Genomic DNA, 230686 nt, shown 5'->3' with positions numbered 1-230686 from the left:
GAAATTGCCGAAACGCTGAAGCTCGCGCATCAGGCGATCGAAGCCGTGCTCGACGATCCGCAGGCCCTCCCCGGGCTGGACGAATGCCTGGCGTACATTCATCAGGTCCACGGCAGTCTGCAAATGGTCGAGTTCTACGGCGCGGCATTGCTCGCCGAGGAAATGGAGCAGTTGGTCGAAGCACTGCTACATGATCGCGTGCCGCACCGCGACGAAGCCTTGCACCTGATGCTGCAAGCGCTGGGGCAATTGCCGGCGTACCTCGACCGCGTGCAAAGCGCCCGCCGTGACCTGCCGCTGGTGGTGTTGCCGCTGATCAACGACCTGCGCAGCGCCCGTGGTGAAAGCCTGCTGGCGGAAACCAGCCTGTTCAGCCCGCCACTGCCCGAGCTGGCGCCGCTCGGCGACGAAGCACTCGCTGCACTGGAACCGCCCGAGCTGCCAAACGTGCTGCGCAAACTGCGGCAGATGCTGCAAATGGCCCTGGTCGGTCTGCTGCGCGAACAGGATGACCAGACGCACCTCGATTATCTGGCCAAGGTCTTTGTTCGCCTGGAAGCGTTGAGCGGCGACGCGCCGTTGAGCCCGTTGTGGCAGGTCGCCTCGGCGTTGGTCGAGGGCATGCGCGAGGGCGTAATCGCCAACAGTCCGGCGCTGCGCAGCCTGTTCAAGGACGCCGACAAAGAGCTCAAGCGCCTGCTCGAGCAGGGCATCGTCGGGCTCGATCAACCGGCGCCGGCCGAGCTGCTGAAAAGCCTGTTGTTCTATATTGCCAAAGCCGAACATCCCACCGGGCAGATGCTGACCATGAAAGATCGCTACTCCCTGGACGACGCGTTGCCCGACAGCGCGATGGTCGATGAAGAACGCGCGCGCCTCGCCGGCCCCGACCGCGATGCCATGCGCTCGGTACTGGCGGCGCTGTGCGAAGAGCTGGTGCGGGTCAAGGAACGCCTCGATCTGTTCGTGCGCAGCGACCGCCAGCACGCCTCGGATCTGGACAGCCTGCTCGCGCCGCTACGGCAGATTGCCGACACCCTCGCGGTGCTGGGTTTCGGCCAGCCGCGCAAAGTCATCATCGACCAATTGGCGGTGGTGCTCAGCCTCGCTCAGGGCCAGCGCGAACCGAACGACGCGATCCTCATGGACGTCGCCGGGGCCTTGCTTTACGTCGAAGCGACGCTGGCCGGCATGGTCGGCACGGTGGAGACGCAAAGCGCCGACGATGCGCGCCTGCCGACCACCGACCTGACGCAGATCCACCAGATTGTGATCAAGGAAGCGCGCATCTGCCTGCAACAGGCCAAGGACATGATCGTCGACTACATCGACGCCGATTGGGACCGCCAGCATTTGCAAGCGCTGCCCGACCTGCTGACTCAGGTGCGCGGCGCGCTGGCGATGATTCCACTGCCACGGGCGGCGAGTCTGGTCGAGGCCTGCAACGGCTTCATTCGCGAGCATTTGATGCTCGATGCTCACGAACCGGGCTGGGAGCAACTCGATCATCTGGCCGATGCGATCAGCAGCCTCGAGTATTACCTCGAACGCCTGAGCGACGATCCGCAAGTACCCGCCGAACATCTGCTCGATGTCGCGCAGAACAGCCTCGCCAGCCTTGGCTTCTTTCCCAGCGAGCAGCCCGGCGAAGCGCAGGTGCCGGTGCTTGATGAAGTGCTCAGCCCTGACGAAGCGCAGGTCATGCAAGGCCTGCAAACCCTCGACGACCCTCAAGTGGTGCAGTCACTGGCCGAGGTGCTGGCCAGCCCGGTGTCGGCGCTCAACCCGCCGGCGCGCAATACCCCCGACAGCCTGATGCCGCCGCCGGCCGATGAAGAACCGGTCGACGATGAGCTGCGCGAAGTGTTCCTCGAAGAGACCGACGAAGTCCTCGCAGTGCTCCACGAATACCTGCCGCGCTGGACCGCCAATCCGCAGGACCGCGCCGCGTTGACTGAACTGCGCCGGGCCTTCCACACCTTGAAGGGCAGCGGGCGCATGGTTCGCGCATTGGTCCTCGGCGAACTGGCCTGGGCGGTGGAAAACCTGCTCAACCGCGTGCTTGAGCAAAGCGTCGAACCCGGCGCCGTGCTGCGCCAATTGCTCGGCGACACGCTGTTGCTGCTGCCCGAGCTGATCAACGAATTCGCCACCCAGCGCCAACGCCAGCGCAGCGATGTCGACCAGCTCGCCGCCCGCGCCCACGCGCTGGCCAAGGGCGATGAACCGCTGGCCGCCGAAGACACCGACGACGTCGCCGCGCTGGACCCGCTGCTGCTGGAAATCTTCCGCAAGGAGGCCGAAACCCACCTCGCCAGCCTCAACCGCTTCCTCGATCAAGCCGCCGAGCACGTGCCGTTGCCGGCCAGCGACGAGCTGCAACGCGCGCTGCACACGCTCAAGGGCAGTGCCTCGATGGCCGGCGTATTGCCGATGGCCGAACTTGCCGCGTCACTCGATCAACTGGCCCGCGAGTTCAAGGCGCATCAGTTGCCGCTGGACCTGGACGAGGTCGAATTGCTGCTCGAAGCCGAAGGCCTGTTCCGTGTCGGCCTGCGTCAGCTCAAGCACGATCCGCTGGCGCCGATTGTCGGTGCGCAGTCGCTGATCAAACGCACCGACGCGCTGCTCGCCGAACGCCTGCAAGCCAGCTCCGATAGCGCTGAAAGCGGCTTGCGCCTCAAGCGCGATCCGCAACTGATCAACAACTTCCTCGCCCAGGGCATGGACATCCTGCTCGACGCCGAAAACCTCTTGCAGCGCTGGCAGCAGCACCCCGGCGAGCGCCAGGAACTCAGTGCCTTGCTCGATGAACTGACCACCCTCGGCGAAGGCGCGCACCTTGCCGATCTGCTACCGGTCGACGGTTTATGCGAAGCCTTGCTCGACCTGTATGGCGCGGTGGAAGAAAGCAGTCTGGCGGTCAGCGAGCGGTTTTTCCACGAAGCGCAACTGGCCCACGAAGCGCTGATCAACATGCTCGACGAACTCGCCGCCGGCCAGGAAATCACCCCGCAGCCGGAGCGGATCCGCGCCTTGCAGGAACTGCTCGACGAAGGCCTCGACCCGGCGTCGATGGGCCTGATCCGCAGCGATGGCAGCCGCACCCTGGACATTCGCGAACTGGGCAGCGCCACCGCCCAATTGCAGCAATCGGCTGCCGCGCTCGAACCGGACGACGAGATCGTTGAAATCTTCCTCGAAGAGGCGGTGGACATCCTCGACAGCGCCGGACAAGCCTTGCAGCGCTGGCTCAAGGATCCGGACAACACCGCGCCGCTGTCGTCGTTACAGCGCGACTTGCACACGCTGAAGGGCGGTGCGCGCATGGCCGAAGTCGAGGCCGTAGGTGACCTCGCCCTGGAACTGGAAAACCTCTACGAAGGCCTGGTCGATCGACGCTACAACCACAGCGCCGCGCTCGAAGGGTTGCTGCAGCAGAGTCATGAACGCTTGGCGCTGATGCTCGAGCAACTGCAAGCGCATCAAGCGCTGACCCCGGCGCAGGATCTGATCGACGCCATCCGTCAGCTGCGTCAGGGCCAGGCCGCCAGCGAAGCTGCCCCAGCGCCAACCGAGCACGACAACGCCGGGCACGACCCGGAGTTGCTGGAGATCTTCCTCGAAGAAGGCTTCGACATCATCGAAAGCTCCGGCGCTGCACTGCTGCGCTGGCAGGCCGAGCCGGGCAACCGCCAGGAAGTCGAAACCCTGCTGCGCGATCTGCACACCCTCAAGGGCGGCGCGCGAATGGTCGAAATCGGCCCGATCGGCGACCTCGCCCATGAGCTGGAATTTCTCTACGAAAGCCTCTCTACCGGTGCGCTGCAACCCTCTGCCGAACTGTTCGCGTTGGTGCAGCGCGGCCATGACCGACTGGCGCAAATGCTCGATGGCGTGCGCGCCGGGCAGCCGTGCCCACCGGCCGATCGGCTGATCAACGCGATCCAGAATTTCAGTCACCCGGTGCAGGTTGAAGCGCCGCCAGCGCCTGCACCATTGCCTGTGGCCAAGCCTGAGGCTGCGCCACCGAGTGCCGATACTGGCGCGGACATGGTCAAGGTGTCTTCCGAACTGCTCGATGAGCTGGTCAATCTGGCCGGTGAAACGTCGATCTTTCGCGGGCGGATCGAGCAGCAGGTCAACGATGCGCAGATTGCCCTGAACGAGATGGAAACCACCATCGAACGTATGCGCGATCAACTGCGCCGCCTCGACACGGAAACCCAGGGGCGGATTCTCAGCCGTCAGCAAGTCGACGGTGAGCGCCTCGGTTACGAAGATTTCGATCCGCTGGAAATGGACCGCCATTCGCAGTTGCAGCAACTGTCGCGGGCATTGTTCGAATCGGCCTCGGACCTGCTCGACCTCAAGGAAACCCTCGACCGCCGCAACCACGATGCGGAGAACCTGCTGCAGCAGCAGGGACGGATCAACACCGAGCTGCAGGAAGGCCTGATGCGCACGCGCATGGTGCCGTTCGAACGCATGGTCCCGCGTCTGAAACGCATCGTTCGTCAGGTCGCTGAAGAGCTGGGCAAGGATGTTGCGTTTGTTGTCGGCAATGCCGATGGCGAGATGGATCGTAATGTCCTCGAACGCATGGCCGCGCCGCTGGAACACATGCTGCGCAACGCCGTCGACCATGGCCTGGAATCTGCCGAGGTGCGGCTGGCGGCGGGCAAACCGGCGCAAGGACAGATCAGCCTCGATCTGTCTCGCGAGGGCGGCGACATGGTTTTCGACATCCGCGACGACGGCGCCGGGGTGCCGCTGGAAGCCGTGCGGCGCAAGGCGATCAAGCGCGGTCTGCTGGCGCCCGATGCCGAGATCAGCGACCGCGATGTCCTGCAATTCATCCTCCAGCCGGGCTTCTCCACGGCGGAAAAGATCACCCAGATTTCCGGGCGTGGCGTCGGCATGGACGTGGTCCACGAAGAAGTGCGTCAGCTCGGCGGTAGCATGAGCATCGATTCAGTGCCGGGGCAGGGCGTGCATTTTCGCATTCGCCTGCCCTTCACCGTGTCGGTCAACCGCGCGCTGATGGTGCAGTGTGGCGAGGATCAATACGCGATTCCGCTGAACACCATCGAAGGCATCGTGCGCGTGTTGCCGAATGATCTGGAAGGGCACTTCCGTCACGATCCCCCAAGCTATCAATACGGTGGCCAGCGTTATGAACTGTGCTATCTGGGCGAGCTGCTGAAGACTGCGCCACGGCCGAAACTGCTCGGGCAGAACCTGCCGTTGCCGGTGCTGCTGGTGCATTACAACGATCGCCACATCGCGGTGCTGGTCGACTCCATGGCCGGCACCCGCGAGATCGTGGTCAAGAGCCTCGGCCCGCAGTTCGCGGCGGTGCAGGGGGTGTCGGGGGCGACGATTCTCGGCGATGGCCGAGTCGTGCTGATCCTGGATCTGCTCGCCCCGATCCGGGCGATGCAGGCGCGTCTTTCGCAAGAGCCGGCGCGCACGGAGATCGACAGCGAACCGCACAAGCCGCTGCTGATCATGGTCGTCGATGACTCGGTGACGGTGCGCAAGGTCACCAGCCGTTTGCTTGAGCGCCACGGCATGAACGTGCTGACCGCCAAGGACGGTGTCGATGCGATGCTGCTGCTTGAAGAGCACATGCCCGATCTGATGCTGCTCGACATCGAAATGCCGCGCATGGACGGCTTCGAAGTCGCCACCCAGGTGCGCAACGATGAACGCCTGCAACACCTGCCGATCATCATGATCACCTCGCGCACCGGGCAGAAACACCGCGACCGCGCCATGGCCATCGGCGTCAACGACTACCTCGGCAAGCCGTATCAGGAATCGGTGTTGCTGGAGAGCATTGCCCAGTGGAGCAAGAAACATGCATGAACACCGGCACAACCCGCGCACCGGCCAGCTTACCGGGCTGCTGCTGCCGCTGGCCGATCGCAACCTGATCCTGCCCAACGTCGCGATCGCCGAGCTGATCGACTACCAGGCCAGCGCTTTCGACCTCGACACCCCCCCGTGGTACCTGGGCCGGGTGACGTGGCGTGAGCGGCAGATTCCGCTGATCAGTTTCGAATCGGCGTGCGGACAGAAAATCGTCATCGGCGAACGGGCGCGGATTGTGATCTTGAATGCCTTGGGTGGTTTGCCTGAATTGAAATTCATTGCCCTGCTGGTGCAGGGGATACCGCGTTCGTACAAGCTGGACAGTCAGTTGAGTTATGTCGATGTGCCGTTGTGTGCGCTGGAGCAGGCGGCGGTGCAGGTGGGGGAGCAGGTGGCGAAGGTGCCGGATTTCTTGGGCCTGGAGCGGTTGTTGGTGGAGGCTGGCCTAGTAGGCTGATCCGGATTTTGGGCGGATTTGCTGGCCTCATCGCGAGCAGGCTCACTCCTACAGGGGGCTGCGGTGCATGAGATTTTGCGGCTGGACGCAGATCCATTGTAGGAGTGAGCCTGCTCGCGATAACGCCAGCCGCATCACCACAATCCCACAGGTAGATCCTCAATTCCTGTAGCTCAATAAACACCAATCCTTTCCGGTGTTTAAAGACACCAGGTGTTACGCCCCACCAACCTACAAATCCTTGCGCCCCTGCCTACGCCTGCGCCAGAATCCGCCGGCTTGTGCGCCCAGGGCTTGCTGCGTAACTTGGATCGGGTCACTGATTCGCAGTGATCGGGTTTAGTAGCCCGCGGTAATTCAGCTGGTCGTGCATTCATCACAGGTGTTCCGCATCTGAGCTTGATGGTGGTTGTACGCAGGGCGCTTCGGCGCGCCGGCTTAAGCTGAGTTCCCCGGTCTACTAACCTGCGTACAGCTGCCTCCCTTTCGTTTAGTAGCCAAGGGGTTGGCGCTCAACAACGGGAACACAGCTTATGTTCAAAGTAACCCCAAATCCGCCGGCCACAGACCCGGCATCTCCTTACCAGTCCCCCGACTCAAAGAAATTCCACGAAGCCGCCGAGCGCGCCCTCGACCATTACCTCGGCCCGCCCAGCGCTGACTTCATGGCGCCGCCTTACATCCCCAACACGCTGTACATGGCCAACCCCGAGGCCGACACCGAATCGCTGCTGGCCGATGCCTGTGAAACGCTCGGCTCGGCAACGGTGATGCTGCATAACCACGCCGCTTCAGTGGAAGGCTCGCAGCGCAAGACCCTGCAGGGCATCGCGCAGATTGTCATGGTGGCGGAGATGGCGGTGAACCGGGTGCTGGACAAAATGGTGCCAACCGACTGAAAGCCCCTCACCCCAGCCCTCTCCCAGAGGGAGAGGGAGCCGACCGAGGTGTCTCGGGTCCTACATCGACCTGAATAACGGAGTCGATTATGGATTCACTACAACTGGTTCAGGTCAGCATCATTCCCAAGCATTCCCCAATCAGTCCCCTCTCCCTCGGGAGAGGGCTAGGGTGAGGGGCTGTTGATTTTTCGTTTCGGGATTCACCACGGCTGCTTCAGGTCGGCGTCATTCCCAAGCATCCCCCAATCGGTCCCCTCTCCCTCGGGAGAGGGATAGGGTGAGGGGCTGTTGATTTTTCGTTTCGGGATTCACCACGGCTGCTTCAGGTCGGCGTCATTCCCAAGCATCCCCCAATCGGTCCCCTCTCCCTCCGGGAGAGGGCTAGGGTGAGGGTAGCTTTTGAACGTTACGCTCAGCGTAATGATTCACCACCCAGCTTGATTGATGCCCTCACCACACGCGCCTAACGTGGCTCCACGACAGCGAACCCCGTGGAGTGAGCATGACAACGACAATTTCCCCTGACTCGCGCTGGACGCGGCGGCGTGACGAGAAGCAGCGCCGGCTCGACAAGGTGCGCGGGCTGGCCGATGGCGCGGTGTTGCCCAGTGACAAAATCGTCGCCGCGCTCGAAGCGTTGATCCATCCCGGCGATCGCGTGGTGCTCGAGGGCAACAACCAGAAGCAGGCGGATTTTCTCTCGCGTTCGCTGGCCAAAGCCGATCCGGCCACACTCCACGATCTGCATATGATCATGCCCAGCGTTGGCCGCTCCGAACACCTTGACCTGTTCGAACGCGGCATCGCCCGCAAGCTCGATTTCTCCTTCGCCGGCACCCAGAGCCTGCGCATCAGCCAGTTGCTCGAAGATGGCTTGCTCGAAGTCGGCGCGATCCACACGTACATCGAACTCTACGCCCGCCTCGTCGTGGACCTGATCCCCAACGTCGTGCTCTCGGCCGGGTTCATGGCTGATCGTGCCGGCAACATCTACACCGGCCCCAGCACTGAAGACACCCCGGCGTTGATTGAGCCGGCAGCGTTCAGCGACGGCATCGTCATCGTCCAGGTCAACCAGTTGGTCGACGACGTCAGCGAACTCCCTCGCGTAGACATTCCGGCGTCGTGGGTCGACTTCGTGGTGGTGGCCGACAAGCCGTTTTACATCGAACCGCTGTTCACCCGCGACCCGCGCCACATCAAGCCTGTGCACGTACTGATGGCGATGATGGCGATCCGTGGCATCTACGAAAAACACAACGTGCAGTCGCTCAACCACGGCATCGGTTTCAACACCGCCGCCATCGAATTGATCCTGCCGACCTACGGCGAATCCCTCGGGTTGAAGGGCAAGATCTGCCGCAACTGGACGCTCAACCCGCACCCGACGCTGATCCCGGCGATCGAGAGCGGCTGGGTCGAGAGCGTGCATTGCTTCGGCACCGAACTGGGCATGGAAAACTACATCGCCGCTCGGCCGGATGTGTTCTTCACCGGCCGCGACGGCTCGCTGCGCTCCAACCGCATGGTCTGCCAACTGGCGGGGCAATACGCGGTGGATCTGTTTATCGGCGCGACATTGCAGGTCGATGGCGACGGCCATTCCTCGACCGTGACCCGTGGCCGTCTCGCCGGTTTCGGTGGCGCGCCGAACATGGGCCACGACCCGCGCGGCCGGCGTCACGGTACCCCGGCGTGGCTGGACATGCGCCACGACGATGCGCCGCAACCGATGCTCGAACGCGGCAAGAAACTCGTGGTGCAAATGGTCGAGACGTTCCAGGAGGGCGGCAAACCGACCTTCGTCGAAACCCTCGACGCGGTCGAAGTGGCGAAGAAAAGCGGCATGCCGCTGGCACCGATCATGATCTACGGCGACGACGTCACCCACCTGCTCACCGAAGAAGGCATTGCCTATCTGTACAAGGCGCGCTCGCTGGAGGAGCGCCAGGCGATGATCGCAGCGGTGGCCGGCGTTACCGCCATCGGCCTGCGGCACAACCCGAAAGACACCGAACGCATGCGCCGCGAAGGCCTGATCGCCTTGCCCGAAGACCTCGGCATCCGCCGCACCGACGCCACCCGCGAATTGCTCGCAGCGAAAAGCGTGGCCGATCTGGTCGAGTGGTCCGGCGGTCTCTATAACCCGCCCGCCAAATTCAGGAGCTGGTAATGCACGCATTCAACCTGCAAATGAAACCGTTGTCACTGGCCGAGCGCCTGGCCGATCTGGCAGTGGACGCGCTGATCGACGAAGCCGATCTGTCGCCGAAACCGGCGCTGGTCGATCGTCGCGGCAATGGCGCACACACCGATCTGCACCTGGGCCTGATGCACGCGTCGGCGTTGGCCTTGTGGCCAGCGTTCAAGGAAATGGCCGAGGCAGCGCTGGACATTGGCGAAGTCGGTTTGCCGTTGCGCGAAGCGATTGGCCGCATCGGCCGTGAAGGCGAGCAAGCCATGCTTGTGACCACCAACGGCGTCAACACCCATCGCGGCGCGATCTGGGCGTTGGGACTGTTGGTGACGGCCGCCGCGCTGCAACCGAAATCCATCGCCTTGTGTGCCGCACGCCTGGCACTGCTCGACGACCGCTACGCACCGAAACCGCTCAGCCACGGCGCACAAGTCGCCCAGCGTTACGGCGCACGCGGTGCCCGCGAGGAAGCGCAGCTGGGCTTCCCGTCCGTGCTGCAACGCGGCCTGCCGCAACTGCAGAAAAGCCGCGCCAACGGCCACGGCGAACAGAATGCCCGGCTCGATGCATTGCTGGCGATCATGACCGAGCTGGCCGACACCTGCGTGCTCTACCGCGCTGGCGAACCCGGCCTGCACGCCATGCAGTCGGGGGCGCAAGCGGTGCTCGACGCCGGCGGCAGCGCCAGCCTCAGCGGTCGCCGGCGCCTGCACGAACTCGATCAACAACTCATCGCATTGAATGCCTCGCCCGGTGGCGCCGCCGACTTGCTCGCAGCCACGCTGCTGCTCGATCGCATCGAGCGCGACGGCATTGTTCAGGGAGCATTTTGATGGAAAGCCTATCGTTTGAATTCCCCGCCGGGCAGCCGCCACGCGGTCGTGCGCTGGTCGGTTGTGTCGGTTCGGGAGATCTGGAAGTGCTGATCGAGCCGGGTCTGGCCGGCAAGCTGACGATCAATGTGCAGACCTCGGTCAATGGCGCGCAGCAGCGCTGGCAACACCTGTTTGCGCGGATGTTCGACGGCACCACGCCGCCGGCGATGGCCATCGACATCCACGATTTCGGCGCGACGCCGGGGGTGGTGCGCTTGCGTCTGGAACAGGGTTTCGAGGAGATCGGCCATGACTGACAGCGCAGCGTTGCTCAACAAACACAGCTTCGTCGAACTCGGTGCGCGGCAGCGGGCGAAAGCCTTGCTCGACGCCGGGACCTTTCGCGAACTGCTCGATCCGTTTCAACGGGTGATGTCGCCATGGCTCGAACGCCAGGGTGTGGTGCCCCAGGCCGACGACGGCGTGATCATCGCCAAGGGCAGTCTTGACGGTCTGCCGGTAGTGATCGCGGCGATTGAAGGCGCATTCCAGGGCGGCAGCCTTGGCGAAGTCGGCGGGGCGAAGATTGCCGGTGCGCTGGAACTGGCGGCTGAAGACAATCGTAACGGCATTCCTACTCGCGCAGTGTTGCTGCTGGAAACCGGTGGCGTGCGCTTGCAGGAGGCCAATCTGGGGCTCGCGGCGATTGCTGATATTCATGCGGCGATTGTCGATTTGCAGCGCTATCAACCGGTGGTCGGCGTGGTCGCCGGCAGCGTCGGTTGCTTCGGCGGCATGTCGATCGCCGCTGCGCTGTGCAGCTATTTGCTGGTGACCCAAGAAGCACGTCTCGGTTTGAACGGCCCGCAGGTGATCGAGCAGGAAGCCGGGATCGAGGAATACGATTCCCGCGACCGGCCCTTCATCTGGAGCGTGACCGGCGGCGAGCAGCGTTTCAACAGTGGTCTGGTGGATCGTTATGTCGGCGATGACGTGGCGCAGATTCGTCAGCAGGTCGGAGAATTGCTCCAGCTAGGCTTGCCGGCACAGCCGCGCAGCCAGCGCGCCGAGTGGTTCCTGCAACGCCTCGGCAAGCTGAACACTGACCAGCAAATCGAACCGTCGGTGGTTCGCGATCTGTATCAAGGAGAGCGCTCATGAGCAGTTATTCATTGCGCGGTTTGCACTGGTTCAACGCCTTGAGCGAGGGCGCTGAAAGCGTCGAAGGTTTGCCGCCGTCATTGAAAGTGGCCGACGCTGAGCTTGGACGTTTTATCGCCGTGGTCGCCGACCCGGACAATCGTTTCCCTCGCGCTCGAAACGGCGAAGTCGGCTTGCTCGAAGGCTGGGGTCTGGCCAAGGCTGTGGATGACGCGATCAGCGCCGACCGCGACCAAGCGCAGAAGCGCCCGATCATCGCCATCGTCGATGTGCCGAGTCAGGCGTATGGCCGGCGCGAAGAAGCCCTCGGCATTCATCAGGCCCTGGCCGGCGCGGCGGACAGTTATGCCCGTGCGCGATTGGCCGGGCATCCGGTGATTGCGCTGCTGGTGGGTAAAGCGATGTCGGGCGCATTTCTCGCGCATGGTTATCAGGCCAATCGGCTGATTGCTTTGCGTGATCCCGGTGTGATGGTGCACGCGATGGGCAAGGCCTCGGCGGCGCGGGTGACCTTGCGCAGTGTTGAAGAACTGGAAGCGCTGGCCGCCAGCGTGCCGCCCATGGCCTACGACATCGACAGCTACGCCAGCCTCGGTCTGCTTTGGGAAACTCTCTCGGTGCAGCAGATCGAACAGCCGACGGCGGAAGATCTGGCGCGGGTGCGCGAGTGCCTGAAGCAGGCGATCGATGATGTGAGCAGCAGTGATTTGAAGGGCCGCCTCGGTGCGAGTAATCGCGCCGCCTCCAGCCGCGTCCGCGAACTGCTGAGGGCGCAGTGGTGAACCTGACTTTGGCCCACGATCTGCTCTGGGGTATGACCCCGGCGCAGTTGCCGGCAGATGCGCCGGCGTGGGCGGTCGAGGTGCTGGCGGCCGGGCAACCGGTGGTGGTGCGGCGGGCGTTGAGTGCTGCCGGTTTTGTCGCGGTGGGTGTGCGCGGGGCTTTGCGCGAGCAGCGCCTGGCGGCGTTCATGCCGGTTGATTCGATTGCCCGGCGGGTCAGTCCTGAGGCGCTGTGTCATGTCGACAGCCCGCGTGATTTGCCGGTGATGCAGGCGCTGACACAGCTGCGACCGCTACTCGACGATTGCGGTTGGGTCTGGGGTGTCAGCGGCAGCGTAGGGTTTGAATTGGCCAGTGGCTTTGCCGCGATGCACGCCGCCAGCGATCTCGATTTGATCCTGCGTACGCCGCAGATGATCCGTCGTGATCAGGCGCGGAAACTGGTCGATTTGTTTGATCAAACCGTGTGCCGGGTCGACGCGCAATTGCAGACGCCATTCGGTGCGGTGGCCTTGCGCGAATGGGCCAGTGATTCGGCGCGGGTGCTGCTGAAAACTGCCCATCATGCGTGTCTGGTTATGGATCCGTGGAACCCGCAGGAGCAGGCAGCGTGAGCAGTCTGCTGGTGTTTCCCGGCCAGGGCGCGCAGCAGGCGGGCATGCTTCAGCGTTTGCCCGGCGACACCCTGGTCGAGGCCAGTGATGTTCTTGGCGAAGATGTCTCGCTGCTGGATTCCACCGAGGCATTGCGCACGACAAGGGCGGTCCAACTCTGTCTGCTGATCGCCGGGGTCGCTGCTTCACGGCAGTTATTGCAGGATGGCCTGAGAGCAGATTACGTCGCCGGGCTGTCCATCGGCGCTTATCCGGCGGCAGTGGTGGCAGGGGCCTTGAGTTTCAGCGATGCGCTGCAGCTGGTCAGCCTGCGTGGTGAGCTGATGCAGCAGGCTTATCCACAGGGCTACGGCATGACCGCGATCATCGGTCTGCAATTATCCACAGTGGAAACGCTGCTGGCCCAGGTGCACAGCGAAGAAACGCCGGTGTATCTGGCCAACATCAACGCTGATAACCAAGTGGTCATCGCCGGCAGCGACAAGGCCATGCAAGCGGTGGCCGAACTGGCGCGCGGTCGCGGCGCCGGAGTGGCGAAACGGCTGGCGGTGAGCGTGCCGTCGCATTGCCCATTGCTGGAAAAGCCGGCGCAGGCGCTTGCCGACGCCTTCGCCAAGGTTGAACTGAAGAATCCGAAAATCGCTTATCTGAGCGGCAGTAGCGCGCGGCCTGTGACCAAAGTCGAAGCGCTGCGCGATGACCTCGCTTTCAACATGTGCCGCGTGGTGGATTGGCGCGGCACCGTGCAAAGCGCCTACGAGCGCGGCGTGCGTTTACAGATCGAACTGCCGCCCGGTGCGGTGCTCAGCGGGCTGGCACGCCGGGTGTTCGAGCAGGGCACCGTCACTGCCTTCGACAGTGCCCGCCTCGACACCCTGCAAGCGCTGTTGCGAGAGGAGGGTGGCCGCCAACTCTAAACCGCCGACTCAAGCTTCGAACAACAAAAACAACATTCGACGATGCACTTTGAGGACTACAACAATGATTATTTACGGTGTGGCGCTGCTGGCGATCTGTACGCTGGCAGGGGTGATCATGGGTGACATGCTTGGCGTGTTGCTGGGCGTCAAATCCAACGTCGGCGGGGTCGGCATTGCGATGATCCTGCTGATCTGCGCACGCTTGTGGATGCAAAAGCGCGGCGGCATGACCAAGGATTGCGAGATGGGCGTCGGCTTCTGGGGCGCGATGTACATTCCGGTGGTGGTGGCGATGGCCGCGCAGCAGAACGTCGTCACCGCCCTGCACGGCGGCCCGGTGGCGGTGCTGGCGGCAATCGGCTCCGTGGCGGTTTGTGGTTGCACGATTGCCCTGATCAGCCGCACTCACAAGGGCGAACCGTTGCCCGACGAACCGGCGGAAATTTCCCCGGTCGGCACCCCGGTAGGAGGTCGCTGACATGTGGGATCTCATCGAAAAAGGTCTGGAACACAATGGGCTGATCACCGCATTCGCCTTCGTCGGCGTGATCATGTGGGTGTCGGTGGTTCTCTCCAAGCGCCTGACCTTCGGACGCATCCACGGCTCGGCGATTGCCATCGTCATCGGCCTGGTGCTGGCCTGGGTTGGCGGCACCATGACCGGCGGGCAGAAAGGCTTGGCCGATCTCACGCTGTTCTCCGGCATCGGCCTGATGGGCGGGGCGATGTTGCGCGACTTCGCCATCGTCGCCACTGCCTTTGAAGTACAGGCCACCGAAGCGAAGAAGGCCGGCATGATCGGCGTGATCGCCCTGCTGCTGGGCACGATCCTGCCGTTCATTGTCGGCGCGTGCATGGCCTGGACCTTCGGTTATCGCGACGCGGTGAGCATGACCACCATCGGCGCGGGTGCGGTGACTTACATCGTCGGGCCGGTGACCGGTGCGGCGATCGGCGCGACCTCGGATGTGATGGCGCTGTCGATTGCCACCGGGTTGATCAAGGCGATTCTGGTGATGGTCGGCACCCCGGTCGCGGCGCGCTGGATGGGCCTGGACAACCCCCGCTCGGCGATGGTCTTTGGCGGGCTGGCCGGGACGGTGAGTGGCGTGACGGCGGGGCTGGCGGCGACGGATCGGCGCCTGGTGCCGTACGGGGCGTTGACGGCTACCTTTCACACCGGTCTTGGGTGTTTGCTGGGGCCGTCGCTGTTGTTCTTCATCGTTCGTGCGATTGTCGGCTGAAGATCAAGAGCCCCTCACCCTAGCCCTCTCCCGGGGGAGAGGGGACTGACCGCGTTGTTTTGGCGTTATACATCGACCTGAAAATCCTGAGTCGAACTCAGGTTCCGAAAAGCCCCCAATCTGCTCCCTTTCCCCCTCGCCCCCTTGGGGGAGAGGGCTGGGGTTAGGGGGTAGCTCTTGATCTTGATCTGATCTTGATCTAAACCCCACCCTGCCGATTCGCATACATCCGACACTCCGCCAGCAACGCCAACAGATTCGGATCGCGCTCCTTGGCCTTGAGAAACACCACGCCAATGTGTTGCTGCAAGCGGTACTTTTCCTGCAACGGGATCAGCTTCACCCGATTCTCGTACACCGCCGCAATCCTTCCCGGCAGCAACGCATAACCCACGCCCGAGCTGACCATGCTCAGCAAGGTGAAGATGTCGTTGACCTGCATCGCCACCTTCGGCTCGAACCCCGCCTGTTTGAATACCCGCACACCGTCCTGATGGGTGGCGAAGCCCTGGGTCAGGGTGATGAAGGTTTCATCGCGCACTTGCGCCAGGTCCACTTCACCGCGCTGGGCAAACTTGGAGTCCGCCGGGGTGGCGAGGAAGATGTCGTCGGAAAACAGTGCAATCTGCTCGCAATCGGGGTCGTTGATGCTGTCGTCCAGCGACACCAGAATCGCGTCGACTTCCATGTTTTTCAGCTTGTAGAGCAGGTCGATGTTCGAGCCGAGGATCAGGTCGATGTTGAGTTCGCTGCGACGGATTTTCAGGCCCATGATCAGTTGCGGCACGGTTTTCACCGTCAGCGAATACAGCGAGCCGAGCTTGAAGCGCTCGGCGGAGAATCCGGCAGCTTCGCGGGTCAGGCGCACGCTTTCGACCACGTCGTTGATCAGCTTCTGCGCACGCTCTTCCAGCACGTAAGCGCTTTCCAGCGGCGTCAGGTTGCGCCCCTCGTGTTTGAACAGCGGGCAACGCAGGGCGTTTTCCAGAGAGTGGATGGCGCGGTGCACGCTGACGTTGCTGGTCTGCAATTCGGCGGCGGCGCGGGCGAGGTTGCCGGTGCGCATGAAGGCGAGGAACACCTCGAGTTTTTTCAGGGTCAATTCTTCGTCGATCAGCATGGCGCGGACTCTTTTTGGTATCGGCCGATTGTGCACGGAAGATCAAAAGATCGCAGCCTTCGGCAGCTGCTACAGGGGATCGTGTTGAACGCAAACTTGCGCTTTTACGCTCAAGGCCCGAGCCTTGCGCGCTGCGGTAACGAATGTGAGGTGAGCAATACATGTATCACGGGGAAAAACTCAACGCATGGACCCATTTGGTCGGAGCTATTGCGGCGTTTATCGGCGGCGTGTGGATGCTGGTAATCGCCAGCCTCGACGGCAGTCCATGGAAGATTGTCAGCGTGGCGATTTATGCGTTTACCTTGCTGGTGCTCTACAGCGCCTCGACCGTTTACCACAGCGTGCGCGGGCGCAAGAAAGCGATCATGAAGAAGGTCGATCATTTTTCGATCTACCTGCTGATCGCCGGCAGCTACACGCCGTTCTGCCTGGTGACGTTACGCGGGCCGTGGGGCTGGACGCTGTTCGGGATTGTCTGGGGGCTGGCGCTGATCGGCATTCTGCAAGAGATCAAACCGCGCTCCGAAGCGCGGATTCTGTCGATCGTGATTTACGCGGTGATGGGCTGGATCGTCCTGGTCGCGGTCAAGCCGCTGATTGCCGCACTGGGCACGGCGGGGTTTGCCTGGCTGGCGTCGGGCGGCGTGCTGTATACGGTGGGGATTATCTTTTTTGCCCTGGATCACCGCTTGCGGCATGCCCATGGCATCTGGCACCTGTTCGTGATCGCCGGGAGCTTGCTGCATTTCGTCGCGATTCTGTTCTACGTCCTCTAAACACCGCCATTCCCTTGTAGGAGTGAGCCTGCTCGCGATTGCGTCAGTTCAGTCAATGAGTGGTGGCTGATACACCGCTATCGCGAGCAGGCTCACTCCTACAGGGACGTATTCCAATCGAGACTCTAAAAGTCACCCCAAAGCTGTTGTGCAACAGCCAATGCCACCACTGGCGCGGTCTCGGTGCGCAGCACCCGCGGCCCGAGGCGGGCGGCGTGGAAGCCGTTGGTCTTGGCCTGCTCGACTTCGCCATCTGACAAGCCCCCTTCCGGCCCGATCAGGAACGCCAGCGTCGCCGGTCTGGCATGGCTGACCAGCGGCTCTGCCTCCGGATGCAACACCAGCTTCAACTCCGCTTCAGTCTGCTTGATCCAGTCCGCCAACAACACTGGCGGATGAATTACCGGCACCCGCGAGCGCCCACATTGCTCGCACGCGCTGATCGCTACCTGGCGCCAGTGCAGCAGGCGTTTATCGGCGCGTTCGTCCTTGAGGCGGACTTCACAGCGGTCACTGAAGATCGGAGTGATTTCATTCACGCCCAGCTCGGTGGCTTTCTGAATCGCCCAGTCCATCCGCTCGCCACGGGAGAGGCCCTGGCCCAGGTGGATCTGCAGCGGCGATTCGACCTGCCCGGCGAATTGCTCGTCGATCTGCACGACGACGCGCTTCTTGCCGACTTCTACCAGCGATCCGCGAAACTCATGGCCGGAACCGTCGAACAACTGCACGGCATCGCCCTCGGCCATGCGCAGCACGCGGCTGATGTAATGCGCCTGGGCCTCCGGCAGTTCGTGTTCGCCGGTGCTCAGCGGGGCGTCGATAAAGAAGCGGGACAGTCTCATTTCGGGTCTCTGGAAAGATGTGAATCAGTTGGATCGGTGTTGACTTCATTCGCGAGCAGGCTCGATCCCACATTTGGAATGCATCCCCCTGTGGGAGCGAGCCTGCTCGCGAAAGCGGTAGTTCAAACACCGCAAATCTCAAGTAGCCGAGTCAGCCGGGATCACGGAAACCGGGATGGAAATCTTTCGGTACCGCGACGCTGACGCTGTCACGCGTCGCAATGTCGATGCCTTCACTGGCCACTTCGGCCAGAAAGTCGATCTGCTCCGGGGTGATCACATAGGGCGGCAGGAAATACACCACGCTGCCCAGCGGCCGCAACAGCGCGCCACGCTCCAGCGCATGCTGGAACACCTTCAGACCACGGCGCTCCTGCCAAGGGTAGGCCTCTTTCGTGGCTTTATCCTTGACCATCTCGATGGCCAGGACCATGCCGGTCTGGCGCACTTCGGACACGTTCGGGTGATCGACCAGATGCGCCGTCGCCGAGGCCATGCGCTGGGCCAGCGCCCGGTTGTTCTCGATGACGTTGTCCTGCTCGAAGATATCCAGCGTCGCCAGTGCCGCCGCGCACGCCAGCGGGTTGCCGGTGTAGCTGTGCGAATGGAGAAAGGCGCGCAGGGTCGGGTAGTCGTCGTAGAACGCGCTGTAGACCTCGTCGGTGGTCAGGCACGCGGCCAGCGGCAGGTAGCCGCCGGTGAGGGCTTTGGACAGACAGAGGAAGTCCGGGCGGATGCCGGCCTGCTCGCAGGCGAACATCGTGCCGGTGCGGCCGAAACCGACGGCGATTTCGTCGTGGATCAGGTGCACGCCGTAACGGTCGCAGGCCTCGCGCAGCAGCTTGAGGTAGACCGGGTGATACATGCGCATGCCGCCCGCGCCCTGGATCAGCGGCTCGACGATCACTGCCGCGACGCTGTCATGGTTTTCCGCCAGGGTCTGTTCCATGGCGGCAAACATGTTGCGCGAATGTTCTTCCCAGCTCATGCCGTCGGGACGTCCGTAGCAATCCGGGCTCGGCACCTTGATGGTGTCCATCAGCAGGGCTTTGTAGGTCTCGGTGAACAGCGGCACATCGCCGACCGCCATCGCCGCCATGGTTTCACCGTGGTAGCTGTTGGTCAGGGTGACGAAGCGCTTTTTATTCGGCTGGCCGCGATTGAGCCAGTAGTGAAAGCTCATCTTCAGCGCGACTTCGATGCACGACGAGCCATTATCGGCGTAGAACACCCGATTCAGGCCTTGCGGGGTCATCTTCACCAGGCGCTCGGACAGCTCGATCACCGGCTGATGACTGAAACCGGCAAGAATCACGTGTTCGAGTTGATCGACCTGATCCTTGATGCGCTGGTTGATGCGCGGGTTGGCGTGGCCGAACACATTGACCCACCAGGAACTGACCGCGTCGAGGTAGCGCTTGCCTTCGAAGTCTTCGAGCCAGACGCCTTCGCCGCGCTTGATCGGGATCAGCGGCAGCTGTTCGTGGTCTTTCATCTGGGTGCAGGGATGCCACAACACCGCGAGATCGCGTTGCATCCACTGGTTATTCAGGCCCATTTACAGTCTCCTCGAGGCGGCTCGCGTCAGGCGCGGGCGAACAATCGCGCAAGCCTATGCAATGCATCGCGCGGGAACAACCCATTGTGTCGATTGAGCTACTTTGTCTGAGCCGATAGACGTCGCTGGCGGCGTTTTGATGGCTAACGTATTCTTCGCGGTTCTTTGAGTCGTCTGACTCGCAAAGCTGCTTTTTCCCACATGTTTTTCCGGAGTTCGCTGAATGTCTGTCGGTTGGCTGCGCGCCTGTGCGCTGGTGATGTTGGGGCTGTTCAGCGTTACGGCGCTGGCCAAGGATAAAACCGCAATCGTGATCGGCGGCGGCCTGTCGGGTCTGACTGCCGCCTACGAGCTGCAGAACAAGGGCTGGCAGGTCACCCTGCTGGAAGCCAAACCGAGTCTGGGCGGTCGTTCGGGCATGGCCACCAGCGAGTGGATCGGCAACGACAAGACCCAGCCGGTGCTCAACAAATACGTGTCGACGTTCAAGCTCGGCACCACGCCGGCGCCGGAATTCGTCCGTACCCCGAGCTATCTGATCGACGGCGATTATTTCTCCGCTGCCGATCTGGCCACCAAGCAACCAGCCACCGCCGATGCGCTCAAGCGCTACCAGAACACCCTCGACGATCTGGCACGCTCGATCGACGATCCGCAGAACCCGGCGGCGACCGCCACCCTGCACGCGCTGGATCAGATCACTGTGTCGAGCTGGCTCGACAAGCAGAACCTGCCGGCCACCGCGCGTCAGCTGATCAACCAGGACATTCGCACCCACTACGACGAACCTTCGCGTCTGTCGCTGCTGTATTTCGCCCAGCAGAACCGCGTCTATCGCGGCATTTCCGACCGTGACCTGCGCGCCTCGCGGCTGGTCGGCGGCAGCCAGGTGCTGGCCCAGGCCTTCGTCAAACAGATCAAGACCATCAAGACCAGCTCGCCGGTCTCGGCCATTACCCAGGACAAGGACGGCGTGACCGTCAAAGTCGGCAGCGTCGGTTATCAGGCTGACTACGTGGTATTGGCGGTGCCGTTGCGCGCACTGAACAAGATCGCCCTGACCCCGGCGCTGGATGCCCAGCACCTGGCGGCGATCAAAGGCACCAACTACGGCTGGCGCGACCAGATCATGCTGAAGTTCAAGACGCCGGTGTGGGAAAGCAAGTCGCGCATGTCTGGCGAGATCTACAGCAATACCGGCCTGGGCATGCTCTGGATCGAGCCGGCGCTCAAGGGTGGCGCCAACGTGGTGATCAACCTGTCCGGCGACAACGCTCGGGTGATGCAAGCGTTCGGCGACAAGCAGATGGTCGACCAGGTGCTGATCCGTCTGCACGCGTTTTATCCACAGGCCCGTGGCTCGTTCACCGGTTATGAAATCCGTCGCTACAGCACCGACCCGTCGATGGGCGGCGCCTACCTGGCGTACGGCCCGGGGCAGATCAGCAAGTTCTGGCGCCTGTGGGAACGTCCGCTGCAACGCGTAGCGTTCGCTGGCGAACACACCGACACCTTGTACCCGGGCACCCTGGAAGGCGCACTGCGCACCGGCCAGCGCGCGGCCAGCCAGGTGGAAGATCTGGCGGCAGGCAAATCGTTCGAACCGGTCAAAGTGGTGCCGGCTGCAGCAGCGGCAGGCGCGGCGGGTGCCGTGGCGGCGAAGAAGGGCAACTTCTTCACTAACCTGTTTGGCGGTTCGGATGACGAGAAGAAGCCTGAGCCAGCGAAAGCGCCAGAGCCAGCACCTGCTCCGGTCGCTCCAGCGCCTGCACCGACCCCGGCCCCTGCGCCAGCTCCGGTGGAAGCACCGAAACCAGCGGCCCCGGTGAAAGCCGAGCCGGCAAAGAAAGCAGCGGCCAAGCCAGCGGCGAAGAAGCCTGCGGCCAAAACCGAAACGAAAAAGCCGGCCGCCAAACCTGCAGCGAAGAAGGCTGAGCCGGCGAAGAAGCCAGCAGCGACGACCGAGAGCAAGGCGCAGTAAGGCTTTGTTCACATGAAAACGCGGCCCTCGGGTCGCGTTTTTTTTGCCCCGCATTTCAGTCCTTCGTCATCCGGTTACGGGACTTACCGGCGTACCGGAGCCTTCCCACAAAACACTCGGAACCAGGTGATAGCGGCTGCGAGCGCGCCAATTTTATGCTGGAAAAAATTGGAGGCATGCTATGAAAACGCTTATCGCGATACTGGTTTTGATTGCACTTTCCGGATGTAGCAACGGGCAATTTTTCCCCGGCGGCTATGGTTCTGAACTGGCGCACAAGTGCCACATAGACCCCTACAGTGCCGAATGCCTGCAACCGCCGGCGGTACTTCATAACTGATCGGCCATGAATGGCTGGTCAGTTAAAACTCCCACTTGAAGAACTCTGTCCCGTTCGGCAGTTTCCTCAGCCACTTTTGCTTGGGTTTGCGCAGGCGCCCGGGAATGAAACCGAAACGCGCCCAGCGCAGACTGCCCGTGCGCTGGTCGTAAATCACCAGGTTTCCATCGTCCTGCACAGTCATGTATGTGTTGTACCAAAGCGACTTGTCGGCGCTATGCGTGCTTTCCGCGATCCATAATCGTCGCCTGGAGGGGTCATAAAGAAAGCCGCTGTTGCTGATCACAAACTGCAGCGGCTCGCGCATCTTCTTCGGGTGCAAAGTTGCGCTGTAAGGTTGATTGGCGTCGGCGATCCAGATGATCGCCTCACCGTCCTTGAGCACGAGGTTCCCGTCTGCGTGTGCAGAGATGACGATGGTCAATGCAGTCCCCGTCATTTGTACAAGCGCTCCACGCAGGAATCGCCTTTAATCCTTCCTTAACACCCCGCTCGCAGACTCTTGATCGTATTTCTCGATATTTCAAAGCAAAATTTTCCGCTTTAATTCGATAGATAACTCGCTAGTCTTGGTTCGCAGTTCTCACAGGATTTGGGCAATGCAGCTACGTAACTCTTCTTCGCGCTATGGTTGGGTCAGCATCTTCATGCACTGGGGCGTGGCGCTGGCGGTCTTCGGGCTGTTTGCGCTGGGCCTGTGGATGGTCGGGCTGGATTACTACAGCACCTGGCGCAAAGACGCGCCGGACCTGCACAAGAGCATCGGCCTGGTGCTGCTCGCTGTGATGGTGTTGCGGGTGTTGTGGCGTTTCATCAGCCCGCCGCCGCCAACGCTGCAAAGCTACAGCCGCATGACCCGTATCGGGGCCAAATTCGGTCACGGGTTTCTGTATCTGGCGCTGTTCGCTGTGATGATTGCCGGTTACCTGATTTCCACCGCAGACGGTGTCGGGATCCCGGTGTTTGGCCTGTTTGAAGTTCCTGCACTGCTCTCCGGACTACCGGATCAGGCAGATACCGCTGGGGTGATTCATCTCTGGCTGGCGTGGATACTGGTAATTTTTTCCGGTCTCCATGCGTTGGCAGCATTGAAGCACCACTTTATCGATCGTGATGCGACCCTCACCCGAATGCTTGGTCGCAAAGCCTGAAATTCAACCTCGACTCAAAGGAAAAGAAAGCATGTTGAAAAAGACTCTGGCCGCTCTGGCAATCGGTTCGGCCGTGCTGTCCGCCAACGTAATGGCTGCTGACTACGTAGTAGACAAGGAAGGCCAGCACGCCTTCGTCGACTTCAAGATCAGCCACCTGGGCTACAGCTTCATCACCGGTACCTTCAAGGACATCGACGGCAAGTTCAGCTTCGACGCTGCCAAGCCTGAAGACAGCAAGATCGAGTTCAACGTCAACACCGCCAGCGTGTTCACCAACCACGCCGAGCGCGACAAGCACATCGCCAGCGCGGACTTCCTCAACGCCAGCAAATTCGGCAAGGCCACTTTCGTATCCACCAGCGTCAAATCCACTGGTGCCAACACGGCTGACGTGACCGGCGACCTGACCCTGCTGGGCGTGACCAAGCCAGTTGTCGTCAAGGCGACCTTCCTGGGCGAAGGCAAGGATCCTTGGGGCGGCTACCGTGCCGGTTTCGAAGGCACCACCACCATCAAGCGTTCCGATTTCGGCAAGCAGAAAGACCTCGGTCCGAAGTCCGATGCGGTCGAACTGTACGTTTCGTTCGAAGGTGTGAAAGCGAAATAATTTTCGCCGCCACATGAAAAACGCCCCCGGTCGCAAGGCCGGGGGCGTTTTTTTTGCCACAACACAGATCCCCTGTAGGAGCTGCCGAAGGCTGCGATCTTTTGATCTTGATTTTTGAAGATCAAGATCAAGATCAAAAGATCGCAGCCTGCGGCAGCTCCTACGCAAAGCGATTTGCAGCGCTTATAAAAATGCCCCGGCTCTTTCGAACCGGGGCATTTTTCATTGCGGCTTGAACTCAGCGATTGCGGGTCAGCAGTGCCGGTTTCTCGCCACGCGGACGGCTTGGCAGTTGATCGAGCTGCTCAGGCGTCGGGAAGCGGTCGGCTTTCGATTCCTTGTGCATGATCTTCGGGCCGTTGCTGCGCGGGTTCTGCACGGCCGGTTCGCTACGTGGCTGATCGTCACGGGCCGGGCGGCGGTTGCGTGGCGCGGATTCGTCACGACGACCCTGACCGTCACGCGGTGCGCCATTGCGCGGGCCGCTGCGTTTGGCCGGTGGTGTGCCGGTGCTCGAACCGTTGCTGTTGCGCGGACCGTTCTGGCGACCCTGTGGCTGACCGCCGCGTGGTGCGCCAGTGCCTGCGCCTTGCGCCGGGGCGCCCGGACGACGGCCACGGCCGCCGGCAGGAGCGGCTTTCGGCACGTAATCAACGCGGTTACCGAAGTTATCGATATCGTCGTCGAGGAACTCGTCCGGGGCACGGTCAGCCGCTGCACGCGGTGGCTGGCTCGGACGCTGTTCGCGACTCGGCGTGCCTTCACGCGGCTTCTGCTGGCGGGCAGGGCGCTCGCCACGATCACCAGCCGGTTTTTCCTTGCCCTTGTCTTTGCCTTTGTCCTTGCGACCACCGCCACCGCCGCCGCCATTCGGGCCGTCGCCGCGTGGGCCACGGGAATTGCGCGGGTTGCGGATGTCCGGACGCTCGCGGGCTTCCGGCTTCTCGGCTTCGATGGTGCTGGAGTCGAAGCCCATCAGATCGCCGTCGGCAATCTTCTGCTTGGTCATGCGCTCGATGCTTTTCAGCAGCTTCTCTTCGTCCGGCGCGACCAGCGAGATCGCCTCGCCCGAACGACCGGCGCGGCCGGTACGACCGATACGGTGCACATAGTCTTCGTCGACGTTCGGCAACTCGAAGTTGACCACATGCGGCAACTGGTCGATGTCCAGACCACGGGCAGCGATGTCGGTGGCAACCAGAATGCGCACTTCACCGGCCTTGAAGTCGGCCAGGGCTTTGGTGCGGGCGTTCTGGCTCTTGTTACCGTGGATCGCCACCGCCGGCAGGCCGTGTTTGTCCAGGTATTCAGCGAGACGGTTGGCGCCGTGCTTGGTGCGGGTGAAGACCAGTACCTGTTCCCACGCGCCGGCGGTGATCAGGTGCGCCAGCAAGGCACGCTTGTGGCTGGCCGGCAGGCGGAATACGCGTTGTTCGATGCGCTCGACCGTGGTGTTCGGCGGCGTCACTTCGATGCGTTCCGGGTTGTGCAGCAACTTGCCGGCAAGGTCGGTGATGTCTTTCGAGAACGTTGCCGAGAACAGCAGGTTCTGACGCTTGGCCGGCAGGCGCGCGAGGACTTTCTTCACGTCGTGCACGAAGCCCATGTCGAGCATGCGGTCGGCTTCGTCGAGGACGAGGATTTCCACGTGGGACAGATCGACGCTGCCCTGGCCGGCGAGGTCGAGCAGACGGCCCGGGCAGGCAACCAGGACGTCGACGCCGCGGGACATGGCCTGGACCTGTGGGTTCATGCCGACGCCGCCGAAGATGCAGGCGCTGACGAATTTCAGGTCACGGGCATAGATCTTGAAGCTCTCGTGCACCTGGGCCGCGAGTTCGCGGGTCGGGGTCAGGACCAGTACGCGCGGTTGGCGCGGGCCATGACGCTGGGATTTGTCCGGGTGACCGTTGGGGAACAACCGCTCCAGAATCGGGAGGGCGAAGCCGCCGGTTTTACCGGTACCTGTCTGAGCCGCAACCATCAGGTCGCGACCTTGCAACACGGCGGGAATGGCCCGCTGTTGCACCGGAGTAGGCTCGGTATAGCCCGCATCTTCGATGGCACGGACTAAAGCCTCGGAGAGACCGAGGGAAGCAAAGGACATGAGTAATCCTGTTTTAGTTAGGGCTTGGCCCAATGGGAGTCTTGCCTGGCGCGAATCACGTTTAAGAGGACGCAATCCCGTCCGGTCCAGCGGCGGTTCCGAAGGCTCGTCAGGAGCGCTCGCGCGGGCTGAAAGCTGCGCTGTAGCGGGTCGTGAGGCCTGTTACGGTTCCGGGCGTCCGGGCGTGAGCCTGGCGGGAACGCCGGAGTATAACAGAGCAATCACTGCGCGCTGCTTTCCTGCTGCTCAACGGTTTTGCCGCTGGCCGTGGCCGAGCGCAGAGAAGCGCTGTCGACGGGAGCGGCACCGTAACGTGCGCTGAGCTCGGCGTAGGCCGGTTCGCGCTTGAAACGCTTGAGCTCGGCGCCAAAACGCTGCACCAGCAAATCCATGCCGGCATTGCGCCGAACTGCAAGAAACTGGCTCTGACGGCTGATAACCGTCGGGTTTTCCGTGATCAGATCGCGAATATTCAGCTCATCGAGCAAATGCTGGCCGACGCGGCGATCAGTAATCAGCAGGTCGATACGCCCGCGTACCAGTTTGCCGAAATTGGCTTCATGGGTTGGCGCCGGCTCCCGGCTGAACAGCTGTGACTGGCTGAAATCCGGGCTGTACAGATAGCCCGGCGAAGTACCGATGGTCAGGCCCTTGAGTTGATCCAGGGTGCTGAACGGGTGCGGTCGATCGTTGGCGTAGAACATTACGAATTCAACGTCGGACAACGGTTCGCTGGGGTAGAGCAGGGTGGCGTCGCGCTCGGCGCTGTGAAAAATGTCCAGTGCACCGTCGGCCTGACCGGTTTCGAGCATCGACAGGCAGCGCTTCCACGGCAGGAACTGCCACTCGACTTCAATGCCCAGGCGTTTGAACACGATCGCGGTGGTTTCGTAGTCCAGCCCGAGATTCTGCCCGCCCTGTTCGTACACGTAGGGCGCCCATGGCTCGGTGACAATACGCAACTTCTCGCCCCGAGCGGCGAAGCTCAGGCAAGCAAAAACCAGCACGGCGAGTAACTGCGTGATCAAAGGCATGGCTGGAGATTACGACGAGAAACCCGAAAGAGCCAGAAAGTGCCTGCACAAGCTCTGTTTCGCGGGCTTAAAAGCAAAAGATCGCAGCCGTCGGCAGCTCCTGCGGGATACGAAATTCCAATGTAGGAGCTGCCGCTGCGATCTCTTGCTCTTGCTTGTAGCTTTCAGCTTGAAGCTTGCGGCTGCTTCACCGCGGCAACTTCAGGTTATTCCAGATCGCCAGGCTAGGCTCGGCCTGGTTCATGGAATAAAAATGCAATCCAGGTGCGCCGCCCTGCAGCAGGCGTTCGCACATCTCGCTGACGACTTGCTCGCCAAAGCTCTGGATGCTTCGTGTGTCGTCGCCGTAGGCTTCCAGTTGCTTGCGGATCCAGCGCGGGATTTCCGCACCGCAGGCATCGGAGAAACGCGCGAGTTTGCTGTAGTTGGTGATCGGCATGATCCCCGGCACGATCGGCAGATCCACGCCCAGCGCCTGCAAACGGTCGACAAAGTAGAAGTAGCTGTCGGCGTTGAAGAAGTACTGGGTGATCGCGCTATCGGCACCGGCCTTGGCCTTGCGCACGAAGTTGGCGAGATCGTCTTCGTAGTTGCGCGCTTGCGGATGCATCTCCGGGTAAGCGGCGACTTCGATGTGGAAATGATCAGCGGTTTCTTCACGAATGAATTCCACCAGTTCATTGGCGTGACGCAGCTCACCGCTGGTCATGCCCATGCCGGACGGCAGGTCACCACGCAGGGCGACGATGCGTTTGATGCCGGCGGCCTTGTATTCGTTGAGCAGGCCGCGCAGGTCGTCCTTGCTGTCGCCGACGCACGACAGGTGCGGTGCGGCGGGTATTTTGACTTCGCTTTCCAGCTGCAACACGGTGTTGAGCGTGCGATCACGGGTCGAACCGCCAGCGCCGTAGGTGCAGGAAAAGAAATCAGGATTGTAAGTGGCCAACTGACGGGCAGTGGCGAGGAGCTTTTCTTGCCCGGCGTCGGTCTTGGTCGGGAAAAACTCGAAGCTGTAGCGACGGTCTTGGGACATGGTCATACCCTTGGAAACACGAAAGCCTTCGGTATGTTTCATCTGCAGAAGCAAACCTGTATGTGGCGAGGGAGCTTGCTCCCGCTGGAGTGCGCAGCGCTCCCAAAATCCTGGGGCCGCTGCGCAGCCCAGCGGGAGCAAGCTCCCTCGCCACAACAAGCCATTCCGACAAATAAAGCAGCCGGTTACTTAGTAGCGGTAAGCGTGCGGCTTGAACGGGCCTTCGACGGTGACGCCGATGTAGTCAGCCTGTTGCTTGGTCAGTTGGGTGACCACGCCGCCGAAGCCGCGAACCATTTCCAGGGCCACTTCTTCGTCGAGTTTCTTCGGCAGGACTTCAACGGTCAGACGCTCGGCTTTCTGCGCTGGCGACAGGTCGGCGTATTTCTGGCCGAACAGGAAGATCTGTGCCAGTACCTGGTTGGCGAACGAACCATCCATGATGCGGCTCGGGTGACCGGTGGCGTTACCCAGGTTCACCAGACGGCCTTCGGCCAGCAGGATCAGGTAGTCGTCGTTCTGTGGGTCGAAGCTGCCGGCACCGGTGCGGTGAACCTTGTGCACCTGTGGCTTCACTTCTTCCCATGCCCAGTTCTTGCGCATGAAAGCGGTGTCGATTTCATTGTCGAAGTGACCGATGTTGCAGACCACGGCGCGCTTTTTCAGGGCTTTGAGCATGTTCGCGTCGCAGACATTGACGTTACCGGTGGTGGTCACGATCAGGTCGATCTTGCCCAGCAGCGCTTTGTCGATGCTCGCTTCGGAACCGTCGTTGATACCGTCGATGAACGGCGACACCAGTTCGAAACCGTCCATGCAGGCTTGCATGGCGCAGATCGGGTCGACTTCCGACACCTTGACGATCATGCCTTCCTGACGCAGGGACTGAGCCGAGCCCTTGCCCACGTCACCGTAACCGATGACCAGCGCTTGCTTGCCGGACAGCAGGTGGTCGGTACCGCGCTTGATCGCATCGTTCAGGCTGTGACGGCAGCCGTACTTGTTGTCGTTCTTGGACTTGGTCACCGAGTCGTTGACGTTGATGGCCGGGATCTTCAGCTCGCCCTTGGCCAGCATGTCCAGCAGACGGTGCACGCCAGTGGTGGTTTCTTCGGTCACGCCGTGAACGCGATCGAGCACTTGCGGATATTTCTTGTGCAGCAGCTCGGTCAGGTCGCCGCCGTCGTCGAGGATCATGTTGGCGTCCCATGGCTGGCCATCCTTCAGGATGGTCTGCTCCAGGCACCACTCGTACTCTTCTTCAGTCTCGCCTTTCCAGGCGAACACCGGGATACCGGCGGCAGCGATAGCGGCAGCGGCCTGATCCTGAGTGGAGAAAATGTTGCAGGACGACCAGCGTACTTCGGCACCCAGGGCAACCAGGGTTTCGATCAGCACGGCAGTCTGAATGGTCATGTGGATGCAGCCGAGGATTTTCGCGCCCTTGAGCGGCTGCTCCGAGGCGTACTTGCGGCGCAGACCCATCAGGGCAGGCATTTCCGATTCGGCGATGATGGTTTCGCGACGGCCCCAGGCAGCCAGGGACATATCGGCAACTTTGTAATCGGTAAAATCGGCAGGCGTGTTGACAGCGCTCATGAAGAGCCTCCATTCGTAATGTATGCGAATGGGCGCCGTTGTGCGTTTAGTGTCCGGCGAGAGCCGGTCAACGCCCCATCCGAGCCTGACAGGTCGAACCTGCTGCAGCGCCCCTCGGACAGGTGGCGGGAAAACGGTAGTCAGTGAACGTTACCGTTTTTTGAAACGGGGCGATTATAGCCGTCCGGGCTGATCTTCCAAAGGGTTTCTGTCGGCCAGATGAAGATCGCCAATGGCGACCATAGTCGCAGCTGCCTGGAGCCTGACCGATCAGTCTGCCAAGATGGGCACATCTTTCGGCACGCGCTCAGGAGTGAACATGAATTTCCACACCCGCAAATGGGTTAAACCCGAAGACCTCAACCCCAACGGCACCCTGTTCGGCGGCAGCCTCCTGCGCTGGATCGATGAAGAAGCGGCGATCTACGCCATCGTGCAATTGGGCAATCAGCGTGTAGTGACCAAGTACATCTCGGAAATCAACTTCGTCAGCGCCTCGCGCCAGGGCGACATCATCGAACTGGGCATCACCGCCACCGAATTCGGCCGCACCTCGATCACCCTGACCTGCGAAGTGCGCAACAAGATCACCCGCAAGAGCATTCTGACCGTCGAGAAGATGGTGTTCGTCAACCTCGGCGAAGACGGCCTGCCGGCGCCGCACGGGCGCACCGAGATCAAATATGTGAAAGACCAGTTCAAGGATGACGAAGCCGTTCAATAAGATCGCCGGCGCATCCTTCGCGAGCAGGCTCGCTCCCACAGGAATCACCTGTGCCTGTAGGAGCTGCCGAAGGCTGCGATCTTTTGATCTTGATCTTGATCTTGATCTTGATCTTCAAAAATCAAGATCAAAAGATCGCAGCCTTCGGCAGCTCCTACCCTGGATTTGCGTGCATCCAGAGATTTGCGCCGCGCCTACAGAACGTATTCCCAAGCGCAACGGTCGTAGCTACATCGCCCCCCACCGGTTGCCACGCCATGACCACCCCCACCAGCGACAAGACCCCCGACCTCTCGGCCAAGGAGCAGCACGAAGTCGAGAAGAGCCAGCCGCCGCGCGCGGCCGTTCTGCATGAAATCATCCGCACCCAGGGCGACCAGGAACTGGAACGCAGCATTGCCGCGCTCTGGTGGTCGGCGCTGGCCGCCGGCCTGACCATGGGCCTGTCGCTGATGGGCATGGGCTTGCTCAATTCGCGTCTGCCCGAGGGCGATGAATTCAAGGTGATCGCCAGCTTCGGTTACTGCGCCGGTTTCCTCGCAGTCATCCTTGCGCGCCAACAGCTGTTCACCGAAAACACCCTGACCGCCGTGCTGCCGGTGATGACCAAGCCGACGCTGCTGAATTTCGCCCGGCTGATCCGCCTGTGGAGCGTGGTGTTGGTCGGCAACCTCTGCGGGACGATTCTGGTTGCGTACGTGATGCTGGAACTGCCGATCTTCGACAGCAAGACCGACGTCGCCTTCCTCGAGATCGGCCGCAAGGTCATGGAGCACAGCGCCAGTCAGATGTTCGCCAAGGGCATCGTCTCCGGCTGGATGATCGCCACCATGGTCTGGATGATTCCGTCCATGGAGAGCGCGAAGATGTGGATCATCATCCTCATCACCTACTTCATGGCATTGGGCGACTTCACCCACATCGTCGTCGGCTCGGCGGAAGTATCGTATCTGGTGTTTGCCGGCGAGTTGCCGTGGAGCGATTTCTGGGCGGTGTTCGCCGCGCCGACGCTGGCGGGAAATATCATTGGCGGCAGTTTCATCTTCGCGCTGATCAGTCATGCGCAGATTCGCAGCGAAAGTGGTGCGCCGAAGGAGTCTGCGGACCAGGCTGTAGAGCCGGATCCGCAGTCGATCAAGAAATGATCAATGGTGGGCTGGCTCAGGCATGCTGGCCGGCTCGTTGCGCGTCGCGTGCTTGACCAGTTTGCCGATGGTCAGGCCCTGCAACAGGATCGACGACAGCACGACGATGTAGGTGATGCTCAGCAGCAGATCGCGCTCCGGGCCCAGCGGCAGGGCCAGCGCCAGTGCCACCGAAACACCGCCGCGCAAACCGCCCCAGGTCAGGATGCGGATGGTGCCGGCGGGCACTGAGCGCCAGCGGCGCAACAGTAGAATCGCCGGCGCCACGGTGAGCAGGCGCGACAGCAGAATCGCCACCGCCAGCAAACCTGCGGCGGCCATGTGCAGCCAGTTGAACGGCAGCAGCAACAACTCCATGCCGATCAGCGCAAACAGCAGCGCGTTGAGCATGTCATCGAGCAACTCCCAGAAACCGTCCAGATAGCGCCGGGTCATGTCGTTCATCGCCAGGTTGCGCCCCAGGTTGCCGATGATCAGCCCGGCGACCACCATCGCGATCGGCGCCGAGACGTGCAGTTCGGTGGACATCGCCGAACCGCCGATCACCAGCGCCAGGGTCAGCATCACGGTAATCTGATGCTGCTCGACGCTTTTGATCATCCGATAGACCAGATAGCCGATCAGCCCACCGAACAACACACCGCCAATCGCCTCATGGACGAAGAGCATGGCCGTGGCGCTGACGGTCGGGGTTTCGCCCAGTTGCGCGATGCCCAGCAGCACGGTGAAGACCACGACCGCGGTGCCGTCGTTGAACAGCGATTCGCCAACGATGGTGGTTTTCAGCGGTTTTGAAGCATTGGCGGTACGCAATACGCCGAGTACCGCAATCGGGTCGGTCGGTGAGATCAGCGCGCCGAACAACAGGCAGTAGAGGAAACTCACGTGCCAGCCGAACAGGGCAAAGATGTAGAAGGCCAGACTGCCGATCACCACTGTGGCGATCAATACGCCGAAGGTAGCCAGCAGGCCGATCGGCCAGCGGTAGCTGCGCAAGTCATTCAGGTTGACGTGCAGGGCGCCGGCGAACAGCAGGAACGACAGCATCCAGTTCATCAGCAGATCGCCGAAGTCGATCTGGCCGATCAGTTGCTGCACACGCTCTTCTAGCCCCGGAAAACCGAGCACGCTGAGGCCTTGCAGGAGCAGTGAGAACAGCAGGGCGGTAACCATCACGCCGATGGTCGGCGGCAGGCCGATGAAGCGGAAATTGACGAAGGTAAGGAGGGTGGTGAGGCAGATGAAAGCGGCGACAAGTTCAAGCATCCGGGATCCTTTGGATGAAGGGTGAATGGAGCGCGACCGGAGGTTGGACGCAGGGGTTTGATGGGGCGGGAGTGGCTGAGGGCACATCCGAATCCGGAGTCAAATTCAACAGCCCTCACCCCAGCCCTCTCCCAGAGGGCTGGGGTGAGGTGCATCGACCTGAACGATCGGGTCGATTATGGAATGAGCGAAGCACGGTCAGGTCGGCGTAGCTCTTAAGCATCCCCCAATCAGTCCCCTCTCCCACTGGGAGAGGGCTAGGGTGAGGGCTGCATCTGGCACACCACAATCAGCCAGACACATTGACCGCACTGGCCCGCCGACGTTGCAGGTAAATGAACAGCAGCGCGGTCAGCACCGTCAGCACGCCGACCAGCGCCCCGGTCCACGGCAAGTCCGCCAGATCCGCGCCGCTGGCGACTACCAGTCCGCCGATCCAGGCGCCTGCTGCGTTGCCGAGGTTGAACGCGCTCTGGTTCAGCGTCGAACCGAGATTCGGCGCTTCATGCGCCTGATCGATGATCAACAGCTGCAGAATCGGGCACAGTGCGAAGGCGAAAATTCCCCACAGCACCAGCGTGATTGCCGCCGGAATAACCGAACGGCTGGTCTGGCTGAACGCCGCGAGAATCACCACGACCGCCAGTGCCACGCCGACCAGTGACGGCAACAGACGGCTGTCGGCCAGACGCCCGCCGAGCATGCTGCCCGCTGTCAGACCGACGCCAAACAACAGCAGCATCACCGTCACACCGTGGGGGCTGACGCCGGTGATGTCTTGCAGAATCGGTGCGATATAGGTGAATACGCTGAACAGGCTGGTCGACGCTAGCACGCTCATGCCCAGCGCCAGCAGCACGTTGGCCTTGCTCAGTACTTTGAATTCGCTGGCGAGGTTGGCCTTGTCCATCGCGATGTGTTTGGGCAACCACAAGCATTGCGCCAGCGCGGCGACAATGCCGATCACCGACACCGCCCAGAAGGTCGAGCGCCAGCCAGCGTATTGGCCCAGCGCTGTGCCCAAGGGCACGCCGAGGACGTTGGCCAGGGTCAGGCCGGTGAACATCATCGCAATGGCCTGTGCGCGTTTGTTCGGCGCAACCAGTCCGGCGGCGACCACCGAGCCAATGCCGAAAAACGCGCCATGACACAGCGCCGTGACCACGCGTGCCGCCATCAGTGTTGCGTAGTTCGGCGCGAGCGCGCAGAGCACGTTGCCGAGAATGAACATCAGCGTCATGCCCAGCAGGGTCGCTTTGCGCGGCATGTTGGCGGTGCCGATCGCCAGAATCGGCGCGCCGAACACCACGCCCAGGGCGTAACCGGTGATCAGCAGGCCGGCGTGAGGAATGCTCACCGCAAGGTCGCGGGCGACATCGGGCAGCAGGCCCATGATGACGAATTCGGTGGTGCCGATGCCGAATGCGGCAACGGCGAGTGCAAGCAAAGCGAGGGGCATGCGCAAGGTCTCTGTCAGTAGTCTTGACGCTTTGATCAGGCATACGCGTGCCAGCGACCGTTTTCGCAAAGGAAAGCGGAGCAGGCAGCTTTTATTGGAATTTTTGGGTGTGCAGCTGAGTACGGCGTGGTGGGGTGCAGTATAAACAGCTGCTGACACATGGCGAATCAATTCTGACCAGTCGGTTCTGCAATCGCATATTCACCGTAAGCGGTGCCGTGAAATATCTGCCTGAAAGAACCTTTCGGCCGGCCACGGCTCTTAGCCTGTGGGCAGGTGCTGATCGGCATGCTGGGTGATGAAGTTCTGACCGCTCGCCCATTACTCGAATCGAAAAAAGGACGACGTTATGACGGTGGCTCTTTGGTGTGTGTTGATCGCGATTTTTCTGCCGTACCTGTGCACGGTCGTGGCGAAGGCAACCGGCGGTTTCCGCTTGAAGGACAATTACGATCCACGGGATTTTCTCGACAGTGTCGACGGCGTCGCCCGTCGCGCCCATGCCGCGCAGTTGAACAGCTTTGAAGTGACGCCAGCCTTTGCCGCCGCGGTGATCGTTGCCCATCTGGTCGGCACTGCGGAGCTGGTGACGGTCAATGTGCTGGCCGTGTTGTTTATCACCAGTCGCCTGCTGTACATCATTTGCTATCTGGCCGACTGGGCCGCACTGCGTTCGGTGGTGTGGTTTATCGGGATGGCGTTGATTGCTTCGTTCTTCTTTGTGTCCATCTGATTATCGGGTGTTACTGCCGGCCTCTTCGCGAGCAGGCTCGCTCCCACATGGAAATGCATTCCAGATGTGGGAGCGAGGCTGCTCGCGAAGGCGACCGATCAGACCACGAAGAACCTAAGACTTTTGCTTCGGTGTATCCGCCACCTGCGGCACTTGCGGTAACTCTTTTCCTTTGGGCCAGAGCATCCAGATCTGCCCTTGCTGCTTCATGTCCCCGGCCAGTTGCCCGGCCGCATCGCCAGTGCCCCAGAACAGATCCGCACGCACCTCACCAGCAATCGCGCCGCCGGTATCCTGCGCCGCGACCGGGCGCACCAACGGTGTGCCATCCGGTTTGGTGGTGGACAGCCATAACAGACTGCCCAACGGAATCACCTTGCGATCCACCGCCGCGCTGTAGCCGGCGGTCAGCGGCACGTTCAGCGAGCCGCGCGGGCCTTCGTTGCTGTCCGGGTTGCGGGTGAAGAACACGTAGCTCGGGTTGCTGGCGAGCAGTTCCGGAATGCGCGTCGGGTTGGCCTTGGCCCAATTGCTGATCGCGCTCATGGTCACCTCTTCTTTCTTCAGCTCGCCTTGCTCGACCAGCCAGCGACCGATCGGCCGGTACGGGTGGCCGTTCTGATCGGCGTAGGCAATGCGCAACTGTTTGCCGTCTTCGGTCTGAATCCGGCCCGACCCCTGAATCTGCAGAAATTGCAGGTTCATCGGATCCGTCAGGTAGGCGACTACCGGGGCTTTAACGCCTTTGGATTCGATGGTTGCTGCGTCATCGTAAGGCTTGAGCACGCGACCTTCGAGGCGGCCGCGCAGGCGCTTGCCTTTCAATTCCGGATAGATGCTGTCGAGCGAGACAATGATCATGTCTTCTGGCACGCCATACACCGGCACGTTGGCCGTTGCGGTTGGGGTCAGGCTGCCGGGGTACACCGGTTCGTAGTAGCCAGTGATCAGGCCGTTGGGGTTGTCGTGCTCGGCGCGCAGGCCGTAGACATCGAGGTTCTGCTTGAGGAATGCGCGAATTGCATCAGCACTTTGCGGCACATTCGCCGCTGCAGCGCAGGTCGGGCCCCAGACTGCGTCGGCTTTGAGTCGTGTGCAGGCGCTGCGCCACGAGCCGAAACCGGCGACCAGATCGCTGTCGGAGACTGCTGGCAAGGCTTCCCAGGTTGCGCTGGAATAGGTGGCCAGCGCGTGGGTTTTCGGTTCGGCGTTGTCACCGCCGGTGCAGCCGGCGAGGGCGGCCAGGATTGGCAGGGTGACGAGAAGCGGGTGACGCCAGGCCGTGAAGCGGCTGTTCATGGAGTGATTCCTGTGCCGGTTGGCCGAGTGCTCCATGCGCTCGAACAACCCGTATTTTTAATAGGGCTATTGGTGTTTGGCGGTGAGCCGACGATACTGGCCGCCGATTTCCGCGACCTGAAGCCACCATGACTCTGAAACGAATTGCTGTTGTATTGCTGGCCTGCCTGAGCTTGTCCGCCTGTGGCGGCGTCGACCCGAATTCGCCGCTGGGCCAGCGCAAGGCCATCTTCAAACAGATGCTCAAGACCAGCGAAGACCTCGGCGGCATGTTGCGTGGGCGCATTGCGTTCGACGGGCCGAAATTTGCCGAGGGTGCGGTCCGACTCGATGAGTTGTCCCACGAGCCTTGGAAGCATTTTCCGCAGGTGCGCGAAGAAGATCACACCAGCGCCAAGGACGATGTCTGGCAGAAACAGGCACGTTTCCAGGAGCTGGCCCGCGCTCTTGAAGCGGCTACCGGCGAACTGGTAGCCGCCAGCCAGGTTCAGCCCTACAAGGCCAGCAATCTCGGACCGGCAGTGCAGAAAGTCGAGGATGCCTGCAGTGCTTGCCATAAAGAGTTTCGGGATCATTGATTCCTGAACCTGCTGAGTACCTTGTGGCAAGCTCCCTCGCCACAGGGAATCGGCAGATTACTTGTCGATCTCGTCCAGCGCTTCCTGCAGTTCCTTGCGCGATTCGGCGAGCTTCTCCTTGCGCTTGTTGATCTTCTCCGGATCGCCTTTTTTCATGGCCTTGTCGAGGTCTGCCTGACGCTGGCTGACTTCATGCTTGGCCTCAAGCACCTTGTTCTCACGCTCTTTCTTCAGGCCGGCGTCGGTGCAGTGCTCGGTCACTTCGCGCAGTGCGGTTTCCAGACCTGCCTGCTGCTCCATGTTGCCGCGGGATTTGGCCTGTTCGATCTGATTGATGATGCCCTGCTTCTTGGCAGCGCAGCCGGTCAGGCCCGGGCCGTCTTCTTCGGCCATGACCGGGGCGGCCATGACGCCGCAAAGAGTAAGCAGGGCGAGCGGTGCGAGAAATTTCATAAAAGCTCCATGTGCAAAGGCAATCGGGGTAGGAGGGCACTGCGCTGTTGGAGCGTCTGGCCGGCCATTGGGTTCCCGCCTGGCGGGGATTGCATGTTCAGAAACCGTCGATTCCGGCGGCTTTCAAGGTGTCGCTCAAAGCCAGTACCTGCGGGTCGCGAAAGAATGCGCTCAGTTGCGCCGCGCGACCCGGGCCGATGCCGGCTTCTGCCTGCCATTGTTCAGTGTCGCGTTGTGCCAGGGCCTGCCACGAATCAGCCAGTTGTGCCTGTCCGGCCGGCGGCATGCCCAGGGCTTTCAACCAATGAGCGAACGGCTGGTGCCGCGCGCCCCGAAAACTTTCGATCAGACGTGCGCTGCTGCGCTCGCCGAGGCCGGCAATGTTAGCAAGCTCTGAGGCATCGAGGGTCAGCCAATCCAGCAGGTGTTTCAGACGGCCTGTTTCCAAAAGTTTCTCCCAGGTGCCACGCCCGACATGTTGCATGGCCAGGCCCTGCTTGCCGCTCAGCCAGGTCAGACGCGCGAGAAACTGGCTTTCACAGCTGGGCGTCGGTTGCCAGCAGCTCAGGGCGTGGTAGTCGCTGGCGTTGGGGATGTCGATGTCTGGCCGTTCGCTGGTACGTAACACGACACTGTCCAGGCGTGGAATGGTCAGCCCGGCCAGACTGAGAGCCACCTGGTCGCCGGGGCGAATGTCGAGGGTTTGCCAGCGCTTGAGCGAGCTGACGCTGACCCGTTTGATCTCGCGGTCATCGAGTCTCACCGGCAGCAGTTCCAGCACTGGGGTGATGCGCCCGGTGCGGCCGATCTTGAAATTCACCTTGCGCACTTCCGCCAATGCCTGGGCGAATGGGTATTTCCAGGCCACCGCCCAGTAAGGTGCCTTGGCCCGCCAGCGTTCGGCGGGTGGCCGTTGACTCTGGCGCAGCACTACGCCATCGCTGGCAAAGGGCAGCGGCGAGCGATACCAGTGCTCGCGCCATTGTTGCGCGTCTTCGAATCGGGTGATCGGCTGTGTGTATGGCTCGGTTGTGGCGAACCCCAATGCCTGAAGTCCGGACAATCTCTCTGGCAGCCGCACAGGGCCTTGCGGCCAGTCCCAAACGAACAGCCCGATCCCGGCGGCCTGTTCGGCATCGAGGGATTTGCGTCCCATAAGGCCGGCCACGGTGGCGCGGGCGTTGACGCTGCCGGATCGCGCTTGCACGTGCGCCTGCAGCCGCCAGTAGAGTTCGCCCTGCACCAGCAGATCCCGTGGCTGGTTCAGGCGTTGCGGAATGGCAGCGATTCTACGCGCGGAAATTGTCCAGTCCTGACCGCTGACACCGTCACCTCGGCTGATGGCCTGCTGCAATATCCCCTGACGGTAGATCAGCGTGACGGCCACTCCATCGACCTTGGGCTGCACCCAGACGTTCTGGCGATCGCGCAGCCAGTTGGCGACGTCTGCAGCTTTGTGCAGCTTGTCCAGGCCGGTGTGGGTGATGGGATGAGTGACCGTGCCGGCCGCTGTGCGCAACGGCTGCGGTGATGCGGGTTGGTTGAAGCAGGCTTGCCATTCATTCAGCCGCAGCAGGGACTGGTCATAGAGTTCGTCGGTGATCAATGAACGGCCTTCGCGGTGATAGGCGTCGTCCCATTGGTCGATCCGGTTTTGCAGGGTAGTGATTTCGCGTTGGGCTTGGGGTAAGGGCCAGTCGGGGCAGTTGGCTTGGCTGACGAGGGTGATGAGTGCCAGCAGGAATGCCAGCAACAGGCGCAGTGTGAAAAGCATCGTTGAGCGTCCTTGCTCGGGGGTGATGCTTGAAGGGTAGGTGAGGATCTGAAGATCGTTGCGCGGTTTTTTTGCGAACTGTTTCCGGGCTGGAGCGTGGTGGCGTCGGGTAGGGCCCTTTCGCGAGCAGGCTCGCTCCCACAGAGATCTCAAAAATCCGTCAGGCATGAAAAAGCCCCGCACGGCGCGAACCGTGCGGGGCTTTCATGCAGCCAGGGTCTTACAGGCCAGCGGCAGAACGCAGGGCGTCGGCGCGGTCGGTTTTTTCCCAGGTGAACGTGGTGAAGCTGTCTTCGCCAACGGTCTTGCTCTGCGGAGCACGACCGAAGTGGCCGTAGGCTGCGGTTTCCTGGTACATCGGGTGCAGCAGGTCGAGCATGGTGGTGATCGCGTATGGACGCAGGTCGAACACTTCACGCACCAGTTTGATGATCTTGTCATCGCTGATCTTGCCGGTGCCGAAGGTGTTCAGCGATATCGACGTAGGCTGGGCCACACCGATCGCGTAGGACACCTGGATCTCGCAACGCTCGGCCAGGCCGGCCGCAACGATGTTCTTGGCAACGTAACGGCCAGCGTAGGCAGCCGAACGGTCAACCTTCGATGGATCCTTGCCGGAGAACGCGCCGCCGCCGTGACGGGCCATGCCGCCGTAGCTGTCGACGATGATCTTGCGACCGGTCAGACCGCAGTCACCTACCGGGCCGCCAATGATGAACTGGCCGGTCGGGTTGATGTGGAACTGGGTGTCCTTGCTCAGCAGTTCGGCAGGCAGCACGTGCTTGACGATCAGCTCCATCACGCCTTCGCGCAGGTCTTTGTACGACACTTCCGGGTTGTGCTGGGTCGACAGGACAACGGCGTCGATGCCGACAACCTTGCCGCCTTCGTAACGGCAGGTCACTTGCGACTTGGCGTCCGGACGCAGCCAGGGCAGCAGGCCCGACTTGCGTGCTTCGGCCTGACGCTGCACCAACTGGTGCGAGAAAGTGATCGGCGCTGGCATCAAAACGTCGGTTTCGTTACTGGCGTAGCCGAACATCAGGCCCTGGTCGCCGGCGCCCTGATCTTCAGGCTTGGCACGGTCAACACCCTGGTTGATGTCGGGGGACTGCTTGCCGATGATGTTCATCACGCCGCAGGTCGCGCCGTCGAAGCCGACTTCGGAGCTGGTGTAGCCGATGTCGCAAATCACGTCACGAACGATCTGCTCCAGGTCGACCCAGGCGCTGGTGGTCACTTCACCGGCAACGATGGCCACGCCGGTCTTGACCAGGGTTTCCACGGCCACGCGAGCGTGTTTGTCCTGGGCAATAATGGCGTCCAGCACCGCATCGGAAATCTGGTCGGCGATTTTGTCCGGATGTCCTTCAGACACGGACTCGGAGGTGAAGAGGGAGTATTCGCTCATCTCGATGTTTTCCTGAATTTACCGATGGTGAGTGTCGCCAGCCGGTCGCTGAAAGTGGCGGACCTGGATCTGGAAACCATTACGTAAGCCTACATAGAGGCTTTCCCCGGGAACGAGTCCCGCAGCGGTGGCCCAACGGGCCAGATCGTCCTGTTCAAACCCCAACCAGAGATCACCGCAGGCCTCCCTGGCCCAACTCTGGTTGTGGCTACATAACTCTGTCACGAGCAGGCTACCGCCCGGTTGCAGCAGGTCAGCCATGTGCCTGAGCGCATCGGCCGGGGCGGCGAAATGGTGCAGGACCATGTTCAACACCACGCAATCGGCCATAAGGCTCGTGCCGTTCAATGCATCGGCCAATTGCAGGCTGACGTTAGCCAGCTGTTCACGTTCGCACACCTGACGCGCCAGTTCGAGCATCGCCGGGCTGTTGTCCAGCGCGGTTACGGTGCCGAAGCGACGGGCCAGTTCCGGCAGAAAAGCACCATCGCCGGGGCCGACTTCAATGGCCGTGGCTGCGCCATCGAAGTTCAGTTTGTCGAGCAGGGCCAGCACGCTGTCACGGTACTGCGGCAGGCCTGCGATCAAGTCTTGCTGGGCACGGAATTTTTCCGCCACCCGGGCGAAGAAGTCCTGACTGGCAGCGGCACGCTGGCCGTGAACCTGTTCGATGCGCGCTTGCACCTCGTCAGGCAGATCCAGATTGTCGACTTCTTCTAACAGCGCCGCGTGCAGCTTGCCGCCGAGCAAATCGCTGTGGGGCAGGGCGCGACGATAGAAAATCGCATTTCCTTCACGGCGTGTCGCCACCAGATCGGCTTGTGCCAGCACCTTGAGGTGATGGCTCATGCCCGACTGGCCGATGCCGAAAATCTGCGCCAGCTCCAGCACGCCGAACGAATCGTTGGCCAGCGCGCGCAAGACATTCAGCCGCAGCGGATCACCGCCGGCCTTGCACAGGGCCGCCAGCTCGTCGCAATCGTCATGGCGAATGGAAGGCACGCGTAGGTTCATAGGGCTGGCAGTCTAGAGACGGGGGCAAAGCATCGCAAGGTCAATATCAAAAAGTTTTGATATTGCTCGATAAATGGCACTTCTCAGCGGACGGCAGTCTCTACAAACGAATAGCGGAAAGGTTTCACCAAGCGAAACCCGCGCTATCGATTGGAAAAACGCCCGCGGATGACTATCTGTCATTGCCCCGAGGCGCATGGGTGAGGGAAAATGCCCTCCTTTTTTCCGTTTCAGTCTATTCACACCCAGGAGATCAGCGATGCCTAGCCGTCGTGAGCGTGCCAACGCCATTCGTGCCCTCAGCATGGATGCCGTGCAAAAAGCCAACAGCGGCCATCCCGGTGCCCCTATGGGTATGGCAGATATTGCCGAAGTGCTGTGGCGCGACTACCTCAAGCACAACCCGAGCAACCCGTCTTTCGCCGACCGTGACCGCTTCGTGCTGTCCAACGGCCACGGCTCGATGTTGATCTACTCGCTGCTGCACCTGACCGGTTACGACCTGTCGATCGACGACCTCAAGCAATTCCGTCAACTGCACAGCCGCACTCCAGGTCACCCGGAATTCGGTTACACCCCGGGCGTCGAAACCACCACCGGCCCGCTGGGTCAGGGTCTGGCCAACGCCGTCGGTTTCGCCTTGGCTGAGAAAGTCATGGGCGCGCAGTTCAACCGTCCAGGCCACAACATCGTTGACCACCACACCTACGTGTTCCTCGGTGATGGCTGCATGATGGAAGGCATTTCCCACGAAGTCGCTTCCCTGGCTGGCACGCTGGGCCTGGGCAAGCTGATCGCGTTCTACGATGACAACGGCATCTCCATCGACGGCGAAGTCGAAGGCTGGTTCACCGATGACACGCCGAAGCGTTTCGAAGCCTACAACTGGCAGGTGATCCGCAACGTCGACGGCCACGATCCGGAAGAGATCAAGACCGCCATCGAAACCGCACGCAAGAGCGCGCAGCCGACCCTGATTTGCTGCAAGACCACCATCGGTTTCGGTTCGCCGAACAAGCAGGGCAAGGAAGATTGCCACGGCGCCCCGTTGGGTGACGCGGAAATCGCCCTGACCCGCCAGGCGCTGAACTGGAACTACGGCCCGTTCGAAATCCCGGCCGAGATCTATGCCGAGTGGGACGCCAAGGAAGCTGGCCGCGCGGTCGAAGCCGAGTGGGATCAGCGTTTCGCCGCCTACTCCGCTGCGTTCCCGACTGAAGCCAACGAGCTGATCCGTCGTCTGAGCGGCGAATTGCCGGCCGACTTCTCGGAGAAAGCCTCGGCCTATATCGCCGAAGTCGCGGCCAAGGGCGAGACCATCGCCAGCCGCAAAGCCAGCCAGAACACCCTCAACGCCTTTGGTCCGCTGCTGCCGGAACTGCTTGGCGGCTCGGCTGACCTCGCCGGTTCCAACCTGACCCTGTGGAAAGGCTGCAAGGGCGTCAACGCTGAAGACGCCAGCGGCAACTACATGTACTACGGCGTGCGCGAATTCGGCATGACCGCGATCATGAACGGCGTCACCCTGCACGGCGGCCTGGTGCCTTACGGCGCGACCTTCCTGATGTTCATGGAATACGCGCGCAACGCCGTACGCATGTCGGCATTGATGAAAAAGCGCGTGATTCACGTCTACACCCACGACTCCATCGGTCTGGGCGAAGACGGCCCGACCCACCAGCCGATCGAGCAACTGACCAGCCTGCGCAGCACGCCGAACCTCGACACCTGGCGTCCAGCCGACGCCGTGGAATCGGCGGTGGCCTGGAAAAACGCTCTGGAGCGCAAGGACGGCCCGTCGGCGCTGATCTTCTCGCGGCAGAACCTGCAGCATCAGGAACGCGATGCTGGCCAGATCGCCAACATCAGCCGTGGTGGTTATGTGCTCAAGGACTGCGCAGGCGAGCCTGAGCTGATCCTGATCGCCACCGGTTCGGAAGTGGGTCTGGCCGTTCAGGCCTTCGACAAACTGACCGAGCAGGGCCGCAAGGTCCGCGTGGTATCGATGCCGTGCACCAGCGCGTTCGACGCTCAGGATGCGGAGTACAAGCAGTCGGTTCTGCCGCTGCAGGTCAGCGCGCGTATCGCCATCGAAGCGGCCCACGCCGACTTCTGGTTCAAGTACGTGGGTCTGGAAGGTCGCGTGATCGGCATGACCACCTACGGTGAGTCGGCGCCGGCTTCGGCATTGTTCGAAGAGTTCGGCTTTACCTTGGAAAACATCCTGGGTCAGGCTGAAGAGCTGCTGGAGGACTAAGTCCGACAGTTGTGTTGTCCGGGCTGACGCCTTCGCGAGCAGGCTCGCTCCCACGATGGAATGCATTTCCCTGTGGGAGCGAGCCTGCTCGCGAAAGCGATGGCTCAGGCAACATCGCAATACCTGATTCACCACGGTAATCGAGAACCCCATGCCTCAACCGCGTCCTTACAAAGTTGCACTCAACGGCTACGGCCGCATTGGTCGTTGCGTCTTGCGGGCGTTGTTCGAGCGCGGCGCGAAGGCCGGGTTTGAAATTGTCGCGATCAACGATCTGGCCGATATGGCCAGTATCGAATACCTGACACGCTTCGACTCCACCCACGGCCGTTTCCCCGGCGAAGTGCGGGTCGAGGGCGATTGTCTGCATATCAATGGCGACTGCGTGAAGGTCCTGCGCAGTGCCACCCCGGAAGGCATCGATTGGGCGTCGCTGGGCGTCGATCTGGTGCTGGAGTGCTCCGGCGCTTACCACACCCGTGCCGACGGTCAGCGTTTTCTCGACGCCGGCGCGCCGCGCGTGCTGTTCTCGCAGCCGATGGCCAGCGAGGCGGATGTCGACGCCACCATCGTCTACGGCGTCAATCAGGACTGCCTGACGGGCGACGAACTGCTGGTGTCCAACGCCTCCTGCACCACCAACTGCGGCGTGCCGCTGCTGCGCCTGCTCGATCAGGCGATCGGTCTGGATTACGTGTCGATCACCACGATCCACTCGGCGATGAACGATCAGCCGGTGATCGACGCCTATCACCACGAAGACCTGCGCCGCACCCGTTCGGCGTTCCAGTCGGTGATCCCGGTGTCCACTGGTCTGGCACGCGGTATCGAGCGCCTGCTGCCGGAACTTGCCGGACGAATTCAGGCCAAAGCCGTGCGCGTGCCGACAGTCAACGTGTCCTGCCTCGACATCACGATGCAGACCGCCACCGCGACTGACGCCAACGAGGTCAACCGGATCCTGCGCGAAGCCGCCACCAGCGGCCCGCTCAAAGGCCTTCTGGCCTACACCGAGTTGCCGCACGCCAGCTGTGATTTCAACCATGACCCACATTCGGCCATCGTCGATGCCAGTCAGACCCGTGTTTCCGGCCCCAAACTGGTGAACATCCTGGCCTGGTTCGACAACGAGTGGGGTTTTGCCAACCGAATGCTGGACGTTGCAGATCACTATCTGCAAACAGCAACTTCAAAAAAACCGTAGGAAGTGCGACCCATGACCGTGTTGAAGATGTCCGACCTCGATCTGCAAGGTAAGCGCGTATTGATCCGCGAAGACCTCAACGTCCCCGTCAAGGACGGTGTTGTCACCAGCGACGCGCGCATCCTGGCTTCGCTGCCGACCATCAAGCTGGCCCTGGAAAAAGGCGCGGCAGTGATGGTCTGCTCGCACCTGGGCCGTCCTACCGAAGGCGAATTCTCTGCCGAAAACAGCCTGAAACCTGTCGCCGACTACCTGAGCAAGGCGCTCGGCCGCGAAGTGCCGCTGGTGGCTGATTACCTCGGTGGCGTCGAGGTCAAGGCGGGCGACATCGTGCTGTTCGAAAACGTGCGCTTCAACAAGGGCGAGAAAAAGAACGCCGACGACCTGGCCCAGCAATACGCGGCCCTGTGCGACGTGTTCGTGATGGACGCTTTCGGTACCGCTCACCGCGCCGAAGGTTCGACCCATGGTGTAGCCAAGTTTGCCAAAGTCGCTGCTGCTGGCCCGCTGCTGGCCGCTGAACTGGACGCACTGGGCAAAGCTCTTGGCGCACCGGCCAAGCCAATGGCGGCGATCGTTGCCGGCTCCAAGGTGTCGACCAAACTCGATGTGCTGAACAGCCTGAGCCAGATCTGCGATCAACTGATCGTCGGCGGCGGCATTGCCAACACCTTCCTCGCCGCGGCTGGCCACCCGGTCGGCAAGTCGCTGTACGAACCGGACCTGCTCGACACCGCCCGTGAAATCGCGGCGAAAGTCAGCGTGCCGTTGCCGGTTGACGTCGTGGTCGCCAAGGAATTTGCCGAAAGCGCCGAAGCTACCGTCAAGCTGATCGCTGACGTTGCGGCTGACGACATGATTCTCGACATCGGCCCGCAAACCGCAGCCAACTTCGCCGAGTTGCTGAAGTCGTCGAAAACCATTCTGTGGAACGGTCCGGTTGGCGTGTTCGAGTTCGACCAGTTCGGCAACGGCACCAAAGTGCTCGCCCAGGCCATCGCTGAAAGCTCGGCATTCTCGATTGCTGGCGGCGGCGACACCCTGGCGGCGATCGATAAATATGGCGTGGCTGAGCAAATCTCCTACATTTCCACCGGTGGTGGCGCGTTCCTCGAATTCGTCGAGGGCAAGGTGCTGCCTGCCGTTGAAGTCCTGGAAACCCGGGCCAAGGCCTGAGGCCGCCCGTTTGGCCAGGCAAAGGAGTGTTTTCATGGTCAAGTCGTTAGCGCTGTTGTTGCTGAGCGGTACGCTGGCGGCCTGCGGGAGTAACCCGAAGGCCGACGCGACGCCAGCACCGAGCGAGCCGCAGAAGGGCTGTTATCAGGCCGACTGGCAGGCCGAAACCAACCCGGTGCTAAATAAGCGCTCGGGCCCGGACGGTCTGGACAAATACGAGACGCAAACCCCGGCCAAGGAACATGGTTGTCCCTGACGGGTCTGACTCTTTAACTCAGGGCTGGCGGCGTGTGTCGTCAGTCGAGGAACACGGATGAAAGGCTTGATCGCCATTGCGGCGCTGGCATTGTTGGGCGGTTGCGCGCAGTTGAACCTGTTTCAGTCGTCGGCCCCGGCGGACAACTGGACAACCTGGACCTGCGACAGCCAGGCCAAGGTGTTGTGGCGTTACGCCGATGCCGGCCAAAAGGAAGTCGACGTTCGTCTCGGCGGCGGTGATCAGGTCTATCGCCTGAAAGAAGAGCCGGGCGCCTCGGGCACGCTGTACAGCGATGGCATGCTGGCGTTTCACGTCAAGGGTGACGAAGGCCTGGTGTATTGGGTCGCCACCAATGACCTGATTGGCCGTGGATGCAAAGCGCAGTAATTGACACACCGCAGGCCCATTGTAGGAGTGAGCCTGCTCGCGATAGCGGTATGACAGTCGCTGCAATATTGACTGCAAGATAGCTATCGCGAGCAGGCTCACTCCTACAGGGGATCTGTGTAGTTCTCAGGATTATGCTTTATCGAATCACCAGACCGGGCCTCAATCCCCGATCTGCATTAACTTGAATAGCCGCCGCCGCTCCGGCAGGCTGGCACGATCAACGACCCTCAACCGGGAGAGACACACACAATGGCACTTATCAGCATGCGCCAGATGCTGGACCACGCAGCCGAGTTCGGCTACGGCGTTCCAGCTTTCAACGTCAACAACCTTGAGCAGATGCGCGCCATCATGGAAGCCGCTGACAAGACTGACTCCCCGGTGATCGTCCAGGCTTCGGCCGGCGCGCGCAAATACGCCGGCGCGCCATTCCTGCGTCACCTGATCCTCGCCGCGATCGAAGAATTCCCGCACATCCCGGTGTGCATGCACCAGGACCACGGCACCAGCCCTGACGTCTGCCAGCGTTCGATTCAACTGGGCTTCAGCTCGGTAATGATGGACGGCTCGCTGGGCGAAGACGGCAAGACCCCGACCGACTACGACTACAACGTCCGCGTTACCCAACAGACCGTGGCCATGGCTCACGCCTGCGGCGTTTCGGTAGAAGGCGAGCTGGGTTGCCTGGGTTCGCTGGAAACCGGTATGGCCGGTGAAGAAGACGGCATCGGCGCCGAAGGCGTTCTGGATCACAGCCAAATGCTGACCGACCCGGAAGAAGCCGCTGACTTCGTCAAGCGCACCCAGGTCGATGCCCTGGCCATCGCCATCGGCACCAGCCACGGCGCCTACAAGTTCACCAAGCCACCGACCGGTGACGTGCTGGCGATCGACCGCATCAAGGAAATCCACAAGCGCATCCCCAACACTCACCTGGTGATGCACGGTTCGTCCTCCGTGCCACAAGAGTGGCTGGCGATCATCAACCAGTACGGCGGCGACATCAAAGAAACCTACGGCGTACCGGTTGAAGAAATCGTCGAAGGCATCAAACACGGCGTGCGCAAGGTCAACATCGACACCGACCTGCGTCTGGCATCCACCGGCGCCATGCGTCGCCTGATGGCCACCAACCCGAGCGAATTCGACCCACGTAAATTCTTCGGCGCCACCGTGACTGCAATGCGTGACGTGTGTATCGCACGTTATGAAGCATTTGGTACTGCGGGTAATGCTTCGAAGATCAAACCGATCTCGCTGGAAGCGATGTACCAGCGTTATCTGAAGGGTGAGTTGAACGCTAAGGTCAACTGAGCCTGAGTGTTGAGCTGATTAAAAAAGAAACCCGCCGAGAGGCGGGTTTTTTGTGGGCGTAATTAACAAATATTTCCGCTACCTCTTAAAGCGTGGGCTTCACTGCTGAATGGCCCGCCAGGCGCACAAGCCGGCGGATTCTGGCGTACCCGTAGGCAACGACTCAAGCTGTTGTAGGCATCCGGAGGTAACCGCCGACAGATCTAAACAACGCTGTTTTAAAGGTAGGAGCTGCCGAAGGCGGCGATCTTTTGACTTTGATTCCGGCGTTCCCAAGAGGCGCCAAACATCAAGATCAAAAGATCGCAGCCTTCGGCAGCTCCTACAAGGGATTGCGATGTCGAAATGGGTTACTTGTCGTGATCAATATCCAGTTTGGTAAACGTCACCTGCCCACCCTCACTGGTATACCCGGTGTTGTCCTGCACATAAACCCCAGCCTTGAAGTACAACGGCTTGTCCCGCCAGGTCGCGCTGATCTGTGAATCCCACTGATACCCCGCCGCACTCACGCCCAGCGCACCGCCGGGGCTGAGGTGGATGAGGTAGTTGAATTCGCGATCGAGCTTGACGCCGGTGGCGAGGGTGATGACGCGGCTTTCTTCGTCATCGGGGCGCATGCGCACTTTGATGACCAGGTTGCCCGTTTCGGTCTTTGTCTTGTACTGATACTCAAGTTTGAGCATCGGCTTCTGGCTTTCATAAGCGTGAATCTGACCAATAACGATCTTGCCCGAACTGGGCACCTTGTTCACGGCGAGGGTTGCACGCAGCAGGTTGTCCGCGTCCGGGTAATACCAGTTGCGCAGGGTGCCGTTGCTGAAGGTCTCGCGCAGTTCGGTGCGCGGGTAGACGGCGTTTTCGGTTTTTGACCCGGTAACCGGGGACCAGAAAAACAAGGTTCCGGTGTCGGAATGGAAGTATTGATCCTTGAAGCCTTTCACCAGTTTTTCGGTTTCGACGGTGTACGGCGGGCTGCCAACGGGAACGCTGAGATTCCAGGTTGCGAGATCGATCATGTCGGTTCTTCCACTCGATTCATCCTGAACGCGGGTGCCAGAAGCTCTAGCCCGCGCCTTTTCGGGGCGCCTTTATAAGCGTAGCGGCTATTTTTGTTAATGCCCGTCCGGCAGTTGATTGGCGTCAACATCCTGTCGAAATGCCATCCTGCCCTGTTTCCGGGGGCTGTAGCGGCGACCGTTAGTCGGCTCGATGGAACATTGGCCAAATGATGGCGTGGCGGCTGCTTCTGCTTTGTGGCTTCCGCGACTAGAGTGAAGGCTCAGTACGTCTATGGTTTTGCCGGCAACCGGTCCCGATAAGAGAAGCAGCATGGAATGCGCGCAACCCCAGCCAGGTGAAGGCAACTCGGTCCTTTTGATCGTCGATGATTACCCCGAAAATCTGATCAGCATGCGCGCGTTGTTGCAGCGTCAGGACTGGCATGTGATGACCGCCGCCTCCGGTTTCGAGGCGCTCAATCTTTTGCTCGAACACGACATCGACCTGGTCCTGCTCGATGTGCAGATGCCCGGCATGGACGGTTTTGAGGTCGCACGGCTCATGCGCGGCAGCCAGCGCACGCGGTTGACGCCGATCATTTTCCTCACCGCCAACGAGCAATCCCAAGACGCCGTCATCAAGGGCTATGCCAGCGGCGCCGTGGATTACCTGTTCAAACCGTTCGATCCGCAAATCCTCAAGCCCAAGGTTCAGGCACTGCTTGAACACCAGCGCAATCGCCGTGCCCTGCAACGCCTCAGTCATGATCTGGAAGTGGCGCGCGCCTTCAATGCCTCGGTGCTGGATAACGCCGCCGAAGGCATTCTGGTGTTGAGCGAGGACGGCGTGATTCGCTTTGCCAACCCGGCTATTTCGCGGCTGCTCAACGCGCCGGTCAAGGAGCTTGAGGGCAAGGAGTTTCTCGACTTCCTGCAGAAGCCGCACATTCCGCTGTGGGCCGATTCCGAGTTTTACGCCGGCTACCAGCGCGGCGAAACTCTGCGCCTGCACGATGCGTTGCTGCGCACTGCGCCCGGACAGCAAGTGCCGGTGGCATTGTCCTGCGCGCCGCTATCCTCGGAGCAGCACGCAATGGTGGTGACCGTGCTGGACATGTCGGTGGTGCGTCACTTGCACCAGCAACTGGAATTCCAGGCAGTGACCGACCCTCTGACCGGCCTGCTCAACCGGCGGGGTTTCTACCAGACCGTGGAAAACCTGCTGTTGCGCGGCGAACGCAGCGACAGTAGCTGGGTGTTGCTCTACCTCGATCTCGACGGCTTCAAGCGGGTCAACGATTCCCTCGGCCATGATGCCGGCGACCGCGTGTTGCGCTGGGTTTCCGAACAGTTGAAGGCGTGCCTGCGGCCGTTCGATATCCTGGCGCGCATGGGCGGCGATGAGTTCACTGCGCTGCTGGATCTTGAATTCCCCGAGCAAGCGGCGAAGATTGCCGAGAAGCTCATCGAGCGGGTGTCGGTCTGTCAGCAGATCGAAGGTCTGGATATTGTCCTTGGCGCCAGCATCGGCATCGCCACCTATCCCGACTGCGGCCGCCACCTCGACGGTTTGCTGCGCGCCTCGGACATTGCCATGTACGAAGCCAAGCGGGCCGGGCGTCAGCAATATCGCTTTTATGATCATGAGATGAACGGCCGCGCACGCTCGCGCCTGATGCTGGAAGACAGCGTGCGCGAGGCCATCGAAAACCGCGATTTCAATCTGGTCTATCAGCCGCAGGTGGCGATCGGTAGCGGGCAGACTCGGGGGTTCGAAGCGTTGCTGCGCTGGCAGCATCCGAGCGTCGGCGATGTGCCGCCGGGACTGTTTCTGCCGTTGCTGGAAGAAGCGCGGTTGATCAGCCGCCTCGGCAGCTGGATCTATCACCGGGGCGCCGGCCAGCGCAAAGCCTGGGCAGCGCTGTTCGCCGAGGATCTGGTGCTCGGCGTGAGCCTGAGCAACACCCAGTTCGGCTTGCCGAATCTGGTCACCGAGTTGCGTCAGGTCATGGAGCGCCATGGGCTGCAGCCACGGCAACTGGAAGTCGAGGTCACCGAGGAAGCGTTGATGCAAAACCCGGACGAGACGCGCAAGCAACTGCGGCTGCTGCGTCATCTCGGGGTGCGCGTGGCGCTGGATGATTTCGGTTCCGGATCATGCTCGCTGGCGCATCTGCGTGATCTGGAGCTGGACACGCTGAAGCTCGACCGCCACCTCATCGCGCGCCTGCCGGACTCGCCACGTGATGCTGCGCTGGTGCGCATGGTCATCGACCTGTGCAAGCAATACGGCCTGCTGGTGATCGCCGAAGGGGTGGAAACCGTCGAGCAATACCGGTGGCTGCAAGCCCATGGCTGCGAGTACGTGCAAGGTTTCCTGGTGGCGCGACCCTTGGTCGCCGAGGACGCGGCCCGCTTTGCCGAGCCGTTCGACTGGAGCGCGCTGGCCGGTTGAATTCGCTACACTGGCGCACCTTTTTCCGAGCCGTGCTGCCCGTCCATGACTGTCTTGAAGTACCTCCAGGCCTATCCCGAGCGTTTACAGGATCAGGTGCGCCAACTGATCGCCGAGGGGCGGCTGGGTGATTACCTGGATCAGCGCTACTCGGGACGCCATGACGTGCAGAGCGACAAGGCGTTGTACAGCTACGCGCTGGATCTCAAACAGCAGTACATGCGCAACGCGCCGGCCATCGACAAGGTGCTGTTCGACAATCGCCTCGACCTGACCCACCGCGCCCTCGGTCTGCACACCACGGTCTCGCGGGTGCAGGGCGGCAAGCTCAAGGCCAACAAGGAAATCCGCATCGCCTCGCTGTTCAAGGACGCCGCGCCGGACTTTCTGAAGATGATCGTGGTGCACGAGCTGGCGCACTTCAAGGAATCGGACCACAACAAGGCGTTCTATAAACTGTGCGAGCACATGCTGCCGGGGTATCACCAGATCGAATTCGATCTGCGCGTGTACCTGACGTGGCGGGATATGCAATAAAAATCAAAAGATCGCAGCCTCCGGCAGCTTCTACAGTTGGAATGCGATCTTTTGCAGGCTGCCGAAGGCTGCGATCTTCTAACGTTGGGAGTGTTTGGATGGACGTCAGCAAGACCAAAAGCAGTTTCTACCGCCGTCTCTACGTGGCCTATCTGATCGACAGCGGTCTGGCGCCCTGCGTGCCGGCGCTGACCGAAGTCACCGGCATGCCCCGACGCACGGCGCAGGACACCATCGCCGCGCTGGCCGATCTGGATATCATCTGTGAATTCGAGCAGGAAGAGGGCGCACGCAATCATGCCGGGCGCTATCGGATTCGCGAGTGGGGGGCGATTGATCGCGGGTGGATCGAACGAAATTTGCGGCAGATCAAGGCTGTTCTTGAGTATCCCTGAAAAAGCCCCTCACCCCAGCCCTCTCCCAGAGGGAGAGGGAGCCGATCGGGGGAAATTGTAGAATTTCACCGACGTGAGCGAATGCTGTTGAATCCATAATCGACACTGTTTTTCAGGTCGCCGCATGGCCCAAGACACCAAGGTCAGTCCCCTCTCCCTCTGGGAGAGGGTTAGGGTGAGGGGCTGTTCAGGCGCGACGCATCCCGATGTGAGGAATGCCATCCTCCAGATATTCCTCACCCGCCACTTCAAACCCGTATTTGCCGTAATACCCTTGCAAATGCGCCTGCGCCGACAGATAGATCGGCACCTGCGGCCAGTGCTTCCCGGCCTGTTTCAGCGCCTGTTCCATCATCGCGTGGCCCAGCCCTTTACCGCGACCGGCAGGGGCGGTGATCACCCGGCCAATCACCACGTCACCACCCTGGGATTCCGGATCGAGCAGGCGCAGATAAGCCATCAACTGATCGTCCTCCCAACCCATCAGATGGTAGGTATCGCCTTCCAGATCCTGGCCGTCGAGGTCCGGGTAGGCGCATTTCTGTTCGACCACGAACACGTCCGAGCGCAGTTTCAATAGCGCGTACAACTGCTCTTTGCCCAGATCGCTGTGATGTTTGCAGATCCACTCGATTGTCATCTTTCGATTCCTTGAATACGTCGCCCGATACTAAGCGCAGCGGCGCCGTATGTCTGTATGGCGCAACAGTCTGTGATAAAGGTCAAAATGCCATCATTCCTTTCTCGCGGCGCCTGCGACTTTGTGTAATCTGCTCAAGAGCACTGCGTACTGGCTCCCATGAGCTAATGTTCAATGCTTGGGTTTTGCCGGTAAGGGGCCTTGGATTTTGACGTGAAACCACGTCGGGCGGATGCCCGCTGAGGATGTTCAAGCATGCTGCGATTGCTTCAAGCCGTTGCTTTGATCGGACTGCTGTTGCTCGGCCAGGATGCTGCAGCGCAAAAGCTGCGGCTGGTGTTCGATAACTGGCCGCCGTTTACCGACGATGCGCTGATCAACGGTGGCCTGGCCACTGACATTGTCAGCACCGCACTGGCGCGCGCCGGTTATGCCAGCGGTTACGAGCAAGTGCCGTGGGCGCGGGCGTTGCTGGGGATTGGCGAAGGGCGTTACGACGTGCTGGTCAACGCCTGGTACAACGACGAGCGCACGCAGATCGGCCAGTTTTCCGGCGAGTACCTGATCAACCGCATTCGCTTCCTCAAGCGCAAGGATGCGCCCATCGACTACAGCAACCTCGAGCAACTGCACACCTACCCGATTGCGGTGGTGCGCGGGTATGCCTATTCCGCACCGTTCGATGCCGACACGGCGATGCAGAAAGTCCCTGTGCACAACTTCGCCATGGGCGTGCGCATGCTCTCGGCCGATCGGGTCAAGCTGACGCTGGAAGACGAATACGTCGCGAAGTATTACCTGGCGCGGGAATCGGCCAAGGTGCGCAATTCGGTGGAGTTTTTACCCAAGCCGCTGAGTGAGAACAGCCTGCACATACTGGTCAGCCTGAAGAGTCCGCAGCATGAGCAGATTGTCGCCGGGTTTGATCGAGCGATTGCAGCGATGAAGGCTGACGGGACCTACGAGAAGTTATTGCGGCGGCATGGAATGTGAGGGCTGAGCTGGAATTTATTGTGGGGCTGATGGCCCTATCGCGAGCAGGCTCACTCCTACAGTTGGAATGCGTTCCCCTGTAGGAGTGAGCCTGCTCGCGATGACGCCATGTCAGCCAGCACTGACCTCGCTGGTGTCTTTGATCAAATGCGCCGCCAACGTCCGAAGCGGCCCCAACTGCCGGCAGATCAGCGCCAATTGCGTCTGTACCAGTCGCTGGCCTTCATCGATCTCCTCCGGCATCTGCTCCAGTTCATTGGCCAGTGCTTCCTCTTCATCACTCTGAATCGCAATCGGCTGCTTGCTCGCGAGGCCTTGGGCGATTTCGTCGATGCTGCTCGCCAGTTTCACCCCGGCGCCCTCGATCAAGTGCTCACGCACTTCGGCTGGCAGCTGCGTTTCGCGGTGTGCGCCGAGCCCGGACAGGTAACTGAGCAGGGTGTGCGAGAGCACCAGGAAACGGAAACCGACATCGGCTTCCTTTCGGAAATGCCCCGGCTCCATCAGCATGTTCGCCAGCGTCGTCGACAGCGCCGCATCGGCGTTGTGCGCGTTGCGTCGGGCGAGGCGATAGGCGAGGTCGTCGCTCTTGCCCGCGGCGTATTGCTGCATGATCTGGCGCAGGTAGATGCTGTTGCAGGTCAGGGTGTTGGCCAGCACTTTGTTCAGGCGCCGGCCCTGCCAGTCCGGCAGGAACAGGAATACCGCCAGCCCGGCGATCAGACTGCCCAGCAGGGTATCGAACAGCCGTGGCAGAAACAGCCCGTAGCCATCGCCGACCTGATTGAAGCAGAACAGCACCATGATGGTGATCGCCGCCGTCGCCAGGGTGTAGCGGGTGGTGCGGTTGGTGAAGAACACCACCCCGGCAGCGATGGCGAAGCACGATTGCACCACTGGGTTGGGGAACAGATCGAAGAGCGCCCACGCCACCGTCAGGCCAATGGCCGTGCCGATGATCCGCTGGCCGAGTTTGCGCCGGGTGGCGCCGTAGTTCGGCTGGCAGACGAACAGCGTGGTGAGGATGATCCAGTAGCCTTGCGACGGGTGAATCAGGTGCACCATGCCGTAGCCGATGCTCAGCGCCAGCGGCAGGCGCAGGGCATGGCGGAACAGCAGCGAGGTGGGCGTCAGTTGCGTGCGCAGGCGAATCCAAACGTCCTTGAGATTGCGCGGTGAGCGGTCGAGCAGGCTGCTGTCGGTAGCATCGGCCAGGGCGTCTGGGTTGCTGGCATCGCTGAGCAAGCGGTCGAGGGTGCCGAGGTTGGCCGCCAGTGCGCGCAACGAGCGCAGCAGGCCGCGCCATGCCGGGTTGCTCTGGATGCGCAAGTGCTCGAGGGAGGCATGCAGGTCGTTCAGGGCTTCGGCGAAACTGGCGTCATAAATGAACGGCTGGCGCATCTGGATCGACTCCGCCAATGCCCGGCAAGCCTTGCCTTGCTGACGCAGCAGGCGCTGGCAGCGGAACAGCACGTCGCTGTGGAAGAACGCCTCGGCCAGCGCGTTGTAAGGGTAGTGCGACGAACTGGCGCGTTCGTGGATGTCCTGCGCGAGGAAGTACAGCTTCAGATACCGGCTGACTTTCGAGCCCGGTCGACCGTTGCCGACCCGGTGCAGGATGATTTCCTTGGCGGTGTTCAGTGCGGCGACCACCCGGCCATTCTGTTGCGCCAGTTCGAGGCGGCGGGCTTCGACGTCCATCTGCCGGATCGGCTCGAACAACGAGGATTTCAACTTCAGGTAAAGGCCCAGCTCGCGGAACAGTCGCGCCAGGCTTTGCTGCACCGGTTGATTGGAAAACAGTGCCTGCCACAGTACCGACAGCAGGCCATACCACGCCGCGCCAGCGACCAGCAGCATCGGTTCGTGCCAGAAATCGGTGACCGCGCCGCCGCGCTGATCGACGCCGATCATCGTGTACACCGACAGAATCAGCGTCGCCGAGGCGATCGCGCCGTAACGCTCGCCCAGCGCACCGAGCATGGTCAGGCCGAAACTGGCCAGCGCCAGGGCCACGGCGAAAATGATCGGGTAGGGGAAAAGCAGCTCCACCGACAGCGCGGCGATGCTGAAACACACCAGCGTCACGGCGAGGGCGTTGAGGCGGCCCTGCCAACTGTCGTCGGTTTCGGCCAGGGCGCTGGCGATGATGCCGAGGAACAACGGGATCAGCAGGCCCATTTCATCCTGATACCAGCACAGCGCCATGCTGCCGGTCAGGGCGATGAATACCCGCACGCTGTAGCTGAATTTATCCAGCGCCCACAGGCGCCGCAAAGACTGACGAAACGAGGTCGAGGACATGAAGTGCGAAGGCCTTCCGAGGCGATGCCGCTAAATTGAGCCAGTAATGACGCCGACGCAATGGCGCCGAGCACATCTGACAGCAAAAAGTGTTCCTTTTACTTACACCACAAACCACTGTGGGAGCGAGCCTGCTCGCGAAAGCGGAGTGTCATTCAACAGATATGTCGACTGATATACCGCATTCGCGAGCAGGCTCGCTCCCACAGTTGTGATTTGTGTTGGATCAAACGTACTGCGCAGCGGCGTAGCCGGAGGCCCAGGCCCACTGAAAGTTGAAGCCGCCCAGGTGCCCGGTGACGTCGAGCACTTCGCCGATGAAATACAGGCCCGGGCTTTTCAGCGATTCCATGGTCTTCGAGGACACTTCGCGGGTATCGACGCCACCCAGAGTCACCTCAGCCGTGCGATAGCCTTCAGTCCCCGCCGGCACAACCTTCCAGCTGCCAAGCTTCTCGGCAATCTGCGCCAGTTCAGCGTGGGTGTACTGCTTCATCGGTTTGGAGACAAACCAGTTGTCCGCCAGCAGATTGGCCATCTTCTTGGTGAAGATTTCGCCAAGCAAGGTTTTCAACTCGCTGTTCGGACGTTCGGCGACTTGCTCTTGCAGCCACGTCGCCGCATCGTGGTCCGGCAGCAGATTGATCTCCACTGTGTCGCCGGGCTCCCAGAACGAGGAAATCTGCAGGATCGCCGGGCCGCTGAGGCCGCGGTGAGTGAACAGGATGTTTTCGCGAAAGCTCTGCTCGTTGCAACTGACCAGGCAATCCACCGAGGTGCCGGACAGCTCTGTGCACAAATCCTTGAGCTGGTCGGTGATGGTGAACGGCACCAGTCCGGCGCGGGTCGGCAGCAGTTCATGGCCGAACTGTTTAGCGACCTGATAACCGAACCCGGTGGCGCCCAGCGTCGGGATCGACAAGCCGCCCGTGGCGATCACCAGCGACTGGCATTGAACCTGACCGAGGGTGGTGTCGAGCAAGTAACCGCTTTCGACCTTCTCGATAGTCTGGATCGACGTGTCGAGGTGCAGTTCGACACCGGCCTGATCGCACTCGGTCAGGAGCATTTCGAGGATGTCGCTGGATTTGTTATCGCAGAACAGCTGGCCGAGTTTCTTCTCGTGGTACGGGACGCCGTGTTTGCCGACCAGACCGATGAAATCCCACTGGGTGTAACGCGCCAGCGCGGATTTGCAGAAATGCGGATTCTGCGAGAGGAAATTGCTCGGTTCGGTGTACATGTTGGTGAAATTGCAGCGGCCACCGCCGGACATGAGGATTTTCTTCCCCGCCTTGTTCGCGTGGTCAAGCAGCAACACCTGACGCCCGCGCCCGGCGGCAGTCAGGGCACACATCAAGCCGGCGGCGCCAGCGCCAATGATCACGACTTCGGTAGAGCGCAAAACGGTGTCCTCTTGGTGGCTCGCTACAACACAAACTGTGGGAGCGAGCCTGCTCGCGAAAGCGCTGTGTCATTCAACAATGATGTCGACTGACCGATTGCATTCGCGAGCAGGCTCGCTCCCACAGGGGATCTCCTTTGGATGGAAGATCGCTTAGAGAATGCGTACGCGCAACGAGCGGCCCTTGATCTTGCCGTCGTTCAGACGCTGCAAGGCCTGCATGGCCACGGTGCGCTCGACAGCGACATAGGCCTGGAAATCGAAGATCGCAATCTTGCCAACCTGCGCACCGGGAATGCCCGCTTCGCCAGTCAATGCGCCAAGAATGTCGCCTGGACGCACCTTGTCTTTACGGCCAGCGCCGATGCACAGGGTGGTCATCGGTGGTTGCAGCGGTGCCAGGCCCTGGGACTTGAGGTTGTCGATCTGATCCCAGTTCAGTGGCGCTTTCTGCAGTTGTTCGATGGCTTGCGCACGATGAGCCTCAGACGGCGCGACGAGGCTGATGGCAATGCCTTTCTCGCCCGCGCGACCGGTACGGCCGACGCGGTGGATGTGGATTTCCGAATCCCGCGCCAGCTCGACGTTGATCACCATGTCCAGCGCATCGATATCCAGACCACGGGCTGCGACGTCGGTGGCAACCAGCACCGAGGTGCTGCGGTTGGCGAACATCGCCAGCACCTGATCGCGGTCACGCTGTTCCAGATCGCCGTGCAGGCCGACGGCGGAAATGCCTTTGGCGGTCAGGTGATCAACGGTTTCCTGCACTTGCTGCTTGGTGAAGCAGAACGCCACGCAGGACGCCGGACGGAAGTGGTGCAGGACTTTGGTCACTGCGCTCATGCGCTCTTCCGGGGAAATTTCGTAGAAGCGCTGTTCGATCTGCGTGTCGTCGTGGAAGGCTTCAGCCTTGACGGTCTGCGGATCGCGCATGAATTTCGAGGCCAGTTGCTTGATGCCCACCGGGTAGGTCGCGGAGAACAGCAGAGTCTGGCGACGCTCCGGGGTCTTGATGATGATGTCTTCGATGGCGTCGTAGAAACCCATGTCGAGCATGCGGTCGGCTTCGTCGAGGATCAGCGTGTTCAGACCATCGAGCACCAGCGAACCCTTGCGCAGGTGCTGCTGAATGCGCCCCGGGGTGCCGACGATGATATGCGCGCCATGCTCCAGCGAAGCGATCTGCGGGCCGAACGACACGCCACCGCAGAGGGTCAGGACCTTGATGTTGTCTTCGGCGCGGGCCAGACGACGGACTTCCTTGGCCACCTGGTCAGCCAGCTCACGAGTCGGGCAGATCACCAGCGCCTGGCAACCGAAGTAGCGCGGATTGATCGGGTTGAGCAGGCCGATGCCGAACGCGGCGGTCTTGCCGCTGCCGGTCTTGGCCTGGGCGATCAGGTCCATCCCCTTGAGGATCACCGGCAAGCTCTGCGCCTGGATCGGCGTCATCTGGGCATAACCGAGTGATTCGAGGTTAGCCAGCATGGCGGCGGACAGCGGCAGAGTATTAAAAGCGGTGGCGATGGTGGTCACGGGACTGGCCTGCAAAACAAAATGTCGCGCAGTGTAGCAGCCCCGTGCCAGTTTCCTCGACAGTTCTGGACGAACAGCCCCAGAGTTTCTCTGACTGGAGATCAGTCTGTGTGAGGGACCACACTCCCCTGTAGGAGCTGCCGAAGGCTGCGATCTTTTGATTTTTCTTTAAAAAACAAGATCAAAAGATCGCAGCCTTCGGCAGCTCCTACAGGGAGTCCTTCAGCGGAATCAGTGTTCGATGTGTTCTTGTGGACGTTTAGCGCGCCGGCCGTCTTCCTTCGACAGCTGCGAGAAGATCGTTGCCGCGAGCATCGCCATCACGCCGACCGTAACGAAGGTCAGCTGGAACGCGCCGAGTACGGTTTCTACGCCGTCGTTGCCGACCTTGGCAGTGAAGCCGCCGAGCAGCGCGCCGGCGCAGGCCACGCCGAGGCTCAGCGACAATTGCGCGACCACCGAGAGCAAACTGTTGCCGCTGCTGGCGCTGGCATCGTCGAGGTCGATCAGGGTCACGGTGTTCATCGCGGTGAATTGCAGCGAATTGATCGCCCCCAGCACCGCCAGCAGGCACAGCAGCAGCCAGTACGGCGTCTGCTCGCTGACCAGGCCCATGCTCGCCAGCATGATCCCCAGTGCCAGCGTGTTGCCGGTGAGGACGATGCGATAGCCGAGGCGTTCGATCAGCGGTCGGGCGACCCACTTGGCGATCATCGCCGCAGCGGCCAGCGGCAACATGCTCATCCCGGCTTGCGAGGGCGAATAGCCCAACGCCACTTGCAGCAACAACGGCACAAGAAACGGCAGGGCACCGCTGCCCAGTCGTGCGAACAGGTTGCCGAGAATGCCGACGGCGAAGGTGCGGGTCTTGAACAGTGACGGCGCGAACAGCGGATTCTCGATATGCCCGGCGCGCAGCCAGTACGCCGCCAGACAGGCCATGCCGGCGAACAGCAGCAACATCACCCGCAGGTGCGGCAAGTGCAGTTCGCCAAGGCCTTCCATGGCAATGGTGATGAGGATCATCGCCGCGCCGAACAGCAGAAAGCCGAGGCTATCGAAACGCGTGCGCTCCGTGCCGCGCAGGTCAGGAATGAATTTCCACACCGCATAACAACCGATGACCCCGACGGGCAGATTGATCAGGAAGATCCAGTGCCACGTTACGTATTCCACCATCCAGCCGCCCATGGTCGGGCCGATCAGCGGGCCGAGCAGGCCGGGAATGGTGATGAAACCCATGATCCGCACCAGTTCCGAACGCGGATAGGCGCGCAGCACCACCAGCCGCCCCACCGGCAACATCAGCGCACCGCCGAGGCCCTGGATCACCCGCGCCCCGATGAGCATGCTCAGGCTGCTGGACAGGGCGCAGAGCAGCGAGCCGAAACTGAACAGCAGGATCGCACCGAAGAAGATTTTCTTGGTGCCGAAGCGGTCGGCGATCCAGCCTGACGCCGGGATCAACAGGGCGACGGTGAGCATGTAGGCGATGATCACGCCCTGCATGCGCAACGGGTCTTCGGCGAGATCGCTGGCCATGGCCGGCAGCGCGGTGTTGAGGATGGTCCCGTCGAGGGACTGCATGAAGAACGCAATGGCGACGACCCACGGCAACCAGCGTGCGGTGATGGCGTCGAGAGGCGGGCGGTTGGGCATGGAACCTCTGAAGGTGGTTAATCCGGCTTGTCGGTCTGAATGGAACTCTGTGGCGAGGGAGCTTGCTCCCGGTCGGCGGCGCAGCCGTCGTGAATCCGGCCAGCGCGGTATTACTGGAACACCGTGAGCTCCGGCTTTGGGGTCGCTTCGCAACCCAGCGGGAGCAAGCTCCCTCGCCACAGTTGAGTGTGCCCCCCCTCACCGGGGGGCGATTTACAGGGTCAAGGTCAGTCGGCTGACCAACGCTCCCGGCAACAACGCCGACGAGGTATTGCGCTGGCTGTAGGTGCTCGCCGACAGCAGCAGTTCGCGCTCGGTGGTCAACGCTTCCAGCTGCGAACCGAGCAGGTTGTAGGCGCTGTCATCGAAACGCATGGTGCTGACCGGCGCCTGGATCTCGCCGTTCTCGACCCAGAAAGTCGCGAAACGGGTCATGCCGGTCATACGCGCCGCCGGTTGGTCCGAGTAGTTCAGGTACCACAGGTTGCTGATGTACAGCCCGGTGCCCAACTGCTTGAGGATCTCTTGCTGCGACAAATCACCTGCCGCCATGTTCAACGCGCTGGGCATCTCGCCGCCGCCCGCACCGTTCGCCGCCAGACCATATTCGGCAGCGCTGCGCGAGCCGACCAGTTGATCCCCGGCCTTGCCCTCGATGATCAGACGCAGATCGCTGCGCGGATAGCCTTCGGCGGAGAACGCCGGGCTCAGCGACTCACTGACTTTCTCATCCAGCGACAGCAACGGGCTGAATGCCTGATCGCCGACGTAGAGCTTCTGCAACGGACTGCTCTTGCTGGCGATCGATTGCGCAGAAAAGCCGCCCCAACTGAGCATGCCCATGATTTCTTCCAGCGCCGCCGGCGCCAGATAGGCACGGTACTGACCAGGCGCCAGGGTGCGTAACGGTCGGCCGAGAAACTCAAGCTGTTCGCGGGCTTGGGCGAAACGCCTGGCGAAACCCTCGTCGCTCCAGTCGTGCCCGGCGTAACTGGCCTTCACCGCTTCGCCATTTTCATGGAACAGGCTGAAGTCGAAATTGAAGCTGTTGGCTTCATGCCAGCCGAACGCGCCGGCGGAACTGGCGAAACCGCGGCTGATCGGACCGGCAGCATAAAAACCGACCAGGTCGAGACCTTCAGCGGCGGCGCAGATTTGCCCGACGACATCTTCGGTGTCCGGCAGCGGATGCGCTTGTACGTGCGTGCTCTGCCAACTGTTGTGATTGAGCAGCAGATACGGATCCTGCGGCAGCAGCGGCAGGGTTTCGCGCAATTGCTGCAGGCCCTCGGCGAGCCGTTGCAAATCGGCTTCCTGATCCCCGGACAAGGTGATCTGCAGGTCGGCGTGGCGACCGTCGTTGATCAGTTTCAGGCCGACGTTGGCCTGTTGCACCTGCCCGGCCTGGCGCACCTTGGCGTGATTGAAGCGCACGAACGCCGAGGCTTCGGCGGCGTAGCTGAGCGTGAACTGTTCCGGCTCGCGCACGCTGTCGCGCAGCCAGTTGACCATGACCTTGAAGGCGTCGGACTGACGCTTCGAAATGCTCATCAGGCGTCTCCCCCAAACACATCAATGTTGCTGAATACGCAGGCCGGCGAAGCGTGGCCGACGCGAATCACCTGGTTCGGTTCGCCCTTGCCGCAGTTCGGCGTGCCCAGCACCTTGACGGTGCTGGCATCGCCGACGGCGCGCAGGCTCTTCCAGAAGTGCGCGGAAATCGCCCGGTAGTTGGGATTTTTCACCACGCCTTTAAGTTCACCGTTCTCGATCAGCTGGCCCCATTCGCAGCCGAACTGGAATTTGTTGCGCGCATCGTCGATCGACCACGAACGGTTGGTGCTCATCAGAATGCCGTGCTCGATACCGCCGATCATCTGCTCCAGGCTCTGATCGCCGGGCTCGATGTTGAGGTTGGCCATGCGGTCGATCGGCGGGCGGTTCCAGCCGCAGGCGCGGCTGTTGGCGACGCCATCGAGGCCGGCGCGATATTGCGACAGCGCTCCGCCCAGTGGCCGCAGCAGCAGGCCGTCGCGAATCAGGAATTGCTTGCTGGCCGCAGTGCCGTCGTCGTCATGGCCGTAGCTGGCGAGTTCTTCGGGAATGTCCGGATCGAAGGTTACGTTGAGCAGCCTGGAGCCGTATTGCAGGCTGCCGAAATCGCTGGTTTTGACGAAACTGGTGCCGGCGTAATTGCGCTCATCACCCAGGATCCGGTCGAGCTCCAGCGGGTGGCCGATGGACTCGTGGATCTGCAGCATCATCTGATCGGGCATCAGCAGCAGATCGCGCGGGCCTTGCGGGGTGTTCGGCGCGAGCAGCAGTTGCAGGGCCTGATCGGCCACTTGCGGGCCGGCACCGACCAGTCCGCAACGGCTGATGACATCGGCGCCACCCTGTTGGCCGAAATTCTCCCGGCCCAGGCTACGGGTCTGGCTGTCGTTGCCGTCGTAGGCCGTGACGTCGAGGCCCGGATAGACGAAGCGCTGGGCCTGACGCAGTTCGGCGCCAGCGCTGCTCAAATAAATCTGCTCGACGTGAGTGATGCCGATGCTCACTTGCCAATTGACCAGGCGCTCATCCTTGGGCACCGAGGCGGATTCCGCGCCGAGCAGCTCGAAGCATTCGCTCAGGGACGGGAAGGGCTGTTTGAGGTTAGGCGAAAAATAATCGGCGCGATCGCTGGAAACCGGCTGCTCGCGCAGATCGAGCAAGGCGTGCGGCTTGAGCCGCCGGGCCTGTTGCTCGGCGCGTTCGACGGCAGCTTGCAGGCCCTGTTGCGAAAGATCGTTGGTCGCCGCGTAGGCTTCGACGCCATTGACCCGCACGGTGAGCATCGCCCCTTCGTCGCGGCGCAGGCTCGGCGGTTCGGCGACGTTCTTGCGCACCGACAGATACTGCCCGGACTCGCGCACATACCGCAGGGAAAAAAATTCAGCGCCCGTGCGCAAGGCAGCGAAGCGCTGCTTGAGCTGGGGGTGGAAATCGAACATTCGGGAACCTCCTTGTAATGGAGTAGCGGCAGGGCGACAGCGGGGAGGGGTGAAACGGTTGAGCGAGGTCTAGAGTAGGCCCGCGTGGGGGTAGGATCAAGTGAAGAGGGGGTGTAGGAGGTTTTACTGTGCAGCGGGGGAATTTGTGCTGAATCTGAGGGCCCCTTCGCGAGCAGGCTCGCTCCCACAGTTGAAATGCATTCCAATGTGGGAGCGAGCCTGCTCGCGAAGGTCGCGCCTAGGTCTTACGACTTACTGGGTAACCGGTGTGATATCCCGCATCGGCTTGCCTTTGACCGGCGCGCCGTTCGCGACGTAGTACGCAGCGTTGCTGCGCGGCAGCGGTTTGCGACCACGGATCTTGTCGGCGATTTTCTCCGCCATCATGATCGTCGGTGCGTTGAGGTTGCCGGTGGTGATGATCGGCATGATCGAGGCATCGACCACGCGCAGGCTCTGCATGCCGTGCACACGACCTTCGCCATCGACCACGGCCATCTCGTCGGTGCCCATCTTGCACGAGCAGGACGGGTGGAACGCGGTTTCGGCGTGCTCGCGGATGAACTTGTCGAGCTGCTCATCGGTTTGCACTTCGATGCCCGGGCTGATTTCGCGACCACGGAACGCGTCCAGTGCCGGCTGCTGCATGATTTCGCGGGTCAGGCGGATGCCGTCGCGAAATTCCTGCCAGTCCTGCTCGGTAGCCATGTAGTTGAACAGGATGCTCGGGTGCTGGCGCGGGTCCTTGGATTTGACCTGGACGCGGCCACGGCTCGGCGAGCGCATGGAACCCATGTGCGCCTGGAAACCGTGTTCTTTCACACCGTTGCTGCCGTTGTAGTTAATCGCCACCGGCAGGAAGTGGTACTGGATGTTCGGCCACTCGAATTCCGGACGCGAACGAATGAAACCGCCGGCCTCGAACTGGTTGCTGGCACCGATGCCGGTGCCGTTGAACAGCCACTCGGCACCGATCGCCGGCTGGTTGTACCAGAGCAGCGACGGGTACAGCGAGACCGGTTGGGTGCAGGCGTATTGCAGGTACAGCTCAAGGTGATCCTGCAGGTTTTCACCGACGCCCGGCAGGTCGTGAACCACCGGAATGTCGAGGCTTTCCAGCAGTTTCGCCGGGCCGACGCCGGAGCGCTGCAGAATCTGCGGCGAAGCGATGGCGCCGGAGCACAGCAGCACTTCTTTGCGCGCCTTGGCTTCAACGCGCTCTTCTGCGTCGCCGATCAGGTAACGCACGCCGACCGCACGCTTGCCTTCAAACAGAATCTTGTCGGTCAGGGCGTGGGTGACGATGGTCAGGGTCGAGCGTTTTTTGGCGATGTCGAGGTAGCCACGGGCGGTGGAAGCACGGCGGCCGTTCGGCGTCACGGTGCGGTCCATCGGGCCGAAGCCTTCCTGCTGGTAACCGTTGAGGTCTTCGGTACGCGGGTAACCGGCCTGCACGCCGGCTTCAACCATGGCGTGGAACAGCGGGTTGTTGCCGGCTTTCGGCGTGGTCACGCTGACCGGGCCTTCGCCACCGTGGTAATCGTTCGGGCCGATGTCACGGGTTTCGGCTTTGCGGAAGTACGGCAGGCAATCGAGGTACGACCAGTCTTCCAGGCCCGGCAGTTTCGCCCAGCCGTCGTAGTCCATGGCGTTGCCACGGATGTAGCACATGCCGTTGATCAGCGAAGAACCGCCGAGGCCCTTGCCGCGACCGCATTCCATCCGGCGACCGTCCATATGTGGCTCTGGATCGGTTTCATAGGCCCAGTTGTAGCGACGACCCTGCAGCGGGAACGCCAGCGCGGCGGGCATCTGCGTGCGGAAGTCGAGGCGGTAATCCGGGCCCCCGGCTTCGAGCAGCAGAACGGTGACGCCTTCGTCTTCAGTCAGACGGGTCGCCAGGGTGTTACCGGCCGAGCCGGCACCTATGATGATGTAATCGAATTCTTGGGACATTGAATGCACCCTCTTTAAATGTGGTCAGGCTGCCGAGTGGCCACTTGCTGTGGCGAGGGAGCTTGCTCCCGCTCGGCTGCGCAGCAGTCGCAAAGCCTGCAACTGAGTTCTGTCTGGATAACTGCGGTGTCTGCAGTCGGGGCCGCTTCGCAGCCCGGCGGGAGCAAGCTCCCTCGCCACAAGGGCCCCGACTTCAGCGTTGCGGCAGATCAGAACACCGAGACGTAATCGCCCAGCTCGACCTGTACCGATTTGATCCGGGTGAAGTTATTCAGCGAGCTGATCCCGTTCTCACGGCCCACGCCCGACTGCTTGTAGCCGCCGACCGGCATTTTCGCGTCGGACTCGCCCCAGGCGTTGATCCAGCAGATACCGGCTTCCAGTTGATGAATCACGCGGTGGGCGCGGTTCAGGTCTTTGGTGACGATACCGGCGGCCAAGCCGAAGTCGGTGTCGTTGGCGCGGCGGATCACTTCTTCTTCGGTTTCGTAGGAGAGGATCGCCATGACCGGGCCGAAGATTTCTTCGCGGACGATGGTCATGTCGTCGCTGCAATCGGTGAACACGGTCGGTGCAACGAACGCGCCTTTGGCGAATTCGCCGTCGGTCAGACGACCGCCGCCGCACAGGACGCGGGCGCCTTGTTCTTTACCTTTTTCGATATAGGCCAGCACGCTTTCCATATGGGCGAAGCTGACCAGCGGGCCGAAGTTGGTGTTTTCGTCTTCCGGGTTGCCGACGCGGATGCGTGCAACGCGTTCAACGATCTTGGCTTCGAACGCAGCTTTCAGGTGCGCCGGTACGAACACGCGAGTGCCGTTGGTGCAGACCTGACCGGAGCTGTAGAAGTTGGCCATCATCGCGGTATCGGCGGCGCGATCGAGGTCGGCGTCGTCAAAGATGATCAGCGGCGACTTGCCGCCCAGTTCCATGGTCACGTCTTTCAGCGACGAAGCCGAGGCGCTGGCCATGACTTTCTTGCCGGTGTCGGTGCCGCCGGTGAAGGAGATTTTTTCGATGCGCGGGTGCTCGGTCAGCCAGGTGCCGACTTCGCGGCCGCTGCCGGTCAGGACGTTGAACACGCCGTTCGGCACGCCGGCTTCGGTGTAGATCTCGGCCAGTTTCAGGGTGGTCAACGAGGTGACTTCGCTTGGCTTGAAGATCATCGCGTTACCGGCCGCCAGGGCTGGAGCGGATTTCCACAGCGCGATCTGGATCGGGTAGTTCCACGCGCCGATACCGGCGACCACACCCAGCGGCTCGCGACGGGTGTAAACGAAAGAGGTGTCACGCAGCGGGATCTGCTCGCCTTCGATGGCGGGCACCAGGCCTGCGTAGTATTCCAGCACGTCGGCGCCGGTGACGATGTCGACGTATTTGGTTTCGGAGAAGGATTTGCCGGTGTCCAGGGTTTCCAGCGCGGCCAGTTCATCGTTGCGCTCGCGCAGGATGTCGACGGCGCGACGCAGGATGCGCGAACGCTCCATGGCGGTCATCGCGGCCCAGATTTTCTGACCCTTTTCGGCGCTGACCACGGCGCGCTCGACGTCGTCCTTGGTCGCACGCTGCACCAGTGCGAGGACTTCACCGTTCGCCGGGTTGATGGCTTCGAAGGTGGCGTCGCTGCCGGCATCGGTATACGCGCCATCGATGTAGAGTTTTTGCAGTTCGAAACGGGCCATAGTGTCCTCGCAAGTGCATTGGTGGTTGGCGTTGACCACCGCGATGACGCTGCGGTGGAGTTCAGGGGCTGAGCGTTTCTGTGTGCTCTAGCTCACCTGCTTGGCCAATTGGAAATCCATGTATTCGTAAGCGATCTGTTGCGCCTGCGCCGTGTCGAAAGCGTCTCCCGACAGCGCGCCGCGCAACCACAAGCCGTCAATCAACGCTGCCAGACCCCGGGCCGCACTGCGCGCATCTTCGAGCGGCAGCACACGGCGGAACTGGCAGCACAGGTTGGAATACAGACGGTGATCGTTGATCCGCTGCAACCTGTGCAAAGACGGCTGGTGCATGCTGGTGGCCCAGAAGGCCAGCCAGGTTTTCATTGCCGGGCCATTGACCTGGCTGGCGTCGAAGTTGCCTTCGATGATCACCTGCAGATGCGCCCGTGGGCTGTCATCTGCCAGCGCCTGACGGCGCGCGGTGACGCTCTCGCTGAGGGCGGTCATCAGGTACCGCATCGTGGCGGCGATCAGGCCGTTCTTGTCCTGAAAGTAATGACTGATGATGCCATTCGAGACACCGGCCAAACGGGCGATCAGCGCAATGCTGGCGTCCCCCATTCCGACCTGATCGACGGCCTGCAAAGTGGCTTCGATCAGTTGTTGGCGGCGGATGGGTTGCATACCGACCTTGGGCATCTTGCACATCTCCTTAGGCCTTCCGAGGGGCGAATGACGCCGATCGGATTGAGGGCCAGTCTATTTTGTTTTGATTGAACGTTCAATCAACAAAGAATAAGATCTGCGACAATTCGTCGCTGCCTACAGAAAATTCCTACGCGTGATGACGATAAAAAACGACACCTGAAACGGCTCGAAACCTGCGTGGGGCATGGCGCGGTTCGTGATTCGAAGGACGTGTTGAAAGGGCAAGACGCTCGGGGCCAGGTTTCGGATGAACGTCCGGCACCTCTGGCCACGAAAGCGAATACGTAACGCCATTTCGGCAGGTTCGGGCTTTTTTCGGAGTGTCTTTATATCACCCGCCGGTCGGCTGCCAACTAACCGATTGGTCGGGTTCCGTGATGCCTTGTGTTCTTCTCTCGCACTGCCTGGAGCATTTGTGCCATGAGTTCTGCCTCGCTAATAAAGACCCCGCCCGAGAAGGTGACGGTCAACGGTTGGGTGTTCTACACCTCGACCGCGCTGATTCTGTTGTTGACCGCCATTCTGATCATCGCCCCGCAAGAGGCCGGCAGAATGTTGGGGATGGCCCAGGCCTGGTTGTCGCGCAGCTTCGGCTGGTACTACATGGTGGTGATCGCCGCCTACCTGGTGTTCGTGGTCGGCCTGGCGTTTTCCTCGTACGGCAAACTCAAACTGGGCAGCAAGGACGACACCCCGGATTTCAGTTACGGCGCCTGGGCGGGGATGCTGTTCTCGTCAGGCATCGGCATTTCGCTGTTGTACTTCGGCGCGTCCGAGCCGCTGGATCACTATTTCAATCCGCCGGAAGGCACGTCGGCCAGCAACCTGGCCGCGCGGCAGGCAGTGCAACTGACGTTCCTGCACTGGGGCCTGCACGGCTGGGCGATCTACGCACTGGTCGGTCTGGCCGTGGCGTATTTTGCCTATCGGCATAACCAGCCGCTGGCGCTGCGTTCGGCACTGTATCCGCTGGTCGGCGAGCGCTGGGTCAAGGGCGCGGCCGGGCACGCGGTAGACGGCTTCGGCATGTTCGTAACGCTGCTGGGTCTGGTGACCAACCTGGGGATTGGCTCGCTGCAAGTGTCGTCCGGGCTGGAGAACCTGTTCGGCATGGAGCACAGCAACACCAACCTGCTGATCGTCATCATCGTCATGAGCACCGTGGCGACCATCGCCGCCGTGTCGGGTGTGGAAAACGGCATTCGTCGCCTGTCCAACCTGAACATCGTGCTGTTCAGCGGCCTGCTGATTTTCGTCCTGTTGTTCGGCCCGACCCTGCACTTGCTCAACGGCTTTGTGCAGAACATCGGTGACTACCTCAACGGCGTCGTGTTGAAGACTTTCGACCTGTACGTCTATGAAGGCGACAGCGCCAAGTCCGACCGCTGGCTCGGGCTGTGGACCCTGTTCTACTGGGCATGGTGGATTTCCTGGGCGCCATTCGTGGGCATGTTCATCGCGCGGATTTCCCGTGGCCGCAGCGTGCGGGAACTGGTCGCTGGCGTGCTGCTGATTCCGCTGGGCTTCACCTTGGCGTGGCTGTCGATCTTCGGTAACTCAGCGCTGGATCTGGTGATGAATCAGGGCGCGGTGGAGTTGGGCAAGACGGCGCTGGAACAGCCGTCGATGGCGATTTATCAGTTGCTTGAGCATTACCCGGCGTCGAAAGTCGTCATCGGTGTGTCGATCTTCGTCGGCTTCGTGCTGTTCCTGACCCCGGCCGACTCCGGCGCGGTGATGATGGCGAACCTGTCGTGCAAGGGCGGTAACGTCGATGAAGACGCACCGCACTGGCTGCGGATTTTCTGGTCGGTGGTAATCACGCTGGTGACCATTGGCCTGCTGTTCGCCGGCAACTTCGAAGCCATGCAGACCATGGTCGTGCTGGCCGGCCTGCCGTTCTCGGTGGTGCTGATCTGCTTCATGTTCGGCCTGCACAAGGCGATGCGCCAGGACGTGCAGATCGAACAGGAGCAAGCGCAACTGGCCGAGCGCGGACGCCGTGGTTTCAGCGAGCGCCTGACTCAGCTGGATCTGCAGCCGAGCCAATCGGTGGTGCAGCGCTTCATGGACAAACATGTCACCCCGGCGCTGGAGGATGCGGCCGCACAATTGCGCAATCAGGGGATTGAAGTGCAGACGCTGTTGGGCAAGGCCAAGCGTTGCATGGGTGTGCGGGTCGAAATGGAAGAGGGCAACCCTTTCGTTTATGAAGTGAGCCTGGACGGCTATCTGGCGACTCCGACCGAATCGGCGCAATCGGATGAAGCGCGCCAGCGTTATTACCGGGCCGAGGTGTATCTGCACAATGGCAGTCAGGATTACGACTTGATGGGCTTTACGCCGGAGCAGATTACCCGGGATGTGCTCGATCAGTTCGAGAGCCATCGGCAGTTGTTGGGGCGGGTTTATAGCTAAAGTCAAAAGCTGACCCTCACCCCAGCCCTCTCCCGGAGGGAGAGGGAGCTGACCGAGATGTCTAGCGTCATACATCGACCTGAGAGATCGAGTCGATTATGGATTCGATAAAGCAAGATCAGGTCGGTGCAGATCTGCAGCATCCCCCGATCGGTCCCCTCTCCCTCTGGGAGAGGGCTAGGGTGAGGGGCTTTTCCCTGACCCAATAAAAAAGGGATCGCTCACCGCGATCCCTTTTTTTATCCCGCCTTAACCGAGGTTCTTGCCCAACAACGCGTGATACAGCTCGCTGTCGCCGAGGATCCCCACCACATGATTGTTATCGTGCAGCACCAGCTTGTTGCCGGTCTGATAACGGATCTGCAGCGCGTCACGCATGCCGATGTTCGAGTCCACCAGCGTCGGCTTGCGCTCCAGGCCTTCCACCGCTTGGCCAGGTGCCCAGTTCTGCAGGTTCAGTACTGAACCGTTCTGCCGGGCGCCTTTTATGGTGTTGCCTTCGGCCAGGTCCAGCCACGAATCGCCGCCGGGATCGAGGCACACCGAGCCGTTGATGCGTTTGCACTTGTCCAGCGTGCGCATCAGGCTGCGGCCGCAGAGCACGTTGAGCGGATTGGTGTGGGCGACAAAGGTCCGCACGTAGTCGTCCGCCGGGTTGAGGACGATTTCTTCCGGCACGCTGTACTGGATGATCCGGCCGTCCTTCATGATCGCGATGCGGCTGCCCAGTTTGAGGGCTTCATCGAGGTCGTGGCTCACAAACACGATGGTCTTGCTCAACTTGCGTTGCAGTTCCAGCAATTCGTCCTGCAGACCCTGGCGGATCAGCGGGTCGAGCGCCGAGAACGGTTCGTCCATCAGCAGAATATCGGCGTCCATCGCCAGCGCGCGGGCGAGGCCGACGCGCTGCTGCATGCCGCCGGATAGCTCATCAGGCTTCTTGTTGCGCCATTGGGTCAGGCCGACCAGTTCGAGTTTCTCGTCGACCAGTTTCTTGCGTTCCTTCTCCGGTCGGCCCTGCATCTCCAGGCCGAAACTGATGTTCTCGCGCACCGTCAGCCAAGGCATCAGGGCGAACTTCTGGAACACCATCGCAATACGCTTGGTGCGCATCATCTTCAGCTCGGCGGGCGTGCAGGACGCGATATCGATCTGGCGGTTTTCATGCTCGACGAACAGCTTGCCGCGGCTCACGGTGTTGAGGCCGTTGATGCAGCGCAGCAGGCTCGATTTGCCCGAGCCGGAGAGGCCCATCAGCACGCAGATCTCGCCTTTGTTGATGTCCAGCGTGGCTTTTTCCACGCCGACGATCTGACCGGTCTTCTTCAGGATCTCGTTGCGGGTCATGCCCTGATCGAGCAGCTTGAGTGCCTCGCGCGGGTCCTTGGAGAAGATTACGTCGACGTCTTCGAAGCGAATTATGCTCATGCGTCACCCCCTACTTTGGCGTCGGGTTGTTTGCAGATACGGTCGAGCATGATCGCCAGCAGTACGATTGCCAGGCCTGCTTCGAAGCCCAGCGCAATATCAGCAGTGTTCAGTGCGTTGACCACCGGTTTGCCGAGTCCGTCGGCGCCGACCAGTGCCGCGATCACCACCATCGACAGCGACAGCATAATGCACTGGGTGATGCCGGCCGCGATGCTCGGCATGGCGTGCGGCAGTTCGATCCTTGAGAGCAATTGGCGACGCGAGCAGCCGAAGGCCTTGCCGGCGTCCATCAGTTCTTGCGGGACATCGCGGATGCCCAGGTAGGTCAGGCGGATCGGCGCCGCGATGGCGAAGACCACCGTGGAGATCAGGCCCGGTACCACACCCAGCCCGAAGAGGGTCAGGGTAGGAATGAGGTAAACGAAGGTCGGCACGGTCTGCATCAGATCGAGCACCGGCCGCATCATGGTGTAGAACATCGGTTTGTGCGCGGCGACGATGCCCAGCGGCACGCCGATCAACACGCAGACCAGGGTGGCGAACAGCACCTGGGCGAGGGTTTCCATGGTTTCCTGCCAGTACCCCAGATTGAGGATCAGCAGGAACGAGGCGACCACAAACGCGGTCAGGCCCCACTTGCGTTGAATCAGATGGGCGATGATGGCAATCAGGCCAATCAGCACCAGTGGGTTGAACCAGGTCAGCGCAAACGTCACGCCGTGGATCATCGTTTCCAGTGTCACGGCGATTGCGTCGAAGGTGTTGGCGCCGTGTTGCGTCAACCATTCGACGAAGCCCGCGATGTACTGGCCTAGAGGTATTTTCTGATCAATCAGCATGGTAGTGAACGTCCGCATGCAAGGAAATTAACAGCCCGGGCAGGCACGCCTGCCCGGCATAAGCGATGCCCCTCGAATCAAGGCGCGAGCTTGGCTTTCACGGCCTCCAGGCCTGGTTTACCGTCAATGGTGGTCACGCCAGCGAGCCAGGTTTCGAGCACCTGTGGATTCTTTTTCAGCCAGGCCTTGGCGGCCGCGTCAGGCTTCATCTTGTCGTCGAGGATGTTGCCCATCAGTTCACTTTCCATGTCGACGGTGAACTCCAGGTTTTTCAACAGCTGACCGACATTGCTGCATTCTTCGGCGTAACCCTTGCGGGTGTTGGTGGCCACGGTGGCTGCGCCGAAATCGGGGCCGAAGAAGTCGTCGCCGCCGGTCAGGTATTGAATCTTGAAACGCTTGTTCATCGGGTGCGGCGCCCAGCCGAGGAAGACCACGGCGGTGTCGCGCTTCTGCGCCCGGTCGACTTGCGAGAGCATGCCGGCCTCGGAGGATTCGACGACCTTGAAGCCGGCGGTTTTCAGGCCGAAGGCGTCCTTGTCGATCATGCTCTGGATCAGCCGGTTGCCGTCGTTGCCCGGCTCGATGCCGTAGATCTTGCCGTCGAGCTCTTTCTTGAATTTGGCGATATCGGCGAAGTCATGCAGGCCTTTGTCGTACAGGGCTTGCGGCACGGCGAGGGTGTACTTGGCGCCCTTGAGGTTGGTGCGCACGGTGTCGACAGTGCCGGCATCGCGGTACGGCTTGATGTCGTTCTCCATGGTCGGCATCCAGTTACCGAGAAACACGTCCATGTTCTTGCCGTCGGCCAGCGACTTGTAGGTCACGGGCACGGAGATCATGGTGGTCTTGGTCTTGTAGCCGAGGGCGTTGAGAACGACGGAAGTGGTGGCGGTGGTCGCGGTGATGTCGGTCCAGCCGACATCGGAGAAGTTAACGAGGCTGCACTGTGCCGGTTCTGCGGCTTGCGCCAGTAACGGCAGACTCAGCAGGGCGGCCAACAACAACGACGGGGAACCTTTCATGGATGGACTCCTTGGTGTTTTTTTTGGCAGTGTTCCGACTGTGGACCACCGCACTTATGGGTTGCGGTTGGTGGCGTTCGTAAGACAGCTCTACCGCAGCGCCTGGCAATCGAGTCAACCCGATCATGTACCAGTGAAAATCTGACGCCTACAGGGAGGGTCGTATCCAGTACAGGGATGGTCGCTTCCAGTGTCGGTGACGTCGCTTACAGCTTTTTTCCGCCTCCGATGACCTGCACAACTGCATGAAAGCGGCGTATTTGCGGGGCGAAAACGTAACGACGCTGCTGGACATGAGTGCGTCGGTGTCAGACGCCGTGCGCGCCGACAAAAGCCCGATGATGCCGGCATTCGGCGGATCGCAGCTTGAGCGTAGCAGCTCCGCCAGCGGGCGTTTTTGCCGCCCGGACCGGTATTCTCAGGAGCTCTGCAGCAATGGCTATCAGCGTTTTCGACCTGTTCAAAATCGGCATCGGCCCTTCCAGTTCCCACACCGTCGGCCCGATGCGCGCCGCCGCGCTGTTCGTCGAGTCGCTGCGCGGCAAGCATCAGCTGGAACAGGTGCGGCGCATCGAGGTGCAGTTGTTCGGTTCGCTGTCGGCCACCGGCGTCGGTCACGGCAGCGATAACGCGGTGATCATGGGCCTGATGGGCGAGTGGCCGGACGCAATCGACCCGTCGCAGATCGGCCCGCGCATTCAGGCGCTGCGCGAAACCCATACGCTGTTATTGGATGGTCGTCTGTCGGTGGCGTTTGTCTGGGCCCGGGACATGCGCCTGATCGATGAAAACCTGCCATTCCATCCCAACGCCATGACCCTGGTTGCCGAAGGCGAGTTCGGTGAGCTGCACCGTGACACCTACTATTCAATCGGCGGCGGCTTTGTCGTTGATGAGGCGCAAGCGGCCAGCGGTGTGGTTGATCTGGATCGCACCGAATTGCCCTACGACTTCTCCAGTGCGGTCGAGCTGCTGGAACTGTGCAAGACGCACAATCTGCGCGTTGCCGAACTGATGATGGCCAACGAAAAGGTCTGGCGCAGCGAAGAAGAAATCCGCGCCGGCCTGATGAAGCTGTGGCGGGCGATGCAGGATTGCGTCGAGCAGGGCCTCAAGCACGAAGGCATTCTGCCCGGGGGCTTGAACGTGCGCCGGCGCGCGGCGAAGTTGCACCGCAGCCTGCAGGAACTGAACAAACCCAACGTCATCGGCTCGACCCTGAGCGCGATGGAGTGGGTCAACCTGTTCGCCCTGGCCGTCAATGAAGAGAATGCTGCCGGCGGGCGTATGGTCACCGCACCGACCAACGGCGCGGCGGGGATCATCCCGGCGGTGTTGCACTACTTTATGAAGTTCAGCGAGGCGGTGACCGACGCCAACGTCGTCGACTATTTCCTCAGCGCGGCGGCGGTCGGCATTCTGTGCAAGAAGAACGCTTCGATCTCTGGCGCCGAAGTCGGTTGCCAGGGCGAGGTCGGTTCGGCCTGCGCGATGGCGGCGGCGGGGCTGGCGGAGATTCTCGGCGCCACCCCTGAACAGTTGTGCAACGCAGCGGAAATCGGTCTGGAGCACAACCTGGGCCTGACCTGCGATCCGGTCGGTGGTCTGGTGCAGGTGCCGTGCATCGAGCGCAACGCGATTGCCGCGGTGAAGGCGATCAACGCGGCGCAAATGGCCCTGCGTGGCGACGGTCAACACTTCATTTCCCTGGACCGGGTCATCCGCACCATGCGCGATACCGGCGCCGATATGCATGACAAATATAAAGAAACGTCGCGCGGTGGCCTGGCAGTCAGTGCCGTGGAGTGCTGACGCGTATTTATTGTGGCGAGGGAGCTTGCTCCCGCTCGGCTGCGCAGCAGTCGCAATCAGCTTGATGCATTTCAATTGCAGAACCGCGAGTCTGGTTTCGGGCCTGCTTCGCAGTCCAGCGGGAGCAAGCTCCCTCGCCATACTGGTCCACGAACGGCATTCAGTGTGATGAGGCCAGACCAGTCAAAACTGCTCACCAAATGAACACCTCATTTCATTCACGCCACCTTTTGGCGCGTCGCAATCAGACAAGCGTCTTTATCAGCTGTGACTTATCAGTCGTTACCTGACCGTCTGTCGCCCGTGCTTGCGGTGACACTCTGTGCAAATCCTTTGCAGGCCAGTTCCCACAAGTGCTACCGATCTGCTCACAGGCTGCGCGGCAGGGCGGTCAAGGCGCTTGATGGCACTTCGAAATGCCGTGATCCGACGTCTCGTATAGACGCGTCGCGAGGTCGTTTTCAGGAGTTATTGAATGGCCATCCAATTTCAGGCATGGCAATTGCTCTGTCATAACAAAGCCTGCTTCCCTCGTGAGAATGCCGGCAATAACAAGAGCCTCCGCCTGAGGCCACCACCCGCTTTGTGTGAGGAGATACCGCGATGACGTCGTTCAACTCCGGGGCCCAACCCCAGAACCGTGCGCCTCAATCCATCGGCTTTCTGCTGCTGGACAATTTCACGCTGATTTCCCTGGCGTCCGCCGTTGAGCCACTGCGCATGGCCAACCAATTGTCCGGTCGTGAGCTGTATCGCTGGAGCACCCTCACTGTCGATGGCGGCCAGGTCTGGGCCAGTGACGGTCTGCAGATCACCCCCGACGCCTCCATGCACAAAGCCCCGCCACTGGACACCGTGATTGTCTGCGGCGGCATCGGCATTCAACGCACCGTGACCCGTGAGCACGTGTCCTGGCTGCAAAGCCAGGCGCGTCAGTCCAAGCGTCTTGGCGCGGTGTGCACTGGCAGTTGGGCGCTGGCCTGCGCCGGTCTGCTCGACGGCTTCGATTGCAGCGTGCACTGGGAATGCCTGGCGGCGATGCAGGAAGCTTTCCCGCGCGTGGCCATGAGCACACGCCTGTTCACCCTCGACCGTAACCGCTTCACCAGCTCCGGCGGCACTGCGCCGCTGGACATGATGCTGCACCTGATCAGCCGCGATCACGGTCGCGAACTGTCCGCAGCGATTTCGGAAATGTTCGTCTACGAGCGTATCCGCAACGAACAGGATCACCAGCGTGTGCCGCTCAAGCACATGCTCGGCACCAATCAGCCGAAGCTGCAGGAAATCGTCGCGCTGATGGAAGCCAATCTGGAAGAGCCGATCGATCTTGATGAGCTGGCGGTGTATGTCGCGGTGTCGCGTCGACAGCTGGAGCGGTTATTCCAGAAATACCTGCACTGCTCGCCGTCGCGCTATTACCTGAAGCTGCGGTTGATCCGCGCCCGGCAACTGCTCAAGCAGACGCCGATGTCGATCATCGAAGTGGCATCGGTGTGTGGTTTCGTCTCCACGCCGCACTTCTCCAAGTGCTACCGCGAGTACTTCGGCATTCCGCCGCGTGACGAGCGCGTCGGCTCCAACACCACCCAGCAAGTGGCCATGCTGCCGCTGCCGCAGGCGATCGTGATGTCGCCGCTGTCGGGGCCGATGTCGGCGCTGAGTCAGGCGCGCAATGAATCGACGTTTGCCAGCGTAAGGCTGTAGACCGAGTCATCGTTCTTCGCGAGCAGGCTCGCTCCCACAGTCGGATGCATTCCAGGGTGGGAGCGAGCCTGCTCGCGAAGGGGGTTCTCAGGCGCTGTGGGACTGCTGGTAATCCGAAAGGGCTGGTAACAACTGCTTGTCGATCGCCTGACGCACCGCCGGCTGGATGCTGGCGCCGCTGGTGTACATGTCCTTGACCATCTTGCGCAGTTCAAATGCGCGAACATTATCCAGTCCTCGTACTGCGCACTCACAGGCCTGCTCGGCGGTGGTACCGCTCGGCACCTGAATACCCAAGGCCTTGAGCTGGCCCAACAGATCTTCCTGGTCAATCAAATCGGCGTACATCATTACGCAAATCCTTCTGTGGCAACGGAGGTCTTGGCTCGATTCTGGTGGCCCCGACCGGGCGCGGCAAGGGCGTTTTGTCGCGGTGGCCGGGACGACTATGAACAGGTCGTTTTCGGCTAACCGAGTGGATTGGCGAGTAGGCACACTGGCTCCAGCTCGCTTCACGAAGGTTTGGTCACCCTCGCCTGGCAGCTCCTCAACAGTACCCTCCTCAGCTCCGATCCGGTCACGGCTTGATCGGAGTTTTTTTTGCCGTGAATCACGGGGGGGTGATCGAGCTGACGCCATCGCTGGCAAGCCAGCTCCCACAGATCTACCTCTGTAACACCAGAATCCGCGACAACAACTCATCCCGGTCGACATAGCAGCCCTGAAAATGTCGCGCCCCGGTGGCTGGGTCAAAGGCATTGCGCGCATGCAGCGTGCGGCGGTTGTCAAAGCACCACAACTCTCCCGGATTGAGGCGCTGCACCAGCCGAAACCGCGGCTCGCGGGTCATCGCGATAAAACGTCGATAGGCTCGATACAGCAATGGCATCTGCGCCACCGACGTCTCGAACGCGCCGCGCAAAAAGTTCGCCATGCGAATTTCCGCCACACGCCCCAACGCATCCACAGCAATGATTGGCGCCAGGCAGCGATAGTCGCTGTGGCGGTCCTTGTTGCGAAACTCTACGGGGATTTCACACAGGGCCTGAAACAGCTGCGGATCCTCTCGACGCAAGGCGTCGGCGATCGCGAAACCATCGACGAAAATGCTTTCGCCACCTTCGGCATCGTTCACCAGGCAATGCAGAAATTGCAGCCCCGGTTGCAGCTCGCGAGTCGGCAAATCCGTGTGCAATGGCAGGTTGAAGGCGGTGTAGGCGTTGCTGTCGGCGTCGGCTTTGGACTGCACATTGAACAGCACGCCGAAGTTGCTTTCGCGGATGAAGGAAATCCGCTGCGCAATGAGCTTCAGCGAGCCCGGCTCGGTGGGCACGCCGCGCACTTGAGTCAGGCCGATGTCACGCACGGCGAGCAACCATTGCAGCAGCGCAGCGTTGTCGTTCATCAGTGCGGTGTAGTCGAACACCGGCAACTGCAGATCGCTATGCCACAAACGGCTCTGCGGTTTGCCGGCCAGGCGTTCGGCGCGGGACTCGTCGTCATAGGCGTGAGCGCGCAACCAGCCCGGATCGAAGCGGCTGAGGTGACCATCCTGCCAGTCGATGCGCAGGCAGCCGTCGGTGTCGATGCGCGTGGCCAGTGGTTGCAGATCCTCGGCGGCATCGACGCTCTCGAAGACCTGCTCGCGGGTGACGCTATAGACGCAGCGATCACACGGGCAATTGTCGCGCAGCCATACGTGGTGAAACGGGCTGACACGACCGTCAGCCCATTCGATGACAACGCGATCCGCCAGACCCTGCACGCCACGCAGCGCGCTGATCAACGGATAAGTACGAAAATCGGCAACAGCGACGGCGGTGTTCATGGCGGCTCCTTGACGATGGAGGGATTTACCGGGCAGGTGGCAGCGCGATCACGCGGCCGATGTAAGCGGGAGCGGGCAGGTCGGTCTGCTCAGCGACGATCGCTTGCAGGCGATGCAGCGTGTCGGGGCTGAACGGCGCCGAGCGCGGGCCGGCGAGGTCGACGTGCAGGAGCATCTGTTCATTGCCGGCCAGTTCCTGTTCCTCGCCGATTGTGTGCAGGCTGTGGTAGAGGTGCAGACGCTTGCTGTCGTGGCCGATGATTTGCGTGCGCACTTCGACCTCGGTATCGAGCTTCACTTCGTGCAGGTAATTGAGGTGCAGCTCGAGGGTGAACAGCGAATGGCCGCTGACTTCGCGGTTGTTGCTGTCCATGCCCAGGCGATCCATCAGCGCGTCGGTGGCGTAGCTGAAGATCAGCAGGTAGAAGGCATCGCGCAGGTGGCCGTTGTAGTCGACCCAGTCAGTGATGATGGTGGTTTGGTAGGTGGTGAGGTGGGGCATGGTTTCGATTCCCGCAGTTGATGGGTGAAGATCAAGAGCAACCCCCTCACCCCAGCCCTCTCCCCCAAGGGGGCGAGGGGGAAAGGGAGCCGATTTTCGAGCTTTTCAAGTCCAGAGTTCGACTCAGAGGTGCAAGTCGGCGTAGCTTGCAAAAACACCTCGGTCAGTCCCCTCTCCCTCTGGGAGAGGGCTAGGGTGAGGGCAGCGATGTCATGCCAACCCCATCACTCGCTGAAACTCATCCCATGCTTCTCTTTGGTGGTCTTCACCGCCTCAAGCACCGCCAGCAGGCAGTCATCACGGTAGCGCTCCAGCGCCGAGATGCTGTGGCGGCCTAACTGTTCACTGGTGCCATCGACCACATCATCGATCAGCTTGTCGGTCAGCTCCGGCGCTGGCAGATACGTCCACGGCAATTGCAACGCCGGGCCGAATTGCGACATGAAGTGGCGCATGCCGGCATCGCCGCCGGCCAGGGTGTAAGTCAGGAATGTACCCATGAATGACCAACGCAGGCCGGCGCCAAAACGAATCGCATCGTCGATCTCGCCGGTCGTCGCCACACCGTCATTGACCAGGTGCAGCGCCTCGCGCCACAGCGCTTCAAGCAAGCGATCGGCGATGAACCCCGGCACTTCCTTGCGCACATGCAACGGACGCATGCCAAGAGATTCGTAGACTTGCATCGCCGCTCGAACCGCCTCAGGCGCGGTGTGCTTGCCGCCGACCACTTCCACCAGCGGTAACAGATAGACCGGGTTGAACGGATGCCCGACCACGCAGCGTTCAGGGTGCGTCGAACTCTCGTAGAACTCGCTGGGCAACAGGCCTGAAGTGCTCGAGCCAATCAAGGCGTCGGGCTTGGCGGCGGCGCTGATTTTGCTGTGCAGATCGAGTTTCAGTTCCAGCCGCTCGGGGGCGCTCTCCTGAATGAAATCGGCGTCGCGCACGCATTCCTCGATGGTGGCGACAAAGCGCAGGCGATCCTGCGAAGCGCCCGGCGCCAGGCCGTTCTTCTCCAGCGCGCCCCAGGCATTGGCCACGCGCTGGCGCAACGCCGCTTCGGCGCCGGGCGCCGGATCCCAGGCCACCACGTCGAGGCCATGAGCGAGGGCGCGGGCGACCCAGCCACTGCCGATGACACCGCTGCCGAGGGCGGCGAAGGTTTTGATTTCGGTGATAAAGCGCATAGGTATTCCCTGATAGTCGAGGACCCCGTAGGAGCTGCCGAAGGCTGCGATCTTTTGATCTTGCTTCTAAAAATCAAAGGCAAAAGATCGCAGCCTTCGGCAGCTCCTACAGGTGGAATGGGTGATGGGATCAGCCGCGCTGGGTCAGGCCCATTTTCTTGCGACCTTCCGCCGGCGTGAGCACGCGGGCACCGAGGCGGCTGAGGATCTCCGTGGCGCGCTCAACCAATTGGCCATTGGTCGCCAGCACGCCTTTGTCCAGCCACAGGTTGTCTTCCAGTCCGACCCGCACGTTGCCGCCGAGCAGCACCGCTTGCGCCGCCATCGGCATCTGCATGCGGCCAATGCCGAATCCGGCCCACACCGCATCGGCGGGCAGGTTGTCGACCATGGCTTTCATGGTGGTGGTATCGGCCGGCGCGCCCCACGGGATGCCCAGGCACAGCTGGAACAGCGGGTTGTCGAGCAAGCCTTCCTTGATCATCTGCTTGGCGAACCACAGATGCCCGGTGTCGAAAATCTCCAGCTCGGCTTTCACCCCCAGTTCGGTGATGCGCTTGGCGCCGGCGCGCAGTTGTGCCGGCGTGGAGACGTAAATGGTGTCGCCGTCGCCGAAATTCAGCGTGCCGCAATCGAGGGTGCAGATTTCCGGAAGCAGCTCTTCAACGTGGGCGAGACGGGTCAGCGGGCCGACCAGATCGGTGTTCGGGCCGAACTCCATCGGGTGCTCGCCAGCGCCGATTTCCAGGTCTCCGCCCATCCCGGCGGTGAGGTTGACGATGATGTCGACGTCGGCCTCGCGGATGCGCTCCATCACTTCGCGATACAGCGCCACGTCACGGCTGAACTTGCCGGTCTGCGGATCGCGCACATGGCAGTGCACCACGGTGGCGCCAGCCTTGGCCGCTTCCACTGCCGCAGCGGCGATCTGTTTCGGGGTGACCGGCACATGCGGGCTCTTGGCGGTCGTGTCGCCAGCACCGGTGAGTGCGCAGGTGATGATGACGTCGTGGTTCATGGTGCGTTTCCTTCAGGCGTGATGGGTCTGTCCGCAGCCCGTGGCGGGGCTGCGAAGCGTCGTTAAATTCCCTATCCCTTGGGAGAGGGCCAGGGTGAGGGGGCTTTTGAGCGCAAGGTTATTTGCTGGTCAGTTGCAGATTTTCAGCGGCCGGTTTGCCATCGAAAGTCGTCACACCTTCGAGCCAGCGCTGCTTGTCTTCGGGGTGATCCTTGAGCCATTGCTTGGCCGACTCGAAGGCATCCTTGTGATCGAGCAGCGGCTGCATCATTCGGCTCTCGGCTTCGGCGGTGAAGGTCAGGTTGGTCAGCAGGCGGCCGATGTTCGGGCACTGCTCGGCGTATTTCGGTGAAGTGACAGTCCACACCGTAGCCATGCCTTCGTTCGGGCCAAGGGCATCTTCGCTACCGGTCAGATAGGTCATCTGAATGTTGACGTTCATCGGGTGCGGCGCCCAGCCGAAGAACACCACGGCTTCCTTGCGGCGCACGGCGCGATCGACGGCGGCGAGCATGCCGGCCTCGCTCGATTCGACGAGCTGGAATTTGCCCAGACCAAACTGGTTCTTGGCGATCATCGCTTTGATCTGCGTGTTGGCGCCCGACCCTGGCTCGATGCCGTAGATCTTGCCGCCCAATTCCTTCTCGAATTTGGCGATGTCGGCGAAGGTTTTCAGGCCCTTGTCAGCCAGATAGGTCGGCACGGCGAGAGTGGCGCGGGCATCTTTCAGGCTCGGTGCTTCGAGCACTTTCACCTGATTGGCCTCGACGAACGGCGTGATGGTCTGGGTCATCAGCGGGTTCCAGTAGCCAAGGAACAGGTCCAGGCGCTGATCGCGAATCCCGGCGAAGATGATCTGCTGCGAGGCGCTGGTCTGTTTGGTGCTGTAGCCGAGGCCGTCGAGCAGGACCTGGGTCATGGCACTGGTGGCGATCACGTCAGTCCAGTTGACCACACCCATGCGTACGTTCTTGCAGGAGGCCAGTTCGGCCGCCATCACGCCGGTGCTGAAGAAAGCGGTACCGCTGAGTGCAAGAACGCAGCTGCTGATCAGTCGTTTCATGTCGGGTTCCTCGGCAGTTCGATTATTGTGGTTCCCGGCATCTGCGCGCCGGTGATGCCAAGTTACGCAGCTATACGCCCGTGAAAGCGCACTGCGGCGACTGGCATTTGCACTGTAGCGACCTGCACGCTTGAACGCCGCCGCCAATCGGCGTATCAACGAGCCACGCGTCCGCCAACCGAGTGCGCCCATGTCCCAGGATTTCTACTTTTTGCTGATGCCGGGGTTCTCTGCCATCGGCTTTATCTCCGCGATCGAACCGCTGCGGGTGGCCAACCGCTTTCGTGGCGAGCTGTACCGCTGGCATGTGCTCAGCGCCGATGGCGGCGCGGTACTGGCGAGCAACGGCATGTCGGTCAACGCCGATGCGGCGCTGGAGCCGCTGAAAAAAGGTGCGACGTTACTGGTGGTGGCCGGCTTCGAACCACTGAAATTCATCACGCCGATGCTGGAGCACTGGTTGCGCAGGCTGGACAAGGACGGCGTGACCCTCGGCGCGATCGACACCGGCAGCTTCGTCCTCGCCGAAGCAGGCCTGCTCAATGGCCATCGCCTGACCCTGCACTGGGAAGCGATCGATGCGTTCAAGGAATCTTATCCACAGCTCAGCGTTACCCAGGAGCTGTTCGAGATCGACCGGCGGCGGATCACTTCGGCGGGTGGCACGGCGTCGATTGATCTGATGCTCGATCTGATCGCCCAGGCCCACGGCCCGCAACTGGCGATTCAGGTCAGCGAGCAGTTTGTGCTCGGGCGCATCCGCCCGCGCAAAGACCACCAGCGCATGGAAGTCGCCACACGCTACGGCATCAGCAACAAGAAACTGGTGCAGGTGATCGGCGAAATGGAGCAGCACAGCGAACCGCCGCTGAGCACGCTGCAACTGGCGGAGTCGATCAAGGTGACGCGACGGCAGCTGGAGCGCTTGTTTCGCCTGCACCTGAACGACACGCCGAGCAATTTCTATCTGCGGTTGAGGTTGGAAAAGGCCCGGCAGCTGTTGCGTCAGACCGACATGAGCGTGCTTGAGGTCAGCATTGCCTGCGGGTTTGAATCACCGTCGTACTTCACCCGCAGCTATCGCGCCAGATTTGCCCGTTGCCCGCGCGAGGATCGGCGTACCGCGCAGGCCTGAGTGATGCACACAAAACCCCTGTAGGAGTGAGCCTGCTCGCGATAGCGGTCTATCGGCTCACATGTGTGGGACTGACCCACCGCTATCGCGAGCAGGCTCACTCCTACAATTCGATCGACATTATTTCTTCACCAACGCCGAGCACGCCGCCTTGTAAGCCTCATGCTGATACTTGTTCAACGTCCCCGGCAGCTCGAAATTGTGCTTCTTGGCCTGTGCATTGATCGTCTGCGGCGACAACAGCGTCACCTCACAACCATCGAGCAGCTGAAACACCCCCTCAATCTTGAACGTCGTCGGCCCACCGGCAAACTCACCCTTCTTGCTGCGCTTCTTGATCGCAATCCGGTCCACCGAGTTCTCGCGCACGAACGACGCCACCTGCGCCGCGAACCGCCGCACGTTCGCCGCCTCGTCATCATCATCGAGAGCGATCTTTTTCGTGGCGAGAGGGATGTGGCTCAACGTCGAACCGTCGAGCGCAGCCACGGCGATGATCGCTTCGCTGCCTTTGATTTCAATGCCGCAAATGTTCATCAGAGCTCCTTGAGGCTAAATTTTAAAGTGGTAAGGGCTCAGTGCTTGTCGTGGTTAACTTGGTGAGCGGTCTTGTAGATTTAATTTTTCAAAATTCTTTTTTAGCAGTTTTTTTATTTCTGCCTTGGTTTCTTCAGAAAGGGTCTGGTCTATTTTTTTATCTGTTTCGAATTCATATTTTTTCATGATTAAATTGAGCAAATATTCTATGGTAGCGATTTTTTTACTAGAGTTTTTCTCCGTGAAATTGGATAAGTCTCTTCCGTGTAAAATAGGGTTTCGTTCAGAATAGAGTTCATTGCAGAAGTATGTGACGAATTTTTTATCAAATAGCTCTCCGAGTTTCGATTGCTGCAGCAACAGTCCTATTGTTGGGTCGGCTTGAGTTTTTCCTGACTTGAGTTTCAAAATACTAAAATTTTCATCTGTGTAAATTTCGCCATGGCGCAAATGCATTTCTTTTGAAAAGTCCCATATCAGCCCCTCAATGAGAACAAGGCTAGTGCAGACTGAAGAGCTGTACATTTTTTTTGCATGGCAATCTAGAATTTCTCTGATGATGTTTTTTCTACTGCAAAGTAAATGTGTGGTGGGCATATTTAGATAGGGGTTGTCGAGCTGTTCAACTATGCGCTCAAACCCGGATGGATGTGCGTATTTCTCAGTGAAATAGCTTTCTAACGACACCCCTTTCCTATGAAGGAATATTAGTGTTTTTGCGACATTTATCGGCTCTTGATTTATATACCAAAATGGAAGTTCTTCAGACTCTTTCTCGGTGCATAGTGCAGATAAAAATTGATTTTTTGGATTCAGTATGAGAAAGGCCGCGTTTGTGAGTATATCGTGATCTTTAACCTCCGCAACAAGCAATGATTCATTTAATTTGATTTGCATGGGGTGGAATTCAAAAATTTCGATCTCGGACGTTACTCTTTCATACATTTCTCGTAAATGTATTGTTGTTGTGGCGAGTTTGGATGTTAGGAGTTTTAATGCTACTTCGGGTCTGGTTTTTTTTATTTTTTTGAAATTTTCATATTGGTCTGAAAGGATTTGTTTTGCTAGATGTCCTCTTTTTAGATGGAGGTGGTTTTTAGCGAAAGCTCGTCTTTCATTGAATAAAATGGTTAGCTCTGGATCGATAAGTTTTTCTTTTTTTGATTTTCTTAAGAGTTTTAAGGTGTTTTTATAGAGTGGGTCGTTTTTTTGTTCGTTGATTTCGATTTCAGAGGCAAATGTCATGCACGCCATTGTTTGGCTTAAAGACTCGATCGCTTCCGGAGGAAGTGATTTGACTAGCTGCTCTTTTTGTTGTTTTTGTAAATATTTTTGTAGTAGGGCATTCAAGTTCCCTCCCTGTTTTGCACGATTTTTTCTAGACACAGAAACTTCTCCTTGGGCTCACTCATTCCATAAATTGTCAGATTTGATCTTTTAGCATCTATTCCTGCCCAATCGACTCCAAAAACTCCGACCGTTCATCACTCATCCGCGCCATGCAATCATTCTGCGCAATCGTGAACGCCTTGCTCCCCGCCGTCGCCGGGAAGGCTTCCACCGCGCAATCGGCATCGCGGGTTTTCAGCCATTGCTGCTGGGCGGTTTTCAGTTTGGCGGTGATGTCGGCCAGTTGCGTCGGGTTCTTGCCGTACGCGGCCTGCATGCGTTCGTTGAGGCTGGCGTAGTTGTCCTTGAGCAGGTCTTCGGCGGTGGTGCGGCTGTAGGCGGAGCATTCCAGGGTCTGGATGTCGTTTTCCACCGCGTCGCACGGGTTGTTCTCGGATTCTTCGGCGGCGTGGGCGCCGGTCGCAATCAGTGCCAGGGCGAGGAAGATCGATTTCATTGGGGTCGCTCTAATCCGTGGGTAGGTGCAGGCTGCGGCAGATTCTGGCGCAAGCGCGCGGGCTTGAACAGCCGGCCGAGGAGGGCGGCTGACGACCCTTTGTCGCGGATTGACGCTTTCGGCAATTCCCCTGTCGTTTTTGCACCCGGTCGCCCCGGCACCGAGGCATATGCTGGCCCCAAAGCGCCGGCAGACGATTCGGCGCACGAATCGCCAATAAGGGGACGCCTGATGAGCCCAGCCGAATTACACGCCGACAGCATCGTTATCGACGGTCTGATCATTGCCAAATGGAACCGCGAGCTGTTCGAAGACATGCGCAAGGGCGGTCTGACGGCAGCCAACTGCACTGTGTCGGTGTGGGAAGGCTTTCAGGCGACCGTGAACAACATCGCTGCCAGCCAGAAACTGATCCGTGAAAACAGCGACCTGGTGATGCCGGTGCGCACCACCGCCGACATCCGTCGCGCCAAGGAACAGGGCAAGACCGGCATCCTCTTCGGCTTCCAGAATGCCCACGCTTTCGAAGACCAGATCGGCTATGTCGAGGTGTTCAAGCAGCTCGGCGTGGGCATCGTGCAGATGTGCTACAACACCCAGAATCTGGTCGGCACCGGTTGCTACGAACGCGACGGCGGCCTGTCGGGTTTCGGTCGCGAGATCGTCGCCGAGATGAACCGCGTCGGCGTCATGTGCGACCTGTCCCACGTCGGTTCCAAGACTTCCGAAGAGGTCATCCTCGAATCGAAAAAACCGGTCTGCTATTCGCACTGCCTGCCGTCGGGTCTCAAAGAGCACCCGCGCAACAAATCCGACGCAGAACTGAAGTTCATCGCCGACCACGGCGGTTTTGTCGGCGTGACCATGTTCGCGCCGTTCCTCGCCAAGGGCATCGATTCGACCATCGACGATTACGCCGAAGCCATCGAATACACCATGAACATCGTTGGCGAAGACGCCATCGGCATCGGCACCGATTTCACTCAGGGTCACGGCCAGGATTTCTTCGAATACCTGACCCACGACAAGGGCTACGCCCGCCGCCTGACCAGCTTCGGCAAGATCATCAACCCGCTGGGCATCCGCACCGTCGGCGAATTCCCCAACCTAACCGAAACCCTGCTCAAGCGCGGTCATTCCGAACGTGTGGTGCGCAAGATCATGGGTGAGAACTGGGTGAACGTCCTCAAAGACGTCTGGGGCGAATAACGCTTTCACGACCGCCGCCGAACTGCCCCCTCTCCTGCGGGAGAGGGCTGGGGTGAGGGCCGCGGCCACCACTGAACCATAATTTTTCTGGAGTTAAGTTTCCATGGCCAAGATCGCCCCGCAATTGCCTATCGAAGTCGACAGCGAGACCGGTGTCTGGACCTCCGACGCCTTGCCCATGCTCTATGTGCCGCGGCATTTCTTCGTCAACAACCACATGGGCATCGAGGAAGTGCTGGGCGCCGAAGCCTATGCGGAAATCCTCTACAAGGCCGGCTACAAATCCGCCTGGCACTGGTGTGAAAAGGAAGCCGAATGCCACGGCCTGGAAGGCGTCGCGGTGTTTGAGCACTACATGAAGCGCCTGTCGCAACGCGGCTGGGGCCTGTTCAAGATCCAGGACATCGACCTCGACAAGGGCACCGCCAGCGTCAAGCTCGAGCACTCGGCATTCGTCTATGTCTACGGCAAGGTCGGGCGCAAGGTCGATTACATGTTCACCGGCTGGTTTGCCGGTGCCATGGACCAGATTCTCGAAGCCCGTGGCAGCAAGATCCGTACTGTGGCCGAGCAAGTCTACGGAGGCTCCGAAGAGGGCCACGATGACGGCTTGTTCATCGTCAAGCCGTTGTAAGCCGAGGACCGTGCCATGGCTTTCGAAGCAATGTTCCAGCCGATCCAGATCGGCAAACTGACCATCCGCAACCGCGTGCTCAGCACCGCGCACGCCGAGGTCTACGCGACTGACGGTGGCATGACCACCGACCGCTACGTCAAGTATTACGAAGAGAAGGCCAAGGGCGGCATTGGCCTGGCCATCTGCGGCGGTTCGTCCGTGGTGGCGATCGACAGCCCGCAGGAATGGTGGAGTTCGGTCAATCTGTCCACCGACCGGATCATTCCGCACTTCCAGAATCTGGCCGACGCCATGCACAAGCATGGCGCCAAGATCATGATCCAGATTACCCACATGGGCCGTCGCTCGCGCTGGGACGGTTTCAACTGGCCGACGCTGATGTCGCCGTCGGGCATCCGTGAACCGGTGCACCGCGCCACCTGCAAGACCATCGAGCCGGAAGAGATCTGGCGGGTGATCGGCAACTACGCACAGGCGGCGCGCCGGGCCAAGGCCGGTGGCCTCGATGGCGTCGAGCTGTCGGCCGTGCACCAGCACATGATCGACCAGTTCTGGAGCCCGCGCGTCAACAAGCGCACCGACGAGTGGGGCGGCAGCTTCGAAGGGCGGATGAAGTTCGGTCTGGAAGTGCTCAAAGCCGTGCGCGCCGAGGTTGGTGACGATTTCTGCGTCGGCATGCGCCTGTGCGGTGACGAGTTCCACCCGGACGGCTTGTCCCACGAGGACATGAAGCAGATCGCCAAGTATTACGACGACACCGGCATGCTCGATTTCATCGGCGTGGTCGGCTCGGGTTGCGATACGCACAACACCCTGGCCAACGTGATTCCGAACATGAGTTATCCACCGGAGCCGTTCCTGCATCTGGCCGCCGGAATCAAGGAAGTGGTCAAGGTGCCGGTGCTGCACGCACAGAACATTAAGGACCCGAACCAGGCTACGCGGATTCTCGAGGGCGGTTACGTCGACATGGTCGGCATGACCCGCGCGCACATCGCTGACCCGCACCTGATCGCCAAGATCAAGATGGGCCAGATCGACCAGATCAAACAGTGCGTCGGCGCCAACTATTGCATCGACCGCCAGTATCAAGGTCTCGATGTGTTGTGCATCCAGAACGCCGCGACGTCCCGTGAATACATGGGCGTGCCGCACATCATCGAGAAATCCACCGGGCCGAAACGCAAAGTCGTAGTGGTGGGTGCCGGCCCTGCCGGGATGGAAGCTGCGCGTGTGGCGGCCGAACGTGGCCACGACGTGACCTTGTTCGAGAAGAAAGAATTCATCGGTGGGCAGATCACTACTGCATCGAAAGCGCCGCAGCGCGATCAGATCGCCGGCATCACCCGCTGGTTCCAGCTGGAACTGGCGCGGCTGAAAGTCGATCTGCGCCTCGGCACGGCGGCGGACGCCGATACGATCATGGACCTGCGTCCGGATGTCGTGGTGCTGGCGGTCGGTGGTCATCCGTACCTCGAGCAGAACGAACACTGGGGCGCGGCCGAAGGGCTGGTGGTGAGCAGCTGGGACGTGCTCGACGGCAAAGTCGCGCCGGGCAAGAACGTGCTGGTCTACGACACCATTTGCGAGTTCACCGGGATGTCGGTGGCCGACTTCCTCGCCGACAAGGGCAGCCAGGTCGAGATCGTCACCGACGACATCAAGCCGGGCGTGGCCATCGGCGGTACGTCGTTCCCGACCTACTACCGCAGCATGTACCCGAAAGAAGTGATCATGACCGGCGACATGATGCTGGAAAAGGTCTACCGCGAAGGCGACAAGCTGATCGCGGTACTGGAGAACGAATACACCGGCGCGAAAGAGGAGCGGGTGGTCGATCAGGTGGTCGTCGAAAACGGCGTGCGCCCGGACGAGGAAATCTACTACGCCCTCAAGGACGGCTCGCGCAACAAGGGCCAGATCGACGTCGAAGCGCTGTTCGCGATCCAGCCGCAGCCTTCGCTGAGCGAGGCGGGTGACGGCTACTTGCTGTTCCGCATCGGCGACTGCGTGGCGCAGCGTAATACCCATGCCGCGATCTATGACGCCCTGCGACTGTGCAAGGATTTCTGACGGCATCACCACGATCACCTGTGGCGAGGGAGCTTGCTCCCGCTGGGCTGCGAAGCGGCCCTAAATCTGTAGTCACGGTGTATCAGGCATATACCGGCGACGGTAGTGGGAGCGCTTCGCACTCCAGCGGGAGCAAGCTCCCTCGCCACAGGTAGGTGCGTTGCTCTTGCCAGCGCACAAATGACCCCGAGGTCTTTGGGAGCTTCACCATGTTGAACACCCTTCTTCCAATTTTGTTGTTCGCTGCTCTGGGCCTCGCTGTCCTCGGCGCGTTGCGGCGGATGAACATGTGGCGCCGGGGGCGGGCGGCGAAGGTCGATCTGCTTGGCGGTCTGCTGGCCATGCCCAAGCGCTACATGGTCGACCTGCACCACGTCGTGGCGCGGGACAAATACATCGCCAACACCCACGTCGCCACGGCGGGCGGTGCGGTGGCGTCGATTGTGCTGGCCATTCTGGTACACGGCTTCGGCCTGCATAACCGTATCCTCGGCTACGCCTTGCTGCTGATGTCGGCGGTGATGTTCGTTGGCGCGATCTTCATGTACCTGCGTCGGGTCAATCCGCCTGCGCGTCTGTCGAAAGGCCCGTGGATGCGTCTGCCGAAAAGCCTGCTGGCGTTCTCGGCGTCGTTCTTCCTGGTGACCCTGCCAGTGGCCGGGATCCTGCCGGAGAACTTCGGTGGTTGGGTGCTTGCAGCCATTCTCGGCGTTGGCGTGTTGTGGGGCGTGACGGAACTGTTCTTCGGCATGACCTGGGGCGGGCCGATGAAACACGCCTTTGCCGGTGCCCTGCACCTGGCCTGGCATCGCCGTCCGGAACGCTTTGGCGGCGGTCGCTCGACCGGTTTGAAACCGCTGGACCTGAACAATCCCGATGCGCCGCTGGGCGTGGAAAAACCCAAGGATTTCACCTGGAACCAGTTGCTCGGTTTCGACGCCTGCGTGCAGTGCGGCAAGTGCGAAGCGGCCTGTCCGGCTTTCGCTGCCGGACAGCCGCTGAATCCGAAAAAACTGATTCAGGACATGGTCGTCGGCCTCGCTGGCGGCACCGACGCCAAATTCGCCGGCAGCCCGTATCCAGGCAAACCGATTGGCGAGCATGGCGGCAATCCGCATCAACCGATCGTCAACGGTCTGGTCGACGCCGAAACCCTCTGGTCGTGCACCACCTGCCGTGCCTGCGTCGAGGAATGCCCGATGATGATCGAGCACGTCGACGCGATCGTCGACATGCGCCGTCACCTGACCCTGGAAAAAGGCGCGACGCCGAACAAGGGCGCCGAAGTCCTCGAAAACCTGATCGCCACCGACAACCCCGGCGGTTTCGCCCCGGGCGGGCGGATGAACTGGGCGGCGGATCTGAACCTCAATCTGCTCAGCGAAAAGAAATCCACCGACGTGCTGTTCTGGGTCGGCGACGGCGCCTTCGACATGCGCAACCAGCGCACCTTGCGCGCCTTCGTCAAAGTGTTGAAAGCGGCAAAAATCGACTTCGCCGTGCTCGGCCTCGAAGAGCGCGACAGCGGTGATGTGGCGCGGCGTCTGGGCGACGAAGCGACGTTCCAGTTGCTGGCCAAGCGCAACATCCAGACGTTGGCCAAATACAGCTTCAACCGCATCGTCACCTGCGATCCGCACAGTTTCCATGTGCTGAAAAACGAGTACGGCGCTTTCGATGGCAACTACCTGGTGCAGCACCACAGCACCTGCATGGCCGAGATCATTCAGGCCGGCGCGCTCAACCTCGGGCAGCACAAAGGCAACAGCGTGACCTATCACGATCCGTGCTACCTGGGCCGCTACAACGGCGAGTACGAAGCACCGCGTGAAGTGCTGCGTGCGCTCGGCATCGAAGTCAAAGAGATGCAACGGTCCGGTTTCCGCTCGCGCTGCTGCGGCGGCGGTGGTGGCGCGCCGATCACCGACATTCCGGGCAAACAGCGCATCCCCGACATGCGCATGGAAGATATCCGCGAAACCGGCGCCGAGTTGGTGGCGGTGGGTTGTCCACAGTGCACGGCGATGCTCGAAGGCGTGGTCGAACCGCGTCCGCTGATCAAGGACATCGCCGAACTGGTGGCCGACGCGCTGCTCGAAGACGCCGCGCCAGGCAAGCCTGCCACGCCGGCCAAACGTGAACCTGCGGAGGTGCATTGATGAGCGACATTATCCGCCGCGACCCGCGCGCCGAATGGATTGCGCGCAACCGCCTGCATCCGCTGCACGCGGCGATGCAACCGGCGCAACACAGCTGGATGGGGCCCAATGGCGTCATCCGCAAGAATCTGCACGGCATGGGTTTTATCGGCCCCAACGGCTTCAAGCGGATCGACCGCAGCGGCGCGCAGCAGGGCGGGGCGGTCAAACGCTCGGCCACGGTGGAAGTGCAGTTGCCGCTGCATCAGGTTCCGGCTCCGGCGTTCTATATCGGCGTGGTGCCGGATATGGTCGGCGGCCGCCTGAGCAGCCACGATCGCGATCTGCTCGGCCTCGCTCATCAGCTGGCCGGCACGGACGGTGCGGTGCTGGCGGTAGTTTTTGGCGAGCACAAGGAAAGCACGTTCGAAACCGCCGGCGTCGATCGCCTGCTGGTGCTCGAAGGCGAGCATTTCAGCGGTTATGCACCGGAACAACGAGTGCAGGGTTTGCGCGCTGTGGATAACCAGTTCAATCCGCGTCACTGGTTGCTGCCGGACAGCCGCAGCGGTGGCGGTGAACTCGGTCGGCGCTTTGCCGCAGCCTTGGGCGAGCGCCCGGCTACACGGGTCTGGCAGGTCAAGGATCAGGAGTGCATCGGCCGCGCCGGTGCCGGGTTGCAAGACCTGGCGCGTCCAGTGGCGCGGTTGATTCTCGCCGCTGCCGAATGCGCCGAGCCGGTCAGCGAAACCCGACACGAAGCGTTACCGGTGGAGTTATCCACAAGCGTCGTGCGCAGCCTGTCGCGAATCGAAGATCTCGGCGCGGTGGCGGTGGATCCGGCGGCGATCCCGATGGCCGAGGCCGAGTTCATTTTCTCCGGCGGCAACGGCGTCAAGGACTGGCAGCTGTTTCACGAAACGGCATCAGCCCTCGGCGCTACCGAAGGCGCTTCTCGCGTGGCGGTGGACGATGGCTTCATGGCCCGCGATCGCCAGGTCGGCGCGTCCGGCACCTGGGTCACCGCGCGAGTCTACGTCGCGGTGGGTATTTCCGGGGCGATCCAGCACCTGCAAGGCATCGGTGCCTGCGACAAGGTGGTGGCGATCAATCTTGATCCGGGTTGCGACATGATCAAACGCGCCGACCTCTCGGTGATTGGCGAAAGCGCAGAGATTCTGCAGGCCCTGATCGAGGCGGTAGAGGCCTACCGCAACGACGGCCGACGCGACGCGGCATAAGGAAAACAGTTATGAGCACCAACGTGATCAGCCTCGTCTCCATCGGCGCCCACCCGACTTCGGGCCGCCCGCGCCGCGCCGATCAGGATGCCCGCGCAGTGGAACTGGGTCTGCAACTGGCTGGGGATAACCTGCAAGTGCTGCACGCCGGCGACATCGCCGAACCGGCACTGCGTGCCTATCTGGGCATGGGCCTGGAACAGCTGCATGTGCTGGAACAACCCGTTGGCGCCGACGCTTTGCCGGCGCTGACCGCGTACCTTCGCGATGCCGGGGCGCAAGTGGTGCTGACCGGCAGTCAGGCGGAAACCGGTGAAGGCTCGGGGATGTTGCCGTTCCTGCTGGCGGAAGGTCTGGGCTGGCCACTGGTGCTCGGCCTGGCGCAGGTCGAGTCGATCAATGACGGTTCGGCGCTGGTCCTGCAAGCCTTGCCGCGTGGGCAGCGGCGGCGCCTGAAGGTCAAATTGCCGTTTCTGGCCACTGTGGATAACGCCGCGCCGAAACCTCGGCAGAGTGCATATGGCCCGGCACAGCGAGGGATTCTGGAGGCTGATGAGGTTGAAGTCGTCGACGATGAGCTCTTGTCTGTCGCCACTCTGCAACCGGCCAAACCACGGCCCAAACGCCTGAAAGTGATCAAAGCCAAAAGCGGCGCCGACCGCATGAAGGCTGCGACCGCCAAAGCCAGTGGCGGCGGCGGGCAAGTGCTCAAGGGCATCACCCCACAGGCCGGTGCCGAAGCGATCCTCAAGTTGCTGATCGAGGAAGGCGTGGTCCGCTGACCCCCGCAACCAATGCTCGTAGGGACGGGCCGACAGCTGTCATTGATTGACACGAAAAACCTGGCGCTTCTGTTTGCGGCCGGTTTCAAACGCAGGGTAAAAAGCCACTCACCCCACAAGGAGTCAACTGAATGACCGTCAAGTTCCGCCCTGCCCGGCGCTCGGATGCGCGCGACATTGCGCGTCTGTTTCAGATTTCCTCGGAAGGCGCCTCGGATTACATCTGGAGCCAGTTGGCGGAGCCTGGGGAGGCGCTGCTGGATGTCGGCGAGCGCCGTTATGCCCGCGACGATGTGGATTTCTCCTGGCAGAACTGCATGGTCGCTGAGGCCGAAGACCGGGTCGTTGGCATGATGCACAGTTATGCGATGCGCGAGGATCCCGAGCCGACGCCGTCCACTGATCCGGTGCTGGCACCGTACGCCGATATGGAAGTGCCCGATTCGTTGTACATCTCCAGCCTGGCGCTGCATGAAGGCTGGCGCAATCGGGGCCTGGGTGTGCAGTTCCTCGAGCATGCTCAGGCGCGCGCTGATCAGATGGCGCTAAACGGCCTGAGCCTGATTGACTACGCAGCCAACACCGGTGCGCGGCGATTTTATGAGCGCCATGGCTTCCGCATCATCAAGACTTGCCAGGTCACGCCGCATCCGCTGATTCGGGTAACCGGAGAAGCCTATCTGATGCACCGCGCTTAGCGTTGGGTTATCCACCGGACAGCGGTTACGCACAATCCCTGTTGGTCAGTCTGTGGATAACGTGTTGGCCCTTCATCACAGGTCAAGTAAGCCGTGGCCTGCAGCCCGCAGATCAAAAAACAACCAGCCTAACTTACGGTTTTTATGAGGTTTTTCTGCGGGATAACGCCGCAAGTTGCCCCCAAACTCTGTTGGTGCTTCTGTGGATAAGATGTTCGTTGCCCGCTGGGAGCCTTATAAACCAAGCTCTTCACTGCATTGGTCAATATTTGATCGCTTTACGCTTTTCAGCCTCGAATTCATTTGTAAGCCCTGGTTATTCGCACGTTTGAGCGTTTTTCCACAGGCGCCGCAAAGTTACCCCCGAACTCTGTTGGCGCTTCTGTGGATAACATGTTCGCTGTCCTCCACAGGCCATTAAAATCATGGCTTGCAAAGATATGATTAAAAAACAACCAATGTCCCCCGCAACCGCCTGTTCTGCATAAGTCACGATTTTTCTTTGTAAATCAGCACGATAATTTTCGGCTCATGCACAGTTACCCCCATTTGCTGTGGGTGGCTATGTGGATAACTTGTTCGCCAAACCCTGTAAGCCCCGGCCGGCTTAGTCCAAATGGCAATTGATTACATTTCATACAGTTCTAAGAAGTTGCCTTGACTTCGATTCCTGTGCTGTCTTCACTGCAATGGCACAAGGACAGCCGTCATTTATCCACATCAGGTTCTGGGAGAACGCATGATGGATAGCCAGCCGCACCGCCCCCCGCCCTCGCCACGCAAGCGCACGCTCCGACGCGCTGCCAATCAGCACGCTCGCCTGTAGCGCGCCACACCCGCCAGACCCGCCAGACCGCTGTGCTGTCGCCGGAATTTCTCCGGTGGCCAGGTACCCGTTCGCCCATTGATTGCAGGCAACCGCAGAGTTGCCCCATCTGCCTGATTAGAGGAATCACTTCATGACACGGATCGCAACGCCTCTCAGCGAGATCAAGGAACACTACGATGTGATTGTCATTGGTTCAGGCTACGGCGGCGGTATTGCTGCCTCGCGCCTGTCCCGTGCCGGCAAGCGTGTGTGCCTGCTCGAACGCGGTCGGGAAATCCAGCCCGGCGAATACCCCAACACCATGATCGCCGCCACCGAGGAACTGCAGGTGCATGACCCGGACGGGCATATCGGTTCGCGTACCGGGTTGTTCGATTTGCACGTGAACGCCCAGCAAAACGTCGTGGTCGGTTGCGGCCTCGGCGGCACGTCGCTGATCAATGCCAACGTTGCCCTTGAGCCGGAGCCCGGCGTATTCGACGATCCGCGCTGGCCGCAAGCGGTGCGGGAACACCGTGATACGTTGCTCAAGGACGGTTACGCCCGCGCCCGGGAGATGCTCAAGCCCAACCCTTACCCGAGCACTGCACCGAACCTGCCGAAACTCGACGCCAACAGGAAATCCGCCGACTACCTCCAGCAGGGCGCGCATTTCTACAAGCCGCCGATCAACGTGACTTTCGACAAGCTGCCGAACAACCTCAACCATGTCGGCGTCGAGCAACTGCCGTGCAACCAGTGCGGCGACTGCGTTTCGGGCTGTAACAACAAAGCCAAGAACACCACGCTGATGAACTATCTGCCGGACGCCTGGAATCACGGCGCGGAGATTTTCTGTCAGGCCGAAGTGCGGCATCTGGAGCGTGAGGGCGACGGCTGGATCGTGCATTTCCAGTACCTGGACAGTGGTCGCGAGATGTTCAGTGCACCGACCCTGTTCGTAAAGGCCGACATCGTTGTGGTCTCTGCCGGCACGCTCGGTTCAACCGAAATCCTCCTGCGTTCCCGGGACAATGGCGTGGTGATGTCCGGCCAGCTCGGCGAGAACATGAGCGGCAACGGCGACATCCTCGGCTTCGGCCACAACTGCGAGCAGACCATCAACGGCATCGGTTTCGGTGCACACCCGGCCAAGGAACTGCACCCGGTTGGCCCGTGCATCACTTCGGTCATCGACATGCGCACCGAAGGCGACTGGCGCAGCCGCATGGTCATCGAGGAAGGCTCGATTCCCGGCGCGCTCGGGCGGCCGATGGTGCCGGCGATGGCCGGGTTTGCCGAGATGATCGGCGTGGCCACTGACGAGAGCTTCAGTGGCAAGTTGAAGTACAAGGAACGTGAAGCCGAAAGCTTCCTGCGCGGCCCTTATTACGGCGCACTGCACAACATGCAGACCTACCTGATCATGAGCCATGACAGCGGGCAGGGGCGGATGGTCCTCGACAGCAAGGATCAGTTGCGCATCGATTGGCCAGGTGTTGGCGAGCAGGAGAATTTCAAACTCGGCAACGAGCGTTTGCACCAGAGCACCAAGGCATTGGGCGGGGTCTGGGTGGAGAACCCGATCTGGACCAAACTGCTCAAGCACAGCATCGTTTCGGTACACCCGCTGGGCGGTTGCGTGATGGGTGAAGACGCGGCGCAAGGCGTGGTCAATCACAAGGGCCAGGTGTTCAGCGGTGCCAGCGGCACTGATGTTTACGCCAATCTCTACGTCACCGATGGCGCGGTGATTCCGACCTCGCTGGCGGTCAATCCGCTGCTGACCATCTCTGCGGTGAGTGAGCGCAACATGGGCCTGCTCGCCGCCGACCGTGGCTGGCAGATCGACTACACGTTGCCTTCTGCGCCGCGCAAACCGGTGGCGCCGCCCACCCTCGGCGTGCAGTTTACGGAAACCATGAAGGGCTATTTCTCCCGCGCCTTCACGGCGGCGCAGAGCACCGACCTGAAAGTTTATGAAGCAGCGGCCAAGCGCGGAGAGGCGGACAACTCGCCGATCGACTTCACCCTGACGATCACCGCCAGCGACATGAACCGGATGATCAGGGAGCCGGAACACGCGGCGACCATCGTCGGCACGGTGAACGCTCCGGCACTGTCACCGCAGCCGCTGACAGCCAGCAACGGCGTGTTCAACCTGTTCGAGCAATTCGAGCAACAGGTCGATACGCGCCACATGAAGTACGACATGAAACTGACCGCCGAGGACGGCAACGACTATTTCTTCAGCGCCTTCAAAACCGTACCGGAAGATAACGGCGTGCTGAATATCTGGCACGACACCAGCACCCTGTACGTGACGCTGTATCGCGGGCCGGACAAGTCGGGCGAAGTGATCGGCTCGGGAGTGATGCACATTCACCCGACCGATTTCGCCAAGCAGATGACCACCATGAAAGTGCTCAATGCACGCAATGAGCGCGAGCGCATCGAAGGCCTGGCACGGTTCGGCAAGTTCTTCGCCGGGATTCTCTGGGAAAGTTACGGCGGGGTGTTTGCCGGCGATATCTACTTCAACCCCGACGCGCCGCCACGGCTGAAACGACCATTGGATGCCCCCGTCCCGGCAGTGCATTTCTTCCCCACCGAGGATGGCGTCGAACTGCGTCTGACTCGGTACCAGGCCGGGAGCAAAGGACCGGTGATGCTGGTGCATGGCTTGGGTGTGGGGTCGAACATCTTTTCCACCGATACCATCCAGACCAATCTGCTGGAGTACCTGTGCAAGCACGATTACGACGTGTGGTTGCTGGATTTTCGCGTGAGCATTTTGCTGCCGGCGAGCAAGAAGGAGTGGAACGGCGATCAGATCGCCCGATACGACTTCAAGGCGGCCATCGCGCAGATACAGCAGCAAACCCACGCCCGTGATGTGCAATGCGTGGTGCATTGCTACGGTGCAACGACCTTCTTCATGTCGCTGCTCGCCGGTTTGCAGGGGGTGCGTTCGGTGGTCTGCTCACAAATTGCCGCAGACACCGTGGTCGCCACCGCGACGGGTTTGAAAGCCGGATTGCACCTGCCGGGCATGCTCGATGCGATCGGCATCAAGTCGATGACCGCTTACGCCGACAGCAAGGAAAACTGGTTCAACAAACTCTACGACAAGGCCCTCAACGGCTACGCGCGGATCGAGGCGCAGGGTTACTGCACCAACCCGGTGTGTCACCGCATCACCTTCATGTACGCGTCGCTGTATCGCCACAACACCCTCAACGAAACCTTGCACGACAACCTGCACGAATTGTTCGGCGAATCGAACATCGAGACCTTCGAACATCTGGCGCTGATCGTGCGCAAAGGACATCTGGTGGATTTCAAAGGCAACGATGTGTACATGCCGCACTTTGATCGGCTGACCATGCCGATCTGCTTTATCAGCGGCGCCGATAACCAGTGTTATCTGCCGGAAAGTACGCTCAAGACCTACCAGCGAGTGTGCGAAGTCAACGGGCCGGAGCGCTACAGCCGGCAGGTGGTGCCGGGCTACGGCCATATCGACTGCATGTTCGGCAAGAACGCGGTGGTCGATGTCTACCCGATCATCCTTGAACACCTGGAGAAAACGGCCCTCGGCTGATGAAGTCCCTGTGGCGAGGGAGCTTGCTCCCGCTCGGCTGCGCAGCAGTCGTAAACCCGGCAGATGCGGTGTTTCAGGAAAACCGCACTCTCAGGTTTTGGGGCCGCTTCGCAGCCCAGCGGGAGCAAGCTCCCTCGCCACAGTGGCCGATCAGGCTGTGTATTTCTTTCTAGGGTCTGCACAAGGAAATGGATGACATGGACAGCTACATCCGCTGGTTTCAACGCTTCATCTGGATCGGCATTGCGATGAACATGGTGTTCGCCATCCCCGCGCTGTTCGCGCCGGGCTTGCTGACATCGGTGGTCGGACTGCCGCCGCAACTCTCTGACCCGTGGCTGGAAAACGCCGGGATGCTGCTGGTCGGCATCAGCGTGTTCTACATGCCGTCGGGCTTCAACGCGCCCCGCTACGTGGTGCATTCCTGGCTGTGCGTGCTGACGCGGTTGATCGCCGTGATCTTCTGGATTTACCTGATCAACACCAGCACCCAGGGCTCGCTGTTCGTGCCGATGTTGATGGGCGATCTGAGTTTCTTTCTGATCCTCGGCGTTCTGCTCTACCTCGGTACAACGCCGGAGAATCGCCCTTGGGCATTGCTTTGCGATGGCTGGCGCGAGTGGCGCGCGGCGTGGCAGCGGCAATGGCAGAGTCACGCCTTCAAGGTTGGCACGCTGATCGTGGTCGCGGTGCTGGGCTTCATTGGTTATGAAACCTGGTATCAGATGCTCCGCGTCGTGCCTGAACAGCAATACGCGTCGGACGAAGACCACTACAAATATGCCGCTATTGGTCTGGGCATCGAAGCGCGCATCCCCTATTACCTGTTCGCCGTGCTGCCGCAGATGTGCCCGGAGAAAATGCCCAGACCCGGTGGCTGGGAGGTGTTCGGCTTCCTGTTCGAAAACGGCAAGGACCTGCCGATCGGCATGGCCAAGCGGCAGATCGGCTACCCGACCGTCGAGCCGAACTGTGCGCTGTGCCACACCGGTTCCTACCGCGCCAATGCCAGCGACGTCGCCGTCAACGTGCCGAGCGCGCCGGCCAACACTCTGCAACTGCAAGCCTTCCAGTGGTTTGCCTACGATTGCGCCAGTGATCCGAAATTCACCACCGACGCGGTGATGGCGGCGATCAACGGAAAATTCCAGCTGGGTTTCTTCGAGCAACTCTACAACCGCTACCTGATCATGCCGATGGCCAAAAGCGCCTTGCTCAAGCAGAAGCAGGCCTACGCCTGGCAGAAGCTGCGTCCGCAACAGGGCCCAGGCCGCACCGACACCTTCAATCCGACGAAAATGGTGGTGTTCGGCTTCCCGGATGACTCGACCATCGGCACCGTCGACCTGCCACAAGTGTGGAACCAGGAACCCAGGGAATCGATGTACCTGCACTGGGACGGCAATAACAACAAGATCCACGAACGCAATTATGCCGCCGCGATGGCCGTGGGTGCGACGCCGGAATCGGTGCTGCCGCCCAGCTTCAACCGCGTGACCAACTGGCTGCTCGGGCACAAGGCACCAGCGTGGCCGTGGGCGCTGGATCAGGCCAGGGTTGCCCAGGGCAAGCCGATCTGGGAGGCCAACTGCGCGGCTTGTCATGACTTTGGTCGCGCCGACACCGGGCAGGTCACCACCGATATCGACCAGCTCGGCACCGATCCGCACCGGCTTGACTCATTCACCACCGGTCTGGTGACGGCATTCCACACCTTCAAGAAGCCGCCGTTCGACTTCGGCGCGTATCGCAAGACCCAGAGCTACAGCAACACGCCCACCGACGGCATCTGGTTGCGTGCGCCCTACCTGCACAACGGTTCGGTACCGACGTTGTGGGACTTGCTGCAACCGCCGGAAAAACGTCCGCAAGTGTTCATCACCGGTTCGGACATCTACGACCCGGTCAACGTCGGTTTCGTCACCAGCGGCGCCCAGGCCAAAGCCTCGGCGGACTTCAAATACGACACGCGCCTGGAGGGCAACCACAACAGCGGTCACCTGTACGGCACGACCTTGTCGGACGACGACAAACGCGCATTGATCGAATTCATGAAAACCCTGTGAACCCCTACGGAGAGAGGATTACGCCATGTCACTGGTCAGTCATCTGGAACACGAATATGACAAGGTCAAATTGCGTATTCACGGCTTGTTCACGCGCATGGAAATGGCCTGGATGAAGCTCATCAGCGAGCTGGAGCCGCAGGAATTTCAGGCAATCATCAAGCTGTTGCAGCGCGGCCACGATCAGGCGCATTACGTTCTGAAAAACGGCGAATTGCCGACTGACGAGCCGGCGGTGCCTTGGGAGTTGGCCCATGGTCTGTCGATCCTGCGCATCGGCAATGCCACGCCGTTGCCTCAGTCCACCGATCAACTGGCGACCCGGGTGCTCAAGGACGGCAGCCTGCTCGGGTGTCGCAAGTGGGAACTGCTCGATCTGCTGTGGAGCGAGGCGCTGTTGAAGTGGATCGAAAACCTGCGCCATCACGCAACGTTCGGCACTGACCCGGCGGTGGTGCAGATGGATCGCGACGTGACCCTGGCGATTGCCGGCGACTGGGGCACCGGACCGTTCGACAGCCATGCGCCGGCGGTGTCGGTGGCCAACCAGATGCAACTGGCCCAGGCCGATTTCACCATTCATTTGGGCGATGTGTATTACGCCGGCAGTCATTCCCAGGAAGACGTCGACATGGCGGGTTGGCCGATGGGCTTACACGGCTCGTTCACCCTCAACTCCAACCACGAGATGTACAGCGGCGCCCATGGCTACTTTAAGGAACTGGCCAGGCAATTTCCCGGGCAACAGGGCACCAGTTATTTTGCCCTGGTCAATGATGACTGGCTGGTGGTCGGGCTGGATTCTGCCTATGCGTCTGATGCGATGAATCTGTACATGGACGGCACCTTGAACGAGCCGCAGATCCAGTGGATGAAAGGCCTGCCGAAACGCAAAAAACTCATGGTGCTCAGTCATCATCAGGGCTTCGATATTTCCGGGCACCACAAGACGGCGCTGTATCAACCGGTGTGCGATGCGCTGGGGCGCGAGCCGGATTATTGGTATTGGGGGCATCTGCACAACGGCATCGTCTATGCGCAGCAGGGCGGTCTGCATGCGCGCTGTGCCGGGCACGGGGCGATCCCCTATGGCAATGCCAGCGAACTGAACGGGCATTCGCGGGTGTTGTGGTCGGAGACTCAGGACGCCAACGACCCGGCGTATCCGCTGCGGGTGTTGAACGGATACGCGAAAATCAGGTTGGTGGGGGAGGAGATTTTCGAGGAGTTTATTGGCGAGGATGGCAGTGTGAGGTGGTCATCCAAATAAATGGGTGAATGTGAGGGCGCCATCGCGAGCAGGCTCACTCCTACAGTTGGAATGCATTCCACCTGTAGGAGCTGCCGAAGGCTGCGATCTTTTGATCTTGATCAGCCCTGGACCGGGACGCCTTTGAGGTATGGTGCAGGTTCGGCGCCGAGGTTGTTCAGCATCCGCTCGCTGTACCAGTCGACGAAGTTGACCACGCCAAACTCATACGTCTTCGAGTAAGGCCCCGGCTGGTAAGCGGTGGAGTTGATCCCGCGCTGGTTTTCCTCAGCCAGACGCCGGTCCTGATCGTTGGTCGCGTCCCACACCTGGCGCATGCGCTCGACGTCGTAATCGACACCTTCCACCGCATCCTTGTGCACCAGCCATTTGGTGGTGACCATGGTTTCCTGAGCGCTGATCGGCCACACGGTGAAGACGATGATGTGATCGCCCATGCAGTGGTTCCACGAGTGCGGCAGGTGCAGGATGCGCATCGAGCCCAGATCCGGGTTCTTGATCCGGCCCATCAACTTCGCGCAGCCCTGTTTGCCGTCGAGGGTCATCGACACGGTGCCCTTGAGCAGCGGCATGCGCACGATGCGGTTGCGCAGGCCGAAACTGGCGTGGGCGTAAGGGATCTTTTCCGCTTCCCAGGCAGCGGCGGACGCGGCAACGTGGTCCTTGAACGCCTGATCGGCGCGCGGGTCGGTGACGTCGTCCCACTCCAGCAGGGTTTTCAACAGTTCCGGGTGCGACGCGTTGCAGTGGTAGCACTCGCGGTTGTTTTCCAGCACCAGTTTCCAGTTGGCCTTCTCCATCAAGGTGGTGGTGATCGCCACCTTGGTGTTCTCCATGTCGTACGGTTCCATGTAATGGTTGAGCGTCGACAGGAAGTCATCGATGGCCGGCGGGTTTTCCGCCAGGCTGATGAAGATGTAGCCGCCAGCGGTTTTCACGTTCACCGGCTTCAGGCCGTACTGCTTCATGTCGAAGTCCGCGCCCATTTCGGTGCCGGCGAACAGCAGGCGACCGTCCAGCTCGTAGGTCCACTGGTGGTAGTGGCAGACCAGTTTGGCGACCTTGCCTTTTTCACTGGTGCACAGGCGCGAGCCACGGTGGCGGCAGACGTTGTGGAACGCATGCACCACACCCTCGGCACCACGAATGACAATGATCGGGTTCTTGCCGATCTGCAGGGTCAGGTAATTGCCTTTGGCCGGGATCTCGCAGGTCATGCCGGCGATCAACCATTCCTTCTGGAAGATCTCCTGCATGTCGATATCGAACAGCCGCTCGTCGCTGTAGAACGGCTGCGGCAGGGAAAAGGTGCGCTCGCGCTCCTGGAGCATTTGCGCGGTGGCCTTGCGTGCGGGTTCCAGCGGATCGCCCAGGCTGATTTTTGCGGTGACGTCCATCGATGTAATCCTCATGGCCCTCTGCGTGGCCGGCGAAAGTGGCTGATCAGGTGTGCTGCAAAAACGGTTGCTACGCAAGGTGTAAAGAAGTCGTCTTGTGTTGGGGCGAGTGTGGGGCCGGCGCTGGGCGGAACCTTATCCATGCGCGACATGGTGCAATCTGTTCCCGACGCGCAAGCCCCGGTGTTCAAGGGCTGGTCGCGATAAGTATGTCAATGTCGCGGATAGGTAAACGCGCGCTCTGCGCTATACGCAGAATCGCCGACATGAGGCCGACAGTCGGCCGTGGAGAACAGCATGTCCAACAGCTTCCTGAATCCGGTCACCACCCAGACCTGGGCCAATGGCCGACACATTGTCCGTTGCGTCAAAGTCATCCAGGAAACCTGGGATGTGCGCACGTTCTGCTTCATGGCCGACCAGCCGATCCTGTTCTTCTTCAAACCGGGGCAGTTCGTCACCCTCGAGCTCGAAATCGAAGGCCAGCCGATCATGCGCTCGTACACGATTTCCAGCTCGCCGTCGGTGCCGTACAGCTTTTCGGTGACGATCAAGCGCGTGCCGGGCGGCAAGGTCTCGAACTGGTTGCACGACACCCTGCATGAAGGTCAGGAGCTGGCAGTGCACGGCCCGGTCGGGCTGTTCAACGCCATCGACTTCCCGAGTCCGAAAGTCCTGTATCTGAGTGGCGGCGTCGGTATCACCCCGTGCATGTCGATGGCGCGCTGGTTCTACGACACCAACGCCAACGTCGACATGACCTTCGTGCACAGCGCACGCTCGCCGAAAGACATCATTTACCACCGCGAACTCGAGCACATGGCGTCGCGGATCGACAACTTCAGTCTGCACCTGATCTGTGAAAAGCATGGCCTCGGTGAGCCCTGGGCCGGTTATCGCGGTTATCTGAATCACAAGATGCTCGAACTGATGGTTCCGGACTTCCTCGAGCGCGAAGTGTTCTGCTGCGGCCCGACGCCGTACATGACCGCAGTCAAACGCCTGCTGGAAGCGGCTGGCTACGACATGTCGCGCTACCACGAAGAATCCTTCGGCGCCACGCCACCGGAAGCGCGTGCCGACGCGGTGGAGCAAGCCGAACAAGCCGCCGATGCACCGGAAATCGACGCAGCGGATCTGCATCAGGTCGAATTCACCGCTTCCGGTAAAAGCATTCGCGTGGCACCGGGGGAAACCGTCCACGCAGCAGCAGCCAAGCTCGGCCTGATGATCCCGAAAGCCTGCGGCATGGGCATTTGCGGCACGTGCAAAGTGATGAAACTGGGCGGCGAAGTGGAGATGGAGCACAACGGCGGGATTACCGAGGAGGATGAGGCCGAGGGGTTCATCCTGTCGTGCTGCAGCGTGCCCAAAGGCGACGTGCGGATCGAGTTCTGAGTGAGGCGAAGGGGCTGCGTCCGGCTCGCCCCTCACCCCAGCCCTCTCCCCAAGGAGAGGGCTGGGGTGAGGGGTCTGTCGCTTTGCATCGACCTGAGACACCGAGTCGATTATGGATTCAACACTTCACGTTCAGGTCGGCATAATCCTTGAGCATCCCCCAATCAGTCCCCTCTCCCTCGGGAGAGGGCTAGGGTGAGGGGCATCGCTTTTGCGAACAATCCGCTGGTTTGGGATCAGGCCGACATCACTTCGCGAATATCGCGCGCCAGTTCGCGCACGCGTTCCTCTTCGGTATCCCACGAACACATGAAGCGTGCGCCGCCCTTGCCGATGAAGGTGTAGAAACGCCAGTTCTTCGCGGTCAGGGCGGCGATTGCTGGCTCGGACAGTTGCAGGAACACGCCGTTGGCCTGCACCGGGAACATCAGTTCGACGCCGGGGATATCGCTGACCAGTTCTGCCAGCAGTTGCGCGCAGTGGTTGGCGTGGCGGGCGTATTTGAGCCAGGCGTCGTTTTCCAGAATGCCGACCCAGGGTGCCGACAGGAAGCGCATTTTCGATGCCAGTTGCCCGGCCTGCTTGCAACGGTAGTCGAAGTCTTCGGCGAGTTTGTGGTTGAAGAACAGGATCGCTTCACCGACTGCCATGCCATTCTTGGTGCCGCCGAAACACAGCACGTCGACGCCGGCCTTCCAGGTCAGGTCGGCAGGCGAGCAGCCGAGGAATGCGCAGGCGTTGGAGAAGCGTGCGCCGTCCATGTGCAGGTGCAGGCCGAGCTCCTTGCAGGTGACGCTGATCGCGCGGACTTCTTCCGGGGTGTAGACGCTGCCGACTTCGGTGGCCTGGGTCAGGGTTACCACGCGCGGTTTCGGGTAGTGGATGTCCTGGCGCTTGAGCGCCACTTCGCGGATCGATTGCGGGGTGATCTTGCCGTTTTCAGTGCCGGCGATCAGCAGCTTCGAGCCGTTGGAAAAGAATTCCGGAGCGCCGCATTCGTCGGTTTCGACGTGGGCGGTTTCCGAGCAGATCACGCTGTGGTAACTCTGGCACAGCGACGACAGGGCCAGCGAGTTGGCGGCGGTGCCGTTGAAGGCGAAGAACACTTCGCAGTCGGTCTCGAACAGTTTGCGGAAATGATCGGCCGCGCGCGCGGTCCATTCATCGTCGCCGTAAGCGCGCTGGTGGCCGTGGTTGGCCTGCTCCATGGCGGCCCAGGCTTCAGGGCAGATACCGGAATAGTTGTCGCTGGCGAATTGTTGGCTCTTGTCGGTCATGGCCGGCTTCCGTAATCGAGACTCTTGTGAAGGCTCGTGGTCAATGAGGATGCGCACTTTACCGAAGATCTTTCGGGGAGCACATGTGATGTCGGGTGCAGAAAATTACCAGTTTATGGGCCGATTATGCACCTGAGCCAACGCGACGGTGCTCTGGATCTGCTCAAGTGGCTGGCGCTGCTGAGCATGTTGCTCGATCACCTGCGATATGTCGGCTTCTCCGTCGACTGGCTGTATGTGCCCGGGCGCCTGGCCTTTCCTTGGTTTTGCCTGGCGATGGCGGCGAACCTGGCACGCGACGGTTCGCGGAGGATGGAGTGGCGCTATCTGGGCTGGCTCTTGCTGTTCAGCGCCGTCAGCGAAATTCCTTATCGCTTGTACATACCCGAACCTGACACCTTGAACGTGATGCCGACGCTGGCGCTGGGCCTGCTGGTGGCCCGCGCTTGGCAGGCCTCTGCGTCAGTGTCGCGATTGCTCGCACTGACCGCGCTGGTGGTCGCGATGGTTTTTTCAGATCGACTGATGTTCGGTTTCTTCGGCGTGCTGCTGCCGTTGGCGATGCTGCTGGTCTTTCGCCGGCCGTGGTATCTCAGTCTGTTGCCCGGGCTGGTTTGTCTGGCGGCGAACCAATGGCAAGTGCTGCTCGAATCGGCGCGGTTCGGCAACAGCGTGGCGATGCTCGGTCTGGCGACGTGTCTGTTTGCGCCGATGCTGGGAATGTTCCTGTTGCGACATGGGCGACATGTCCGGCCACCACCGATGCGGCGCTGGGCTTACGCACTCTATCCCGCGCATTTTCTATTACTGCTCGCCGCCCGCCAGTTGATCGCATAACCCCTGTAGGAGCTGCCGAAGGCTGCGATCTTTTGATCTTCAAAGTCAAAGTCAAAAGATCGCAGCCTTCGGCAGCTCCTACAGGGGAACGCATTCTGCAGTCATTTCCAGCCATGTCGTAAACGCACCTTTGCGTGGCGTCCGCAGGCATTTGAGCTGTCTGCGCCGGTCATACCATCGCATCAAAGGGCACTGCCATCACTGCCGGTGCCTTACCGAGACGAATGGCGCACAGATGCCGCTGGGAGAGACGCGATGTTCAGCAAGCAAGACCAGATCCAGGGTTACGACGATGCACTGCTGGCGGCGATGAATGCCGAGGAGCAACGTCAGGAAGATCACATCGAGCTGATCGCGTCGGAGAACTACACCAGCAAGCGCGTGATGGAAGCGCAAGGCAGCGGCCTGACCAACAAATACGCCGAAGGCTATCCGGGCAAGCGCTACTACGGTGGCTGCGAGCACGTCGATAAAGTCGAGGCACTGGCCATCGAGCGCGCCAAGCAATTGTTCGGCGCCGATTACGCCAACGTTCAGCCGCACTCCGGCTCCTCGGCCAACAGCGCCGTGTACCTGGCGCTGATCCAGCCAGGCGACACCATCCTCGGCATGAGCCTGGCTCACGGTGGTCACCTGACCCACGGCGCGAAAGTGTCGTCCTCGGGCAAGCTCTATAACGCCGTGCAGTACGGCATCAACACCGACACCGGGCTGATCGACTACGACGAAGTCGAGCGTCTGGCCGTCGAGTGCAAACCGAAAATGATCGTTGCCGGTTTCTCGGCTTACTCGAAGACCCTGGACTTCCCGCGCTTCCGCCAGATCGCCGACAAGGTCGGTGCGCTGCTGTTCGTCGACATGGCCCACGTGGCCGGTCTGGTCGCTGCGGGCCTGTACCCGAATCCGCTGCCTTACGCCGATGTGGTCACCACCACCACCCACAAGACCCTGCGCGGTCCGCGTGGCGGGCTGATCCTGGCCAAGTCCAACGAAGAGATCGAGAAGAAGCTCAACGCCGCGGTATTCCCCGGCGCCCAGGGCGGCCCGCTGATGCACGTCATCGCCGGTAAAGCGGTGTGCTTCAAGGAAGCGCTGGAGCCTGGCTTCAAGGCGTATCAGCAACAAGTGATCGACAACGCCCAGGCGATGGCCAGCGTGTTCATCAAGCGCGGCTACGATGTGGTCTCCGGCGGCACCGACAACCATCTGTTCCTGGTCAGCCTGATCCGTCAGGGCCTGACCGGCAAAGACGCCGACGCTGCACTGGGCCGCGCGCACATCACCGTCAACAAGAATGCCGTGCCGAACGACCCGCAGTCGCCGTTCGTCACCTCGGGCCTGCGCATCGGCACCCCGGCGGTGACCACTCGCGGCTTCAAGGTCAGCCAGTGCGAAACCCTCGCCGGCTGGATCTGCGACATCCTCGACAACCTCGGCGACGCCGATGTCGAGGCCAATGTCGCCCAGCAGGTCTCGGCCCTGTGCGCAGACTTCCCGGTTTATCGCTGAGTCGGTTCTGGAGTAATGACTATGCAACGCTATTCCGGCTTCGGCCTGTTCAAACACTCGCTCAGCCACCACGAAAACTGGCAGCGCATGTGGCGCACGCCCACGCCGAAAAAAGTCTATGACGTGGTCATTGTCGGCGGCGGCGGGCACGGCCTGGCGACGGCCTACTACCTGGCCAAGGAACACGGCATCACCAATGTTGCCGTGGTCGAGAAGGGCTGGCTGGGCGGCGGTAACACCGCGCGCAACACCACCATCGTGCGCTCCAACTACCTGTGGGACGAGTCGGCGCACCTCTACGAACACGCGATGAAATTGTGGGAAGGCCTGTCGCAGGATCTCAACTACAACGTGATGTTCTCCCAGCGCGGCGTCTACAACCTGTGCCACACCCTGCAGGACATCCGTGATTCCGAACGTCGGGTCAGCGCCAACCGCCTCAACGGCGTCGACGGCGAACTGCTCGACGCCAAGCAGGTTGCGGACGAGATTCCGTACCTGGACTGCTCGAAAAACACCCGCTACCCGATCATGGGCGCGACCGTGCAGCGTCGCGGCGGCGTCGCCCGTCACGATGCCGTGGCCTGGGGCTTCGCGCGTGCCGCCGATGCCCTCGGTGTGGACTTGATCCAGCAGACCGAAGTGATCGGTTTCCGCAAGGAAAACGGCGTGTGCATCGGCGTTGAAACCAACAAGGGTTTCATCGGCGCCAAGCGCGTCGGTGTGGTCACTGCCGGTAACTCCGGGCACATGGCCAAGCTTGCCGGATTCCGTCTGCCGATCGAATCCCACCCGCTGCAAGCGCTGGTGTCCGAGCCGATCAAACCGATTATCGACAGCGTGATCATGTCCAACGCCGTGCACGGTTACATCAGCCAGTCTGACAAGGGCGACCTGGTTATCGGCGCCGGTATCGACGGCTACAACGGCTACGGCCAGCGTGGTTCGTACCCGGTGATCGAACACACCATCCAGGCCATCGTCGAGATGTTCCCGGTGTTGTCCCGCGTACGCATGAACCGCCAGTGGGGCGGCATCGTCGACACCACCCCTGACGCCTGCCCGATCATCTCGAAAACGCCGGTGCCGAACATGTTCTTCAACTGCGGTTGGGGCACCGGTGGCTTCAAGGCCACACCGGGTTCGGGCAACGTGTTTGCCGCGAGTCTGGCCAAGGGTGAAATGCACCCGCTGGCCGCACCGTTTTCCATCGACCGTTTCCACAACGGCGCGCTCATCGACGAACACGGCGCTGCTGCCGTCGCCCACTAACAGGAGAAATCCCTATGTTGCACATCTTCTGTCCTCACTGCGGCGAACTGCGCTCCGAAGAGGAATTCCACGCATCCGGCCAGGCCCACATCCCGCGGCCGCTGGATCCGAACGCCTGCACCGATGAAGAGTGGGGCGACTACATGTTCTTTCGTGATAACCCGCGTGGTCTGCACCATGAGCTGTGGGACCACGTTGCCGGTTGCCGCCAGTACTTCAACGTCACTCGCGATACCGTGACCTACGAGATTCTCGAGAGCTACAAGATCGGCGAGAAGCCGCAATTCACCGACAAGGCTGGCACTGCGAAAACAGCCTCGACGGCGCTGGGAGAGAAGGTATGAGCCAGACCAATCGCCTGTCCAACGGTGGACGGATCGACCGCAACAAAGTGCTGAGCTTCACCTTCAACGGCCAGACCTACAAAGGCTATGAAGGCGACTCGCTGGCTGCTGCCCTGATCGCCAACGGCGTCGACATCATCGGCCGCAGCTTCAAGTATTCGCGCCCTCGCGGCATCTTTGCCGCCGGTTCCGAAGAGCCGAACGCGGTGCTGCAGATCGGTGCCACTGAAGCCACGCAGATTCCCAACGTGCGCGCCACGCAACAGGCGTTGTATCAGGGCCTCGTTGCCACCAGCACCAACGGCTGGCCGAGCGTCAACAACGACATGATGGGCATTCTCGGCAAGGTCGGCGGCAAGCTGATGCCGCCGGGTTTCTACTACAAAACCTTTATGTATCCCCAGTCGTTCTGGATGACTTACGAGAAATACATCCGCAAGGCTGCCGGTCTCGGCCGTTCGCCGACCGAGAACGATCCGGACACCTACGACTACATGAACCAGCACTGCGACGTGCTGATTGTCGGCGCCGGCCCGGCCGGTCTCGCCGCTGCCCTGGCCGCTGCGCGCAGCGGTGCTCGCGTGATTCTTGCCGATGAGCAGGAAGAGTTCGGCGGCAGCCTGCTCGATTCCCGCGAAAGTCTCGACGGCAAACCGGCGATGGAGTGGGTCGCCAGTGTCATCGCTGAATTGAAGAACACCCCGGACGTGCTGCTGTTGCCTCGCGCCACGGTCAACGGTTACCACGACCACAACTTCCTGACCATTCACGAACGCCTTACCGATCACCTCGGCGACCGCGCGCCGATCGGTCAGGTGCGTCAGCGCATCCACCGCGTCCGCGCCAAGCGTGTGGTACTGGCGACCGGCGCCCACGAGCGTCCGCTGGTCTATGGCAACAACGACGTGCCGGGCAACATGCTTGCCGGCGCGGTGTCGACTTACGTGCGTCGCTACGGCGTCGCGCCGGGCAAAAAACTTGTCCTCAGCACCAACAACGATCACGCCTATCGCGTCGCTCTGGATTGGCTCGATGCCAGTCTGCAAGTGGTCGCCATCGCTGATGCACGCAGCAATCCGCGCGGTGCATTGGTCGAAGAGGCGCGCGCCAAAGGCATTCGCATCCTCACCGGCAGCGCCGTCATCGAAGTGCGTGGCAGCAAGCGTGTGACCGCTGCCCGCGTCGCCGCGATTGACGTCAAGGCACACGCCGTGACCAGCCCGGGCGAATGGCTCGACTGCGACCTGGTTGCCAGTTCAGGCGGTTACAGCCCTGTGGTTCACCTGGCTTCGCACCTCGGCGGCAAACCGGTCTGGCGTGAAGACATTCTCGGTTTCGTACCGGGTGAAGCACCGCAGAAACGCGTGTGCGTCGGTGGTATCAACGGCGTCTACGCGCTCGGCGATTCGCTGGCCGACGGTTTCGAAGGTGGCGTGCGCGCTGCCGCCGAAGCCGGTTTCCAGACCGTCGAAGGCGTGTTGCCGAAAGCCCTGAGCCGTCTCGAAGAGCCAACCCTGGCGCTGTTCCAGGTGCCGCACGAGAAGAACTCGGCGCGTGCACCGAAGCAATTCGTCGACTTCCAGAACGACGTCACCGCCGGTGGCATCGAACTGGCGACCCGCGAAGGTTTCGAGTCGGTCGAGCACGTCAAACGCTACACCGCGCTGGGCTTCGGCACCGATCAGGGCAAGCTCGGCAACGTCAACGGCCTGGCCATTGCCGCCCGTTCGCTGAACGTGACCATCCCGCAGATGGGCACCACCATGTTCCGCCCGAACTACACGCCGGTGACCTTCGGCGCCGTGGCCGGTCGGCACTGTGGGCACATCTTCGAACCGGTGCGCTACACCGCGCTGCATGCCTGGCATGTGAAGAACGGCGCCGAATTCGAAGACGTCGGTCAGTGGAAGCGTCCGTGGTACTTCCCGAAAAACGGCGAAGACCTGCACGCGGCGGTCAAGCGTGAATGCAAAGCCGTGCGCGACAGCGTCGGCCTGCTCGACGCGTCGACCCTCGGCAAGATCGACATTCAAGGCCCGGATGCCCGCGAGTTCCTCAACCGCGTGTACACCAACGCCTGGACCAAGCTCGACGTGGGCAAGGCTCGCTACGGTCTGATGTGCAAGGAAGACGGCATGGTCTTCGACGACGGTGTGACCGCGTGTCTGGCCGACAACCATTTCGTCATGACCACCACCACCGGCGGCGCCGCGCGCGTACTGCAGTGGCTGGAGCTGTATCACCAGACCGAATGGCCGGACCTGAAGGTGTACTTCACTTCGGTCACCGACCACTGGGCGACCATGACTTTGTCCGGGCCGAACAGCCGCAAGCTGCTCAGCGCCGTGACTGACATTGATCTGAGCAACGAAGCGTTCCCGTTCATGACCTGGAAAGAAGGTCTGGTCGGCGACGTGCCGGCACGGGTGTTTCGTATCTCGTTTACCGGTGAGCTGTCTTACGAAGTCAACGTGCAGGCCGACTACGCGATGGGCGTGCTGGAGAAAATCGTCGAGGCCGGCAAGCAGTACAACCTGACCCCGTACGGCACCGAAACCATGCACGTGCTGCGGGCCGAGAAGGGTTTCATCATCGTCGGTCAGGACACCGACGGTTCGATGACCCCGGACGACCTGAACATGGGCTGGTGTGTCGGTCGCACCAAACCGTTCTCGTGGATCGGCCAGCGCGGCATGAACCGCGAAGATTGCGTCAAGGATCAGCGCAAGCAGCTGGTGGGCCTCAAACCGGTCGATCCGACCAAATGGCTGCCGGAAGGTGCGCAGCTGGTGTTCAACACCAAGCAGGCGATCCCGATGACCATGGTCGGCCACGTCACCTCGAGCTACGCGCACAACTCCCTCGGTTATTCGTTTGCCATGGGTGTGGTCAAGGGCGGTCTCAAGCGCATGGGCGAGCGGGTGTTCGCACCGCTGGCCGATGGCAGCGTGATCGAGGCGGAAATCGTTTCTTCGGTGTTCTTCGATCCGAAGGGTGATCGCCAGAATATTTGATGGTTCGGCTCCTGGGGAGTGCAGTCGCACCGCGGTGACTTCATCGCGAGCAGGCTCACTCCTACAGGTGATCGCGTACCCCTTGTAGGAGTGAGCCTGCTCGCGATAGCGGTAGATCTGCCTACACAGGGCTCAAGTCAGAATTCAGCAAAGGTGCTTTATGACCACAGCCAACGTGTACCAACAACGCCCGACCACCGGTGCCCGTGCCGAGTCGTCGCTGCACCATGCCGACCTCGCCAGCCTGGTCGGCAAGGGCCGCAAGAACGCCGGGGTGATCGTGCGGGAAAAGAAACTCCTCGGCCACCTGACCATTCGTGGCGATGGTCACGATGCAGCGTTCGCTGACGGTGTGCACAAGGCGCTGGGCATTGAATTGCCCGGCGCTCTGAGCGTGATCGTCAAAGGCGAAACCAGCCTGCAATGGATGGGCCCGGACGAGTGGCTGCTGATCATGCCGAGCGGGGAAGAATTCGCTGCCGAGCAGAAACTGCGCGAAGCGCTGGGCGATCTGCACATTGCCATCGTCAACGTCAGCGGCGGCCAGCAGATCCTCGAACTGAGCGGGCCGAACGTGCGACAGGTGCTGATGAAATCCACCAGCTACGACGTGCACCCGAACAACTTCCCGGTCGGTAAAGCGGTGGGCACGGTGTTCGCCAAGTCGCAGCTGATGATTCGTCACACCGCCGAAGACACTTGGGAATTGCTGATTCGTCGCAGCTTCTCGGATTACTGGTGGTTGTGGTTGCAGGATGCGTCGGCTGAGTACGGCCTTAGCGTTCAGGCCTGAAAGATCAAGAGCTACCCCCTCACCCCAGCCCTCTCCCCCAGGGGGGGCGAGGGGGAAAGGGAGCCGATCTCGGGTGTTTTTGTGATCTATATTCACCCGCGATATTTCAGGTCGGCGTAGCTCGAAAGAGCACCACGGTCAGTCCCCTCTCCCTCTGGGAGAGGGCTAGGGTGAGGGGAAAACCCTGACGCCCCGCACAAAAAACAGGAGTCACCGCACCATGAGCCGCGCCCCAGACACATGGATTCTGACCGCCGACTGCCCCAGCGTCCTCGGCACGGTGGACGCGGTGACGCGTTTTCTGTTCGAGCAGGGCTGTTACGTCACCGAGCACCACTCGTTCGATGATCGCCTCTCCGGGCGCTTCTTCATTCGCGTGGAATTCCGCCAGCCGGACGGTTTTGACGAGCAATCTTTCCGCGCAGGCCTGGCCGAACGCGGGCAGGCGTTCGGCATGCTCTTCGAGCTGACCGCGCCGAACTACCGGCCGAAAGTGGTGATCATGGTCTCCAAGGCCGATCACTGCCTCAATGACTTGCTCTACCGCCAGCGCATCGGCCAGTTGTCGATGGATGTGGCGGCGGTGGTGTCCAACCATCCGGATCTCAAGCCGTTGGCCGACTGGCACCAGATTCCCTACTACCATTTCCCTCTCGACCCCAATGACAAACCGGCGCAGGAGCGTCAGGTCTGGCAGGTGATCGAAGAGGCCGGTGCCGAACTGGTGATCCTCGCCCGCTACATGCAGGTGCTGTCGCCCGAGCTGTGCCGCAAGCTCGACGGCAAGGCGATCAACATTCATCACTCGCTGCTGCCGGGCTTCAAGGGCGCCAAGCCTTATCACCAGGCTTACAACAAGGGCGTGAAACTGGTTGGCGCAACGGCGCACTACATCAACAACGACCTCGATGAAGGGCCGATCATTGCCCAGGGTGTCGAGGCGGTGGACCACAGTCATTACCCTGAGGATCTGATTGCCAAGGGGCGCGATATCGAAGGCCTGACACTGGCGCGGGCGGTTGGGTATCACATTGAAAGAAGGGTGTTCCTCAACGCCAATCGTACGGTCGTTCTTTAGATAGCTATCGCGAGCAGGCTCACTCCTACAAGGGGTACGCATTCCAATGTAGGAGTGAGCCTGCTCGCGATAGGGCCATAACAAACAACGCAAAACCAACAAGCAGTAACCCGAGCACTTAACGCGCTGCCTGTCTGGGCAGCGCAGTTCCATAAAAACAACAGCGAGGTGAAAGCATGTCTGGCAATCGTGGTGTGGTGTATCTCGGCGCTGGCAAGGTCGAAGTACAGAAAATCGACTACCCGAAAATGCAGGACCCGCGCGGTCGCAAGATCGAGCACGGGGTCATTCTCAAAGTGGTTTCCACCAACATCTGCGGCTCCGACCAGCACATGGTGCGCGGCCGGACCACGGCGCAGACCGGTCTGGTGCTGGGTCACGAGATCACCGGTGAGGTGATCGAAAAGGGCTCTGACGTCGAGAACCTGAAGATCGGCGACCTGGTCTCCGTTCCGTTCAACGTGGCTTGCGGGCGCTGCCGTTCCTGCAAAGAGCAACACACCGGTGTCTGCCTTACCGTCAACCCGGCCCGTGCCGGCGGCGCTTACGGTTACGTCGACATGGGCGACTGGACCGGCGGCCAGGCCGAATACGTGCTGGTGCCGTACGCCGACTTCAACCTGCTGAAACTGCCGGACCGCGATAAGGCCATGGAGAAAATCCGTGACCTGACCTGCCTCTCCGACATCCTCCCGACCGGTTACCACGGCGCGGTCACTGCCGGCGTCGGCCCGGGCAGCAGCGTTTACATCGCCGGCGCCGGTCCGGTCGGTCTGGCCGCTGCGGCTTCTGCACGTTTGCTCGGTGCGGCGGTGGTGATCGTCGGCGACGTCAACACCATCCGCCTGGCCCACGCCAAGGCCCAGGGCTTTGAAGTCGTCGACCTGTCCAAGGACACCCCGCTGCACGAACAGATCGCCGCACTGCTGGGCGAACCTGAAGTCGACTGCGCAGTGGACTGCGTCGGTTTCGAAGCCCGCGGCCACGGCCACGATGGCGTCAAGGCCGAAGCCCCGGCTACGGTGCTCAACTCACTGATGGGCGTGGTGCGCGTTGCCGGCAAGATCGGCATCCCGGGCCTGTACGTCACCGAAGATCCGGGCGCCGTCGACGCCGCGGCAAAAATGGGCAGCCTGAGCATCCGCTTCGGTCTGGGCTGGGCCAAGTCCCACAGCTTCCACACTGGTCAGACCCCAGTGATGAAGTACAACCGCCAACTGATGCAGGCGATCATGTGGGATCGCATCAACATCGCCGAAGTGGTTGGCGTGCAGGTCATCAGCCTTGATCAGGCGCCGGAAGGTTATGGCGAGTTCGATGCCGGCGTGCCGAAGAAGTTTGTGATCGACCCGCACAAGTTGTTCAGTGCGGCGTAGGATTTTAACGCGGTACAAAACGGCGCCATTCAGGCGCCGTTTTTCATATTTACGATTCGATTTCGACCTCTTCAGCTTGCATTCCTTTCTGTCCTCTTGTGGCAACAAATGACACAGTTTGGCCTTCTTTCAAAGTTGTGCATCCTTGCGTTTGGATGGCTTTGAAATGGACGAAAAGATCATCGCCACTGACGGGGGTGATAAAGCCGAAGCGTTTTTCATCGTTAAACCACTTTACGGTACCGGTTTGTCTGTTTGACATGTCCATGCTTCCTGTTTGCTTTGTGTCTTGAATTCAGATTCGAGGGGGCACGACCTGGGTTTACCTGTCCAACAATTGCGAACCAGTCGAGCGTTTGTCGAATTCAAGATAATTCACTTGATTTCCGGCGGTAACTGTCAGGTTTGACAGTTTTTATAAACGTTTCGGAATAGCCGGAATATCGATCAGGAATGACCGGAACATGCCTCTGGCAAAGTTTTACCGCAGGCAAAACGGCGACCTCAGGGTCGCCGTTTTGCTTGGTTCATGGTTCAGGGCGGACTTGGGCTGCTTGCATTCCTTTCTGCCCCTTTTCGGCGACGAATGAAACTGTCTGTCCTTCTTTAAGGCTTTTGCGTCCGGCGCTCTCGATAGCCATAAAATGGACGAAAAGATCATCGCCGCCACCCTGAGGGGTGATAAAGCCGAATCCTTTTTCATCGTTAAACCATTTGACTGTCCCGGTTTGTCTGAGTGACATGTCCATGCTTCCTATGCTTTGAGTCTTGATTTCTGCGGTGCAGGTATTTCCATAAAAGGGCAACGTTCGGGTTGCTCTTTTTTTACGTGTTACTCTTTCTTTTCTTCAAACGAGCATTTTTTTACGTCTCCATCGGCGGCTGCGCAATCATCCGAGGTCCAGCCGGTTCCAGTGGCTTTGATCGGAGTACCGTTCCTGTAACCGGAGGAGACGCCAAGGTCGCCCTTGCCGTCGTAGCGACAAATGACGACGGAATCGTCGCTGTTCTTGTCTTGAAGGCGCGCAGAGGTGAAGGTGGCATCTTCGTTTTCTAGAGAGTGAGTAATTGAAATTGTCGGGCAAGTGGCTGCATAGGCGGTGCTCATCATGGCAAGACTGACCAAAACACCGGCGGTAATTGTCAGCTTCATTGTTTGTACTCCGTTACATGAAAGGAGCAGCAATGTTCTATGCATTGATGATCGCCGCCAACTGTCAGATCTGACAGTTTTTTAGTCTCTTTGGAAATATGGAGCCCAGTTGTTGGCGGACAAACGTCATAAAGAATCACACCGTTCTGCAGCGCTTACGCAGTGATCTCAGAAGCCGCCAGGGCCGCAATCTTTTTGATGATCTTCTGCGCATCAAGGCTGATCTGCCGGGCAATGATGAGAATGGGCGTGCGGGTGAGGAACATGCCAACCGATACCCGGTCAAACCGGCAGTTTCGCCGCCCGACAACGGGTCGTTTTTACAGCGCAAGAGGATGTCTGAATGAAGATTTCACGCGGTATTGCCCTGGCATCGCTCCTGACCCTGGCCGCCGGGCCGGTGTTTGCCGGTTTCAGTCTGAATGACGTCGCCGGTGCGGTAGCGGGGATGGAGGGTGGTGACAAGGCGGCCGCTGCGGCGCCGACCTCGGAGACCGCCGGTTTGCTCAGCGCCCTCAGTGCGCTGGATGTCACGCCGGAGCAGGCCGTAGGCGGCACCAGCGCGATGCTCGGGCTGGCGAAGAATCAATTGAGCAGTACCGACTACTCGCAACTGGCCAAGGAAGTGCCGGGCATCGACAAATTGTCCGGTGGCAGCGGCAATCTGGCGGCGCTCGGGGCGTTGCTCGGTTCGTCCGGCAAGTCCGCTGGGCTGGAAAATGCGCTGGGCAATGTCAAAGACACCAACGACCTGAACAATGCCTTCAGCGCATTGGGCATGGACAGCGGCATGATCGGCCAGTTTGCCCCGGTGCTCCTGCAATACCTCGGTCAGCAGGGCGTCGGCGGTTCGCTGTTGAGCAGCCTCGGCAACATCTGGGGCACCGGCGCCGGCACCGGCAGTTGAGTCAGCGGCGCTCGTTGCGCAACGCGACGATGCGCTGATCCTTCTCGGTCCAGAGCTGGTTGACCCAGTTCTGGACGCGCTGGCGGAACGCCGGATCTTTCTCGTAATCGCCCTGCCACAGCCCCGGGTCGAGTTCGCGGGTCTTGATGTCGATGATCACCCGCGGCACGTTGCCGCTGATCAGGTCCCAGAAGCCCGGAATCTTCTCCTGCGGATACACCACCGTCACGTCGAGCATCGCGTCGAGCTGTTCGCCCATCGCCGCCAGCACGAATGCCACACCGCCGGCCTTGGGTTTGAGCAGATGGCTGAACGGTGAGTCCTGCTGGGTGCTTTTCGCCAGGGTGTAGCGGGTGCCTTCGAGATAATTCACCACCGTCACTGGCTGGCGCTTGAACAGCTCGCAAGCGGCTTTGGTGATTTCCAGATCCTTGCCCGCCAGTTCCGGGTTCTTCGCTAGAAAGGCCTTGGTGTAGCGCTTCATGAACGGGTAATCCAGCGCCCACCACGCCAGGCCGAGAAACGGCACCCAGATCAGCTCTTTCTTGAGGAAGAACTTGAAGAACGGCGTGCGCCGGTTGAGGGTCTGGATCAGCGCCGGAATGTCGACCCAGGATTGATGGTTGCTGACCACCAGATATGACGTGTCGCGGCGCAGATCGTCGCCGCCGCGAATGTCCCACTGCGTCGGGATGCACAGCCGGAAGATCAGCTTGTCGATCTCGGCCCAGGTCTCGGCGATCCACATTACCGCCCACGATGCGTAATCACGCCAGCGCCCGGGCGCGATCAGCTTGAGCAGGGCAAACACCATCAACGGCCCGATCAAAATCAGGGTGTTGAGCAACAACAGCAGGGTGACCAAACAGCCGGTGAGCAGGCGGCGCATAAGCAACTCTATGAAGTGGCAGGGGCGGGCCATGATAAGCAGCTTCGCGCGACAGGCCAAATCGGCGCTGACGAATGTTTCACTTTTAAAGCGTTAGTCTTCAGCGCTGATGCGCAACCCTTGTGGCGAGGGAGCTTGCTCCCGCTGGGCTGCGAAGCAGCCCCAGGCACATGCGCTTCGGTGTGCCAGTAGAGTCGCAAATCAGGCTTTACGACGACTGCGTCGCCGAGCGGGAGCAAGCTCCCTCGCCACAGAGGTTGGCGCTACTCCAACTTCCGCACATTTGCGCGGTCTAGAATCTGGCGCTGAGCCCACTCTTTCAGGAAGCCCCTTACGTGAAATCCCTCCTTGCTCTGTTTGCCCTCGTCGCGCTGCCGGTCATGGCTGCCGAACCGACGCTGTACGGTCGCTACGAATACATCGCGCTGCCGGAAATCGGCGGCGAAGTACTCAAGGCCAAGATGGACACCGGTGCGCTGACCGCCTCGCTGTCGGCCAAGGACATTGAGACCTTCACCCGCGATGGCGAAGACTGGGTGCGTTTCCGCCTCGCCACCAAGGACGCCAGCAACAAGGTTTTCGAACACAAGGTCGCGCGCATCAGCAAGATCAAAAGCCGTTCCGACGAGGACGATGACGAGCGCGACGCCAGCGATGTAGCCAAGCGCCCGGTGGTCGATCTGGAACTGTGCCTGGGCAACGTCAAACGCACCGTGGAGGTCAACCTGACCGACCGCAGCCACTTCAACTACCCGCTGCTGATCGGCGCCAAGGCCTTGCGCGAGTTCGGCGCGGCGGTCAATCCGGCGCGGCGTTACACCGCCGACAAGCCTGACTGCTAAGTGGTCTGATTGACGTAACCCCGGGCTTGGGGCACCGTTCGCGCACCAACTGCCACGGGCTCGGACGCCATGCCGCACATCCTGATTGTCGAAGACGAAGCGGCGATTGCCGACACGCTGATTTTTGCCTTGCAGGGCGAGGGCTTCACCACCACGTGGCTGAGCCTCGGCGCGGCGGCGCTGGAGCATCAGCGGCAGACCCCGGCCGACCTGATCATTCTCGATATCGGCCTGCCGGACATCAGCGGCTTCGAAACCTGCAAGCAGCTGCGGCGCTTCACTGAAGTGCCGGTGCTGTTTCTCAGCGCGCGCGATGCCGAGATCGACCGTGTGGTCGGCCTCGAGATCGGCGCCGACGATTACGTCGTCAAACCGTTCAGCCCGCGTGAAGTGGCGGCGCGGGTCAAAGCCATCCTCAAGCGCATGGCGCCGCGCCCGACCCCGGAAGCAGGCGCAACGCTGTTTCGCATCGATCCCGAACGCGTGCAGATCAGCTATCGCGGCCAGCCGCTGAGCCTGACCCGCCATGAATTCCGTCTGCTGCAATGCCTGCTCGAACAACCCGAACGCGTGTTCAGCCGCGAGCAATTGCTCGATGCACTGGGCGTGGCCGCTGATGCCGGTTACGAGCGCAGCATCGACAGCCACATCAAAAGCGTTCGTGCCAAGTTGCGTCTGGTACGTGCCGAGGCTGAGCCGATCCAGACCCATCGCGGCCTCGGTTACAGCTACAGCCCGGTGCACAGCTGATGTCGTTGGGCCTGCGGATCTTTCTGGTGTACGTGCTGTTTGTCGGCCTGACCGGCTATTTCGTCCTTAACACGGTGATGGAAGAAATCCGCCCCGGCGTGCGTCAGTCCACCGAAGAGACGCTGGTGGATACCGCCAACCTGATGGCGGAAATCCTCCGTGACGATTTCAAGGCCGGCACCCTCAGCGAGAACCGCTGGCCGCAACTGCTCCGCGCCTATGGCGAGCGGCAGCCGCAAGCGACGATCTGGGGCTTGCCGAAGAATCAGGTCAACCATCGCATCTACGTTACCGACGCCAAAGGCATCGTCGTGCTCGACTCCAGCGGCGTCGCCGTCGGCCAGGATTATTCGCGCTGGAACGACGTCTACCTGACCCTGCGCGGCGAGTACGGTGCGCGCTCCAGCCGTAGCGATCCTGACGACGCGAATTCCTCGGTGATGCACGTCGGCGCGCCGATCCGTGACAACGGCAAGATCATCGGCGTGGTTACCGTGGCCAAGCCCAACAGCTCGCTGCAGCCCTATGTCGATCGCACCGAGCGGCGCTTGCTGTTTTACGGCGCCGGGCTGATCGGCCTCGGTCTGCTGTTCGGTGCGTTGCTGTCGTGGTGGCTGAGTCGTGCGCTGCACCGGTTGACCGGTTATGCCCAGGCGGTCAGCGAAGGCCGACGCGTGGAAGTGCCGCACTATCGCGGCGGCGAACTGGAACAATTGGCGATGGCGGTCGAGCAGATGCGCACGCAGCTCGAAGGCAAGGCCTACGTCGAGCGCTATGTGCACACCCTGACCCATGAATTGAAAAGTCCGCTGGCGGCGATTCGAGGTGCGGCGGAGTTGCTGCAAAGTGATATGCCGCCCGTCCAGCGTTTGCGTTTTGTCGCCAACATCGACAGCGAAAGCGCGCGAATGCAGCAGTTGATCGAGCGCCTGCTCAATCTGGCGCAGGTCGAACAGCGCCAAGGGCTGGAGGAACGGGTGGCAGTGCCGCTGGCGCTGTTGGTCGCAGAACTGCTCAGGGCGCAGGCGGCGCGAATCGAGGGCAAGCACCTGCGTATCGAGCAAACGATCGGCGAGGAACTGCTGCTGATTGGCGAGCCGTTTCTGCTGCGTCAGGCCTTGGGCAACCTGCTGGAAAACGCACTGGATTTCACCCCGACGCAGGGCCTGTTGCGCTTGAGTGCCGATCGGGTTGGCGAGCAGATCGAGTTTCGCCTGTTCAACCAGACCACGGCGATTCCCGATTACGCCTTGCCGCGATTGACCGAGCGTTTTTACTCGCTGCCGCGCCCGGACAGCGGGCGCAAGAGCACCGGGTTGGGGCTGAACTTCGTTGAGGAAGTGGTCAAGTTGCATGGCGGGGTGATGCGCATTGGCAATGTCGAAAATGGCGTTGAGGTAGCGTTGCGCCTGCCTTGAACTGATCCATGTGGCGAGGGAGCTTGCTCCCGCTGGGCTGCGAAGCAGCCCCCAATCCATACACCGCGGTTTATTCCGGTGTATTACCGACACCGGTTGCGACGACTGCGTCGCCGAGCGGGAGCAAGCTCCCTCGCCACAGGGCATGTGTTTCCACACAATCTCCATATTCCCCACACATTCCCTCCACACCGCATCACCAGACTCCTCCCATCCAAACAGGGAGAGTCCCATGAACAAGAATCTGACCATCAAGCTCGGCGCGATTGCCTTGCTGATCCTGCTGTTGCTGATCCCGTTGCTGATGATCGACGGCATCATCGATGAGCGTCAGCAACTGCGCGACGGTGTGCTCGAAGACATCGCCCGCAGTTCCAGTTACAGCCAGCAACTGACCGGGCCGGTGATGGTGGTGCCCTATCGCAAGATTGTGCGCACCTGGAAGACCAACGAAAAAACCAACAAGCGCTACGAGGACATCAGCGAGGTGCGCGGGCGTCTGTACTTTCTGCCGGAGCGCTTCGAACTCGACGGCCAGGTGCAGACCGAGCTGCGCAAACGTGGGATTTACGAGGCGCGGCTGTTCCACGCCGACAACCGTATCGACGGGCATTTTTCCCTGCCGGCACAGTTGGGCATCAAGGAGAATTTTGCCGATTATCAATTCGACGCACCGTTCCTCGCCGTCGGTATCAGCGACATTCGCGGCATCGAAAACGCGCTGAAACTCGAGCTCGCCGGTCAGCAGCTGGATTTCGTGCCCGGCAGCGAAGTGGCCTGGATTGGTGAGGGCGTGCATGTGACCCTCCCGGACCTCGACGCCAGTAAAGCCACGCAGCTGACATTCGGCTTCGACCTGCGCCTGCAAGGCACCGGTTCGCTGCGCGTGGTGCCGGTGGGCAAGACCAGCAGCGTCAGCCTCGCTGCCAATTGGCCGCACCCCAGCTTCGTCGGCAACTTCCTGCCGGCCAAGCGCGAGATCAACGATCAGGGGTTCAGCGCCGATTGGCAGACCTCGTTCTTCTCCACCAACCTGCAAGAGGCAATGGAGCGTTGTGTCGCTGGCGACTGTGACGCACTCAACGGACGCAGCTTCGGCGTCAGTTTCATCGATCCGGTGGATCAGTACCTCAAAAGCGATCGGGCGATCAAATACGCGCTGTTGTTCATCGTCCTGACCTTCGCCGGTTTCTTCCTCTTCGAAGTGCTCAAGAGCCTGGCGGTGCACCCGGTGCAATATGCCTTGGTCGGTGTGGCGCTGGCGTTCTTTTACCTGCTGCTGTTGTCGCTGTCGGAACACATCGGTTTTGCTCTGGCGTATCTGTTGTCGGCGAGTGGTTGCGTGTTGTTGATCGGCTTCTATGTCAGCCACGTGTTGCGCAGTGCGCGGCATGGATTGAGTTTTTCGGCCGGGCTGGCGGCGTTGTATGGCCTGCTGTACGGCTTGCTCAGCGCCGAGGATTACGCGCTGCTGATGGGCTCGCTGATGCTGTTCGGTCTGCTCGGGGTGTTCATGGTGCTGACGCGCAAACTGGACTGGTACGGGATTGGCGCGAAGTCGGCCAAGCCGCTGGAGTTTGATGTGGAGGCGATGCGATGAGCGGGTTGAGAGCTGAGCGCAGGGAAGTAGCGGTGTTGCTGACGCTGATTTTTGCAGCGCTGCCGCCAGAACCGAGGTGGTGCATTCGCGAGCAGGCTCGCTTCCACAAGGGATGCGGGTATGGCATCCATCCTGTGGGAGCGAGCCTGCTCGCGAAGAGGCCGGAACAGGCAGCGCAGCTTTAAGGCTTGGGCATCGTCGCCAGCATGGACGGCCGCTGACTCACTTCGAAATACCAGTTGGCCAGTTGCGGGTTGGCCGCGCGCCAGTCCATGTCCGGGAAGCGCAGGTCCAGATAGCCCAATGCGCAGGCCACGCTGATCGCCGCAACATCGAAATGGCTGGTCAGCTCGGCAATCGCCTCGCTCTCCAGCACGGCGAGGGCACGGCGGATCTTGTCGCGCTGGGCGTCGAGCCATTCGTCCCAGTGTTTTTCCACCGGGCGCAGGACGGTTTCATAACGCACCATCACCGAGGCATCCATGATCCCGTCGGCCATCGACGCCAGGGTCAACCGCCGCCAGCGCGCCGCGCCTTCGCGGGGGATCAGCGGATTGCCGACATGCTGCTGGTCGAGGTACTCAAGGATGACGCGGCTGTCATGGATGACATTGCCGTCGGCCAGGCGCAGGGCGGGGATCTTGCTCAACGGGTTGTCGGCGATCAGCGCCGGGTTCGGGCTGACCGGGCTGAGCACGCAGTCCTGCAGCGCGACACGATCCTGCTGACCGGTTTCGTGCAGCAGCACCATGACCTTGCGGACGAAGGGCGACAGGATGTTGTGGTACAGGGTCATGCTGGGGGCGGACATGGATGAACCTCGGTGGTCGGCGAAGAGCAGGAGATTAGCCGTAGGAGCTGCGGAACGCTGCGATCTTTTGATCTTGATTCTGCTTTTGAAAGCAAAAGATCGCAGCGTTCCGCAGCTCCTACAAGGATTTCAGCTTCGCCGCATTAATCCCTTTATGGCCAAAACCGCGGGCACACCAAGCCCGACCCAGCTCAACGCATCCCAGATCCCGTCCCCCAGCAATGCCGCAAACAGCCCTGCCGCACTGAGCAGGGCGATGACGATCGGCGTGCTGAAGACTTTCCAGAAACTCGACTGACGCGGCTTCATGCCGAGGCCTCCGCCGTTTCCAGCACAGGCCTGGTCGCCTTGCGCCGCACCACCCACAGATACACACCACTGGCCAGAACGATGATCGTCAGCACATCCAGCGTCGCCCAGAGAATCTTCATCGGCATGCCGCCGTAGTCACCAAAATGCAGTGGCTGCGACATGCCCATGGCGTCCATGTACCACGGCCGTTCGGCCACGGCGGTGACCTGCAAGGTCGTGGCGTCGATCAGCACCGGTGTCAGCAGGTGCGAAGTCAGGTGCGTGCCGCCCTTCATGAACACCGAGTAATGATGCTCGCTGGAAAAGCGCGTGCCGGGGAAGGCGATGAAATCCGGCTTCATCCCCGGGGCGACTTGCTCGGCGATGTCGAGCAAGCGGGTGGCCGGGGCCAGTTGCGTCAGCGGTGGTGCGTCGCGATACGGTGCGATCAGGGTGGTCAGTGCGTCGTTGCGCCACGCGGCAATCAGCAGATCGGCGCAGGCGCTGATCACTCCCGTCACGCCCACCACCAGGCACCAGGTCAGGGTCACGACGCCAATCAGATTGTGCAGATCGAGCCAGCGCAGTCTTGTCGACTTGTCCTGGCGCACGGTGCCGAACTTCAAGCGGCGCATGAACGGCAGGTACAGCACCGTGCCGGAGACGATGGCCACGACGAACAGCAGCCCCATGAACGCCAGCAGCAGCTTGCCCGGCAGCCCGGCAAACATGTCGACGTGCAGGCGCAGGATGAACAGCATCAAACCACCGTTGGCCGACGGGGTTTCCAGCGCTTCGCCAGTGCGTGCGTCGAGCATGAAGGTGTGCGAAGCGTTCGGCTCGGTGTCGGCGGTCTTGGCCATGATCGCGAACGCCGCGTTCGGCTCTTCGTCGTCATAGCCGAAGTACTGCATGACTTCGCCCGGGCGATGTTTCTGCGCGGCGTCGACCAGTTGCTGCAGGTTGAGTTGCGGCGTGTCGGCCGGCATCTCGCGCAGCTCCGGGGCGTTGCCCAGCAGATGATCGATCTCGTGGCTGAAAATCAGCGGCAGACCGGTCAGTGCCAGCATCAGTAGAAACACCGTGCAGATCAGGCTGGTCCAGGTGTGGATGAACGACCAGCGGCGGATGGTTTTACTTTTCATTGCATGACCTTCAAAAACACCAAAGCCGCCCGGTGCGGACGGCCTGGTAACAGGGCCTGTTTCAGCTCACCGGCTTACCACTTGTAAGTGGCGCTGGCGACGACGCTGCGCTGGTCGCCGTAGTAGCAGTAGAAGCTGTCGCAGGTGGAAATGTAGTCCTTGTCGAACAGGTTGGTCGCGTTCACTGCCAGCGACGCACCTCTGAGGCTGTTGTCCAGACGGCCCAGATCATAATGCACGCTGGCGTCGAACACGGTATAGGCATCGGCCTTGCCCAGCCAGGTGTTGGCCTTGTCGCCGTAAGTGTTGCCGGTGTAACGCACGCCGGCACCCACACCGAAACCGTCAAGCACGCCGCTGTGCCAGGTGTAGTCGGTCCACAGCGAGGCTTGCTGGTTGGGCATCAGTTGCAGGCGGTTGCCCTTGTCGACGCCTTTCTGCACTTCGGACTTGGCCAGGGTGTAGGCGGCGATGACCTTGAGGTTATCGGTCACATCTGACACGGCTTCGAGTTCCAGACCTTTGACCTTCACTTCACCCGTTTGACTGGTCACCGAGACGTTGTTGACGAAGGTGCTCACCGCGACATTCTTCTGGGTCAGGTCATACACGGCGGCGGTCAGCAGGGTCTTGCTGCCCGGCGGCTGGTATTTGATGCCCAGTTCCCACTGCTTGCCTTCGGTCGGCTTGAGCGAGCCGGTTGAGGTGACATCGGCGCCCGTGGTCGGCTGGAAGGATTCGGCGTAGGACAGGTACGGCACGAAGCCGTTGTCGAAGACGTAGCTGAGCGCCGCATTGCCGCTGAATTTTTTGTCGCGCTGGGTATTGGTCGCATCGCTCTGGTTGATGAACTTGGTGCTGGTGTGCACCCAGTCTTCACGACCGCCGAGAGTCAGACGCCACTGATCTAGGGCCATCTGATCCTGCACGTAGAGGCCGGTCTGGTAGGTCTTCTGGTTGTAATCGTAAAACGCGGTGGAACGCGCTGGACGTATGATCGGCTGGCCGTAGATTGGCGTAATCACGTTGGTCGGCAGGCCATCACCGAAAATCGAGGTGTAGTTGGTGTTGTTGCGCTGGTGATCCAGACCCAGCAGCAAGGTGTGGCGGATATCACCGGTGGCGAAGTCGGCCTGGAAGTTGTTGTCCACGGCAAACTGGCTGATGTCTTCATCGACGCTGGTGCTGGTGCGGCCGACGTTGCCCTGTTCATCCACGGTGGTGAACGGGTAGGAGCCGGGCGTCAGCGACTGGAACGACAGGTCCGACTTGGTATAGCGCAGGTTCTGCTTGAACTGCCAGACATCGTTCAGCCGATGTTCGAAGGCGTAGCCCAGCGCATAGTAGGTGCGGTCGTAGTATTCCCAATCCGGATCGCCGAGATTCTTGTGATGGGAAATGTCGCCGAACGGCGAATTGATCTTCGTGCCCTGGATCGGCAGAAACTGGCTGGTGATGCCCGTGTCGTCACGGGTGAACTGGCTCAGCAGGGTGAATCGGGTGTCGTCGTCGATGTTCCAGGTCAGGCTCGGCGCAATGTTGTAGCGCTTGTTGTCGACGTGGTCGACCTGCGTGCCGCTGTCGCGCACCACGCCGCTGAGGCCGTAGAGAAACTGCCCGGCGTCGTCGATTTTGCCGGTGCTGGCGAAGTTGATCTGGCGATGGTTGTCGCTGCCGTATTGCAGCTGGACTTCACTGCTGGCCTCGGCACTCGGGCGGCGGCTGACCATGTCGAGCAAACCGCCCGGCGGGGTCTGGCCGTACACCGACGAGGCCGGGCCACGAAGCAGGGCGAGGCGGTCGAGGTTCCAGGTTTCCTGTTTCGGGTTGGCGTACACGCCTTTTGGCAGCGGCAGGCCATCAAGGAACTGGGTCGGTTCAAAGCCGCGTACGCGCAGCCAGTCGGCGCGGGTGTCGCTGCCGTAGCTGCTGGCGGTGATGCCAGGCATGTAGCGCACCGCGTCATCGAGGCTGTGCACGCTGCGATCGTCCATCTGCTGACGGGTCGCCACCGAGATCGAACGCGGTGCTTCGACCAGTGCGGTGTCGGTCTTGGTGCCGGCGGCGGTGCGGGTCGCGGTGTAGCCTTCGACCGGGCCCCAGGCACTTTCGAGATTTTCCACGCCGATGACCGAGGTTTCCGGCAGGGCCAGCGTGCCTTCAGGCACTGCCACCAGGGTGTAGGTGCCGGCGCTGCTTTGCTCCAGTTGCAGACCGCTGCCGCGCAGAGCCGCGCGCAGGGCGCCGGCGGCGTCGTACTGGCCGTTGACCGGCGCCGAGGTCATGCCGGCTGCCAGTGCCGGATCGAGCGACAGGGCGAGGCCGCCCTGGCTGGCGATCTGGTTCAGCGTGGTCGACAGCGGCGCCGCCGGCAGGTTGTAGGCGCGCACGCTGGACGTTTGCTCAGCGGCGAGCAACGCAGTGCTGATCAGCGGCGTGCCGAAAGCGATGGCAAAAGCCAGCAGACTGGGGCGCAACAAGGTGTCTGGCGAACGGGACATACGGCGGCTCCTGAATGGAAATATTTCTCAATTGCCTGTGTGCCGGATGAAAATCGAAAAGTGATAGGGCGGGATGAAAATTCTTTTTTTGCTGGAAATGGTGTTGGGGCTGATGCCGTCATCGCGAGCAGGCTCACTCCTACAAGGGAACGCATTCCAATTGTAGGAGTGAGCCTGCTCGCGATAGCCCTTTCACAGACGGCGAATTTTTAAGGTTTAACCTCAGCCTTCGCCACGGTGACCCAATACGGCGTATGCCGCTCGATCTGCACCGGCAGGGTCGGCAGCAATGCATTCAGCGCCTTGTCGGTGTCGTGCAACGGAAAGCTGCCGGTAATGCGCAGATCGGCCACCTCCGGCGCCACGCCGAGATGCCCGCGGCGGTAGCGCCCCAGCTCATGCACCAGATCGCCCAGTCGCGCGTTGTCCACCACCAGCATGCCGCGCGTCCAGGCATCGGCGCCGGGGGCGAGGGCGGCAATCGAGCTCAGCCCGTCACTGCGCAGCAGCACCTGCTGGCCCTCGCGCAGAATCTGTTCTTGCGGGTTCGCCTGGGCATGGGCCGCGACCGCCGACTGCAATACGCTCAGGCGCGTGCCGTCATCCTCGCGCTTGACCAGAAACCGCGTGCCCAGCGCGCGCATGCTGCCTTCGCGGGTTTCGACGATAAAGGGCCGCGCATCGCCATGCCCGGTTTCGACGAGGATTTCGCCTTCCTGCAGCACGATCAAACGGCGCTGGTCATCGAAGCGTACGTCGACCGCGCTGTGAGTATTGAGGTTAAGCAGGGTGCCGTCGGACAGGCGCACGGTGCGCTGTTCGCCGGTGGCGGTGCGCTGATCGGCGAGCCAGTAATCGAGCGGCAGATAGCGCTCACTCACGAACAGACCCAGACCGATCACCGCCACGACACTGGCCAGCCCGCTGCCGAGTTTGCGCACGCGCCGGCGAATGCCTTCGCGCGATTGCAGCAACGCACTGCGCGCCGGGCCCTTGGCGACGCTGAAACGCTGATCGAGCATGCCCAACTGGCGCCAGGCGCGGGCGTGTTCTTCATGGGCCGCGTGCCATTTGGCGAACTCCTCGCGTTCCAGCGCGGTGCTCGAATCGAGGGTCAATTGCCAGGCAATCGCCGCGTCCAGCACATGGGCCGGCACCGGGCGCGAACTGGCCGCGGTCATGTCGGCTCACCGTAAAGAGCGATGTAGCACTGGCGCAGGCCTTGGGCCAGATACTGCCGCACGCGCGGCACCGAGACGCCGAGTTTGCCTGCGATCTCGGCGTGGCTGAGGCCGTCGAGGCGGTTATACAGAAACGCTGCGCGCGCCTTGGTCGACAGCTTGCCGAGCAGGCGATCGATGGCCTTGAGGTCGTCGAGGATCATTTGCTGTTCTTCCACCGATGGCTGTTCGCCCTCGGGGATCAGCATCAGTTCGGTGAGATAGGCCTGTTCCAGCGCGGCGCGGCGGAAGTAGTCGAACAACAGGCCTTTGGCGATCGCCACCAGAAACGCTCGCGGCTCGCGCGGCGTCAGTAATTCGCCGCGGTTGAGCAGGCGTACAAAAGTGTCCTGACTCAAGTCTTCGGCGCGCTGCGGACACGCCACATTGCGCCGCAACCACGCCAGCAGCCAACCGCGATGGTCGCGATACATCGCACCGACGAGCTCACTGTGGGGGTTGGGCACTGACGACACCGGACATCACCGATTGGGAAATGTTAACTAACGAGAATAGTTCGCGATTCTGGCAGAGGTGGGAATGGTTAGCAATTGGCCACTGGTCAGGTGGTGAATCAAGGGCAGACCCTCACCCTAGCCCTCTCCCGGAGGGAGAGGGGACTGATTGGGGGATATTCTGGAGGTACACCGACCTGAGCGATCTTCAGTGAATCCATAATCGACTCGATTTCTTAGGTAAATGAAAAGCCCGAGACACTTCGGTCGGCTCCCTCTCCCTCTGGGAGAGGGCTGGGGTGAGGGTGCTTCTAAAAAGAAGGCGCCTGCTGCCTTCGCTTCCACTGACTCAACCGCTGTTGCAGATTCAATGGACTGTATATCTGCTGCGCCCGCGCCCTGCTGAACAGAATCAATGCCAGTTCCGCCGTGGCCAGCGCATCCGCACTCGCGTTATGCCGTTCGAACACTTCAAGCCGGAACCACTCGATCCACTCATCCAGCCCCGCCTCGCGAATCTGCGCCTGCGGACACAGCAGCGGGGCGAGATCCGCCACATCCAGAAACACATGTTGCAGCTTGTGCCCCAGATGCTCCTTGAGCGCACGCCCGAGCATGTGCTGATCGAACGGCGCATGAAACGCCAGCACCGGGCTGTCGCCGACAAATTCCAGCAACTCCAGCAACGCTTCGGCCGGGTCGCTGCCTGCGGCGATCGCATTTGGCCCGAGGCCATGAATCAGCACGCTGGGGCTGAGCTTCAATTCCCGACATTGCAGGGTCCTTTCGTACTGCTGGCGGAAATCGATTGCGCCATCCTCGATTGCCACGGCGCCGATCGACAACACCCGGTCCTTGTTGAGGTTGAGGCCGGTGGTTTCCAGGTCCAGCACCACCCAGCGCTGCTCGCGCAGGCTGCATTCGCTCAGCTCGGTGATGCTCGGCAATTGCGCCAGTCGCTGCGCAAACGCGGCCGGCACTACGGGACTGGCCGGGCGCAGCCAGGAAAACAGGCTCATAGCTGATACCGCAAGGTCAGGCTGCTTTGCAGTCGCTGCGCCTGCCGCAGGGATTCGCGCAGGATGCGTCGGTCGAGGTGATTGAGGCTGTCGGGATCGACGCGGTTGGAGTACGGCTGGTTCTCCCGGGTCTGGAGCTGGTGCTGCTGCATCCGCGTTTGCTGAATGAAGTGATAGGCCTCTTCATACGCCGCGCCGTCGAGCGGTTCGATGACTTGTTTATCGACCAATTGGCGGAAGCGTTCGAGGGTGTTGTTGGCGTCGATGCCGTTGGCCAGCGCCAGCAGACGGGCGCCGTCGACGAATGGCGTCAGGCCCTGGATTTTCAGATCCAGCGTAGCCTTCTCGCCGTTCTTGCGTGCCAGCACAAATTCCCGGAAACGCCCAACGGGAGGGCGATTACGCAACGCGTTCTCGGCCAGCATGCGCTGGAACAAACGGTTGTCACCGACCTGATCGAGAATGCCCCGGCGCAATTGCTCGCAGCCTTGCTCATCGCCCCAGACCACCCGCAGGTCGAAATAAATGCTCGAGCCGAGCAGATTCTCCGGCGTGGCTTCGCGGATGAACGCCGCAAAGCGTCGCGCCCACTCGGCCCGCGACAGACACAGCTCGGGATTGCCGGCCATGATGTTGCCCTTGCATAGAGTGAAGCCACACTGCGCCAGGATCTGATTGATCTGCTGGGCGATCGGCAGCAGCTTGCCGCGAATTTCCGCCGCGTGCGCCGCATCGCGAGCGTCGAAGAGAATGCCGTTGTCCTGATCGGTGTGCAGCGTCTGCTCGCGCCGGCCTTCGCTGCCGAAACACAGCCAACTGAACGGCACGCCGGGGTCGCCTTTCTCGGCCAGGGTCAGTTCGATGACCCGGCACACCGTGTGATCGTTGAGCAACGTAATGATGTGGGTGATCTGCGTCGACGACGCGCCGTGAGCGAGCATGCGTTCGACCAGTTGACCGATCTCGCCGCGCAGGGTCACCAGTTGCTCGACTCGCTGAGCACTGCGGATGGTTCGCGCAAGGTGCACCAGATCGACCCGTTGCAGGGAGAACAGATCACGCTCGGAAACCACCCCGCACAGGCGCTGATCCTTGACCAGACACACATGCGCGATATGCCGCTCGGTCATGGCGATCGCCGCATCGAATGCGCTGTGATCCGGCGACAGATAAAACGGCGATCGGGTCATGTGCTGTTCGATGGCGTCGCTGAAATCGCCGACACCTTCGGCCACCACATGGCGCAAATCGCGCAGGGTAAAAATCCCCAGCGGCACCTTCTGTTCATCCACCGCGACGATGCTGCCGACCTGTTGCTCGTGCATCAGCTTCACCGCTTCACGCAGTGGCGTATCGGCGCTGCAGGTCACCGGATGACGCATCGCCAGTTCACCGAGGCGGGTGTTCAGCGAGTACTGGGTGCCGAGGGTCTCCACGGCTTTTTGCTGGACTTGCTGGTTGACCTGATCGAGCAGGCTGCTGACTCCGCGCAGGGCGAAGTCGCGGAAGGTGCTGGAGAGGGCGAACAGTTTGATGAACGCCAGTTTGTTCAGTTGCAGGCAAAAGGTGTCTTCGCCCGCCAGATGTTCGGTGCGGGTGGCGCGCTCACCGAGCAGCGCAGCCAGCGGAAAGCATTCGCCGGTGGTGATTTCGAACGTGGTTTCTGTGCCGGGCCTGGTGATGTGCTGGCGTTCGCCGACCACCCGACCCTGTTTGACGATATGAAAGTGTTCGACCGGGCCGTCGGCCGGTTTGATGATGCTCTCGCCCTGGGCAAAAAAACGCAGCTGACATTGCTCCACCAGATAGGCGAGGTGGGCGTGTTCCATCTGATTGAAGGGCGGGAAGCGCTGAAGGAATTGCAGGGTGCCCTGAATATTCTGCAAAACCGCGGTTTTCCCTGCCTGGGTGAAGGCGTCCGCTTTGCTCATAACCATTACCGCAGTCTTTTTCGAATTGTTGTTGTCGGATCGTTGCGGCCATGGTCGACCCCGACGGGCAGGGTGCCCATTGGACGTAAGTCTAGGTTTTGCCACCATCGGCCGATTTTCGGAAATAACCTACGCAAAAGCTCGGAAAAGCTCGTCGTAGCCCCTTGGAAAAAAATCCGACGAAGTGCACATTGAAGCGCTGTCCGGCGATGTCTGACGACTTGCCAGGGATTGATTGAACATTTAGAGAGCGCCATGTCCGACCACGATATTTTGAGCGACGCCGAGCGTGAAGCGCTCAGCGCAGTGATGCTCGAACCCGATCTGCCGCCGCAGCGTGTCCTGATCGTCGACGACGACAAGGATGCCCGCGAGCTGTTGTCGGAGATCCTCGCGCTCGATGGCATTCATTGCATGACCGCAGCCAGCGGTGAGACCGCGCTGAAAATGCTTGAGCAAAAGCCCTCGATCGGGCTGGTGATTACCGATCTGCGCATGGGCAATGTCGATGGCCTCGACCTGATCCGCCAAGTGCGCGAATCGGTGCGCGCGGCGATGCCGATCATCATTGTCTCCGGCGATGCCGACGTGAAAGACGCGATCGAGGCGATGCATCTGAGCGTGGTGGATTTTCTGCTCAAGCCGATTGATACGGGGAAGTTGCTTGGGCTGGTCAAACACGAATTGGGCATTGAGCCCTAGAAGCCCCTCACCCTGGCCCTCTCCCAGAGGGAGAGGGGACCGATTGTGGAGAATTCGAGGCTTTCATTGACCTGAACGTCCACAACCGAATGCATAATCGACATCGATCTTTCAGGTCGATGCATGGCGCAAGACGACTCGGTCGGCTCCCTCTCCCTCTGGGAGAGGGCTGGGGTGAGGGTTTCGATCTCGCCGTCTACGCCAAGCCGACGCCGAGCACATAAACAAAAAAGGCCCTGATCTCTCGATCAGGGCCTTTTTCATTTCAACCATCAACCCAAGTTACAGACCATTCCTGGCCTTGAACTCGCGACGACGACGGTGCAGCACCGGCTCGGTGTAGCCATTGGGCTGTTTGGTGCCTTCGATCACCAGTTCGACCGCCGCCTGGAAGGCGATGTTGCTGTCGAAGTCCGGTGCCAGCGGGCGATACAGCGGGTCGTTGGCGTTCTGGCGGTCGACCACCGGCGCCATCCGCTTGAGGCTTTCCATCACTTGCTCTCGGGTGACGATACCGTGGCGCAGCCAGTTGGCGATGTGCTGGCTGGAGATACGCAGCGTTGCACGGTCTTCCATCAGGCCGACGTCGTTGATGTCCGGCACTTTCGAACAGCCGACACCCTGGTCGATCCAGCGCACCACGTAACCGAGAATGCCCTGGGCGTTGTTGTCCAGTTCGTTCTTGATCTGCTCCGGCGTCCAGCTCGGGTTGACCGCCAGCGGGATGGTCAGAATGTCGTCCACCGAGGCGCGGGCACGTTTGGCCAGTTCGGCCTGACGCGCAAACACGTCGACCTTGTGGTAGTGCAGCGCGTGCAGCGCAGCGGCGGTCGGCGACGGCACCCAGGCAGTGTTGGCGCCGGCCAGCGGGTGAGCGATTTTCTGTTCGAGCATCGCGGCCATCAGATCCGGCATCGCCCACATGCCCTTACCGATTTGCGCACGACCTTGCAGGCCGGTGCTCAGACCGATATCGACGTTCCAGTTTTCGTAGGCGCCGATCCACTTCTCGGCCTTCATGTCAGCCTTGCGCACCACCGGGCCGGCTTCCATGGAGGTGTGGATTTCGTCGCCGGTGCGGTCGAGGAAACCGGTGTTGATAAACACCACGCGCTCGCTGGCGGCCTTGATGCAAGCCTTGAGGTTGACCGTGGTGCGGCGCTCCTCGTCCATGATCCCGACTTTCAGGGTGTTGCGCGGCAGGCGCAGGACATCTTCGATACGCCCGAACAGCTCGTTGGTGAACGCCGCTTCTTCCGGGCCGTGCATCTTCGGTTTGACGATGTACACCGAACCGGTGCGGGTGTTGCGCCGCGAAGTGTTGCCATTGAGGTTGTGCATCGCCGCCAGGCAAGTCACCAGACCGTCGAGGATACCTTCCGGTACTTCGTTGCCTTGACTGTCGAGGATCGCGTCGATGGTCATCAGGTGACCGACGTTGCGCACGAACAACAGCGAACGGCCGTGCAGCGTCACTTCACCGCCATTCGGCGCGGTGTAGGTGCGATCCGGGTTCATGGTGCGGGTGAAGGTCTGGCCGCCCTTGGCGACTTCTTCCGCCAGGTCGCCCTTCATCAGGCCGAGCCAGTTGCGGTAGATCACCACTTTGTCGTCGGCATCAACGGCGGCCACGGAGTCTTCGCAGTCCATGATCGTGGTCAGCGCCGCTTCCATGAGGATGTCTTTGACGCCGGCGGCGTCGGTCTGGCCCACCGGGGTGCTGGCGTCGATCTGGATTTCGAAATGCAGGCCGTTGTGCTTGAGCAGCACCGCGATCGGCGCGTTGGCGTCGCCCTGGAAGCCGATCAGTTGAGCATCATCGCGCAGGCCGCTGTTGCTGCCGCCCTTCAGCGTCACGACGAGTTTGCCGTCAGCGATCTTGTAGCCAGTCGAATCGACGTGGGAGCCAGCGGCCAGGGGTGCGGCTTCGTCGAGGAAGGCGCGGGCGAAGGCGATGACTTTGTCGCCACGCACCTTGTTGTAGCCTTTGCCTTTTTCCGCGCCGCCGTCTTCGCTGATCGCGTCGGTGCCGTAGAGGGCGTCGTACAGCGAACCCCAGCGGGCATTCGAGGCGTTGAGGGCGAAGCGCGCATTCATCACCGGCACGACCAGTTGCGGTCCGGCGGTACGGGCGATTTCATCATCGACGTTTTGCGTCGTGGCCTGGAAATCAGCCGCTTCTGGCAGCAGATAACCGATCTCTTGCAGGAAAGCTTTGTAGGCCACGGCGTCGTGCGCCTGGCCGGCATGCTGCTGATGCCAGGCATCGATGCGCGCCTGGAAGTCATCGCGTTTGGCGAGTAGGGCTTTGTTCTTCGGCGCCAGGTCGTGAATGACCTTGTCGGCACCTTCCCAGAATTGTTCGGCGGTGAGGCCGGTACCGGGAATGGCTTCGTTGTTCACGAAGTCGAACAGGACTTTGGCGACCTGCAGGCCACCGACTTGAACGTGTTCAGTCATTGCTTGCCTCACTCTGCTCAGCTATTTCGCTTTTCAGCTCGTCAATTTAACAATGAAGCTTCTGGCCATTTAAACCACAAACCTGCCGACCAGTACATGCCATTGCTGGCGGCTGGGCTAGGACCAATCAACGGCTTGGAGGCCTTGCTGACGGGGCTTTCAGGGTTGCGAAGGGCCTTGGGCAGACATCGATCCAGCGTTATGTAGTGCGCGCTGCGGCATACTACATGATGAGTTGCGCTTGTGAAAATCAGACTAATTACGTCGTTCTGCGACCTCATGACGCATTGCGGTCACGTCGCGGAACGGGATGTTCTCAAAAAAGCATTGGATTGTTCCAGCTAAATATCGAAAGTTGTACACATAAGTGCTGCTCAGGCTGCCTCGCCACAGATTCTGTGCAGCGGTTGGCCCATCCAAACCAATCCTCTTGCCTATACTTGCCCTTCGATAACAAAAGTCATGACAAGAGGGCTGCGCCATGGACCATCTCGTACTCACCGTTTTCGCTCCGGACAAGCCCGGGCAGGTCGAGCGCATCGCCCAATGCATCGCCGAGCACGGCGGCAACTGGCTGGAAAGCCGTATGTCACGGATGGCCGGGCAGTTCGCCGGGATCCTGCGCGTGGGCGTGCCGGCGGAGGCTTACGACGAATTGGTCGATGCCTTGCAAGCGTTGTCGGCACATGGCATTCGTGTGTTGATTGCCGAAAGCGGTGTCGAGCAGTCCTGCACGTGGAAACCGATCGCCATGGAACTGGTCGGTAATGATCGCCCGGGTATTGTCCGCGATATCACCCGGCTGTTGAGCGAGCAGGGCGTGAATCTGGAACGGCTGGTGACGGAGGTGCGCCCGGCGCCAATGAGCAGCGAGCCGCTGTTTCACGCCGAGGCGATTCTGGCGGTGCCGCTGACCCTGTCGCTGGATGTGTTGCAGGCGCGCCTGGAAACCCTGGCTGACGATCTGATGGTCGAATTGGTGTTACGCACAGAGGTTTAAGCGCTGCGAAGGTTATTCAGGTTTAACGTGCACCTGCCTGTGGATAACCTGTAGAGACAGACCGCCACGCCACGCCGGCCGTGACTTTGCGCCCGTTGATCAAAAAAACGCCAACATTCAGTGACTTGCGCACAAACGGCGGGGATCACGCTGTGGATAAGCTTGGGAAGGAACGATGCAGGCCACGGTAACCGTGGCCTGTGGAGGTTTGTGCGTTTTTTGATCAGGCGCGCCGGCGCAGACTTATCCACGCATCAACGCTATAAACCGCCAGACCGGCCCAGATAAACATGAACGCGACCAGCGTGCTGGACGACAAATGCTCGCCAAACAGCAGCACAGCTTGCAGCAGCACCAGGGTCGGCGCGATGTATTGCAGGAAGCCAATGGTGGTGTAGGGCAGATGGCGGGTGGCGGCGTTGAAACATACCAGCGGTACCAGCGTGACCGGGCCGGCGGCCACCAGCCACCACGCCTCGGACGTAGTCCAGAAGGCAGGCTGCACGCTAGTCGCCGTCTGGTTGAACAGCAACCAGGCAATCGCGATCGGCACCAGCATCCAGGTTTCCACGACCAACCCCGGCAACGCCTTGACCGGCGCCTGTTTACGGATCAAGCCGTAAAAACCGAAGGTCAGCGCCAGTGCCAGCGACACCCACGGCAGACTGCCCACCTGCCATACCTGCTGCGCAACACCGATGGCAGCCAGCCCGACCGCGACCCACTGCATGCGCCGCAGCCGCTCACCGAGAATCACCATGCCCAGCAGCACGTTGACCAGCGGATTGATGTAGTAACCCAGACTCGCCTCAAGCATGCGGCCGTTGTTCACCGACCAGACGTAGGTCAGCCAGTTGGCCGCGATCAGCGTGCCGCTCAAGGCCAGAATGGCCAGGCGCTTGGGGTTGTCGAGCAGCTCGCGCAGCCAGCCCGGGTGTTTCCACACCATCAGCAGCAACGCACCGAACAACGCCGACCACAGCACCCGATGGATGATGATCTCGACGGCCGGGACTTCGGCGATGGCTTTGAAATAGATCGGGAACAGGCCCCAGATGATGTAGGCGCTCAGGCCCAGAATGTACCCGCGACGCGGGTTGGCGGCTTGCATGCAGAATCCTTGCTCAGGCAACTGACAAAGAGGGGATTGTAAGGAGATTTGTCTGCAAGTGAGTTGTGAATTTGTGAACACCGGACAAATGTAGGAGTGAGCCTGCTCGCGATAGCGAACGGACATTCAACATTGATGTTGGCTGACCCGACGCTATCGCGAGCAGGCTCACTCCTACAGGGGGCGGGGTGAATCAGAAAAGTTTCAGCGGCTCTTCATTGAGCGCCGACAACTGTTCACGCAAGGCCAGCACCTGGTCGCCCCAATACCGCTCCGTGCCAAACCACGGAAAGCTGTGCGGGAACGCCGGGTCGTCCCAGCGCCGGCCCAGCCAGGCGCTGTAGTGCATCAGGCGCAGGGCGCGCAGCGGTTCGATCAGTGCCAGTTCGCGCGGGTCGAAATCGTGGAATTCGTTGTAGCCGTCCATCAATTCCGACAACTGCCCCAGGCACTCCTGGCGATCGCCGGCGAGCATCATCCAGATGTCCTGCACCGCCGGGCCCATGCGGCAGTCGTCGAGGTCGACGATGTGGAACATCTCGTCGCGGCACATCATGTTGCCGGGGTGACAATCGCCGTGCATGCGAATGTTCTGATGCGGCGTGGCGGCGTAGACATCTTCCACGCGTTTGAGCAGGTCGCGGGCAACCGACTCGTACGCCGGCAGCAAACTTTTGGGGATGAAGTTGCCTTCGAGCAGGGTGTTCAGCGAAGCATGGCCGAAGTTCTCCACGGCGAGGGCTTCGCGGTGCTTGAACGGTTTGGTGCCGCCCACCGCATGCATGCGCCCGAGCAACTGGCCGAGGCGATACAGCTGATCAAGGTTGCCCGGCTCCGGCGCGCGCCCACCCCGGCGCGGAAACAGGGTGAAGCGGAAACCGGCGTGCTCATGCAGGGTTTCGCCGTTATGGATCAGCGGCGCCACCACAGGGATGTCGATGTCGGCCAGTTCGAAGGTGAACTGGTGTTCCTCGAGGATGGCCTCGTTGGTCCAGCGCTGCGGACGGTAGAACTTGGCGATCAGCGGCTCGGAGTCTTCGATACCGACCTGATAGACACGGTTTTCGTAGCTGTTGAGCGCCAGAATGCGCGCGTCACTGAGGAAACCGATGCTTTCAACGGCATCCAGAACAAGATCGGGGGTGAGGGTTTCAAACGGGTGGGCCATGCTGACTCCTGCGCGCAGCAGGCTGCTGCGTCCGGCTCGGCATGGTAGCGCAGATGGCGGCGCGAAGGTGGTTGGTGTCTGGTCTGGCCTATTCGCGAGCAGGCTCGCTCCCACATTGAAATGCGATCCTCTGTGGGAGCGAGCCTGCTCGCGAAAGCGGTTTATCAGGCGCCGACGATCCCGCCATCCTCGCGGGTAATTGCCATCACCGAAGACCGCGGCTTGCCATTGGGCAGGTGCTCCGGGAAGGTCGAACCGCCGTTCTCGCCCGGATGCTGAATCCCGACAAACAGGGTTTTCTGATCCGGCGAGAAGCTGATCCCGGTCACTTCGCAACCCACCGGCCCGACCATGAAACGGCGAATCTCACCGGTCGCAGGGTCGGCGCAGAGCATTTGGTTGTTGCCCATCCCGGCGAAGTCGCCGGCATTGCTCGAATCGCCGTCGGTGAGAATCCACAGGCGTCCGGCCTTGTCGAAACCCAGGCCGTCGGGGCTGTTGAACATGTTCTGCGGGGTGATGTTGGATGAGCCACCCTTGGGGGTTCCGGCATGCACGCCCGGGTTGCCGGCGACCACGAACAGATCCCAGGCGAACGTCTTGGAGGCGTGATCGTCGCGGTGGGTGCGCCAGCGCAGAATCTGCCCATAGACGTTCTTCTCGCGCGGGTTCGGCCCGCCCACCGGTTGCCCGTCTTCGCCGCGCTTGGCGTTGTTGGTCAGGGTGCAATAAACCTGGCCATCCTTGGGGCTGACGACGATCCACTCCGGACGGTCCATGCGTGTTGCGCCAACCACGCTGGCGGCGAGGCGCGCGTGGATCAGCACTTCGGCCTGATCGGCAAACCCGCTGCTGGCGTCGATGCCGTTCTTGCCGTGGGTCAGTTCGATCCACTGGCCCTGGCCTTTGGGGTGGTCAGGGTTACCGTCACCGGCATCGAACTTCGCCACGTACAAGGTGCCGTGGTCGAGGATGTTGCGGTTGGCCTTCTGATTGCGGTGGTTGATGCGGTCGCGGCTGACGAATTTGTAGATGAACTCGCCACGCTCGTCGTCGCCCATGTACACCACAGCGCGACCGTCATCGGTCTCGGCCAGGGCGGCGTTTTCATGTTTGAAGCGGCCCAGCGCGGTGCGTTTGACCGGGGTCGATTGCGGGTCGAACGGATCGATCTCGACCACCCAGCCGTGGCGGTTGAGTTCGTTCGGGTTCTTGGCCATGTCGAAGCGCGGGTCGTGGGGGTGCCAGTTGATGTCTTTGCTGCTGGCAACGACGCCGTAGCGCTTCTGCGCGGCATCGAACTGTTGCTGGGCGTTGCTGCTGCCGAAGCAGTCGGTGAAGTTTTCCTCGCAGGTCAGATAGGTGCCCCACGGCGTCTTGCCGTTGGCGCAGTTCTGGAACGTGCCGAGAACTTTCTTGCCGTGCTTGTCGGCGGCGGTTTTCATCAAGTCGTGGCCGCGGGCCGGACCACTGATGCGCAGCGGTGAGTTACCGTGGATGCGCCGGTTGTAGCGCGAGCCCTGGACGAACTGCCACTGGCCGTTCCTGCGCTGCACTTCGATCACCGACACACCTTCACAGGCCAGCGCCTTGCGCACGTCTTCGGCCGACTGCGGCATGCCGCCGTGGGGATACAGATAGCGGTAGTTGGTGTATTCGTTGTTGATCGCCATCAACGCGCGATTCTTGTCGTCGGGGAAGGCGAACAGGCTCATGCCGTCGTTGTTGTCGCCGAACTGCACTTCCTGTGCGGCGGCGGTGCCATTGCCGCTCGGATCGAAGGCCGGACCATTCTTGTGCAGCGGCTGGCCCCAACTGATCAGCACCGAGGACTTGTAACCCTTGGGCAGGCTGATGGCGTCGGTGGTCGCGGCCGGAATGCTCTCGAAACCGAGCAGACGGCTGTTGCCGGCGCTGACGCTGGCGGCCATGACGCTGCGGGTCAACAGGTTGCCGCCAAGGAACATCGCCGCGCCGCACAACGCACCGGCGCTGATGAAACCGCGACGGCTGAGGCCGACCATTTTTTCCAGATCAGTGGATTGGTTTTCTTCTAATAGGCTCACATCAGGCTCCCTGCTTGGTTTATGGCCAACACCTTAATGCGGGTCGATGACGCTTTCGTTGCAGAGGCGAATCAGAGCGGCGTGCCGATCAGCACGTTGGACGGCGCGCATTGCACCTGCACCGGAGCGCCGACGCCCAGGCACTGGCGGCGCAGGTACAACGGCTCGGCCAAGGCGCAGAGGGTGTGGCCGTTGGGCAGGGAAATCCGTACTTCGCTGGGACCGTCCTCGGCGTCGAGGATCGCTTCGATGGTGCCGCGCAGGACATTGTGTCCGGGCGTTGCCGACTGATCGTCGCCGAGCAATTCAAGCCAGCCAGCCTTGATCAGCGCCATCACTTCGCTGCCGATCTGCAATTCCAGATGCACGGTGCTGTCGTGGGTGATCTGCGCTTCCAGACAAATACCTTCGGCCAGTTCCAGCCGGATCAAATCATTGCGACCTTGCGCCTCAATTGCGATGACGGTGCCATGCAGCTGATTGCGCGCGCTGGTCCTGAGCATCAGCCTGCCGAGCAGATCGAGATCGCTGACGTCTTCCGCCGCTTCCAGCACCTGCGCCTGCAAGGCCTGCAATTTCTGATACAGACGCAGGACCCGTTCGCCCTCGCTGGACAGTCGGGCGCCACCACCACCCTTGCCGCCTACCACGCGCTCGACCAAGGGTTTCTGCGCGAGATTGTTCAGCTCATCGATCGCATCCCACGCCGCCTTGTAACTGAGCCCTGCGCTCTTCGCCGCTCGGGTGATCGAGCCCTGCTCGGCGATGTGTTGCAGCAGGGCGATGCGTTGCGGACGGCGAACGATGTGTTGGGAGAGCAGGGAGGGCAGGGACATGGCATAACGCTTCTGGCTCGGGCGATGAAATGGACGTTGGCCACTTGCAACGCATGAGTCAAGCCAAACACACAACCTGTAGGAGTGAGCCTGCTCGCGATAGCGGTGGACCAGCCAGCATCAATGTTGAATGTTCGACCGCTATCGCGAGCAGGCTCACTCCTACAGAAGGATGGTGTTGGGCTCAGGTTCCAGGCTTCGGCGTACGGGCCAGGCAGTACACATCGACCCGCGCCGCACCTGCATTCATCAACATCCGCGCCAGCGCCTGAGCGGTGGCACCGGTGGTCAGGACATCGTCAACCAGCGCGAAATGGCGGCCGCTTACCTGCGCCTCAGGCGCCAGCGCGAAGGCATTACGCAGATTGCGTTTACGCGCCTTGGCGTCGAGATCCTGCTGGGCATCGGTGTCGATGACTCGCCGCAGCACCTGTTCTTCGCACGGCAGGTCCAGCGAAACACTCAACCAGCGCGCGAGCATCGCCGCTTGATTGAAGCCCCGTTGACGCAGCCGTTTATTCGCCAGCGGCACCGGCAGCAGCACATCAGGCCTGAGCAAATCCTCGTCGAAACGATGTTGCAGGTATTGGCCGAGAACGTCGGCGAGCAGGTGGCCAAACGGCCATTTCGCGTTGTGTTTAAAGCGCGTGATCAGGCTGTCCACCGGGAAGCCATAAACCCACGGCACGGCGACTTGTTCGAACGCCGGCGGCTCTAGCACGCAATCACCGCAGGTCAGGCCATCTCCAGCCAATGGCAAAGCGCAGCTCTGGCACTGGCTGCCGAGCCAGGGCAGCTCGGTTTCGCAAGCCTCGCACATTGGCATTTGTGCTTCTACGGGCTCATCGCACAGCAAACAGGTCTGTACGTTTTTTAAACAGATGTAAACCTGTCCTTGGTATTGCGGTTGACAGCGCATCGCTCTTCCTTAAATATGCCGAACATCCGTGTAGCGCCTGTGGGTATTCGGTTTTCCCCGGCGCCAGCCAAGCATAACCAAGGAATTGCCCATGAGCGCGAGCACTGCCGCCACCCTGCGTCACGATTGGTCTCTGGCCGAAGTCAAAGCACTCTTCGTACAGCCATTCAACGACTTGCTGTTCCAGGCGCAAACGGTGCACCGCGCACATTTCAACGCCAACCGTGTGCAGGTCTCGACACTGCTGTCGATCAAGACCGGCGCCTGCCCGGAGGACTGCAAGTACTGCCCGCAGTCCGGGCACTACAACACCGGTCTGGAAAAAGAAAAACTGATGGAAGTGCAGAAGGTCCTCGAAGAGGCGGCCCGGGCCAAAGCCATTGGTTCGACGCGGTTCTGCATGGGCGCAGCGTGGAAACATCCATCGGCCAAAGACATGCCGTATGTGTTGAAGATGGTTGAAGGCGTGAAGGCCCTCGGCCTGGAAACCTGCATGACCCTCGGGCGCCTCGATCAGGAGCAGACCGAAGCGCTGGCCAAAGCCGGCCTCGATTACTACAACCACAACCTCGACACCTCGCCGGAGTTCTACGGCAGCATCATCACCACCCGCACTTACAGCGAGCGCCTGCAAACGCTGGCCTACGTGCGCGAGTCGGGGATGAAAATCTGCTCCGGCGGCATTCTCGGCATGGGCGAATCGCTGGACGATCGCGCCAATCTGCTGATCCAGTTGGCCAACCTGCCCGAGCACCCGGAGTCGGTGCCGATCAACATGCTGGTTAAAGTCGCCGGCACGCCGCTGGAAAATGCCGAAGACATCGACCCGTTCGATTTCATCCGCATGCTAGCCGTCGCGCGCATTCTCATGCCGCAATCCCACGTGCGCCTGTCGGCCGGTCGCGAGGCAATGAACGAGCAGATGCAGGCCCTGGCCTTTTTTGCCGGCGCCAACTCGATTTTCTACGGCGACAAACTGCTTACCACCGCCAATCCGCAGGCGGACAAGGACATGCAGTTGTTCGCACGCCTCGGTATCCAGCCGGAAGCTCGCGAAGAGCATTCCGATGAGGTTCACCAGGCGGCGATCGAGCAGGCGCTGGTGGAGCAGAAGAGTAGCGAGCAGTTCTATAACGCCGCCGTCTGACTGCTGTTGAAATGCAAAACCTGTAGGAGTGAGCCTGCTCGCGATGACGGTGTTTCAGTCGACATCAATGCTGAATGTTCGACCGCTATCGCGAGCAGGCTCACCCCTACAAGGATCTGTGTCATTTGAAAAATCGAGGCCTGCATGTCTTTCGATCTCGCCGCACGCCTTGCTGCCCGCCGGGCCGAAAACCTCTACCGCCAGCGCCCGCTGCTCGAGTCTCCGCAAGGCCCGCACGTGGTGGTCGATGGCCAGTCGCTGCTCGCGTTCTGCAACAACGACTATCTGGGCCTGGCCAATCATCCGCAGGTAATCGAAGCCTGGCGCGCCGGCGCTGAGCGTTGGGGCGTCGGCGGTGGTGCGTCGCATCTGGTCATCGGCCACAGCAGCCCGCATCACGCGCTGGAGGAAGCACTCGCCGATCTGACTGGCCGGCCGCGTGCACTGCTGTTCACCACCGGTTACATGGCCAACCTCGGCGCAGTCACTGCGCTCGTCGGGCAGGGCGATACGGTGCTCGAAGACCGGCTCAATCACGCTTCATTGCTGGACGCGGGCCTGTTGTCCGGCGCGCGTTTCAATCGCTACCTGCACAACGACGCCGAAAGCCTGGCCAAGCGCCTGAAGAAAGCCACTGGCAACACTTTGGTGATCACCGACGGCGTGTTCAGCATGGACGGTGACATCGCCGACCTGCCGGCGCTGGCCCGCGAGGCCAAGGCCAAAGGCGCGTGGCTGATGGTTGATGACGCCCATGGCTTCGGCCCGTTGGGCGCCAACGGTGGTGGCATCGTCGAGCATTTCGGCTTGAGCCAGGACGATGTGCCGGTGCTGGTCGGCACCCTCGGCAAAGCTTTCGGCACCGCTGGGGCATTTGTCGCCGGCAGCGAAGAATTGATCGAAAGCCTGATCCAGTTCGCCCGCCCGTACATCTACACCACCAGCCAACCACCGGCGCTGGCCTGCGCGACGCTGAAAAGTCTGGAGCTGTTGCGCAGTGAACACTGGCGCCGTGAACACCTGCGGACCTTGATCCGCCAGTTCCGCCACGGCGCCGAGCAGATCGGGTTGGAGCTGATGGACAGCTTCACGCCGATCCAGCCGATCATGATCGGCGATGCCGGACGCGCGGTGCTGTTGTCGCAGATGCTGCGCGAGCGCGGGCTGATGGTCACGGCGATCCGCCCGCCGACCGTGCCGGCCGGCAGTGCGCGACTGCGGGTGACGCTGACCGCCGCCCACAGTGAGGCGCAGGTGCAACGCTTGCTGGAAGGACTGGCGGATTGTTTTGCCCGATTGTCGTTGGAGCCAAGCCATGCGTAATCGCCTGATTCTGCTGCCCGGCTGGGGCCTCGGCGTATCACCACTGGAGCCGCTGGCCGCAGCGTTGCGTGGCCTCGACGAACATTTGCAGGTCGAAATCGAGCCGCTGCCGGAGCTGGATTCCGCCAACGTTGAAGACTGGCTCGACGAACTCGATGCAAGCATTGCTCAGGAAGTCTGGCTCGGTGGCTGGTCGCTGGGCGGCATGCTCGCCTCTGAGTTGGCGGCACGCCGCGGCGAGGCGTGCTGCGGTGTGCTGACGCTAGCGAGCAACCCTGCGTTTGTCGCCCATGAACAGTGGCCGAACGCGATGCCCGCCGAGACTTTCGATGCCTTTCTTGCCGGTTGCCAAGCCGACCCGCGTACCACCCTCAAGCGTTTCGCTTTGTTGTGTACGCAAGCCTCAACTGACCCCCGTGGCTTGTCGCGCTTGCTGCTGGGTGGCGCGCCGGCCACCGCGCCGACCGCGCTGATGGCGGGGCTGGAACTGCTCGCGCAACTGGACACGCGTCAGGCGCTGCAGGCATTTCGCGGGCCGCAGTTTCATCTGTTCGGCGGGCAGGATGCTCTGGTCCCGGCAGAAGCGGCGGGCGCGTTGTTTGCGCTGCTGCCGGATATCGAAATTGGCCTGATCGAACAGGCCAGCCATGCTTTTCTGCTGGAGGACCCGCATGGAGTCGCGGGCGCGATCCAGGCGTTTCTACATGAGTGCGCTGATGACTGACCTATCTCTTGTCCTGCCTGGTGGTTTGCCTGACAAGCGCCAGGTGGCGGCGTCTTTTTCTCGTGCAGCGGCCAGTTACGACAGCGTCGCCGAATTGCAGCGCGATGTCGGCACGCAGCTGCTCGAGCGCTTGCCGGCAGGTTTCGTGCCCTCGCGGTGGCTCGATCTCGGTTGCGGGACTGGCTATTTCACCCGAGCGCTGGCCTCGCGTTTTACCCGCAGCAGCGGGGTCGCGCTGGACATTGCCGAGGGCATGCTCAATCACGCACGGCCGTTGGGTGGCGCTGAGCATTTCATTGCGGGCGATGCCGAGCGGCTGCCGTTGCAGGATGCGAGTTTAGAGCTGATTTTCTCCAGCCTCGCGGTGCAGTGGTGCGCCGACTTCGAAGCGGTGCTCGGTGAAGCCTTCCGTGCGCTGAAACCGGGTGGAATCTTTGCGTTTGCTAGTCTGTGTACAGGGACGCTGTCGGAGCTGCGTGAGAGTTGGCAGCAGGTCGACGGGCTGGTGCACGTCAACCGCTTCCGCGAATTCGCCCGCTATGAACAGTTATGTGCTGCCAGTGGCATGCGCATCGTGGCTCTGGAGAATCGGCCGCACGTGTTGCATTACCCGGATGTGCGCAGCCTGACTCACGAGCTGAAAGCGCTTGGCGCGCACAATCTGAATCCCGGCCGGCCAGGCGGTTTGACCGGGCGGGCGCGAATTCTCGGGCTGATCGAAGCGTATGAGCGGTTCCGTCAGTCGTCAGGGCTGCCGGCAACCTATCAGGTGGTCTACGCCGTGTTGGAGAAACCTCTATGAGCGCAGCCTATTTCATCACCGGAACCGACACCGATGTCGGCAAGACCACGGTCGCTGCCGGATTGCTCCACGCGGCGCGATCGGCAGGATTGAGCACAGCGGCGGGCAAACCGGTGGCTTCCGGGTGCGACGTCACGCCCAAAGGCTTGCGCAACGCTGATGCGTTGGCGCTGTTGGCCGAATGTTCGTTGCCACTGACTTATCAACAGGTCAACCCGGTGGCGTTCGAGCCAGCGATCGCGCCGCATCTGGCAGCGCGCGAAGCAGGTGTGGCGCTGACGGTGCAATCGCTGCTGGTGCCGATGCGCGGGATTCTGGCGATGAACGCCGATTTCACCCTGATCGAAGGTGCGGGTGGCTGGCGGGTGCCGTTGGCCGATCAGGACAATATTTCGGATCTGGCGATTGCACTGAAGCTGCCGGTGATTCTGGTGGTGGGCGTGAGGCTGGGCTGCATCAGTCACGCGTTGCTGACCGCCGAGGCGATCGCTCGCGATGGCCTGCAATTGGCGGGGTGGGTGGCGAACATCATCGATCCGAAAACTTCGCGGCTGGAGGAAAACCTTGCGACCCTGGCCGAGCGCATCCCCGCGCCGTGCCTGGGCCGCGTGCCGAAACTCAAGGCGTTGAGTGCCGAAGCGGTGGCCGAGCATTTGCAACTGGATTTGCTCGACTAAGTTTTTGCCTATGAACAGGCACTGTGCCATTAGTGTTTTTGACGGGTGTTTTGCTGGCGCGTCTGCTTCAATGGCGACCATTGATCCTTTGCAGGGACGGGCACGACTATGGAAATCTCCGGTAACACGGCTTTTTATGCAGGGCTGAGCTCGATTCAGTCGGGGCAGAACCGCGTCGATCAGGCCGCCAGCCAGATCGCCAACACTACCATCGAACGTTCGGTGACCAGCCAGTCGTCCGAAGTGCAGGTCAATCGCCTGCGCGGAGTGGATCGCGCACAGGAGTCGGATCTGACCAGCAATATCGTCGAGCTGTCGCAGGGCAAGACTCAGGCTGAGCTGGGTGTGAAGGTGGCCAAGGCGTCCGACGAAGTGCTGGGGACGATCATTGATACCTTCGCCTGACTGAATCTGCTGTAAACCTCGAAACGCCGCGCCCTGTCGCGGCGTTTTTCGTTTAAGTCCTTCTTGCTCAACTAATCTTTTCTTCAACGCCTGTGGCTTATTTCAAGTCGCGGCGATTTTGCGTTTCCGGCGTTTGGAAAAGCTGATGACGAACGGCAAAAGATCCACGCTTGACAAGATTTCGGCGTAAACGTATGTTTCAAACAACTGTTTGACCGTCACAACAACTCAACACGGTCGTTCATTCCCGGTTACATCAGCAGAGGTTTATCGCTATGCCTGACTACAAGGCCCCCTTGCGTGATATTCGCTTCGTTCGTGACGAGCTGCTCGGCTACGAAGCGCACTATCAGAGCCTGCCAGCGTGCGCAGACGCCACGCCGGACATGGTTGACGCCATCCTCGAGGAAGGCGCCAAGTTTTGTGAGCAGGTACTGGCACCGCTGAACCGCGTGGGCGATCTGGAAGGCTGCACCTGGAGCGAGTCCGGCGTGAAAACCCCGACTGGCTTCAAAGAAGCGTACAAGCAATTCGTCGAAGGCGGCTGGCCGAGCCTGGCGCACGACGTTGAGCATGGCGGTCAGGGCCTGCCGGAGTCGCTGGGCCTGGCGGTCAGCGAAATGGTTGGCGAAGCCAACTGGTCGTGGGGCATGTACCCGGGCCTGTCGCACGGTGCGATGAACACCATCTCCGAGCACGGCACCCCTGAACAGCAGGAAGCCTATCTGACCAAACTGGTGTCCGGCGAATGGACCGGCACCATGTGCCTGACCGAACCGCACTGCGGCACCGACCTGGGCATGCTGCGCACCAAGGCCGAGCCTCAGGCCGACGGTTCCTACAAAGTCTCCGGCACCAAGATCTTCATCTCGGCCGGTGAGCACGACATGGCCGACAACATCGTCCACATCGTTCTGGCGCGCCTGCCGGATGCACCGGCTGGCACCAAAGGCATCTCGCTGTTCATCGTGCCGAAATTCCTGCCGAACGCCGATGGCACCATCGGCGCGCGCAACGCAGTGAGCTGCGGTTCGCTGGAACACAAGATGGGTATCCACGGCAACGCTACCTGCGTGATGAACTTCGACGGCGCCACCGGTTACCTGATCGGCCCGGCGAACAAAGGCCTGAACTGCATGTTCACCTTTATGAACACCGCTCGTCTGGGCACTGCGTTGCAAGGCTTGGCCCACGCCGAAATCGGCTTCCAGGGCGGTCTGAAATACGCTCGCGATCGCCTGCAAATGCGCTCGCTGACTGGCCCGAAAGCGCCGGACAAAGCGGCTGACCCGATCATCGTTCACCCAGACGTGCGCCGCATGCTGTTGACCATGAAGGCGTTCGCCGAGGGTAACCGCGCGATGGTTTACTTCACCGCCAAACAGGTCGACATCGTCAAGTATGGCGTCGATGAAGAAGAGAAGAAGAAGGCCGACGCACTGCTGGCGTTCATGACCCCGATCGCCAAAGCGTTCATGACCGAAGTCGGCTTCGAAGCCGCTAACCACGGCGTGCAGATCTACGGCGGCCACGGCTTCATCGCCGAGTGGGGCATGGAGCAGAACGTTCGCGACAGCCGCATTTCGATGCTGTACGAAGGCACCACCGGTATCCAGGCCCTCGACCTGCTCGGCCGTAAAGTGCTGATGACTCAAGGCGAGGCTTTGAAAGGCTTCACCAAGATCGTCCACAAGTTCTGCCAGACCAACGAAGGCAACGAAGCCGTTCAGGAATTCGTCGCGCCGCTGGCTGCACTGAACAAGGAATGGGGCGAGCTGACCATGAAGGTCGGTATGGCCGCCATGAAAGATCGCGAAGAAGTCGGCGCGGCCTCCGTGGACTACCTGATGTACTCCGGTTATGCCTGCCTGGCCTACTTCTGGGCGGACATGGCGCGCCTGGCTGCGGAAAAACTGGCTGCCGGCACTACAGACGAGGCGTTCTACACCGCCAAGCTGCAAACCGCGCGTTTCTACTTCCAGCGCATCCTGCCGCGTACCCGTACGCACGTGGCCACTATGCTGTCGGGCGCTGGCAATCTGATGGACATGAAGGAAGAAGACTTCGCACTGGGCTACTAAGCCCTACCGCAGTCTGCCAAAACCGCTGTTCCCGCTAGGGGGCAGCGGTTTTTTTGTTTGCGGATCGCTCAGATAGTCGAGCTTCCGGCCGTTACAGAGACCGTGTGTGATCTGGATCACATTGTATGGGCTTGGCCGCACTTTGCAGGCACAATGCCATCTCTTTGCTATGACGGGTCGGAGCTTACCCTTGCCGCGTTCTTCCGCTGTACGTTTCAGCCATTTCCTGCCATCACTGCTGTTATTGCTCGCGGGGCTGGCGGCTGCGTACGTCAAAGACCTCAGCGTGTTCTTCACGTCCCTGTTCAACGTCTTGCCGACCCTGGTTCTTCTGCTTGGCGGGGCGTATTGCGCGGTGTACCGGCGTCAGCGCGAACTGTTCCTGATGCTGACGGTGTACATCGCCTACTTCCTGCTCGACACCCAGACCGATTTTTACCGCGACAACGGCAAGGTGCGCGAAGACGCTGCGGTGGTGTTCCATCTGGTCTGCCTGCTCTTGCCGTTGTTGTTCGGGCTGTTCGCGGCGTGGCAGGAACGTACCCATCTGTTTCAGGACATGGTCGCGCGGTTCGCTGTGCTGCTGGCATTTGGCAGCGTGGCGCTGGGCCTGGAACAAAGTTACCCACAGGCGCTGCTGCTGTGGCTGTCGGAGATCCGCTGGCCGGCGCTGCACGGCGCATGGATGAGCCTGATCCAGTTGTCCTACCCGGTGTTCATCTCGGCCTTCCTGTTGCTGGCCTGGCAATACTGGCGCAACCCGCGTCCCTTGCACGCGGCGCAACTGGTCGGCTTGCTCGGGGTATTCTGGATGCTGCCGAAGACGTTCATTCTGCCGTTCACCCTCAACATCATGTGCAGCCAGGTAATGCTGATGATCGCGGCCGCGGTTGCGCATGAGGCCTATCAAATGGCCTTCCGCGACGAACTCACCGGTCTGCCGGGTCGACGCGCGCTCAACGAACGTATGCAACGCCTCGGGCGTAATTATGTGCTGGCGATGAGCGACGTCGATCATTTCAAGAAATTCAACGACACCCACGGCCACGATGTCGGCGATCAGGTCCTGCGGCTGGTCGCCAGTAAGCTGTCGAAAATCAGCGGTGGCGGTAGGGCGTATCGCTATGGCGGTGAGGAATTTGCCCTGGTGTTCGCAGGCAAAACCCTTGAGGAATGCATGCCGCACCTGGAAGTGATCCGTGAATCGATCGCCTCTTACAGCATTCAGCTGCGCAACCAGGAAAACCGCCCGCAGGACGACCAGCAAGGTCGCCAGCGGCGCAGTGGTTCCGGGGCCTCGGCCGTGTCGGTGACGGTAAGCATCGGCGTCGCCGAACGCGTGGAGCAGCGTACTCCGGAAGAAGTGCTCAAGTCCGCCGACCAGGCGTTGTACAGCGCCAAGGGCGCCGGGCGTAACTGCGTCATGGCATTCGGGCAGAACCGTCGTGGCGCGGTGCGCATGGACACCGCTGCGGGTTGAGTGATGACGGCGCATTCAGCGCCCGCACAGTGATTGTCGGGTGGGATGGCCGGCAGTAGGTTGGTGAAATCTGCTGACGGAGAAGCCACCATGCCCGAGTACAAAGCCCCCCTGCGCGACATGCGCTTTCTGATCGATCACGTCTTCGACTTCCACACCAGCTACGCCAGTCTCGGCGCGCATGACGCCAGCCCGGACATGATCAGCGCGATCCTCGAAGAAGGCGCGAAGTTCTGCGAGAACGTGCTGGCCCCGCTCAATCGCAGCGGCGACGAAGAGGGCTGCCATTTCGACAATGGCGTGGTGACAACGCCTACAGGCTTCAAGCAGGCCTTCGCACACTATGTCGAGGGCGGCTGGCACGGGTTGGCGGCCGATCCAGCTTACGGCGGCCAAGGTCTGCCGAGTTCGCTGGGGCTGGTGATCAGCGAGATGGTCGGCTCCAGTAACACGTCGTGGGGCATGTACCCGGGCCTGACTCACGGCGCGATGTCGGCGATCCACGCCCACGGCACCGCCGAGCAGAAAGACACCTACCTGAGCAAACTCACCGCTGGCCAGTGGACTGGCACCATGTGCCTGACCGAAGCCCACTGCGGCACCGATCTGGGCATCATCAAGACCCGTGCGGTGCCTCGGGCTGACGGCAGCTTCGCGATCACCGGCAGCAAGATTTTCATCTCCGCTGGCGAGCATGACCTGAGCGACAACATCATCCATCTGGTATTGGCCAAGCTGCCGGACGCACCCGCCGGGACCAAAGGCATTTCCCTGTTTATCGTGCCCAAGTTCCTCCCCGATGCAGCTGGCGAAGCGGGGGAGCGCAATGGCGTTTCCTGCGGCTCGATCGAGCACAAGATGGGCATCAAGGCCTCGGCCACCTGCGTGCTGAATTTCGATGCCGCCACGGGTTACTTGATCGGCGAGCCGAACAAGGGCCTCAACTGCATGTTCACCATGATGAACCACGCGCGGCTTGGCACCGGCATGCAGGGCCTGTGTCTGGGCGAAGCGAGTTTTCAGGGCGCGATCAAATACGCCAACGACCGCCTGCAAATGCGCGCGCTGACCGGCGCCAAAGCTTCAGATAAACCTGCCGACCCGATCATCGTCCACCCGGACGTGCGGCGCATGTTGCTGACCATGAAAGCCTTCAACGAAGGCAATCGGGCGCTGACCTACTTCACCGCTCAGCTGCTCGATGCCGCGCACCTGAGCAGCGACGTCCAGGCACGTCAGGAGGCCGAAGACTTGTTGGCGTTCCTCACGCCGATCTGCAAAGCGTTCATGACCGACACCGGGCTGGAAGTGACCAACCACGGCATGCAGGTGTTTGGCGGCCACGGTTTCATTCGTGAGTGGGGCATGGAGCAACTGGTACGCGATTGCCGGATCGCGCCGATCTACGAAGGCACCAACGGCATTCAGGCGCTCGACCTGCTCGGGCGCAAAGTGCTGGGCAGCCAGGGCAAGTTGCTGCGCGGCTTCACCAAAATCGTCCACAAGTTCTGCGCAGCGAACGCCGACCATGCGCAGTTGGGCAGCTTCGTCGCGCAACTCAACGGGCTCAATCAACAGTGGGGCGATCTGACCATGAAGGTCGGCATGGCCGCCATGAAAAACCCGGATGAAGTCGGCGCCGCGTCCGTGGATTACCTGATGTACAGCGGCTACATCATCCTTGGCTACCTGTGGCTGCGCATGGCGCTGGTCGCGCAGGCACAGCTGGACGCAGGCGAGGGGGAGTCTGATTTCCTCAAGGGCAAACTGGCGACGTGCGAGTTTTACTTCAAGCGCCTGTTGCCGCGTACGGCTGCGCATCAGACGGCGATCGAGGCGGGAAGTGATTGCTTGATGACTTTGCCAGCGGAGTCGTTTGCGCTTTAGGTAAAAGCAAAAGATCGCAACCCGCTGCAGTTCCTACAGGGGATCGCGTTTTATCTGTAGGACCCGCTAAAGGCTGCGATCTTTTTTATGGTGACTAAAAATAACAAATCAGTCACCGGTTGACCCTATGTGTCGCAAAAGTTGTTGGGTTACACTCCGGATCAACGAAAACATCATTCCACGAACCACCTGTTTAGATCTTGCGAGGTTTGCCATGGCTGACTACAAAGCGCCGCTGCGCGATATGCGCTTCGTCCTCAATGAAGTGTTCGAAGTCGCCAAACTCTGGGCCGAGCTGCCGGCGCTGGCCGAGACCGTCGACGCCGAAACCGTTGAAGCGATTCTCGAAGAGGCCGGCAAGGTCACCAGCAAAAGCATCGCGCCACTGAGCCGTGCCGCTGACGAGGAAGGTTGCCATTGGGCGGATGGTGCCGTCACCACGCCGGCCGGTTTCCCACAGGCTTATCAGACATATGCTGAGGGCGGTTGGGTCGGCGTTGGCGGTGATCCGGCCTACGGTGGCATGGGCATGCCCAAAGCCGTGTCGGCGCAGGTCGAAGAGATGGTCAACTCCGCCAGCCTGGCGTTCGGTCTGTACCCGATGCTGACCGCCGGCGCCTGCCTGTCGATCAATGCCCACGCCAGCGAAGAACTGAAAGCCGCGTACCTGCCGAACATGTACGCCGGGATCTGGGCTGGTTCCATGTGCCTGACCGAGCCGCACGCCGGCACCGACCTGGGGATCATTCGCACCAAGGCCGAACCTCAGGCCGACGGTTCCTACAAGGTCAGCGGCACCAAGATCTTCATCACCGGTGGCGAACACGACCTCACCGAAAACATCATCCACCTGGTGCTGGCGAAACTGCCGGACGCCCCGGCGGGTCCGAAAGGCATTTCGCTGTTTCTGGTGCCGAAGTTCCTGGTCAATGCCGACGGCAGCCTCGGCGCGCGCAATCCGGCGAACTGCGGTTCGATCGAACACAAGATGGGCATCCAGGCCTCGGCGACCTGCGTGATGAACTTCGACGAAGCCGTCGGCTATCTGGTCGGCGAGCCGAACAAAGGCCTGGCGGCGATGTTCACCATGATGAACTACGAGCGTCTGGGCGTAGGCATCCAGGGTCTGGCCACGGGCGAGCGCTCCTATCAGAACGCGGTTGAATACGCGCGCGATCGTCTGCAGAGCCGTTCGCCGACCGGCGCGCAGAACAAGGACAAAGTCGCTGATCCGATCATCGTCCACCCGGACGTGCGGCGCATGCTGCTGACCATGAAAGCCTCGAACGAAGGCGGCCGTGCGTTTTCCACTTACGTGGCGATGCAACTGGACACCGCCAAGTTCAGCGAAGACGCGACCACCCGCAAGCGCGCGGAAGATCTGGTGGCGTTGCTGACGCCGGTGGCAAAAGCCTTCCTGACCGACCTGGGTCTGGAAACCACCGTTCACGGCCAGCAGATCTTCGGTGGCCACGGTTACATCCGCGAGTGGGGCCAGGAGCAACTGGTGCGTGACGTGCGCATCACCCAGATCTACGAAGGCACCAACGGCATTCAGGCGCTGGATCTGGTCGGGCGCAAGATCGTCGGCAGCGGCGGCGCGTTCTACCAGCTGTTCGCTGATGAGATCCGTCATTTCACCGCAACCGCCAGCGCCGATCTCGGCGAGTTCACCAAGCCACTGAACGATGCCGTCGACACCCTCGACGAGCTGACCGCGTGGCTGCTCGACCGGGCGAAAAACAATCCGAACGAAATCGGCGCGGCCTCGGTCGAATATTTGCAAGCGTTCGGCTACACCGCTTACGCCTACATGTGGGCGTTGATGGCCAAAGCCTCGCTGGGCAAGGAAGCGCAGGACGATTTCTATGCGAGCAAGCTGGGCACCGCACGCTTCTATTTCGCCCGCCTTCTGCCGCGTATTCACTCGCTGAGCGCGTCGGTCAAAGCCGGTAGCGAGTCGCTTTTCCTGCTCGATGCTGCACAGTTCTGATCCCGCGCGCGTCATGTAAGCATTTGCTTACATGACGTGCTGCTGTTCTCCCATATGCGTACATTGGATCCACGGCTAATCTACATTTCATGGACGTCGCGCAGGAAGCGCAAAGTAAACAACACGGACACGTAGGATTCTGCCAGGGTGGCGGAGTGAAATGGATGTCAGGGAAACAGTCTGCAAAGCCCCGCTTCGGCGGGGTTTTCTTTTGCCTGAAGAAAAGTTCTCAGCCCAGCGGATCCAGCGGCCGTTGCACTTCGCGGTCGATGACCTCTTCAAGCAATGTCCGCAAAAGGGCCAACGAAGCCTGCTGGCGTTGAACATCGCGACACACCAGGCCGACTTTCAGGGGCACGCGTGGTTCGCTTAGCGGTTTCCACAGCAAATCTTCATCGTCGTATTCCTTCTGCGAGCGTCCTGGCAACACCGTTGCCAGTTTGGTGTGCGGCAGGCTGTCGAGAATACCCAGCATATTGTTCAGCTCCGCCTGCACCTGCGGACGGCGTCCAAGGCTGGTCAGTTGTGCCTGCCAGATCTGCCGGATCTGGAATTCTTCGCCGAGCAGCAGCATCGGCAGTTCAGCAGCCTGGCGCATCGAGACTTTCTTGAAATCACGCAAGGGATGATCCGCCGGGATGACCAGCGTCAGTTCGTCCTCGTACAGCAACATGCCGTGCAGCCCGGGTTGGCGCGGCGGCAGATAACTGATGCCGATGTCCAGCGAACCATTGAGCAGGCGCCGTTCGATCTCCAGCCCGGTCAGCTCATAGATCTGTACCACCAGATGCGGCTGCGCCTTGCGCACACGCTCGAGCATTTGCGGCACGAGGCTGGTGTGCACCGTTTGCAGCACACCGATCGCCAGGGTCCGCAATGCCTGCCCCTTGAAATTGCCCAACGCCTCGCGCGCCCGCTGCAAGCCATCGAGCAGCGGTAACGCGTGGTTGTACAACGTGTGAGCGGCCAGGGTCGGCAGCAAGCGTTTGCTGCTGCGTTCGAACAGCGTTACGTCGAGGTTCTGCTCGAGCTGACGAATCTGCTGCGACAGTGCCGGCTGCGAGATCGACAGCCGTTCGGCCGCACGGCCGACATGACCCTCTTCGTAGACCGCGACGAAATAACGCAGTTGTTTGAAATCCATAAGTAATGCTTATTGAAATAGCTGGGAAATCGAAATGGCCCGCAGACGCGGGTGCGCCTAGTCTAACCGCAATCCCAAGGCTTTCAGGGCCGAAAATACGCGATGAATGACCTGCGCTTCGCCAGTGTTTACATAGGCAGTTCAAAATACCTCCAGCGAGGTATGTGCGGATGAATCTGTTCAATTTGCGGCGCCACACGCCAGATCTTGATGACCTTGCATTCGAGGCGCAGTCCTCAGCAATGACCGATCGTCTACATGCCGCTCGTCTGATGTCCAGTGTTGAACGGCCGCCCCAAGTCTTCGTTCGAGGCCAGGGTTCCTGGCTGTGGGACAACAACGATCGCGCCTATCTCGACTTTTCCCAGGCCGGCGGCGCCAACAGCCTGGGCCACAGCCCTACCGCGCTGGTCAAAGCCATTGCCAATCAGGCGCAGGCGCTGATCAATCCGGGTTTCAAGCTGCACAATCGCGGCATGCTCAGCCTCGCCGAGCGCCTGTGTGCCAGCACCCACAGCGATCAGGCTTATCTGCTCAACAGCGGCAGCGAAGCCTGTGAGGCGGCGCTCAGACTGGCACTCAAGTGGGGCCAACTGCATCGCGGGGGCGCTTCGCGGATCATCATGGCGCAGCAGGGCTGCCATGGTCGCAGTCTGGCGACGAATGATCAGGTGCCATTCAACGACTTGCCGGCCCTGCACGCGGCGGTCGACGCGCAGACCGTCGCGATCATGCTTGAACCGATCCAGAGCGACGCCGGGGTTATTCCCGCGACCGAGCATTACCTCAAAGGCGTCGAGCGACTGTGTCGCGAGTTGGGCATTCTGCTGATTCTCGACGAAGTACAGACCGGTATCGGCCGCTGCGGCGCCTTGCTCGCCGAACAGTCCTACGGCATTCGCGCCGATATCGTCGTGCTCGGCAAAGGCCTTGGCGGCGGCTTGCCACTGGCAGCGTTGCTGGCGCGGGGCAAAGCCTGCTGTTTCGCCGTCGGCGAACTGGGCGGCACCCATCACGGCAACGCCTTGATGACCGCAGCCGGCCTGGTGGTACTCGACAGCGTGCACGACCGCAGCTTCCTCCAGCAGGTCAACGACAACGGCCAGCATCTGCGCGAAGGCCTTGCGCGATTGGCGCACCGCTATGGGCATGGCGAACTGCGCGGCCAGGGCCTGTTCTATGGGCTGACGTTATCGGCAGAATGCGCCGATGCCGTTGTTCACGCTGCGCTGCACGAAGGCCTGATACTCAACGCCGTGCAACCCGACTGCCTGCGTTTCACCCCGGCCCTCACAGTCAGCAAAGCCAACATCGACGAAATGCTTTTGCGCCTGGGCCGCGCTTTCTCGCGAGTACGCACCGCTCAATTGCAGTGCCGTAAGGGCATTGCCGTCTGAGCTGAACTGCCCCACCGATTACCCGAACCGTCTCGCGGTATAACGCACGCCCCACGCCTGATTCTTTTGGCGTGGGGCGTTTTTTTGTGGTGCTGGCGATCAAATAGCAAGCGTAATGAACCCTGACGAACGGCGCAGGTCGATTAGCTTGTATGGCTCAAGTGAGCCAACCCCCATTCAGGAGCTGCCCCATGGATTTCATTCGTATCATCATCGCTATTCTGTTGCCGCCACTGGGCGTGTTTCTGCAGGTCGGATTTGGCGGGGCATTCTGGCTGAACATTCTGCTGACGCTGTGCGGCTACATTCCGGGAATCGTGCATGCGGTGTATATCATCGCCAAGCGTTGAGTCCGTTAGCGTCTATCAGATAGCTTTCGCGAGCAGGCTCGCTCCCACACTGGATCTGTGGTGTACACAAGTCCTCTGTGGGAGCGAGCATGCTCGCGAAAGGCGCGACACGGTTTTCAGTAAACCAGCCCCATCACCCGCCGATAAAACGTCCACTCCTGCTCCAATGCGTGCGCCTGATTGACGGCGCGGCGAAAGCCGTGGCGCTCTTCGGGGTAGTAATGCGCTTCCACCGCAATGCCGTTGTGCTCCAGCGCCGCGACCATATCGCGGGTCTGTTGCGGTACGACCACCGCGTCCAGTTCTCCCTGAAAGAAAATCACCGGCACGCGGATGTTCTCTGCGTGCAGTAGTGGCGTGCGGGCGGCGTAGCGGTCGGCATCGCGTTCGGGATCGCCGATCAGCCAGTCCAGATAATCGCCTTCGAACTTGTGTGTTGCCCGGGCCAAAGCGACCGGATCGCTGACGCCATAGAGGCTGGCGCCTGCGCGGAAGACCTGTCTGAACGCCAGTGCGCACAGTGTCGTGTACCCGCCCGCACTGCCGCCGCGTATGAACGCGCGGTCGCCATCGATCAAGCCCTGTCCGGCAAGGTAATCGACCACCGCGCAGGCGTCCTCGACATCCACCTCGCCCCAGCGCAGATGCAGTGCTTGCCGATACTCGCGACCATAGCCGCTGCTGCCGCGATAGTTGAGGTCGGCGACCGCGAAACCACGCTGCGTCCAATACTGGATGCGCGGGTCGAGCATCGGATAGCACGCCGACGTCGGGCCGCCGTGGATAAACACCACCAGCGGCGGTTTCGCTTCACCGCTCATGGCCGGGTAGAAGAAACCGTGCGCCTCACCCGAGCCGCTGGGATAACGCAAGGTCTGCGGACGGCTGATGCGTTCGGCGGGCAACGGGGCCACGCCGCCGGCCAATACCTTTACTGCATGAGAGACGCGATCAATGGCGATCACTGCCGACGGGCTGACCGGTGATGCGGCGATGCAATAGACGAACTGTTGATCCATCGCCAAATGGCGGAAGCGGCTGTAGCCGGCGCTGAAATCTTCATCGCCAAAGGCCAGGCGACCGAAACCATCCACGCTCCAAGTGGCTAGAAATTGATCACCGACGGGCAGCCATGTGCAGCCGCCAAGCTGCCAAGGCGCGGGCGCGTGATCGGCCGCGGAGCTGGCCAGCGCCTGCAAGCCATCAGACGTTTCGATCCACGGCTGCCAGTAGCCGCTACGATCCGTCAGGCAACAGAGCCGCCCACCGGCGTCGAAGCGCGGCTGCTGGATCGACTCCTCCATCTGCTCACCGGCAACACAGCGAGGCGCAGAAAAATCGCCTTCAGCAACCATCAAACGGGTCGAAGTCCATGGTTGATGCGGTCGGCTCCACTCGATCCACGCCAGTCGCTGACCATCCGCGCTCAACGTTGGCGCCGCGTAGAAATCCGCTCCCTCCGCCAGCACTTGTCGCATTCCGGTCGCCAGCTCAATCGCCACCAGCCGATGCCGATCCTGCTGCTCTTCAACAGCCAACACCCGGCCACCGGCAAATTGCAGATCACCGTAGCGGCAGTCAGTGGACGTCAGCGCGACCGGCTGGCCACCCAGTGCCTGTCGGTACAACTGCTGATCCGCTTCATTGACGAAAACCACGCCGTCAGGCGTCAGACAAAACGCGCCACCGCCATATTCGTACACGCGGCTGCGCACGCTGAAGCCATCCGGCGTCAGACATTTCGCCAAGCCATCGCGCCAATGCCAGATTCGGCATGCGGCATCCTCTGGGCGATATTCATTCCAGAACAGGCCGTGGACGCCGAGCTGCAGCTCCGCGAAGTCGGTTCCGGCGGCAACAGCTTGGGCGGCGCTGAAAGGCTCAGCCCTTGGCGATGAGGCGTGAGTTTCGTTCATTGCGAAAGGCCAATTGTTCGATGGTTTGAGTGGCGGTCTCGGCTTCTTCGCGGGCCTTGAGAATCACGCCGTGATGTTCGGACTTGCTGCACACCGGGTCGGCATTGCTGGCATCGCCGGTAAGCATGAACGCTTGGCAGCGGCAGCCGCCGAAGTCTTTTTCTTTCTCGTCGCAAGAGCGGCAGGGCTCGGGCATCCAGTCGTAACCGCGAAAGCGGTTGAAGCCGAACGAGTCATACCAGATGTGCTGCATGCTGTGGTCGCGCACGTTGGGAAACTGCACGGGCATCTGGCGGGCGCCATGGCAGGGCAGGGCCGTGCCGTCTGGAGTGACGGTCAGAAAGATGCTGCCCCAGCCGTTCATGCAGGCTTTCGGGCGTTCTTCGTAGTAGTCGGGAGTCACGAAAATCAGCTTGCACGGATGCCCTTCGGCTTCCAGTTTGGCCCGGTATTCGTTGGTGATGCGCTCGGCGCGCACAAGCTGTTCCTGGGTCGGCAACAGGCCGACGCGGTTGAGCTGCGCCCAGCCGTAGAACTGGCAGGTGGCGAGTTCGACGAAGTCCGCCTCCAGCGCAATGCACAGCTCGATGATGCGGTCGATCTTGTCGATGTTGTGCCGGTGGGTAACGAAGTTCAGCACCATCGGGTAGCCGTGGGCCTTCACCGCACGAGCCATTTCCAGCTTCTGCGCAAAGGCTTTTTTCGAGCCGGCGAGCAGGTTGTTCACTTGCTCGTCACTGGCCTGGAAGCTGATCTGGATGTGATCGAGCCCGGCCTTCTTGAAGTCGCTGATTTTCTGCTCGGTCAGGCCAATGCCGGAGGTGATCAGGTTGGTGTAGAAACCCAACTGCCGGGCTTCACCGATCAGTTCGGCCAAGTCCTGACGCACCAACGGTTCGCCGCCGGAAAAGCCTAACTGCGCCGCGCCCATTTCCCGCGCTTCGCGGAACACCTTGATCCACTGTTCGGTGGTCAGCTCTTTGCCCTGCTCGGCGAAATCCAGTGGGTTGGAGCAGTACGGGCATTGCAGCGGGCAGCGGTAGGTCAGCTCGGCGAGCAACCACAGCGGCAGGCCGATTTCAGGTTTTGCCGGCAGATCAGTCAAGGGTGAGCCAGTGTTGCTCACGGGCAACCTCCATGAATTGTTCGACGTCGTCACCGAGTTCGGGGACGCCGGGGAACTGCTCGTCGAGTCTGGCAATGATCGCCGCGACATCGCGTTCGCCATCAATCAAGCCGCCGATCAGCGCGGCCGTCTCGTTGAGCTTGATCATGCCTTCCGGGTACAGCAACACATGGCCTGTTTGCGCCGGCTCGTACTGAAAGCGGTAGCCTGGGCGCCAGTTCGGCACTTTGCTGCGATCAAAACTCATAAGGTGATTCCTTTATGCCAGACCCGTTGCTCGGTCACGCTGTGATAGGGCGGACGGTTCAATTCGTAGGCCATGCTCATGGCATCGAGCATGCTCCAAAGAATGTCCAGTTTGAACTGGAGAATTTCCAGCATGCGCTCCTGGCCTTCGCGCGTCTTGTAGTGCTCAAGGGTGATCGCCAGACCGTGCTCGACATCGCGCCGCGCCTGACCGAGGCGGGTGCGGAAATATTCATAACCGGCCGGGTCGATCCACGGGTAATGCTGCGGCCAGCTGTCGAGGCGTGACTGGTGGATCTGTGGCGCGAACAGTTCGGTCAGCGAGCTGCTGGCGGCCTCCTGCCAACTGGCGCGACGGGCGAAGTTGACGTAGGCATCGACGGCGAAACGCACACCGGGCAGCACCAGTTCCTGGGAGCGCAATTGATCCGGGTCGAGGCCGACAGCCTGGCCGAGGCGCAGCCAGGCTTCGATGCCGCCGTCTTCGCCGGGCGCGCCGTCGTGGTCGAGCAGGCGCTGAATCCACTCGCGACGAATATCGCGGTCCGGGCAGTTGGCGAGGATCGCCGCGTCTTTCAGGGGAATGTTCACCTGATAGTAGAAGCGGTTGGCGACCCAGCCCTGAATCTGCTCGCGGGTGGCGCGGCCTTCGTACATCGCCACGTGGTACGGGTGGTAAATGTGGTAGTAGGCGCCTTTGGCGCGCAGGGCCGCTTCGAATTCGGCCGGGGACATTGGCGTGTCAGTCATGTTTGTTCTCCGGGGAACAACCCTAGAAATCTTTTCTGTTTGCACTGGCCTCTTCGCGAGCAGGCTCGCTCCCACAGGTTGATCGCATTCCAAATGTGGGAGCGAGCCTGCTCGCGAAGGGCCGCGCATCGGTATCTACGGCTTACAACACAATACTCATGCCATCAAACGCCACTTCAACATTACGCCGCGCCAGTTCCGCGCGTTCCGGCGAATCTTCGTCAAGAATCGGGTTGGTATTGTTGATGTGGATAAGCACCTTGCGCTGCTCGGGCAACTGCTCCAGCACTTCGAGCATGCCGCCGGGGCCATTCTGCGCCAGGTGGCCCATCTCGCGACCGGTGCGGGTGCCAACGCCACGACGCTGCATTTCATCGTCGTCCCACAGCGTGCCGTCGACCAGCAGGCAATCACTGCCCGCCATGATTTCCAGCAACGGCGCATCGACCTTGCCCAGCCCTGGCGCGTAGAACAGCTTGCCGCCGGTGTTGAGGTCTTCAACGATCAGACCGATGTTGTCGCCCGGATGCGGATCGAAACGATGCGGCGAATACGGCGGTGCGGCGCTGCGCAACGGCAGCGGAGTGAAACGCAGGTTCGGGCAGGCCGCTACGGTGAAGCTCTGGTCGAGTTCGATGCGGTTCCAGTCCAGCCCGCCGTTCCAATGGGTGAGCATCTTGAACAGGGGAAAACCGGTGCTGAGATCTTCGTGAACCATGTCCGTGCACCAGACCTGATGCGGGCAGCCTTCGCGCAGGCTGAGCAGGCCGGTGGTGTGGTCGATCTGGCTGTCCATCAGGATGATCGCACTGATGCCGGTGTCGCGCAGGGCCCGACCTGGCTGCATCGGGGCGAAGCTTTGCAGTTGCGCGCGGATGTCCGGCGAGGCATTGCACAGCACCCAGTTCACGCCGTCATCGGAAATGGCGATGGACGATTGGGTACGCGCCTTGGCATTCAGGCTGCCGTCGCGAAAGCCTGCGCAGTTGACGCAGTTGCAGTTCCACTGCGGAAAACCGCCACCGGCGGCCGAACCCAGAATCTGGACGAACATGAACGCTCCATCATTTCAACGCGGAAAATAAAACGCCCCGGCGAGCCGAGGCGTTGCACTGCAATCCTGCGTAGGCAGAACTCAGCGGCTGGCGAAGTACATGGTGACTTCGAAGCCGATACGCAGGTCGGTGTAAGCAGGTTTGGTCCAGGCCATGAGGTGTCTCCTTCTGTGGGTTGGGATAGCGCTATCCATAGGTATAGTCCACGGCAGCGCGATGATGTTCCAATTAGTTAGGCGGCTATGTTACTCAAAATTTCAGCGTAATGACCCGTGAATCTTTGAGAAAGCTCCTTGCAGCCTCGGTAATGATCAGTTTGCCGCCTGCCACGGCGCGCCGGGCATTGGTTCATTGGCCAGGCAATGGTAGCCGCCGTCGACATTGATCAGGCGTTGCGCAGCGGTCAGCAGGCCTCGCGTATCCAGTTGATTGATCGCTGCGACCAGTTGCTCACGGTAATCCGACGAATGGCCGGCGAGTTTGCCCTGCCACAGGAGTTCGGCGGCGTCCCTGGTGGCTAATGTGGCATCACTGAATTGCTCGGCGAGGCTTTCGCGCTGCTGCTTGATACTGGCGTCACCGAGCGTTTCGATCAGGGCTGGAACCCCGTTGAGGAAATCCTGAATGTGTTCAAGCAAGGTGACCACCGGGGTTGCAGGCGACTGCACGGCGAAGACGATCGCAGTCGTCCCGTGCAACTGGCGCAACGCACTGAACACGGCGTAACCCAATTGCAGTTCGACGCGCAGGCGCTGGTAGAACGCCGTCTGGCACAGCTGTGCGAGCAGGCGCCAAGCGGCTTCATCAGCGATGTCATGGCTGGCGGTCGGGCAGATGAGCAGCAAGGCATGTTCGGTGGAGGCCGTGTCGATTCGGCTCCAGCGGTACTCGGCATTGTTGTGCAGAGTAATCGGCAGCTGGTTGTCGGGCGTGCCGGGAATGCGGCTGAGCGCCAGGCCCATGGCTGATTGGGTTTGTTGGTCGAGCCCGAAGGCGAGGCCGTCCCAGCGCGAAGTTGTCCACAGGCGTTTGGCGTCATCGCTGGCTTCAATCGTGGGCAGGGACGTTTGCGGTAACGCTTCAAGCAATTGGCGCAGCGGCATCGAGGGTATCTGTGTCTCGTCGCGCGGCGAATCGGCGTCAATAGTCGTCAGACATTTCAGCGCATACTCCAGGACGCTGGGCATGGATTCTTGCAGCCCCGTCATTTTCAGCAGCCATTGGTTGCCCGCAGCACTGAAAGACAGATCCACTCCGGCCTCTGACGCATCCTGTCGTGTCTGGCGCAGACTTCGCTGCAATCGTGAACACAGATCAGCGCTGGCCGCCGCCTCGACCTGCCAACGCAGATAAATTACGCCTTCATCGCTGTTGTCCGGCAACGCCTGACTGAAATGCATCGGCGAGCGTTCCCGGCGGCTGCGCGAGCGATCCTGGGCGAACGTGCGCAGGCCACGGTGGGCGCTGGTCTGGCCGCGAATCAGACCAGCGTTGGCCAGCGGTTCACTGGCCCGCAGGAAAGGATTGGCCGCGGGCAGGCGCCAATGATTGCTGAAGTTATCCACAACACCGATTTCGTGAAGGATGTGCTCAAGTGCGGCGGCACCCGATTCGGACAGGCCGAATGCTTGCTGCTCAACGTCGAACCGCGCCAGTTGCAAAGCTCCGCTGACGTGTTGTTGGCGCTGAAGCAGGGCGGCGTATTCCTCGCGCAATGGCGTCCAGTCCTGCTGGGCGAAGAAGCTCAGCCAGTCCAGCAGCTGTTCGTTGATGGCATGCAAGCGGTCGCCATCGGCATTGAGTTGCAGATGCAGCAACGCCTGCCCGGCAAATTGATAAACCGGCACGGCTTTCAGGCTGTCAGCCAGATTCTGTTGATGCAGGTACGCGAGCAACCCACCAGGTTTTGCGCTGTTCAACCAATGACAGAGAAAGGCCATCGCCTCCGCGGATGACTCGGGTAAGTCGTCGAAGGCCCATAACAGGTTCGCGTGAGCGCCGACCTGTTGATAACTTTTCACTGTCAGCGGTAGCGGTGTGGCTTGGGCAACTTTATCCCCAACCGGCAACACCGCTGCGAATTGCTGCGCCAGCTCTCGGAGCGCATCGACGCTCTGCGGCCCAACCAGACTCAGATGCATTTGCCCGGTGCGATAAAACCTTTGATGGAAACCCTTCAGTGCCGTTTGAAACGCCGGCGAATCCACCTGCAGGCTGCGCCGATTGCCCGCATGAAACCCGCGCAACGGGTGCTGCTCTGGTAAACCGTCGTACAAGGCAAATTGCTGCTGTGCGGTCGGATCTTGCGACCAGGCGACGAATTCTGCCTGTAGCACCTCCCGTTCACGCCGTTGATCGTCCAGATTCATACGCGGCCGGGCGAGCATGTCTGACAGACGCTCAAGCCCTGCGCCGAACAACGGCACGGGCAGTTCGAAGAAAAAGTCCGTGGTGCGTTCGCGGGTGCTGGCATTCACCTGCCCGCCGTGACGTTGCACGTAGGCCATCAGCCCTTCGTTTGTCGGAAAACGCTCGGTGCCGAGAAACAGCAGGTGTTCAAGAAAATGCGCCAGCCCCGGCCATGCCAACGGCACGTCATGGCTGCCGGCCGCTACGCGCAATACGGCAGCGCTGCGCTTGAGGCCGGGCACGTGGCGCAGGGTCACGCGCAAGCCATTAGCCAGAATTTCAGTGTGGGGGAGGGGACGAGTCGGTGCAGGCATGGGCACTTCCAGAACAGTGAAGTGCCCATGCTAGCGGATTAGCGACGGTTCAGCGCGCCGTAAAGCTCGGGACGGCGATCGCTGAGATAGCGGTTGGCCTGGCGTGAATCATTCATCAGTTGTCGGTCCAGTTCACCGACGATCAGCGCCTCGTCCAGACCTGCCAGGGCGATGCGGCTGCCGTCCGGTGCGGCCACGCTGCTTTGCCCGCAGTACTGAATATCGCCTTCATGCCCACAGTAATTGGCATAAGCCACGTAGCACTGGTTTTCGAAGGCGCGGGCGCGCACGGTGACGTCGGCGACGAAGTCGAACGGAATCATGTTCGCCGTCGGCACCACAATCAGCTCGGCGCCGGCCAAGGCCAGACGACGAGCGTTTTCCGGGAACTCCAGGTCATAGCAGATCAGGAAACCGAGCTTCCAGCCGTTCAGCTCAACCACCGGCAACTCTGCTTCGCCGGGGCTGAACATCGACCGGTCAAGGTCGCCGAACAGATGCGACTTGCGGTAATTGCACAGGCGCTCGCCGTGGGCGTCGATCAGTTGCACGGCGTTGTAGATGTGCCCGTCGGCGGTGCGCTCCGGGTAACCGTAAACGATTGCCAGACCCGCAGCCTTGGCGATGCGCCCGATCTGCTGCGCCCATTCACCGTTATAAACCTCGGCCAGCGTGCTGACCGCTTCGGCGCCGATGTTGTAGCCGGTGATGAACATCTCCGGCAGCACCAGCAGGTCGGCGCCTTTGGCCTCCATCGCCACCTGGTGCAGGCGATGCAGGTTGGCGACGGGGTCCAGTGGCAGCGCTGGACATTGGTAAACGGCTACGCGCATCGGGGAATCCTCTTACTCGGGCAGGGCGATAGGGCCGATGTCTTTGAACACATCACCCGGGCCCGGGTTCTCTTTATGTGTCGAGCCGCCGAAATGTTTCATGATGCCCCACACCGCGTTGAGCGAAGTCTGCACCGCGCCTTCGACCCATGCCGGTGTCCACGAAACATCGTCGCCGGCGATGAAGATTCCGCGCTGCTCGGCCGGCATGTCGTCCTGCATGAAGTGCGCGTACATGCGCTGGTTGTAGCGGTAATGGCCGGGCAGGGCGCCTTTGAAGGCTCCGAGGAAATACGGATCGGCTTCCCACGACACAGTGATCGGATCACCGATGATGCGTGCGGCGATGTCGACTTTCGGGTAGATCTTTTTCAACGCGTTCAAGGCCAGTTCGACGCGTTTTTCCACAGGATGTGGGAGCATTTTCAACGCGTCGCTCATCCACGAGTACGACAGGCAGATCACCCCCGGCTTGTCGTCACCGTTGTCGAACAGATAGGTGCCACGGGTCAGGCGATCGGTGAGGGTCATGCTCATTACGTCGCGGCCGGTTTCCGGGTCTTTGTCCTTCCAGAATGGCCGGTCGACCATCACGAAGGTTTTTGATGACTGCATGTAGCGCGTGCGGTCGAGGGCCATCCACATCTTCTGCGAAAACAGGGTTTCGTCGCATTCGATCTGCGTGGTCAGCAGCCAGCTTTGGCAAGTCGTCAGCACAGCGGCGTATTCGCGGGTGTCACCGTTGTTGTCGGTAACGGCGAAACGGCCCTCCGGCGCGTGGGCAATTTTCTTCACACCGGATCGCGGCGCGCCACGGTGCAGGGATTTCAGGCTGGTGCCGGCCGGCCAATGTACGCAGCGTTCCGGCACATGACGCCAGATGCCTTGCGGTACCTGCTCGACGCCGCCGACTACCAGGTGCTGGTGATCGTCGCAGTTGGTCATCACGACGCGGAAGATTTCCAGCATCGAATTGGGGAAGTCCGAATCCCAGCCGCCAGTGCCGAAGCCGACCTGGCCGAATACTTCGCGGTGCTGGAACGACAGTTTGGCGAAGGCTTTCGAGGTGGCGACGAAGTCATAGAAGGTCCGGTCGTCCCATAGCGGCACCAACTTGTTCCACAGTTCTTTCAAACGCGGCACATCCCGGTCGCGAATGGCCTGCTGGATATCGGAAAACTGCGAACCGGCTTCCAGCGCATCCGCCCAGGCGTCGGCAACTTCCTGGAACAATGCAGGAAGATCCTTCAGGCTTTCGGCGTAATAGGTTTCGCCTTCCAGATCGATCACGGTGCTGCCCGAAGCGCCGGTCAGCGGGTTGGGGAAAGGCTTGGTCTCGAGGCCGAGCTTGTCGACGTAGTGATAAAACGCCGTGGAGGACACCGGAAAGCGCATACCGCCGAGTTCGGCGACGATGGCATCGGTGCCGTTGAAGGCCTGCGAGCGCAGACGACCGCCGAGCTTTGACGCCTCGTACACCACCGGCTTCAAACCGAGTTTCATCAGTTCATACGCAGCCACCAGACCGGCGATGCCCGCGCCGACAATCGCCACTTCAGCGCCATGGTGCTCTTCAGGAATGCTGCCCAGACCCGCCGGATGCTCGATCCAGTCGTCAAACGCGAACGGAAAGTCCGGACCGAAAATGGTGACTGGTTTTTTCCCGTCTGCAGGATGGCGATTGTTCGTGTTCATGGCTGACCTTGTTGGCGACCCGACGCAGGATTCGCGTCTGAGTATAGGAAAAGATGCCAGCCATTCTAGGGAGCGTGGAGCGCGTTAATAAGACGCAATGTGTCGTCGTTTTGCCAGAGTAGCGATCAATATGACGAGCGGCGACTACACACCGACCAAAATGTGGGAGCGAGACTGCTCGCGGAGAGGCTCTGAAATTCACCCGAGAACCTCGATCAAAACCTTAAACCGGCTGCCCACGATCAATCTTGCTGCTCAAAATGATCGACGTCGTGGTCTTCTCCACCCCGTCAACGCTGCCAATCTGATCCAGCAATTGGTCCAGCTGCTCCGGCGAATCAGTGCGCAACCACGCCACATAATCAAACTCGCCACTCACCGCACACAACTGCTGCACCTGCGCCATCGCACTCAAGCGCCGCAGCACATCTTTGCCGGAGCGCGGCTGCACCTTGATCCCGACGTAGGCCTGCAAGCCACCATCGACCACGCGCTGACCGAGGCGCACACCATAGCCGGTGATCACTTTGGCTTTTTCCAGCCGGGCCAGGCGCGACGTCACCGTAGTGCGAGCAATGCCTAGCTGACGGGCGAGCATGGCCACGCTTTCGCGAGCGTTGATTTGCAGCGCGGCGATCAGCTGGCGATCGATTGCGTCGAGGGTGGGGGGGCGGGTGTCTGGCAAGGGAGGCTCCATTGGCGTGGGGCGGTGAGATTACGGATGTTACAGGGTCAATTGCATTGGGCATACTCGCAGCACCATCGGTTGATGGGGGGGAGTTGGCGGCCGTGACGGTTGCTCTTGTCAGGTTCAAGGGCTATCATCGGCACGTCAGCACAGACCGGAACTTTGCAAGCAAAGGGTGTTGATTTCGGTGGCGCAAGCTACTCCTAGCCGGTGAGCGGGATAAGCGGGAAACCGTGAAAGGACAGGCCGATATTGAGATTTACAGAAAGCCCCGATGTGCATGCGTCGGGGCTTTTTGCTTTCTCTCAAATGGACTTTCCCGTGTTTCGCATTTCCAGGATGTAGCGGACGTTATGTGGTTTTCCTTTCGGCAGCTTCGACCGCCCCCACTCAGCGACCTCGTAGGCGGAAATGATCCGGAGTTTGAGACGGTTCGTTGAGTGCTGCGGCTTGCTGATAGAAAAAAAGACCGCGTAATCATGCAAGTCCAGGCAGTAATAGCGCTGACTGTTTTCTACGTAGAAGGGCACAGCCAGGCCTTTGAAAAAGCGTTTGTGCAAGTAATCCGTAATCTGGCTGCTGCAGTGGTGGCGGTCCGCACAAAAATACCGAACTTCTCCCCTGTGTCTTAGTGGCTGGCCGTGACCTTTGTCATCGGTAAAACAGTGGAACCCGAATTCAAACCTGACAACCAGCTGCTGCTCAGCCACTTCAAATGCGAGTTCGAACGGTTGTAAATGCGCCATGCAGTATTTGCGTCCGCCAATTATCAGGTCTTTCCATTCCATTGTTACTGTCGCCGGACGTATTGATTTGTACGGATTTCCAAGCCCGGTCGCTGATAAGCAGCGACGTCTCGAGAGTATCCCTGCGAAGACATCATCAACAGACGTCTTACCGCTCAAAACCGCTGCTTCGGATCTTTCCTACAGCTCTGGTTAGGTCTTCCGAACATTGCGCACGCCAAGACGCAACCCAATCACTCGCCCACAAAAAAGCCGCGCATTAAGCGCGGCTTTTCAATTTGGTGGGCCCACACGGACTCGAACCGTGGACCAAAGGATTATGAGTCCTCTGCTCTAACCAACTGAGCTATAGGCCCTCAGTAGGCCGCGGATTATAGCGACGGTTTCGCGGCTGTGCTATCCGAAAAATCCGATACGGTCACATGCAGAAACGTGGCGGCGAATTCATCCGGTGGCAGCGGCAGGCTGACGATGTAGCCCTGGATCTGTTCACAACCTTCCGCGGCGAGGAATTGTTGTTGGGCCTGGGTTTCCACGCCTTCGGCAATCACCGTGAATTGCATGCTCCGCCCTAGCGCGATGATGGCGCGCACGATCGCCGCGTCGTGGGGATCGTCGGGCAGTCCGCGGACGAAAGACTGATCGATCTTGAGAATGTCCAACGGCAGGCGTTTGAGGTAGCTGAGCGAGGAGTAGCCGGTGCCGAAGTCGTCGATCGCCAGCTGTACGCCGAGGTGTTTGAGCTGGTGCAGCACCGCCAGCGCCTCTTCGGCCTGACTCATGATGAAATTCTCGGTAATTTCCAGTTGCAGTAAATCCGGCCTGAGGCGGTTTTCCTTGAGCAGTTGCTCGATGCGTACCAGCAGGTTCGGTTGACGCAGCTGCGCTCCGGCGAGGTTCACTGACAGCGGGCCGAGCGGTTGATAAATCCGGTTCCACTCGAACATCTGCCGGCATGCGGTTTCCAGCACCCAATCGCCGATCTGCAGGATCATGCCGTTCTCTTCGGCCAGCGGGATGAAGTGCTCGGGCGGCACTTCGCCGAAGGTCGGATGACGCCAGCGAATCAGTGCTTCGGCGCCCACCAGACTGTGGTCGACCAGGCTGATTTTCGGTTGATAGTAGAGAAACAGCTCGTCGCGCTCGATGGCGCGGCGCAGTTCGTGTTCCAGTGCTATGCGTTCGCTGGCCTGGGCGGTGAGGTCGCGGGTGTAGCTTTCGACGCGATTGCGTCCCTTGGCTTTGGAACGGTACATCGCCGCGTCAGCGTTTTTCACCAGCGTCGCCACGTCGCAACCGTCGCGTGGATAGAGGCTGGTGCCGATGCTGGCGCTGATGAAGAACTCGTGTTCGCCGGCCTGGAACGGCGCGCCGAAGCAATTGAGCAGTTTCGTCGCGATGTTGTCGGCGTCGCTGGCTTGCTGCAAGCCCGGCAGCAAAATGATGAATTCGTCACCGCCCAATCGGGCGACGGTGTCGATATCTCGTAACTGTTCCTTCAAACGCACGGCGATGCCCTTGAGCAACAGGTCGCCCACCGGGTGGCCGAGGCTGTCGTTGATGTGCTTGAAGCGGTCCAGATCGAGAAACAGCACCGCGCCCTGGCCGCCATTTTCCTGTTGGCTGGTCAAGGCCATTTGCAGGCGACTTTCGAACAAAGTGCGATTGGGCAAGCCGGTCAGCGGGTCGTGGTGGGCCTGGTAATCGAGCTTGGCCTGGGCGTGCTTGAGGCTGGAAATATCGGCGAATACCGCGACGAAGTGGGTGATGAACTTGTCGCGATTACGCACGGCGCTGATGGTCAGCCAGCTCGGGTACAGCTCGCCGTTCTTGCGCCGGTTGGAAATCTCGCCTTGCCAGTGTCCCTCGTCGGTCAATTGGTGCCACATCGCCGCGTAGAACGCGCTGTCGTGCAGCCCAGACGCCAATAGCCGTGGCGTGTGGCCCAGCGCCTCGCTTTCGCTGTAGCCGGTGATTTCGGTGAAGGCGCGATTGACCGCGCTGATGTGTTGCTGGGTGTCGGTGATCAGTACACCTTCAGCGGTGCTTTCGAAAACCGTCGCCGCCTGCTGCAGTTTTTCCTGCATGAGATGGCGCTCGGTGATGTCCCGGGCGATGGTCAGCATGCAGTCTTCGTCGCCGATCGGCAGCGGGCGACTGGAGACTTCACACAGGCGAATCTGCCCGTCACTGCGACGGATATGGCAGGTGAAGTCACGGACAAAACCGTCGCGGTGCAACAGGTCGAGCATCTGTTTGCGTTCGTTGAGGTTGACCCAGATCCCGAGATCCAGCGTTGACCGATCCACTGACATGGCGCTGTTGAAACCGGTGATGCGGCTGAAACCTTCGTTGACCTCCAACAACAGGCCGTCGCTTTGGCGCGACAGCAGCAAACCGTCCGGCGACGCATGAAAAGCCTTGGCAAACTTCTCTTCCGAGGTCTGCAATTGCTGTTGGGTTTCCTTGAGCTGGCTGATGTCGCGCACCACGACCACCAGCGCCGGGGTGGTGTCGAGGTCGAAGGGTTCGGCGGAAATCAGCCCGGTGAATACCTGGCCGTTGTTGCGGCGAAAGGGCATCTCCAGATTACGAATGCTGCCAGCCTGCAAGCGCTGCAACAGGCCCGGGCCGACGCCGGGAATGCCCCAGATATTGAGGTGGGTGGCGGTTTGGCCGATCACGTCCTCGGCCCTGAGACCGATCTGCTCTTCGAAGGCCTCGTTGACCTCGAGCAAGCAGCCGTCGGACAGCCGCGCAATTACCAGAATGTCCGGACACTGTTCGAACACCGAGGCGAATTTCTGTTCCGACAGGCGCAGCGCCTCTTCGGTGCGCTTGATTTCGCTGATGTCGATCATCAAACCGCGCATCACCGGTTCGTGGCCATGCTCGATCAGACTGACAATGTCGCGCACCCACAGGCAGCGGCCGTCGGCGGTGATGACGCGATAGTCGACGATGTGATCGCGGCCCTGTCGCAGCGCTTCCTTGCAATAGTTCTGCGTGCGGGTCAGGTCGGCGGGGTGAATGATGTTGTGCCAGAAGCCCGGAATCAGCCAATGGGACTGTGGATAGCCGAGCAAGTCTTCAGCGTGAGGCGAGACATAGCTGTAGGTGAAGTCGCTCATCCGCGCTTCCCAGGCAATCGCCGACAAGCTCTCGACCAGGCCGCGGTAGTGATATTCGCTGCTGCGCAATTCCTGCTCGAGGTCGATGCGCCGGGTGATTTCCGAGCTCAGGCGGCGGTTGATGCGAATCACCACGGCGAGGACGGTGATGAGCAGTAACAGACCGGGCAGGCCATACACCAGCAGGTCTGACCAGAACGAGCGATGGTCGAGCACATTGCCGACCCAATGCTCCTGGATGCTGCTGATTTCCGCCGGCGTCATGTCGGCAAGGACCTTGTCGAGAATCCCCACCAGCACCTTGTTGTCGCGGGGGACGGCCATCGCCAGTTGATAGCGATACGGGGTTTCGCCGCTGACGTAGAGGCCGTCGAGTTTGAGCTGGCGCAGGCTCCAGACGCTGGAAGCCAGGTCACCGACCACCGCATCCACTTCATCAGTCGCCAGGGCTTGCAGCGCCGAGCTGACGTTGGGCATGGCGACCAGATTCAGGTCGGGGTGGTGAGTGCGTAGTAGTTCGTGGGGGGCGTAGTTGTCCACCACGGCGATTTTCAGCCCATACAGGTCATCGAGTTTGCGCGGCTGGGCGCCGCCGACATGGGCGAGGATGACGATCGGAAAGTCGAGGTACGGCCGGGTGAATGACAGATAGTTCTGGCGTTCCGGCGTAGACATGATCCCCGGCAGCAAATCGATCTTGCCCTTCTTGACCTGCTCCAGCACCACCGTCCAGCTCACCGGTTCGATGGGCGTCAGCTTGATCGCCAGACGTTGACGGATCACGTCGATATAGTCGGCAGCCAGACCCTGATAACGGTTCTGGTCGTCGCGAAATTCGAAGGGCGGCCACGATGCATCGACACCCAGGCGCAAGTCAGGGTGAGCCGCCAGCCAGCTGCGTTCTTCATCGGTGAGAGTCAGCGCGTCAGCCGTGGCGGTGCAGATCATCAATGACAGCAGAAACAGCACGGGCGCCAGTCTGGGCATAACGCTCTCGTCGGGGCTTGGGGGGATTGTTTCGAGTGTAGACGGGGTATGGGGCGGGGAGGGTGGAGCGGGGAATTTAATCTGCCATGAAACAAAACCCCCGGCCTGGGCCGGGGGTTCTGGTATCACTCGTCGAGGAAGGAGCGCAGATGCTCGCTTCGCGTCGGGTGGCGCAGCTTGCGCAGCGCCTTGGCTTCGATCTGACGGATCCGCTCACGCGTTACGTCAAACTGTTTGCCCACTTCTTCGAGCGTATGGTCGGTGTTCATGTCGATACCGAAGCGCATGCGCAATACCTTGGCTTCACGGGCAGTGAGGCCGGACAGTACTTCGCGAGTCGCTTCCTTCAGACTTTCCACCGTGGCGACATCGATTGGCGACTGCATGGTCGAGTCTTCGATGAAGTCGCCCAGATGGGAGTCTTCGTCATCACCGATCGGGGTTTCCATGGAGATCGGCTCTTTGGCGATCTTCAGTACCTTGCGGATCTTGTCCTCAGGCATTTCCATGCGTTCGCCCAGCTCTTCCGGGGTCGGTTCGCGACCCATTTCCTGCAGCATCTGCCGGGAAATACGGTTGAGCTTGTTGATCGTCTCGATCATGTGCACCGGGATACGAATGGTGCGGGCCTGGTCGGCGATCGAGCGAGTGATCGCCTGACGGATCCACCAGGTGGCATAAGTCGAGAACTTGTAACCGCGACGATATTCGAACTTGTCCACCGCTTTCATCAGACCGATGTTGCCTTCCTGGATCAGATCGAGGAATTGCAGACCGCGGTTGGTGTACTTCTTGGCGATCGAGATCACCAGACGCAGGTTGGCTTCAACCATCTCTTTCTTCGCGCGGCGGGCCTTGGCCTCACCGATCGACATGCGACGGTTGATGTCCTTGATTTCGGCGATGGTCAGACCGGTCTCGGTTTCCAGCGCGATCAGTTTCTGCTGGCAACGGATGATGTCCGGCTGCACGCGACCGATGGCTTCGGCGTACTTGCTCTTGCCTTTGGCCAGGGCGTCGGACCAGCTTTCGTCGACTTCGTTGCCCGGGAACTGACGCAGGAAATCGGCGCGCGGCATACGTGCATCACGTACGCACAGCTGCATGATCGCGCGCTCTTGCTGACGCAGACGATCCAGGGCACTGCGTACACGCTCGACCAGGGCTTCGAATTGCTTCGGCACCAGTTTGATCGGCATGAACAGCTCGGCCAGGGCCAGCAACTCGGCAACCGCTGCCTTGTTGTGACGACCGTGCTTTTTCAGGGCCTTGCGGGTGATTTCCATCTGGTCGGCCACGGCGCCGAAGCGCTGCGCAGCAATGACCGGATCCGGACCGCTTTCGGCTTCTTCTTCGTCATCGGAAGAGTCGGCTTCATCGTCGTCGGTGTCGTCGTCGGCCTTGACGGCTTTCGGATCGACCGGCGGCGGCACTTCTGCCGCAGGCGGCGCGATGCCGTCGTCCGGGTCGATATAACCGCTCAGGACGTCGGACAAGCGACCACCTTCGGTGGTGACGCGGGTGTACTCGGAGAGAATGTGGTCAACCGTGCCAGGGAAATGCGCGATTGCGCTCATCACTTCACGAATGCCTTCTTCGATCCGCTTGGCGATTTCGATTTCGCCTTCACGGGTCAGAAGCTCGACCGTACCCATTTCACGCATGTACATGCGCACCGGGTCAGTGGTGCGACCAATATCGGTCTCCACCGCCGCCAACGCAGCGGCTGCTTCTTCCGCAGCGGCCTCGTCGGTATCGGCGTCGGCCAACATAAGGGCGTCCGCATCCGGAGCACTCTCGTGTACGGGGATCCCCATGTCGTTAATCATGCGGATGATGTCTTCCACCTGCTCCGGATCTGAAATATCCTCGGGCAGGTGGTCGTTGACCTCGGCGTAAGTCAGATACTTCTGCTCACGACCCAGTTTGATCAACTCAATAATACGAGACTGCTGTTGCGCTTTTCCGGACATAACACCCTATCCACTGAAGGTCTTGGCGGGCAAAAAACAAGCCGAGGATTATACCTGAGCTATGACCTCACGCGCCAGTTGAGGTCGGGTTTGATGCGGAAACATTGCGACTTAAAAGGTCGCGCAGTTGATTTTTCTCTTCGACGCTCAGTTCGCTTTGCCGCGCTTTCCTGAGTAACTGTTCGAGATTTCGCTCGCGTTGGCGGGCTGACAAGCTAGTAATGGTGTCGAAAAACTGTTGTTCAAGGTTATCTCCGTCAATCAGCCATTCCTTTTCTGCCAGTGCCTTGAGCAAACGACCCTGTTCAGTACCGTGCCATCGCGCGATCAACTGAAATGAGTTTAGCTTGGGATTCTTCTGCACGGCTTCGAGCAGCGCCACAAGCAGTTGGGCGTTGGTCTGATTTTCATCGGCAATGTGCCCGGCGTCTTCCACGCGCTTGGCCAGTTGCGGATGATGGAGCAATGTTCTAAGGGCCGTCAGGGTTGGCGATTCAACGCCAATCGGCGTGCGCGGGCGCTGCGGTTCACGGTCGCCGCCACGCTTGCCATTCTTGTCCCACGGTTTCTTGTCCCACTTCTTGCCGCCGGCGCCGGGTTTCTTCGGCGTCCATTCCTGCTGCGGCACATACATGTCCTGTGCCTGCGGCTGATGGTAGTCGCTGTAATCCGGCATGGCGTCGTAATCGATGCCCGGATCATAGGCGGGCGGTGCTTCCTGCGGTGCACTCTGGACCAATTGGCTGACGGTCTCGCTGCTCAGGCCGGTGATCTCGGTCAGGCGCTGACGCATGAGAATGCGCAGGTTTGCGCCCGGCACCTTGTCGATCAGCGGCGCAGCGAGGGTGGCCATGTGCGCCTTGCCCTCGAGGGAGCGCGGATCGGCTTCTTCGGTCAGTTGCTGGAAAAAATAATCGGCCAGCGGCTGCGCGTGCTGATTGATGCGCGCCTTGAAAGCGTCGGTGCCTTCGGCGCGCACCAGGGTATCCGGGTCTTCGCCTTCGGGCAGAAACAGGAATCGTGCGCGGCGACCGTCCTGCAGGCACGGCAGGGTCGCCTCCAGTGCGCGCCACGCGGCGTTGCGCCCGGCCTGGTCGCCGTCGAAGCAGAACAATACGTTCGGAACGACGCGGAACAGGCGCTTCAAATGTTCTTCACTGGTCGCGGTACCCAGCGTGGCGACGGCATTGCGCAAGCCTTGCTGGGCGAGGGCGATGACGTCCATATAGCCTTCGACGACGATGATTTCATCGAGGTTGCGATTGTTCTTGCGCGCTTCATAGAGGCCGTAGAGTTCCTGGCCTTTATGGAATACCGGGGTTTCCGGTGAGTTCAGGTACTTGGGCTTGTCGTCGCCCAGTACGCGACCGCCGAAGGCAATGATCCGTCCCCGGGTGTCGCGGATCGGGAACATCACGCGATCGCGGAAGCGATCATAGCGTTTGCCGGTTTCGGCGTTCTCGATCAGCAGGCCGGCTTCGATCATGGCCTTCTGTTGCAGGGTGTCGCTGCTCAGATGCTTGAGCAGATTGTCCCAGCCCGGAGGCGCAAAACCGAGGCCGAAATCCCGGGCGATCTCGCCGGTCAGGCCGCGACCCTTTAGGTAATCCACTGCAGCCTTGCGCGATGGATGACTCTTGAGCGCTTGCCGATAGAAGTCAGCGGCGGCGGTGAGCAGCGGGTACAGCGGCGAATCGGTCGGCTGGCGCGGCTTGCGCTCGCGGCCGCTTTCTTCGCGGGGGATTTCCATGCCGGCGGCTTTGGCCAGATCTTCGACGGCCTGGGGGAAATCCAGGTTGTCGTGATCCATGAGAAAGCCGAGGGCGTTGCCGCCAGCGCCGCAGCCGAAGCAGTAATAGAACTGCTTGTCGGGGCTGACGCTGAATGACGGGGTTTTCTCTTTATGGAACGGGCAGCAGGCGGTGTAGTTCTTGCCGGCCTTCTTCAATTGCACGCGCGAGCTGACCACGTCGACGATGTCGGTGCGGTTCAGCAGGTCGTCAATGAAGCTCTGGGGAATCAGCCCGGCCATGGCATTCTCGTCGTCTGCGCTGCAATAAATCCGTTGCGCCAGGCTGTCGGACGCGGGCCATTGTTGGAAACGCACAAAAAGTGCGGCTCGACCGGTGTCGTCTGCGTGATCGCTGTCGGGAAGTGTATCTGCCGAAAATCCACTGACGTTAGTACCTATCAGTCTTCGACTATTTGAAAGTGTTGCGCTGAATCCGCTGACGGCCGGTTGTCGGCCTCGGATAGCTCAATAAAGCGGGCACGCATGCAGGTGCCTTGGGCTGATCGTCGTAAGAGGAATCAGTGGGTGTGCTCGTCAGTAGCCTTGAAAGGCTCGTCAGAAAAGACGTGCACCGCTGGCAAAAGAGCCAGGCCTGACGCGGTGAAGCAGATTTGTCTCGGTCGCATCGGCGGCGTCGACGGTGAAGCATCAAGCGTTTTACGCAAATGCCATTAGCCCGGCTGAGGGCCGGGCTTAGGCAAGAAGCTTGCTACGAACGTCTGTGTATTAGTACAGACGAACGGCGCGGCGCTGTTCGCGCTGAACTTTCTTGGCGTGACGCTTAACAGCGGCTGCTGCCTTGCGCTTACGCTCAGAAGTTGGCTTCTCGTAAAATTCGCGGCTACGAACTTCAGCCAGTACACCGGCTTTTTCGCAGGAGCGCTTGAAACGACGCAGAGCTACGTCGAAGGGTTCGTTCTCTTTTACTTTGACGGCTGGCATCCAGAGCTACCTTCATTCATTACCGGGGTCAACATCCTCGCGGCAAAAGAGCACTTGAAGACGTCGGTTTTTAAGGGTTGCGGATGTTAACCCCTCATCGCTCGGAATGCAAAGCCTCTGATCGAAAACCGCTGGTCGGGGCATCACGTGGCGACTATTATGCGCGCCTTCGAATTCAGCCTAAACAAGGCGCAAACCCATGCTAGTACTGGGATTAGAAACCTCCTGCGACGAAACCGGCGTCGCATTGTATGACAGCGAGCGCGGCCTGCTGGCCGATGCGCTGTTCAGTCAGATCGACCTGCACCGCGTCTATGGCGGTGTGGTGCCGGAGCTGGCTTCGCGTGACCACGTCAAACGCATGCTGCCCTTGATCCGTCAGGTGTTGGCCGAAGCCGACTGCGTGCCGACCGAGATCGACGCAATCGCCTATACCGCGGGTCCTGGCCTGGTCGGCGCGCTGCTGGTCGGTGCATCCTGCGCGCAGGCGCTGGCGTTTGCCTGGGGCATTCCGGCGCTTGGCGTGCACCACATGGAAGGCCACCTGCTGGCACCGATGCTGGAGCCGAAACCGCCGGAATTCCCGTTCGTCGCTTTGTTGGTTTCCGGTGGTCATACGCAGCTGGTCCAGGTCGACGGCATCGGCCAATACAGCCTGCTTGGCGAGACACTCGACGATGCGGCCGGCGAAGCGTTCGACAAGACCGCGAAGATGATGGGCCTCAATTATCCCGGCGGGCCGGAAATCGCCAAGCTGGCCGAGAAGGGCGTCGCAGGACGTTTTACCTTCCCGCGTCCGATGTGTGATCGTCCGGGGCTGGATTTCAGCTTCAGCGGCCTGAAAACCTTCGCCCTCAACACCTGGCAGCAATGCGTCAGCGCCGGGGACGACGGCGAACAAGCCCGTTGCGACATCGCGCTGGCGTTCCAGCAGGCCGTAGTGGAGACTTTGACCATCAAGTGCAAGCGCGCCCTGAAACAGGCGGGCATGAAGCGGCTGGTGATTGCCGGCGGCGTCAGCGCCAACAAGGCGTTGCGGATTTCCCTGGAAAAGATGCTCGGCGATATGAAGGGCGATGTGTTCTACGCGCGTCCCGAGTTCTGCACCGACAATGGCGCGATGATTGCGTTTGCCGGATGCCAGCGCCTCAAGGCCGGTCAGCAGGAAAGTCTGGCCATCACCGTGCAGGCGCGCTGGCCGATGGAGCAGTTGTCGGCATTGTGATCAGCGATGCTCGCGAACGGCATTCAAAAATGCCGTTCGCGCCCGGCAAACAGGTCGCGTAGATTGCCGCGATGACGCCAGACAATCAGCAAGGTCAGCGCGCTCATTGGCAACAAGGCCTCCGGTTCCTGCCAGGCCAGCAGCGGCAGGGTCAACGGCGTGGCAATCAGCGCTGCCAGCGAACTGGTGCGAGTCAGGTAGAACGTCAGCAGCCAGGCGCACACCGCCAGCAGCGCGGCGGGTGGATACAGGCCGAGCAACATGCCGGCGGCAGTGGCGACGCCTTTGCCGCCACGAAAGCGGAAGTACAGCGGGAACAGGTGACCGATCACGGCGCACACGCCAATCCACGCCTGATCCTGCAGCGAGAGGCCCGCGCTCGATGCGATCAGCACCGGCAGCAGGCCTTTGCACAGATCACCGAGCAGGGTCAGGATCGCCAGTTTGCGACCGGCCAAGCGCAGCATGTTGGTGGCGCCGGCATTACCCGAGCCACTCATTCGCGGATCCGGGTTTCCGGTCAGGCGGCTGAGCAAAATGGCGAAGGACAGCGAGCCGAGCAGGTAGGCGAGAATCGCCAGTAACCAAAACATGCTAACTATTCCGGGCGAGGACGCCCTGATTCTAACGGCGCATCGCGCCCTTGTCGTGCAGCGGAGAAAAGTGCTTGGACAGAGTGTTTATCGAGGGCCTGGAAGTCGACACCGTGATCGGTGCCTACGACTGGGAGCGCGGCATCCGTCAGTGCCTGCGTCTTGATCTGAGCTTCGCCTGGGACAATCGCCCGGCCGCCGCTGGTGACGACCTGACCCTGGCGCTCGATTACGCCAGCGTTTCCACGCGGATCCAGGCTTTTGCCGAGCAGGCGCAGTTCCAACTGGTCGAGACCTTTGCCGAGCGTCTGGTTGAAGTGCTCATGGCCGAATTCAACATCACCTGGGTACGACTGAAACTGACCAAGCCGGGCGCCGTGCCGGCAGCCAAGGGCGGTGTGGGTGTGGAGATCGAGCGCGGATGTCGCTGACTCAGGTCTATCTCGGGCTCGGTAGCAATATCGAGCGGGAAACCCATTTGCGTGCCGGTCTCGATGCGCTGGCGAAATTTCTGGTGGATATCCGTTGTTCGGCGGTGTTCGAGAGCCAGCCGGTGGGCATCAAGAGCGGGCCGTTCTTCAATTTCGTGGTTTCGGCGTACACCGATCTGCCATTGATGGAGCTGGATCGACGCTTGAAATTCATCGAGGCGGATAACGGTCGTTATGCACCGGATCGCAAGGGGTTGCCGCTGGATATCGACGTGCTGCTGTATGGCGATCTGGTGGGTAATTTCGACGGATTGACTCTGCCGCGGGCGGAAATCCTGAAAAACGCTTTCGTGCTGTGGCCGCTGTCATTGATCGCGCCGCAGCGGGTGCATCCGGGTGTGGGCAAGAGCTTTGCGACGTTGTGGGCTGAGGCGCAGATTGATCAGGTGTTGGCGCCGGTTGCGTTCGAATGGCGGGGGGAGCAGCTCACGCCTTCGGATTTGCGCTGACCAACGGGCGCCATCGCGAGCAGGCTCACTCCTACATTTTGGAACGCATTCCCCTGTAGGAGTGAGCCTGCTCGCGATGCTTTTTAAACCGACGCCGATTCTTTGTAGGTCTTTAACGCTTTGAGCCGCTCACGCTTCAGCGCTTCGCCCAACTGAGGGCCCTTGAAGCCCATTTCCAGCAGTGGCTGCACCGCCACTTCTCGCGCAGCCTTCGCCGCCCCACGCAGATATTCCGCCTGTGGATAACTGCGCTGCTCCAGGCCTTTGCGGCCACGAGCATCCATCTCGCACGCAGCGATAAACTCCTCGAAGCGCTGCGGCCGCCGATAGACATCGAAGCTCTGCAGCAACTCCAGCAATGTGGAGGCCTTCAACTCCAGAGCCCGGTGCCCATGGGTGTGATACTGGCCGACCAGCAGAGCCAGTTCCTGACAATCCTTGGGTGCCTTGAAGCGCTGGTTGACCGCTTTGATCAGCTTCAGCCCGGTGTGCTCATGAGCGATATGCCGAGGCCATTCCTCTTCTGGCGTCAGGCCTTTGCCCAAGTCATGCAGCAGGCAGGCCCAGCGCACCGTCAGCGGTTGCCTGTGCAGGGCTGATTGTTCCAGCACGCTCAGGGTGTGCAGGCCTGTGTCGATTTCCGGGTGATGGGCCTGCGGCTGCGGTACGCCGAACAAGGCGTCAACCTCCGGCATCAGCACTTTGAGGGCGCCGCAGTTGCGCAACACCTGGACGAATACCTGCGGGTGGTTTTCCATCAGCGCCCGGGAAATTTCCTTCCAGCTGCGTTCGGCCGTCAGTGCCTGCAGTTCCCCGGACTCGCTGAGCTGACGCATCAGCTCCATTGTCTCGTCCGCGACCGTGAAGCCCAGTCCGGCATAGCGCGCGGCGAAACGGGCAACGCGCAGTACACGCAGCGGATCTTCGGCGAACGCCGGGGAAACGTGACGGAGAATTCGCGCTTCAAGATCGCGCTGCCCATGATACGGATCGGTCAGGTTGAGCTGATCGTCTTCGGCCATGGCATTGATCGTCAGGTCGCGGCGAATCAGGTCTTGTTCCAGCGTGACTTCGGGACTTGCATGGAAAGTGAAGCCGCCGTAGCCGCGGCCACTCTTGCGTTCCGTGCGGGCGAGGGCATATTCCTCGCCGGTTTTGGGGTGCAGAAACACTGGAAAATCCGCGCCGACCGGGCGAAATCCCTTGGCGAGCATCTGTTCAGTAGTGGCGCCGACCACGACACGGTCGATGTCAGTGACTGGCAACCCCAACAGGCGATCACGTACCGCGCCGCCAACCTTGTAAACCTGCATAAAAAAACCTCCGTCAGTCCGACAGGATAACCCTTGCGTCAGACGTTCGGAGGCCAGAACCGCATCAAAGATGAATCACGGCCAGATCGAGCCGGCCATAATCGCCTTCGCTGTGCTCACTGCGTGGCGGCACGTGATGGGTTTTCATGATCTGGTCACCCTGCAGGGTTTCCAGATGAATGTCGAACCCCCATAGCCGGTGCAAGTGCTTGAGCACTTCATCGGTGGAGTCACCCAGCGGTTTGCGGTCATGTTGCTGGTGGCGCAGGGTCAGGGAGCGATCGCCGCGCCGGTCGATGCTGTAGATCTGCACGTTGGGTTCACGATTGCCGAGGTTGTACTGCGCAGCCAGGGTTTCGCGGATGATGCGGTAGCCACCCTCGTCATGAATGGCCGGCACCAGCAGGTCATCCTTCTGATCGTCATCGAGGATGCTGAAGAGCTTCAGATCGCGGATCACCTTGGGCGACAGGTACTGCAGGATAAAACTCTCGTCCTTGAAACTGCTCATGGCGAACTTGATGGTCGACAGCCAGTCGGAGCCGGCGATATCCGGGAACCAGCGACGGTCTTCCTCGGTTGGCTCTTCGCACATGCGCCGAATGTCGCGGTACATGGCGAAGCCCAGCGCATACGGGTTGATACCGCTGTAGTACGGACTGTCGAAACCCGGCTGGAACACCACGCTGGTGTGCGAAGTGAGGAACTCCATCATGAAGCCATCAGTGACCAGGCCTTCGTCATACAGGTCATTCATCAGCGTGTAATGCCAAAACGTTGCCCAGCCTTCGTTCATCACCTGGGTCTGGCGCTGCGGATAGAAATACTGGGCGATCTTGCGCACGATTCGCACGATCTCACGCTGCCACGGCTCCAGCAGAGGTGCATGCTTCTCGATGAAATAGAGGATGTTTTCCTGCGGCTCGGCCGGAAAGCGGGCGTTGTCCTTGTCGCTGTATTTGTCCGCACCCTTGGGGATGGTGCGCCACAGATCATTGATCTGCTTCTGCATGTGCTCTTCGCGATCCTTTTGGCGCCGGCGCTCTTCCTCGGCGGAAATCGGATACGGACGCTTGTAGCGGTCGACACCGTAGTTCATCAGCGCGTGACAGGAGTCGAGCAGATCTTCCACCGCATCGATGCCATGGCGCTCTTCGCACTGCATGATGTACTGCTTGGCGAACACCAGGTAATCGATGATCGAACTGGCGTCGGTCCAGGTGCGGAACAGGTAGTTGCCCTTGAAGAAACTGTTGTGGCCGTAGCAGGCATGAGCCACCACCAGCGCCTGCATGCAAATGGTGTTCTCCTCCATCAGGTAGGCGATGCACGGATCGGAGTTGATCACGATCTCGTAAGCCAGGCCCATCTGCCCGCGACTGTAGGATTTCTCGGTGCTGAGGAAGTGCTTGCCATAGGACCAGTGGTGATAGCCCAGCGGCATTCCCACTGAAGCATAGGCATCCATCATCTGCTCGGCGGTGATCACTTCGATCTGGTTGGGGTAGGTATCCAGTGCGTAGCGGGCCGCGATCCGGGCGATTTCGCGGTCGTAGGTCTGGATCAGCTCGAATGTCCATTCGGAGCCGGTGGAAATCGGTTGGCGCTTCTGCTCTTTGGCGGTCATGTCACTAACCTGCGCTGGAAGAGTTCACGGAAGACCGGATAGATATCTCCGGCCGAGACCAGTTGCTGCTGGGCAAAAGTGTCAGAGAAGGCTTCGGCGATGCGTTCGTATTCGTACCACAGGGCCTGATGTTCGCGTGGGGTAATCTCCACATAAGTGTAGTACTGCACAAACGGCATGATCTGATTGATCAGAATGTCACGGCAGATCGGCGAGTCGTCGTTCCAGTTATCGCCGTCGGAGGCTTGAGCGGCGTAGATGTTCCACTCGTTGCTTGGATAGCGCTCGGCCATGATTTCCTGCATCAGCTTCAAGGCGCTGGAAACGATGGTGCCGCCGGTTTCCCGTGAGTAGAAAAACTCCTCTTCGTCCACTTCCCGGGCACTGGTGTGGTGGCGGATGAACACCACGTCGATCTTGTCGTAGTTACGCTTGAGGAACAGATATAGCAGGATGAAAAAGCGCTTGGCGATATCCTTGGTCGCTTGCGTCATCGAGCCGGAAACGTCCATCAGGCAGAACATCACCGCTTTCGAGCTGGGGTTCGGTTGCTTGACCAGCAGGTTGTATTTCAAGTCGAAGGTATCGAGAAACGGCACGCGGTGGATCCGTGCACTGAGTTTCTCGATTTCGGCCTCGAGTTCCTGGATATCACCGAAATTGTCCGGCTCTTCGCGCTTGAGCCGCGCCAGCTCTTCCTTGGCCTCGCGCAGTTTCGCGCGGCTGCTGCCGGACAGGGCAATACGACGCGCGTGAGCTGAGCGCAGGGTGCGGATGATGTTGATCCGTGACGGATTACCCTCGTTGCTGATCCCGGCGCGTACGGTTTTGAACGTGTCGGTGCCGGTCAGATTGCGTTTGACCAGGTTCGGCAGTTCGAGGTCTTCGAACATGAATTCGAGAAATTCTTCCTGGGTGATCTGGAAGACGAACTCGTCCATGCCTTCGCCGGAATTGCCGGCCTTGCCCGGACCGCGGCCACCTCCGCCTCCGGGTGGGCGCGCAATGTGTTCACCGGCCGTGAATTCCTTGTTGCCGGGATGCACCACGGTCTGTTTGCCGCCGCGTCCATGATGAAGCACCGGCTCGTCGATATCGCGGCCAGGAATACTGATCTGTTCCCCGTGCTCCATATCGGTAATGGAGCGCCGGCTGACTGCCTCTTCGACAGCCTTTTTGATGTGGTCACGATAACGCCGCAGAAAACGCTGACGGTTCACCGTGCTCTTGTTCTTGCCATTGAGGCGTCGGTCGATCACATAGCTCATAAGGCCCCTCCGGGGAGCTTCAAGTTTTGAGCTGCAAGCTGCAAGTAGAAGCCGATCCCGAAAAACTCCGGTTTACACGCTTTTCTCTTGCAGCTCGTAGCTGGACGCTTGCAGCTGCCTCACTGCGACTTGCGGACCCGCAGGTACCATTCGGACAGAAGCCGTACCTGTTTATCGGTGTAGCCACGTTCAACCATTCGTGTAACGAAGTCGTTGTGTTTCTGCTGATCCTCTTTGCTGGCCTTGGCGTTGAAGCTGATGACGGGCAGCAGGTCCTCGGTGTTGGAGAACATTTTCTTCTCGATGACCACCCGCAGTTTTTCGTAGCTGAGCCAGGTCGGATTCTTGCCGTTGTTGTTGGCCCGGGCGCGCAGGACGAAGTTGACGATTTCGTTGCGGAAATCCTTCGGATTGCTGATGCCGGCCGGTTTTTCTATTTTTTCCAGCTCTTCGTTCAGGGCCACGCGGTTGAGGATCTCGCCGGTTTCCGGATCGCGATACTCCTGATCCTGAATCCAGAAGTCCGCGTACAGCACATAGCGATCGAAGATGTTCTGACCGTACTCGCTGTAGGACTCGAGATAAGCAGTCTGGATTTCCTTGCCGATAAACTCGATGTAGCGCGGGGCGAGATATTCCTTCAGATAACGCAGATAGCGTTCGCGGGTTTCAGCCTGGAACTGCTCCTGTTCGATCTGCTGTTCCAGCACATAGAGCAGGTGCACCGGGTTGGCGGCGATTTCATGCGGGTCGAAGTTGAACACCTTGGACAGGATCTTGAAGGCGAAGCGGGTCGACAGACCGTTCATGCCTTCATCGACACCGGCCGAGTCGCGGTATTCCTGAATCGACTTGGCCTTCGGATCGGTGTCCTTGAGGTTTTCACCGTCGTAGACGCGCATCTTCGAATAGATGTTGGAGTTTTCCGGTTCCTTGAGGCGCGACAGCACGGTGAACTGCGCGAGCATCTTCAAGGTGTCCGGTGCGCAATGCGCCTTGGACAGGGAGCTGTTGAACAGCAATTTGTCGTAGATCTTCACTTCATCGCTGACGCGCAGGCAGTACGGCACTTTGACGATGTAGATCCGGTCGATGAACGCCTCGTTGTTCTTGTTGTTGCGGAAGGTGTGCCACTCCGATTCGTTGGAGTGAGCCAGCAGGATGCCGGTGAACGGAATCGCGCCGAGGCCTTCGGTACTGTTGTAGTTACCCTCCTGCGTGGCGGTCAGCAGTGGGTGCAGCACCTTGATCGGCGCCTTGAACATTTCGACGAATTCCATCAGGCCCTGGTTGGCCCGGCACAGCGCACCGGAGTAGCTGTAGGCATCGGCGTCGTTCTGCGGGAATTCTTCGAGCTTGCGGATATCGACCTTGCCGACCAGCGCCGAGATATCCTGGTTGTTCTCGTCACCGGGTTCGGTCTTGGCGACGGCAATCTGATTGAGGATCGACGGGTACAGTTTGACCACGCGGAACTGGCTGATGTCGCCGCCGAATTCAGCCAGGCGCTTGGTCGCCCAGGGCGACATGATGGTGTTCAGGTAGCGCCGTGGGATACCGAAGTCTTCCTCAAGGATCGCGCCATCTTCGGTGGCGTTGAACAGACCCAGAGGCGATTCGAAGACCGGCGAGCCCTTGATGGCGTAGAAGGGCACTTTTTCCATCAGCTGCTTCAGCTTCTCGGCCAGGGACGATTTACCGCCACCCACGGGGCCGAGCAGATAGAGGATCTGTTTCTTCTCTTCCAGGCCTTGGGCGGCGTGGCGGAAATACGAGACGATCTGGTCGATGCATTCTTCCATCCCATGGAAGTCTTCAAAGGCCGGATAGCGACGGATCACCTTGTTGGAGAAGATGCGCGACAGCCTCGAATTGGTCGAAGTGTCGAGCAGTTCCGGTTCGCCGATCGCCATCAACAGACGCTCGGCGGCGGAAACGTAGGCGCTGCGATCCTGTTTGCACAGCTCCAGGTACTCCTGCAGAGAAAGTTCTTCCTGGCGTGTGGATTCGAAGCGTTGTTGGAAGTGGCTAAAGATACTCATGACGTCACCTCGCTCGATACGTGGAGCCGACGCCGGATCACTCAGTCGATGCTGGCAGCAGTCGCTATGGCAGCTGCTGTTTACCCCCCAGAATTCTTCCACGGTCGACAAACCGCGAAAGCTACTCCCGATGACCCGCGCGCCGGTGTACCGGCTCTCCCCTGTTTTGGATGGCCTGCGCTTAAGGATAGTTGGGAATTCGAGAGGTAAAGGCGAGATACGTAATTAGTTGTGGCAGACCGTTTGTCTGCCGCGCGCAGGCCCACGGAAGCCGGGGCCTGCGCCGCGCAAAAAAATTATTCTTCGCTGCCTTGTGCAGTTTCCGAAGGATAGGTCGTACGCCACAGCTCAAAACCGCCATCCATGCTGTAGACGTCGGAGAAACCTTGGCCGACCAGATAGGCAGCTGCGCCCTGACTGGAATTGCCGTGGTAGCAGACCACGACGGTCGGTGCATCCAGGTCGGCGCCTTGAATGAAAGCGTGCAGCGAATGGTTGTCGAGATGCTTCGAGCCGCTGATATGCAGTGAGGCAAAGGTAGCCGGGTCGCGCACGTCGACTACGACGGCGCCTTGTTCACGCAGGGCCTGGGCCTGTTCCGGGGGGATTCGTTTGAATTCGCTCATGACAAAGTTCCTGTTGCTCAACTGAAGGCGCAGTCTAGCGCGGTGCGCCGACTGGCGAAGATTCGGAGATAAGTGGCGCGACCGTGTGCGCAAGCCCGCCGTGTTCATCGCATTTGCATGAAAGGCGTTCGCCGCTGTCGACGTTCATCAGCGTCAGGCTGCCGCCCCATACGCATCCGGTGTCCAGCGCTGAAATGCCCGGCTCGTGGATATTGCCTTCAAGCGCTGCCCAGTGACCAAAAATGATGCGCAGGCCCTTGGTCTTGCGCTCCTTGTGCTGAAACCACGGCTTGTAGCCGGGCGGGGCGCTGTCGAGGCCTTCCTTGCTCTTGAGGTCAAGCTTGCCCTCGGCGGTGCAAAAGCGCATGCGCGTGAAGTAATTGGTGATCACCCGCAGGCGTTCGATGCCTTTGAGGTCGTTATCCCACTTTGCCGGCTCGTTGCCGTACATGCCGTCGAGGTAGGCGGGGAACACGTTGTCGTCGCGCAGCGCGGTCTCGACTTCGGCGGCGCACTTCAAGGCGCGGCGCAGCGACCATTGTGGCGGGATGCCAGCGTGAACCATGGCGACATCACGGATTTCGTCGTAATGCATCAGCTTCTGCTGGCGCAGCCATTCCATCAGTTGCGGGCCATCCGGCGCCTCGATGATTTCGCGCAACGTGTCGCTTTTCTTCAAACGCTCGATTTTCTTCGCAGCGGCCAGCAGATGCAGGTCGTGATTACCGAGCACGCACACCAGTGACTCACGCATCTGGTAGAGAAAGCGCAGGGTTTCCAGCGACTGCGGGCCACGATTGACCAGGTCGCCCACGAGCCACAGCCGATCCAGCTCCGGGTCAAAGGCAACTTGCTTGAGCAGACACTTGAGCGGTTCGAGGCAGCCCTGCAGGTCACCGACGGCGTAAGTCGTCATCAGTGCAGGGCTCCGGGTACAGCGAGGCGAAACGGTTTGATGACTGCATCGAAATGCTTGCCGTCATCGGCGAGCATTTGATAGGTGCCCTGCATGGTGCCGACCTTGGTGATCATTACCGTGCCGCTGGTATACGTGTGGCTTTCGCCCGCGGCGATCAGCGGCTTCTGGCCGACGACCCCTTCACCGCGCACTTCTTCGACATGGCCATTGCCATCGGTAATCACCCAATGCCGGGAGAGAAGTTTGGCCGCAATCTCACCGTTGTTCTGCACGGTAATGGTGTAGGCGAAGGCGAAACGGTCGTGTTCGGGTTGCGATTGGTCTGCCAGATAGTGGGTGACGACGCTGACATCGACCTGATAACGGGAATCGGACATGCAAGAAGGCCTTAACGAAGCGGAACGCGGGGCGTAGCTGATGGGGAATCAGTCTAGGCAAGTATCGGGCAGTAAACCAGAGTGGAGTGCTGCCCGATAGCGTTCATCGCTGGTCAGTCGGCGGCGGGAGCTGCCGGTACCTGTATCGCGAGCTGGTCGGCCAGGCGCACGAATGCGGCCAGATCAAGTTGCTCGGGACGCAGGCTGCCATCGACGCCGGCGGCTTCGATTTCGGCGTTGCTGAGCAATTGCTTGAGGGTATTGCGCAGGGTTTTGCGGCGCTGATTGAACGCTTCGCGCACAACGCGCTCGAGCAACTTGTGATCCTTGGCCGGGTGTGGCAATACCGCGTGGGGCACCAGACGAACGATCGCCGAGTCGACTTTCGGCGGCGGATTGAACGCGCCCGGGCCGACGTTGAACAGATGTTCGACGCGGCAATGGTACTGAACCATGATCGACAGACGACCCCAGTCACCGCCACCCGGGCCTGCGGCCAGGCGCTCGACCACTTCTTTCTGCAACATGAAGTGCATGTCGCGGATGATGCCGGCGTTGTTCAGCAGGTGGAAAATCAGCGGCGTGGAGATGTTGTACGGCAGATTGCCGACCACCCGCAGGCTGTTCGGCGCGGCGTTCAGCGTATTGAAGTCGAATTTCAGCGCATCGCCCTGATGCAGGTTGAAATTGCTCAGGCCGGCAAACTGCTGGTTGAGGATCGGGATCAGATCCTTGTCCAGTTCCACCACGTCGAGTTGGGCGCCGGAGCCAAGCAAGCCTTGGGTCAGGGCACCTTGGCCCGGGCCGATTTCCAGCAGGCGGTCGTCAGCCTTGGCATGGATCGAGCGCAGGATGCGGTCGATAACGCCAGCATCGTGGAGAAAGTTCTGACCAAAGCGTTTGCGCGCCTTGTGTTGGTATTGCTCGTTCATAAACGGGTCTCGGCCATCTGGTAGGCGGTTTCCAGGGCCACTTGCAGGCTGCCGGTGTCGATCCTGCCGCTGCCGGCCAGGTCCAGGGCGGTGCCATGGTCGACCGAGGTGCGGATGATCGGCAGGCCCAGCGTCACGTTGACGGCAGCGCCGAAGCCTTTGTACTTGAGCACGGGCAAGCCCTGGTCGTGGTACATCGCCAGCACTGCATCGCAGTGCTCCAGATATTTGGGGGTAAACAGAGTGTCGGCAGGCAGCGGGCCACGAAGGTCCATGCCCTCGCTGCGCAGGCGCTCCAGGGTCGGTTCGATGATGTCGATTTCTTCATGGCCCAGGTGGCCGCCTTCACCGGCATGCGGATTGAGTCCGCAGACCAGAATGCGTGGCTGGGCAATGCCGAATTTGTCTCGCAGATCGGCGTGCAGGATTCGCGTGACGCGCTCCAGCCGCTCTGGGGTGATCGCATCGGCAATCTCGCGCAGGGGCAGGTGCGTGGTGACCAGCGCCACGCGCAAACCACGCGTCGCAAGCATCATGACCACTTGCGCGGTGTGCGTCAGGTCGGCAAGAAACTCGGTGTGTCCGGAGAAGGCGATGCCTGACTCGTTGATCACGCCTTTATGCACCGGCGCTGTGATCATCCCGGCGAAGTCGCCGTTCAGGCAGCCGTTGCCGGCGCGGGTCAGGGTTTCGAGGACGAACGCCGCGTTGGACTTGTCCAGTTGCCCGGCAACTACCGGTGCGCTGAGCGGCGTATCCCAGACATACAGGCCACCGGCGGGTGCCGGAACATCAGGCCACTGATCCGGGGTGACATCCAGCAGATTGACGACCAGCCCCAGTTGCGCGGCCCGCTCAAGGAGCAGGTCGCGGCTGGTGATGGCAATCAGGGGATGTGGCTGGGCTTGCGAGGCGAGCAGCAGGCACAGGTCGGGACCGATGCCGGCTGGTTCGCCGGGTGTCAGCGCGAAACGCTTGGGTTTCACTGCGCTGCCTGGTCTGCACCAGGGAGTTTGATCTCTACGTACGCTTCGTCACGGATCTGACGCAGCCAGGTTTGCAGCTCTTCGTCGTATTTGCGGTTACGCAGTACGGTCATGGCTTGCTGCTCACGGGCCTGCTCGGTGCTGTCGGTGGCGCGACGGCCAAGGACTTCCAGCACGTGCCAGCCGTATTGGGTCTGGAATGGCTTGGACAGCTGGCCTTGTGGAGTCGAGGCCATCACTTCGCGGAATTCCGGTACGAGTACGTTCGGGTCGATCCAGTTCAGGTCGCCGCCATTGAGCGCGGAACCCGGATCTTCCGAGTAGTTTTTTGCCAGCTCGGCAAAGTCTTCGCCGGCGCTGATGCGGTCATACAACGATTGCACCAGTGCCTTGGTCTTGGCCTCGTCGCGGATCGGGCTTGGCTTGACCAGGATGTGCCGCACATGCACTTCGTCGCGCATCTGCGCTTCGCCGCCACGCTTGCCCAGCAGCTTCAGAATGATGAAACCGCCCGGGGTGCGTGCAGGTTGGGTGATGTCGCCGACGGCCATGCTGCTCAGTTGACGATCGAACGGCGGTGGCAGTTGCGCGGCTTTACGCCAGCCCATGTCGCCGCCTTCCAGCGCGTTGTCGCTGCCCGACTTGGCCACGGCCATCTGACCGAAGTCAGCGCCTTGCTTGAGCTGCTGGTAAACCTCCATCGCCTGGCGCGCAGCGCTCTGAATGGCATCAGAGTTGGCGCTTTCCGGGGTCGGGATCAGGATGTTGGCCAGGTGCAGTTCTTCGGACAGCTGCATTTTGCCCAGGTCGGAGGCGAGGAAGTTCTTCACTTCCTGCTCCGAAACCTGAATGCGTTCTGCCACGCGTCGCTGACGCACACGGCTGATGATCATTTCGCGTTTGATCTGATCACGGGCGTCTTCATAGTTCAGGCCATCACGAGCCAGCGCAGCGCGGAACTGATCAACAGTCATGTTGTTGCGCTGGGCGATGGTGCCGACGGCCTGGTTGAGTTCTTCGTCAGTGATGCGGATACCGGAACGTTCGCCGATCTGCAATTGCAGGTTTTCGACGATCAGGCGCTCGAGCACTTGCTGATCGAGCACGCCCGGAGGCGGCAGGCCGCCCCCGCGCTTGGCGATGGTCTGCTGAACTTCGTGAACGCGCTGGTCCAGTTGGCTCTGCATGACCACGTCGTTGTCGACAATCGCTACCACTTTATCGATGGACTGCACGGCGGCGTTGGCCGCCGTACCCAGGAACAGCGCGCCCAGCAGCAGCGGGCGCAGACAATCAGAAAGCTTGGTCTTCACGTTCACGATAACCTTGAATGCCTTTGTCGAGGAAGCTCTCTACCTTGGCGCCAGTCAGGCCGCCGAGCCCCTTCAGAACAATTTGGAGGAAGACGCCATGGTCGCCTTTTTCGTTTTGCGGAGCTTCCTGGCTGAACTCGTCATAGGAAACCCAGTAACGATTGATCAGGCGCAGTTTCCAGCAGCAGTTGTCGTATTCGAAACCACCGAAGGCTTCCAGGGTGCGATTGCGGTTGTAGTCGTACTGCCAGCGGCTGATGGCGTTCCACTGTGGAACGATCGGCCAGATGACGGAGAAGTCATGCTGCTGGATCTTGTAGTAATCCTTCACGTAGCCAGGCTGCCCGGGAACGCCGTAGTCACCACCGCCCACCGACCACTGACCGGTGTTCTGGTCGTAACGAACCTGATCATTACGATAGCGATAGCCGGCATTGATGACCTTGTTCGGGTTGTCTGCTGGCTGGTAGTGGAACATCGCACTGCCGGAGCGCGGGCTGCGGCTGTCCGGGTCCCAGTTGTAGTCGGCTGTGGCGCGCCAGTCGCGGTTCCAGCGGTACTCGTATTCAAGCGCGTACGGCGAGACACTGGATTTGGAATCTTCACGGGTTTTCGCATCGATACCAGGCAACTGCACTTCGCGATTCTTGAAGTAATAAGCCTGGCCTACGCTGATGCGCTGACGCTCGAAACCATTGTCTTCGATCCAGCGGCTGGTTACGCCCAGCGACAGCTTGTTTTCGTCCCCGACACGGTCGGCGCCGGTAAAGCGGTTGTCACGGAACAGCGAGGAGTAGCTGAACGTCGTTTCGCTGGTATCGAACACCGGAATATCTTCCTGATCGACCTCAGGGACGTACAGGTAGAACAGGCGTGGTTCCAGAGTCTGGCGATAGTTCTTGCCGAAGTACGAAGTATTTCGGTCGAAGTAGAGGCCGCTATCAATGCTGGCGATCGGTACGCCACGATTCTGGTTGCTGTCGAACTTGCCGTAGAGCTTCTGGTTTGCTGGCGACAGCGCATCGATCTGCGCTTTACCGGTGTTGTCCAGATCAAGCTGATATTGGGTGTACTGATATTTCAGCGATGGCTTCAGGAAGCCATATGTCCAGCTCATCGGCAGGCTGACGCCCGGCTTCAGATTCAAGCGATCGCCATTGGCACGAGCCAGGCCGGTGATGTTGTTGTCCAGACGCGGCTCGGTGGTAATGCCGTCTTCCTGGACAAAGGTGCCGCTTCTCAGGTCGCGGTCGAAACGCACCAGCTCGGTCTGATAATCGAAATCGAGGCCTTCTGGATGATAGGGCAGTTGACCATTGAAGGTGATCTGCGGCAGACGTCCGTAAGGCGTAATGTTCGAAACGGTGGCCAACTGATACTTCTGAGCGTTCAACGTGGCGGTATAGGAATCACCACGGTAAGAAACCAGACCTTGTTGATTCACAAAGTCACTGCTCTTAACGCCAATCTGGTCGGTTTCCAGATCCTGGAAGTAGTAGGGGTCACTGATCTTGGTGTAATCGACCTGGGTCAGCACGCGGGAGTCGAGACCGCCCTTGTGCTGCCAGTTGTACATGTAGCGAGTCTCGTTGTAGTCGGACTGGCGTTTGCGATCGTCGTTCTCGTCGTTCAGGTACGAGGCCCCGAACTGACCTTCACTCGACTTGGTCAGGTAACGGAATTCGCCTTCCACCAGCATGCCGCGCTTGCTCATGTAGCGCGGGTACAACGTGGCGTCATAGTTCGGCGCCAGGTTGAAGTAGTAAGGCGTGACCAACATGAAGCCGGTGTCGCTGCCCGAACCGATGGTCGGCGGCAGGAAGCCTGACTGACGGCGGTCATCGATCGGGAAGTAGATGTACGGCGTGTACAGAATCGGAATGTCTTTGACGCGCAAGGTCACGTTGGTCGCGGTACCGAAACCGGTGGCCGGGTTCAGGGTGATGTTGTTGCCCTTGAGCTGCCACGCGTTGCTGTTCGGTTCGCACGTGGTGTACGTGCCGTCCTTCAAGCGGATGATCGCGTTCTCGGCACGCTTGGCGTACAGCGCGTTACCGCGGATGCGCGATTTGTGCATCACGTACTCGGCGTTGTCGACCTTGGCTTCACCGGTGTCGAGCTGCACATCGGCGTGGTCGCCGACGATCAGCGCACCGTTGTCGCGGATGCGTACGTTGCCGGCCAGTTCGCCACGGCTCTCGGCCTGATACAGGTTGGCCTCGTCGGCTTCGACCTGCATGCTGCCCTGACGCATGATCACGTCACCGGCGAGGCTGGCGACCTGGGTGTCCTGCTCGTAACGCGATGCTTTGGCACCGATGAAGGTCGGCGCATCACTTTTATTCGTCTTGTCATTCATGCCAGGACGAATCGGTTCGATATAGGAACCAGAGCAGTAAGGACCGGTCTCGGCCAATTGGGCGGCGGTGAGCTTCTCGCGCGGAACCCAGTCGAGGTGACTGTAGTCTTCGCTACGGGATTTCAGGCCGCGGCCCTTGGCTTCGGTGACCAGTGCGGTTTTCGCGCCAGTGTCGGCGTCGGAACCCTTGTCGGCCACAGGCTCGCCGGCGGCGCTGACGGCACTGCCGTCATGCACCGGACGCGGCGGCAATGCCGCGGCGGGCGACTTGGGCGCACAGTCCCAGCCACCCGTAGCCGAGACGGAGCAGTCATACTGCTCGGCGGCAACAACGAATTGACTGGCCAGAGGTTGCATAGCCAGCAGACTGCCGGTTACCAACAACGGAAATTTTTTACGAAACGCGGGGGATTTCAATGCCATCTTATTAGTCCGGGCTTCCTGCGTGCCATCTGCCCGCGGTGTGGGCCGCACGCCTCTCGATGGTCTGAAAAAGATGCTGGATAATAAAGCATGACCCGCTTGACGGCTAGCGCCGTCGGAGACCCTTGCAATGCCTGACCAAGATGTACGCTTGCAACACCTGAAAGTTTGGCTCGATGAGCAGTTGGCGAAGCTGTTTGCCGAGCAGGGCTGGGGCACCGTGCCCCCGGCCACGTTGACCGCGGCCAGCAGCGACGCGAGTTTCCGTCGTTACTTCCGTTGGGAGGGCGACGGTCGCAGCTTCGTCGTGATGGACGCGCCGCCACCGCAGGAAAACTGCAAACCGTTCGTGGATATCGCCTTTTTGCTGGCGAAATCCGGAATAAATGTGCCGAAAATTTATGCCGAAGACCTCGAGCGCGGTTTTCTTTTGCTCAATGACCTGGGCAACAAGACCTATCTTGACGTGATCGATGGCGAAAATGCCGACGCGTTATTCCACGATGCCCTGCAAGCGCTGTTGGCTTTTCAACAGTTGCCGATGGTCGCACCGTTGCCCGGTTACGACGTCGCCCTGTTGCGGCGTGAACTGGAGTTGTTCCCCGAGTGGTACGTCAAGCATGAGCTGGGCATCGAGTTCGATGCGGCGCAGCAGCAACAGTGGCAGCACATCAGCGAGCTGCTGATCGACAGCGCGCTGGCGCAGCCGAAAGTGCTGGTGCACCGCGACTACATGCCACGCAACCTGATGCTCAGCGAGCCCAACCCCGGCGTGCTGGATTTTCAGGATGCGGTATACGGCCCGGTGACTTACGACGTTACTTGCCTGTTCAAGGACGCGTTCCTCAGCTGGCCTGAAGAACGTGTACGCGGCTGGCTGAAGAGTTATTGGCAGCAGGCCTCGGCGCTGGATATTCCGGTGCAGACGGATTTCGAAGATTTCCTGCGCGCCAGCGACCTGATGGGCGTGCAGCGTCACCTGAAAGTCATCGGCATCTTCGCGCGGATCTGCCATCGCGACGGCAAGCCGCGTTATCTGGCCGACGTGCCGCGTTTCTTCTCTTATATAGAAGCAGTGATCGCCCGCCGTCCCGAACTGGCGGAGCTGCAAGCGCTGTTCAGCAGCTTGCATGCTGGAGCGACGGCATGAAGGCAATGATTCTGGCGGCGGGCAAAGGCGAACGCATGCGCCCCCTGACCCTGACCACGCCCAAACCGCTGGTGCGTGCCGGCGGTCTGCCGCTGATCGAGTATCACCTGCGCGCCCTCGCGGCCGCAGGCTTCAACGACATCGTCATCAACCACGCCTGGCTCGGTCAGCAGATCGAAGATCATCTGGGCGACGGGTCGCGTTTCGGCCTGAGTATTCAATACTCGCCGGAAGGTGAGCCGCTGGAAACCGGCGGCGGGATTTTCCGCGCGCTGCCGTTGCTCGGTGACGATGCGTTTCTGGTGGTCAACGGCGACATCTGGACCGATTACGACTTCAGCGTGCTGCACCAGCCGATCAATGGTTTGGCGCATCTGGTGCTGGCGGACAATCCGGCGCATCACCCGAAGGGCGATTTCACCCTGATCGACGGCAAAGTGCAGGACGGCGAGCCTGATGCACCTACTCTGACTTACAGCGGTATCGCCGTGCTTCATCCGCAGCTGTTCGACGGTTGCAGCGACGGTGCTTTCAAACTCGCGCCTTTGTTGCGCAAAGCCATGGCCGACGGCGAAGTCACGGGCGAGCGCCTGAAGGGCCATTGGGTGGATGTGGGTACCCATGAACGCTTGGCCGAAGCCGAAGCCCTGATAGAAGCGAGTCGCTGAGATGTTGTGGCCAGGGACTCTGATTGGAGCCGGAGTGGGGTACGCGATTGCCAGCATACCGGGGGCCATGCTTGGAGCGTTGTTGGGGCAGGCGCTGGATCGGCGCCTGCAGCTGCAGAGCTGGGGACACTTGCGGGAAAAGCTCGGCGGCCGGCCGATGCTGCGCAACGATGAGCTGCTGTTCGTCTTGCTCGGGCGTCTGGCCAAGAGCGACGGGCGCGTCACGGACGGGCATATCCAGCAGGCGCGCAATGAAATGCGCGCATTGGAGATGAGCGAGCCGGCGACACGGCGGGCCATTGCTGCGTTCAATCGTGGCAAGTCCGGCAGCGACAATCTGCGCGGTTATCTGCGCCGTCTGAGTTCGCAACCGCATGCGACCGAAGGTGTGTTGCGCGCCTGTTGGCGAATGGTCTGGGCCGATGGTCGCGCCGGTGTCAGCGAACGCGAGTTGCTGGCGCAGTGGGGCAAGTGGCTGGGCTGGACGTCGCAGCAGGTGCAAGCGCTGGCCAGCGATTACGAGCCGGGCAAGCGGCCGATTGTCAGTGCGGCGGTGAGTTATCAGGAGGCGATGAAGTTGCTTGGGGTGTCGGCGAGCAGCGAGCCGGCACAGATCAAGCGCGCTTACCGGCGATTGCTCAGTCGCCATCACCCGGACAAGATTGCCGGCAGCGGCGCGACGCCGGCCCAGGTGCGTGAGGCGACCGAGCGGACGCGGGAATTGCACAATGCCTATACGTTGATTCGGGAGCGGCGGGATTTTCGCTGACCCTTGAAGATCAGAAGATCGCAGCCTTCGGCAGCTCCTACCCTTGGAATGCATTTTCCTGTAGGCGCTGCCGAAGGCTGCGATCTTTTGCTTTTATCAGTCCGTATTTTGTGGATTCAACCAGCCCCGCACCCGTCGAACCAGCTGTTCCTGCTCAGCCTTTTTGTCCGGCAACACCTTCAACGCGACCTGGCTGAACGCCGAGGTCTTCAGGCGCTTGCTGGCCTGCATGCGCTCCAGCGCCGCGTTGCGATCGAGGGCTTTGTCCATATAGAAAATATCCGCCGTCGGCAGCTTCAGCGTCGGCGTCAGTTCGGCGAGTGGCGGCAGGGCTTTGGCCGGTGCTTGCGCGTCAACCATGACCAGTTTTTCCACCTGAGGCGTTTGTCGCTCGCTGAGAAAACGCGCCGCCCAGTAGGCACCGGTGCCGTGACCGAGCACGACAATGCTGCGCGCGCTCTGCTGTTCGGCGTAGGCGATCGCTGCGTCGATCCGTCCGAAGACGCGTTCGGCATCGGCCTTGGCTTGTTCTTCGCTGGTTTGCGCCACGACCTGTTCAGCAACTTCCGCTTCACCGCCAGCGGCTTGTTCGATCGGTTGCGCAGTGGTCGCGTCTTTGCTCGTGGTTTCCGGGGCTTTCGGCGCCGCGGCCGGTTCGATCACGCGTGGGGCGATGGCGTCGCCTTGCAGATCGGGCAGGGTGATGCTCAGGGTGCTCCAACCGGCGTCCGGCAATTTGCGCCGCAACGGGCCGACGGCCTGCGGCCAGTCAGCGGTTTCGCCAACACCGGGAACGATGATCACCGCACCTTTGGGCTCGGCGCTGTTGGCCGGTTTCCACAGGGCGAGGAAGGTGTCGCTGCCAGCCTGTAACTGTTGCTGCTCTTGCGCCGGCAGTTTACGTTGCAGTGCGGCCGCCTCTTCCTGACTACGCTCAAGCAGTGGCTGGCGCTCGGCCGGTTTTTCTTCGGCGGGCTTGTCCGTGGCGGGGGGCGCCGGGTCGGCGGCTTCGACGGAAAACGCACAGGGCAGGATCAGCGACAGGCACAATGCTGGCAGTGCCAGGCGGTAGACAGAGGGCATCGGTTATTCCAGGCCAGAAAGTATCCCGGCAGCCTAATGGGTTGGTCAGAATTTGTCAGTGTATGAGACTTCAATGAAGCGATTTTGCTGCCTGTGGGTTATCGGCTGTTTGTGGTTTCCCTTGATGGGCTGGGCGGCGCCTGCGCCATCGGCCCATGCCGCGCAACTGACGCCAGAGCAGCAGCAATGGCTGGCGCAGCACAATGAGTTGCGCGTCGGCCTGGTCCTGCAGGCGCCCTACGCGACTTATGATCGGCGCCTGCAGCGCCTGTCCGGGGCCAATGTCGAGTTGATGAAACTGCTCGCCAGAACCCTGGGCGTGGAACTGAGCTGGCGCAATTTCCAGGACCTCGGGCAGTTGGAAAGCGCGTTGCGCGAGGGTGAGATCGATATCGCCCCAGGTCTGAGTCAAACGCCGGGCGCGCTGCGCCTCTGGCAATTTTCCGACCCGTACATGCGCGTGCCGCAGCTGGTGGTCAGCGACCAGAAAAGCAGCGGCGCAGTCGATCTGGAAAAACTCGACAGCCAGACTCGCGTCGCCGTGCGCATGCCGAGCAGCACCGCCGATTATCTGCGCAGCAACTATCCGCACCTGAATCTGCAAGGCGTGCCGTTGGAGCGTCAGGCGTTGCAGTTGCTGTTGAGTCAGCAGGCCTCCTACGCAGTGGTTGATGAAGCACAGTTGGGACGCCTTTCGGTGGAGCCGGAGTTCGCCGAACTGGTGGTGGTCGGCGATATCGGCCTGCCGCAATTGCTGCGCGTGGCGTCACGGCGGGATTGGCCGGAACTGGCCGGCATCGTCCAGAGCGCCTTGCGTGCGATTCCGGCCAAGGATCTGGAACAACTGCACAATCAGTGGCTGCAACCGAAATACCCACGGCTGGCCGAATCGCCGGGGTTCTGGCAGAACCTCAGCCTGTTGTTTGCCGCGATGCTGTTCAGTTGCGTGGCGATCGTGGTCTGGCAGCGACGCCAACAGCACAGCCTCGAACAGCGCCTGCTCAGCGCCCGCGAGGACATCGCGTTGCGCGCAGCCAGTGAAGAAGCGCTGCGGCTGACGCAGTTTTCCATCGACCAAAGCACCGTTGGCATTCTGTGGGTCAATTGGGACAGCCATGTGCGCTACGCCAACCGCGCAGCGGAAAACATGCTCGGTTATCCCTCGGGCGGGCTGATCGAGCGGCCGCTGATCGACTTCGAGCCCGGCCTGCACATGGACCGCTGGCTCAATCTGTGGAAGCGTGCGCGGGCCAGTGAAGAAGGGCCGCTGAGCTTCGAAACCAGTTGCCTGCGTGCCGACGGCAGCGTGTTGCCGGCGGATGTGTCCCTGAGTTTTCTGCGCTTTCGTGACAGTGAATATCTGGTGGTCTACCTCACCGACGTCACCGATCGGCGCCGCGCACTGGCCGCTTTGCAGGAAAGTGAAGCGCGCCTGCAAGGCATCGCCGCCAACGTCCCGGGCCTGGTGTTTCGGCTGGAACGGGCGCCGGTCACCGGGCAGATCGACTTTGCCTACATCAGCGAGGGCAGCGAGACGCTGGTCGGCTACGCGCCGGCGGCCATTGCTCACCGCGACATGGGCCTGCGCAGTCTGGTGCATCCCGACGACAAGGCCAGTTATCACCGCACCCAGGATCAGGCGCTGGACACCGACAGCGACTGGTCGTGGCAGGGCCGCATCGTCACGCGCCAGGGCGAGCAGCGCTGGGCCGAGATCAAGGCGATCACCCGACAACTGGAGGACGGCGCCTACGTGTGGGACGGCATCGTCTGGGACATCAGCGAAAGCAAACGCATCGAGCTGGAACTGGCGGCTTCGCGCGAGCAGTTGCGTGAATTGTCGGCGCACCTGGAGAGCGTGCGCGAAGAAGAGAAGGCGCGCATCGCCCGCGAAGTTCATGATGAGCTGGGGCAGATGCTCACCGTGCTGAAACTGGAGACATCGATGTGCGAACTGGCCTACGCGCAACTCGATCCGGGTCTGAACGAACGGCTCAACAGCATGAAGCGCCTGATCGCACAACTATTTCAGCTGGTGCGCGATGTGGCGACGGCGTTGCGCCCGCCGATCCTCGATGCCGGGATTGCCTCGGCGATCGAGTGGCAGGCGCGGCGCTTCGAGGCGCGCACGCAGATTCCGTGTCTGGTGCAGGTGCCGGACAACCTGCCGGCGCTCAGCGATGCCAAAGCGGTGGGGCTGTTCCGGATTTTGCAGGAGGCGCTGACCAACGTGATGCGTCATGCTCAGGCGCACACGGTGGAATTGACGCTGGCGCTTGCGGGCGATGAATTGTGTCTGACCGTCAGCGATGATGGCGTGGGATTTGTCACCGCTGAAGATCGGCCGACGTCGTTTGGCCTGGTCGGCATGCGTGAGCGGGTGCTGATCATGGGCGGGCGGCTGGAGCTGGAGAGCGAGCCGGGGGAGGGCACCAGTCTTAAGGTGTGGGTGCCGGTGAGTGAGGTCTGAAGGTTTGTGTTGTGAGTGCTGACGCCTTCGCGAGCAGGCTCGCTCCCACCGGGGAGAATGCATTCCAAGGTGGGAGCGAGCCTGCTCGCGAAATATTTTGGCTGAGGAGAAGAACGTGATCCGTGTACTGGTAGCCGAAGACCACACCATCGTCCGCGAGGGCATCAAGCAATTGATCGGCCTGGCCAAGGATCTGCAAGTGGTGGGGGAGGCGAGCAATGGCGAGCAACTGCTGGAAACCCTGCGCAGCGTGCCGTGCGAAGTGGTGCTGCTGGACATCTCCATGCCCGGGGTCAATGGCCTGGAAGCGATCCCGCGCATCCGTGCGCTGAACAACCCGCCGGCGATTCTGGTGCTGTCGATGCACGACGAAGCGCAAATGGCTGCGCGCGCATTGAAGGTCGGCGCGGCCGGGTATGCGACCAAGGACAGCGATCCGGCGCTGCTGCTTACGGCGATCCGCAAGGTCGCGGCGGGTGGGCGCTACATTGACCCGGAACTGGCCGACCGCATGGTCTTCGAAGTCGGGCTGACCGACACGCGGCCGCTGCATTCGCTGTTGTCCGAACGCGAATTCTCGGTGTTCGAACGCCTGGCCCAGGGCGCCAACGTCAACGATATCGCCCAGCAACTGGCCCTGAGCAGCAAGACCATCAGCACCCACAAGGCGCGGCTGATGCAAAAGCTCAACATCACCTCGCTGGCGGAACTGGTGAAATACGCGATGGAACACAAACTCCTCTGACCCACCGCTATCAACTGTAGGAGTGAGCCTGCTCGCGATAGCGTCCTTCCTGAAAACAATTCAGTGACTGATGCACCGCTATCGCGAGCAGGCTCACTCCTACAATGGATCTGCGTGCAGGCATATCCATTAGCGACAGCCGCTTTTGCCCTTGCTTGCGGCTTGCAGCTCACCGCTCGCCACTGCTTTATCCATTAGCGCCATCCTTGTAGGGCAATCCCTACCCCGAACCTTCCATTGTGCTTAAGCGATTCTCTCCTGCGCCCCGATTTGCGTGGCTGGCGCCAGCCACTAGGCTTGATGAACAAGCAGTCATCAACAGCAAGGGTGTGGGTATGAGCCAGGTCTATACAAGCGCAGGGACCAGTGATGTGCTGGTCAGCTTTCGTGGTGTGCAGAAGAGCTACGACGGCGAGAACCTGATCGTCAAAGACCTCAATCTGGACATTCGCAAAGGCGAATTTCTCACCCTGCTCGGGCCGTCCGGTTCCGGCAAGACCACCAGCCTGATGATGCTCGCCGGTTTCGAAACACCGACCGCCGGGGAAATCCTCCTCGCCGGGCGTTCGATCAACAACGTACCGCCGCACAAGCGTGACATCGGCATGGTGTTCCAGAACTACGCGCTGTTCCCGCACATGACCGTCGCAGAGAACCTTGCGTTTCCGCTGACCGTGCGTGGCCTGAACAAAAGTGATGTCAGCGAGCGGGTAAAGAAAGTCCTCAGCATGGTTCAGCTCGATGCCTTCGCTTCGCGCTATCCGGCGCAGTTGTCTGGTGGTCAGCAGCAGCGCGTGGCATTGGCCCGCGCCTTGGTGTTCGAACCGCAACTGGTGCTGATGGACGAACCCCTCGGCGCCCTCGACAAGCAATTGCGTGAACACATGCAGATGGAGATCAAGCACCTGCACCAGCGCCTCGGCGTGACCGTGGTCTACGTGACCCACGATCAGGGTGAAGCGCTGACCATGTCCGACCGTGTTGCCGTGTTCCATCAAGGCGAGATCCAGCAGATCGCGCCGCCACGCACGCTGTATGAAGAGCCGAAGAACACTTTCGTCGCCAACTTCATCGGCGAGAACAACCGCCTCAACGGCCGCCTGCTCAGCCAGAGCGGCGAGCGTTGTGTGGTCGAGTTGGGCCGTGGCGAAAAGGTCGAGGCGCTGGCAGTCAACGTCGGCCAGACCGGCGAGCCGGTGACCCTGTCGATCCGTCCGGAACGCGTCAGCCTCAATGGTTCGAGCGATCAATGTGTCAACCGCTTCTCAGGGAGGGTGGCGGAATTCATCTATCTGGGCGACCACGTTCGGGTGCGCCTGGAAGTCTGCGGCAAGAGCGACTTCTTCGTGAAACAGCCGATTGCCGAGCTCGATCCTGCGCTCAGCGTCGGTGACGTGGTACCGCTTGGCTGGCAGGTCGAGCACGTACGCGCGCTCGATCCGCTTTCAGAAGCGCATTAAGAGGCGCACCAAGCGCCCCGGCAATACCAACACCAACCCTGCACGTGGAGAGAACAATAAATGTTGAGATCCCTGAAGTTCACCGCCCTGACTCTGGGCCTGATGGGTGCGACCGGCGCGATGGCTGCCGGCCCGGACTTGACCGTGGTGTCGTTTGGCGGGGCGAACAAGGCGGCGCAAGTCAAAGCCTTCTATGCACCGTGGGAAGCGGCGGGCAACGGCAAGATCGTTGCCGGCGAATACAACGGCGAAATGGCCAAGGTCAAAGCCATGGTCGACACCAAGAGCGTGTCCTGGGACCTGGTCGAAGTTGAATCGCCAGAGCTGTCCCGTGGTTGCGACGAAGACATGTTCGAGCAACTCGACCCGGCGCTGTTCGGCAAGAGCGAAGACTACGTCAAAGGCGCGATTCAGCCTTGCGGCGTGGGCTTCTTCGTTTGGTCGACGGTATTGGCTTACAACGCTGACAAGCTGAAAACTGCACCGACCAGTTGGGCGGATTTCTGGGACACCAAGAAATTCCCCGGCAAGCGTGGCCTGCGCAAAGGCGCCAAGTACACCCTCGAATTTGCGCTGATGGCCGATGGTGTGGCGCCGAAAGACGTCTACAAAGAGCTGGCGAGCAAGGGCGGACAGGATCGCGCCTTCAAGAAACTCGATGAGCTCAAGCCAAGCATTCAGTGGTGGGAAGCCGGCGCACAGCCGCCGCAGTACCTCGCTTCCGGTGACGTGGTGATGAGCTCGGCCTACAACGGTCGCATCGCGGCGGTGCAGAAAGAATCCAATCTGAAAGTGGTATGGAACGGCGGCATCTACGACTTCGATGCCTGGGCCATTCCGAAAGGTCTGGACGCCAAGCGCGCGGAAGCGGCGAAGAAATTCATCGCTTTCTCGGTACAGCCGCAGCAGCAGAAGACCTACTCGGAAAACATCGCCTACGGCCCGGCCAACACCCAGGCCGTGCCGCTGCTGGCCAAGGATGTCCTGAAAGACATGCCGACCACCCCGGAAAACATCGCCAACCAGGTGCAGATCGACGTCAGCTTCTGGGCTGACAACGGCGAACAACTGGAACAGCGCTTCAATTCCTGGGCGGCAAAATAACCCAGCTCAAAACTGGATGAGAACTCCTGTGGCGAGGGAGCTTGCTCCCGCTTGAGTGCCCAGCACTCACAAAATTGGCAGTGCCAACCCGATTTTGGGGCCGCTTCGCAGCCCAGCGCGAGCAAGCTCGCTCGCCACAGGGGCCGCCATCCTCAGCGTGGTGGTTCAACACAACAGCGGCGGTTCGCCACCTCTGTAACGATCAAAGATTTGCGGAGTACGTCATGGCCATCGCCGTTCCCCTGAACGAGGGCGCCAGCCCCACCTTGAAGCAGAAGCTCAAGCGCGCCGAGCGGGTCAACCGCTGGAAGGCCCAGGCGCTGATTGCGCCGCTGGTGCTGTTTCTGCTGCTGGTGTTTCTGGTGCCGATCGTGGCGCTGCTCTATAAAAGCGTCGGCAACCCGGAAGTGGTTGGCGGCATGCCGCGCACGGTCACCGCCATCGCCAGTTGGGACGGTCGTGGCCTGCCTGCCGAGCCGGTGTACAAGGCGGCCAGCGAAGACCTCGCCGAAGCCCGCAAAAACCAGACGCTGGGCGATCTGTCCAAGCGCTTGAACATGGAGTTGGCCGGCTATCGCAGCCTGCTGACCAAAACCGCCCGGGCGCTGCCGTTCGCCAGCGAACCGGCCTCCTATAAAGAAGCCCTGGAAGCACTCGACGAGCGTTGGGGCGACCCGGCCTACTGGCAAGCGGTGAAACGCAACACCAGTAGCATCACTCCGTATTACCTGCTGGCGGCAGTCGATCACCGCATCGACGACCTGGGCGAACTGGCCCCGGCCACCCCGGATCAGGCGATCTACCTCGACATCTTCGCCCGTACCTTCTGGATGGGCCTGGTCATCACCGTGATCTGCCTGTTGCTCGCCTATCCACTGGCCTACCTGCTGGCGAACCTGCCTTCGCGGCAGAGCAACCTGTTGATGATTCTGGTGCTGCTGCCGTTCTGGACCTCGATTCTGGTGCGGGTCGCGGCTTGGATCGTGCTGCTGCAATCCGGCGGCCTGATCAACAGCGCGCTGCTGGCCATGGGCATCATCGATAAACCGCTGGAACTGGTGTTCAACCGCACCGGCGTGTACATCTCGATGGTGCACATCCTGCTGCCGTTCATGATTCTGCCGATCTACAGCGTGATGAAAGGCATCTCGCCAACCTACATGCGCGCGGCGATTTCTCTCGGCTGTCATCCGTTCGCCAGTTTCTGGCGCGTGTACTTCCCGCAGACCTACGCCGGTGTCGGCGCCGGCTGCCTGTTGGTGTTCATCCTCGCCATCGGCTACTACATCACGCCGGCGCTGCTCGGCAGCCCGAACGACCAAATGGTCAGCTACTTCGTCGCGTTTTACACCAACACCAGCATCAACTGGGGCATGGCCACCGCGCTCGGCGGTCTGCTGTTGCTGGCGACCGTGGTGCTTTATCTGATCTACAGCTGGCTGGTCGGCGCCAGTCGCCTGCGCCTGAGCTAAGGGGAATTTGCGATGCTGAGTCCTTACATGTCGCCCATCGAACGGGTGTGGTTCTACAGCCTGCGGATCCTCTGCGGCCTGATCCTGCTGTTCCTGATCCTGCCGGTGCTGGTGATCGTGCCGCTGTCGTTCAACTCGGGAAGTTTCCTGGTCTATCCGCTGCAGGGCTTCTCGCTGCAGTGGTACCACGACTTCTTTGCTTCGGCGGAATGGATGCGTGCGCTGAAGAACAGCATCATCGTCGCCCCGGCCGCGACCGTGCTGGCGATGATCTTCGGCACCCTGGCGGCGATCGGCCTGACCCGGGGCGACTTCCCCGGCAAATCGCTGGTGATGGCGCTGGTGATTTCGCCGATGGTGGTGCCGGTGGTGATCATCGGTGTGGCGAGCTATCTGTTCTTCGCGCCGCTGGGGCTGGGCAACAGCTTCTTTTCGCTAATCGTCGTGCACGCGGTATTGGGGGTGCCGTTTGTGATCATCACCGTGTCGGCGACGTTGCAGGGCTTCAATCACAATCTGGTGCGCGCGGCGGCCAGCCTGGGGGCGTCGCCGCTCACCGCGTTCCGCCGTGTGACCTTGCCGCTGATTGCGCCCGGGGTGATTTCCGGGGCGCTGTTTGCCTTTGCGACGTCGTTTGACGAGGTGGTGGTGACGCTGTTTCTCGCAGGGCCTGAGCAGGCGACGTTGCCACGGCAGATGTTCAGCGGGATTCGCGAGAACCTCAGCCCGACGATTGCGGCGGCGGCGACGTTGCTGATTGCGTTCTCCGTCATCCTGCTGCTGACCCTGGAATGGTTGCGCGGCCGCAGCGAAAAACTGCGCACCGCTCAGATCTAAAATCAAGATCAAAAGCTTACCCCCTCACCCCAGCCCTCTCCCCCAAGGGGGCGAGGGGGAAGGGAGCAGATCTTCGTGGCTTTCGCGGCCGGAGTTCGACTCGGTAATTCAGGTCGATGTACTTCGAGAGTACAACTCGGTCAGTCCCCTCTCCCTCCGGGAGAGGGTTAGGGTGAGGGGCTCTTGATCTTTTACCGGTCAACCATTCACCACCTGAATAGCAGACAACCCCAAATCCCCAGCTAATCTTGTGCCCAGCTCCCACATCTATAAGAGGCTGCGCACCATGAGTCTGTCCCAGTTCAAAATCGCTCACAAACTGATCACCGGCGCCGCAGCCATCGAGCAACTGGCGGCGGAGCTCACGCGCCTCGATGTCGACAACCCACTGATCGTCACTGACGCGGCGCTGGTCAAATCCGGCACCGTCGAGCTGGCGCTGGTGCAACTCGGCGGGCGCGACTACGAGATTTTCGACCGGGTGCTGCCCGACCCGGAAATCGCCATCGTCGAAGACTGCATGCGCGCCTACCGTGAGGGCGGGCATGACGGTTTGATCGGCCTCGGCGGTGGCAGCGCCATCGACATCGCCAAGAGCGTCGCCGCCTACGCCGGTTATCACGGCGCGCTGGAAGACTTGTTCGGCGTGGATCAGGTGCCGCGCAAGGGCCCGCCGCTGATCGCCATCCCGACTACCGCCGGCACCGGTTCCGAAGTCACCAACGTGGCGATCCTCTCCGACAAGGTCGCGCAGTTGAAGAAAGGCATCGTCAGCGACTATCTGTTGCCGGACGTGGCGCTGGTCAGTCCGCAAATGACCCTGACCTGTCCGCGCAGTGTCACCGCCGCCAGTGGCGTCGATGCACTGGTGCATGCCATCGAGTCGTATCTGTCGGTGAATGCCTCGCCGATCACTGACTCCCTCGCCATTGGCGCGATCAAACTGATCGCCGGCGCCTTGCCCAAGGCCTACGCCAATGGCGCCAACCTGCAAGCGCGCGAAGATATGGCCACCGCCAGCCTGATGGCCGGCATGGCATTCGGCAATGCCGGAGTCGGCGCGGTGCATGCGCTGGCGTATCCGCTGGGCGGGCGTTTCAATATTGCCCACGGCGTCAGCAACGCCTTGTTGCTGCCCTATGTGATGACCTGGAACAAAATGGCCTGTGTCGAACGCATGCAGGATATTGCCGAAGCCATGGGTGTGAAGACCGCTCATCTGAGTGCCAGCGAAGCAGCGGACAAAGCCGTGCAGGCCATGAGCGATTTGTGCGCGGCGGTGGAAATTCCAGCCGGGTTGCGCAGTTTCGGCGTGCCGGAAGAAGCGATCCCGGCCATGGCCGTAGAGGCCGCCGGCATTGAGCGACTGATGCGCAACAACCCGCGCCAACTCAGCGCCGGCGACATCGAGAAGATCTATCGCGCGGCCTACTGAGTTACGGTCGCTTGGGGCTCATGGCACAACCCAATCATCGCGGTCCCGGTGCGCACGTGGAAACTTGAGGTATACAATGCGCGCCATCGTGATTTAGCTCAGCACAGGTGCGTCATGCAGCCCTTCGTAATTGCTCCGTCGATCCTCTCCGCCGACTTCGCCCGCCTCGGCGAGGAAGTGGACAACGTTCTCGCCGCCGGCGCCGACTTCGTCCATTTCGACGTCATGGACAACCACTACGTGCCGAACCTGACGATCGGCCCGATGGTTTGCGCAGCACTGCGCAAGTACGGCGTCACCGCGCCGATCGACGCGCACCTGATGGTCAGCCCGGTGGACCGCATCGTTGGCGACTTCATCGAAGCCGGCGCGACCTACATCACCTTCCACCCGGAAGCCACGCTGCACGTTGATCGCTCGTTGCAACTGATCCGTGAAGGCGGTTGCAAATCCGGCCTGGTGTTCAACCCGGCGACCCCGCTTGACGTGCTCAAGTACGTGATCGACAAGGTCGACATGGTCCTGCTGATGAGCGTCAACCCGGGCTTCGGCGGGCAGAAGTTCATTCCCGGCACCCTCGACAAACTGCGCGAAGCTCGGGCGATCATCGACGCTTCGGGGCGCGATATCCGTCTGGAGATCGACGGCGGCGTCAACGTCAACAACATCCGCGAAATCGCCGCCGCCGGCGCTGACACCTTTGTCGCCGGCTCGGCCATTTTCAATGCGCCCAACTATCAGGAAGTCATCGACAAGATGCGTTCCGAACTGGCACTGGCGCGCCCATGAGCGGTTTTGAGCAGCTGTTCCCGGGGCAATTGCCAAGGTTGGTGATGTTCGATCTGGATGGCACACTGATCGATTCGGTTCCCGACCTGGCAGCGGCGGTGGACACCATGCTGCTCTCCCTCGGCCGTCCGCCGGCGGGTATCGAGGCGGTACGCGAATGGGTCGGCAACGGCGCGCCGGTGCTGGTGCGTCGGGCCTTGGCGGGTGGCATCGATCATTCGGCGGTGGATGACGCCGAAGCCGAGCGCGCATTGGAAATTTTCATGGAGGCGTACGGCGCCAGCCATGAGCTGACCGTGGTCTATCCCGGTGTGCGCGACACGCTCAAGTGGCTGCACAAGCAAGGCGTGGCCATGGCGTTGATCACCAACAAGCCCGAGCGGTTCGTCGCGCCGCTGCTCGATCAGATGAAGATCGGCCGCTACTTCAAGTGGATCATCGGTGGCGATACCCTGCCGCAGAAGAAGCCTGACCCGGCGGCGCTGTTTTTCGTGATGAAAATGGCCAACATTCCGGCCTCGCAATCGTTGTTCGTCGGCGACTCGCGCAGCGATGTGCAGGCGGCGAAAGCGGCTGGGGTCAAGTGCGTGGCGCTGAGCTACGGATACAACCATGGCCGGCCGATTGCCGAGGAATCCCCGGCTCTGGTGATCGACGATTTGCGCAAGCTAATTCCCGGTTGCCTGGATCTGGCCGGTGGGATAACGTTGCCCGACGCTGTTCAACCCCCTTCTGGAAACGCCATCGTGGTGGTCACCCGCAAACTCTGGATGAAAGTCATCAAGGCCCTGGCCCGCTGGCGTTGGCGCGCCTGACTGATTCTGGCCGGCCCTGCCGGCGCGTTTGCCTGACTGACTGATTGCACCTCACACCACGAGGCACCTTATGATTCGCGAAGAATTCCTGCGTCTGGCCGCTGACGGCTATAACCGCATCCCGCTGGCCTGCGAAACCCTGGCCGACTTCGACACGCCGCTGTCGATCTACCTGAAACTGGCTGACCAGCCCAACTCCTACCTGCTCGAATCGGTGCAGGGCGGCGAGAAGTGGGGCCGTTACTCGATCATCGGTCTGCCGTGCCGCACCGTGCTGCGGGTGCACGACCATCACGTCAGCATCACTGTTGATGGCGTCGAGACTGAAAGCCACGATGTTGAAGATCCGCTGGCCTTCGTCGAAGCCTTCAAGGCGCGCTACAACGTGCCGACCATCGCCGGTCTGCCGCGTTTCAACGGTGGCCTGGTCGGTTACTTCGGTTACGACTGCGTGCGCTATGTCGAGAAGCGTCTGGGCAAGTGTCCGAACCCGGATCCGTTGGGCGTGCCGGACATTCTGCTGATGGTGTCCGACGCCGTCGTGGTGTTCGACAACCTGGCCGGCAAGATGCACGCGATTGTCCTTGCCGACCCTGCCCAGGCCGATGCCTTCGAGCAAGGCCAGGCGCGTTTGCAGGAGTTGCTCGAGCAACTTCGTCAGCCGATCACCCCGCGTCGTGGCTTGGATTTCAGCAAACAGCAATCGGCCGATCCGGTGTTCCGTTCGAGCTTCACTCAGGACGATTACGAAAAAGCCGTCGACACCATCAAGGAATACATCCTTGCCGGCGACTGCATGCAGGTCGTGCCGTCGCAGCGTATGTCGATCGACTTCAAGGCTGCGCCGATCGATCTGTACCGCGCCCTGCGGTGCTTCAACCCGACGCCGTATATGTACTTCTTCAACTTCGGCGATTTCCATGTCGTCGGCAGTTCGCCGGAAGTGCTGGTGCGCGTTGAAGACAACCTGATCACCGTGCGCCCGATTGCCGGCACGCGTCCACGCGGTGCGACTGAAGAAGCCGATGTGGCGCTGGAGCAGGATCTGCTCTCGGATGACAAGGAGATCGCCGAGCACTTGATGCTGATCGATCTGGGCCGCAACGATACCGGGCGCGTCTCGGAAATCGGTTCGGTGAAGCTCACCGAGAAAATGGTCATCGAGCGTTATTCCAACGTCATGCACATCGTCTCCAACGTCACCGGCCAGTTGAAGTCGGGCCTGACGGCCATGGACGCACTGCGGGCGATTCTGCCGGCGGGGACTTTGTCCGGCGCGCCGAAAATTCGCGCGATGGAAATCATCGACGAACTCGAGCCGGTCAAGCGTGGGGTATATGGCGGCGCGGTCGGTTACTTTGCCTGGAACGGCAACATGGACACCGCCATTGCCATTCGTACCGCTGTGATCAAGAACGGCGAGCTGCATGTGCAGGCCGGTGGCGGCATCGTCGCCGACTCGGTGCCGGCGCTGGAGTGGGAAGAAACCCTGAACAAACGCCGCGCGATGTTCCGCGCCGTGGCTTTGGCCGAGCAGACCCCGGAAATTTGAGCCAACACCAAACCCTTGTAGGAGTGAGCCTGCTCGCGATAGCGGTGTGTCAGACAGCAAATTTGTTGAATGTTGATTCGCTATCGCGAGCAGGCTCACTCCTACATCTGATCTGTGTACGGCAATAAAAAAGCGGCGCCAGTCAGGGCGCCGCTTTTTTTTGCATCCATCACTCAGAAATCCAGCACAACCCCGACATTCAATCCCTGCTGTTTGAAGTCATCGTCCTTGCGCAACGTATACCCCCCACGCAGCGCCAGGTCCGCCGTCAGCTTGTGACTGACGCCAAGGCTCAAGCGGTTCAGATGGCTCGCCGGTGTATAGCCTTCAAGGGTGAAGTCATTGGCCGGCAGGGTATTGAGGGCGATGTTGACCTTCTGCACGTCATCTTCGTATTCACGCTCATGCGCGTATTCGCCGTACACCTGCGTTTGCGCGGTGAAGTTGTACTTGCCCTGAATGCCCAGGCCCAGACGTTTCGAATCGCGGCTCTGGTCATCGAAGGTCAACGCCGTGGCGCGATTGCTCTTTTCCGAGTAACCGTCGACATCGACACTGGCGTAATCGGCGCTGACAAATGGCGACAGGTGCCATTGGCTGCCGGGTTGGGCAATGTCATAACCGAGGCGCGTGCTGAACGCCCACAGGCTGCCGTCGGTATCGCCTTTCTCCGCACCCTCGCTGGCGCCGAGGTCGAACTTGCGCTTGAGATTGTCGTAGTCGAGTTTGCCGCCGGTCAGCGCGGCGTCGGCCCACCAGCGATTCTGCTGGAACTGGGCGAACGCGGTGGCCATGTAGCTGTTGAGTTTGTAGTCGGAGTCGTTGTGGCCGGCCTCGAGATTCTGCCGGTACAAACCGGCCGCCACGCCCACGCGCCAGGCTTCGTTCAGGCGATAGCTGCCGCCGACGTTGAGGTTGTAACCGCTGCCATCGGCACTGGCGCCGCTGCTCTGGCTGTCGACATCCAGATGCTGTCCGCCCGCCGAGACGATAGCGCGCCATTGGCCGACCGCTTGCCAGTTTTCCCAATCCGCCTGCCATTGGTTACGCAATTCATCCTGATGCGCACGCACAGTGCCGTGGGCCATTTCCGGCAACAGGCTCAGTTCCCACGGCGCTGCCAGTAGAGAGTAGGCGTAATCGGCGATGAGTTTCTGCCCGGATTCGGTCGGGTGCACGCCATCGTTGTAGATCAGCTTGGTCGGATCCGGCGTAGCACTGTTGATCCCGTAGCGGGGGTTTTCCGGGCAGCCACTGCCACTGAAGCAGGTCGCGGTGAGGTTCTGGTCAGTGGCCAGACCGAAGCGCCCCGGGTCGGCGAAGACTTCCGAGAGCAGCACCGGAATGTTCAGCGGAATGACTTCGGCGTTGATGCCTTGCAGGCGCGTCACCAACTGGCTGTTGAACTGGTTGGCGAGGGTGCTGCTGAACGCTTGCAGCGGCGTGCCGTTGATGGCAGGTGTCAGGCCCACGTCGGGGAGCAGCCAGACCATCACGTATTTGGCGCCGGCGGTCTGCAGAGTCTGCACGCTGTCGGCCAGCCGATCGGCAGCGGCGTTGGCTTGGGGCAGGCTGAGAATGCGGCCCTGGAGGAAGTCGTTGCCGCCACCGGAAATGTAATACAGCGCATTCGGGTCGGCGCGAAAACCGTTCGACGGCAGGTAACCGGCGCGGGTGCGTTCGCCGGTGGCCGATTGGGTGGTGATCGAGTCGAGAATCTGGTCAGTGCGATAGCCGCCGACCGCCCAGTTGTTGCCGTCGGGCTGGCCGTTTGCCGCGCGCACCGCGGAGCTGGACGAGGCAGTCTGGTCGGCGGAAAAGCCCAGGCGACCGCCAAGCAACTGTGTGGAATTCAATGAATAAACTTCGCCGCTGCCATCCCGATATACCGGCCCGGTGCGGTTGGTGTAGCGCTCGGTGGAGCCCGCCGGGCCGCCCGTGTCGGCGAAGGTGCCGGCGTCGTTGAGGCTGTCGCCGAATACGATGAAGCTCGAATAAGGGTTGGGTGCTGCATTGGCCTGGGCGCAGGCCAGTGCGAGCAAGCAGCCGGCCAGCGGTACAAACAACGTTTGTCTGATCATGAGCAAGTCCGTTTATTTATTGTTGTAGGTGAACGAAACGACAGTACCAAAAACGTTCGGCGTTTTGCCATCGGTCGCGAATCCTTCTGCCGTTTCATAACCCGCAGGCCCCGCCATATTGCACGCTCCGCCCAGCTAAGTTACTGTGCCGGAACGTATGAACGAGACCTTCCCCGTGTTGATCACCAGCAAACTTCTGGATCAAGTCATCAAGGCACACGCCCGCTGGCGTTGGCGCGCCTGAATCTTCTCTGCCGGCCCCGCCGGATCTGTATCGCTTTGCCTTCCTTGTCTGTTTGAAATGCCGCTGTGCTGGCGCCCTGTGCGCGTCCGACATCGCGCAGCGCCCTGCGGGCAAGTCATCTGAAGGCTGTCATCAAGTCAGAATTCAAGAGGTTCGAAACGCCATGTTGCTGATGATCGACAACTACGACTCCTTTACCTACAACGTTGTGCAATACCTCGGCGAGCTGGGTGCCGAGGTCAAAGTGGTGCGCAACGACGAACTGACCATCGCCGAAATCGAAGCGCTGAATCCCGAGCGCATCGTGGTTTCCCCCGGGCCGTGCACGCCCACCGAGGCGGGCGTTTCCATTGACGCGATCAAGCACTTCGCCGGCAAACTGCCGATCCTCGGCGTGTGCCTCGGCCACCAGTCCATCGGCCAGGCCTTCGGCGGTGATGTGGTGCGTGCCCGCCAGGTCATGCACGGTAAGACTAGCCCGGTATTCCACGAGGACAAGGGCGTGTTTGCCGGCCTCAATCATCCGCTCACCGTTACCCGCTATCACTCGCTGATCGTCAAGCACGAGAGCCTGCCCGATTGCCTGGAACTGACCGCGTGGACCCAACACGACGACGGCTCGGTCGACGAAATCATGGGCCTGCGTCACAAGACCCTGAACATCGAGGGCGTACAGTTCCACCCCGAGTCGATCCTCACCGAGCAGGGTCATGAACTGTTTGCCAATTTCCTCAAACAAACCGGCGGCACGCGCTAAGGACTTCCCATGAATATCAAGACAGCCCTGAGCCGTATCGTCGATCACCTCGACCTCAGTACCGATGAAATGCGCGATGTGATGCGCGAAATCATGACCGGCCAGTGCACCGAAGCGCAGATCGGCGCGTTCATGATGGCCATGCGCATGAAGAGCGAGAGCATCGACGAGATCGTCGGCGCCGTGTCGGTGATGCGTGAGCTGGCCGATCAGGTCGAGCTGAAAACCCTCGACGGCGTGGTCGATGTGGTCGGCACCGGCGGTGACGGTGCGAACATCTTCAACGTCTCGACCGCGTCTTCCTTTGTTGTTGCAGCGGCCGGTTGCACCGTGGCCAAGCACGGCAACCGCGCAGTCTCCGGCAAGAGCGGCAGCGCTGATCTGCTGGAGGCTGCCGGCATTTACCTGAACCTCACCCCGGTACAGGTCGCGCGCTGCATCGACAACGTCGGTATCGGTTTCATGTTTGCCCAGACTCACCACAAAGCGATGAAGTACGCCGCCGGCCCGCGCCGCGAACTCGGCCTGCGCACGCTGTTCAACATGCTCGGCCCGCTTACGAATCCGGCCGGTGTGAAACATCAAGTGGTAGGCGTGTTTACTCAGGCGCTGTGCCGGCCATTGGCCGAAGTCTTGCAGCGACTGGGCAGCAAACACGTGCTGGTGGTGCATTCGAAGGACGGTCTGGATGAATTCAGCCTCGCCGCGCCGACCTTTGTCGCCGAACTGAAAAACAACGAAATCACTGAGTATTGGGTCGAACCGGAAGACCTAGGCATGAAGAGCCAGAGCCTGCACGGCCTCTCGGTCGAGGGCCCGGAAGCATCGCTGGCGCTGATCCGCGATGCCCTCGGCAAGCGCAAAACCGAAAACGGCCAGAAAGCGGCCGAGATGATTGTGCTCAATGCCGGTGCGGCGCTGTATGCCGCCGACCTGGCAAACAGTCTGAAACAAGGTGTGGAGCTGGCGCACGACGCGCTGCACACCGGCCTCGCTCGGGAAAAACTCGAGGAGCTGGGTGCCTTTACCGCGGTATTCAAAGTGGAGAATGAAGGATGAGTGTACCGACGGTTCTGGAAAACATTCTGGCGCGCAAGGTTGAGGAAGTCGCCGAGCGCAGCGCTCGGGTCAGCCTGAGCGAGCTGGAAGGTCTGGCCAAGGCGGCCGATGCACCCCGTGGTTTTGCCCAGGCATTGCTCGCGCAAGCGAAGAAGAAACAGCCGGCAGTGATTGCTGAAATCAAAAAGGCCTCGCCGAGCAAAGGCGTGATCCGCGAAGACTTCGTGCCGGCCGACATCGCCAAGAGCTACGAAAAGGGCGGGGCGACTTGCCTGTCGGTGCTGACCGACATCGATTACTTCCAGGGCGCCGATGCGTATCTGCAACAGGCACGCGCTGCGTGCAAGCTGCCGGTGATCCGCAAGGACTTCATGATCGATCCGTACCAGATCGTTGAAGCCCGCGCGCTTGGCGCCGATTGCGTGCTCCTGATCGTCTCCGCGCTCGACGACGTGAAAATGGCCGAACTGGCCGCCGTGGCCAAGGGCGTCGGTCTCGACGTATTGGTGGAAGTGCACGACGGTGACGAACTGGAACGCGCGCTGAAGACCCTCGACACGCCGCTGGTTGGCGTCAACAACCGCAACCTGCACACATTTGATGTCAGCCTGGAAACCACTCTCGACCTGCTGCCGCGCATCCCGCGCGATCGCCTGGTGATCACCGAGAGCGGCATCCTCAATCGGGCCGACGTCGAGCTGATGGAAATCAGCGATGTGTATTCGTTCCTGGTCGGCGAAGCGTTCATGCGCGCGGAAAACCCGGGCGTTGAATTGCAGCGCTTGTTCTTCCCGGAGCGGGGCGGTCCAGTCGTCAGCGGTTCGACCCTCGACTGACCGAGTCGCCCCCATTCGCGAGCAGGCTCGCTCCCACAGGGAAATGCATTCCAGTGTGGGAGCGAGCCTGCTCGCGAAGAGGCCCTGAATTCCGCTAAAGAGATTCAATCTGCCGGAGCCCCCCATGTCGCTGCCAACACCCCTGACCATCGAATCCGGCCTGCAAGCCGAACAGGACTTGTTGGCCTCGGTCTGCGCCGGCGACGCCGAATTCGGTCTGCTGTTCTGGCAACCCACCGACCGCGCGCTGGTCATGCCGCGCCGCCTCAACCGTCTCCCGCAATTCGCCCACGCCTGCGAAGTCTCCGCTGCCGCCGGCTGGCCGGTGCTGCTGCGAGAAACCGGCGGCGAGCCGGTGCCGCAATCTGCTGCAACCATCAACATTGCTCTGGTCTATGCCCCGCCTCGCAGCGAAGGCGACTTGAACCGCATCGAAACCGGCTATCGTCGCCTGTGCGATCCGATCTGTCAGTTGCTGGATGAGTTGGGTGGCACATCGTCGGTGGGGGAAATCGACGGTGCATTCTGCGATGGCCGCTTCAACGTCAATCTCGACGGCCGCAAGATGGTCGGCACCGCCCAGCGCTGGCGTCAGAGCCAAGGCGGACAACGTCCGGTGGGTCTGGTGCACGGGGCGATGCTGATGGATGACGAGCGCGAGTCGATGGTCGCCGCGGTCAATCGCTTCAATGAAGCCTGCGGGCTGGAGCAACGGGTGAGGGCGCAAAGCCACATCGCCTTGCATGAGAAATTCAACGCGCCACAAGCGTTGGCGCGTCTCGATGAGCTGTTTCGTTTGATGTTGGCGCAGATCTACAGCGCCTGATTTGCAGGCTTAGCGTGTCCCGAAGACCACCATGGTCTTGCCCTTCACGTCGACCAGGTTGCGTTCTTCAAGATCCTTGAGCACGCGGCCGACCATCTCTCGCGAACAACCGACGATCCGACCGATTTCCTGGCGGGTGACTTTGATCTGCATGCCATCCGGGTGCGTCATGGCGTCCGGCTGTTTGCACAGTTCCAGCAGGCACCGAGCGACTCGACCGGTGACGTCGAAAAACGCCAGGTCGCCGACTTTGCGCGTGGTGTTGCGCAGGCGTTGTGCGATTTGTCCGCTGAGTGCGTAAAGAATGTCTGGGTCCTGCTGCGACAGTTCGCGGAACTTGGCGTAACTGATCTCCGCGGTTTCGCACTCGACCTTGGCCCGCACCCAGGCGCTGCGTTCCTGTTCGTGGCCGGCTTGTTCGAACAGGCCCAGTTCGCCGAAGAAATCCCCGGCGTTCAGGTAGGCGATGATCATCTCGCGACCATCGTCGTCTTCGATGAGGATGGTGACCGAGCCCTTGATGATGAAGTACAGCGTGTCCGAGCGATCGCCGGCGCAGATGATGTTGCTCTTTGCCGCATGACGCCGGCGCTGGCAATGCATCAGCAGCTTGTCGATGTTCTTGATTTTGGGTGTGGGGGTAATAGCAACCATGGTTGTATCCCGAAAAGACTGCACGGTGATGTTTGAGTTTTTATGAGGCGCTGAAGGCGGTCGCTACAGGGCTGACGAATGGGCGCCAGCGAATTGGCGCCAGCTTACCAGACACTTCGTCGAAAATTCGAGAAATTACCTACAGCCAGACAGCATCCGTCCTAGGACGTCGTTCCTGCCGGGACAAAGCCCTGTGCTAAGCTGGCGACCCTTTTTTTACAGTGGAGTCTGGGCGATGAAGGCACGCATCCAATGGGCTGGCGAAGCCATGTTCCTCGGCGAATCGGGCAGCGGTCATGTTGTGGTGATGGACGGTCCGCCGGACGCCGGTGGCCGTAACCTCGGGGTTCGCCCGATGGAGATGCTCTTGCTGGGTGTCGGCGGGTGCAGCAACTTCGACGTGGTCAGCATCCTGAAGAAGTCGCGACAGGCCGTTGAAAGCTGCGAAGCCTTCCTCGACGCCGAGCGCGCGACTGAAGATCCCAAGGTCTTTACCAAGATCCACATGCACTTCGTAGTCAAGGGCCGGGGCCTGAAAGAAGCCCAGGTCAAGCGCGCCATCGAGCTGTCGGCCGAGAAGTATTGCTCCGCGTCGATCATGCTCGGCGCGGCTGGCGTGGCGATTACCCACGACTATGAAATCGTTGAACTCGGTTGAACCGACATTCAACTATCATAAAAGCAGTGCAGACTCTGGCGATCCCCCGCTGACGTCTGCATAATGCGCCACTTTTTTCAGGGCAGTGATCGGTCAGCCGACAGGTCATCCGCCTGAACAGATAACCAAAATCGCCATCGCGAAGAGGTGTTAACCGTCCTACGCAGGTGCGTTGTTCGCACTTGACGGGCATGCTTGATCACGCGGCCGCGCCGCATACATAGAGAGTTTTTAACGGTGAAAAGCAAACTCAAGCTCCACGGGTTCAATAACCTGACAAAGACCTTGAGCTTCAACATCTATGACATCTGCTACGCGGAAACCCCGCAAGACCAGCAGGCTTACGTCGAGTACATCAATCAAGAGTACAACGCGAAACGCCTGACGCAGATTCTCACAGAAGTTGTCGAGATCATTGGTGCCAACATCCTGAACATCGCCAGTCAGGACTATGAACCCCAGGGCGCCAGCGTCACGATTCTGATTTCGGAAGAGCCGGTAACCCCGACTGACAGCCAGATCGAAGAATCGCCGGGCCCGTTGCCCGAAATCATTCTGGCCCACCTCGACAAGAGCCACATCACGGTACACACCTACCCGGAAATCCATCCGGACGATGGTATTGCGACCTTCCGTGTGGATATCGACGTGTCGACCTGTGGTGTCATTTCACCGCTCAAAGCGCTCAACTTCCTCATTCACCAGTTCGATTCGGACATCGTGACCGTGGATTACCGTGTGCGCGGCTTCACCCGTGACGTTGAAGGCAACAAGCACTTCATCGACCACGAAATCAACTCGATCCAGAACTACCTCTCCGAAGACACCCGCGACGCGTACCAGATGACCGACGTGAACGTGTACCAGGAAAACCTGTTCCACACCAAGATGCTGTTGAAGAACTTCGAACTGGACAACTACCTGTTCGGCGACGCCACCAGCAATCTTTCGCCCGAGCAACGTGCCCAGGTGACCGACCGTGTGAAGCACGAAATGCTGGAAATCTTCTACGCGCGCAACATGCCGACCTAAGATTCCCGGACACGAAAAAGGCGACTCCCTCACGGCAGTCGCCTTTTTTATTGCTGCAATACGGAGCCCTGTAAGAGTGAGTCTGCTCGCGATGAGGCCATCAGCATCGACCCAGATCTCAAATCCGATAGGTACTCTTGGTCATCACTTTCGCCAACAGACTCATCCCGAACTTCACCGGCGCCGGAAAACGAAACCCGCCCGCATCCAGAGCACTTTCCGCGTGATGTTGTTCATCGATGCGCATCTGCTCGAGAATCGCCCGGGACTTCTCGTCCTCGGCCGGCAGTTGCTCCAGATGCTCATTCAGGTGCTTGCACACCTGATGCTCGGTCGCCGCGACGAAACCAAGACTGACCTTGTCGCTGATCAGTCCGGCGACCGCGCCGATGCCGAACGACATGCCGTAAAACAGTGGATTCAGCACGCTGGTGTGGCTACCCAGTTGGTGAATGCGCTGCTCGCACCAGACCAGATGATCGATCTCTTCTTCCGCCGCGTGCTCCATGGCTTGGCGTACTTGCGGCAACTTGGCGGTCAGTGCTTGGCCCTGGTACAGCGCCTGGGCGCAGACTTCACCGGTGTGGTTGATGCGCATCAGGCCGGCGACGTGGCGGGTGTCTTCGTCGCTCATCTGCGTGTCCGGCTGCAGAATCGCTGGCGATGGACGGTACGGCTGGCCACTGAAGGGCAACAGCGTGCGCATCGCGGCATCGGCTTGCAGCAGAAGACGGTCTATGGGCGAGTAGTGACGTTGGGTAGTCATGCTGACCTCCGGGAAGAATCTCGGCGGCCAGTTTAACCGAATCGGCCGGCGAGGGTTTGCGCTGGGTCATTGGCTGCTGATTTTGCTCTTTGTGGGAGCGAGCCTGCTCGCGAAAGCGGATTATCGGATACTGAAGTGTTGAATGTATCGACGCCTTCGCGAGCAGGCTCGCTCCCACAGTCGGTTGTCGCCAATCAGCCCGGCGGCCAGTTCATCTGACGCTGCCCCAGCACGTGCATATGAATGTGATAGACAGTCTGCCCGCCAAGTTCATTGCAGTTCATCACCACGCGAAAGCCCTCTTCGCAACCCAGTTCCAGCGCCAGACGCTGCGCAGTGAACAGGATGTGCCCGGCCAGCGCCTTGTCGTCTTCGGTCAGGTCATTGAGCGTGCGCACCGGTTTTTTCGGGATTACCAGAAAGTGCACCGGAGCTTGTGGGGCGATGTCGTGGAAGGCCAGAACCTGGTCGTCCTCGTAAATGATATTGGCCGGGATTTCCCGGTTGATGATCTTGGTGAACAGAGTATCCACTGCTGTTTCTCCGTTGAGTTGGGCTGAATCGAGTGTACCGCTTCGAAGTCGTCTTCCTAGCGGGGGCAGTAAGCTTTGTTGACCATGCCGACAATCGTCCGGTTAAGCCAGCGCGAACCCAGCCGCGGCAGGAACGCCAGCCAGCGGTTGCGTCGTCCCGGAATGATGATTGCGCGATTTTTATCCAGTGCACGCACGGCATGCAGCGCGACCTCTTCCGGACTCATCAGCGAGTTGCTGCTTTCGATCTTTTCGCTGCTCATTTGTGCGGTACGGAAGAACGGCGTACGTGTCGGGCCAGGGCACAGCACCGAGACTTTCACGCCGCTTTGTTTGAGCTCGACGCGCAGGGCTTCGGAAAAGTGCAGCACGTAGGCTTTGCTGGCGTAGTAAGTGCTCATCCATGGGCCGGGGCTGTAAGCGGCCACCGAGGCGACGTTCAGAATCTGCCCGCCACCCAGTAGCGCCATGCTGTTGCCGACCGCATGGCAAAGGCGGGTGAGGGCCAGGATGTTGACCTCGATGAGGTCCTGTTCGGTCATCCAGTCCTGCGCGAGAAACGGGCCGCACGTGCCGATACCGGCGCAGTTGACCAGCAGATCGATCTGCCGGTCACCTTCTTCGAGCTCCAGCAAAAAGCCGGACAGGCGCAACGGTTCGCCGAGGTCGCAGGCACGAAACAACACTTCGACATCGAAGCGCTGGGTCAGCTCGATGGCGATACTTTCCAGCTGATCACGCTGTCGTGCCACCAGAATCAGGCTGCGGCCGCGCCGGGCCAGCGCTTCGGCCATGGCCAGGCCGATGCCGCTGGAGGCGCCAGTGATCAGAGCGTAACGGGTCATGCAGTTCTCCATCGCAACAGCTCCGCGCCGGCGACGCGGTTGTCACGGCGAGGAGCGCTGTTCATTCTTGCGCAGAGTCTACAGGGGCCTGCGCCGGTTCGGCTGCCTCGTCGGCGGAAATCGCTGGCGGTTCGACGACCTCAACTTCGTCGGTGGTCACCGAGCCGCTGTCATAACTGCTTTCCAGATTGCTTTCGTACTCCTCTTGCACAGCGGAGAAGCCACCAAGGAGGCCGCCGGCAAAAATCAGCGCGAAGAACACGATCCACAATGAGCACAGCACTTTGACCGCTGTGCTGTTGGGCGGCGGCGGCGGGCCATAGCGGTTGGCGCCGGTATTGCCGGGGACGACCATGATCACCAGTGGGAAGAAGCTGCCCACGAACGGCACCAGATTCAGCAACCACAGCCAGCCTGACCAGCCGATATCGTGCAGGCGCTGAACGCTGAACAGAATGCTGACGATCATGAAGCCAATAAACAGGAAGACGGCCAGAATCCCGCCGAAAATCAGGCCGGTTGTCGAGTCGCCGCTGACCAGTCCCAACGCAATCAAGGCGAACACGCCGACGATGGGCAGGGCCACCAGACTCAAGACCATGGTCCAGGCCAGAAAGCGCAGGCGACCGATCCGGCCTTCGACACTGAATGGCTTGAGCGTGGCAAACGCTGGCAGGCTTTGTCCGACGTTGGCGCGTGGCGGGGCGTAGGGCGAGTTCGGTTCGGCCACCGCTGCAGGGTTATCGTGGACATCTGCCAGACTCAGCTCAATGGCAGTTTCCGCTTCGATCCGCGCATCGATCCCGGTTTTGCTCAACGCTTGCAGATACGTCTGGGCATCGCTGTGGGATAAATCCCGTTTGAGGGCGACGGCGCGGCCACTGAACAGGCGCTCGATGGCGGCCACATCGCTTTTGAACAGATCCGCCAGATTCAGTTTGGCAGTAGTGAGGTCGACGCCGGGTTGCAGCGCGCCGTCGAAGACGATCTTGTAACGGGGTTCGCTCATGGCCGAGGCATCCTTGTCGCGATTGGGTTTGCAGGTATCAAGTCGAGGCCAGCCTGATAGTGACTGGCCGGATATCTCTCAGCGCGGCCAGCGTTGTGGCAGCTGTGCAGCGCGCGTTTGGGCTTGACGATATTCCGCGTCCAGCCGCGCAATCAACTGGTCCACGCTTGGCAGATCGTCAATCTGACCAACACCCTGGCCCGCCGACCACACGGTCTTCCAGGCTTTGGCCTCATCATTGAGCGGCTTGAGCTTGTCGCCGAAATTCACCTCGCCCTTGCCTTGTAGCGTTGCCATGTCGAAACCGGCCGCTTCCAGGCTCTGGCGCATGAAGCTGGCCGGCACTCCCGACACAGCTGGAGTATGAATGATGTCGGCAGCCTTGGCTGTCAGCAGCATGTCTTTGTAGGCGTCAGGCGCGTGACTTTCGGTGGTGCCGATAAATCGCGTACCGAAGTAGGCCAAATCCGCGCCGAGCAGCTGCGCGGCGAGAATCTCATGGCCGTGGTTCAAACATCCTGCAAGCAACAGCGTCTTGTCGAAAAACTCGCGGATTTCGGCAATCAGCGCAAACGGACTCCAGGTGCCGGCATGCCCACCGGCACCGGCTGCGACGGCAATCAGTCCGTCGACCCCGGCTTCAGCGGCTTTCTCGGCATGGCGCCGCGTGGTCACGTCGTGGAACACCAGACCGCCATAGCCGTGCACCGCGTCGACCAGTTCCTTCACCGCGCCGAGGCTGGTGATGACAATCGGTACCTTGTGCTCGACGCAGATGTCCAGATCCGTCTGCAGGCGCGGGTTGCTGTGGTGAACAATCAGGTTCACGGCATAAGGGGCCGGATTATCCAGCGTCGCCAGGCCCGCCTCGATCTGTTCCAGCCAGGCCTTGAATCCGCTGCTCTCGCGCTGGTTCAGCGCCGGAAAGCTGCCGACCACGCCATTGCGGCAGCAGGCGAGCACCAGCTCCGGATTGGAAATCAGAAACATCGGCGCCGCTACGACGGGCAGACGCAGGCGTTTTTCGAGCAGAGCGGGCAGCGACATTGAGAACACCCCGAATATCTGTATTGATTGAAGTTAGAACGGCTTGACCACGACCAGAATTACGATAGCCAGCAATATCAGAACCGGCACTTCATTGAACCAGCGATAAAAGACATGGCTGCGGGTGTTTTCGCCACGGGCAAAACGTTTTACCTGCGCGCCGCACATGTGGTGGTAGCCGATCAGCAATACGACCAGGGTCAGCTTGGCGTGGATCCAGCCGCCCTGGCTGAAGAGTGACGGGTTGAGGTAGATCAGCCAGCCACCGAAGATCAGCGTGGCGATCATCGCCGGGCCCATGATGCCGCGATACAGCTTGCGCTCCATGACGCTGAAGCGTTCCTGGCTGATCGTGTCTGCACTTTGTGCGTGGTAAACGAACAGGCGCGGCAAGTAGAACAGCCCGGCAAACCAGCAGACGACGCTGACGATGTGAAACGCTTTAAGCCATAGATAGAGCATTTTTGGTTATTCCCTCATTCACGGTAGCCAGATAGTAGTGGCTTGAGCGCCCGCGCGTCACCTTGGCGGTTGTCGCAGGCGCGCGCGGCCCCTATTATCGACGGCTTTCCAGTGGGTTCGTTGAGGGCAGGTTTATGGTCAAGGTCGGTATCGTCGGCGGCACGGGTTACACCGGTGTCGAACTGCTGCGTCTGTTGGCACAGCATCCGCAGGCAGAAGTGGTCGTCATCACTTCCCGATCCGAGGCCGGTCTGGCCGTGGCTGACATGTACCCGAACCTGCGCGGCCACTACGACGGCCTGGCGTTCAGCGTGCCGGACGTGAAAACCCTCGGCGCCTGCGATGTGGTGTTCTTCGCCACGCCACACGGTGTGGCTCACGCCTTGGCAGGCGAACTGCTGGCGGCGGGCACCAAGGTCATTGATCTGTCGGCCGACTTCCGTCTGCAAGACGCTGATGAATGGGCCAAGTGGTACGGCCAGCCGCACGGCGCGCCAGAACTGCTGGACGAAGCTGTCTACGGTTTGCCGGAAGTCAATCGCGAGCACATCAAGAAAGCGCGCCTGATCGCGGTGCCGGGTTGCTACCCAACCGCTACGCAACTGGGCTTCCTGCCATTGCTTGAAGCAGGGCTGGCCGACGCTTCGCGCCTGATCGCCGACTGCAAATCCGGCGTCAGCGGTGCCGGGCGTGGCGCGGCTGTAGGTTCTTTGTACTCCGAGACGTCGGAAAGCATGAAGGCCTATGCGGTAAAAGGTCATCGCCACCTGCCAGAAATTCGCCAGGGTCTGCGTCGCGCGGCGGGCAAGGATGTCGGCCTGACCTTCGTACCGCACCTGACGCCGATGATTCGTGGTATTCACTCCACACTCTATGCGACCGTGGTCGATCGCTCGGTGGATCTGCAGGCGCTGTTCGAAAAGCGCTACGCCAACGAACCGTTCGTCGATGTAATGCCCGCCGGTAGCCACCCGGAAACCCGCAGCGTGCGCGGCGCCAACGTCTGCCGCATTGCTGTGCATCGTCCGCAAGATGGCGATCTGGTGGTGGTACTTTCGGTGATCGACAATCTCGTCAAAGGCGCCTCGGGCCAGGCGGTGCAGAACATGAACATCCTGTTCGGACTGGACGAGCGCTTCGGCCTGTCCCACGCCGGCATGCTTCCTTAAAAGCAGCTACGGGCTTCAAGCCACCAGCTACAAAAGATCAGCGGCAAGCTTGAAGCTCAGCGCTCGAAGCTTGCCGCTGCTCCTCTAATAGTTGACCAATTTTCTAGGACAAGCGGATAATGCGCGTCATCACGCATTATGGCGGCGTAACGCCGGGAGATAGTCAGCATGAGCGTCGAATCCTTCACCCCCACGGCTTTGCAATTCACTCAAGGTGCTGCGCACAAGGTGAAGAGCCTGGTCGATGAAGAGGGGAATGATCGCTTGAAGCTGCGCGTATTCGTTACGGGCGGCGGTTGTTCTGGGTTTCAATACGGTTTCACCTTCGATGAAGACGTGGCCGATGACGACACCATCGTCGAGCGCGAAGGCGTGAGCCTGGTGGTCGATCCGATGAGCTTCCAGTACCTGGCCGGTGCCGAGGTGGATTATCAGGAAGGTCTGGAAGGTTCGCGCTTCGTGATCAAGAACCCGAATGCCACAACGACATGTGGTTGCGGATCGTCGTTCTCGATCTGATCGCACTTCACCGCACACAACAAAACGCCGCAGAGCCTTTCGGTTCTGCGGCGTTTTTGTGTGCGGAGATTATGCCGGGTAGATAGCGCCGAGTACGCGCAGACCGCGAGCCCCGGTGACGCTTGGCCGGTTGGCGGCAATCCCTTCCAGGCAGCAATGAGCGAGCCACGCGAAGGCCATGGCTTCCACCCAATCCGGATCGACGCCGTGAGTTGAGGTGCTGGCGACCTTAGTGTTCGGCAGTAGATCCGCCAGTCGTTTCATCAGTGTGGCGTTATGTGCGCCGCCGCCACAGACCAGCAGTTCCTGCGTGTCCGATTGAGCACTTTGCAGCGACTCGACGATGGTCAGCGCCGTCAGTTCGAGCAGCGTGGCCTGAACGTCTTCGGCCGCAAAGCTCGGCAGGCGTGAAAGATGCTGTTCCAGCCAAGGCAGATTGAACACTTCACGGCCGGTACTCTTCGGGCCTTTGGTCACGAAGAACGGGTCGCTGAGCAGTGCTTTGAGCAGGCTTGGCTGAACCGTGCCGGTCGCAGCCCACTGCCCGTCCCGGTCATAGTTTTCGCCGCGTTGCCGGTGAATCCAGGCGTCCATCAGAACATTCCCCGGGCCGCAGTCGAAACCGGCTACAGGTTTGCTTGGCTCAATCAGGCTGAGATTGCTGAATCCGCCTACATTCAAGACTGCCTGGTTACCGGTACGCTCTTCAAACAAAGCTTCGTGAAACGCTGGCACCAGAGGTGCACCCTGGCCGCCCGCCGCAACATCGCGGCTGCGGAAATCACTGACGACGGTAATGCCGGTCAACTCTGTCAGCAGGGCTGGGTTACCGATCTGCACGGTGAAGCCGCGTGCCGGTTCATGGCGAATGGTCTGACCGTGGCTGCCGATAGCGCGGATGGCATCGGGTTGGAGCTGTTGTTGAGCGAGGAGGGCATGAATACCTGAGGCTGCGAGCTCGACCCAGTGTTGCTGGGCAATCGCCGAACGGGCGATCTCGTCGGGGCCGCTGGCACACAGGCCAAGCAGCTCGGCGCGCAGGGAATCAGGCATTGGCAGGTAGTGGGTGGCGATCAGTTTGATCGCCGAGGTCTGTTCGATCAGGGCGATGTCCAGCCCGTCGAGACTGGTTCCGGACATCACACCGATATACAGGGCCATCGCTTAGCGCTTGCTCGAAGCCAGCATGGTGGCCTTCTCTTGATCCATGCGCGCCATCAGCGGCTGGCTCTGCGCCAGGAAACGCGCGCGCTCGGACTTGGCGATCGGATCGGCCATTGGCAGCTTCTGGCCCAGCGGATCGACGTGAACGCCGTTTACCTGGAATTCGTAATGCAAATGTGGGCCAGTAGAAAGGCCGGTGGTACCGATGTAGCCAATGACTTGACCCTGCTTGACGGTACCGCCGGTTTTCACGCCTTTGGCGAAACCCTGCATGTGGCCATAGAGCGTACGGTAAGTGTTGCCATGCTGGATGATCACGGTGTTGCCGTAACCGCCACGACGACCGGCCAGTAATACTTTGCCGTCACCGGCAGCCTTGATCGGCGTGCCCCGTGGAGCAGCGTAATCAACACCTTTATGGGCGCGGATCTTGTTGAGAATCGGGTGCTTGCGGCCCATGGAGAACTTCGAGCTGATGCGGGCGAAGTCAACCGGCGTCCGGATGAAAGCCTTGCGCATGCTGTTGCCATCGGCGGTGTAATAGCTGCTGTTGCCTTGTTTGTTGGTGTAGCGAACGGCGGTGTAGGTCTTGCCACGGTTGGTGAAGCGCGCGGAAAGGATCGGGCCGGTGCCGACTGCCTTGCCGTTGATGACTTTCTGCTCGTAGATCACATCGAATTCGTCACCCTGACGGATGTCCTGAGCAAAGTCGACGTCGTAGCCGAAGACGCTGGCCATATCCATCGTCAGGCTGTGAGAGAGGCCGGCGCGCGCAGCGGACTGCGAAAGCGAGCTGTTGATGACGCCATGAACGTAGGCAGTGCGAACCGTTGGCTTGGCGGTGACACGGTTGAACGAATAGCCCTTATCGTTCTTGGTCAGGGTAATGGTTTCAACGTCGCTGACCTTGCTGTGCAAGCTGGTCAACTGTCCTTCCGGACTCAGTTCGAATTCGAGTTTCTGACCACGCTTGAGCTGGCTGAACTGTTTGGCCTGCTTGTCGCTTGCCAGTACTTCGTGCACAGAGGCTGCAGGCAGGCCAACCTTTTCAAACAGGGTAGACAGCGTATCGCCTTTGGAGACCACGACCTCGCGGTGACCAGGCTCTTTTGATTTCTCAGCAGCCGCAACAGGCGCCGGCGCAGTTTCGGCTGTTTGCGCGGCATTTTCGTCGCTGTTTTCGATTTGTGCGAACGGGGAAGCTGCAGGTTCGGTTGTGGCTTGAGCTGCATCGGCAGCGTCTTGATCTTGTGTCAGTTGTTCAGCAGGACTTTCCAGTTCAAGACTCAGAGTCGTCTTTTTGGCTTCAACATCGCTGGAGGGAAATACCAGCAACGCCAGACTGAGAAGGGCGGCGATTCCACTTGCGGCGAGCAGGTGGGTCTTCGGGTAAAGCGGGGGCGCTTTAGACGGTTCTGTGGTCATAGGTAATTTTTGACTTTGAAATAGATGAATTGGAAAAGATGAATGACATGATGAAGATGAAATAACTGTATAAAATATAACCAAATCATCTCTGAAGC

General features: G+C 60.7%; 193 protein-coding genes, 1 tRNA gene and 1 riboswitch (1 of these 195 only partly in view). Of the genes, 96 read left to right on the top strand and 98 right to left on the bottom strand.

Features of this window, described 5'->3' with window-relative positions; genetic code table 11:
* From BLU71_RS20100 to madM, 12 genes are all read left to right on the top strand, one after another.
* A protein-coding gene (locus BLU71_RS20100; RefSeq protein ID WP_083353756.1) for an Hpt domain-containing protein crosses the window boundary here: on the top strand, nt 1–5871 show its 3' portion. The gene continues 45 nt to the left of window position 1, outside the view; only the last 5871 of its 5916 coding nucleotides appear in the window; its start codon lies off the left edge, out of view; the stop codon is at nt 5869–5871.
* A complete protein-coding gene (locus tag BLU71_RS20095; protein ID WP_083353755.1) occupies nt 5864–6334 on the top strand; it encodes a chemotaxis protein CheW in 471 nt (156 codons plus the stop codon). The genes BLU71_RS20100 and BLU71_RS20095 overlap by 8 nt, the downstream gene beginning before the upstream one ends.
* 533 nt (nt 6335–6867) lie before the next feature.
* On the top strand, nt 6868–7233 hold the full coding sequence (locus BLU71_RS20090) for a DUF6124 family protein (protein WP_083353754.1): 366 nt from the start codon (nt 6868–6870) through the stop codon (nt 7231–7233).
* Nucleotides 7234–7738: 505 nt separating this feature from the next.
* Entirely contained in the window at nt 7739–9409 is a 1671-nt protein-coding gene (gene mdcA / locus BLU71_RS20085) for a malonate decarboxylase subunit alpha (RefSeq protein WP_065616478.1), read from the top strand.
* The gene (locus BLU71_RS20080; RefSeq protein ID WP_083353753.1) at nt 9409–10266 is read left to right on the top strand and encodes a triphosphoribosyl-dephospho-CoA synthase; all 858 of its coding nucleotides are present in this window, start codon (nt 9409–9411) and stop codon (nt 10264–10266) included. Before mdcA ends, BLU71_RS20080 begins: the two co-directional genes overlap by 1 nt.
* Nucleotides 10266–10565, top strand: a complete 300-nt coding sequence (locus tag BLU71_RS20075) for a malonate decarboxylase subunit delta (RefSeq protein WP_056786420.1) — start codon at nt 10266–10268, stop codon at nt 10563–10565. Before BLU71_RS20080 ends, BLU71_RS20075 begins: the two co-directional genes overlap by 1 nt.
* The gene (locus BLU71_RS20070) at nt 10558–11409 is read left to right on the top strand and encodes a biotin-independent malonate decarboxylase subunit beta (RefSeq protein ID WP_083353752.1); all 852 of its coding nucleotides are present in this window, start codon (nt 10558–10560) and stop codon (nt 11407–11409) included. The genes BLU71_RS20075 and BLU71_RS20070 overlap by 8 nt, the downstream gene beginning before the upstream one ends.
* Entirely contained in the window at nt 11406–12191 is a 786-nt protein-coding gene (gene mdcE / locus BLU71_RS20065; protein WP_042606581.1) for a biotin-independent malonate decarboxylase subunit gamma, read from the top strand. Before BLU71_RS20070 ends, mdcE begins: the two co-directional genes overlap by 4 nt.
* On the top strand, nt 12185–12805 hold the full coding sequence (locus BLU71_RS20060; RefSeq protein ID WP_083353751.1) for a malonate decarboxylase holo-ACP synthase: 621 nt from the start codon (nt 12185–12187) through the stop codon (nt 12803–12805). Before mdcE ends, BLU71_RS20060 begins: the two co-directional genes overlap by 7 nt.
* Complete coding sequence (mdcH, locus tag BLU71_RS20055; protein ID WP_083353750.1) at nt 12802–13722, top strand: malonate decarboxylase subunit epsilon; 921 nt, start codon at nt 12802–12804, stop codon at nt 13720–13722. The genes BLU71_RS20060 and mdcH overlap by 4 nt, the downstream gene beginning before the upstream one ends.
* Before the next feature lie 64 nt (nt 13723–13786).
* Nucleotides 13787–14203: a malonate transporter subunit MadL gene (gene madL / locus BLU71_RS20050; protein WP_042606584.1), complete on the top strand. Its 417-nt coding sequence runs from the start codon at nt 13787–13789 to the stop codon at nt 14201–14203.
* Between the two features lies 1 nt (nt 14204).
* The gene (gene madM / locus BLU71_RS20045) at nt 14205–14969 is read left to right on the top strand and encodes a malonate transporter subunit MadM (RefSeq protein ID WP_083353749.1); all 765 of its coding nucleotides are present in this window, start codon (nt 14205–14207) and stop codon (nt 14967–14969) included.
* A 199-nt stretch (nt 14970–15168) separates the two neighbouring features.
* Here the strand turns inward: madM and BLU71_RS20040 are convergent, their stop codons facing one another.
* Nucleotides 15169–16089: a LysR substrate-binding domain-containing protein gene (locus BLU71_RS20040; RefSeq protein WP_083353748.1), complete on the bottom strand. Its 921-nt coding sequence runs from the start codon at nt 16087–16089 to the stop codon at nt 15169–15171.
* A gap of 161 nt (nt 16090–16250) precedes the next feature.
* Between BLU71_RS20040 and trhA the strand changes: the two genes are divergently transcribed.
* Nucleotides 16251–16868 carry a PAQR family membrane homeostasis protein TrhA gene (gene trhA / locus BLU71_RS20035; RefSeq protein ID WP_039757573.1) on the top strand — a complete coding sequence of 206 codons (618 nt, stop codon included), beginning with the start codon at nt 16251–16253 and terminating at the stop codon, nt 16866–16868.
* 125 nt (nt 16869–16993) lie between these two features.
* On the opposite strand, the gene BLU71_RS20030 is transcribed toward trhA, so the two are convergent.
* Together BLU71_RS20030 and BLU71_RS20025 are read right to left on the bottom strand one after the other, a co-directional pair.
* Nucleotides 16994–17713: a 16S rRNA (uracil(1498)-N(3))-methyltransferase gene (locus BLU71_RS20030; RefSeq protein ID WP_083353747.1), complete on the bottom strand. Its 720-nt coding sequence runs from the start codon at nt 17711–17713 to the stop codon at nt 16994–16996.
* A 151-nt stretch (nt 17714–17864) separates the two neighbouring features.
* Nucleotides 17865–19271: an adenosylmethionine--8-amino-7-oxononanoate transaminase gene (locus BLU71_RS20025; RefSeq protein ID WP_042606589.1), complete on the bottom strand. Its 1407-nt coding sequence runs from the start codon at nt 19269–19271 to the stop codon at nt 17865–17867.
* A 223-nt stretch (nt 19272–19494) separates the two neighbouring features.
* On the opposite strand from BLU71_RS20025, the gene BLU71_RS20020 reads away from it, so the two are divergent.
* Nucleotides 19495–21252 carry a flavin monoamine oxidase family protein gene (locus tag BLU71_RS20020; RefSeq protein ID WP_083353746.1) on the top strand — a complete coding sequence of 586 codons (1758 nt, stop codon included), beginning with the start codon at nt 19495–19497 and terminating at the stop codon, nt 21250–21252.
* A gap of 362 nt (nt 21253–21614) precedes the next feature.
* On the opposite strand, the gene BLU71_RS20015 is transcribed toward BLU71_RS20020, so the two are convergent.
* Entirely contained in the window at nt 21615–22016 is a 402-nt protein-coding gene (locus BLU71_RS20015) for a hypothetical protein (RefSeq protein ID WP_231982426.1), read from the bottom strand.
* Nucleotides 22017–22191: 175 nt separating this feature from the next.
* Between BLU71_RS20015 and BLU71_RS20010 the strand changes: the two genes are divergently transcribed.
* Both BLU71_RS20010 and BLU71_RS20005 read left to right on the top strand, forming a co-directional pair.
* Nucleotides 22192–22743, top strand: coding sequence for a cytochrome b (locus tag BLU71_RS20010; RefSeq protein ID WP_042606591.1), 552 nt, complete (start codon nt 22192–22194; stop codon nt 22741–22743).
* Between the two features lie 31 nt (nt 22744–22774).
* Nucleotides 22775–23353 carry a YceI family protein gene (locus tag BLU71_RS20005; protein ID WP_042606592.1) on the top strand — a complete coding sequence of 193 codons (579 nt, stop codon included), beginning with the start codon at nt 22775–22777 and terminating at the stop codon, nt 23351–23353.
* Nucleotides 23354–23591: 238 nt separating this feature from the next.
* Here BLU71_RS20005 and BLU71_RS20000 read toward each other — a convergent pair whose 3' ends face one another.
* The 4 genes from BLU71_RS20000 to ahcY all read right to left on the bottom strand — a co-directional run bounded on the left by BLU71_RS20000 (nt 23592) and on the right by ahcY (nt 29126).
* On the bottom strand, nt 23592–25460 hold the full coding sequence (locus BLU71_RS20000) for a DEAD/DEAH box helicase (RefSeq protein ID WP_042606593.1): 1869 nt from the start codon (nt 25458–25460) through the stop codon (nt 23592–23594).
* A 221-nt stretch (nt 25461–25681) separates the two neighbouring features.
* The gene (locus BLU71_RS19995; RefSeq protein WP_065616487.1) at nt 25682–26494 is read right to left on the bottom strand and encodes a substrate-binding periplasmic protein; all 813 of its coding nucleotides are present in this window, start codon (nt 26492–26494) and stop codon (nt 25682–25684) included.
* A gap of 187 nt (nt 26495–26681) precedes the next feature.
* Complete coding sequence (metF, locus tag BLU71_RS19990; RefSeq protein ID WP_042606692.1) at nt 26682–27527, bottom strand: methylenetetrahydrofolate reductase [NAD(P)H]; 846 nt, start codon at nt 27525–27527, stop codon at nt 26682–26684.
* Nucleotides 27528–27716: 189 nt separating this feature from the next.
* Nucleotides 27717–29126 (bottom strand): adenosylhomocysteinase, encoded by a 1410-nt coding sequence (ahcY, locus tag BLU71_RS19985; RefSeq protein ID WP_039757587.1) that lies wholly within the window; start codon nt 29124–29126, stop codon nt 27717–27719.
* A gap of 23 nt (nt 29127–29149) precedes the next feature.
* A riboswitch (S-adenosyl-L-homocysteine riboswitch) is annotated at nt 29150–29248 on the bottom strand.
* Between the two features lie 197 nt (nt 29249–29445).
* On the opposite strand from ahcY, the gene BLU71_RS19980 reads away from it, so the two are divergent.
* Together BLU71_RS19980 and BLU71_RS19975 are read left to right on the top strand one after the other, a co-directional pair.
* A complete protein-coding gene (locus BLU71_RS19980; RefSeq protein WP_016772772.1) occupies nt 29446–29850 on the top strand; it encodes an acyl-CoA thioesterase in 405 nt (134 codons plus the stop codon).
* A gap of 257 nt (nt 29851–30107) precedes the next feature.
* Nucleotides 30108–30995: a formate/nitrite transporter family protein gene (locus BLU71_RS19975; protein WP_042606595.1), complete on the top strand. Its 888-nt coding sequence runs from the start codon at nt 30108–30110 to the stop codon at nt 30993–30995.
* Here the strand turns inward: BLU71_RS19975 and BLU71_RS19970 are convergent, their stop codons facing one another.
* Nucleotides 30996–32261, bottom strand: coding sequence for a cation:proton antiporter (locus BLU71_RS19970; RefSeq protein ID WP_083353745.1), 1266 nt, complete (start codon nt 32259–32261; stop codon nt 30996–30998).
* 289 nt (nt 32262–32550) lie between these two features.
* On the bottom strand, nt 32551–33720 hold the full coding sequence (locus BLU71_RS19965) for an MFS transporter (protein ID WP_083353744.1): 1170 nt from the start codon (nt 33718–33720) through the stop codon (nt 32551–32553).
* A 349-nt stretch (nt 33721–34069) separates the two neighbouring features.
* Here BLU71_RS19965 and BLU71_RS19960 point away from each other — a divergent pair, with 349 nt between their 5' ends.
* A complete protein-coding gene (locus BLU71_RS19960) occupies nt 34070–34453 on the top strand; it encodes an MAPEG family protein (protein ID WP_042606598.1) in 384 nt (127 codons plus the stop codon).
* A gap of 114 nt (nt 34454–34567) precedes the next feature.
* Here BLU71_RS19960 and BLU71_RS19955 read toward each other — a convergent pair whose 3' ends face one another.
* Nucleotides 34568–35752 (bottom strand): murein transglycosylase A, encoded by a 1185-nt coding sequence (locus tag BLU71_RS19955; protein ID WP_042606599.1) that lies wholly within the window; start codon nt 35750–35752, stop codon nt 34568–34570.
* A 128-nt stretch (nt 35753–35880) separates the two neighbouring features.
* Here BLU71_RS19955 and BLU71_RS19950 point away from each other — a divergent pair, with 128 nt between their 5' ends.
* On the top strand, nt 35881–36330 hold the full coding sequence (locus BLU71_RS19950; RefSeq protein ID WP_083353743.1) for a c-type cytochrome: 450 nt from the start codon (nt 35881–35883) through the stop codon (nt 36328–36330).
* 57 nt (nt 36331–36387) lie between these two features.
* Here the strand turns inward: BLU71_RS19950 and BLU71_RS19945 are convergent, their stop codons facing one another.
* From BLU71_RS19945 to BLU71_RS19930, 4 genes are all read right to left on the bottom strand, one after another.
* The gene (locus BLU71_RS19945) at nt 36388–36783 is read right to left on the bottom strand and encodes a DUF1090 domain-containing protein (RefSeq protein ID WP_065616490.1); all 396 of its coding nucleotides are present in this window, start codon (nt 36781–36783) and stop codon (nt 36388–36390) included.
* Nucleotides 36784–36880: 97 nt separating this feature from the next.
* Nucleotides 36881–38557 carry an NAD-dependent DNA ligase LigB gene (ligB, locus tag BLU71_RS19940; RefSeq protein WP_083353742.1) on the bottom strand — a complete coding sequence of 559 codons (1677 nt, stop codon included), beginning with the start codon at nt 38555–38557 and terminating at the stop codon, nt 36881–36883.
* A 220-nt stretch (nt 38558–38777) separates the two neighbouring features.
* The gene (metK, locus tag BLU71_RS19935) at nt 38778–39968 is read right to left on the bottom strand and encodes a methionine adenosyltransferase (protein ID WP_083353741.1); all 1191 of its coding nucleotides are present in this window, start codon (nt 39966–39968) and stop codon (nt 38778–38780) included.
* 18 nt (nt 39969–39986) lie between these two features.
* On the bottom strand, nt 39987–40982 hold the full coding sequence (locus tag BLU71_RS19930; RefSeq protein WP_042606603.1) for an ArsR/SmtB family transcription factor: 996 nt from the start codon (nt 40980–40982) through the stop codon (nt 39987–39989).
* Between the two features lie 259 nt (nt 40983–41241).
* On the opposite strand from BLU71_RS19930, the gene tkt reads away from it, so the two are divergent.
* From tkt to fba, 6 genes are all read left to right on the top strand, one after another.
* On the top strand, nt 41242–43239 hold the full coding sequence (gene tkt / locus BLU71_RS19925) for a transketolase (RefSeq protein ID WP_083353740.1): 1998 nt from the start codon (nt 41242–41244) through the stop codon (nt 43237–43239).
* Nucleotides 43240–43390: 151 nt separating this feature from the next.
* Entirely contained in the window at nt 43391–44443 is a 1053-nt protein-coding gene (epd, locus tag BLU71_RS19920) for an erythrose-4-phosphate dehydrogenase (RefSeq protein ID WP_042606605.1), read from the top strand.
* A gap of 12 nt (nt 44444–44455) precedes the next feature.
* Entirely contained in the window at nt 44456–45619 is a 1164-nt protein-coding gene (locus BLU71_RS19915; protein WP_083353739.1) for a phosphoglycerate kinase, read from the top strand.
* A 34-nt stretch (nt 45620–45653) separates the two neighbouring features.
* A complete protein-coding gene (locus tag BLU71_RS19910) occupies nt 45654–45875 on the top strand; it encodes a hypothetical protein (protein WP_083353738.1) in 222 nt (73 codons plus the stop codon).
* A gap of 57 nt (nt 45876–45932) precedes the next feature.
* Nucleotides 45933–46265: an MliC family protein gene (locus tag BLU71_RS19905; RefSeq protein ID WP_083353737.1), complete on the top strand. Its 333-nt coding sequence runs from the start codon at nt 45933–45935 to the stop codon at nt 46263–46265.
* 252 nt (nt 46266–46517) lie between these two features.
* Nucleotides 46518–47582, top strand: a complete 1065-nt coding sequence (gene fba / locus BLU71_RS19900) for a class II fructose-bisphosphate aldolase (protein ID WP_008081027.1) — start codon at nt 46518–46520, stop codon at nt 47580–47582.
* Between the two features lie 350 nt (nt 47583–47932).
* Here the strand turns inward: fba and BLU71_RS19895 are convergent, their stop codons facing one another.
* A complete protein-coding gene (locus BLU71_RS19895; protein ID WP_042606610.1) occupies nt 47933–48601 on the bottom strand; it encodes a polysaccharide lyase family 7 protein in 669 nt (222 codons plus the stop codon).
* Nucleotides 48602–48914: 313 nt separating this feature from the next.
* Here BLU71_RS19895 and BLU71_RS19890 point away from each other — a divergent pair, with 313 nt between their 5' ends.
* The 3 genes from BLU71_RS19890 (at nt 48915) to BLU71_RS19880 (ending at nt 51970) form a co-directional block, all read left to right on the top strand.
* Nucleotides 48915–51038 (top strand): putative bifunctional diguanylate cyclase/phosphodiesterase, encoded by a 2124-nt coding sequence (locus BLU71_RS19890; RefSeq protein WP_083353736.1) that lies wholly within the window; start codon nt 48915–48917, stop codon nt 51036–51038.
* 45 nt (nt 51039–51083) lie between these two features.
* Nucleotides 51084–51575 (top strand): M48 family metallopeptidase, encoded by a 492-nt coding sequence (locus tag BLU71_RS19885; protein ID WP_042606612.1) that lies wholly within the window; start codon nt 51084–51086, stop codon nt 51573–51575.
* A gap of 98 nt (nt 51576–51673) precedes the next feature.
* A complete protein-coding gene (locus BLU71_RS19880; protein ID WP_064365339.1) occupies nt 51674–51970 on the top strand; it encodes a winged helix-turn-helix domain-containing protein in 297 nt (98 codons plus the stop codon).
* Nucleotides 51971–52157: 187 nt separating this feature from the next.
* On the opposite strand, the gene BLU71_RS19875 is transcribed toward BLU71_RS19880, so the two are convergent.
* Nucleotides 52158–52610, bottom strand: coding sequence for a GNAT family N-acetyltransferase (locus BLU71_RS19875; protein ID WP_064365338.1), 453 nt, complete (start codon nt 52608–52610; stop codon nt 52158–52160).
* 255 nt (nt 52611–52865) lie between these two features.
* On the opposite strand from BLU71_RS19875, the gene BLU71_RS19870 reads away from it, so the two are divergent.
* Nucleotides 52866–53603 carry a substrate-binding periplasmic protein gene (locus tag BLU71_RS19870; RefSeq protein WP_042606614.1) on the top strand — a complete coding sequence of 246 codons (738 nt, stop codon included), beginning with the start codon at nt 52866–52868 and terminating at the stop codon, nt 53601–53603.
* Nucleotides 53604–53714: 111 nt separating this feature from the next.
* Here BLU71_RS19870 and yccS read toward each other — a convergent pair whose 3' ends face one another.
* The 9 genes from yccS to betI form a co-directional block, all read right to left on the bottom strand.
* Nucleotides 53715–55907: a YccS family putative transporter gene (yccS, locus tag BLU71_RS19865; RefSeq protein WP_042606615.1), complete on the bottom strand. Its 2193-nt coding sequence runs from the start codon at nt 55905–55907 to the stop codon at nt 53715–53717.
* A gap of 226 nt (nt 55908–56133) precedes the next feature.
* Nucleotides 56134–57312, bottom strand: coding sequence for an NAD(P)/FAD-dependent oxidoreductase (locus BLU71_RS19860; protein ID WP_083353735.1), 1179 nt, complete (start codon nt 57310–57312; stop codon nt 56134–56136).
* A gap of 153 nt (nt 57313–57465) precedes the next feature.
* Nucleotides 57466–58851: an ATP-dependent RNA helicase DbpA gene (gene dbpA, locus BLU71_RS19855; protein ID WP_024014613.1), complete on the bottom strand. Its 1386-nt coding sequence runs from the start codon at nt 58849–58851 to the stop codon at nt 57466–57468.
* A gap of 231 nt (nt 58852–59082) precedes the next feature.
* The gene (mdtD, locus tag BLU71_RS19850) at nt 59083–60510 is read right to left on the bottom strand and encodes a multidrug transporter subunit MdtD (RefSeq protein WP_042606617.1); all 1428 of its coding nucleotides are present in this window, start codon (nt 60508–60510) and stop codon (nt 59083–59085) included.
* Nucleotides 60511–60723: 213 nt separating this feature from the next.
* Complete coding sequence (locus BLU71_RS19845) at nt 60724–62061, bottom strand: TldD/PmbA family protein (protein WP_042606618.1); 1338 nt, start codon at nt 62059–62061, stop codon at nt 60724–60726.
* Nucleotides 62061–63503, bottom strand: a complete 1443-nt coding sequence (locus BLU71_RS19840; protein ID WP_083353734.1) for a TldD/PmbA family protein — start codon at nt 63501–63503, stop codon at nt 62061–62063. The genes BLU71_RS19845 and BLU71_RS19840 overlap by 1 nt, the downstream gene beginning before the upstream one ends.
* A 252-nt stretch (nt 63504–63755) precedes the next feature.
* A complete protein-coding gene (betA, locus tag BLU71_RS19835; RefSeq protein ID WP_064365333.1) occupies nt 63756–65459 on the bottom strand; it encodes a choline dehydrogenase in 1704 nt (567 codons plus the stop codon).
* Nucleotides 65460–65668: 209 nt separating this feature from the next.
* Nucleotides 65669–67141, bottom strand: a complete 1473-nt coding sequence (gene betB, locus BLU71_RS19830; protein ID WP_042606621.1) for a betaine-aldehyde dehydrogenase — start codon at nt 67139–67141, stop codon at nt 65669–65671.
* Between the two features lie 87 nt (nt 67142–67228).
* Nucleotides 67229–67822: a transcriptional regulator BetI gene (gene betI / locus BLU71_RS19825; RefSeq protein ID WP_042561476.1), complete on the bottom strand. Its 594-nt coding sequence runs from the start codon at nt 67820–67822 to the stop codon at nt 67229–67231.
* A 486-nt stretch (nt 67823–68308) separates the two neighbouring features.
* Here betI and BLU71_RS19820 point away from each other — a divergent pair, with 486 nt between their 5' ends.
* The gene (locus BLU71_RS19820; RefSeq protein WP_223259140.1) at nt 68309–70249 is read left to right on the top strand and encodes a BCCT family transporter; all 1941 of its coding nucleotides are present in this window, start codon (nt 68309–68311) and stop codon (nt 70247–70249) included.
* A gap of 249 nt (nt 70250–70498) precedes the next feature.
* Here the strand turns inward: BLU71_RS19820 and choV are convergent, their stop codons facing one another.
* The 3 genes from choV to BLU71_RS19805 all read right to left on the bottom strand — a co-directional run bounded on the left by choV (nt 70499) and on the right by BLU71_RS19805 (nt 73544).
* Complete coding sequence (gene choV / locus BLU71_RS19815; protein ID WP_016772804.1) at nt 70499–71677, bottom strand: choline ABC transporter ATP-binding protein; 1179 nt, start codon at nt 71675–71677, stop codon at nt 70499–70501.
* Nucleotides 71674–72519, bottom strand: a complete 846-nt coding sequence (choW, locus tag BLU71_RS19810) for a choline ABC transporter permease subunit (protein WP_016772805.1) — start codon at nt 72517–72519, stop codon at nt 71674–71676. Before choW ends, choV begins: the two co-directional genes overlap by 4 nt.
* 77 nt (nt 72520–72596) lie before the next feature.
* On the bottom strand, nt 72597–73544 hold the full coding sequence (locus BLU71_RS19805; protein WP_064365331.1) for a choline ABC transporter substrate-binding protein: 948 nt from the start codon (nt 73542–73544) through the stop codon (nt 72597–72599).
* Nucleotides 73545–73979: 435 nt separating this feature from the next.
* Between BLU71_RS19805 and BLU71_RS19800 the strand changes: the two genes are divergently transcribed.
* Complete coding sequence (locus tag BLU71_RS19800; RefSeq protein WP_083353733.1) at nt 73980–75356, top strand: L-serine ammonia-lyase; 1377 nt, start codon at nt 73980–73982, stop codon at nt 75354–75356.
* Nucleotides 75357–75959: 603 nt separating this feature from the next.
* Nucleotides 75960–77063 (top strand): GlxA family transcriptional regulator, encoded by a 1104-nt coding sequence (locus BLU71_RS19795; RefSeq protein ID WP_007949927.1) that lies wholly within the window; start codon nt 75960–75962, stop codon nt 77061–77063.
* An 87-nt stretch (nt 77064–77150) separates the two neighbouring features.
* Here the strand turns inward: BLU71_RS19795 and BLU71_RS19790 are convergent, their stop codons facing one another.
* From BLU71_RS19790 to BLU71_RS19760, 6 genes are all read right to left on the bottom strand, one after another.
* The gene (locus tag BLU71_RS19790) at nt 77151–77414 is read right to left on the bottom strand and encodes a hypothetical protein (protein WP_016772808.1); all 264 of its coding nucleotides are present in this window, start codon (nt 77412–77414) and stop codon (nt 77151–77153) included.
* Between the two features lie 313 nt (nt 77415–77727).
* Nucleotides 77728–78891, bottom strand: a complete 1164-nt coding sequence (locus BLU71_RS19780) for a gamma-butyrobetaine dioxygenase (RefSeq protein WP_065616505.1) — start codon at nt 78889–78891, stop codon at nt 77728–77730.
* A gap of 25 nt (nt 78892–78916) precedes the next feature.
* Nucleotides 78917–79393, bottom strand: a complete 477-nt coding sequence (locus BLU71_RS19775; RefSeq protein ID WP_083353732.1) for a thioesterase family protein — start codon at nt 79391–79393, stop codon at nt 78917–78919.
* 224 nt (nt 79394–79617) lie between these two features.
* Nucleotides 79618–80583 carry an L-carnitine dehydrogenase gene (locus tag BLU71_RS19770; RefSeq protein ID WP_083353731.1) on the bottom strand — a complete coding sequence of 322 codons (966 nt, stop codon included), beginning with the start codon at nt 80581–80583 and terminating at the stop codon, nt 79618–79620.
* A 130-nt stretch (nt 80584–80713) separates the two neighbouring features.
* Nucleotides 80714–81601 (bottom strand): 3-keto-5-aminohexanoate cleavage protein, encoded by an 888-nt coding sequence (locus BLU71_RS19765; protein ID WP_007962632.1) that lies wholly within the window; start codon nt 81599–81601, stop codon nt 80714–80716.
* Between the two features lie 118 nt (nt 81602–81719).
* Entirely contained in the window at nt 81720–82664 is a 945-nt protein-coding gene (locus BLU71_RS19760; RefSeq protein ID WP_083353730.1) for a choline ABC transporter substrate-binding protein, read from the bottom strand.
* Between the two features lie 190 nt (nt 82665–82854).
* Between BLU71_RS19760 and BLU71_RS19755 the strand changes: the two genes are divergently transcribed.
* Nucleotides 82855–83799, top strand: coding sequence for a GlxA family transcriptional regulator (locus BLU71_RS19755; protein WP_083353729.1), 945 nt, complete (start codon nt 82855–82857; stop codon nt 83797–83799).
* 120 nt (nt 83800–83919) lie between these two features.
* Here the strand turns inward: BLU71_RS19755 and BLU71_RS19750 are convergent, their stop codons facing one another.
* From BLU71_RS19750 to BLU71_RS19740, 3 genes are read right to left on the bottom strand one after another with little or no spacing between them, the layout of a single operon-like run.
* On the bottom strand, nt 83920–84336 hold the full coding sequence (locus BLU71_RS19750; protein WP_042606629.1) for a DUF3010 family protein: 417 nt from the start codon (nt 84334–84336) through the stop codon (nt 83920–83922).
* Between the two features lie 54 nt (nt 84337–84390).
* Nucleotides 84391–85722, bottom strand: coding sequence for a hypothetical protein (locus BLU71_RS19745; RefSeq protein WP_083353728.1), 1332 nt, complete (start codon nt 85720–85722; stop codon nt 84391–84393).
* 58 nt (nt 85723–85780) lie between these two features.
* Complete coding sequence (locus BLU71_RS19740; RefSeq protein ID WP_065616509.1) at nt 85781–86182, bottom strand: lysozyme inhibitor LprI family protein; 402 nt, start codon at nt 86180–86182, stop codon at nt 85781–85783.
* 231 nt (nt 86183–86413) lie between these two features.
* Between BLU71_RS19740 and BLU71_RS19735 the strand changes: the two genes are divergently transcribed.
* The 10 genes from BLU71_RS19735 to BLU71_RS19690 all read left to right on the top strand — a co-directional run bounded on the left by BLU71_RS19735 (nt 86414) and on the right by BLU71_RS19690 (nt 102708).
* Entirely contained in the window at nt 86414–87391 is a 978-nt protein-coding gene (locus tag BLU71_RS19735; protein WP_007962626.1) for a dipeptidase, read from the top strand.
* A gap of 103 nt (nt 87392–87494) precedes the next feature.
* Nucleotides 87495–88025 (top strand): 4-vinyl reductase, encoded by a 531-nt coding sequence (locus tag BLU71_RS19730; RefSeq protein WP_039757633.1) that lies wholly within the window; start codon nt 87495–87497, stop codon nt 88023–88025.
* A gap of 15 nt (nt 88026–88040) precedes the next feature.
* Nucleotides 88041–90101, top strand: coding sequence for a dimethylglycine demethylation protein DgcA (dgcA, locus tag BLU71_RS19725; protein WP_042606633.1), 2061 nt, complete (start codon nt 88041–88043; stop codon nt 90099–90101).
* Between the two features lie 209 nt (nt 90102–90310).
* Entirely contained in the window at nt 90311–92260 is a 1950-nt protein-coding gene (gene dgcB, locus BLU71_RS19720) for a dimethylglycine demethylation protein DgcB (protein WP_083353727.1), read from the top strand.
* Nucleotides 92260–93480, top strand: a complete 1221-nt coding sequence (locus tag BLU71_RS19715; protein ID WP_083353726.1) for an electron transfer flavoprotein subunit alpha/FixB family protein — start codon at nt 92260–92262, stop codon at nt 93478–93480. The genes dgcB and BLU71_RS19715 overlap by 1 nt, the downstream gene beginning before the upstream one ends.
* An 11-nt stretch (nt 93481–93491) precedes the next feature.
* Nucleotides 93492–94262, top strand: coding sequence for an electron transfer flavoprotein subunit beta (locus BLU71_RS19710; RefSeq protein ID WP_083353725.1), 771 nt, complete (start codon nt 93492–93494; stop codon nt 94260–94262).
* A gap of 131 nt (nt 94263–94393) precedes the next feature.
* Nucleotides 94394–94960 carry a GNAT family N-acetyltransferase gene (locus tag BLU71_RS19705; RefSeq protein ID WP_042606637.1) on the top strand — a complete coding sequence of 189 codons (567 nt, stop codon included), beginning with the start codon at nt 94394–94396 and terminating at the stop codon, nt 94958–94960.
* 959 nt (nt 94961–95919) lie between these two features.
* Nucleotides 95920–99372: a GMC oxidoreductase gene (locus BLU71_RS19700; protein WP_083353724.1), complete on the top strand. Its 3453-nt coding sequence runs from the start codon at nt 95920–95922 to the stop codon at nt 99370–99372.
* Nucleotides 99373–99569: 197 nt separating this feature from the next.
* Nucleotides 99570–101438 carry a hypothetical protein gene (locus BLU71_RS19695; RefSeq protein WP_083353723.1) on the top strand — a complete coding sequence of 623 codons (1869 nt, stop codon included), beginning with the start codon at nt 99570–99572 and terminating at the stop codon, nt 101436–101438.
* Between the two features lie 25 nt (nt 101439–101463).
* A complete protein-coding gene (locus BLU71_RS19690) occupies nt 101464–102708 on the top strand; it encodes a metallophosphoesterase family protein (RefSeq protein ID WP_065616517.1) in 1245 nt (414 codons plus the stop codon).
* A 101-nt stretch (nt 102709–102809) separates the two neighbouring features.
* Here BLU71_RS19690 and gbcA read toward each other — a convergent pair whose 3' ends face one another.
* A complete protein-coding gene (gene gbcA / locus BLU71_RS19685; protein ID WP_039757637.1) occupies nt 102810–104105 on the bottom strand; it encodes a glycine-betaine demethylase subunit GbcA in 1296 nt (431 codons plus the stop codon).
* A gap of 297 nt (nt 104106–104402) precedes the next feature.
* Here gbcA and gbcB point away from each other — a divergent pair, with 297 nt between their 5' ends.
* On the top strand, nt 104403–105503 hold the full coding sequence (gene gbcB / locus BLU71_RS19675; protein WP_083353722.1) for a glycine-betaine demethylase subunit GbcB: 1101 nt from the start codon (nt 104403–104405) through the stop codon (nt 105501–105503).
* A 236-nt stretch (nt 105504–105739) separates the two neighbouring features.
* Here the strand turns inward: gbcB and BLU71_RS19670 are convergent, their stop codons facing one another.
* The gene (locus tag BLU71_RS19670; RefSeq protein WP_042606642.1) at nt 105740–106780 is read right to left on the bottom strand and encodes a low specificity L-threonine aldolase; all 1041 of its coding nucleotides are present in this window, start codon (nt 106778–106780) and stop codon (nt 105740–105742) included.
* 126 nt (nt 106781–106906) lie between these two features.
* Here BLU71_RS19670 and BLU71_RS19665 point away from each other — a divergent pair, with 126 nt between their 5' ends.
* From BLU71_RS19665 to fdhA, 8 genes are all read left to right on the top strand, one after another.
* Nucleotides 106907–107617 carry a TraX family protein gene (locus BLU71_RS19665; RefSeq protein WP_083353721.1) on the top strand — a complete coding sequence of 237 codons (711 nt, stop codon included), beginning with the start codon at nt 106907–106909 and terminating at the stop codon, nt 107615–107617.
* A gap of 255 nt (nt 107618–107872) precedes the next feature.
* Nucleotides 107873–109126 (top strand): serine hydroxymethyltransferase, encoded by a 1254-nt coding sequence (gene glyA, locus BLU71_RS19660; RefSeq protein WP_042606644.1) that lies wholly within the window; start codon nt 107873–107875, stop codon nt 109124–109126.
* A 21-nt stretch (nt 109127–109147) separates the two neighbouring features.
* Nucleotides 109148–110398: a sarcosine oxidase subunit beta gene (locus BLU71_RS19655; RefSeq protein ID WP_016772829.1), complete on the top strand. Its 1251-nt coding sequence runs from the start codon at nt 109148–109150 to the stop codon at nt 110396–110398.
* 14 nt (nt 110399–110412) lie between these two features.
* Complete coding sequence (locus tag BLU71_RS19650) at nt 110413–110742, top strand: sarcosine oxidase subunit delta (RefSeq protein WP_064365313.1); 330 nt, start codon at nt 110413–110415, stop codon at nt 110740–110742.
* Nucleotides 110739–113756 (top strand): sarcosine oxidase subunit alpha, encoded by a 3018-nt coding sequence (locus tag BLU71_RS19645; protein WP_042606646.1) that lies wholly within the window; start codon nt 110739–110741, stop codon nt 113754–113756. The genes BLU71_RS19650 and BLU71_RS19645 overlap by 4 nt, the downstream gene beginning before the upstream one ends.
* Before the next feature lie 160 nt (nt 113757–113916).
* Nucleotides 113917–114549, top strand: a complete 633-nt coding sequence (locus BLU71_RS19640; protein WP_083353720.1) for a sarcosine oxidase subunit gamma — start codon at nt 113917–113919, stop codon at nt 114547–114549.
* A 220-nt stretch (nt 114550–114769) separates the two neighbouring features.
* Nucleotides 114770–115627, top strand: coding sequence for a formyltetrahydrofolate deformylase (gene purU, locus BLU71_RS19635; RefSeq protein WP_039757644.1), 858 nt, complete (start codon nt 114770–114772; stop codon nt 115625–115627).
* Between the two features lie 176 nt (nt 115628–115803).
* Nucleotides 115804–117003: a formaldehyde dehydrogenase, glutathione-independent gene (gene fdhA, locus BLU71_RS19630; protein WP_016772834.1), complete on the top strand. Its 1200-nt coding sequence runs from the start codon at nt 115804–115806 to the stop codon at nt 117001–117003.
* Nucleotides 117004–117052: 49 nt separating this feature from the next.
* On the opposite strand, the gene BLU71_RS19625 is transcribed toward fdhA, so the two are convergent.
* The 3 genes from BLU71_RS19625 to BLU71_RS19615 form a co-directional block, all read right to left on the bottom strand.
* Nucleotides 117053–117265, bottom strand: a complete 213-nt coding sequence (locus BLU71_RS19625; RefSeq protein ID WP_083353719.1) for a cold-shock protein — start codon at nt 117263–117265, stop codon at nt 117053–117055.
* A gap of 265 nt (nt 117266–117530) precedes the next feature.
* A complete protein-coding gene (locus BLU71_RS19620; RefSeq protein WP_083353718.1) occupies nt 117531–117746 on the bottom strand; it encodes a cold-shock protein in 216 nt (71 codons plus the stop codon).
* An 89-nt stretch (nt 117747–117835) separates the two neighbouring features.
* Nucleotides 117836–118156, bottom strand: coding sequence for a hypothetical protein (locus BLU71_RS19615; RefSeq protein ID WP_083353717.1), 321 nt, complete (start codon nt 118154–118156; stop codon nt 117836–117838).
* A 343-nt stretch (nt 118157–118499) separates the two neighbouring features.
* Between BLU71_RS19615 and BLU71_RS19610 the strand changes: the two genes are divergently transcribed.
* Nucleotides 118500–119063: a DUF2780 domain-containing protein gene (locus BLU71_RS19610; protein WP_083353716.1), complete on the top strand. Its 564-nt coding sequence runs from the start codon at nt 118500–118502 to the stop codon at nt 119061–119063.
* Nucleotide 119064: 1 nt separating this feature from the next.
* Here BLU71_RS19610 and BLU71_RS19605 read toward each other — a convergent pair whose 3' ends face one another.
* Nucleotides 119065–119952, bottom strand: a complete 888-nt coding sequence (locus tag BLU71_RS19605; protein WP_064365309.1) for an acyltransferase — start codon at nt 119950–119952, stop codon at nt 119065–119067.
* A 335-nt stretch (nt 119953–120287) separates the two neighbouring features.
* On the opposite strand from BLU71_RS19605, the gene BLU71_RS19600 reads away from it, so the two are divergent.
* The 4 genes from BLU71_RS19600 to creD all read left to right on the top strand — a co-directional run bounded on the left by BLU71_RS19600 (nt 120288) and on the right by creD (nt 124562).
* Entirely contained in the window at nt 120288–120794 is a 507-nt protein-coding gene (locus tag BLU71_RS19600) for an ATP-dependent zinc protease (protein ID WP_065616526.1), read from the top strand.
* A gap of 69 nt (nt 120795–120863) precedes the next feature.
* Nucleotides 120864–121544, top strand: coding sequence for a two-component system response regulator CreB (creB, locus tag BLU71_RS19595; RefSeq protein WP_064365307.1), 681 nt, complete (start codon nt 120864–120866; stop codon nt 121542–121544).
* Nucleotides 121544–122962, top strand: coding sequence for a two-component system sensor histidine kinase CreC (creC, locus tag BLU71_RS19590; protein WP_083353715.1), 1419 nt, complete (start codon nt 121544–121546; stop codon nt 122960–122962). Before creB ends, creC begins: the two co-directional genes overlap by 1 nt.
* A gap of 232 nt (nt 122963–123194) precedes the next feature.
* The gene (gene creD / locus BLU71_RS19585) at nt 123195–124562 is read left to right on the top strand and encodes a cell envelope integrity protein CreD (protein ID WP_083353714.1); all 1368 of its coding nucleotides are present in this window, start codon (nt 123195–123197) and stop codon (nt 124560–124562) included.
* Between the two features lie 181 nt (nt 124563–124743).
* On the opposite strand, the gene BLU71_RS19575 is transcribed toward creD, so the two are convergent.
* From BLU71_RS19575 to BLU71_RS19540, 8 genes are all read right to left on the bottom strand, one after another.
* On the bottom strand, nt 124744–125373 hold the full coding sequence (locus BLU71_RS19575) for a glutathione S-transferase (RefSeq protein ID WP_083353712.1): 630 nt from the start codon (nt 125371–125373) through the stop codon (nt 124744–124746).
* Nucleotides 125374–125502: 129 nt separating this feature from the next.
* Nucleotides 125503–125682: a hypothetical protein gene (locus tag BLU71_RS19570; protein WP_080902439.1), complete on the bottom strand. Its 180-nt coding sequence runs from the start codon at nt 125680–125682 to the stop codon at nt 125503–125505.
* A complete protein-coding gene (locus BLU71_RS19565) occupies nt 125679–126809 on the bottom strand; it encodes a PepSY-associated TM helix domain-containing protein (protein ID WP_065616530.1) in 1131 nt (376 codons plus the stop codon). Before BLU71_RS19565 ends, BLU71_RS19570 begins: the two co-directional genes overlap by 4 nt.
* A 74-nt stretch (nt 126810–126883) precedes the next feature.
* Nucleotides 126884–129310, bottom strand: a complete 2427-nt coding sequence (locus BLU71_RS19560; protein WP_083353711.1) for a TonB-dependent siderophore receptor — start codon at nt 129308–129310, stop codon at nt 126884–126886.
* 209 nt (nt 129311–129519) lie between these two features.
* Complete coding sequence (locus BLU71_RS19555) at nt 129520–130491, bottom strand: FecR domain-containing protein (RefSeq protein WP_064365300.1); 972 nt, start codon at nt 130489–130491, stop codon at nt 129520–129522.
* Nucleotides 130488–130964 (bottom strand): RNA polymerase sigma factor, encoded by a 477-nt coding sequence (locus BLU71_RS19550; RefSeq protein WP_231982541.1) that lies wholly within the window; start codon nt 130962–130964, stop codon nt 130488–130490. The genes BLU71_RS19555 and BLU71_RS19550 overlap by 4 nt, the downstream gene beginning before the upstream one ends.
* Nucleotides 130965–131296: 332 nt before the next feature.
* Entirely contained in the window at nt 131297–132004 is a 708-nt protein-coding gene (locus tag BLU71_RS19545) for a PolC-type DNA polymerase III (RefSeq protein ID WP_083353710.1), read from the bottom strand.
* Nucleotides 132001–133935: a putative nucleotidyltransferase substrate binding domain-containing protein gene (locus tag BLU71_RS19540; RefSeq protein WP_317615022.1), complete on the bottom strand. Its 1935-nt coding sequence runs from the start codon at nt 133933–133935 to the stop codon at nt 132001–132003. Before BLU71_RS19540 ends, BLU71_RS19545 begins: the two co-directional genes overlap by 4 nt.
* Before the next feature lie 255 nt (nt 133936–134190).
* On the opposite strand from BLU71_RS19540, the gene BLU71_RS19535 reads away from it, so the two are divergent.
* The gene (locus tag BLU71_RS19535; protein WP_064365296.1) at nt 134191–134637 is read left to right on the top strand and encodes a response regulator; all 447 of its coding nucleotides are present in this window, start codon (nt 134191–134193) and stop codon (nt 134635–134637) included.
* A gap of 282 nt (nt 134638–134919) precedes the next feature.
* On the opposite strand, the gene BLU71_RS19530 is transcribed toward BLU71_RS19535, so the two are convergent.
* Nucleotides 134920–137097: a malate synthase G gene (locus BLU71_RS19530; protein WP_083353709.1), complete on the bottom strand. Its 2178-nt coding sequence runs from the start codon at nt 137095–137097 to the stop codon at nt 134920–134922.
* 481 nt (nt 137098–137578) lie between these two features.
* On the opposite strand from BLU71_RS19530, the gene BLU71_RS19525 reads away from it, so the two are divergent.
* Nucleotides 137579–138097, top strand: a complete 519-nt coding sequence (locus BLU71_RS19525) for a glycine cleavage system protein R (RefSeq protein ID WP_016772854.1) — start codon at nt 137579–137581, stop codon at nt 138095–138097.
* Nucleotides 138098–138320: 223 nt separating this feature from the next.
* Here the strand turns inward: BLU71_RS19525 and rarD are convergent, their stop codons facing one another.
* From rarD to BLU71_RS19500, 5 genes are all read right to left on the bottom strand, one after another.
* Nucleotides 138321–139208: an EamA family transporter RarD gene (gene rarD, locus BLU71_RS19520; RefSeq protein ID WP_041476730.1), complete on the bottom strand. Its 888-nt coding sequence runs from the start codon at nt 139206–139208 to the stop codon at nt 138321–138323.
* A gap of 193 nt (nt 139209–139401) precedes the next feature.
* The gene (locus BLU71_RS19515; RefSeq protein ID WP_083353708.1) at nt 139402–140376 is read right to left on the bottom strand and encodes a serine/threonine protein kinase; all 975 of its coding nucleotides are present in this window, start codon (nt 140374–140376) and stop codon (nt 139402–139404) included.
* Between the two features lie 164 nt (nt 140377–140540).
* A complete protein-coding gene (locus BLU71_RS19510) occupies nt 140541–142442 on the bottom strand; it encodes a PhoX family protein (protein WP_042606667.1) in 1902 nt (633 codons plus the stop codon).
* Nucleotides 142443–142513: 71 nt separating this feature from the next.
* Entirely contained in the window at nt 142514–143278 is a 765-nt protein-coding gene (locus BLU71_RS19505) for a TOBE domain-containing protein (protein WP_064365292.1), read from the bottom strand.
* Between the two features lie 184 nt (nt 143279–143462).
* The gene (locus BLU71_RS19500) at nt 143463–144197 is read right to left on the bottom strand and encodes a ComF family protein (protein WP_083353707.1); all 735 of its coding nucleotides are present in this window, start codon (nt 144195–144197) and stop codon (nt 143463–143465) included.
* Nucleotides 144198–144288: 91 nt separating this feature from the next.
* Here BLU71_RS19500 and bioB point away from each other — a divergent pair, with 91 nt between their 5' ends.
* From bioB to BLU71_RS19450, 10 genes are all read left to right on the top strand, one after another.
* Entirely contained in the window at nt 144289–145344 is a 1056-nt protein-coding gene (bioB, locus tag BLU71_RS19495; protein ID WP_042606670.1) for a biotin synthase BioB, read from the top strand.
* Between the two features lie 144 nt (nt 145345–145488).
* Nucleotides 145489–146667: an 8-amino-7-oxononanoate synthase gene (gene bioF / locus BLU71_RS19490; protein ID WP_083353706.1), complete on the top strand. Its 1179-nt coding sequence runs from the start codon at nt 145489–145491 to the stop codon at nt 146665–146667.
* Nucleotides 146660–147391, top strand: a complete 732-nt coding sequence (locus tag BLU71_RS19485) for an alpha/beta fold hydrolase (protein WP_083353705.1) — start codon at nt 146660–146662, stop codon at nt 147389–147391. The genes bioF and BLU71_RS19485 overlap by 8 nt, the downstream gene beginning before the upstream one ends.
* Complete coding sequence (gene bioC, locus BLU71_RS19480) at nt 147384–148193, top strand: malonyl-ACP O-methyltransferase BioC (protein ID WP_064365356.1); 810 nt, start codon at nt 147384–147386, stop codon at nt 148191–148193. Before BLU71_RS19485 ends, bioC begins: the two co-directional genes overlap by 8 nt.
* Entirely contained in the window at nt 148190–148870 is a 681-nt protein-coding gene (gene bioD, locus BLU71_RS19475) for a dethiobiotin synthase (RefSeq protein WP_083353704.1), read from the top strand. Before bioC ends, bioD begins: the two co-directional genes overlap by 4 nt.
* A gap of 108 nt (nt 148871–148978) precedes the next feature.
* Entirely contained in the window at nt 148979–149275 is a 297-nt protein-coding gene (locus BLU71_RS19470) for a hypothetical protein (RefSeq protein ID WP_042606675.1), read from the top strand.
* Between the two features lie 275 nt (nt 149276–149550).
* On the top strand, nt 149551–151356 hold the full coding sequence (locus BLU71_RS19465; protein WP_042606676.1) for a phenylacyl-CoA dehydrogenase: 1806 nt from the start codon (nt 149551–149553) through the stop codon (nt 151354–151356).
* A gap of 190 nt (nt 151357–151546) precedes the next feature.
* Nucleotides 151547–152836, top strand: coding sequence for a GGDEF domain-containing protein (locus tag BLU71_RS19460; protein WP_041476719.1), 1290 nt, complete (start codon nt 151547–151549; stop codon nt 152834–152836).
* Nucleotides 152837–152926: 90 nt separating this feature from the next.
* Nucleotides 152927–154723, top strand: a complete 1797-nt coding sequence (locus BLU71_RS19455) for an acyl-CoA dehydrogenase C-terminal domain-containing protein (protein ID WP_083353703.1) — start codon at nt 152927–152929, stop codon at nt 154721–154723.
* A 214-nt stretch (nt 154724–154937) separates the two neighbouring features.
* Nucleotides 154938–156716 (top strand): acyl-CoA dehydrogenase C-terminal domain-containing protein, encoded by a 1779-nt coding sequence (locus BLU71_RS19450; protein WP_083353702.1) that lies wholly within the window; start codon nt 154938–154940, stop codon nt 156714–156716.
* 229 nt (nt 156717–156945) lie between these two features.
* Here the strand turns inward: BLU71_RS19450 and BLU71_RS19445 are convergent, their stop codons facing one another.
* The gene (locus BLU71_RS19445; protein WP_065616543.1) at nt 156946–157860 is read right to left on the bottom strand and encodes a LysR family transcriptional regulator; all 915 of its coding nucleotides are present in this window, start codon (nt 157858–157860) and stop codon (nt 156946–156948) included.
* Between the two features lie 170 nt (nt 157861–158030).
* Here BLU71_RS19445 and BLU71_RS19440 point away from each other — a divergent pair, with 170 nt between their 5' ends.
* Nucleotides 158031–159257: an aspartate aminotransferase family protein gene (locus tag BLU71_RS19440; RefSeq protein ID WP_083353701.1), complete on the top strand. Its 1227-nt coding sequence runs from the start codon at nt 158031–158033 to the stop codon at nt 159255–159257.
* 191 nt (nt 159258–159448) lie between these two features.
* A complete protein-coding gene (locus BLU71_RS19435; protein WP_003228885.1) occupies nt 159449–159607 on the top strand; it encodes a YqaE/Pmp3 family membrane protein in 159 nt (52 codons plus the stop codon).
* A 116-nt stretch (nt 159608–159723) separates the two neighbouring features.
* On the opposite strand, the gene BLU71_RS19430 is transcribed toward BLU71_RS19435, so the two are convergent.
* From BLU71_RS19430 to rpsU, 16 genes are all read right to left on the bottom strand, one after another.
* The gene (locus tag BLU71_RS19430; RefSeq protein WP_083353700.1) at nt 159724–161523 is read right to left on the bottom strand and encodes a S9 family peptidase; all 1800 of its coding nucleotides are present in this window, start codon (nt 161521–161523) and stop codon (nt 159724–159726) included.
* Nucleotides 161489–162628 (bottom strand): pyrroloquinoline quinone biosynthesis protein PqqE, encoded by a 1140-nt coding sequence (gene pqqE / locus BLU71_RS19425; protein WP_173867412.1) that lies wholly within the window; start codon nt 162626–162628, stop codon nt 161489–161491. Before pqqE ends, BLU71_RS19430 begins: the two co-directional genes overlap by 35 nt.
* Complete coding sequence (pqqD, locus tag BLU71_RS19420) at nt 162621–162896, bottom strand: pyrroloquinoline quinone biosynthesis peptide chaperone PqqD (protein ID WP_064365279.1); 276 nt, start codon at nt 162894–162896, stop codon at nt 162621–162623. The genes pqqE and pqqD overlap by 8 nt, the downstream gene beginning before the upstream one ends.
* Nucleotides 162893–163645: a pyrroloquinoline-quinone synthase PqqC gene (gene pqqC / locus BLU71_RS19415; RefSeq protein ID WP_065616546.1), complete on the bottom strand. Its 753-nt coding sequence runs from the start codon at nt 163643–163645 to the stop codon at nt 162893–162895. The genes pqqD and pqqC overlap by 4 nt, the downstream gene beginning before the upstream one ends.
* Nucleotides 163646–163787: 142 nt before the next feature.
* Nucleotides 163788–164699, bottom strand: coding sequence for a pyrroloquinoline quinone biosynthesis protein PqqB (pqqB, locus tag BLU71_RS19410; RefSeq protein ID WP_065616547.1), 912 nt, complete (start codon nt 164697–164699; stop codon nt 163788–163790).
* Nucleotides 164700–164780: 81 nt separating this feature from the next.
* On the bottom strand, nt 164781–164855 hold the full coding sequence (pqqA, locus tag BLU71_RS19405) for a pyrroloquinoline quinone precursor peptide PqqA (protein WP_003444522.1): 75 nt from the start codon (nt 164853–164855) through the stop codon (nt 164781–164783).
* 156 nt (nt 164856–165011) lie between these two features.
* Complete coding sequence (gene pqqF / locus BLU71_RS19400) at nt 165012–167423, bottom strand: pyrroloquinoline quinone biosynthesis protein PqqF (RefSeq protein ID WP_083353699.1); 2412 nt, start codon at nt 167421–167423, stop codon at nt 165012–165014.
* 38 nt (nt 167424–167461) lie between these two features.
* A complete protein-coding gene (locus tag BLU71_RS19395; protein WP_065616549.1) occupies nt 167462–168256 on the bottom strand; it encodes a carbon-nitrogen hydrolase family protein in 795 nt (264 codons plus the stop codon).
* A gap of 12 nt (nt 168257–168268) precedes the next feature.
* Entirely contained in the window at nt 168269–169951 is a 1683-nt protein-coding gene (locus tag BLU71_RS19390) for a flavin monoamine oxidase family protein (RefSeq protein ID WP_083353698.1), read from the bottom strand.
* 223 nt (nt 169952–170174) lie between these two features.
* Nucleotides 170175–170636 (bottom strand): Lrp/AsnC family transcriptional regulator, encoded by a 462-nt coding sequence (locus BLU71_RS19385; protein WP_083353697.1) that lies wholly within the window; start codon nt 170634–170636, stop codon nt 170175–170177.
* 308 nt (nt 170637–170944) lie between these two features.
* Nucleotides 170945–171385: a hypothetical protein gene (locus BLU71_RS19380; RefSeq protein ID WP_083354356.1), complete on the bottom strand. Its 441-nt coding sequence runs from the start codon at nt 171383–171385 to the stop codon at nt 170945–170947.
* Between the two features lie 279 nt (nt 171386–171664).
* Nucleotides 171665–171741 (bottom strand) — tRNA-Ile (locus BLU71_RS19375).
* A gap of 15 nt (nt 171742–171756) precedes the next feature.
* On the bottom strand, nt 171757–175503 hold the full coding sequence (locus BLU71_RS19370; protein ID WP_042610107.1) for a bifunctional diguanylate cyclase/phosphodiesterase: 3747 nt from the start codon (nt 175501–175503) through the stop codon (nt 171757–171759).
* Nucleotides 175504–175628: 125 nt separating this feature from the next.
* Nucleotides 175629–177476, bottom strand: a complete 1848-nt coding sequence (gene rpoD, locus BLU71_RS19365) for an RNA polymerase sigma factor RpoD (RefSeq protein WP_042610108.1) — start codon at nt 177474–177476, stop codon at nt 175629–175631.
* Between the two features lie 67 nt (nt 177477–177543).
* Nucleotides 177544–179508 carry a DNA primase gene (gene dnaG, locus BLU71_RS19360; RefSeq protein ID WP_042610109.1) on the bottom strand — a complete coding sequence of 655 codons (1965 nt, stop codon included), beginning with the start codon at nt 179506–179508 and terminating at the stop codon, nt 177544–177546.
* Between the two features lie 486 nt (nt 179509–179994).
* On the bottom strand, nt 179995–180210 hold the full coding sequence (rpsU, locus tag BLU71_RS19355; protein WP_002551877.1) for a 30S ribosomal protein S21: 216 nt from the start codon (nt 180208–180210) through the stop codon (nt 179995–179997).
* 199 nt (nt 180211–180409) lie between these two features.
* Between rpsU and tsaD the strand changes: the two genes are divergently transcribed.
* Nucleotides 180410–181435, top strand: coding sequence for a tRNA (adenosine(37)-N6)-threonylcarbamoyltransferase complex transferase subunit TsaD (tsaD, locus tag BLU71_RS19350; RefSeq protein ID WP_042610110.1), 1026 nt, complete (start codon nt 180410–180412; stop codon nt 181433–181435).
* Between the two features lie 23 nt (nt 181436–181458).
* Here tsaD and plsY read toward each other — a convergent pair whose 3' ends face one another.
* Nucleotides 181459–182028, bottom strand: a complete 570-nt coding sequence (gene plsY, locus BLU71_RS19345) for a glycerol-3-phosphate 1-O-acyltransferase PlsY (protein WP_024014548.1) — start codon at nt 182026–182028, stop codon at nt 181459–181461.
* A gap of 74 nt (nt 182029–182102) precedes the next feature.
* On the opposite strand from plsY, the gene folB reads away from it, so the two are divergent.
* Entirely contained in the window at nt 182103–182459 is a 357-nt protein-coding gene (folB, locus tag BLU71_RS19340) for a dihydroneopterin aldolase (RefSeq protein WP_064365404.1), read from the top strand.
* A complete protein-coding gene (folK, locus tag BLU71_RS19335; RefSeq protein ID WP_042610112.1) occupies nt 182450–182968 on the top strand; it encodes a 2-amino-4-hydroxy-6-hydroxymethyldihydropteridine diphosphokinase in 519 nt (172 codons plus the stop codon). The genes folB and folK overlap by 10 nt, the downstream gene beginning before the upstream one ends.
* 83 nt (nt 182969–183051) lie before the next feature.
* Here the strand turns inward: folK and BLU71_RS19330 are convergent, their stop codons facing one another.
* From BLU71_RS19330 to BLU71_RS19280, 11 genes are all read right to left on the bottom strand, one after another.
* Nucleotides 183052–184281: a multifunctional CCA addition/repair protein gene (locus BLU71_RS19330; RefSeq protein WP_083353696.1), complete on the bottom strand. Its 1230-nt coding sequence runs from the start codon at nt 184279–184281 to the stop codon at nt 183052–183054.
* Nucleotides 184282–184345: 64 nt separating this feature from the next.
* Nucleotides 184346–185908, bottom strand: a complete 1563-nt coding sequence (locus tag BLU71_RS19325) for a SpoVR family protein (protein WP_064365402.1) — start codon at nt 185906–185908, stop codon at nt 184346–184348.
* Nucleotides 185905–187176, bottom strand: a complete 1272-nt coding sequence (locus BLU71_RS19320; RefSeq protein WP_039757709.1) for a YeaH/YhbH family protein — start codon at nt 187174–187176, stop codon at nt 185905–185907. Before BLU71_RS19320 ends, BLU71_RS19325 begins: the two co-directional genes overlap by 4 nt.
* Before the next feature lie 119 nt (nt 187177–187295).
* On the bottom strand, nt 187296–189218 hold the full coding sequence (locus BLU71_RS19315) for a PrkA family serine protein kinase (RefSeq protein ID WP_042610115.1): 1923 nt from the start codon (nt 189216–189218) through the stop codon (nt 187296–187298).
* A 296-nt stretch (nt 189219–189514) separates the two neighbouring features.
* Nucleotides 189515–189844 (bottom strand): thiosulfate sulfurtransferase GlpE, encoded by a 330-nt coding sequence (gene glpE, locus BLU71_RS19310; protein WP_042610116.1) that lies wholly within the window; start codon nt 189842–189844, stop codon nt 189515–189517.
* Nucleotides 189845–189878: 34 nt separating this feature from the next.
* Nucleotides 189879–190760, bottom strand: coding sequence for a symmetrical bis(5'-nucleosyl)-tetraphosphatase (locus BLU71_RS19305; RefSeq protein ID WP_083353695.1), 882 nt, complete (start codon nt 190758–190760; stop codon nt 189879–189881).
* Nucleotides 190760–191140: a Co2+/Mg2+ efflux protein ApaG gene (gene apaG / locus BLU71_RS19300; protein WP_042610118.1), complete on the bottom strand. Its 381-nt coding sequence runs from the start codon at nt 191138–191140 to the stop codon at nt 190760–190762. Before apaG ends, BLU71_RS19305 begins: the two co-directional genes overlap by 1 nt.
* Before the next feature lie 113 nt (nt 191141–191253).
* Complete coding sequence (gene rsmA / locus BLU71_RS19295; protein WP_083353694.1) at nt 191254–192072, bottom strand: 16S rRNA (adenine(1518)-N(6)/adenine(1519)-N(6))-dimethyltransferase RsmA; 819 nt, start codon at nt 192070–192072, stop codon at nt 191254–191256.
* Nucleotides 192069–193058, bottom strand: coding sequence for a 4-hydroxythreonine-4-phosphate dehydrogenase PdxA (pdxA, locus tag BLU71_RS19290; protein WP_083353693.1), 990 nt, complete (start codon nt 193056–193058; stop codon nt 192069–192071). The genes rsmA and pdxA overlap by 4 nt, the downstream gene beginning before the upstream one ends.
* Nucleotides 193055–194377: a peptidylprolyl isomerase SurA gene (gene surA / locus BLU71_RS19285; protein WP_173867360.1), complete on the bottom strand. Its 1323-nt coding sequence runs from the start codon at nt 194375–194377 to the stop codon at nt 193055–193057. Before surA ends, pdxA begins: the two co-directional genes overlap by 4 nt.
* Nucleotides 194352–197153 carry an LPS-assembly protein LptD gene (locus BLU71_RS19280; RefSeq protein WP_042610121.1) on the bottom strand — a complete coding sequence of 934 codons (2802 nt, stop codon included), beginning with the start codon at nt 197151–197153 and terminating at the stop codon, nt 194352–194354. Before BLU71_RS19280 ends, surA begins: the two co-directional genes overlap by 26 nt.
* Nucleotides 197154–197283: 130 nt before the next feature.
* On the opposite strand from BLU71_RS19280, the gene BLU71_RS19275 reads away from it, so the two are divergent.
* The 3 genes from BLU71_RS19275 to BLU71_RS19265 are packed head-to-tail and all read left to right on the top strand — an operon-like array spanning nt 197284 to nt 199740.
* A complete protein-coding gene (locus tag BLU71_RS19275) occupies nt 197284–198303 on the top strand; it encodes an aminoglycoside phosphotransferase family protein (RefSeq protein ID WP_065616558.1) in 1020 nt (339 codons plus the stop codon).
* The gene (gene murU, locus BLU71_RS19270; protein WP_083353691.1) at nt 198300–198971 is read left to right on the top strand and encodes an N-acetylmuramate alpha-1-phosphate uridylyltransferase MurU; all 672 of its coding nucleotides are present in this window, start codon (nt 198300–198302) and stop codon (nt 198969–198971) included. Before BLU71_RS19275 ends, murU begins: the two co-directional genes overlap by 4 nt.
* 1 nt (nt 198972) lies before the next feature.
* The gene (locus BLU71_RS19265) at nt 198973–199740 is read left to right on the top strand and encodes a TerB family tellurite resistance protein (RefSeq protein ID WP_042610124.1); all 768 of its coding nucleotides are present in this window, start codon (nt 198973–198975) and stop codon (nt 199738–199740) included.
* Nucleotides 199741–199836: 96 nt separating this feature from the next.
* Here the strand turns inward: BLU71_RS19265 and BLU71_RS19260 are convergent, their stop codons facing one another.
* The gene (locus tag BLU71_RS19260) at nt 199837–200823 is read right to left on the bottom strand and encodes an alpha/beta hydrolase family protein (RefSeq protein WP_083353690.1); all 987 of its coding nucleotides are present in this window, start codon (nt 200821–200823) and stop codon (nt 199837–199839) included.
* Nucleotides 200824–200896: 73 nt separating this feature from the next.
* Here BLU71_RS19260 and BLU71_RS19255 point away from each other — a divergent pair, with 73 nt between their 5' ends.
* The 10 genes from BLU71_RS19255 to trpE all read left to right on the top strand — a co-directional run bounded on the left by BLU71_RS19255 (nt 200897) and on the right by trpE (nt 213502).
* Entirely contained in the window at nt 200897–203293 is a 2397-nt protein-coding gene (locus BLU71_RS19255; protein WP_083353689.1) for a PAS domain-containing sensor histidine kinase, read from the top strand.
* Between the two features lie 115 nt (nt 203294–203408).
* Entirely contained in the window at nt 203409–204038 is a 630-nt protein-coding gene (locus BLU71_RS19250) for a response regulator transcription factor (RefSeq protein ID WP_003228820.1), read from the top strand.
* Nucleotides 204039–204373: 335 nt separating this feature from the next.
* Nucleotides 204374–205498, top strand: a complete 1125-nt coding sequence (locus BLU71_RS19245) for an ABC transporter ATP-binding protein (protein ID WP_083353688.1) — start codon at nt 204374–204376, stop codon at nt 205496–205498.
* Between the two features lie 60 nt (nt 205499–205558).
* Nucleotides 205559–206602 carry an ABC transporter substrate-binding protein gene (locus tag BLU71_RS19240; RefSeq protein ID WP_042610425.1) on the top strand — a complete coding sequence of 348 codons (1044 nt, stop codon included), beginning with the start codon at nt 205559–205561 and terminating at the stop codon, nt 206600–206602.
* A gap of 224 nt (nt 206603–206826) precedes the next feature.
* On the top strand, nt 206827–208074 hold the full coding sequence (locus BLU71_RS19235) for an ABC transporter permease (protein ID WP_039757732.1): 1248 nt from the start codon (nt 206827–206829) through the stop codon (nt 208072–208074).
* A gap of 12 nt (nt 208075–208086) precedes the next feature.
* Nucleotides 208087–208911, top strand: a complete 825-nt coding sequence (locus BLU71_RS19230; RefSeq protein ID WP_042610426.1) for an ABC transporter permease — start codon at nt 208087–208089, stop codon at nt 208909–208911.
* A gap of 286 nt (nt 208912–209197) precedes the next feature.
* Entirely contained in the window at nt 209198–210346 is a 1149-nt protein-coding gene (locus BLU71_RS19225; protein ID WP_083353687.1) for an iron-containing alcohol dehydrogenase, read from the top strand.
* Between the two features lie 114 nt (nt 210347–210460).
* The gene (gene rpe, locus BLU71_RS19220) at nt 210461–211135 is read left to right on the top strand and encodes a ribulose-phosphate 3-epimerase (protein WP_007918813.1); all 675 of its coding nucleotides are present in this window, start codon (nt 210461–210463) and stop codon (nt 211133–211135) included.
* On the top strand, nt 211132–211950 hold the full coding sequence (locus tag BLU71_RS19215) for a phosphoglycolate phosphatase (protein WP_041476686.1): 819 nt from the start codon (nt 211132–211134) through the stop codon (nt 211948–211950). Before rpe ends, BLU71_RS19215 begins: the two co-directional genes overlap by 4 nt.
* A gap of 70 nt (nt 211951–212020) precedes the next feature.
* On the top strand, nt 212021–213502 hold the full coding sequence (gene trpE / locus BLU71_RS19210; RefSeq protein ID WP_083353686.1) for an anthranilate synthase component I: 1482 nt from the start codon (nt 212021–212023) through the stop codon (nt 213500–213502).
* Between the two features lie 173 nt (nt 213503–213675).
* Here the strand turns inward: trpE and estP are convergent, their stop codons facing one another.
* Complete coding sequence (gene estP / locus BLU71_RS19205; RefSeq protein WP_083353685.1) at nt 213676–215583, bottom strand: esterase EstP; 1908 nt, start codon at nt 215581–215583, stop codon at nt 213676–213678.
* 407 nt (nt 215584–215990) lie between these two features.
* Between estP and BLU71_RS19200 the strand changes: the two genes are divergently transcribed.
* The 4 genes from BLU71_RS19200 to BLU71_RS19185 all read left to right on the top strand — a co-directional run bounded on the left by BLU71_RS19200 (nt 215991) and on the right by BLU71_RS19185 (nt 219305).
* A complete protein-coding gene (locus tag BLU71_RS19200) occupies nt 215991–216584 on the top strand; it encodes an aminodeoxychorismate/anthranilate synthase component II (RefSeq protein ID WP_042610431.1) in 594 nt (197 codons plus the stop codon).
* A 9-nt stretch (nt 216585–216593) separates the two neighbouring features.
* The gene (gene trpD / locus BLU71_RS19195; protein ID WP_083353684.1) at nt 216594–217643 is read left to right on the top strand and encodes an anthranilate phosphoribosyltransferase; all 1050 of its coding nucleotides are present in this window, start codon (nt 216594–216596) and stop codon (nt 217641–217643) included.
* Nucleotides 217640–218479 carry an indole-3-glycerol phosphate synthase TrpC gene (gene trpC / locus BLU71_RS19190; protein ID WP_064365387.1) on the top strand — a complete coding sequence of 280 codons (840 nt, stop codon included), beginning with the start codon at nt 217640–217642 and terminating at the stop codon, nt 218477–218479. Before trpD ends, trpC begins: the two co-directional genes overlap by 4 nt.
* A 124-nt stretch (nt 218480–218603) precedes the next feature.
* Nucleotides 218604–219305: a lipoate--protein ligase family protein gene (locus tag BLU71_RS19185; RefSeq protein WP_083353683.1), complete on the top strand. Its 702-nt coding sequence runs from the start codon at nt 218604–218606 to the stop codon at nt 219303–219305.
* Nucleotides 219306–219314: 9 nt separating this feature from the next.
* Here BLU71_RS19185 and crp read toward each other — a convergent pair whose 3' ends face one another.
* Nucleotides 219315–219959 (bottom strand): cAMP-activated global transcriptional regulator CRP, encoded by a 645-nt coding sequence (crp, locus tag BLU71_RS19180; protein ID WP_042610435.1) that lies wholly within the window; start codon nt 219957–219959, stop codon nt 219315–219317.
* A gap of 235 nt (nt 219960–220194) precedes the next feature.
* Here crp and BLU71_RS19175 point away from each other — a divergent pair, with 235 nt between their 5' ends.
* Nucleotides 220195–220617 (top strand): OsmC family protein, encoded by a 423-nt coding sequence (locus BLU71_RS19175; RefSeq protein ID WP_016772921.1) that lies wholly within the window; start codon nt 220195–220197, stop codon nt 220615–220617.
* 237 nt (nt 220618–220854) lie between these two features.
* Entirely contained in the window at nt 220855–221649 is a 795-nt protein-coding gene (gene speD / locus BLU71_RS19170; protein WP_024014530.1) for an adenosylmethionine decarboxylase, read from the top strand.
* Between the two features lie 118 nt (nt 221650–221767).
* Here speD and coq7 read toward each other — a convergent pair whose 3' ends face one another.
* From coq7 to hemJ, 6 genes are all read right to left on the bottom strand, one after another.
* Nucleotides 221768–222415 (bottom strand): 2-polyprenyl-3-methyl-6-methoxy-1,4-benzoquinone monooxygenase, encoded by a 648-nt coding sequence (coq7, locus tag BLU71_RS19165; protein ID WP_065616568.1) that lies wholly within the window; start codon nt 222413–222415, stop codon nt 221768–221770.
* 194 nt (nt 222416–222609) lie between these two features.
* Nucleotides 222610–222948 (bottom strand): histidine triad nucleotide-binding protein, encoded by a 339-nt coding sequence (locus tag BLU71_RS19160; RefSeq protein ID WP_016772924.1) that lies wholly within the window; start codon nt 222946–222948, stop codon nt 222610–222612.
* A gap of 56 nt (nt 222949–223004) precedes the next feature.
* Complete coding sequence (locus BLU71_RS19155) at nt 223005–223793, bottom strand: SDR family NAD(P)-dependent oxidoreductase (protein ID WP_042610440.1); 789 nt, start codon at nt 223791–223793, stop codon at nt 223005–223007.
* A 61-nt stretch (nt 223794–223854) separates the two neighbouring features.
* A complete protein-coding gene (locus BLU71_RS19150; RefSeq protein ID WP_083353682.1) occupies nt 223855–224802 on the bottom strand; it encodes a DUF805 domain-containing protein in 948 nt (315 codons plus the stop codon).
* 78 nt (nt 224803–224880) lie between these two features.
* Nucleotides 224881–225849, bottom strand: coding sequence for an NAD(P)H-dependent flavin oxidoreductase (locus BLU71_RS19145; RefSeq protein WP_083353681.1), 969 nt, complete (start codon nt 225847–225849; stop codon nt 224881–224883).
* A gap of 33 nt (nt 225850–225882) precedes the next feature.
* Entirely contained in the window at nt 225883–226311 is a 429-nt protein-coding gene (hemJ, locus tag BLU71_RS19140) for a protoporphyrinogen oxidase HemJ (RefSeq protein ID WP_039757756.1), read from the bottom strand.
* Between the two features lie 134 nt (nt 226312–226445).
* On the opposite strand from hemJ, the gene argC reads away from it, so the two are divergent.
* Nucleotides 226446–227480 carry an N-acetyl-gamma-glutamyl-phosphate reductase gene (gene argC, locus BLU71_RS19135; protein ID WP_064365381.1) on the top strand — a complete coding sequence of 345 codons (1035 nt, stop codon included), beginning with the start codon at nt 226446–226448 and terminating at the stop codon, nt 227478–227480.
* 168 nt (nt 227481–227648) lie between these two features.
* Complete coding sequence (gene erpA, locus BLU71_RS19130) at nt 227649–227999, top strand: iron-sulfur cluster insertion protein ErpA (protein WP_007918905.1); 351 nt, start codon at nt 227649–227651, stop codon at nt 227997–227999.
* Nucleotides 228000–228068: 69 nt separating this feature from the next.
* On the opposite strand, the gene BLU71_RS19125 is transcribed toward erpA, so the two are convergent.
* On the bottom strand, nt 228069–229160 hold the full coding sequence (locus tag BLU71_RS19125; protein ID WP_083353680.1) for an anhydro-N-acetylmuramic acid kinase: 1092 nt from the start codon (nt 229158–229160) through the stop codon (nt 228069–228071).
* A gap of 3 nt (nt 229161–229163) precedes the next feature.
* On the bottom strand, nt 229164–230588 hold the full coding sequence (locus BLU71_RS19120) for a peptidoglycan DD-metalloendopeptidase family protein (RefSeq protein ID WP_083353679.1): 1425 nt from the start codon (nt 230586–230588) through the stop codon (nt 229164–229166).
* Nucleotides 230589–230686 lie beyond the last annotated feature (98 nt).

The organism is Pseudomonas moraviensis, assembly GCF_900105805.1.
In the GTDB taxonomy this organism is placed as follows: domain Bacteria; phylum Pseudomonadota; class Gammaproteobacteria; order Pseudomonadales; family Pseudomonadaceae; genus Aquipseudomonas; species Aquipseudomonas moraviensis_A.
The sequence above is the reverse complement of the archived record's forward strand: the minus strand, read 5'-3'. Positions and strand labels throughout refer to the sequence as shown.

What these genes read in the sequence shown, in the direction of transcription:
- BLU71_RS20095 (WP_083353755.1), top strand. Translation starts at nt 5,864, where the DNA reads ATGCATGAACACCGGCACAACCCGCGCACCGGCCAGCTTACCGGGCTG.
- BLU71_RS20090 (WP_083353754.1), top strand. Translation starts at nt 6,868, where the DNA reads ATGTTCAAAGTAACCCCAAATCCGCCGGCCACAGACCCGGCATCTCCT.
- mdcA (WP_065616478.1), top strand. Translation starts at nt 7,739, where the DNA reads ATGACAACGACAATTTCCCCTGACTCGCGCTGGACGCGGCGGCGTGAC.
- BLU71_RS20080 (WP_083353753.1), top strand. Translation starts at nt 9,409, where the DNA reads ATGCACGCATTCAACCTGCAAATGAAACCGTTGTCACTGGCCGAGCGC.
- BLU71_RS20075 (WP_056786420.1), top strand. Translation starts at nt 10,266, where the DNA reads ATGGAAAGCCTATCGTTTGAATTCCCCGCCGGGCAGCCGCCACGCGGT.
- BLU71_RS20070 (WP_083353752.1), top strand. Translation starts at nt 10,558, where the DNA reads ATGACTGACAGCGCAGCGTTGCTCAACAAACACAGCTTCGTCGAACTC.
- mdcE (WP_042606581.1), top strand. Translation starts at nt 11,406, where the DNA reads ATGAGCAGTTATTCATTGCGCGGTTTGCACTGGTTCAACGCCTTGAGC.
- madL (WP_042606584.1), top strand. Translation starts at nt 13,787, where the DNA reads ATGATTATTTACGGTGTGGCGCTGCTGGCGATCTGTACGCTGGCAGGG.
- madM (WP_083353749.1), top strand. Translation starts at nt 14,205, where the DNA reads ATGTGGGATCTCATCGAAAAAGGTCTGGAACACAATGGGCTGATCACC.
- BLU71_RS20040 (WP_083353748.1), bottom strand. Translation starts at nt 16,089, where the DNA reads ATGCTGATCGACGAAGAATTGACCCTGAAAAAACTCGAGGTGTTCCTC.
- trhA (WP_039757573.1), top strand. Translation starts at nt 16,251, where the DNA reads ATGTATCACGGGGAAAAACTCAACGCATGGACCCATTTGGTCGGAGCT.
- BLU71_RS20030 (WP_083353747.1), bottom strand. Translation starts at nt 17,713, where the DNA reads ATGAGACTGTCCCGCTTCTTTATCGACGCCCCGCTGAGCACCGGCGAA.
- BLU71_RS20025 (WP_042606589.1), bottom strand. Translation starts at nt 19,271, where the DNA reads ATGGGCCTGAATAACCAGTGGATGCAACGCGATCTCGCGGTGTTGTGG.
- BLU71_RS20020 (WP_083353746.1), top strand. Translation starts at nt 19,495, where the DNA reads ATGTCTGTCGGTTGGCTGCGCGCCTGTGCGCTGGTGATGTTGGGGCTG.
- BLU71_RS20010 (WP_042606591.1), top strand. Translation starts at nt 22,192, where the DNA reads ATGCAGCTACGTAACTCTTCTTCGCGCTATGGTTGGGTCAGCATCTTC.
- BLU71_RS20005 (WP_042606592.1), top strand. Translation starts at nt 22,775, where the DNA reads ATGTTGAAAAAGACTCTGGCCGCTCTGGCAATCGGTTCGGCCGTGCTG.
- BLU71_RS20000 (WP_042606593.1), bottom strand. Translation starts at nt 25,460, where the DNA reads ATGTCCTTTGCTTCCCTCGGTCTCTCCGAGGCTTTAGTCCGTGCCATC.
- BLU71_RS19995 (WP_065616487.1), bottom strand. Translation starts at nt 26,494, where the DNA reads ATGCCTTTGATCACGCAGTTACTCGCCGTGCTGGTTTTTGCTTGCCTG.
- metF (WP_042606692.1), bottom strand. Translation starts at nt 27,527, where the DNA reads ATGTCCCAAGACCGTCGCTACAGCTTCGAGTTTTTCCCGACCAAGACC.
- ahcY (WP_039757587.1), bottom strand. Translation starts at nt 29,126, where the DNA reads ATGAGCGCTGTCAACACGCCTGCCGATTTTACCGATTACAAAGTTGCC.
- BLU71_RS19980 (WP_016772772.1), top strand. Translation starts at nt 29,446, where the DNA reads ATGAATTTCCACACCCGCAAATGGGTTAAACCCGAAGACCTCAACCCC.
- BLU71_RS19975 (WP_042606595.1), top strand. Translation starts at nt 30,108, where the DNA reads ATGACCACCCCCACCAGCGACAAGACCCCCGACCTCTCGGCCAAGGAG.
- BLU71_RS19970 (WP_083353745.1), bottom strand. Translation starts at nt 32,261, where the DNA reads ATGCTTGAACTTGTCGCCGCTTTCATCTGCCTCACCACCCTCCTTACC.
- BLU71_RS19965 (WP_083353744.1), bottom strand. Translation starts at nt 33,720, where the DNA reads ATGCCCCTCGCTTTGCTTGCACTCGCCGTTGCCGCATTCGGCATCGGC.
- BLU71_RS19960 (WP_042606598.1), top strand. Translation starts at nt 34,070, where the DNA reads ATGACGGTGGCTCTTTGGTGTGTGTTGATCGCGATTTTTCTGCCGTAC.
- BLU71_RS19955 (WP_042606599.1), bottom strand. Translation starts at nt 35,752, where the DNA reads ATGAACAGCCGCTTCACGGCCTGGCGTCACCCGCTTCTCGTCACCCTG.
- BLU71_RS19950 (WP_083353743.1), top strand. Translation starts at nt 35,881, where the DNA reads ATGACTCTGAAACGAATTGCTGTTGTATTGCTGGCCTGCCTGAGCTTG.
- BLU71_RS19945 (WP_065616490.1), bottom strand. Translation starts at nt 36,783, where the DNA reads ATGAAATTTCTCGCACCGCTCGCCCTGCTTACTCTTTGCGGCGTCATG.
- ligB (WP_083353742.1), bottom strand. Translation starts at nt 38,557, where the DNA reads ATGCTTTTCACACTGCGCCTGTTGCTGGCATTCCTGCTGGCACTCATC.
- metK (WP_083353741.1), bottom strand. Translation starts at nt 39,968, where the DNA reads ATGAGCGAATACTCCCTCTTCACCTCCGAGTCCGTGTCTGAAGGACAT.
- BLU71_RS19930 (WP_042606603.1), bottom strand. Translation starts at nt 40,982, where the DNA reads ATGAACCTACGCGTGCCTTCCATTCGCCATGACGATTGCGACGAGCTG.
- tkt (WP_083353740.1), top strand. Translation starts at nt 41,242, where the DNA reads ATGCCTAGCCGTCGTGAGCGTGCCAACGCCATTCGTGCCCTCAGCATG.
- epd (WP_042606605.1), top strand. Translation starts at nt 43,391, where the DNA reads ATGCCTCAACCGCGTCCTTACAAAGTTGCACTCAACGGCTACGGCCGC.
- BLU71_RS19915 (WP_083353739.1), top strand. Translation starts at nt 44,456, where the DNA reads ATGACCGTGTTGAAGATGTCCGACCTCGATCTGCAAGGTAAGCGCGTA.
- BLU71_RS19910 (WP_083353738.1), top strand. Translation starts at nt 45,654, where the DNA reads ATGGTCAAGTCGTTAGCGCTGTTGTTGCTGAGCGGTACGCTGGCGGCC.
- BLU71_RS19905 (WP_083353737.1), top strand. Translation starts at nt 45,933, where the DNA reads ATGAAAGGCTTGATCGCCATTGCGGCGCTGGCATTGTTGGGCGGTTGC.
- fba (WP_008081027.1), top strand. Translation starts at nt 46,518, where the DNA reads ATGGCACTTATCAGCATGCGCCAGATGCTGGACCACGCAGCCGAGTTC.
- BLU71_RS19895 (WP_042606610.1), bottom strand. Translation starts at nt 48,601, where the DNA reads ATGATCGATCTCGCAACCTGGAATCTCAGCGTTCCCGTTGGCAGCCCG.
- BLU71_RS19890 (WP_083353736.1), top strand. Translation starts at nt 48,915, where the DNA reads ATGGAATGCGCGCAACCCCAGCCAGGTGAAGGCAACTCGGTCCTTTTG.
- BLU71_RS19885 (WP_042606612.1), top strand. Translation starts at nt 51,084, where the DNA reads ATGACTGTCTTGAAGTACCTCCAGGCCTATCCCGAGCGTTTACAGGAT.
- BLU71_RS19880 (WP_064365339.1), top strand. Translation starts at nt 51,674, where the DNA reads ATGGACGTCAGCAAGACCAAAAGCAGTTTCTACCGCCGTCTCTACGTG.
- BLU71_RS19875 (WP_064365338.1), bottom strand. Translation starts at nt 52,610, where the DNA reads ATGACAATCGAGTGGATCTGCAAACATCACAGCGATCTGGGCAAAGAG.
- BLU71_RS19870 (WP_042606614.1), top strand. Translation starts at nt 52,866, where the DNA reads ATGCTGCGATTGCTTCAAGCCGTTGCTTTGATCGGACTGCTGTTGCTC.
- yccS (WP_042606615.1), bottom strand. Translation starts at nt 55,907, where the DNA reads ATGTCCTCGACCTCGTTTCGTCAGTCTTTGCGGCGCCTGTGGGCGCTG.
- mdtD (WP_042606617.1), bottom strand. Translation starts at nt 60,510, where the DNA reads ATGCCCAACCGCCCGCCTCTCGACGCCATCACCGCACGCTGGTTGCCG.
- BLU71_RS19845 (WP_042606618.1), bottom strand. Translation starts at nt 62,061, where the DNA reads ATGAGCATTTCGAAGCGTCAGTCCGACGCCTTCAAGGTCATGGTCAAC.
- BLU71_RS19840 (WP_083353734.1), bottom strand. Translation starts at nt 63,503, where the DNA reads ATGTTCGATTTCCACCCCCAGCTCAAGCAGCGCTTCGCTGCCTTGCGC.
- betA (WP_064365333.1), bottom strand. Translation starts at nt 65,459, where the DNA reads ATGTCCCAAGAATTCGATTACATCATCATAGGTGCCGGCTCGGCCGGT.
- betB (WP_042606621.1), bottom strand. Translation starts at nt 67,141, where the DNA reads ATGGCCCGTTTCGAACTGCAAAAACTCTACATCGATGGCGCGTATACC.
- betI (WP_042561476.1), bottom strand. Translation starts at nt 67,822, where the DNA reads ATGCCCAAGGTCGGTATGCAACCCATCCGCCGCCAACAACTGATCGAA.
- choV (WP_016772804.1), bottom strand. Translation starts at nt 71,677, where the DNA reads ATGAGCATAATTCGCTTCGAAGACGTCGACGTAATCTTCTCCAAGGAC.
- choW (WP_016772805.1), bottom strand. Translation starts at nt 72,519, where the DNA reads ATGCTGATTGATCAGAAAATACCTCTAGGCCAGTACATCGCGGGCTTC.
- BLU71_RS19805 (WP_064365331.1), bottom strand. Translation starts at nt 73,544, where the DNA reads ATGAAAGGTTCCCCGTCGTTGTTGTTGGCCGCCCTGCTGAGTCTGCCG.
- BLU71_RS19800 (WP_083353733.1), top strand. Translation starts at nt 73,980, where the DNA reads ATGGCTATCAGCGTTTTCGACCTGTTCAAAATCGGCATCGGCCCTTCC.
- BLU71_RS19795 (WP_007949927.1), top strand. Translation starts at nt 75,960, where the DNA reads ATGACGTCGTTCAACTCCGGGGCCCAACCCCAGAACCGTGCGCCTCAA.
- BLU71_RS19790 (WP_016772808.1), bottom strand. Translation starts at nt 77,414, where the DNA reads ATGATGTACGCCGATTTGATTGACCAGGAAGATCTGTTGGGCCAGCTC.
- BLU71_RS19780 (WP_065616505.1), bottom strand. Translation starts at nt 78,891, where the DNA reads ATGAACACCGCCGTCGCTGTTGCCGATTTTCGTACTTATCCGTTGATC.
- BLU71_RS19775 (WP_083353732.1), bottom strand. Translation starts at nt 79,393, where the DNA reads ATGCCCCACCTCACCACCTACCAAACCACCATCATCACTGACTGGGTC.
- BLU71_RS19770 (WP_083353731.1), bottom strand. Translation starts at nt 80,583, where the DNA reads ATGCGCTTTATCACCGAAATCAAAACCTTCGCCGCCCTCGGCAGCGGT.
- BLU71_RS19765 (WP_007962632.1), bottom strand. Translation starts at nt 81,601, where the DNA reads ATGAACCACGACGTCATCATCACCTGCGCACTCACCGGTGCTGGCGAC.
- BLU71_RS19760 (WP_083353730.1), bottom strand. Translation starts at nt 82,664, where the DNA reads ATGAAACGACTGATCAGCAGCTGCGTTCTTGCACTCAGCGGTACCGCT.
- BLU71_RS19755 (WP_083353729.1), top strand. Translation starts at nt 82,855, where the DNA reads ATGTCCCAGGATTTCTACTTTTTGCTGATGCCGGGGTTCTCTGCCATC.
- BLU71_RS19750 (WP_042606629.1), bottom strand. Translation starts at nt 84,336, where the DNA reads ATGAACATTTGCGGCATTGAAATCAAAGGCAGCGAAGCGATCATCGCC.
- BLU71_RS19740 (WP_065616509.1), bottom strand. Translation starts at nt 86,182, where the DNA reads ATGAAATCGATCTTCCTCGCCCTGGCACTGATTGCGACCGGCGCCCAC.
- BLU71_RS19735 (WP_007962626.1), top strand. Translation starts at nt 86,414, where the DNA reads ATGAGCCCAGCCGAATTACACGCCGACAGCATCGTTATCGACGGTCTG.
- BLU71_RS19730 (WP_039757633.1), top strand. Translation starts at nt 87,495, where the DNA reads ATGGCCAAGATCGCCCCGCAATTGCCTATCGAAGTCGACAGCGAGACC.
- dgcA (WP_042606633.1), top strand. Translation starts at nt 88,041, where the DNA reads ATGGCTTTCGAAGCAATGTTCCAGCCGATCCAGATCGGCAAACTGACC.
- dgcB (WP_083353727.1), top strand. Translation starts at nt 90,311, where the DNA reads ATGTTGAACACCCTTCTTCCAATTTTGTTGTTCGCTGCTCTGGGCCTC.
- BLU71_RS19715 (WP_083353726.1), top strand. Translation starts at nt 92,260, where the DNA reads ATGAGCGACATTATCCGCCGCGACCCGCGCGCCGAATGGATTGCGCGC.
- BLU71_RS19710 (WP_083353725.1), top strand. Translation starts at nt 93,492, where the DNA reads ATGAGCACCAACGTGATCAGCCTCGTCTCCATCGGCGCCCACCCGACT.
- BLU71_RS19705 (WP_042606637.1), top strand. Translation starts at nt 94,394, where the DNA reads ATGACCGTCAAGTTCCGCCCTGCCCGGCGCTCGGATGCGCGCGACATT.
- BLU71_RS19700 (WP_083353724.1), top strand. Translation starts at nt 95,920, where the DNA reads ATGACACGGATCGCAACGCCTCTCAGCGAGATCAAGGAACACTACGAT.
- BLU71_RS19695 (WP_083353723.1), top strand. Translation starts at nt 99,570, where the DNA reads ATGGACAGCTACATCCGCTGGTTTCAACGCTTCATCTGGATCGGCATT.
- BLU71_RS19690 (WP_065616517.1), top strand. Translation starts at nt 101,464, where the DNA reads ATGTCACTGGTCAGTCATCTGGAACACGAATATGACAAGGTCAAATTG.
- gbcA (WP_039757637.1), bottom strand. Translation starts at nt 104,105, where the DNA reads ATGGACGTCACCGCAAAAATCAGCCTGGGCGATCCGCTGGAACCCGCA.
- gbcB (WP_083353722.1), top strand. Translation starts at nt 104,403, where the DNA reads ATGTCCAACAGCTTCCTGAATCCGGTCACCACCCAGACCTGGGCCAAT.
- BLU71_RS19670 (WP_042606642.1), bottom strand. Translation starts at nt 106,780, where the DNA reads ATGACCGACAAGAGCCAACAATTCGCCAGCGACAACTATTCCGGTATC.
- BLU71_RS19665 (WP_083353721.1), top strand. Translation starts at nt 106,907, where the DNA reads ATGCACCTGAGCCAACGCGACGGTGCTCTGGATCTGCTCAAGTGGCTG.
- glyA (WP_042606644.1), top strand. Translation starts at nt 107,873, where the DNA reads ATGTTCAGCAAGCAAGACCAGATCCAGGGTTACGACGATGCACTGCTG.
- BLU71_RS19655 (WP_016772829.1), top strand. Translation starts at nt 109,148, where the DNA reads ATGCAACGCTATTCCGGCTTCGGCCTGTTCAAACACTCGCTCAGCCAC.
- BLU71_RS19650 (WP_064365313.1), top strand. Translation starts at nt 110,413, where the DNA reads ATGTTGCACATCTTCTGTCCTCACTGCGGCGAACTGCGCTCCGAAGAG.
- BLU71_RS19645 (WP_042606646.1), top strand. Translation starts at nt 110,739, where the DNA reads ATGAGCCAGACCAATCGCCTGTCCAACGGTGGACGGATCGACCGCAAC.
- BLU71_RS19640 (WP_083353720.1), top strand. Translation starts at nt 113,917, where the DNA reads ATGACCACAGCCAACGTGTACCAACAACGCCCGACCACCGGTGCCCGT.
- purU (WP_039757644.1), top strand. Translation starts at nt 114,770, where the DNA reads ATGAGCCGCGCCCCAGACACATGGATTCTGACCGCCGACTGCCCCAGC.
- fdhA (WP_016772834.1), top strand. Translation starts at nt 115,804, where the DNA reads ATGTCTGGCAATCGTGGTGTGGTGTATCTCGGCGCTGGCAAGGTCGAA.
- BLU71_RS19625 (WP_083353719.1), bottom strand. Translation starts at nt 117,265, where the DNA reads ATGTCAAACAGACAAACCGGTACCGTAAAGTGGTTTAACGATGAAAAA.
- BLU71_RS19620 (WP_083353718.1), bottom strand. Translation starts at nt 117,746, where the DNA reads ATGTCACTCAGACAAACCGGGACAGTCAAATGGTTTAACGATGAAAAA.
- BLU71_RS19615 (WP_083353717.1), bottom strand. Translation starts at nt 118,156, where the DNA reads ATGAAGCTGACAATTACCGCCGGTGTTTTGGTCAGTCTTGCCATGATG.
- BLU71_RS19610 (WP_083353716.1), top strand. Translation starts at nt 118,500, where the DNA reads ATGAAGATTTCACGCGGTATTGCCCTGGCATCGCTCCTGACCCTGGCC.
- BLU71_RS19605 (WP_064365309.1), bottom strand. Translation starts at nt 119,952, where the DNA reads ATGCGCCGCCTGCTCACCGGCTGTTTGGTCACCCTGCTGTTGTTGCTC.
- creB (WP_064365307.1), top strand. Translation starts at nt 120,864, where the DNA reads ATGCCGCACATCCTGATTGTCGAAGACGAAGCGGCGATTGCCGACACG.
- creC (WP_083353715.1), top strand. Translation starts at nt 121,544, where the DNA reads ATGTCGTTGGGCCTGCGGATCTTTCTGGTGTACGTGCTGTTTGTCGGC.
- creD (WP_083353714.1), top strand. Translation starts at nt 123,195, where the DNA reads ATGAACAAGAATCTGACCATCAAGCTCGGCGCGATTGCCTTGCTGATC.
- BLU71_RS19575 (WP_083353712.1), bottom strand. Translation starts at nt 125,373, where the DNA reads ATGTCCGCCCCCAGCATGACCCTGTACCACAACATCCTGTCGCCCTTC.
- BLU71_RS19570 (WP_080902439.1), bottom strand. Translation starts at nt 125,682, where the DNA reads ATGAAGCCGCGTCAGTCGAGTTTCTGGAAAGTCTTCAGCACGCCGATC.
- BLU71_RS19565 (WP_065616530.1), bottom strand. Translation starts at nt 126,809, where the DNA reads ATGAAAAGTAAAACCATCCGCCGCTGGTCGTTCATCCACACCTGGACC.
- BLU71_RS19560 (WP_083353711.1), bottom strand. Translation starts at nt 129,310, where the DNA reads ATGTCCCGTTCGCCAGACACCTTGTTGCGCCCCAGTCTGCTGGCTTTT.
- BLU71_RS19555 (WP_064365300.1), bottom strand. Translation starts at nt 130,491, where the DNA reads ATGACCGCGGCCAGTTCGCGCCCGGTGCCGGCCCATGTGCTGGACGCG.
- BLU71_RS19550 (WP_231982541.1), bottom strand. Translation starts at nt 130,964, where the DNA reads ATGTATCGCGACCATCGCGGTTGGCTGCTGGCGTGGTTGCGGCGCAAT.
- BLU71_RS19545 (WP_083353710.1), bottom strand. Translation starts at nt 132,004, where the DNA reads ATGAGCCTGTTTTCCTGGCTGCGCCCGGCCAGTCCCGTAGTGCCGGCC.
- BLU71_RS19540 (WP_317615022.1), bottom strand. Translation starts at nt 133,935, where the DNA reads ATGAGCAAAGCGGACGCCTTCACCCAGGCAGGGAAAACCGCGGTTTTG.
- BLU71_RS19535 (WP_064365296.1), top strand. Translation starts at nt 134,191, where the DNA reads ATGTCCGACCACGATATTTTGAGCGACGCCGAGCGTGAAGCGCTCAGC.
- BLU71_RS19530 (WP_083353709.1), bottom strand. Translation starts at nt 137,097, where the DNA reads ATGACTGAACACGTTCAAGTCGGTGGCCTGCAGGTCGCCAAAGTCCTG.
- BLU71_RS19525 (WP_016772854.1), top strand. Translation starts at nt 137,579, where the DNA reads ATGGACCATCTCGTACTCACCGTTTTCGCTCCGGACAAGCCCGGGCAG.
- rarD (WP_041476730.1), bottom strand. Translation starts at nt 139,208, where the DNA reads ATGCAAGCCGCCAACCCGCGTCGCGGGTACATTCTGGGCCTGAGCGCC.
- BLU71_RS19515 (WP_083353708.1), bottom strand. Translation starts at nt 140,376, where the DNA reads ATGGCCCACCCGTTTGAAACCCTCACCCCCGATCTTGTTCTGGATGCC.
- BLU71_RS19505 (WP_064365292.1), bottom strand. Translation starts at nt 143,278, where the DNA reads ATGTCCCTGCCCTCCCTGCTCTCCCAACACATCGTTCGCCGTCCGCAA.
- BLU71_RS19500 (WP_083353707.1), bottom strand. Translation starts at nt 144,197, where the DNA reads ATGCGCTGTCAACCGCAATACCAAGGACAGGTTTACATCTGTTTAAAA.
- bioB (WP_042606670.1), top strand. Translation starts at nt 144,289, where the DNA reads ATGAGCGCGAGCACTGCCGCCACCCTGCGTCACGATTGGTCTCTGGCC.
- bioF (WP_083353706.1), top strand. Translation starts at nt 145,489, where the DNA reads ATGTCTTTCGATCTCGCCGCACGCCTTGCTGCCCGCCGGGCCGAAAAC.
- BLU71_RS19485 (WP_083353705.1), top strand. Translation starts at nt 146,660, where the DNA reads ATGCGTAATCGCCTGATTCTGCTGCCCGGCTGGGGCCTCGGCGTATCA.
- bioC (WP_064365356.1), top strand. Translation starts at nt 147,384, where the DNA reads ATGACTGACCTATCTCTTGTCCTGCCTGGTGGTTTGCCTGACAAGCGC.
- bioD (WP_083353704.1), top strand. Translation starts at nt 148,190, where the DNA reads ATGAGCGCAGCCTATTTCATCACCGGAACCGACACCGATGTCGGCAAG.
- BLU71_RS19470 (WP_042606675.1), top strand. Translation starts at nt 148,979, where the DNA reads ATGGAAATCTCCGGTAACACGGCTTTTTATGCAGGGCTGAGCTCGATT.
- BLU71_RS19465 (WP_042606676.1), top strand. Translation starts at nt 149,551, where the DNA reads ATGCCTGACTACAAGGCCCCCTTGCGTGATATTCGCTTCGTTCGTGAC.
- BLU71_RS19455 (WP_083353703.1), top strand. Translation starts at nt 152,927, where the DNA reads ATGCCCGAGTACAAAGCCCCCCTGCGCGACATGCGCTTTCTGATCGAT.
- BLU71_RS19450 (WP_083353702.1), top strand. Translation starts at nt 154,938, where the DNA reads ATGGCTGACTACAAAGCGCCGCTGCGCGATATGCGCTTCGTCCTCAAT.
- BLU71_RS19445 (WP_065616543.1), bottom strand. Translation starts at nt 157,860, where the DNA reads ATGGATTTCAAACAACTGCGTTATTTCGTCGCGGTCTACGAAGAGGGT.
- BLU71_RS19440 (WP_083353701.1), top strand. Translation starts at nt 158,031, where the DNA reads ATGAATCTGTTCAATTTGCGGCGCCACACGCCAGATCTTGATGACCTT.
- BLU71_RS19435 (WP_003228885.1), top strand. Translation starts at nt 159,449, where the DNA reads ATGGATTTCATTCGTATCATCATCGCTATTCTGTTGCCGCCACTGGGC.
- BLU71_RS19430 (WP_083353700.1), bottom strand. Translation starts at nt 161,523, where the DNA reads ATGAACGAAACTCACGCCTCATCGCCAAGGGCTGAGCCTTTCAGCGCC.
- pqqD (WP_064365279.1), bottom strand. Translation starts at nt 162,896, where the DNA reads ATGAGTTTTGATCGCAGCAAAGTGCCGAACTGGCGCCCAGGCTACCGC.
- pqqC (WP_065616546.1), bottom strand. Translation starts at nt 163,645, where the DNA reads ATGACTGACACGCCAATGTCCCCGGCCGAATTCGAAGCGGCCCTGCGC.
- pqqB (WP_065616547.1), bottom strand. Translation starts at nt 164,699, where the DNA reads ATGTTCGTCCAGATTCTGGGTTCGGCCGCCGGTGGCGGTTTTCCGCAG.
- pqqF (WP_083353699.1), bottom strand. Translation starts at nt 167,423, where the DNA reads ATGCCTGCACCGACTCGTCCCCTCCCCCACACTGAAATTCTGGCTAAT.
- BLU71_RS19395 (WP_065616549.1), bottom strand. Translation starts at nt 168,256, where the DNA reads ATGCGCGTAGCCGTTTACCAATGTCCAGCGCTGCCACTGGACCCCGTC.
- BLU71_RS19390 (WP_083353698.1), bottom strand. Translation starts at nt 169,951, where the DNA reads ATGAACACGAACAATCGCCATCCTGCAGACGGGAAAAAACCAGTCACC.
- BLU71_RS19380 (WP_083354356.1), bottom strand. Translation starts at nt 171,385, where the DNA reads ATGGCGCATTTACAACCGTTCGAACTCGCATTTGAAGTGGCTGAGCAG.
- BLU71_RS19370 (WP_042610107.1), bottom strand. Translation starts at nt 175,503, where the DNA reads ATGCCCAGACTGGCGCCCGTGCTGTTTCTGCTGTCATTGATGATCTGC.
- rpoD (WP_042610108.1), bottom strand. Translation starts at nt 177,476, where the DNA reads ATGTCCGGAAAAGCGCAACAGCAGTCTCGTATTATTGAGTTGATCAAA.
- dnaG (WP_042610109.1), bottom strand. Translation starts at nt 179,508, where the DNA reads ATGGCCGGGCTGATTCCCCAGAGCTTCATTGACGACCTGCTGAACCGC.
- rpsU (WP_002551877.1), bottom strand. Translation starts at nt 180,210, where the DNA reads ATGCCAGCCGTCAAAGTAAAAGAGAACGAACCCTTCGACGTAGCTCTG.
- tsaD (WP_042610110.1), top strand. Translation starts at nt 180,410, where the DNA reads ATGCTAGTACTGGGATTAGAAACCTCCTGCGACGAAACCGGCGTCGCA.
- plsY (WP_024014548.1), bottom strand. Translation starts at nt 182,028, where the DNA reads ATGTTTTGGTTACTGGCGATTCTCGCCTACCTGCTCGGCTCGCTGTCC.
- folK (WP_042610112.1), top strand. Translation starts at nt 182,450, where the DNA reads ATGTCGCTGACTCAGGTCTATCTCGGGCTCGGTAGCAATATCGAGCGG.
- BLU71_RS19330 (WP_083353696.1), bottom strand. Translation starts at nt 184,281, where the DNA reads ATGCAGGTTTACAAGGTTGGCGGCGCGGTACGTGATCGCCTGTTGGGG.
- BLU71_RS19325 (WP_064365402.1), bottom strand. Translation starts at nt 185,908, where the DNA reads ATGACCGCCAAAGAGCAGAAGCGCCAACCGATTTCCACCGGCTCCGAA.
- BLU71_RS19320 (WP_039757709.1), bottom strand. Translation starts at nt 187,176, where the DNA reads ATGAGCTATGTGATCGACCGACGCCTCAATGGCAAGAACAAGAGCACG.
- BLU71_RS19315 (WP_042610115.1), bottom strand. Translation starts at nt 189,218, where the DNA reads ATGAGTATCTTTAGCCACTTCCAACAACGCTTCGAATCCACACGCCAG.
- glpE (WP_042610116.1), bottom strand. Translation starts at nt 189,844, where the DNA reads ATGAGCGAATTCAAACGAATCCCCCCGGAACAGGCCCAGGCCCTGCGT.
- BLU71_RS19305 (WP_083353695.1), bottom strand. Translation starts at nt 190,760, where the DNA reads ATGACGACTTACGCCGTCGGTGACCTGCAGGGCTGCCTCGAACCGCTC.
- apaG (WP_042610118.1), bottom strand. Translation starts at nt 191,140, where the DNA reads ATGTCCGATTCCCGTTATCAGGTCGATGTCAGCGTCGTCACCCACTAT.
- rsmA (WP_083353694.1), bottom strand. Translation starts at nt 192,072, where the DNA reads ATGAACGAGCAATACCAACACAAGGCGCGCAAACGCTTTGGTCAGAAC.
- BLU71_RS19280 (WP_042610121.1), bottom strand. Translation starts at nt 197,153, where the DNA reads ATGGCATTGAAATCCCCCGCGTTTCGTAAAAAATTTCCGTTGTTGGTA.
- BLU71_RS19275 (WP_065616558.1), top strand. Translation starts at nt 197,284, where the DNA reads ATGCCTGACCAAGATGTACGCTTGCAACACCTGAAAGTTTGGCTCGAT.
- murU (WP_083353691.1), top strand. Translation starts at nt 198,300, where the DNA reads ATGAAGGCAATGATTCTGGCGGCGGGCAAAGGCGAACGCATGCGCCCC.
- BLU71_RS19265 (WP_042610124.1), top strand. Translation starts at nt 198,973, where the DNA reads ATGTTGTGGCCAGGGACTCTGATTGGAGCCGGAGTGGGGTACGCGATT.
- BLU71_RS19260 (WP_083353690.1), bottom strand. Translation starts at nt 200,823, where the DNA reads ATGCCCTCTGTCTACCGCCTGGCACTGCCAGCATTGTGCCTGTCGCTG.
- BLU71_RS19255 (WP_083353689.1), top strand. Translation starts at nt 200,897, where the DNA reads ATGAAGCGATTTTGCTGCCTGTGGGTTATCGGCTGTTTGTGGTTTCCC.
- BLU71_RS19245 (WP_083353688.1), top strand. Translation starts at nt 204,374, where the DNA reads ATGAGCCAGGTCTATACAAGCGCAGGGACCAGTGATGTGCTGGTCAGC.
- BLU71_RS19240 (WP_042610425.1), top strand. Translation starts at nt 205,559, where the DNA reads ATGTTGAGATCCCTGAAGTTCACCGCCCTGACTCTGGGCCTGATGGGT.
- BLU71_RS19235 (WP_039757732.1), top strand. Translation starts at nt 206,827, where the DNA reads ATGGCCATCGCCGTTCCCCTGAACGAGGGCGCCAGCCCCACCTTGAAG.
- BLU71_RS19230 (WP_042610426.1), top strand. Translation starts at nt 208,087, where the DNA reads ATGCTGAGTCCTTACATGTCGCCCATCGAACGGGTGTGGTTCTACAGC.
- BLU71_RS19225 (WP_083353687.1), top strand. Translation starts at nt 209,198, where the DNA reads ATGAGTCTGTCCCAGTTCAAAATCGCTCACAAACTGATCACCGGCGCC.
- rpe (WP_007918813.1), top strand. Translation starts at nt 210,461, where the DNA reads ATGCAGCCCTTCGTAATTGCTCCGTCGATCCTCTCCGCCGACTTCGCC.
- BLU71_RS19215 (WP_041476686.1), top strand. Translation starts at nt 211,132, where the DNA reads ATGAGCGGTTTTGAGCAGCTGTTCCCGGGGCAATTGCCAAGGTTGGTG.
- trpE (WP_083353686.1), top strand. Translation starts at nt 212,021, where the DNA reads ATGATTCGCGAAGAATTCCTGCGTCTGGCCGCTGACGGCTATAACCGC.
- estP (WP_083353685.1), bottom strand. Translation starts at nt 215,583, where the DNA reads ATGATCAGACAAACGTTGTTTGTACCGCTGGCCGGCTGCTTGCTCGCA.
- BLU71_RS19200 (WP_042610431.1), top strand. Translation starts at nt 215,991, where the DNA reads ATGTTGCTGATGATCGACAACTACGACTCCTTTACCTACAACGTTGTG.
- trpD (WP_083353684.1), top strand. Translation starts at nt 216,594, where the DNA reads ATGAATATCAAGACAGCCCTGAGCCGTATCGTCGATCACCTCGACCTC.
- trpC (WP_064365387.1), top strand. Translation starts at nt 217,640, where the DNA reads ATGAGTGTACCGACGGTTCTGGAAAACATTCTGGCGCGCAAGGTTGAG.
- BLU71_RS19185 (WP_083353683.1), top strand. Translation starts at nt 218,604, where the DNA reads ATGTCGCTGCCAACACCCCTGACCATCGAATCCGGCCTGCAAGCCGAA.
- crp (WP_042610435.1), bottom strand. Translation starts at nt 219,959, where the DNA reads ATGGTTGCTATTACCCCCACACCCAAAATCAAGAACATCGACAAGCTG.
- BLU71_RS19175 (WP_016772921.1), top strand. Translation starts at nt 220,195, where the DNA reads ATGAAGGCACGCATCCAATGGGCTGGCGAAGCCATGTTCCTCGGCGAA.
- coq7 (WP_065616568.1), bottom strand. Translation starts at nt 222,415, where the DNA reads ATGACTACCCAACGTCACTACTCGCCCATAGACCGTCTTCTGCTGCAA.
- BLU71_RS19155 (WP_042610440.1), bottom strand. Translation starts at nt 223,793, where the DNA reads ATGACCCGTTACGCTCTGATCACTGGCGCCTCCAGCGGCATCGGCCTG.
- BLU71_RS19150 (WP_083353682.1), bottom strand. Translation starts at nt 224,802, where the DNA reads ATGAGCGAACCCCGTTACAAGATCGTCTTCGACGGCGCGCTGCAACCC.
- BLU71_RS19145 (WP_083353681.1), bottom strand. Translation starts at nt 225,849, where the DNA reads ATGTCGCTGCCCGCTCTGCTCGAAAAACGCCTGCGTCTGCCCGTCGTA.
- hemJ (WP_039757756.1), bottom strand. Translation starts at nt 226,311, where the DNA reads ATGCTCTATCTATGGCTTAAAGCGTTTCACATCGTCAGCGTCGTCTGC.
- argC (WP_064365381.1), top strand. Translation starts at nt 226,446, where the DNA reads ATGGTCAAGGTCGGTATCGTCGGCGGCACGGGTTACACCGGTGTCGAA.
- erpA (WP_007918905.1), top strand. Translation starts at nt 227,649, where the DNA reads ATGAGCGTCGAATCCTTCACCCCCACGGCTTTGCAATTCACTCAAGGT.
- BLU71_RS19125 (WP_083353680.1), bottom strand. Translation starts at nt 229,160, where the DNA reads ATGGCCCTGTATATCGGTGTGATGTCCGGAACCAGTCTCGACGGGCTG.
- BLU71_RS19120 (WP_083353679.1), bottom strand. Translation starts at nt 230,588, where the DNA reads ATGACCACAGAACCGTCTAAAGCGCCCCCGCTTTACCCGAAGACCCAC.